Origin of the sequence: Ruminiclostridium josui JCM 17888, assembly GCF_000526495.1 — a bacterium.
In the GTDB taxonomy this organism is placed as follows: domain Bacteria; phylum Bacillota; class Clostridia; order Acetivibrionales; family DSM-1351; genus Ruminiclostridium; species Ruminiclostridium josui.
In genome coordinates this window covers 1,702,501-1,933,186 of sequence record NZ_JAGE01000001.1, presented here as the reverse complement: position 1 = coordinate 1,933,186, position 230,686 = coordinate 1,702,501, and the positions used below count along the sequence as shown (strand labels likewise).

The 230,686-nt window shown below is 35.9% G+C and carries 204 protein-coding genes, 4 tRNA genes, 3 rRNA genes, 1 pseudogene, 1 riboswitch and 1 other annotated feature (2 of these 214 running past the window's edge); of the genes and pseudogenes, 92 read left to right on the top strand and 120 right to left on the bottom strand.

Annotation, left to right across the window (positions count from 1 at the left end; all coding sequences use genetic code 11):
* Window positions 1–431: the start of an AraC family transcriptional regulator gene (locus tag K412_RS0109065; protein ID WP_024832809.1), read on the bottom strand. 457 nt of this gene lie to the left of the window's left edge; 431 of the gene's 888 nt are visible here — the first part of the coding sequence; the start codon lies at window positions 429–431; its stop codon lies beyond the left edge, outside the window.
* A 180-nt stretch (window positions 432–611) separates the two neighbouring features.
* Here K412_RS0109065 and K412_RS0109060 point away from each other — a divergent pair, with 180 nt between their 5' ends.
* Window positions 612–1,157, top strand: a complete 546-nt coding sequence (locus tag K412_RS0109060) for a cysteine hydrolase family protein (protein ID WP_024832808.1) — start codon at window positions 612–614, stop codon at window positions 1,155–1,157.
* Window positions 1,158–1,223: 66 nt separating this feature from the next.
* Here K412_RS0109060 and K412_RS0109055 read toward each other — a convergent pair whose 3' ends face one another.
* The 5 genes from K412_RS0109055 to gap all read right to left on the bottom strand — a co-directional run bounded on the left by K412_RS0109055 (window position 1,224) and on the right by gap (window position 7,835).
* Window positions 1,224–2,183, bottom strand: coding sequence for a DMT family transporter (locus K412_RS0109055; protein WP_024832807.1), 960 nt, complete (start codon window positions 2,181–2,183; stop codon window positions 1,224–1,226).
* 25 nt (window positions 2,184–2,208) lie between these two features.
* A complete protein-coding gene (locus K412_RS0109050; protein ID WP_479691913.1) occupies window positions 2,209–3,594 on the bottom strand; it encodes a 2-isopropylmalate synthase in 1,386 nt (461 codons plus the stop codon).
* A 212-nt stretch (window positions 3,595–3,806) separates the two neighbouring features.
* Window positions 3,807–5,270 (bottom strand): class I adenylate-forming enzyme family protein, encoded by a 1,464-nt coding sequence (locus K412_RS0109045; RefSeq protein ID WP_024832805.1) that lies wholly within the window; start codon window positions 5,268–5,270, stop codon window positions 3,807–3,809.
* A 20-nt stretch (window positions 5,271–5,290) separates the two neighbouring features.
* Complete coding sequence (locus tag K412_RS0109040) at window positions 5,291–6,760, bottom strand: aminotransferase class I/II-fold pyridoxal phosphate-dependent enzyme (protein ID WP_024832804.1); 1,470 nt, start codon at window positions 6,758–6,760, stop codon at window positions 5,291–5,293.
* Window positions 6,761–6,815: 55 nt separating this feature from the next.
* Entirely contained in the window at window positions 6,816–7,835 is a 1,020-nt protein-coding gene (gap, locus tag K412_RS0109035) for a type I glyceraldehyde-3-phosphate dehydrogenase (protein ID WP_024832803.1), read from the bottom strand.
* Window positions 7,836–8,050: 215 nt separating this feature from the next.
* On the opposite strand from gap, the gene K412_RS0109030 reads away from it, so the two are divergent.
* On the top strand, window positions 8,051–8,515 hold the full coding sequence (locus K412_RS0109030) for a GNAT family N-acetyltransferase (RefSeq protein ID WP_024832802.1): 465 nt from the start codon (window positions 8,051–8,053) through the stop codon (window positions 8,513–8,515).
* Between the two features lie 133 nt (window positions 8,516–8,648).
* On the opposite strand, the pseudogene leuB reads toward K412_RS0109030, so the two are convergent.
* The 6 genes and pseudogenes from leuB to K412_RS0109000 form a co-directional block, all read right to left on the bottom strand.
* Window positions 8,649–9,718, bottom strand: a pseudogene (leuB, locus tag K412_RS20620) (3-isopropylmalate dehydrogenase).
* A gap of 27 nt (window positions 9,719–9,745) precedes the next feature.
* Window positions 9,746–10,234, bottom strand: coding sequence for a 3-isopropylmalate dehydratase small subunit (leuD, locus tag K412_RS0109020; RefSeq protein ID WP_024832801.1), 489 nt, complete (start codon window positions 10,232–10,234; stop codon window positions 9,746–9,748).
* An 85-nt stretch (window positions 10,235–10,319) separates the two neighbouring features.
* Entirely contained in the window at window positions 10,320–11,579 is a 1,260-nt protein-coding gene (gene leuC / locus K412_RS0109015) for a 3-isopropylmalate dehydratase large subunit (RefSeq protein ID WP_024832800.1), read from the bottom strand.
* Between the two features lie 143 nt (window positions 11,580–11,722).
* The gene (locus K412_RS0109010) at window positions 11,723–12,625 is read right to left on the bottom strand and encodes an AraC family transcriptional regulator (protein ID WP_024832799.1); all 903 of its coding nucleotides are present in this window, start codon (window positions 12,623–12,625) and stop codon (window positions 11,723–11,725) included.
* A gap of 54 nt (window positions 12,626–12,679) precedes the next feature.
* Window positions 12,680–13,891, bottom strand: a complete 1,212-nt coding sequence (locus K412_RS0109005) for a DEAD/DEAH box helicase (protein WP_024832798.1) — start codon at window positions 13,889–13,891, stop codon at window positions 12,680–12,682.
* Window positions 13,892–13,916: 25 nt separating this feature from the next.
* A complete protein-coding gene (locus K412_RS0109000) occupies window positions 13,917–15,848 on the bottom strand; it encodes an ABC-F family ATP-binding cassette domain-containing protein (protein WP_024832797.1) in 1,932 nt (643 codons plus the stop codon).
* Between the two features lie 220 nt (window positions 15,849–16,068).
* On the opposite strand from K412_RS0109000, the gene K412_RS0108995 reads away from it, so the two are divergent.
* Window positions 16,069–16,608 (top strand): glutathione peroxidase, encoded by a 540-nt coding sequence (locus tag K412_RS0108995; protein WP_024832796.1) that lies wholly within the window; start codon window positions 16,069–16,071, stop codon window positions 16,606–16,608.
* Between the two features lie 109 nt (window positions 16,609–16,717).
* Window positions 16,718–17,146: a MarR family winged helix-turn-helix transcriptional regulator gene (locus K412_RS0108990; RefSeq protein ID WP_024832795.1), complete on the top strand. Its 429-nt coding sequence runs from the start codon at window positions 16,718–16,720 to the stop codon at window positions 17,144–17,146.
* Here the strand turns inward: K412_RS0108990 and K412_RS0108985 are convergent, their stop codons facing one another.
* From K412_RS0108985 to K412_RS0108930, 12 genes are all read right to left on the bottom strand, one after another.
* Entirely contained in the window at window positions 17,147–17,875 is a 729-nt protein-coding gene (locus K412_RS0108985) for a hypothetical protein (protein WP_242835587.1), read from the bottom strand. It lies immediately after the preceding gene.
* Window positions 17,805–18,251, bottom strand: coding sequence for a hypothetical protein (locus tag K412_RS0108980; RefSeq protein WP_024832793.1), 447 nt, complete (start codon window positions 18,249–18,251; stop codon window positions 17,805–17,807). Before K412_RS0108980 ends, K412_RS0108985 begins: the two co-directional genes overlap by 71 nt.
* A gap of 23 nt (window positions 18,252–18,274) precedes the next feature.
* Window positions 18,275–18,427: a hypothetical protein gene (locus K412_RS22505; RefSeq protein WP_173585581.1), complete on the bottom strand. Its 153-nt coding sequence runs from the start codon at window positions 18,425–18,427 to the stop codon at window positions 18,275–18,277.
* A gap of 12 nt (window positions 18,428–18,439) precedes the next feature.
* Complete coding sequence (locus K412_RS22500) at window positions 18,440–18,607, bottom strand: hypothetical protein (RefSeq protein ID WP_173585580.1); 168 nt, start codon at window positions 18,605–18,607, stop codon at window positions 18,440–18,442.
* Window positions 18,608–18,630: 23 nt separating this feature from the next.
* Window positions 18,631–18,789, bottom strand: a complete 159-nt coding sequence (locus tag K412_RS22495) for a hypothetical protein (RefSeq protein WP_173585579.1) — start codon at window positions 18,787–18,789, stop codon at window positions 18,631–18,633.
* 11 nt (window positions 18,790–18,800) lie between these two features.
* On the bottom strand, window positions 18,801–19,916 hold the full coding sequence (locus K412_RS0108960; protein WP_024832792.1) for a hypothetical protein: 1,116 nt from the start codon (window positions 19,914–19,916) through the stop codon (window positions 18,801–18,803).
* 25 nt (window positions 19,917–19,941) lie between these two features.
* Complete coding sequence (locus tag K412_RS0108955; protein ID WP_024832791.1) at window positions 19,942–20,901, bottom strand: type II secretion system F family protein; 960 nt, start codon at window positions 20,899–20,901, stop codon at window positions 19,942–19,944.
* A complete protein-coding gene (locus tag K412_RS0108950; RefSeq protein WP_024832790.1) occupies window positions 20,898–22,445 on the bottom strand; it encodes an ATPase, T2SS/T4P/T4SS family in 1,548 nt (515 codons plus the stop codon). Before K412_RS0108950 ends, K412_RS0108955 begins: the two co-directional genes overlap by 4 nt.
* 33 nt (window positions 22,446–22,478) lie before the next feature.
* Entirely contained in the window at window positions 22,479–23,288 is an 810-nt protein-coding gene (locus tag K412_RS0108945) for a P-loop NTPase family protein (RefSeq protein ID WP_024832789.1), read from the bottom strand.
* Window positions 23,288–23,944, bottom strand: coding sequence for an SAF domain-containing protein (locus K412_RS0108940; RefSeq protein ID WP_024832788.1), 657 nt, complete (start codon window positions 23,942–23,944; stop codon window positions 23,288–23,290). The genes K412_RS0108945 and K412_RS0108940 overlap by 1 nt, the downstream gene beginning before the upstream one ends.
* 5 nt (window positions 23,945–23,949) lie before the next feature.
* Window positions 23,950–25,527: a serine/threonine-protein kinase gene (locus tag K412_RS0108935; protein ID WP_024832787.1), complete on the bottom strand. Its 1,578-nt coding sequence runs from the start codon at window positions 25,525–25,527 to the stop codon at window positions 23,950–23,952.
* A gap of 127 nt (window positions 25,528–25,654) precedes the next feature.
* Complete coding sequence (locus K412_RS0108930; protein WP_024832786.1) at window positions 25,655–26,545, bottom strand: radical SAM protein; 891 nt, start codon at window positions 26,543–26,545, stop codon at window positions 25,655–25,657.
* A gap of 173 nt (window positions 26,546–26,718) precedes the next feature.
* Here K412_RS0108930 and K412_RS0108925 point away from each other — a divergent pair, with 173 nt between their 5' ends.
* A complete protein-coding gene (locus K412_RS0108925) occupies window positions 26,719–27,696 on the top strand; it encodes an alpha/beta hydrolase (RefSeq protein ID WP_024832785.1) in 978 nt (325 codons plus the stop codon).
* A gap of 89 nt (window positions 27,697–27,785) precedes the next feature.
* On the opposite strand, the gene K412_RS0108920 is transcribed toward K412_RS0108925, so the two are convergent.
* From K412_RS0108920 to K412_RS0108900, 5 genes are all read right to left on the bottom strand, one after another.
* Window positions 27,786–29,114 (bottom strand): Kelch repeat-containing protein, encoded by a 1,329-nt coding sequence (locus tag K412_RS0108920; protein ID WP_024832784.1) that lies wholly within the window; start codon window positions 29,112–29,114, stop codon window positions 27,786–27,788.
* Window positions 29,115–29,286: 172 nt separating this feature from the next.
* Window positions 29,287–29,769, bottom strand: coding sequence for a flagellar protein FlgN (locus K412_RS0108915; RefSeq protein WP_024832783.1), 483 nt, complete (start codon window positions 29,767–29,769; stop codon window positions 29,287–29,289).
* Between the two features lie 87 nt (window positions 29,770–29,856).
* Window positions 29,857–30,261 carry a flagellar export chaperone FliS gene (gene fliS, locus K412_RS0108910; protein ID WP_024832782.1) on the bottom strand — a complete coding sequence of 135 codons (405 nt, stop codon included), beginning with the start codon at window positions 30,259–30,261 and terminating at the stop codon, window positions 29,857–29,859.
* Window positions 30,262–30,298: 37 nt separating this feature from the next.
* A complete protein-coding gene (gene fliD, locus K412_RS20615; RefSeq protein WP_034847364.1) occupies window positions 30,299–32,635 on the bottom strand; it encodes a flagellar filament capping protein FliD in 2,337 nt (778 codons plus the stop codon).
* 4 nt (window positions 32,636–32,639) lie between these two features.
* The gene (locus tag K412_RS0108900) at window positions 32,640–33,020 is read right to left on the bottom strand and encodes a flagellar protein FlaG (protein WP_024832781.1); all 381 of its coding nucleotides are present in this window, start codon (window positions 33,018–33,020) and stop codon (window positions 32,640–32,642) included.
* 375 nt (window positions 33,021–33,395) lie between these two features.
* Here K412_RS0108900 and K412_RS23045 point away from each other — a divergent pair, with 375 nt between their 5' ends.
* Both K412_RS23045 and K412_RS20610 read left to right on the top strand, forming a co-directional pair.
* Window positions 33,396–33,743: a transposase family protein gene (locus K412_RS23045; RefSeq protein ID WP_081741802.1), complete on the top strand. Its 348-nt coding sequence runs from the start codon at window positions 33,396–33,398 to the stop codon at window positions 33,741–33,743.
* Window positions 33,700–33,978, top strand: a complete 279-nt coding sequence (locus tag K412_RS20610; protein ID WP_034847360.1) for a transposase — start codon at window positions 33,700–33,702, stop codon at window positions 33,976–33,978. Before K412_RS23045 ends, K412_RS20610 begins: the two co-directional genes overlap by 44 nt.
* Window positions 33,979–34,124: 146 nt before the next feature.
* Here the strand turns inward: K412_RS20610 and K412_RS0108885 are convergent, their stop codons facing one another.
* The 24 genes from K412_RS0108885 to K412_RS0108770 form a co-directional block, all read right to left on the bottom strand.
* The gene (locus tag K412_RS0108885) at window positions 34,125–34,946 is read right to left on the bottom strand and encodes a flagellin N-terminal helical domain-containing protein (RefSeq protein ID WP_024832779.1); all 822 of its coding nucleotides are present in this window, start codon (window positions 34,944–34,946) and stop codon (window positions 34,125–34,127) included.
* 186 nt (window positions 34,947–35,132) lie between these two features.
* Window positions 35,133–35,351, bottom strand: coding sequence for a carbon storage regulator CsrA (csrA, locus tag K412_RS0108880; protein ID WP_024832778.1), 219 nt, complete (start codon window positions 35,349–35,351; stop codon window positions 35,133–35,135).
* A gap of 1 nt (window position 35,352) precedes the next feature.
* Window positions 35,353–35,799, bottom strand: coding sequence for a flagellar assembly protein FliW (gene fliW, locus K412_RS0108875; RefSeq protein ID WP_024832777.1), 447 nt, complete (start codon window positions 35,797–35,799; stop codon window positions 35,353–35,355).
* 73 nt (window positions 35,800–35,872) lie between these two features.
* Entirely contained in the window at window positions 35,873–36,454 is a 582-nt protein-coding gene (locus tag K412_RS0108870; protein ID WP_024832776.1) for a DUF6470 family protein, read from the bottom strand.
* Between the two features lie 34 nt (window positions 36,455–36,488).
* A complete protein-coding gene (flgL, locus tag K412_RS0108865; protein WP_024832775.1) occupies window positions 36,489–37,418 on the bottom strand; it encodes a flagellar hook-associated protein FlgL in 930 nt (309 codons plus the stop codon).
* Window positions 37,419–37,420: 2 nt separating this feature from the next.
* Window positions 37,421–39,055 carry a flagellar hook-associated protein FlgK gene (gene flgK, locus K412_RS0108860; protein ID WP_024832774.1) on the bottom strand — a complete coding sequence of 545 codons (1,635 nt, stop codon included), beginning with the start codon at window positions 39,053–39,055 and terminating at the stop codon, window positions 37,421–37,423.
* Between the two features lie 31 nt (window positions 39,056–39,086).
* The gene (gene flgK / locus K412_RS0108855) at window positions 39,087–41,204 is read right to left on the bottom strand and encodes a flagellar hook-associated protein FlgK (RefSeq protein WP_024832773.1); all 2,118 of its coding nucleotides are present in this window, start codon (window positions 41,202–41,204) and stop codon (window positions 39,087–39,089) included.
* Window positions 41,205–41,237: 33 nt separating this feature from the next.
* Complete coding sequence (locus K412_RS0108850) at window positions 41,238–41,738, bottom strand: flagellar protein FlgN (protein ID WP_024832772.1); 501 nt, start codon at window positions 41,736–41,738, stop codon at window positions 41,238–41,240.
* A 45-nt stretch (window positions 41,739–41,783) separates the two neighbouring features.
* Window positions 41,784–42,071, bottom strand: a complete 288-nt coding sequence (locus tag K412_RS0108845) for a flagellar biosynthesis anti-sigma factor FlgM (RefSeq protein ID WP_024832771.1) — start codon at window positions 42,069–42,071, stop codon at window positions 41,784–41,786.
* 149 nt (window positions 42,072–42,220) lie between these two features.
* A complete protein-coding gene (locus K412_RS0108840) occupies window positions 42,221–42,634 on the bottom strand; it encodes a MerR family transcriptional regulator (RefSeq protein WP_024832770.1) in 414 nt (137 codons plus the stop codon).
* Window positions 42,635–42,684: 50 nt separating this feature from the next.
* A complete protein-coding gene (locus tag K412_RS0108835) occupies window positions 42,685–43,287 on the bottom strand; it encodes a ComF family protein (protein ID WP_242835586.1) in 603 nt (200 codons plus the stop codon).
* Window positions 43,288–43,458: 171 nt separating this feature from the next.
* Window positions 43,459–45,858, bottom strand: a complete 2,400-nt coding sequence (gene recD2, locus K412_RS0108830) for an SF1B family DNA helicase RecD2 (RefSeq protein WP_024832768.1) — start codon at window positions 45,856–45,858, stop codon at window positions 43,459–43,461.
* Window positions 45,859–45,973: 115 nt separating this feature from the next.
* Window positions 45,974–46,312, bottom strand: a complete 339-nt coding sequence (locus tag K412_RS0108825; RefSeq protein ID WP_024832767.1) for a hypothetical protein — start codon at window positions 46,310–46,312, stop codon at window positions 45,974–45,976.
* Window positions 46,313–46,464: 152 nt separating this feature from the next.
* Window positions 46,465–47,655 carry a methionine adenosyltransferase gene (gene metK / locus K412_RS0108820; RefSeq protein WP_024832766.1) on the bottom strand — a complete coding sequence of 397 codons (1,191 nt, stop codon included), beginning with the start codon at window positions 47,653–47,655 and terminating at the stop codon, window positions 46,465–46,467.
* A 103-nt stretch (window positions 47,656–47,758) separates the two neighbouring features.
* Window positions 47,759–47,860: riboswitch (SAM riboswitch) on the bottom strand.
* Between the two features lie 67 nt (window positions 47,861–47,927).
* Window positions 47,928–48,320: a thioesterase family protein gene (locus tag K412_RS0108815; protein WP_024832765.1), complete on the bottom strand. Its 393-nt coding sequence runs from the start codon at window positions 48,318–48,320 to the stop codon at window positions 47,928–47,930.
* Window positions 48,321–48,411: 91 nt separating this feature from the next.
* Window positions 48,412–50,271, bottom strand: coding sequence for an ATP-dependent zinc metalloprotease FtsH (ftsH, locus tag K412_RS0108810; protein WP_024832764.1), 1,860 nt, complete (start codon window positions 50,269–50,271; stop codon window positions 48,412–48,414).
* 244 nt (window positions 50,272–50,515) lie between these two features.
* The gene (gene hpt / locus K412_RS0108805) at window positions 50,516–51,055 is read right to left on the bottom strand and encodes a hypoxanthine phosphoribosyltransferase (protein ID WP_024832763.1); all 540 of its coding nucleotides are present in this window, start codon (window positions 51,053–51,055) and stop codon (window positions 50,516–50,518) included.
* Window positions 51,056–51,091: 36 nt separating this feature from the next.
* Entirely contained in the window at window positions 51,092–52,513 is a 1,422-nt protein-coding gene (gene tilS / locus K412_RS0108800) for a tRNA lysidine(34) synthetase TilS (protein WP_024832762.1), read from the bottom strand.
* Window positions 52,514–52,534: 21 nt separating this feature from the next.
* A complete protein-coding gene (dnaB, locus tag K412_RS0108795) occupies window positions 52,535–53,875 on the bottom strand; it encodes a replicative DNA helicase (RefSeq protein WP_024832761.1) in 1,341 nt (446 codons plus the stop codon).
* Window positions 53,876–53,917: 42 nt separating this feature from the next.
* On the bottom strand, window positions 53,918–54,364 hold the full coding sequence (rplI, locus tag K412_RS0108790; protein ID WP_024832760.1) for a 50S ribosomal protein L9: 447 nt from the start codon (window positions 54,362–54,364) through the stop codon (window positions 53,918–53,920).
* A gap of 30 nt (window positions 54,365–54,394) precedes the next feature.
* Window positions 54,395–56,398, bottom strand: a complete 2,004-nt coding sequence (locus K412_RS0108785) for a DHH family phosphoesterase (protein ID WP_024832759.1) — start codon at window positions 56,396–56,398, stop codon at window positions 54,395–54,397.
* Between the two features lie 15 nt (window positions 56,399–56,413).
* A complete protein-coding gene (locus tag K412_RS0108780; RefSeq protein ID WP_024832758.1) occupies window positions 56,414–56,758 on the bottom strand; it encodes a MazG-like family protein in 345 nt (114 codons plus the stop codon).
* Window positions 56,759–56,857: 99 nt separating this feature from the next.
* Window positions 56,858–57,694: a prephenate dehydratase gene (gene pheA, locus K412_RS0108775; RefSeq protein WP_024832757.1), complete on the bottom strand. Its 837-nt coding sequence runs from the start codon at window positions 57,692–57,694 to the stop codon at window positions 56,858–56,860.
* A gap of 112 nt (window positions 57,695–57,806) precedes the next feature.
* Entirely contained in the window at window positions 57,807–58,121 is a 315-nt protein-coding gene (locus K412_RS0108770) for a putative signal transducing protein (RefSeq protein ID WP_024832756.1), read from the bottom strand.
* Between the two features lie 207 nt (window positions 58,122–58,328).
* Between K412_RS0108770 and K412_RS0108765 the strand changes: the two genes are divergently transcribed.
* Window positions 58,329–59,006 (top strand): DUF2461 domain-containing protein, encoded by a 678-nt coding sequence (locus tag K412_RS0108765; protein WP_024832755.1) that lies wholly within the window; start codon window positions 58,329–58,331, stop codon window positions 59,004–59,006.
* Between the two features lie 102 nt (window positions 59,007–59,108).
* On the opposite strand, the gene K412_RS0108760 is transcribed toward K412_RS0108765, so the two are convergent.
* Complete coding sequence (locus K412_RS0108760; protein WP_024832754.1) at window positions 59,109–60,638, bottom strand: carbohydrate-binding domain-containing protein; 1,530 nt, start codon at window positions 60,636–60,638, stop codon at window positions 59,109–59,111.
* Between the two features lie 163 nt (window positions 60,639–60,801).
* On the opposite strand from K412_RS0108760, the gene K412_RS0108755 reads away from it, so the two are divergent.
* Window positions 60,802–61,482: a response regulator transcription factor gene (locus K412_RS0108755; RefSeq protein ID WP_024832753.1), complete on the top strand. Its 681-nt coding sequence runs from the start codon at window positions 60,802–60,804 to the stop codon at window positions 61,480–61,482.
* A 111-nt stretch (window positions 61,483–61,593) separates the two neighbouring features.
* On the opposite strand, the gene rpsR is transcribed toward K412_RS0108755, so the two are convergent.
* The 3 genes from rpsR to rpsF form a co-directional block, all read right to left on the bottom strand.
* On the bottom strand, window positions 61,594–61,887 hold the full coding sequence (gene rpsR, locus K412_RS0108750) for a 30S ribosomal protein S18 (protein ID WP_024832752.1): 294 nt from the start codon (window positions 61,885–61,887) through the stop codon (window positions 61,594–61,596).
* 85 nt (window positions 61,888–61,972) lie between these two features.
* Entirely contained in the window at window positions 61,973–62,401 is a 429-nt protein-coding gene (locus K412_RS0108745) for a single-stranded DNA-binding protein (protein ID WP_024832751.1), read from the bottom strand.
* Window positions 62,402–62,412: 11 nt separating this feature from the next.
* On the bottom strand, window positions 62,413–62,697 hold the full coding sequence (rpsF, locus tag K412_RS0108740; RefSeq protein WP_024832750.1) for a 30S ribosomal protein S6: 285 nt from the start codon (window positions 62,695–62,697) through the stop codon (window positions 62,413–62,415).
* A gap of 435 nt (window positions 62,698–63,132) precedes the next feature.
* Between rpsF and K412_RS0108735 the strand changes: the two genes are divergently transcribed.
* A complete protein-coding gene (locus K412_RS0108735; RefSeq protein WP_024832749.1) occupies window positions 63,133–64,191 on the top strand; it encodes a sugar ABC transporter substrate-binding protein in 1,059 nt (352 codons plus the stop codon).
* 111 nt (window positions 64,192–64,302) lie between these two features.
* Window positions 64,303–66,531: a 1,4-alpha-glucan branching protein GlgB gene (gene glgB, locus K412_RS0108730; protein ID WP_024832748.1), complete on the top strand. Its 2,229-nt coding sequence runs from the start codon at window positions 64,303–64,305 to the stop codon at window positions 66,529–66,531.
* Window positions 66,532–66,559: 28 nt separating this feature from the next.
* Here glgB and K412_RS0108725 read toward each other — a convergent pair whose 3' ends face one another.
* Genes K412_RS0108725 through K412_RS0108715 form a run of 3 tightly spaced genes read right to left on the bottom strand, consistent with a single transcriptional unit; the run spans window position 66,560 to window position 71,806 of the window.
* Window positions 66,560–69,709, bottom strand: a complete 3,150-nt coding sequence (locus K412_RS0108725) for an AAA family ATPase (protein ID WP_024832747.1) — start codon at window positions 69,707–69,709, stop codon at window positions 66,560–66,562.
* Complete coding sequence (locus K412_RS0108720; RefSeq protein ID WP_024832746.1) at window positions 69,706–70,872, bottom strand: exonuclease SbcCD subunit D; 1,167 nt, start codon at window positions 70,870–70,872, stop codon at window positions 69,706–69,708. The genes K412_RS0108725 and K412_RS0108720 overlap by 4 nt, the downstream gene beginning before the upstream one ends.
* Window positions 70,873–70,888: 16 nt before the next feature.
* Window positions 70,889–71,806, bottom strand: a complete 918-nt coding sequence (locus K412_RS0108715; RefSeq protein WP_024832745.1) for a diacylglycerol/lipid kinase family protein — start codon at window positions 71,804–71,806, stop codon at window positions 70,889–70,891.
* 216 nt (window positions 71,807–72,022) lie between these two features.
* Between K412_RS0108715 and K412_RS0108710 the strand changes: the two genes are divergently transcribed.
* The 8 genes from K412_RS0108710 (at window position 72,023) to K412_RS0108675 (ending at window position 81,603) form a co-directional block, all read left to right on the top strand.
* A tRNA-Arg gene (locus K412_RS0108710) sits at window positions 72,023–72,099 on the top strand.
* A gap of 339 nt (window positions 72,100–72,438) precedes the next feature.
* Window positions 72,439–73,002: an SH3 domain-containing protein gene (locus K412_RS0108705; protein WP_024832744.1), complete on the top strand. Its 564-nt coding sequence runs from the start codon at window positions 72,439–72,441 to the stop codon at window positions 73,000–73,002.
* A 463-nt stretch (window positions 73,003–73,465) separates the two neighbouring features.
* Window positions 73,466–75,193, top strand: a complete 1,728-nt coding sequence (locus K412_RS0108700) for a methyl-accepting chemotaxis protein (protein WP_024832743.1) — start codon at window positions 73,466–73,468, stop codon at window positions 75,191–75,193.
* A 544-nt stretch (window positions 75,194–75,737) separates the two neighbouring features.
* On the top strand, window positions 75,738–76,661 hold the full coding sequence (locus K412_RS0108695; protein ID WP_024832742.1) for an ABC transporter permease: 924 nt from the start codon (window positions 75,738–75,740) through the stop codon (window positions 76,659–76,661).
* A 16-nt stretch (window positions 76,662–76,677) separates the two neighbouring features.
* The gene (locus K412_RS0108690) at window positions 76,678–77,673 is read left to right on the top strand and encodes an ABC transporter permease (RefSeq protein WP_024832741.1); all 996 of its coding nucleotides are present in this window, start codon (window positions 76,678–76,680) and stop codon (window positions 77,671–77,673) included.
* Window positions 77,674–77,810: 137 nt separating this feature from the next.
* On the top strand, window positions 77,811–78,821 hold the full coding sequence (locus tag K412_RS0108685) for an ABC transporter ATP-binding protein (protein WP_024832740.1): 1,011 nt from the start codon (window positions 77,811–77,813) through the stop codon (window positions 78,819–78,821).
* Window positions 78,811–79,809 carry an ABC transporter ATP-binding protein gene (locus tag K412_RS0108680; RefSeq protein ID WP_024832739.1) on the top strand — a complete coding sequence of 333 codons (999 nt, stop codon included), beginning with the start codon at window positions 78,811–78,813 and terminating at the stop codon, window positions 79,807–79,809. The genes K412_RS0108685 and K412_RS0108680 overlap by 11 nt, the downstream gene beginning before the upstream one ends.
* Before the next feature lie 177 nt (window positions 79,810–79,986).
* The gene (locus K412_RS0108675) at window positions 79,987–81,603 is read left to right on the top strand and encodes a peptide ABC transporter substrate-binding protein (protein ID WP_024832738.1); all 1,617 of its coding nucleotides are present in this window, start codon (window positions 79,987–79,989) and stop codon (window positions 81,601–81,603) included.
* Window positions 81,604–81,675: 72 nt separating this feature from the next.
* Here the strand turns inward: K412_RS0108675 and K412_RS0108670 are convergent, their stop codons facing one another.
* Entirely contained in the window at window positions 81,676–82,191 is a 516-nt protein-coding gene (locus tag K412_RS0108670) for a ferritin (protein ID WP_024832737.1), read from the bottom strand.
* A 206-nt stretch (window positions 82,192–82,397) separates the two neighbouring features.
* Complete coding sequence (locus K412_RS0108665) at window positions 82,398–84,074, bottom strand: ammonium transporter (protein WP_024832736.1); 1,677 nt, start codon at window positions 84,072–84,074, stop codon at window positions 82,398–82,400.
* A 505-nt stretch (window positions 84,075–84,579) separates the two neighbouring features.
* Between K412_RS0108665 and K412_RS0108660 the strand changes: the two genes are divergently transcribed.
* On the top strand, window positions 84,580–85,569 hold the full coding sequence (locus tag K412_RS0108660; RefSeq protein ID WP_024832735.1) for a DnaD domain protein: 990 nt from the start codon (window positions 84,580–84,582) through the stop codon (window positions 85,567–85,569).
* A gap of 28 nt (window positions 85,570–85,597) precedes the next feature.
* Entirely contained in the window at window positions 85,598–86,611 is a 1,014-nt protein-coding gene (locus K412_RS0108655) for an ATP-binding protein (protein WP_024832734.1), read from the top strand.
* A gap of 29 nt (window positions 86,612–86,640) precedes the next feature.
* On the opposite strand, the gene K412_RS0108650 is transcribed toward K412_RS0108655, so the two are convergent.
* From K412_RS0108650 to sleB, 6 genes are all read right to left on the bottom strand, one after another.
* Window positions 86,641–87,657 carry a type II CAAX endopeptidase family protein gene (locus K412_RS0108650; RefSeq protein ID WP_024832733.1) on the bottom strand — a complete coding sequence of 339 codons (1,017 nt, stop codon included), beginning with the start codon at window positions 87,655–87,657 and terminating at the stop codon, window positions 86,641–86,643.
* Window positions 87,658–87,821: 164 nt separating this feature from the next.
* Window positions 87,822–88,835: an S-layer homology domain-containing protein gene (locus K412_RS0108645; RefSeq protein ID WP_024832732.1), complete on the bottom strand. Its 1,014-nt coding sequence runs from the start codon at window positions 88,833–88,835 to the stop codon at window positions 87,822–87,824.
* 88 nt (window positions 88,836–88,923) lie between these two features.
* Window positions 88,924–89,592, bottom strand: a complete 669-nt coding sequence (locus tag K412_RS0108640) for a class I SAM-dependent methyltransferase (RefSeq protein WP_024832731.1) — start codon at window positions 89,590–89,592, stop codon at window positions 88,924–88,926.
* An 8-nt stretch (window positions 89,593–89,600) separates the two neighbouring features.
* Window positions 89,601–90,056 (bottom strand): peptide deformylase, encoded by a 456-nt coding sequence (gene def / locus K412_RS0108635; protein ID WP_024832730.1) that lies wholly within the window; start codon window positions 90,054–90,056, stop codon window positions 89,601–89,603.
* Window positions 90,057–90,500: 444 nt separating this feature from the next.
* Entirely contained in the window at window positions 90,501–91,895 is a 1,395-nt protein-coding gene (gene ypeB, locus K412_RS0108630) for a germination protein YpeB (RefSeq protein ID WP_024832729.1), read from the bottom strand.
* A 15-nt stretch (window positions 91,896–91,910) separates the two neighbouring features.
* Entirely contained in the window at window positions 91,911–92,603 is a 693-nt protein-coding gene (sleB, locus tag K412_RS0108625; protein ID WP_024832728.1) for a spore cortex-lytic enzyme, read from the bottom strand.
* 188 nt (window positions 92,604–92,791) lie between these two features.
* Here sleB and K412_RS0108620 point away from each other — a divergent pair, with 188 nt between their 5' ends.
* Window positions 92,792–93,904 carry an MGDG synthase family glycosyltransferase gene (locus K412_RS0108620; RefSeq protein ID WP_024832727.1) on the top strand — a complete coding sequence of 371 codons (1,113 nt, stop codon included), beginning with the start codon at window positions 92,792–92,794 and terminating at the stop codon, window positions 93,902–93,904.
* A gap of 5 nt (window positions 93,905–93,909) precedes the next feature.
* Here the strand turns inward: K412_RS0108620 and K412_RS0108615 are convergent, their stop codons facing one another.
* The 14 genes from K412_RS0108615 to K412_RS0108550 form a co-directional block, all read right to left on the bottom strand.
* Window positions 93,910–94,836, bottom strand: a complete 927-nt coding sequence (locus tag K412_RS0108615; RefSeq protein ID WP_024832726.1) for a C40 family peptidase — start codon at window positions 94,834–94,836, stop codon at window positions 93,910–93,912.
* 50 nt (window positions 94,837–94,886) lie between these two features.
* Window positions 94,887–96,881 carry an ATP-binding protein gene (locus K412_RS0108610; protein WP_024832725.1) on the bottom strand — a complete coding sequence of 665 codons (1,995 nt, stop codon included), beginning with the start codon at window positions 96,879–96,881 and terminating at the stop codon, window positions 94,887–94,889.
* A 21-nt stretch (window positions 96,882–96,902) separates the two neighbouring features.
* Window positions 96,903–98,042: a metallophosphoesterase family protein gene (locus K412_RS0108605; RefSeq protein WP_024832724.1), complete on the bottom strand. Its 1,140-nt coding sequence runs from the start codon at window positions 98,040–98,042 to the stop codon at window positions 96,903–96,905.
* A gap of 104 nt (window positions 98,043–98,146) precedes the next feature.
* On the bottom strand, window positions 98,147–100,072 hold the full coding sequence (locus tag K412_RS0108600; RefSeq protein ID WP_024832723.1) for a GAF domain-containing protein: 1,926 nt from the start codon (window positions 100,070–100,072) through the stop codon (window positions 98,147–98,149).
* 46 nt (window positions 100,073–100,118) lie between these two features.
* Window positions 100,119–101,696, bottom strand: coding sequence for a DUF342 domain-containing protein (locus K412_RS0108595; RefSeq protein WP_024832722.1), 1,578 nt, complete (start codon window positions 101,694–101,696; stop codon window positions 100,119–100,121).
* 73 nt (window positions 101,697–101,769) lie between these two features.
* Window positions 101,770–102,597 carry a hypothetical protein gene (locus K412_RS0108590; RefSeq protein WP_024832721.1) on the bottom strand — a complete coding sequence of 276 codons (828 nt, stop codon included), beginning with the start codon at window positions 102,595–102,597 and terminating at the stop codon, window positions 101,770–101,772.
* Between the two features lie 31 nt (window positions 102,598–102,628).
* The gene (locus tag K412_RS0108585) at window positions 102,629–103,123 is read right to left on the bottom strand and encodes a GNAT family N-acetyltransferase (RefSeq protein WP_024832720.1); all 495 of its coding nucleotides are present in this window, start codon (window positions 103,121–103,123) and stop codon (window positions 102,629–102,631) included.
* Window positions 103,124–103,146: 23 nt separating this feature from the next.
* Window positions 103,147–103,878: a PspA/IM30 family protein gene (locus K412_RS0108580; RefSeq protein ID WP_024832719.1), complete on the bottom strand. Its 732-nt coding sequence runs from the start codon at window positions 103,876–103,878 to the stop codon at window positions 103,147–103,149.
* A gap of 137 nt (window positions 103,879–104,015) precedes the next feature.
* Window positions 104,016–105,626 carry an ATP-binding protein gene (locus K412_RS0108575; protein ID WP_024832718.1) on the bottom strand — a complete coding sequence of 537 codons (1,611 nt, stop codon included), beginning with the start codon at window positions 105,624–105,626 and terminating at the stop codon, window positions 104,016–104,018.
* An 89-nt stretch (window positions 105,627–105,715) separates the two neighbouring features.
* Entirely contained in the window at window positions 105,716–106,402 is a 687-nt protein-coding gene (locus tag K412_RS0108570) for a GntR family transcriptional regulator (RefSeq protein WP_024832717.1), read from the bottom strand.
* A 17-nt stretch (window positions 106,403–106,419) separates the two neighbouring features.
* The gene (gene ispE, locus K412_RS0108565) at window positions 106,420–107,271 is read right to left on the bottom strand and encodes a 4-(cytidine 5'-diphospho)-2-C-methyl-D-erythritol kinase (RefSeq protein ID WP_024832716.1); all 852 of its coding nucleotides are present in this window, start codon (window positions 107,269–107,271) and stop codon (window positions 106,420–106,422) included.
* A 191-nt stretch (window positions 107,272–107,462) separates the two neighbouring features.
* A complete protein-coding gene (locus K412_RS0108560; protein ID WP_024832715.1) occupies window positions 107,463–109,031 on the bottom strand; it encodes a DUF3794 and LysM peptidoglycan-binding domain-containing protein in 1,569 nt (522 codons plus the stop codon).
* A 287-nt stretch (window positions 109,032–109,318) separates the two neighbouring features.
* Complete coding sequence (locus tag K412_RS0108555; protein ID WP_014311724.1) at window positions 109,319–109,585, bottom strand: Veg family protein; 267 nt, start codon at window positions 109,583–109,585, stop codon at window positions 109,319–109,321.
* A gap of 118 nt (window positions 109,586–109,703) precedes the next feature.
* A complete protein-coding gene (locus tag K412_RS0108550) occupies window positions 109,704–109,949 on the bottom strand; it encodes a sporulation peptidase YabG (protein WP_024832714.1) in 246 nt (81 codons plus the stop codon).
* 245 nt (window positions 109,950–110,194) lie between these two features.
* Between K412_RS0108550 and K412_RS0108545 the strand changes: the two genes are divergently transcribed.
* Window positions 110,195–111,865, top strand: coding sequence for a formate--tetrahydrofolate ligase (locus K412_RS0108545; RefSeq protein WP_024832713.1), 1,671 nt, complete (start codon window positions 110,195–110,197; stop codon window positions 111,863–111,865).
* 161 nt (window positions 111,866–112,026) lie between these two features.
* Here the strand turns inward: K412_RS0108545 and K412_RS0108540 are convergent, their stop codons facing one another.
* From K412_RS0108540 to K412_RS0108505, 7 genes are all read right to left on the bottom strand, one after another.
* Window positions 112,027–113,010, bottom strand: coding sequence for a CotS family spore coat protein (locus K412_RS0108540; protein WP_024832712.1), 984 nt, complete (start codon window positions 113,008–113,010; stop codon window positions 112,027–112,029).
* Window positions 113,011–113,157: 147 nt separating this feature from the next.
* The gene (locus tag K412_RS0108530) at window positions 113,158–114,366 is read right to left on the bottom strand and encodes a glycosyltransferase family 39 protein (RefSeq protein ID WP_024832710.1); all 1,209 of its coding nucleotides are present in this window, start codon (window positions 114,364–114,366) and stop codon (window positions 113,158–113,160) included.
* A 121-nt stretch (window positions 114,367–114,487) separates the two neighbouring features.
* Window positions 114,488–118,039, bottom strand: coding sequence for a pyruvate:ferredoxin (flavodoxin) oxidoreductase (gene nifJ, locus K412_RS0108525; RefSeq protein WP_024832709.1), 3,552 nt, complete (start codon window positions 118,037–118,039; stop codon window positions 114,488–114,490).
* Window positions 118,040–118,307: 268 nt separating this feature from the next.
* The gene (locus tag K412_RS0108520; RefSeq protein ID WP_024832708.1) at window positions 118,308–118,499 is read right to left on the bottom strand and encodes a pro-sigmaK processing inhibitor BofA family protein; all 192 of its coding nucleotides are present in this window, start codon (window positions 118,497–118,499) and stop codon (window positions 118,308–118,310) included.
* A 127-nt stretch (window positions 118,500–118,626) separates the two neighbouring features.
* Window positions 118,627–118,881: a DUF2508 family protein gene (locus tag K412_RS0108515; protein WP_024832707.1), complete on the bottom strand. Its 255-nt coding sequence runs from the start codon at window positions 118,879–118,881 to the stop codon at window positions 118,627–118,629.
* A gap of 82 nt (window positions 118,882–118,963) precedes the next feature.
* Window positions 118,964–119,497, bottom strand: coding sequence for a hypothetical protein (locus tag K412_RS0108510; RefSeq protein WP_024832706.1), 534 nt, complete (start codon window positions 119,495–119,497; stop codon window positions 118,964–118,966).
* A gap of 63 nt (window positions 119,498–119,560) precedes the next feature.
* Entirely contained in the window at window positions 119,561–120,199 is a 639-nt protein-coding gene (locus K412_RS0108505) for an HAD-IA family hydrolase (protein WP_024832705.1), read from the bottom strand.
* A 228-nt stretch (window positions 120,200–120,427) separates the two neighbouring features.
* On the opposite strand from K412_RS0108505, the gene pssA reads away from it, so the two are divergent.
* Window positions 120,428–120,967: a CDP-diacylglycerol--serine O-phosphatidyltransferase gene (pssA, locus tag K412_RS0108500; protein ID WP_024832704.1), complete on the top strand. Its 540-nt coding sequence runs from the start codon at window positions 120,428–120,430 to the stop codon at window positions 120,965–120,967.
* 544 nt (window positions 120,968–121,511) lie between these two features.
* Here the strand turns inward: pssA and K412_RS0108495 are convergent.
* The 12 genes from K412_RS0108495 to dnaA form a co-directional block, all read right to left on the bottom strand.
* Window positions 121,512–121,603 (bottom strand) — tRNA-Ser (locus K412_RS0108495).
* A 39-nt stretch (window positions 121,604–121,642) separates the two neighbouring features.
* A tRNA-Ser gene (locus tag K412_RS0108490) sits at window positions 121,643–121,733 on the bottom strand.
* 112 nt (window positions 121,734–121,845) lie between these two features.
* A complete protein-coding gene (locus K412_RS0108485; protein ID WP_024832703.1) occupies window positions 121,846–122,607 on the bottom strand; it encodes a coiled-coil domain-containing protein in 762 nt (253 codons plus the stop codon).
* 46 nt (window positions 122,608–122,653) lie between these two features.
* Complete coding sequence (locus tag K412_RS0108480) at window positions 122,654–123,184, bottom strand: DUF4446 family protein (protein WP_024832702.1); 531 nt, start codon at window positions 123,182–123,184, stop codon at window positions 122,654–122,656.
* Between the two features lie 164 nt (window positions 123,185–123,348).
* Window positions 123,349–124,194 (bottom strand): ParB/RepB/Spo0J family partition protein, encoded by an 846-nt coding sequence (locus tag K412_RS20605; protein ID WP_034847341.1) that lies wholly within the window; start codon window positions 124,192–124,194, stop codon window positions 123,349–123,351.
* Between the two features lie 5 nt (window positions 124,195–124,199).
* Window positions 124,200–124,973 (bottom strand): ParA family protein, encoded by a 774-nt coding sequence (locus tag K412_RS0108470; RefSeq protein WP_024832701.1) that lies wholly within the window; start codon window positions 124,971–124,973, stop codon window positions 124,200–124,202.
* 324 nt (window positions 124,974–125,297) lie between these two features.
* The gene (gene gyrB / locus K412_RS0108465) at window positions 125,298–127,226 is read right to left on the bottom strand and encodes a DNA topoisomerase (ATP-hydrolyzing) subunit B (protein WP_024832700.1); all 1,929 of its coding nucleotides are present in this window, start codon (window positions 127,224–127,226) and stop codon (window positions 125,298–125,300) included.
* A 31-nt stretch (window positions 127,227–127,257) separates the two neighbouring features.
* Entirely contained in the window at window positions 127,258–127,527 is a 270-nt protein-coding gene (gene remB / locus K412_RS0108460; protein ID WP_024832699.1) for an extracellular matrix regulator RemB, read from the bottom strand.
* A 62-nt stretch (window positions 127,528–127,589) separates the two neighbouring features.
* Window positions 127,590–128,708: a DNA replication/repair protein RecF gene (gene recF, locus K412_RS0108455; protein WP_024832698.1), complete on the bottom strand. Its 1,119-nt coding sequence runs from the start codon at window positions 128,706–128,708 to the stop codon at window positions 127,590–127,592.
* Window positions 128,709–128,721: 13 nt separating this feature from the next.
* Window positions 128,722–128,937 (bottom strand): RNA-binding S4 domain-containing protein, encoded by a 216-nt coding sequence (locus K412_RS0108450; protein WP_024832697.1) that lies wholly within the window; start codon window positions 128,935–128,937, stop codon window positions 128,722–128,724.
* 25 nt (window positions 128,938–128,962) lie between these two features.
* On the bottom strand, window positions 128,963–130,063 hold the full coding sequence (gene dnaN, locus K412_RS0108445; RefSeq protein WP_024832696.1) for a DNA polymerase III subunit beta: 1,101 nt from the start codon (window positions 130,061–130,063) through the stop codon (window positions 128,963–128,965).
* A gap of 248 nt (window positions 130,064–130,311) precedes the next feature.
* On the bottom strand, window positions 130,312–131,634 hold the full coding sequence (gene dnaA, locus K412_RS0108440) for a chromosomal replication initiator protein DnaA (protein ID WP_024832695.1): 1,323 nt from the start codon (window positions 131,632–131,634) through the stop codon (window positions 130,312–130,314).
* 529 nt (window positions 131,635–132,163) lie between these two features.
* On the opposite strand from dnaA, the gene rpmH reads away from it, so the two are divergent.
* The 13 genes from rpmH (at window position 132,164) to rrf (ending at window position 148,447) form a co-directional block, all read left to right on the top strand.
* Window positions 132,164–132,298, top strand: coding sequence for a 50S ribosomal protein L34 (rpmH, locus tag K412_RS0108435; RefSeq protein ID WP_004619013.1), 135 nt, complete (start codon window positions 132,164–132,166; stop codon window positions 132,296–132,298).
* 76 nt (window positions 132,299–132,374) lie between these two features.
* A complete protein-coding gene (rnpA, locus tag K412_RS0108430) occupies window positions 132,375–132,740 on the top strand; it encodes a ribonuclease P protein component (protein ID WP_024832694.1) in 366 nt (121 codons plus the stop codon).
* A complete protein-coding gene (yidD, locus tag K412_RS0108425; protein WP_024832693.1) occupies window positions 132,722–132,937 on the top strand; it encodes a membrane protein insertion efficiency factor YidD in 216 nt (71 codons plus the stop codon). The genes rnpA and yidD overlap by 19 nt, the downstream gene beginning before the upstream one ends.
* 26 nt (window positions 132,938–132,963) lie before the next feature.
* Window positions 132,964–133,806, top strand: a complete 843-nt coding sequence (locus tag K412_RS0108420; RefSeq protein ID WP_024832692.1) for a YidC/Oxa1 family membrane protein insertase — start codon at window positions 132,964–132,966, stop codon at window positions 133,804–133,806.
* The gene (jag, locus tag K412_RS0108415; protein WP_024832691.1) at window positions 133,806–134,438 is read left to right on the top strand and encodes an RNA-binding cell elongation regulator Jag/EloR; all 633 of its coding nucleotides are present in this window, start codon (window positions 133,806–133,808) and stop codon (window positions 134,436–134,438) included. The genes K412_RS0108420 and jag overlap by 1 nt, the downstream gene beginning before the upstream one ends.
* A 131-nt stretch (window positions 134,439–134,569) precedes the next feature.
* Window positions 134,570–135,952 carry a tRNA uridine-5-carboxymethylaminomethyl(34) synthesis GTPase MnmE gene (gene mnmE / locus K412_RS0108410; RefSeq protein ID WP_024832690.1) on the top strand — a complete coding sequence of 461 codons (1,383 nt, stop codon included), beginning with the start codon at window positions 134,570–134,572 and terminating at the stop codon, window positions 135,950–135,952.
* 47 nt (window positions 135,953–135,999) lie between these two features.
* A complete protein-coding gene (gene mnmG, locus K412_RS0108405; RefSeq protein ID WP_024832689.1) occupies window positions 136,000–137,883 on the top strand; it encodes a tRNA uridine-5-carboxymethylaminomethyl(34) synthesis enzyme MnmG in 1,884 nt (627 codons plus the stop codon).
* 15 nt (window positions 137,884–137,898) lie between these two features.
* The gene (rsmG, locus tag K412_RS0108400) at window positions 137,899–138,624 is read left to right on the top strand and encodes a 16S rRNA (guanine(527)-N(7))-methyltransferase RsmG (RefSeq protein WP_024832688.1); all 726 of its coding nucleotides are present in this window, start codon (window positions 137,899–137,901) and stop codon (window positions 138,622–138,624) included.
* A 160-nt stretch (window positions 138,625–138,784) separates the two neighbouring features.
* Window positions 138,785–139,630, top strand: a complete 846-nt coding sequence (noc, locus tag K412_RS0108395) for a nucleoid occlusion protein (protein ID WP_024832687.1) — start codon at window positions 138,785–138,787, stop codon at window positions 139,628–139,630.
* Between the two features lie 254 nt (window positions 139,631–139,884).
* Window positions 139,885–142,380 carry a DNA gyrase subunit A gene (gyrA, locus tag K412_RS0108390; RefSeq protein WP_024832686.1) on the top strand — a complete coding sequence of 832 codons (2,496 nt, stop codon included), beginning with the start codon at window positions 139,885–139,887 and terminating at the stop codon, window positions 142,378–142,380.
* A 540-nt stretch (window positions 142,381–142,920) separates the two neighbouring features.
* Window positions 142,921–144,565, top strand: a 16S ribosomal RNA gene (locus tag K412_RS0108385).
* A 594-nt stretch (window positions 144,566–145,159) separates the two neighbouring features.
* A 23S ribosomal RNA gene (locus K412_RS0108380) occupies window positions 145,160–148,214 on the top strand.
* Between the two features lie 116 nt (window positions 148,215–148,330).
* Window positions 148,331–148,447: ribosomal RNA gene (gene rrf / locus K412_RS0108375) — 5S ribosomal RNA — on the top strand.
* Together the 16S, 23S and 5S rRNA genes form the textbook arrangement of a ribosomal RNA operon.
* Window positions 148,448–148,581: 134 nt before the next feature.
* Here rrf and K412_RS0108370 read toward each other — a convergent pair.
* On the bottom strand, window positions 148,582–148,950 hold the full coding sequence (locus K412_RS0108370; RefSeq protein ID WP_024832685.1) for a metal-dependent transcriptional regulator: 369 nt from the start codon (window positions 148,948–148,950) through the stop codon (window positions 148,582–148,584).
* 236 nt (window positions 148,951–149,186) lie between these two features.
* Between K412_RS0108370 and K412_RS0108365 the strand changes: the two genes are divergently transcribed.
* From K412_RS0108365 to K412_RS0108325, 9 genes are all read left to right on the top strand, one after another.
* Entirely contained in the window at window positions 149,187–149,396 is a 210-nt protein-coding gene (locus K412_RS0108365) for a FeoA family protein (RefSeq protein ID WP_020814171.1), read from the top strand.
* A gap of 25 nt (window positions 149,397–149,421) precedes the next feature.
* Window positions 149,422–149,643 (top strand): FeoA family protein, encoded by a 222-nt coding sequence (locus K412_RS0108360; protein ID WP_024832684.1) that lies wholly within the window; start codon window positions 149,422–149,424, stop codon window positions 149,641–149,643.
* A gap of 77 nt (window positions 149,644–149,720) precedes the next feature.
* Entirely contained in the window at window positions 149,721–151,856 is a 2,136-nt protein-coding gene (feoB, locus tag K412_RS0108355) for a ferrous iron transport protein B (protein WP_024832683.1), read from the top strand.
* A 23-nt stretch (window positions 151,857–151,879) separates the two neighbouring features.
* Window positions 151,880–152,047 carry a FeoB-associated Cys-rich membrane protein gene (locus K412_RS21780; RefSeq protein ID WP_081741748.1) on the top strand — a complete coding sequence of 56 codons (168 nt, stop codon included), beginning with the start codon at window positions 151,880–151,882 and terminating at the stop codon, window positions 152,045–152,047.
* Window positions 152,048–152,235: 188 nt separating this feature from the next.
* Window positions 152,236–153,159: a quinolinate synthase NadA gene (gene nadA / locus K412_RS0108345; protein ID WP_081741747.1), complete on the top strand. Its 924-nt coding sequence runs from the start codon at window positions 152,236–152,238 to the stop codon at window positions 153,157–153,159.
* A 107-nt stretch (window positions 153,160–153,266) separates the two neighbouring features.
* Window positions 153,267–154,871 carry an L-aspartate oxidase gene (gene nadB, locus K412_RS0108340; RefSeq protein ID WP_024832680.1) on the top strand — a complete coding sequence of 535 codons (1,605 nt, stop codon included), beginning with the start codon at window positions 153,267–153,269 and terminating at the stop codon, window positions 154,869–154,871.
* Window positions 154,872–154,882: 11 nt separating this feature from the next.
* Complete coding sequence (gene nadC, locus K412_RS0108335; RefSeq protein ID WP_024832679.1) at window positions 154,883–155,719, top strand: carboxylating nicotinate-nucleotide diphosphorylase; 837 nt, start codon at window positions 154,883–154,885, stop codon at window positions 155,717–155,719.
* A gap of 444 nt (window positions 155,720–156,163) precedes the next feature.
* Window positions 156,164–156,334, top strand: a complete 171-nt coding sequence (locus tag K412_RS0108330) for a small, acid-soluble spore protein, alpha/beta type (protein WP_024832678.1) — start codon at window positions 156,164–156,166, stop codon at window positions 156,332–156,334.
* 199 nt (window positions 156,335–156,533) lie between these two features.
* On the top strand, window positions 156,534–157,427 hold the full coding sequence (locus K412_RS0108325) for a YegS/Rv2252/BmrU family lipid kinase (RefSeq protein WP_024832677.1): 894 nt from the start codon (window positions 156,534–156,536) through the stop codon (window positions 157,425–157,427).
* A gap of 67 nt (window positions 157,428–157,494) precedes the next feature.
* Here the strand turns inward: K412_RS0108325 and K412_RS0108320 are convergent, their stop codons facing one another.
* Window positions 157,495–157,740, bottom strand: coding sequence for a hypothetical protein (locus K412_RS0108320; RefSeq protein ID WP_024832676.1), 246 nt, complete (start codon window positions 157,738–157,740; stop codon window positions 157,495–157,497).
* A 259-nt stretch (window positions 157,741–157,999) separates the two neighbouring features.
* Here K412_RS0108320 and deoC point away from each other — a divergent pair, with 259 nt between their 5' ends.
* The gene (gene deoC, locus K412_RS0108315) at window positions 158,000–158,656 is read left to right on the top strand and encodes a deoxyribose-phosphate aldolase (RefSeq protein ID WP_024832675.1); all 657 of its coding nucleotides are present in this window, start codon (window positions 158,000–158,002) and stop codon (window positions 158,654–158,656) included.
* A 62-nt stretch (window positions 158,657–158,718) separates the two neighbouring features.
* On the opposite strand, the gene K412_RS0108310 is transcribed toward deoC, so the two are convergent.
* Window positions 158,719–159,099 carry a desulfoferrodoxin gene (locus K412_RS0108310; RefSeq protein WP_024832674.1) on the bottom strand — a complete coding sequence of 127 codons (381 nt, stop codon included), beginning with the start codon at window positions 159,097–159,099 and terminating at the stop codon, window positions 158,719–158,721.
* A gap of 163 nt (window positions 159,100–159,262) precedes the next feature.
* On the opposite strand from K412_RS0108310, the gene sfsA reads away from it, so the two are divergent.
* The 7 genes from sfsA to araD all read left to right on the top strand — a co-directional run bounded on the left by sfsA (window position 159,263) and on the right by araD (window position 166,010).
* Window positions 159,263–159,943 (top strand): DNA/RNA nuclease SfsA, encoded by a 681-nt coding sequence (sfsA, locus tag K412_RS0108305; protein ID WP_024832673.1) that lies wholly within the window; start codon window positions 159,263–159,265, stop codon window positions 159,941–159,943.
* Window positions 159,943–160,344 carry a secondary thiamine-phosphate synthase enzyme YjbQ gene (locus K412_RS0108300; protein ID WP_024832672.1) on the top strand — a complete coding sequence of 134 codons (402 nt, stop codon included), beginning with the start codon at window positions 159,943–159,945 and terminating at the stop codon, window positions 160,342–160,344. Before sfsA ends, K412_RS0108300 begins: the two co-directional genes overlap by 1 nt.
* A 317-nt stretch (window positions 160,345–160,661) precedes the next feature.
* Complete coding sequence (locus K412_RS22490) at window positions 160,662–160,808, top strand: hypothetical protein (RefSeq protein ID WP_173585620.1); 147 nt, start codon at window positions 160,662–160,664, stop codon at window positions 160,806–160,808.
* A 122-nt stretch (window positions 160,809–160,930) separates the two neighbouring features.
* Window positions 160,931–162,025 (top strand): GntR family transcriptional regulator, encoded by a 1,095-nt coding sequence (locus K412_RS0108290; protein ID WP_024832671.1) that lies wholly within the window; start codon window positions 160,931–160,933, stop codon window positions 162,023–162,025.
* Window positions 162,026–162,116: 91 nt separating this feature from the next.
* Window positions 162,117–163,598: an L-fucose/L-arabinose isomerase family protein gene (locus tag K412_RS0108285; RefSeq protein ID WP_024832670.1), complete on the top strand. Its 1,482-nt coding sequence runs from the start codon at window positions 162,117–162,119 to the stop codon at window positions 163,596–163,598.
* A gap of 73 nt (window positions 163,599–163,671) precedes the next feature.
* Complete coding sequence (locus K412_RS0108280) at window positions 163,672–165,279, top strand: xylulokinase (protein ID WP_024832669.1); 1,608 nt, start codon at window positions 163,672–163,674, stop codon at window positions 165,277–165,279.
* A gap of 41 nt (window positions 165,280–165,320) precedes the next feature.
* Complete coding sequence (gene araD, locus K412_RS0108275) at window positions 165,321–166,010, top strand: L-ribulose-5-phosphate 4-epimerase (RefSeq protein WP_024832668.1); 690 nt, start codon at window positions 165,321–165,323, stop codon at window positions 166,008–166,010.
* A 191-nt stretch (window positions 166,011–166,201) separates the two neighbouring features.
* Here the strand turns inward: araD and K412_RS0108270 are convergent, their stop codons facing one another.
* The 3 genes from K412_RS0108270 to K412_RS0108260 form a co-directional block, all read right to left on the bottom strand.
* Window positions 166,202–167,251 carry a LacI family DNA-binding transcriptional regulator gene (locus tag K412_RS0108270; RefSeq protein ID WP_024832667.1) on the bottom strand — a complete coding sequence of 350 codons (1,050 nt, stop codon included), beginning with the start codon at window positions 167,249–167,251 and terminating at the stop codon, window positions 166,202–166,204.
* Window positions 167,252–167,429: 178 nt separating this feature from the next.
* The gene (locus tag K412_RS0108265; RefSeq protein ID WP_024832666.1) at window positions 167,430–169,490 is read right to left on the bottom strand and encodes a sugar-binding protein; all 2,061 of its coding nucleotides are present in this window, start codon (window positions 169,488–169,490) and stop codon (window positions 167,430–167,432) included.
* An 884-nt stretch (window positions 169,491–170,374) separates the two neighbouring features.
* Window positions 170,375–171,664, bottom strand: a complete 1,290-nt coding sequence (locus tag K412_RS0108260) for an IS110 family RNA-guided transposase (RefSeq protein WP_024832178.1) — start codon at window positions 171,662–171,664, stop codon at window positions 170,375–170,377.
* Window positions 171,665–172,135: 471 nt separating this feature from the next.
* On the opposite strand from K412_RS0108260, the gene K412_RS0108255 reads away from it, so the two are divergent.
* Window positions 172,136–173,368, top strand: a complete 1,233-nt coding sequence (locus K412_RS0108255; RefSeq protein ID WP_242835583.1) for an MFS transporter — start codon at window positions 172,136–172,138, stop codon at window positions 173,366–173,368.
* A 25-nt stretch (window positions 173,369–173,393) separates the two neighbouring features.
* Here K412_RS0108255 and K412_RS0108250 read toward each other — a convergent pair whose 3' ends face one another.
* A complete protein-coding gene (locus tag K412_RS0108250; RefSeq protein WP_024832664.1) occupies window positions 173,394–174,338 on the bottom strand; it encodes a DUF1848 domain-containing protein in 945 nt (314 codons plus the stop codon).
* Between the two features lie 73 nt (window positions 174,339–174,411).
* A tRNA-Arg gene (locus K412_RS0108245) sits at window positions 174,412–174,488 on the bottom strand.
* 227 nt (window positions 174,489–174,715) lie between these two features.
* Here K412_RS0108245 and pepF point away from each other — a divergent pair.
* The 3 genes from pepF to K412_RS0108230 all read left to right on the top strand — a co-directional run bounded on the left by pepF (window position 174,716) and on the right by K412_RS0108230 (window position 179,083).
* Window positions 174,716–176,521: an oligoendopeptidase F gene (pepF, locus tag K412_RS0108240; protein ID WP_024832663.1), complete on the top strand. Its 1,806-nt coding sequence runs from the start codon at window positions 174,716–174,718 to the stop codon at window positions 176,519–176,521.
* Between the two features lie 39 nt (window positions 176,522–176,560).
* Window positions 176,561–177,676 (top strand): aminopeptidase, encoded by a 1,116-nt coding sequence (locus tag K412_RS0108235; RefSeq protein ID WP_024832662.1) that lies wholly within the window; start codon window positions 176,561–176,563, stop codon window positions 177,674–177,676.
* 177 nt (window positions 177,677–177,853) lie between these two features.
* Window positions 177,854–179,083 (top strand): IS256 family transposase, encoded by a 1,230-nt coding sequence (locus tag K412_RS0108230; RefSeq protein WP_024832661.1) that lies wholly within the window; start codon window positions 177,854–177,856, stop codon window positions 179,081–179,083.
* Between the two features lie 166 nt (window positions 179,084–179,249).
* Here K412_RS0108230 and K412_RS0108225 read toward each other — a convergent pair whose 3' ends face one another.
* The 7 genes from K412_RS0108225 to K412_RS0108190 form a co-directional block, all read right to left on the bottom strand.
* The gene (locus K412_RS0108225; protein ID WP_024832660.1) at window positions 179,250–182,483 is read right to left on the bottom strand and encodes an SNF2 helicase associated domain-containing protein; all 3,234 of its coding nucleotides are present in this window, start codon (window positions 182,481–182,483) and stop codon (window positions 179,250–179,252) included.
* 86 nt (window positions 182,484–182,569) lie between these two features.
* Complete coding sequence (locus tag K412_RS0108220) at window positions 182,570–183,559, bottom strand: sensor histidine kinase (RefSeq protein ID WP_242835580.1); 990 nt, start codon at window positions 183,557–183,559, stop codon at window positions 182,570–182,572.
* 675 nt (window positions 183,560–184,234) lie between these two features.
* Window positions 184,235–184,801 carry an accessory gene regulator B family protein gene (locus K412_RS0108210; protein ID WP_024832658.1) on the bottom strand — a complete coding sequence of 189 codons (567 nt, stop codon included), beginning with the start codon at window positions 184,799–184,801 and terminating at the stop codon, window positions 184,235–184,237.
* A gap of 133 nt (window positions 184,802–184,934) precedes the next feature.
* Window positions 184,935–187,379, bottom strand: coding sequence for a leucine--tRNA ligase (gene leuS / locus K412_RS0108205; protein ID WP_024832657.1), 2,445 nt, complete (start codon window positions 187,377–187,379; stop codon window positions 184,935–184,937).
* 64 nt (window positions 187,380–187,443) lie between these two features.
* Window positions 187,444–187,648: a binding site (T-box leader), on the bottom strand.
* Window positions 187,649–187,711: 63 nt separating this feature from the next.
* Window positions 187,712–188,056, bottom strand: coding sequence for a DUF2304 domain-containing protein (locus K412_RS0108200; protein WP_024832656.1), 345 nt, complete (start codon window positions 188,054–188,056; stop codon window positions 187,712–187,714).
* Window positions 188,057–188,079: 23 nt separating this feature from the next.
* Window positions 188,080–188,790 (bottom strand): glycosyltransferase family 2 protein, encoded by a 711-nt coding sequence (locus tag K412_RS0108195; RefSeq protein ID WP_024832655.1) that lies wholly within the window; start codon window positions 188,788–188,790, stop codon window positions 188,080–188,082.
* A gap of 36 nt (window positions 188,791–188,826) precedes the next feature.
* The gene (locus K412_RS0108190) at window positions 188,827–189,168 is read right to left on the bottom strand and encodes an EamA family transporter (protein WP_024832654.1); all 342 of its coding nucleotides are present in this window, start codon (window positions 189,166–189,168) and stop codon (window positions 188,827–188,829) included.
* Window positions 189,169–189,295: 127 nt separating this feature from the next.
* Here K412_RS0108190 and K412_RS0108185 point away from each other — a divergent pair, with 127 nt between their 5' ends.
* The 11 genes from K412_RS0108185 (at window position 189,296) to K412_RS0108135 (ending at window position 200,471) form a co-directional block, all read left to right on the top strand.
* Window positions 189,296–190,369, top strand: coding sequence for a mannose-1-phosphate guanylyltransferase (locus K412_RS0108185; protein ID WP_024832653.1), 1,074 nt, complete (start codon window positions 189,296–189,298; stop codon window positions 190,367–190,369).
* Window positions 190,370–190,397: 28 nt separating this feature from the next.
* Window positions 190,398–191,222, top strand: a complete 825-nt coding sequence (locus K412_RS0108180; protein WP_024832652.1) for an O-fucosyltransferase family protein — start codon at window positions 190,398–190,400, stop codon at window positions 191,220–191,222.
* Between the two features lie 48 nt (window positions 191,223–191,270).
* Complete coding sequence (locus K412_RS0108175) at window positions 191,271–192,236, top strand: thiamine pyrophosphate-dependent dehydrogenase E1 component subunit alpha (protein ID WP_024832651.1); 966 nt, start codon at window positions 191,271–191,273, stop codon at window positions 192,234–192,236.
* 37 nt (window positions 192,237–192,273) lie between these two features.
* On the top strand, window positions 192,274–193,314 hold the full coding sequence (locus K412_RS0108170; protein ID WP_024832650.1) for an alpha-ketoacid dehydrogenase subunit beta: 1,041 nt from the start codon (window positions 192,274–192,276) through the stop codon (window positions 193,312–193,314).
* 17 nt (window positions 193,315–193,331) lie between these two features.
* On the top strand, window positions 193,332–194,384 hold the full coding sequence (locus K412_RS0108165; RefSeq protein ID WP_024832649.1) for an NAD-dependent epimerase/dehydratase family protein: 1,053 nt from the start codon (window positions 193,332–193,334) through the stop codon (window positions 194,382–194,384).
* An 81-nt stretch (window positions 194,385–194,465) separates the two neighbouring features.
* Complete coding sequence (locus tag K412_RS0108160) at window positions 194,466–195,647, top strand: S8 family peptidase (protein WP_024832648.1); 1,182 nt, start codon at window positions 194,466–194,468, stop codon at window positions 195,645–195,647.
* Between the two features lie 119 nt (window positions 195,648–195,766).
* Complete coding sequence (locus K412_RS0108155; RefSeq protein ID WP_024832647.1) at window positions 195,767–196,954, top strand: O-fucosyltransferase family protein; 1,188 nt, start codon at window positions 195,767–195,769, stop codon at window positions 196,952–196,954.
* Window positions 196,944–198,005 (top strand): O-fucosyltransferase family protein, encoded by a 1,062-nt coding sequence (locus tag K412_RS0108150; RefSeq protein ID WP_024832646.1) that lies wholly within the window; start codon window positions 196,944–196,946, stop codon window positions 198,003–198,005. Before K412_RS0108155 ends, K412_RS0108150 begins: the two co-directional genes overlap by 11 nt.
* On the top strand, window positions 197,995–198,954 hold the full coding sequence (locus tag K412_RS0108145; RefSeq protein WP_024832645.1) for an O-fucosyltransferase family protein: 960 nt from the start codon (window positions 197,995–197,997) through the stop codon (window positions 198,952–198,954). The genes K412_RS0108150 and K412_RS0108145 overlap by 11 nt, the downstream gene beginning before the upstream one ends.
* Window positions 198,955–198,992: 38 nt before the next feature.
* Window positions 198,993–199,895 carry an aminoglycoside phosphotransferase family protein gene (locus tag K412_RS0108140; protein ID WP_024832644.1) on the top strand — a complete coding sequence of 301 codons (903 nt, stop codon included), beginning with the start codon at window positions 198,993–198,995 and terminating at the stop codon, window positions 199,893–199,895.
* Between the two features lie 99 nt (window positions 199,896–199,994).
* Window positions 199,995–200,471, top strand: a complete 477-nt coding sequence (locus K412_RS0108135; protein ID WP_024832643.1) for a DivIVA domain-containing protein — start codon at window positions 199,995–199,997, stop codon at window positions 200,469–200,471.
* A 62-nt stretch (window positions 200,472–200,533) separates the two neighbouring features.
* On the opposite strand, the gene K412_RS0108125 is transcribed toward K412_RS0108135, so the two are convergent.
* Window positions 200,534–201,472, bottom strand: coding sequence for a GDP-L-fucose synthase family protein (locus K412_RS0108125; protein ID WP_024832642.1), 939 nt, complete (start codon window positions 201,470–201,472; stop codon window positions 200,534–200,536).
* Window positions 201,472–202,503, bottom strand: coding sequence for a GDP-mannose 4,6-dehydratase (gmd, locus tag K412_RS0108120; RefSeq protein WP_024832641.1), 1,032 nt, complete (start codon window positions 202,501–202,503; stop codon window positions 201,472–201,474). Before gmd ends, K412_RS0108125 begins: the two co-directional genes overlap by 1 nt.
* 162 nt (window positions 202,504–202,665) lie before the next feature.
* On the opposite strand from gmd, the gene tadA reads away from it, so the two are divergent.
* The 12 genes from tadA to xylA all read left to right on the top strand — a co-directional run bounded on the left by tadA (window position 202,666) and on the right by xylA (window position 217,020).
* Complete coding sequence (tadA, locus tag K412_RS0108115) at window positions 202,666–203,124, top strand: tRNA adenosine(34) deaminase TadA (RefSeq protein WP_024832640.1); 459 nt, start codon at window positions 202,666–202,668, stop codon at window positions 203,122–203,124.
* A gap of 32 nt (window positions 203,125–203,156) precedes the next feature.
* Window positions 203,157–203,516, top strand: coding sequence for a hypothetical protein (locus K412_RS0108110; protein ID WP_024832639.1), 360 nt, complete (start codon window positions 203,157–203,159; stop codon window positions 203,514–203,516).
* A gap of 124 nt (window positions 203,517–203,640) precedes the next feature.
* Entirely contained in the window at window positions 203,641–205,200 is a 1,560-nt protein-coding gene (locus K412_RS0108105; RefSeq protein ID WP_024832638.1) for a glycoside hydrolase family 43 protein, read from the top strand.
* Between the two features lie 481 nt (window positions 205,201–205,681).
* Window positions 205,682–207,304 (top strand): biosynthetic-type acetolactate synthase large subunit, encoded by a 1,623-nt coding sequence (gene ilvB / locus K412_RS0108100; RefSeq protein ID WP_024832637.1) that lies wholly within the window; start codon window positions 205,682–205,684, stop codon window positions 207,302–207,304.
* A gap of 16 nt (window positions 207,305–207,320) precedes the next feature.
* Complete coding sequence (gene ilvN, locus K412_RS0108095) at window positions 207,321–207,833, top strand: acetolactate synthase small subunit (RefSeq protein ID WP_024832636.1); 513 nt, start codon at window positions 207,321–207,323, stop codon at window positions 207,831–207,833.
* Window positions 207,834–207,894: 61 nt separating this feature from the next.
* The gene (ilvC, locus tag K412_RS0108090) at window positions 207,895–208,890 is read left to right on the top strand and encodes a ketol-acid reductoisomerase (protein WP_024832635.1); all 996 of its coding nucleotides are present in this window, start codon (window positions 207,895–207,897) and stop codon (window positions 208,888–208,890) included.
* A gap of 143 nt (window positions 208,891–209,033) precedes the next feature.
* Complete coding sequence (locus K412_RS0108085; protein ID WP_024832634.1) at window positions 209,034–210,560, top strand: 2-isopropylmalate synthase; 1,527 nt, start codon at window positions 209,034–209,036, stop codon at window positions 210,558–210,560.
* Between the two features lie 111 nt (window positions 210,561–210,671).
* Window positions 210,672–212,243, top strand: a complete 1,572-nt coding sequence (gene cimA / locus K412_RS0108080; protein ID WP_024832633.1) for a citramalate synthase — start codon at window positions 210,672–210,674, stop codon at window positions 212,241–212,243.
* Window positions 212,244–212,346: 103 nt separating this feature from the next.
* Window positions 212,347–212,604: a hypothetical protein gene (locus K412_RS0108075; protein ID WP_024832632.1), complete on the top strand. Its 258-nt coding sequence runs from the start codon at window positions 212,347–212,349 to the stop codon at window positions 212,602–212,604.
* 262 nt (window positions 212,605–212,866) lie between these two features.
* Window positions 212,867–214,396 (top strand): xylulokinase, encoded by a 1,530-nt coding sequence (gene xylB / locus K412_RS0108070; RefSeq protein WP_024832631.1) that lies wholly within the window; start codon window positions 212,867–212,869, stop codon window positions 214,394–214,396.
* 49 nt (window positions 214,397–214,445) lie between these two features.
* Window positions 214,446–215,645, top strand: coding sequence for an ROK family transcriptional regulator (locus K412_RS0108065; protein ID WP_024832630.1), 1,200 nt, complete (start codon window positions 214,446–214,448; stop codon window positions 215,643–215,645).
* 58 nt (window positions 215,646–215,703) lie between these two features.
* Window positions 215,704–217,020, top strand: coding sequence for a xylose isomerase (gene xylA, locus K412_RS0108060; RefSeq protein ID WP_024832629.1), 1,317 nt, complete (start codon window positions 215,704–215,706; stop codon window positions 217,018–217,020).
* Window positions 217,021–217,495: 475 nt separating this feature from the next.
* On the opposite strand, the gene K412_RS0108055 is transcribed toward xylA, so the two are convergent.
* Together K412_RS0108055 and K412_RS0108050 are read right to left on the bottom strand one after the other, a co-directional pair.
* Window positions 217,496–218,857 (bottom strand): MATE family efflux transporter, encoded by a 1,362-nt coding sequence (locus K412_RS0108055; RefSeq protein ID WP_024832628.1) that lies wholly within the window; start codon window positions 218,855–218,857, stop codon window positions 217,496–217,498.
* Between the two features lie 101 nt (window positions 218,858–218,958).
* Window positions 218,959–219,756 carry an AraC family transcriptional regulator gene (locus K412_RS0108050; protein WP_024832627.1) on the bottom strand — a complete coding sequence of 266 codons (798 nt, stop codon included), beginning with the start codon at window positions 219,754–219,756 and terminating at the stop codon, window positions 218,959–218,961.
* 168 nt (window positions 219,757–219,924) lie between these two features.
* Here K412_RS0108050 and melA point away from each other — a divergent pair, with 168 nt between their 5' ends.
* The 11 genes from melA to K412_RS0107995 form a co-directional block, all read left to right on the top strand.
* The gene (gene melA / locus K412_RS0108045; protein WP_024832626.1) at window positions 219,925–221,250 is read left to right on the top strand and encodes an alpha-glucosidase/alpha-galactosidase; all 1,326 of its coding nucleotides are present in this window, start codon (window positions 219,925–219,927) and stop codon (window positions 221,248–221,250) included.
* Between the two features lie 329 nt (window positions 221,251–221,579).
* The gene (locus K412_RS0108040) at window positions 221,580–222,896 is read left to right on the top strand and encodes a phenylacetate--CoA ligase family protein (RefSeq protein ID WP_024832625.1); all 1,317 of its coding nucleotides are present in this window, start codon (window positions 221,580–221,582) and stop codon (window positions 222,894–222,896) included.
* A 42-nt stretch (window positions 222,897–222,938) separates the two neighbouring features.
* Window positions 222,939–224,096, top strand: a complete 1,158-nt coding sequence (locus K412_RS0108035; RefSeq protein ID WP_024832624.1) for a pyridoxal phosphate-dependent aminotransferase — start codon at window positions 222,939–222,941, stop codon at window positions 224,094–224,096.
* A 32-nt stretch (window positions 224,097–224,128) separates the two neighbouring features.
* Window positions 224,129–224,659, top strand: coding sequence for a 2-oxoacid:acceptor oxidoreductase family protein (locus K412_RS0108030; protein ID WP_024832623.1), 531 nt, complete (start codon window positions 224,129–224,131; stop codon window positions 224,657–224,659).
* Window positions 224,656–224,952 carry a 4Fe-4S binding protein gene (locus K412_RS0108025; RefSeq protein WP_024832622.1) on the top strand — a complete coding sequence of 99 codons (297 nt, stop codon included), beginning with the start codon at window positions 224,656–224,658 and terminating at the stop codon, window positions 224,950–224,952. The genes K412_RS0108030 and K412_RS0108025 overlap by 4 nt, the downstream gene beginning before the upstream one ends.
* Entirely contained in the window at window positions 224,945–226,108 is a 1,164-nt protein-coding gene (locus tag K412_RS0108020) for a transketolase C-terminal domain-containing protein (protein ID WP_024832621.1), read from the top strand. The genes K412_RS0108025 and K412_RS0108020 overlap by 8 nt, the downstream gene beginning before the upstream one ends.
* A 2-nt stretch (window positions 226,109–226,110) precedes the next feature.
* Window positions 226,111–226,989, top strand: a complete 879-nt coding sequence (locus K412_RS0108015; protein WP_024832620.1) for a thiamine pyrophosphate-dependent enzyme — start codon at window positions 226,111–226,113, stop codon at window positions 226,987–226,989.
* Window positions 226,990–227,014: 25 nt separating this feature from the next.
* Window positions 227,015–227,896, top strand: coding sequence for a MetQ/NlpA family ABC transporter substrate-binding protein (locus tag K412_RS0108010; RefSeq protein WP_024832619.1), 882 nt, complete (start codon window positions 227,015–227,017; stop codon window positions 227,894–227,896).
* Between the two features lie 54 nt (window positions 227,897–227,950).
* Window positions 227,951–228,988, top strand: a complete 1,038-nt coding sequence (locus K412_RS0108005) for a methionine ABC transporter ATP-binding protein (protein WP_024832618.1) — start codon at window positions 227,951–227,953, stop codon at window positions 228,986–228,988.
* Window positions 228,973–229,632 (top strand): methionine ABC transporter permease, encoded by a 660-nt coding sequence (locus K412_RS0108000; protein ID WP_024832617.1) that lies wholly within the window; start codon window positions 228,973–228,975, stop codon window positions 229,630–229,632. The genes K412_RS0108005 and K412_RS0108000 overlap by 16 nt, the downstream gene beginning before the upstream one ends.
* 191 nt (window positions 229,633–229,823) lie before the next feature.
* Window positions 229,824–230,686: the 5' portion of a D-2-hydroxyacid dehydrogenase gene (locus K412_RS0107995; RefSeq protein WP_024832616.1), read on the top strand. The gene runs 100 nt beyond the window's last position; the window shows 863 of its 963 coding nt (coding positions 1–863); the start codon lies at window positions 229,824–229,826; the stop codon falls past the right edge of the window.

Sequence of the window (230,686 nt, the reverse complement as noted above, 5' to 3'; positions counted from 1 at the left end):
ATGTCCATAATTTTTTTCAACAGAAAATTAATTTTATCTACTTGCTTTAATCCAACCTCTATTTGCCCGATGTATTGTCCTGTACGATGTATAAATGGCTGAAGACAAAGGCAATCAAGCCTGTCTGTTTTTGAAAAGTTACTAGGAATATTATGTATATTTTCTACTGTAAATGAGCTGTTAATAACATTTGGAGAAAATGAAAGTATAGTTACTTCTACATTACATTTATTCTGTATTACAAAGTTTTCATGTCCATTGAAGCAGAAAATAGATACTGCCGTAAGGATAAGCTTCTTATCGTTTATATTTACATACAATACTCCTTTCTTGATAAACAGAAGATGAAGTTTATCTCTGGAAAATACCATATCAAATGTAGATATAGTATTATATATATCCAGATCAAACCAAACTGTACCATCTTGCATAAAGCAGCCCTCCTAGAGATTCAATACTTTAACAAAATATAAATGGTTCCCACCTTACAATTTTATCAACATAATATCAATAATTGTAAATAACGCCTTTGAAAAATATACCATTTATGTATATTTTCGTATATAATTATATTGTTTTAAAATAATAATAACGAAGGAGTGTATATATTTATGAAAAGAGCATTACTGGTAATTGATGTGCAGAACGAGTATATAACTGGAAAGTTACCTATTTCATATCCCCCAAACAGTTTCAGCAACATTCTTAAGGTAGTGGATGCTGCCAACGAAAAAAATATACCTGTTATTCTGATTCAGCATACCTCACTCGCCGAGAATGCAGTGACATTTAAAAAAGGGAGCAATGAATGGAATATTCATCCTGAGATTTTAAATAAAAAGCATACTCAAGTAGTTGAGAAAAATTTGCCCGGCGGATTCACAAATACTAATTTAGAAGCTGTATTGAAGGATTTGGGTATTGATACTGTTACCATAGCAGGGTTTATGACTCAGATGTGCTGTGATACAACTGCAAGGCAGGCTATGCATATGGGTTATTCAGTTGAATTTTTGTCAGATGCAACCGGAACCCTTCAATTATCAAACAGTGCAGGTAATATTTCTGCAGAAGATCTTCATAAGGCTATTTTGGTTACGCAAGCAGCAAGATTCAGCAAAGTGCTTTCTTCAGATGAATGGATTAGCAATCTGTGAGCCATGAGTTATATCTTTTAAAGCTCATGCTCACAGATTTTGATTTTTATATTTGAGAAGTATGTATCAGGCCTTTTGACTTAAGGCCTTTTCTTTTTCCGCAATATTTACACTGAACCTTGTATATATATTATTTGCTATAAGTGAGCATATTGTTAGTACTGCGCCGCATAACTCAATACCTTTGAAGCTCGTACCAAGGAAAAGGGAAATTATGAATGTTGTTACTGGAACCAGATTCATAAAAAGTATTCCATTAATAGGTGTAATTATTTTATTGCCGTAGTTCCAAAGGAATACTGCCATTACCCCTGCTATAAGAGCCATGTATCCCAACTGCCAGCCATTTGAAACTATATCATTTAATGAAGGCATAGCAATAAGATTCATTGCAGTTCCTGCGGCAGTTAGCAAGCATACTGTTATAACTCCCAACGAGCAGCTTAAGGATGTGTATCTTATAGGTGACCATGAACTGAAGCTTGTCCCACCAATTGTGTAAATAACCCAACAGATTGTTCCTAAGAATATCAAGATATCTCCAAGCAAATTGTTTTTCACTGCTAAAAGGTTATTTATGTTACCCTTTGTTATAACCATCATAACTCCTGCCAGTGCGAAAATAATTGTCACCATAGTAAAGGGTTTTGGCTTTGCTTTTCCCAAAATAGTATTTACGATAACTGTATTTATGGGCATTAAGGCCATCAATATAGATGCTACAACTGCCCCGGAAGTCCCAAGTAATTTTTGCCCTCCGAATGTTAAAAAGCTATATCCCGCAAACCCCATAGTTCCAAAAAAGAATAGTTTCCAGAAGCTTCCATCAAAGCTAAAAGATTTTTTCCCTTCCAAAACAAATAGCAAAATCAGAAATATTATCCCTGCCACAAAATATCTTATTGCAGTAAAATGAAACGGATTTATAGATTTCATAATTACACCTGCAATAGGAAACATTCCTCCCCATGCAACAACTGCAAGAAAACAAAATATCATTCCTTTTATTAAGCTGTCTTTTTTCATATAAAACTTTCTCCTTATTTTCTTTCTACATTGTTAATATAAATATGTCAGGTGCTATTGCCCTTATAGTTTCAATCATTTCTCCGTCACTTATAGGTGTAACTCTGCCTGATTGATACTGAGCATCAACCCAATCTTTAATTTTTTTAACCCTGGGATCTTTTTTGTCAATCTTTAAATTTTCATCAAGCATTAGATTGTTATTAATCCATAATGCTATTCCTGCAAGGCCTGATGTCTGTGTTACTGCAACACCAACAGGTCTCTTCAAAAGCTTGCCTGTATTAAATATGTTATATATCTCCTCATTCTTTAATAGTCCGTCAGCATGAATTCCCGCCTGTGTCACATTAAAGTTCCTACCCACAAAAGGTGTCATCCCAGGTATCACATAGTTAAGTTCCTTCTCAAAATAGTTTGCTATATCTGTTATTACAGACAGATTCATTCCATCCAGAGTACCTCGTAGCTGTGCGTATTCGATAACCATAGCCTCAAGTGGTGTATTTCCTGTCCTTTCCCCTACACCTAAAAGAGAGCAGTTCACGCTGGAGCATCCGTAAAGCCATGCTGCAGTAGCATTACTTACACTTCTATAAAAATCATTATGACCGTGCCATTCAAGTAATTCGCTGTCAAACCCTATAAGGGTTCTCAAACTATATATAATTTCAGGTACACTTCTAGGTAATGCGGCCCCAGGGTAACAAACACCATATCCTAAGGTATCGCATAACCTTATTTTTACGGGTGTTCCACTCTCCTCCATAAGCTTTTGAAGTTCACTGGCAAAAGGCAGTACAAATCCTTCGAAGTCAGAACGTGTTATATCCTCAAAGTGGCATCTTGGTTTTATTCCCAATTCAACAGCTTTTCTGATGATGGACATATAATCATCCAATGCTTGTCGTCTTGTCTTGTTGAGCTTCTTAAATATATGGTAATCGGAACTACTCACAAGGAAGCCTACCTCTTTGAGTCCAAATTCTTTAACAAGTTCCAAATCCTTACTTATGGGGCGTATCCATCCTGTAACTTCCGGAAACTTGTAACCCCTCTCCATACATCTAAGTGCAGCCTCTTTATCCTTGTCACTATAAAGGAAAAATTCAGTCTGCCGTATTATCCCATTCTCACCCCCAAGTTGGTGAAGAAAGTCATATAGTTTTAATATCTGATCAACTGTGTATGGTGCTCTTGATTGCTGTCCGTCCCTGAACGTTGTATCGGTTATCCAAAAATTTTTTGCAGGTGATAAGGGTATGTTTTTGTAGTCGAATACACATTTAGGTATCTCGTCATAATTGAATATATCTTTATAAAGATTTGGTTCTTCAATGTCTTGAAGAGAATACGACTGACACCTTTTTTCAAGAATGCCTGTTTTTTCATTTAAAACAATCAATGTCATTCCTCCTTACATAATACATATCCGCCAACTTTCTTGTTTCTCCTTACAATAACAACGTTACCTGCTTTTTGTAACATCGTTAGCTGGAATAAAGTATTCAAGTACAGCTCATGTTCAAAATTTAAAAGGAAAAATTTATTTAAAACATAAGAGGTAAGCATAGATGAACATGAGCTGTACTTTGAAATACTTTAATCAGAGGGATAGTTACATTATCTATTTGAAACCCTAATAATCATGCCCCTAAGTTTTTCTAAATTTACTTTTCCAGACATGCTATAGGGTATAACTGTATTTATTATTTTAAAGTCCTTAATACCATTGGATTCAAGGATATTCTTGACTTCAGTTAACTTACTATTTAGCTCATGATTGATTGTAACAGCGCAATACAATATACCATCGTCATCTATAAATATGTACGAATCCTCTATTCCCTTAACCCCAACTATTTCATTTTCAAGTTTATAGATATTGAAATCAGGAGTTGAACGGCTTGTCAGGAATAAATATCCGTTGTCATCCATCCAACCGTAATCAGGAGTAATAATATATTCCGTACCTCCAATTTCTGCTTTATTTGTTTTGGCATTCAGATACCCAACCATATTCTGATAGCTGGAAATGGCTACGTGTCCCCTAATCCCCCTGGGAAGAGGAACGTTATTGTCATCAAGGATTATTACCTTGCTTCCGTCCATTTCTTTTCCCGAACTGCCCGCAACAGCTATCAAATCATGTGGATCAGCAATAACATTTACTCCTGTTTCCGTTGAACCATAGTATTCATGTACAATTGGCCCAAATACATTAATTGAACGTCCTTTTAGCTCGGCTGGGAAGTGTTTTCCCCCTACAATAGCAAATTTCAGGTTTGGGGTTCCCTCTACCGCCTTTTCTTCAAATGCTCTTGTAATCTTTTCTAGAATATTAGGTACAATCAGTGACGTAGTAATCTTATATTTGACCATGTCCAATGCCATGCAGACCGGATTATTTATATCTCCCAATACAATGGTAGCTCCAATGTTCAAAAACAGTCTGCTCCATCCCATTGCTGAGACATGGTAAAACGGCACTGTCACAAGAAATATGTCTTCACTTGTAAATCCGAATCTGTCTATTAAGTATGGAAAACGCCTTCCATCAAAAGATTTGTCCCTATAAACAACTTTGGGTGCACCGCTGGTACCTGAGGTGAAGGATATTGACTCAAAGGGTCGGCTGATTTTACTTGTATCGAACTCCTGCTGTTCCTTCTCCGGTTTTTTCACTAGCTCAATAAACTCTTTATCCACGCAAATTGTCAGCAGATTAAGTCCTTTATTTATCAGCCTTATTTCATCTGCATACTTCTTTGTATATACAATACCTTCAGCATTTATACTTTTTATGCAGTCTATCTTTTTTTGGATACTTCCCGTAAAGTCCAATCCAAGGAATGTCACCTTCAATGTTGAGAATATTGACATAAACACCAGCATCTCATATCTGTTTTCAGATATAAATACTACTCGTTTAAGCTTGTGAATATTATATTTACTGACAATGTTTCTTACACCATTGTCGCTCAGCGTATATAAATCCTTATAGGTGAAAACTTTATTACCTTCAACTATCGCTGCCTTTTCCGGGTATTTATCTGATATTTCCTTTAGCTTTGATAATGGAATCATTTTTTAACCTCCTTTATAAATTATTTAACTACAATTAAATCCACACCGTTTTCCTTAAGAATCTTTATTTTTTCTGCTTCTTTACGGTTTATTATGTCTCCCTTAAAGAGTAAAGGTACTCCCGGAGGATAAGGGATAACAAAACATTCACTTATTGCGCCTACCTCGGCCATATAGTCAATCTCTTTCCCATCCATCATATTAGCCTTATGGGAATTTGAGCTTTTATCCTGGGTCTCCTGCTGAAATTCTGCCATTGCGTTCAGTAGTGTTATAATATCCTGTTTTTTGATTCCAATATGAATGTTTATAAGGATGGATTTATTGCAGTATCTGTTAATATAAATACCAAATTTATCGAAAGCATACTTTATAAATTCTTTCGGCCTTATCTTTAGTTTTGACAGGTTTACAGAGATTTTCAAGGGATCCACAAATACCATTCCTTCGTCACCCTTGCCAATAAAATCTTTATTATTTATTGAATATAAGGATAATCTTTTATTCTCTTTGATCTGTTCACAAAAAAACTTCGAAATCAATAGAGAATCCTCTATCATACGGTGACCTTCCTTTACAGCCTGAACTCTTGCCAGCTCCAGTGAAGCAATAATGGGGTAGCTTGGGGAAGTGGTATGTACAGCGAACTTGCTCTCCAATATTTTTCTGCTAAATTCCTTATTTCCGAAAACATGTATATATGATCCCTGACGAAGGGCACTTAACGATTTATGAGCTGATTGGGTGGAGACAATACATACTTTTCTATCCGGCATTTCTGCCTGTAAGTCTGCCGCTATCTGCATTGCCGTATATTTTCTATACCGTTCATGAAAATATCCGTATGCAAACCATGCCTCATCTATTAAAAAACTAACATCATCGTTGGCTTTTAAACACTCTCTGATTATCGGTTTCAAGTCATAGAAAACACCTTCATAGGAATATCCATTTAAAATTACAAGTTTGTATGGGTTGCCATCTTTAATCGCCTGCTTGTATTGAGAAACCACCTTCCGAAAATTAAAATAGGATCGCCCTGATGCCTTGCAAAAATGCTTATATTCAATATATGTGAGATCACACTTTCTATCTCTGACTCCAAAATGGATCGAGATATGACAGGATCTGTCAACTAAAGCCCGTGCCCCGTAATCAGCCATAGTATTTATCACAATCCTGTTAGCAGTTGTTGTTCCCATTGTTATATAAAAGCTCTTTTTTGCGCCAAAAGCCTTTGCGGTCAAATTCTCCGACTGCTTTATACATCTGGACGGGATTATCGGTGTATCAAAACTATCTCCTGATATGGTCATTTCAGACTTATAGTAATCGTCACCAAACAAATCTTTATATTTATCATATACTGTGGAGGAGGATATGGACTTCTTCCCCGATATAGGAAGTGCGTGGAAAGATGTTATATCTCTATTAATAAGCTGTTTTAATTTGTCTGCAACAGGTGTCAAGAGCAAATCACAGTTTTCCATTACAATCGGCCTCCTTAATAGCCAACATAGCAGTCACGCAGCGAATACAGACTATTTAATTCAAACCCTTTTTCGCTACAAAAGCTGCTAAATCAGCATACCTGTTTGAATAACCCCACTCATTGTCATACCATGAAACAACCTTAATCATATTATCATTAATAACCATTGTGGACAGAGCATCTACAATGGATGATTCAGACTGACCCTTGAAATCTATAGATACCAGAGGTTCCTCCGTGTACCCTAGAATACCTTTCATACTTCCTTCGGAAGCTTCACGTAGTGCAGCATTTACATCATCCTTTACTACAAGCATCTCTGTTTCAATAACAAAGTCAACAACTGAGACCGCAAATGTAGGTACTCTCAAAGCGAACCCGCTCATCTTTCCCGCAAGTTCAGGCAGCACCTTTTCAACTGCATTTGTAGCCCCTGTTTTGGTAGGAATTATTGATACATTTGCCGCCCTCGCTCTTCTTAAATCCTTATGAGGTAAGTCAAGAATCCTCTGGTCATTAGTGTATGCATGAACCGTTGTCATCAATCCTCTAACTATTCCAAAGTTATCATTCAATACCTTGGCCAGAGGTGATAAGCAGTTAGTAGTACAAGAGGCATTTGAAATTATGTTATGCTTTGACGCATCATACTTATCATGGTTAACTCCCATTACTACGGTTATATCATCATCAGGTACAGGTGCGGATATTATTACTTTTTTTGCATTACCATTTGTTATATGTACCTGGGCTTTTTCTCTCTTGCTAAATAAACCAGTGGATTCCAGGACAATATCAACTCCCATATCTCCCCAATTGATATTCCCCGGCTCCTTTTCCGATAGAACCTTGACAGTTTTTCCGTTCACTGTTATGCTATTTTCATTAACTTCGACCGTTCCATCATATCTTCCAAATACAGAATCATACTTTAACAAATGTGCCAATGTTTCAGTATCTGTCAAATCATTAATTGCAACAACCTCCAGATCTTTGGAATACTTTTCCAATAGAACTTTAAACGAATTTCTTCCTATCCTTCCAAATCCGTTTATGCCAACTCTTACAGCCATCATAAAACCTCCTAACAAATTTATTTCTGTGTGTGAAATACTCTTCAACTGTACTTCATGATTAATAATAGACTAAATATTGACAAAAAATAATTAACAGGAATAAACATTTTAGTAACTATTATCAATTTATGTATTATAATGCGCCGTTTGTGTGTTGTATCCATATGTGATATAATAAATTCTATATTGCAAGGATTTAGGGGGCTATATTCTTGAATTTAGAATTTTATAAGATCAAATTGAACGATATCGGAATTGTTAAACCTTTATGGGAAAAATTAAACCTGCTTCACCAGTCCAAATCGGACAAGTTTGCGAAATGGTTTTCAGAACACACCTTCGAGGAAAGGCTGGAGCAGCTGTATGAAAAGGAGCATCGTGGCCAGTTAAGAATAGAGGTAGTTAAGGATTCTGCCTTGGATGTTAATGTTGGTTTTTGTATCTCTTCAATTTTTGACGGTAATAGAGGTGAGATTGACTCTTTATTTGTTGAATCGGTCTATAGAGGACACCGAATTGGTGACAGGCTAATAACAAGTGCGTTGAATTGGTTAGAAAGTAATAATATTAGTGATATAGAAATAATGGCGTATTACGGAAATGAAGTAGTATTGCCATTCTACGCAAGGTATGGCTTTGAACCTAAAAAATACATATTATATAGAAAAACAGATTGACTACCACTGTAAATACGTTTAGAATTACCATTCAATAAAAAAGCTGTTGTAAAACTATATACACATAGTAGTTTTACAACAGCATAAGGATTATATATAATACCGAAGTAACTTAAATCAATCATTTAATAATTTATATTTGCTCTCTTATAATCCTTCCCATCTCCTTAGTACCAACAACCTTAGTGCCGGGAGATGCTATATCAGCAGTTCTATAGTCCTTGTTTAAGACTTCCTCAACCGCTTTTTCAATGGCATCTGCCTCACTAGACAGATTAAGTGAATATCTTAGCATCATAGCCACTGAGAGTATTGTTGCAATAGGATTTGCTTTGTCCTGCCCTGCAATATCCGGAGCAGAGCCATGTATGGGCTCATAAAGCCCTACTTTCGTAGCACCAAGACTGGCAGATGGCAACATTCCGATTGAACCTGTTATCATAGAGGCTTCGTCCGACAAGATATCTCCAAATATATTACTTGTAAGTATAACATCAAACTGAGCAGGATTTCTTACCAATTGCATTGCTGCATTATCAACATACATATGGCTTAAGACAACCTCAGGATATTCCTTTGCCACCTCTTCAACTACCTGTCTCCATAGCCTCGAACTTTCCAGTACATTGGCTTTATCTACCGACATAAGCTTTTTGCCTCTCTTCATCGCTGTTTCAAAGCCAACTTTTGCGATTCTCTTTATTTCGGATACATTATACATTTCGGTATCAAATGCAGCCTCTCCCCCGTCGCTTTCAAGTCTGCCTCTCTTACCAAAATATATTCCTCCAGTTAATTCACGGATAACCATTATGTCAATACCATTGCTTATTATTTCTGATTTCAGAGGTGATGCATCCTTTAAAGCTCCGTATATAACAGCGGGCCTCAAATTTGCGTACAATCCAAGAGCAGCCCTTATACCAAGAAACCTGCTTCAGGTCTCTTGTTTCCGGGCAGAGTATCCCATTTAGGGCCTCCTACTGCTCCCAGTAAAACTGCATCGCTAGCTTTGCATGTGTCTATGGTAGCTTGAGGTAGAGGCTCACCATGCCTTTCTATAGCTATGCCTCCTAAATCAGCTTCTGTAAATAAAAAGCTGTGACCGTATTTTTCACCTATTAATTCTAAAACTTTAAGGGCTTCCGCTACTATATCCGGGCCTATTCCGTCGCCCGGAAGCACTGTAATTTTATAATTCATATATTCATCTCCATTTCAGCAGTAGTATTAAAGCGAATTTTTAATATACTGTATTAGCCCGTCGGAAGAAATAATCTTCTGCATAAATTCAGGAAATGGTTGACTCTGATATGTCTTGCCTGTTGTAAGATTTTTAATCAACCCTTTGTCAAAGTCAACTTCCACCTCATCGCCATCCTTGATATCTTTTGCGGCTTCCGGACACTCTAAAATCGGAAGGCCTATATTGATAGAGTTTCTATAGAATATTCTTGCAAAAGTTTCTGCTATAACGCAGGATATCCCTGACGCCTTTATAGAAATTGGTGCATGTTCTCTTGATGAACCACAGCCAAAATTCTTTCCTGCAACCATTACATCTCCCTTTTGAACTCTCTGCGTAAATTTATCATCAAGATCCTCCATACAATGGCTGGCAAGTTCAGCAGGATCTGATGTATTCAAATACCGTGCAGGTATTATCACGTCTGTATCAACGTTGTGTCCGTACTTTATAACTTTACCCTTAACATTCATATCTATCTCCTTTTCCGACAGCGGACAATTAATCGTCTGTATATATAAGTCCGTGTCTGTTTTTGTAATATCAATTTGTTAAATTTTAAATATCATCAGGGCCGGCTATCCTTCCTGCTACTGCAGAAGCCGCAGCTACTGCCGGACTTGCAAGATAAACCTCACTTTCCGGATGACCCATACGACCTACAAAGTTTCTGTTTGTAGTTGCAACGGCTCTTTCTCCCTTTGCTAGTATTCCCATATGTCCTCCAAGGCATGGGCCGCATGTAGGTGTACTTACAGCAGCTCCTGCATCGATAAATATGTCAAACAAACCTTCGTTCATAGCCTGCTTCCATATCTTTTGAGTAGCGGGAATGATAATACATCTTACATTGTCGCTGACTTTTTTTCCTTTTAAAACTTCAGCGGCTATTCTCATGTCTTCTATACGTCCGTTTGTACATGAGCCGATTACAACCTGGTCGATTTTAATATCTCCTACATTGTCAATGGTACGTGCATTTTCAGGTAGATGAGGAAATGCAACTGTTGGCTTTATTTCAGCAAGGTCTATTTCATATACTTCTGAATATTCAGCATCCTCGTCAGCCTTGTACACTGTATACGTTCTTGTGGAATGCTCCTTTACGTATTCAATGGTTTTTTCGTCTACCTCAAATATACCGTTTTTGGCACCAGCCTCTATAGCCATATTTGCCATTGCGAATCTGTCGTCCATTGAAAGAGCGCTTACTCCGTCACCTGTAAACTCCATTGATTTATAAAGTGCACCGTCAACACCTATCATTCCTATGATATGAAGGATAACATCCTTCCCTCCAACCCACTTTTGGGGCTTACCTTTAAGGACGAACTTAATTGCTTCGGGAACTTTGAACCATGCTTCTCCTGTTGCCATTCCCGCTGCCATGTCAGTACTGCCTATTCCTGTTGAAAATGCTCCAAGTGCACCGTAAGTACATGTGTGTGAATCAGCTCCTATAACCACATCTCCCGGTACTACAAGGCCTTTTTCAGGCAATAGCGCATGTTCAACCCCCATTTGTCCTACTTCAAAAAAATTTACTATTTCCATTCTTTTTGAAAACTCCCTGCAAACCTTTACCTGTTCTGCAGACTTAATGTCCTTATTGGGAGTAAAATGATCAGGTACTATGGCTATCTTATTCTTATCGAATACTTTATCCAGACCAATTTTATCAAACTCCTTTATAGCTACGGGAGATGTTATGTCATTTCCCAGTACCATATCGAGTTTAGCCTTGATTAACTGCCCGGATACTACTTTATCCACTCCCGCATGGTTTGCAAGAATCTTCTGTGTCATTGTCATTCCCATTTTTAAGTCCCCCTTTTGTCCCTTAAATATATAAACTTAAATGTTTTTTTCGAAAATAAAAGAACTCTTTTCAAGCTTTTAATATTAAAGCAATTATATAATAAGCTTAAAAAGTGTTCTTCCTGTTATTTACCGTTATTTTTTCAATTATGAATGTTTTTTGACGAATTGCGATACTGCATAGGCGTCATATTGGTTTGCTTTTTAAACATATCATTAAATCTCTGCTGGTTGGAAAAGCCTACACTAAGTGCTATTTCGCCCACCTTCTGGTCTGTCTCTCGAAGCAGTTCACATGCCCTTTTAATTCTTATGTTCAGCAGATACTGCATGGGACTTAATCCTGTATTCTCTTTAAAAGCCCTTGTAAAATAACTCGGACTTAGAAAAACATATTTTGCAATATCCGTAATTGATATCTCACGTTCAAAATTGTTGTGTACAAACTGTATCGCTGATTGCATCAGTTCTTTTATTTTTGGGCTTTTGTTCTTTATGCTGTTTTCCCATTCAGCCTTTAGGGCACGTGATATAAGTACAAACAGCTCCATCAGCATTAGATAGTTAAGCAAATCGCTGCCCAGCTGGTCATTTGTCTGTTCCTTGAGAATCCTGTTTAAAAGAACGATTATATCATTCTTCTGGCTAACTTTAAGCTTTATAAAGGAACCTGATTCCCTTCCGCTTACAAAGTTTATAAAATCCCCTAATGATACCTCTGAAAGAGTATGCTCCGTCTGATCCATAAATTTAAAATACAGAACAATAAAGTCGCACCCGCCCTGAGAATCAACACTGAGCTTATGACTCTGGTTTGGCTTAATTATTACAATGTCATTTGAGCCAACAGAGACATTCTGTTCTCCAATCTCAAAAACGCCGCTTCCTGATTTTATATAAACCATCTCAAAGGTTTCATGTATACTTAATCCCTTTGACCACTCAGCATCGTGGTATCTTTCAATTGCTTTTACACTGGTAACCGGAATAAAACTAGCCGACCCCAGTACACCTTCCCACGCTTTGGGAAGCGTTGTAGTTTCCATATTACCCAACTCCCTTCAACCCTAGATAGTCCGCACCATTTAGGATAAGGCTTTCTACTTTTTTGGTTTACGAAATACTTTAGCTCCGGATTTTGACCCGTCCGCAGTCCTTTTGCTTCTTTGCTTTTTATATTCAACTATATTTCCATTATACATGGATTTTGGAGTTATTTTAATTTTAAGCTCCTTTTCAAATTTCTTTATTAATTCAATTTCTTTTTCGGTTACAATGGATATTGCCACTCCAGATTTACCATTTCTACCAGTCCGACCTACTCGGTGAAGGTAGTCCATTGATCTCTCAGGTATGTTAACATTGAAAATATGGGTTACATCTTCTATATCAAGACCTCTTGCAGCAATGTCAGAGGCTATGAGAAGCTGCAATCTTCCATTTTTAAAATCATCCATAGTTTTCTTTCTATCAGATTTTATATGTGAGCCATGAATACCCCCAGCTTTCAACTTATGATATCTAAGCTTCTCCTCCGAAATAAAGACATCTTGGCTGTTAGCAAAAAATGCAATGGCCTTTTTAGGATTTAACATTCGGACAAGCTTTCTTAAAACATCTATTTTATCTCTTTGTTCCGAAACAAAGTACAAATGCTGTATAGCTTCAGGAACACCCGCATCCGATTTACTCTCTATAACAACAGGCTCTTTCATTAATGGCATGGCTCTTTCGATTGTCTTTTTAGAAATGGTGGCAGAACACAGTATTATCTGCCTTTCCTTGAGAGTTGTCTTAATAATAGCCTTTATTGTATCCAAATTATAGTCATCAAGAAGGCGGTCAGCCTCGTCTATAATAATTGTTTTAATGGTATGTGCTGATATCTTCTTTTTCTGAATCAATTCCAGTATTCTTCCGGCTGTTCCGACTATTATATGGGGTTTAAGCTTTAGTTTATCTATCTGCCTCATAATATTAACGTCACCAATAATCGGAGTAGATGTGGCCTTGATTTCAGAATTTTGTGAAAGCAGTTCGATTTGTCTTTCTACTTGTATTGCCAGTTCATGGGTAGGCACCAGTATAAGTGCCTGCATTTCCTTTTTATCAACAGAGAGTTTCATGAAAAGAGGCAGTAAATATGCTAGTGTTTTCCCTGTTCCTGTAGAAGAATGAAGAATTACATCTCTGTTTTCCAATTCCTCAGGTATCGCTTTTTTCTGTATATCGGTAGGTGTTGTTATGCTTTCCTTTTTTAATGCCTCCACAAGGGACTTGTCCAGTTCCATGCCCTCAAATAACTGCTCCATGCCATTCTCCTTTACATACCGTATTTTATTTTTTCTTGCTGTTTTCTATCTTTTCAGCCAGTTCATACAGATAAGTCCACCGCTCCATTTTCAAGTCCAACTCCTTTTCAAGTTCCTGCTGTTTCTCAAGGAGTTCCTGAAGCTTTGTAAAATCTGTTGCAGATTTATCAATATCCTTTTTTACCTTTTCTAGGTCAGACTCAAGAGCCGCTATAACATCATCTATTTCCTCAAATTCCTTCTGTTCCTTGAAAGTGAATTTAAGTGGTTTTTCCTTGTTCTTTTGCCACTCTGTTTTATTTTGTGAACTGTTGTTCCTTTTATCTGGGCTAGCAGCCTTATCTGTATTATCCGATTTTCCCCGCAAATTCATGTACTCTCTGTAATCCGAGTAGTTTCCCGCATACTTGATAATCTCTCCATTACCTTCAAAGGAAAATATCCTGTTTGCCGTTCTATCCAGAAAGTACCTGTCATGGGACACAGTTATGACCGCCCCCGGGAATTCGTCCAAATATGCTTCCAAAATGGTAAGAGTCTGTATATCCAAATCATTTGTTGGCTCATCTAGTAGTAATATATTGGGAGCACTCATAAGTATGCTAAGAAGATAAAGCCTTCTTTTTTCTCCACCTGAAAGCTTTGAGATAGGCGTCCACTGAACACTGGGTGGAAATAGAAACCTCTCCAGCATCTGCGAGGCACTAAGGCTCCCGTTTGCAGTCTCTATATGCTCTGCCACTGTTCTGATATATTCAATAACCCTAAGGTTTTGATCCATATCTGTATTTTCTTGAGTAAAAAATCCAGTTTTTACTGTCTCCCCGATTTCAACTTTTCCAGAATCAGGTTCAAGCTGTCCTGAAAGTATTTTCAAAAGTGTTGATTTTCCTGCACCATTAGGCCCTATAATTCCTATTCTGTCATCTCTTAAAAGTACATAACTGAAACCATCAATTACGGTCTTATCGCCATAGGATTTCTTTATATCCTCCACTTCAATTATCTTTCTTCCAAGTCTTGCTGCTCCCACCTGAATTTCAATGTTTTCATCCTGTTTGGGTACATCTGCCTCTTTTAGCTTTTCAAATCTTTCTATTCTGGCCTTTTGCTTGGTAGAACGTGCCTGTGCACCTCTTCTAATCCATTCCAATTCATTTCTAAAAAGGTTCTGCCGCTTTCTTTCAGATGCTTGTTCCAACTCTTCACGCTGAGCTTTCATTTCTAAAAATTTGCTGTAATTGGCCTGATAACTATAAAGTCTACCGTTGTCCAGTTCTATTATCCTGTTTGCAACCCTGTCCAGAAAGTACCTGTCATGTGTAACCATTAAAAGAGCGCCTTTTCTGACATTCAGATACTTTTCAAGCCAGTCCACAGTTTCATTGTCAATATGGTTAGTAGGCTCGTCCAGTATAAGCAGTTCAGTGGGATTAATCAATGCTCCTGCCATTGCAATTCTCTTCCTCTGTCCTCCTGACAGAGCTGCCACATCTGCTTCAAAACTATCAATTCCCAGTTTTGTAAGTATGGTTTTCGCTTCGCTTTCCAAAGTCCAAGCATTCATTGTGTCCATCTTATGCATTAATTCAACAAGCCTTTTTTCAAGGGCTTTGTCTCCCGGATTCTGACTGCTCTTCGCCAATATCTCTTCGTACTCTCTCAGTAATACCATAACCGGGGAATGTCCGTTAAATACCTGTTGAAGCACTGTTGTTCCCGGTTCAAAGGAAGGACTTTGTTCAAGATAACCTACACGTACTTTGTTTGCCCTTATTATATTTCCTTTATCAGCAGTCTCAATACCTGCAATTACCTTTAAAAGAGTGCTTTTACCTGTTCCGTTGATGCCTATAAGCCCAATTTTATCTCCCTCACCTATGCCCAACGATATATCATTAAATAGTATTTTTTCACTATAACTTTTTGAAATACCTTCAGCGGATAAAATATTCAACTGCCTGATTCTCCTTCGCTACTTGTTCTTTCTTATGTGTTATTATACCATTTAGGCAGTATAATTGCTGTAATTTATTTGTACCCCTTTATTAATTATTTATAACGCTCTTTGCATATCCGTATTTTTTCAGTAAACAATATAATTATTGACATTAGAAATTCAGCCTAATATAATTTAATTGTAAACAATTTAATTTTGTTCAATAGGAGGTATGTATATGACAATATATGATTTTAAGGTAAAAGATGCCCAAAAAAATGAAGTTTCACTGGGTTCCTATAGAGGTAAGGTTCTTCTTATTGTTAATACAGCAACAGGATGCGGATTTACACCACAATATGAAGCTTTGGAAAACCTGTATAAAAAATATAAGGACAAAGGATTGGAAATTCTTGATTTTCCTTGCAACCAGTTTTTGAATCAGGCTCCCGGGACTGATGAAGAAATAGTGGAGTTCTGTAAACTAAATTATGATGTTTCTTTTAAAACCTTTTCTAAAATTGAAGTTAATGGAAGTAATGAAGCCCCCTTATACACATTTTTGAAAAAAGCGTTTCCTTCAGATACAGAGAACGAGGAGACTTCTTCCTTTTTAAAATTGCTTAATGATTTAGGCCAGAGCAGCGTAGGTTCAGATATTAAGTGGAACTTCACAAAATTCTTGGTTGACCGTAACGGCAATGTAGTTGGCAGATATTCTCCAACTTACAAACCCGAGGATTTAGAAGCAAAAATAAAGGAATTGCTGGGGGAATAGTTCTCCTTAGGTTAATTACTGATTTTTCAATACTGTTGATTCAATATGGTTTTATATAATTAAATTGTATGATATTCTAATTTAAAGATGATTTTTAAGGAGAATTTATATGCCATATGATAAACTAAAACTGGAAAATCAGCTATGCTTTCCTCTATATGCATGTTCAAAGGAGATTATAAAGAAATATAAACCTTATCTTGACCCATTAGGGATTACGTATACTCAATATATAGCTCTTATGGCCCTTTGGGAAGAAGATAATATAACTTTAAAGAATCTTGGTAAAAAGTTGTTTCTTGATTCCGGTACTCTAACTCCATTATTGAAAAAAATGGAGTCACAGAAGCTGGTTCTCAGGCAAAGAAGCTCTGATGATGAAAGGAATGTTTATATAAGGTTAACCGAAAAGGGAAAAAATCTTCGTGAAAAGGCACTGAGTATCCCTGACAAAATTGGCAGTTGTATTGACTTACCTGTGGAAGAGATTGTTCAACTGCAAAAATCTCTTCATAAACTGTTACAGCAATTTGATTAATTAGTTTTGTACATTGGCCCTTTCAAGCTTTGCCCCCCCAAAGCATGATAGAGCCAATTTTCTTTCCGTAAATATCCCATTAATTTTTATACCCTTTATATAGGCAAATAAATATGTACCCCTCTCAACCATATTTGTCTTAGGATTTCCATTTATTGATATTCTGCTAATGTCTTCATGAGAGTCCGGCCAGCGGTTCACTGCTGCCTGATTAATTTTGTCCTCTATTAAATACGGTTCATCAACCATTCCATCTAGCACTTCTCCTGTCGGTGTTTTAATTTTGTAGTTTACCTTTTCTCCACCGACTGATGTAGCACAGATAAGTAAATTTTCTCTTATATCTGTTAGTTCTAAACTGCAGTTTGAGTCAAACACCGAAAGAAAGGTTATTTCAGCCTTGTCAACATCTATTTCAATACCGTCTGTAAACCTTGTCCCGGTATTTTCATCGAATCCCTCTGCCAGACCTTCAAGACTTTTATCTTTATTAATCTCCTGAACTGCCGCAGTTACGGCATAATCCATTGCCTTGGAAATATTATTCCTTTTATATGTATAAACAGCATAGTCCGCTATGCATACAAATACCATCAATACAAGTAAAGTCACAGCCAAACCTATAAAAAGCACCCCCAAGCCTCCACCCCTATTGCTTTTAATCTTCCCAATTGTTTTTTTCAACCCTGCATATAGCTTTTGCCCTGTAGTGCAACCCATTACCTTCATTGTGAGAATTAACCTCCATTTCGGAAAAAATGCTCTCATTCTCTGATTCTACATATATACTAAATATCTCTCCTCTGTTGAGAAGGCTTCCCAATACATATTCCCTAAGTCTGCCAACTGTTCCGTCTGGCTGTAGATTTCCGCATTTGATACTGATATTACTGGCACGAAAGTTCCCTAGCTTACTAAGCTTTCCAAGAAGCTCTTCTCTGTCCATTATGGTCATAACTCCTGTTATCATAACTTTGTGTGCAGCACTGTCTACCTCATTTTTTACATACCTTTGTTTTGTGTCATATTCATAAAATGTTAGTGTTTTGTAAAAGAGAACTGCAATTAAAGGAATTATAATAAGAAATGCATATATTTTGTTCATCTATCCTCCCAAGTTACGCGTAATCAATCATCTTTAATGTTATCGTTTAGTTTTTTTACAGACTGATAAACCTTTTCCCCTGTATCCGATATAAGCTTTGATGTGGGAACTACAGTTCCAATCACTAAAGCTACACATAACGCAAACATAATTATTGCAATTAGTATATTTTTCATATATGCCCCCAATTAACGTATAGTACCGCTTAGGGTGTTTATCTGGGAGTCTACTGTGTCCAACTGGCCTTCAACCTTAATGCCGTTCTCCCTGCCATGATTGGCAAGGGGTACAATTACTGCAACAAGAAGCGCCATTGCTATTGCAAACATTGCTATAGAGATAATTATTTTTTTCATAATACTTTTCTACCCTTTCTATGCTAATTTAATATACTTTCAATATGCGGAAGTGCACTGTATCCCTTGTTTACTGTATGGCTTCCCATTTCTGCCCCATGACTTATTAATGGAACTATCACGCCTATCACAAGTGCCAGTGCTATAGCCAGCATTATTATAGTTATGATTACCTGTTTCATACCTCTCCCCTTTATATAAATTCAAAGGCTTTATAAACGATATCCAGCAATGGGTTAAGCATAAGTCTTGCCAGCTCATATACTAAAGGTACAATACTAATAAATGCTATTAAATCCATAAAGTCCAATGTTTCATCTGCTGACATTATTATTGACTCATCCCTCTCCATAGCCTCTCTGTCCAGTATTTGTAATGCAATCTCCTTATCATGTAGACTATATATTTCCATAATGTCAGTGAATTTAGAAAGGCTTTTTACATTTTTGCTTTTCAGGTATTCAAAACCTTTCTTTTTATCATACCTGAATATAGCCCCAAATTGCCCAAACCAACATTGATATGTTTTTGAAGCTTTTTCAAGTTCGTATATTATGTCAAGTGTTTTTATTCCATCTATTCTAGCAAGGAGTTCAAATATATATTCAAGCTTGATTATTTCTTTTTTATATAAAGCACCTTTTACAAGCCATCGTATAACAAGAAAAATATCCGGAAGAAATAATGAAATCAATATAAGCCATAGATATCCAGGTTTAAAGAATCCTATTTTATTAACATTTTCCCATTTATTTATAAACCACTCTGTTTTTTCATCAATCTCCTGTTTATCTGATGAAGTCAAAGTCTCAGCCACTTTTTCTTGAACTAGATGGTATAACTCTGTATCTTCTGAGTTTTCAAGCACATCCTTTCCTGCTTTTGATAAAACAGTCCTATAGAAGTGGTATTGCTGATTATCCTGTGACTGTGGACTGTAAAAAAGTGAATCCTCTTTCTCAGTATTTTCAATAACAAATCTTTGCTCATAAACCATATTTGTATATCTTACAGCGGATAAAGCAATGATACATAATAAAAAACATAATATCTTAACTAAATACAGCCTTTTTAAACTAATTCCAATCTCGCTAAGTTCAAGCACACGTACTTCAAACCTGTTTAACCATAGGTCTCTGTTCTTTGTAAGAATATTAAGAAACTTTTTTATAAAAATATTTTCTTCCACACTTTCAATAACCTTTGTGATATTTTTTCTTTTAGTATCTTTAGGTATCTTAATAACCTTAAAACTTAATCCACAAAAAACAGCTAAAACACCAATAATAATCAACAGAATAAATAACATATCCTCATTTTCTCCCCCTTCCCTTTTATAGTCTTCTAAGTACACGCACTATAATTAAAGCTGAAAGAGAAAAAACTGCTATCTTTCCTGCTGCTTGTGCTGTATTGTAATATAGCCTCATATTTGCTCCAAGAATCATTCTGTTTATGAGCATAATTACAGGCAGACTGAATATACTTGCACCTAGTGTAAAAAATTCATACCAGATAAGCCTCCTGTTTTTCTTTTTCTCAATATTGTTATAGCGGGTTATTGTCTTATTCAGCTTGTAAAGCTGGTTTATAAGTTCCCCACCATTCTCTCTGTAATTTATAAGAAGTGTCACAAAAATATTGAACCAGGTATCATTTATCTTATCCCTTACAGCCCGAAGACTGTCATTGATATCTGAACTGTCCGATACCCTTAGCATTATCCTAGACAAACTTTTATTGGCATTTGAACAGCATTCCTGCAATGCGGGTTTTATTCTGTTGTGCGTAACAAAGGCGCTTCTGAAGGAATCAATAAAGGAGGGTATTCTTTGCTTTATACTGTATTTTATGTAATCAAGAGCTAGTGTAAAGGTATAGTACGGTACCATAAAACATAAGACAAGTGCAATCAGCTTTGTATACCAAAGCTTCATAATTGCTTCAATTATGAGATAGAGCAAAAGACCAAATATGGGTATAAAAACAGAAGATATTGCCACAAGCTTTCTCTGTGTAGTTTTCTCCAGAATCAGGTATTCCAATACCTTATCCAGTCTTTTGGAAATATATTTTAGTGGAAATTTTTTTGTAAATATTTCTAAATACTCAACCAATCTTCCCGGCTTAGTTTTTTTAATTTTATATTTATTTTCTTTTAAAACTCCCTTATATACAGAAGTTCCTATACCCGCCAAAAGAAGCAGCAGTCCCAATAGAATCATAATAATATAAGGTTGATAGTCATTTATTACGTCTAAAATTATACCCAAAAATATCTCTATGTCCTTCATAGGGTATCACCCTCCGGCACAGCGACACCAGATTCACTGTCGAAATTACTCCCGCAAAACAACCTGCTCAATTCTTCTGCATCGGATTTTGTAAATTCATACTCCATGCAGGATAATAACTGCTGCTTTGAAAGACCATTCTTAGTTGTTATGTACTTTCCCCTTTCCATGTCAAAAACAAAAAGGTCGTTTATTTCAAAGGTCATGTTTTCTTCACAAGCCAAAACCTCTGAAACCTTGTATACATAACGTTGTCCCGTCTCTCTGTCCAGTTTTATGTGTATTATAAGGTCTACCGCATCTGCTACATCAAACTGAGCCTCCCTAAAATCGGTATAATAACCTGTCTGCATTAACAACTGTCTTATGTCATGGATCATGCGTCTAGGACTTGATGAATGAAAAGTAAAAAGACTTCCTCTGGCTTGTCTAAGCATAGCCTTTATCATTTCAAAAGCCTCATATGAGTTTCTGACTTCACCATATATCACGATATCCCTGTTTAGCCTGAAAAAAACCTCTGTTATATCCGATGGCTTAAATTCCTTTGTATATTGCAATTCCACTATATTTTTTCCCGGGTAGTTCGATGAGATATTCAGTTCATGTATATTTTCTGCCAAACCTATACTTATATCCGCATCAAGCTGCTTTATTATTAGCTCGTCAGCCGCTGTAGTCTTTCCTGAACCCTGTTCACCTATGATAGCTACATTTCTTCTTCCCTTTCCCGCAAGAAGTTCAATAATTCGGGCAATTCTGTTTTCAACAAAACTATTTCTGTAATTTATCAACTGGGTTTTGGGTGCAAATAACCTTACATTTACAACATAGTATTTTGATAATGGAGGTCTCAGGGCAGTTACTCTCGCCCCGTTTTTTAAAACCGCATATACAAGGGGTGCTCCTGCATTCATTTCTTCTCTTGCAGTTGATGTCAATCTATTCTCTATTAATTTTCTATAGCTCTCCTCACTGCCGAAGCAAAAAGCCTTATTAGGAATATGTCTTTTGATACCCTTGTATTGGAGCCATATATAGTCTCTCCTTGTACATGCTACTTCATTAAGTACCGGGTCGAAAATCAGTTCATCAAGTATGCCATATCCATATAACTCCTGATAAATAATTTGAGTAAGCTTCTGCAGCTTTATATCAAAATCATCGTCTATATTTATGGAATACCGACTTAGGTACTCTGCAAGCTCTGTGTCAATTGGCTTTGATATTAATTTTTCATCTCCTCCCGTATATATGTTTTCATAATAATTTATATGATACTCTTCCAATAGCCCATCAATATTTTCCTGAGTAATGATTTCACCCCTTTCTATAAGTAAGAAATATATGCTGTTTTGCATAAATTCCCTAGCCCTAGGGCTTCCGTCCATAGCCAGAAGTTTCTGAGTCTGTTTTGCATTTTCAAAAATGATACCTGCGGTTTCTTGCCGAGATTCTTTTATTCCATTAAGTCCGTTTAGTCTTAATTCTTCTTCCACATAGTCCATTAACTCCTTTAAACATAACTTTTGTAAGATTCTCATCCGTTTAACCTCCTTTAAATTTGTAAAATATGTTTACGTAATTGTGCCAAATATACTTTTTAAATAATTAACCTTTTTACTCCCCTGCTCTTTACCAATTAATTTAAGATTAAACACTTGAGTAATATATTTGGAAACCTGCTTTACAGAATCATTGCATTCCGTATCTCTTTGTAAATAGAGATGAAGGCTATCTCTGTTTTTCATCTCCTGCAAAGTTGTGCAATAGTCCATCTTATATATCTTATTTAGAGAAAACCTTCGCTTAATGTCACTTACTCTGGGGTAAATATTTCTATACTTGGACATAAGATATACTTCTTTCTGCTTGTGTTCTGATTTGTATTCCATAGTGGATTTAAGCATATTCACACTTTCTGCATCCTGAACGAAAAGATTTATGAGCATTAAGGATTTTTGAAAAACTATATTTGTCATAATATTTTCTTTACTTGAAACAGTATCAAATATGATTAAATCAAAAGTTTTTTCAAGATTGTCAATAAGTGCTGAAAAGCTGTCTGTATAACGCCTAACATAGGAATTTGTAGTATTATAGCTTCCCAGAAAGTATATTCCATTTGATTTTGGAATAATATCTGTCAGCTCCCCGGGGTTATATCCACATTCCGATTCTTGAATATTAATTAATTCCTCAATTCCTGGAGAAGACTCATTTATACCCAGCAGCTTATAAAGAAGGCTGAATTTGGAATTGAGACAGCAAACCAGTATTTTTGTATCCTGTGATACCATTCTCCTGATTTGGTTTGCCATAATATACGTAAAAACCGACTTACCAGAGTTCTTGACCTCTGATAAGACTGCTGCCGTTTTACCCATCAATTAACCTCCCCACCTGATTTTTGTGTACTATCACAGTACAGTTCATAGATAAGTTTTCCGTTTCTTGACGCAGCATATATCTTTTCCCTGTCCTCTTTGCCTAAAACCAATTTTAAGTAAGCAATTTTGGAGTTGACTGCGGATTTTGAATCTAAGGCTATACCTGCATCGTCTAATACATCCTTTACTTGGATTTTATATAAAATATCCTCTGTTGTATCACCAGTTTCTTTTTGTAGTCTTACGTCAACATATGAACCCTTTTTAATCAAATTAGCCAATCTATCCTCCATACTAACAGGCAGAACAATGATTCTCTCATCATCCTTATACCATTCCTTTTTATCAAGAAGCTCATATGTCCTTATAAAATCGTTCTTATGTATATCATTAATTGCCCTTTTCCCTGCAACATTGCTAATTTCCGTTTCTACATTAGCACTTACTCCTGACGCATAAACTTCTTTTTTCCTCAGAAAATGTTCTTCTATTACTACTCCTTCTTTTATATCTGTCGTTGCCACTACAACAGATATTTTCTTTTCGGTATTAATAGGATATTTTGTAAATATATATGCAAATAATGCAGAATCCGTAATTAGAAACAAACCGATACAGATAAGTACGGTCTTTATAATAAGCCTTTTACTCATAGCCTTTACTCCTTTTTAATTAAACTTTTCTTTCTGTGTGGAATGATTTTATGTAAAATGATATTTGATATAGATTTTTTAAAATTATCAGATAGCAAACCGTTAAACCCTGCTAATTTTTCAAAATAACCGTACATCCATTTCAAGTATACCCTTTCACTGTAGGGAACCTCAAAAATCTCCGGCTTTGCAAACAGTTCTCTTAGTTCTGCAAATTCAGAGCTATTAAAAACACTGTGTACAAGTATATCTGAACTTAATTCTCCTTTATAAAATTTATTGATTATAAAAGAAGTTCTGGATACTATTTTCTCTGCAAAACCTATCCTTTCAAGAATTTGAAATATTTTAGAAATGTTAATAGGATTCATGTCTGAGACAATAAAAATGTTATCAAGATATGTATCTATAGCCTTTAAAATCTCCGGATGCCCGTCAATAAATATGTATCTGTATTTCTCCTGCAGCTGTCCCAATAGCTTGTATATAGTGACACTTTCCGGCGAATCGGCAAACGATTCTATATATATTCTAAAATAATACATATTAGATTTAATTTTTTGGGGAATGGGTATTTGAGAATTTTCATCAGAATCAAAAAAGATTTTATCCAAATCGCCAGTACTGCTCAAATCAACTATACACACCGAATTTCCGGACTTGGCCGTATGTTCTGCCATTGCCACTGTAAGTGTAGAAACACCTGTCCCGGCTACTCCGGTTATTGCAATTACTTTAGAAAATATGTGTGGCAGTTGTACATAATCAGTTTTTTGAGCTAAAGTGTCGGAACTCATCAGTAGATAATGTCTCAAGGCCTTCATAAGTTCTTCTGCAGTTCTGTATCTTAAATCAGACCTTGGGTTTACACATTTTTTTAGTATTTGGCTCATTTCAGGTGAAAGGTGCTTTAAGAAATTATTATCCTGATAGAAAGAATAATTCTTTACTGGGTCAATCCCTGTGATAAGATGAATTAATGTAATTCCCAGGGAATAAATGTCTGTTGCCGGACATAAGGAGCCTCCCATATACTGTTCAGGAGCCGCATAACCTTTTGTTCCTATAAAAGCGGTTTCTGCTAAACCCGGAGGTTTATTCTGGGATACGGTTACCATAGAAGATATGCCAAAATCGACGAGTTTAATAGTCTCTCCCTTTGTCAAAATAATATTTTGAGGTTTCATATCACCATATATAATAGGCTCAGGCTTCTGACCGTGGAGATAATCCAATACACTGCACAATTGTATCCCCCATTCTGCTGCCTCTTTCTCATGGACATTGCCTTTTTCATCAATAAACTGTTTGAGACCAATTCCTTCTATATAGTCCTCAACAATATATATGCACCCTTCATCCTCATATACATCACATATTCTAGGTAGTGCAGGGTGATTTAATCTCTTCAATATCTCAGGCTCTAAATAACCGCTGATGGTGAAATCTCTGCCCTTTGGAATTTCCTTTACAGCCCAGAAATTGCCTAGCTTTGTGTTTTCAGCTAGATACACATTTCCGCAACCCCCATGTCCTAACTGCCTTATATACTTATATTTAGATTGAAAATAATTGTCCTGCATTGAATACACCCATATAAATAATTTTTATAAAGATTGAAATATTTTTAGATAAAATAGAAAAATATAGAAATGACAAATAAAATTATAAAACATATTTTTCTTAATTGCAATCTTTTTTTACTAATTTTCATACACCTTCCAGATTGAAATCCGGAATATACTGTGTGTCTGAGGATTCACGTTCTTGCACATACCCCTCTTCTAGTCCAAGCTTGTAAAGGTGTTCAACTGCCCTATTATATTCATTTCTTGTAATAGGTCTGTTTATTTCAGGGAAATTTCCAGCATTATAATAAGGAGTATACTGGCTCATAAGGGATACATAAACATCTCGAGGAAGATTTTCAGATATCCAATCCAGAATACTTATACTCTCTTTAACATGTCCAGGCAAAATAAGATGTCTGATAATAAGTCCTTTTTTAATAATACCATAGGAGTCTAATACCGGCGAACCTACCTGTTTATGCATTTGGATAATTGCGTTTTTGCAAACTTCAGGATAATCCGATGCTGCCGCATATTTTATAGCCGTTTTCTCTGAAAAATACTTAAAATCTGGAAGATACACATCCACTATACCCTTCATATCCAGTAGGTTTTCAAGGGAATCATATCCATTTGTATTGTAAATTATGGGAATGTTAATCCTGCCCTGCTGTTTCAATGGCAGAATTGCTTCTTTAATTGTCTTTGTATAGTGTGAAGGGTTTACAAGATTGATATTATGTGCACCTTTTTCGATTAAATTCATGAAGATTTCCTGTAGTCTGCTTATGGTAACTGACTTTCCATAACCCTCCTGACTAACTTCATAGTTCTGACAAAATACACACTTTAAATTACAGCCGCTGAAAAACACTGTTCCCGACCCTTTTGTACCGCTGATACAAGGTTCCTCCCACATATGCAAAAAGGCCTTGGCAACCTTTGGCTGTTCAGGTACACCGCAAAAGCCCGTTACATTATTTCTGTCAACACCGCAATGTCTCGGACAGCAGCTGCAAATCTGGCTCATAACACAAATTCCTTTCTTTAGACATGTTTTAACAATTACTGATATTGTATTTACATTCCTTATAATTAAAAATATAATAAAGCTTGGGAATTCATAAGTCAATATGGTTTTTCTGTAAGTCTACAAGTATCCCTTTGGGTTTGATTATTATATAAAAATGGAGGATAGTTCATATGCAGCTTTTTCCTGTTGCCTATGCGGAACGCAAAAGTGTTTTACCAAAGAATATTTTTTTGTCAGTGATTTATATATTAGTATTATTATTAGTCGCTGTAGCCGCGATTTCATTTTTTTCTGCATGGAAAATTACCCATCCAAATAAGGTTACTACGCCTCAAATATCTTCCAATATTGCACCTGACTATAATAATATCAGCTTTACGGTAGGTGAATCCAAAGAAAAAATAAACGGCTGGTTTTTTCCATACAGTGGTTCCAAAAAAACTGTGCTTATGGTTCATGGCTATGGAAAAAACAGGCTTCAATTCGAGGAACAAACCTTCCCGCTTATTGCAAGTCTTAATAAAGAAGGATTTAATGTAATGACATTTGACCTGAGAGGGTCTGGAAACTCATCCGGTTCAATGTCAACCTTCGGTAGAAACGAGACTTCTGATGTTTTAAGCGGTATAAAGTACCTTAATCAAAAGTCTACTGAACAGATTATTTTAATGGGATTCTCTACTGGAGCGTCTTCGTGCCTGTCTGCACTAACACAGACTCCATATAGAGACAGTATTATTGGCGTAATTGCAGACAGTCCTTACTCAAATATTGATGATTATATTGATTATATAGTAGAATCGTCCACACTGCTGCCAGCCATCCCCTTTAAACCGGCTGTGAAATTTGCTGTAAAAAAGATTTCAAAGATTGACAATTCACTGGATATAATATCAAAAGTACCTTTTATTATTCCAACTCCCATACTTTTAATTGATGGGGCTCAGGATATTCCCGGTACCTCTGATAATACAAAGCTGATTTATGAAGTGTATAAAAGGAAAAGTCCTGTACAGGCACACTATTGGAATTCTGGCGCCGCCGAATATGGTGAAAGCTATTTGTCTGCACAGGATAAATATATAGACCAAGTAATTGATTTTTCCAATGAATGTGTCGAAGAAGCTAAAAAATCAGCACAAAAATAATATAAAAAGTGCAATTGTTAAACCATTTTAACGGTGATTTAACAACTGCACTTTTTGTTTAAGGTCTGGTAGCTTAACTGGAATATGAATTATTCTGCATATTCCTTTACTTCGAAGCTTGCTATCTTGCTATATGCGATATATTCCTTTCTACTTAGGAAAGGTTTGATATTGTTCTTTTTATTAAATATGTAATATGCTGGTGCGACACCGGTTGAGCTGTTATCATACCAAGTTAAGAAGCTGTCTAGCTCTGCGGCATTTAAATCGTATTCCTTTATTACTCCGTTAACCATTGTCAATTCAAGTATTGCACTGTTTCCTGTAATAACCGGTGGATTTTCACTGCCTCCATCTCCGGGGTCGCCTGTGTTAGTAGGGGTGTATTCTTCGACGGATTTTAAAGTAGCACCTCCGTACCTTCCGCCTATAGCATAAATTTTACCATTTACTACCGCTACACCGGAGTCAGTTCTACCAGCCAGCACAGGTGCAAGGTAAGTCCATTTATCTGTAGCAGGGTCATATTCTAGCGTTTTGGAGCCACTAGCCCCGACCATGTATATTTTATTATTCAATACAACTGCTTTTCCTCCACCTGTAGGCATTGATGTCTTCAATGTCCAAATGTTATTAGCAGGGTCATATTCCTCTATTGAGGCTGAAACATTATTAGTTCCAGAATTAACCCCCCCAATTACATAGATTTTGTCATTTATTACAGCTATGTTAAAGCTAGATCTACTATTGTACATTGGAGCCTTTGTTGTCCAGGTATCAGTTACAGGGTCATACTCTTCTACAGAATTGAGATATTTGCCCGTACTGTTGTAACCACCTATAGCATATATTTTCCCGTTTACCACAGCTGCTTTAAACTGTTGTCTGCCAACAGACATTGGAGCCTTTGTTACCCATATGTTATTTGCAGGGTCATATTCCTCCACCGAGGTAAGTTGACTTCCTCCTATTGCATATATTTTACCATTTAAAACGACTGTTGCAAGGTCATCCCTTCCATATGCCATAGAGGCCTTCGTTGTCCATGTATTGGTTTCAGGATTATATTCTTCAACTGATTTTAAATCGGTAGCCCCGCCTCCTACTGCATATATTTTACCGCCTATTACTGCTAATTGATGACCTTCTCTTGCCACTGACATGGGTGCTTTTGTGGTCCAGGTATCAGTAGCAGGATCATACTGTTCTACTGAGCTTAGCGTAGAATATGCAGTTCCTCCAATAACGTATATCTGTCCGTTTAGAACTACTGCTTCATGATTATATCTTACAGTATTGAGGGGTGCCTTTGTGGTCCAGGTATTTGGGTCTGCTGCAAATACCATGCTACTTGAAACTACAATGACTAACATAAAAACCATTGCACTTAAAAGTTTTAACTTGTTTATTAATCTCATTTGTACTAACATCCTTTCAGTATTTTGTATATTTTTGTATCATTATATACTAATACCCAAACAAAGTGCAGTCTTGTAATTTATGTTAACCAGAGGTATAATAAGGAATTTAACCCTATATATGTAAAAAGTACACCTTGTAAAATTGGGTGCACTTTATTTTAAGTATTATTTATTTTTTTGTGTCAAAATAATATGACTGCTGAGGTATTTTACCTCCAATATTATAACCACTGTTTGCTATTTTACCTTGCTTTATTTGCCTTATTTGTCCTCCCAGACTGTCCAGAACACCTCGAGCCTTCAAGTTATTTTCATTTTCAGTCGTTTGTATTTTTTTTGCTGTATCAAATATTTCTCTAATAGTCTGTTGCAGTTTTACAGCTTCATTATACTTAGATATGCTTACTTCTTCCATACTCTCTATTCCAAGGATGGATTTCAGCCTTGAATAATATACTTCAAATGCATCATCCAACTCGTTAATTTCATCTATTAATTTCTGCTTCAAATCAATTAGCGATTGCAGCTCATTTATGCTATCTTCAGTAATTACTTCAAACTGTTTTTTGGTAAGGTTTAAAATTTTTTTCATATTGTCTAACTTTTTCAAAGACAAATCAGTAAGTTTTTGAATATATTGTTCAGGTGTCATTATTCTCCTCCAAAGCTTTGTAATTAATATAAATACACCCCGCACTAAATATATAATTGTGTGCGAGGTGCTTAAACTATTCAATATTTACCTTGCAATTTGCTCCGTAGATGAAATTTGCCTTCTAGCAAGCTTCATAGCCTTAGTCCATGTATCTCTGAGATCCTTTGCCATTCCCAGAACTTCTTCCAGAATTTCTTTATCTTTTTTCATGTTTGCCTCAATCAATCTTCTGTACATGTAATCATATACACTACCTAGCTGTTTGGACACTTCGTATTTCATATCCAAAGTCACCTGGAATTCCCTAACTATATCCTGGGCACGAATAATTGAGTTATTGGCTCTTTCAATGTTCTTTTCGTCAATAGCACCCTGTGCCTGCATTATGAATTTAACTAAACCATTGTACAGCATCAGAGTCAACTCCTCTGGAGTGGCTGTATATACCGAATTTTCCTTATACTGGTTATAACCATTGTTTACCATTATTAGCAACCTCCTGCTGTTCACTAGTCTCTATTTATTGTCAGGAACTAAATTGGGATGCAAGCCAGTTCGATTGAGCACTCATTTGACTTAGCATTTTTTCCATATTTGCATACTTTGCATATAGCATATTTTCCTTAGAAGTGAGCTTTTGATTTAATTCAGCTATAGTTTTATCAAAGCCCGTAATCTCCTTTATTAATGAATTAGTATACTCTGATGCATCACCCACTTGGCCGGCTTTCATTATTAATGAACCAAGATTGCCCTTTGCATCAGGTGTAGTTCTGATTGCATCCTGTATAATATCAGAGAACCTGTCTGCAAGTCCGGATTCTTTATACCTTTCGCTTTTTAGTGCATAATCACCGGAAGCCTTATAATAAGATTTATCAGAAGTGGCCGTAAAAAGATTTGCAACCTCTTCTGGATTATTAGCCAGCGCTTCCTTCAACTTTGATTCATCTATTACGAGTTTACCTTTTTGACGATAATCGTTGGATGTAGTTATACCTATAGAATATAAACTTAAACCCACACCCTCTACCGAGTCATATAAAGCAGCTCTTAATCTGTCCAAGGTGTTCTGTATATCAGAATTTCCGCTTAGCAAACCTGTTTTAGCTTTAGCTTCCCACTTTTCTATCTGATCAGTTGTCATGGACGCCTTTTGAGTCTCAGTTAAAGGTGTATAACTACGGTCTTTTTTCTCACTTATTTTTGTATTCAACTTATCAATTAAGGCATTATATTGTTCCACAAAACTTTTAATAGTATTAAAGGTTTTACTTGTATCACTTGCAACGGTTACTTTTATAGGGTCTGCACCTGCGGGTAAGTCTTTAGAAATATTAAAGGTAAGCCCGTCATAAGTAAATGAATTATTAGGCCTTACTATAGTCATGGAGGTTCCGTCCTCACCTGTAACAGTTACACTTGCATCAGTTCCGACAGCGCCTGTACCGGCAAGTCCCAATGATGACATAAATCCTCCAGCAGTATCAACTATATCAAGCTTAGATGTAGCACCTGTATCCTTAGCCTGTATTTTAAAGCTATTTGTAGTAACATCATAGCTCATAGTTGCATTGGCAGTAGTATCCATATTTACTTTTTTAATTATATCATTTATTGATGTAGTTGTCGGGTCAAAGGAAAAGGTAGCCGTTCCCTTAGAGCTTGTTATTGTAAATTCTATATTATTTGAAAAAGTCCCATCTGTATTTTTAATTGATGTACCGTCAGAGTTTTCAAAAGGATCAACTGCAAAACCTGCACCTATACTTGATAACTTCGCATTTAAATCAACCTTATTGGAAGTATTAGAACTATCAATCTGAAGTATTGCATTAGTTGCTCCATTAACTGTATATCCAGTGGAAAAAGTCACACCGACATCAGACTTAAGTAAAACTTTTCCATTCTTAATGTCGGCAGTTACACCTGCTCCGGCTCCAAACGCAGCATCAATACCGTTTTGAATTGCAGCTTTCAAATCATCTGCACTTGTAAAAGTTGAGTTTCCGTTAAGTGGCTGTACAGTCACAGTTTTTGTAGTGTTTCCAATAGTTAACTCAAATTGATTATTTGTCCCATTTAATTCAAAAGGAGTAGTATCGGATGGTACTGTGCTGAACAATTTTCCTGCTCCTTCATTATTGACAGTTCCTATTGAAAAAGTATCCGTGTTCCTAAGAGTAGTAAATCTAAGCCTACCACCGTTATTTTCAATTTTTATTTTACCATTGCCTGAAGAATCCGTTCCAAAGGCATTGTTTAATTTACTTTGAAGTTGTGAAACCAAATTATCTACACTAGATATTTCACCCGAATCATTATCCAATTTTATATCTACGGTTTTACCATTTAAGGTTATTCTAAAAATGTTATTATAGCTGGAACTTTTTATTGTATCTAAATCTGTCTGAGAAATTACCCCTGTTTCAACAGTCTTAGTTACATTTGCTCCCGTAGATATACGTGCACATGTGGCTGCAACAATATCTGATAATGAATATACCCCTGCTTTAGCACCACTTCCTGCAGTTACACTAATAACATCAGAGGAACTGCCTGCTGCCATTGTAGCGGTATAACTGGAGAATGTAGATGCCAATTTTAAATTAGTGGTTGAAGTAAGACTATCGAAAAATTGATTATAAAAGCTCTGAAGGGATGATGTAACGTCTCTATATGCATCAATCATCCACAAATTTAATTCTCTGCTTTGCTTTATCTTATCTATCTTAGCCTGTTCCCCTGAAAGGGCTGCCCTTACCAAAGCATCAGTATCAAAACCTGATATCAGTCCGGTCAGTCTTGAGTAATTTGTAGCACCCGCAACTCCATTTGTGTTTGAGGAACTGTTAATATTCATATCTCTACCTTCTTTCGTCAACTAATATGCCGGCCATCTCACACATCTTCGCTACCATATCCAAAACCTTTTCATTAGGAATCTCACGAATCAGTTCGTTTGTATCTGAGTCAAATACCTTAACAACTATTTCATTTGTCTTTTCATGAATAGAAAATTCAAACCTTCTGTTGCCACCGGAAATTGCCTTATTTGCTTTTTGTATCGCTTCTATAACCACTCTCTCAGAGACAGGCATGTAGTCTTTATCATAATCTGTTATTTGGGAAATTGACTTTGTAGCTGTCAACGTCCTATCTGATTTGCCTACTGTACTTATTATTTTTTGAATCTCTGTATTACTGCTTTGACTATTAGTCATTAATTCACTGCCATCTATTTTCATACCTGCACCCCCAAAAACTCTTCTGTTATTTTTATCGGAAAAAATCCTATATGTATTTAGCAGTTTTTGGGGTCAGCTATATTTTTCTATATAATTAATTTTTTATCAAAATAGTCATATACGCCAGAGTATTGCAGTTCTTTTCATTTAATTGCTTTGCAATATCGTTAAGAAAAATTGTATTATGATCGGTTCTATACTAAACATTGGGGTAAAAAATAAAAAAAGTGAGGCATAATGCTTCAAATTCTTGTAAACTGAAGTTACCACACAACATTTTTCAAGAAGGAGAAAGTTTATGCCTCAAAATGATTATATCTCAAAACTACTAGACATAGGAAGTATTAACATTTTAAATTACAACGTCGGCCTCATATTTGTCCTGACTGTGGAAGAATTACTGATAAAGTACACGACTATAGAACTCAAAAAGTAAAAGACGTTCCTGCCTTTGGAAAAAAACTTTTATGGCTTTATTCTAAACGCCGTTATTGTTGTCCTTACTGCAATAAGCGTTTTTATGAAACTAACGGATTATTACCTAAGTTTCATAGGCTTAGTAGCCGTTTAACTGCTTATTCTATTAATGAACTGGAAAGTAAACGCTCTCAAAAGGATATTGCTTCATCTCTTGGGATTTCACCTTCCACTGTTAATAGGTGGCTCCAGTTAATCGGATATTCAAAACCTTCTAAACTCCCGAAAGTACTTTCAGGCAACTAAAATTTTAAGAGAATTTCGTATGCACGCATATGTTGCTGATATACCCGAATTTAAAGCTTGTTTGACAATGTTAAAAAACTGGGAACCTTATATTTTAAACGCTTTCATCTGCCCTTATTCTAATGGTTTTACCGAAGGTATTAACAATACAATAAAGGTTATTAAGCGTATTGCATATGGGTATAGGAACTTCGATAATTTCAGACGTAGAATCCTACATACCTTACAAACATAAAAGAACCAATCACCTGTTAAGCAATTGGCTCTTTAAATAAAAATTTCAGTTTACTGTTCTACCCCAACTATTGACATAGAACCGAATATAAAATAAAGAGCCAGAGGCATATTTCCCCCGGCTCTTCGTCAGTTGCAGAAAACTAATTACCTGAGTAATTGAAGAACACCCTGTGGCTGTTGATTTGCTTGTGCAAGCATTGATTGAGCTGCTTGTGACAGAATATTCTGTTTTGTGAATTCCATCATTTCCTTAGCCATATCAACGTCACGGATACGTGATTCAGAAGCAGACAGATTTTCACTATAAGTATCCAAATTGTTTATATTGTATTCCAATCTGTTCTGGTTTGCTCCAAAGTAAGAACGAATTTTACTTACTGCATTGATCTGATCTTCGATAGTACCTAATGCAGCAGTTGCACCCGCTTGAGTTTTCAAGTCATAACCTTTTACAGCAGTTTCAACAGCAGTAAGATCAGTACTTGTCTTAGCAAGTGTCAGAGTTTGTGAATCTTCCTGTCCTACCTGAAGAATAATGTCATCACCAGCACCATCAAGTAAAGCGATACCATTAAACTTTGTATTAGTCTTAATGTCAGTAACCTGATTTGCAAGTTCTGTTACTTCTTCTTGGATTCTTTCCAAGTCATTTGTTGCATCATAAGTTCCGTTTGCAGCCTGAACAGCAAGCTCCTTAATACGAACAAGTATGTTACTAACTGTAGCCAAAGCACCTTCACCTGTCTGTATCATTGAGATACCATCCTGTGAGTTTCTTGATGCTTGATCCAAACCTCTGATCTGACCTCTCATCTTTTCACTGATTGCCAAACCAGCAGCATCATCACCTGCACGGTTGATACGAAGACCTGATGACAATTTTTCCAAAGCTTTGCTAGTTGCGCCTGTGTTGTTTGTCAACTGACGGTAAGTGTTCATTGCAGCAATATTGTGATTAATTCTCATAATATAAATCCTCCATGATTATAATTTATTTCCGGGAGTCCTTTCCCGAATGGTATGCAGGCCTGCCCTCCGCCTATCCGGCCGGTTTATAGCGTATGACCTTCCTGCTTAATTAATATATCGTACTTTTTTAAAAATACTTTATAGTTAAAATCAAAAAACTTTAAACTTTTTTAGTGTTGAGTACTATTTTTTGAATATGGAATCAAATTCCACAACATCTGCGGCAGCGGCCTTTTTGTTTTCTTCCTGTATTTCAAGGTACAGCTCCTTACGGTATATGGATATGTTCTTAGGAGCCTTTAGGCCTAATTTAACCTGATCACCTTGTATCTCTATGATTGTAAGCTCAATATCATTGCCTATCATTAGTGACTGGTCTTTTTTTCTTGATAATACCAGCATGCTACACCTCCTGTTTCTGGAGCTCATCCATTATATAATGTCTAACGGTATACTCATCTGTATCCAATATGACCTGTGCAGCTTTTCTGTTTTCTTTGTTCACAATCACAGGAGCTTTGAGGTTCATACTCATTTTTTTCAAATCCTCCGGAACTACTACAATTGCAAACACATTAACCTGTGAAGGATTTTCTATTTCCAAAGCCTTAACATATTCGTCATTCAATACAAAATCATAGTCTTTCTTTATGGCAAAGGGATCAACTATAGCAAATGCAAGCTCTGGCTTTTCTATAGCCTGAATCCAACTAAATGGCGAGTCAGAATCCTGATTTTTAATAATCCCATATCTGTGTATATCCTCAAATCCAACAATACCTTCATCAAATTCAATTATATCCTCATCTTTTATATCAATTTCACCAAAGTGCGTTGTTTTCACCAGCATATTTACTCCTCCAAAATATTTTCTATTTAGCTTATTATACCGCTTTTGTGGATAAGTAAAAAGGCAATAATGCCTAAATATAATTATCTACATTATTGCCTGTATATTTAATTTCTATGGAGCCGTATGATTCCATTTTTGTATAAACTTTTCCAGGAGTGTAATTAAATTCTGTATGGGGCGGAATATATGTTCCTATTACCCCATTTCTCATCCCAATATCATTTATTGGTTCCGGGTCAAATTCAACAGTACCACCAACGTAGTCAATTTTGGGTCTTGCCATAGGCATTGTAACCATACCAAATTCATGGGTTGTAACGGAATTTCTTTGGGCAATATCAATCATTATGTTTGCCTTTCTTCCGATTTTAGCCATAGCATCTCCATCCTGTGCCACTCTGGCAATATACTCCATAACATGTCGATATGCATAACCTGACTGCTCTTTTAGCAAATCGTAATTGTTTTTCAATCCTTCTTCTGCAAAACATTCATATTGGTCAATCAAAACTCTGGGTAGTTCAGTTTTAATATTAACTACCGGCGGCTTTTGCTTTAGCTCTAGCCTTGCCATCTCACTTTTACGTTCTATTTTGCAATTAACTGTCTCAATAGAGATTTTTGCGGGTGTCGTTTGAATAGAAAGCCCCATACATCTCACATCCTTGTATCCACACTGATTTTAATTATCTTAGGAAATCCACCAGTGTCTGTTGTATAATTCTTGCTCCTCCAGCCAATGAGGACTGATACACATTTTCCTCCATTTTTAGATTCATAATCGTCTCTGCAGGGTCTGCATCCTCATTCTTGCTCATCAAATCTGTCATATTAACTAAATCATTACTCATTCTATCTTCTGATAAATCAATTCTATTCTGTCTTGCACCAACATCTGCCCTGACTCTTAACAGGTTATCAATCTGTACGTCAAACTGGTTAAGTAGGCTTCTTACTCCATCATTATCTCCTGCTTCCATTTCGGTAATAATATTGGTGAAAAGTGCCATCATTGCAGGTTCAACCCCATCAGCTGCATTACCACCAAGATTAAAAATATCTCCTCCGCAAACATTTATATTTATATTATCACCTTCACCAATTTCAAACTGAATTTTTTCTGTTATGGTATTAACATCAATTTCAAATTTCCCGAAATCAGGACTACTTTCATCATCATTTATTAATTTTTGATCTGTTTTAAATCCGGAAAACATATATCTTCCGCTGTAAGTTGTATTAGCAATATGCACAAGCTGAATTTTTAACTGCTTCATTTCTTCGCCTATATTCCCGGTTTCTGTTGGGGAATTAGTACCATTTGCTGCTTGAGTAGCAAGTTCCTTAGCTCGTTTTAGTATATCTCCGATTTGTGCCAAAGCAGTATCCGTAGCATCAACCCATGATTTAGCATCCCCCAGATTTTTCTGATATTGCTCTATCTTCGAAACATCTGTTCTCAATTTTAACGCTCTGGCAGCAACAATAGGATCATCTGAAGGGAGCTGAATCTTCTTTCCGGTATTTAATTGATTTTGATACTTCATCATACGGCTTTCGTTATTTCCCAAGGCCGTTAACATATTTGAAACCAGCATATTATTTGTTATTCTCATTTTTAGCCCACTCCTAACTTATTAATAAGTGTATCGTAAATTTCACCCATAGTTACAATCATTCTAGCTGCTGCATTATATGATTGCTGAAATCTAACCATATTTGTCATTTCTTCATTTAAATTAACACCGGATACTGACATTCTTCTGTTGTCAACCTGCTTTACTAATGCTTCCTGTGTTTTGGCAAAGGTCTCAGCTTGTTGTGCATCTATTCCCATGCCAGCTACCAAGGACTTCATAAAATCTTCCGGAGCACCTTCCTTGAAAAGACTCTGGTTTGATCTGATACCCATTAATTTTTTAAGTATATTGGTATTCCCATTTTGTCCGTCTGCATCAGATGTGGCAATATTATTTGCATCGTTTATTATGTCACTGCTGACACTAAAGTTTTTTGCAGTTATCTTATTATACTGTTCAGCAACTTGATCTATATAATCAGGATCTGTTATATTTGCAGTAACACCCGCTATTAAGTCCGCACTGCTTATAGGTGTATCCCCCACTCCTAACATTGTGAAAAATCTTATACCTGTAGGTGCAGAATTAGCATCTGTTAAATCCCCATCGTACCCATACCCGTCTACATGTCCTGCCACAGTATGGGCATAGCCAGAATCTATTTTTGTATACCCTTCATTAAATGCTATAGCAAATGTACGTACAAATTCATTTAACTTTCTTTGATAGTAAGGAACTCCTTTGTATATAGGCGTTCCATCTATTCCATCCTTACCGTCTCTTACATCCAACAACCCACGAAGTTCGCCCCCCGTAATGTTTACACTGTTACCGTCTTCCCATTTTATATCATATAGGTTCTCTATATCTTCCTCATTAAGTTTTGTACTTCTCTGAACTACAGTAAGTTTAGTTACACTGAAATGATCTACCAGTGTTTTACCCCCTAATGTAATCTGGAAATGTATATCGTCATCTCCATTGGGAAGTTTGCCGTAAGTAACTTCTTTAGCCTGTATATTTGCAAGCTTTGAAAGCTGGTCAACCAACAGGGTTCTTGAATCCCTTAAGTCATTAGCAGTATCCCCTGTCAGCTCATAGTTATAAATCTGTTTGTTTAGAAGCTGAATTTGGGAAGCAATAATATTAATCTGATCAACATCAATCTTAACCTGGTCATTTATATCATTTTGGAACTGTTCAAAATGAGTAGCTGTACTGTTGAAGTATTTTGCCAATGTGGTAGCTTTTTGAACAACCAACGCACGTGCAGCTCCACTTGAAGGATCCTTTGAAAGTTCCTGCAATGAATCAAAAAATCCATCCATTATCTTAACAAACCCACTCTGAGATGGTTCATTAAAGGTAATTTGAATTTCATTCATGAGCTCGGCCTTCTTGCTCCACTCCCCGTTAGCTACATTCTCACTCCAATACTTGAAATCCAGATAAGTATCACGGATTCTCTGTACACCGGTTGCCTGTGAGCCCGTACCCACCATACCTGTTCCATCCATAACCGCCAAAGGGTTGGATGCACTTTGTATAGACTGCTGTCTGGAGTACCCGGGTGTCGTTGCATTTGAAAGATTATGACCTACAACATCCAGATTTCGTTGTGCGGTATAAAGCCCGCTTAATGCAATATTTAAACCAAAAAAGCTTTGCTGCATTCCATTTCACCCATTTCTTCGTATAATATACTTATCTTCCTACCCTACCCATTGATGTAATAATGGTTTCCATCATTGAGTCAATTATATTAAGCACTCTAGAAGAAGCATCATATGCAAACTTAAACTTCATCATATTTGACATTTCTTCATCCATTGATACTTGCGAAATTGCATTTCGCTGAGCATCAACGGCCTTTACCACGGTTGCCTGATTGGCGGCAATTCTGTCAGCCTCCATGCCACCATTTCCAATTTCAAGAATAAGGTTTCTATAATATTCATCAATACTAACTCTTCCCGTACTATTAACCAGTATGTCTACATCTCTTAGATTAGCAATCTGTCTGGCTACTGTATTATCACCTTTTGCAGTTGTCTTTGCCGCCGTTATATTATTTAGTCCGTTATCACTCAGCAAGGCATCACTTAACTTAAGATTCCCCATCTCCATTGGATAGTTACTGTCTATAACGTCAAAGAATGCTACCCCTGGTTTGCCATCCAAAGTCATACCCGACATCTGAAGAGCATTTATTTCATTAACCATTCTATTTAACATCGCATTCAACTTAATTTTTACATCAGATACTATATTTAATGATGGAGGTATATTTCCGAGTGCATCTTTTACTGTCTGAACTAAATTATCACTCCAGTCTTTTAGCATACTCTCATAGCCTGCCAAATCATTATTTATGTCCATCAGATTTCCGCCAGTTCCTGCTGTAATAACTGACCATCCGGCTTCCGGGTTACCTAACCCATCAGGCAAACCATTATCTGCATAAGCAGTATCTGTTACTACACTTACTTTCATTCCCATGCTTTTTAAACTATTTATATAGGCTGTAGCATCACCTAGTGCGGTCCCAGAATCGCCATCAATACTTTTATTTGTAAATACATAAGTATACTTCTTTGCATCTTCTCTGAATCCCGTCGGCGCATTATTTAAGGCAGTCAGTTCATCTATTAGCCCTTTAAAGCTACCGTCACTTATTGTTGTATCCGCCTCTAATAAATTGCTTGCCGTCAAATCAGCTAACATATCATCGATATTGTTCTTATCATAAATCTTTCCATAAACATCGGATGTAGCTCCCATGGTTATAAATCTTATATTATAGTCCAAACCGGACTTTTTTAGCTCATTTATATATGTTGATAATGAATCTCTTAAATTATCAAAATCGTTTCCATCAGAAATATCTATTGCAAAAGTCAAATCTACTTTATAATTGGGAGTTCCATTTTCTGTGCTTCCCTTAATTCCAGGAACCTCTCCCCTGGCTTCCAGTAACCCCTTTAAAATCCCGCTCTTTACATTTACTTTAATATTAGTCCCTTCAAGCTTTGGATAAAAAAACTCGCCATCTTCTGCATTTGCCTGAACATAAAGATTCCTTGATTGTCCATCGTTAACTAGATAGTAACCTCCTAGAGTTACATCCACCTGACCATCCTGCATCTCATTTACTTCTGCATCACACAGGATTGAGAGACGATCCAATAAAAGATTCCTTTGATCTCTATAGTCGTTGGCCTTGTCTCCGTTTATTTCCTGTGCAGATATTTGCGTGTTAAGCATTGCTATCTGACTTGTTATACTATTAATCTCATTAACACGAACCTGAATTTCCATATTTAGGTCGTTTTGCAGTTTGTCCAACTGACTTCCTATGTGATTGTAATAATATACTAGTTCCTGCCCTCTCTGTCTTACCATTGCCCTTGCAGTGAGGCTCTCAGGCTCTTTGCTCAGTTCCTGCCAAGAGTCCCAGAATTTATTCATTACCCCCTGAAGGCCATCCCCCATAGGGTCATTCAGAATGGCTTCTACGTCCTGAAACGCCTTACTTCTGGTATCCCAGTAACCCTGAATAGTATTTTCCTGTCTGTATACTATATCCAGAAAGGTATGCCTAATCTGCCTTGTTTCCTGGATATCGGCACCCAACCCATATTGAAGTAATCTGCCGTTATTGCCATATTCAGTAATATATGGATTTGTCTCAATAATTGCTTGTTGCCTGGTAAACCCTAATGTGTTAACATTTGAAAGGTTATGTCCTGTAACAAACAATCCTCTCTCACTAACCCTTAAGCCGGATCGTGCTATTTCATAACTGGAAAATCCTACAGCCATTTTGCTGTCCCCCTAAAACATTGTTCTGTCTGATTAAAGTTTCACGTCAAACAAATTTCTCTTTTTTACCTCGTCTGCGTTTCCTGAACTACCATAACTATTGGTAACAGTACCCACACTTGTCATCATATTTATGGAAAAATCAATATACTCCAAAGAATTCTTTATCAGTTTTGAATTAAGCTCATTTTTAGCTTTCAAACTGTTTATACTATTCAGTAATTTTTCCTGACATTCTTTAAGCTCCGCAGCTTCCTCCTGTCCTATACACAAAGTTAGCTCCGATATTGTTATTTCCTTCGGGTTTTTACCAAGGACTGTGGACAAGGATTCAACAATCTTTTCTCTTTTGTCTTCTAACTTTGCTATCTTAATTATCAGCGATTGCTCAATTTTAACGATATTTTCAAGTTCACTAACATTGCCGCTCACAATTAAATCTGTCTTGTTGTTTGATAGTTTTAAGAATGTTTCGTAGATATCGCTTTCCTTATTAAGAATATCCGTTAACTCTTTTAATAATCCTGTATCCATATTCAGTACCTCCGAACTTTAGCATTCCCTTTAGATAGACTTTCTTTATGCTTTTTCATCTATCATCGCTTTTCCAAGCTTCTCTACAATTTCCTGTCCGCTCACATTGTATGTTCCGGAATGGTACACTTCTTTAAACTCATCTATTTTGTTCTGCCTAACGTCAGGAACATCCTTGAGTGCCTTAAATACAACCTGATGATCCTTTGCGTTATTTGAAATAGATATAACATCCTTTTTAGGTTTAACAGAGTTCACCTGATTAACCGCTCCTACATGGTTCTGAGTGTTGTATACCTTTGAAACATTGTAAACGTCACCTGAAATCTTCATCTAAAACACCTACTTTCTAAAGTGCACAATAAAATACAACCTATATAGTTATTATCGACAGAATAGCAAATTTATTTAGTATTGTTTAAAATAATTCAGCGCATTAAAAAAGCGAGAGTATTATTATACCCTCGCAGCGAGTTCATTTTTTATATCTTTTTGTTTAAGTATCTCATTCCAATGCCATTTGCCCTTAATTGCTCTGATGTATCTGGCTGAGTCTTTTTGGTTGTTTTCGCCAAATCAATACTGACTTCGTTTTGACATTCTCTGCAAAATCTCCCTGTCTTAATGGATTTACCGCATCTTTCGCACTCAAGAATTATGTTTGAATCATCAGTAATTTCCAGACGTCCCTCTTTCAAAAACAACTTTATCTTTTCCACGCTCACGTCAACTTCTAAAGCTACCTGCGACAGCGTAGCACCAGGATTATCATACAAATAATCCTTTACCTTTTTAAAAATTTCTTCATCGGCATTCTTACAGTCCTGACAAATAGGAGCACCGCCAATATAATTATACATCCTGCCACATCTTCTGCAGTTTCTCAAATCTGGCATGTCTATCCCTCCCCAAACAATTATACTCAAATTGAAGTTAAAAAACAGTATCAATAATTTCTTGTAGTTGCAATAACCCCCGCTATAATCCTTTTGGCACCAGCCTGCTTTAATGCCTTACAACATTGATTAAGCGTACTTCCTGTTGTCACGATATCATCAATTAATAATATGTTTTTGTTAGCTGCTACTCCATCACTAACAACCATAAATGCATCTTCGAGATTTAATAAACGGTCGGTCCTTTTTAGAGCACTTTGGCTCTTTGTAGGAGAAGTCTTGATTAAAAGATTTTTCTCACAAGGCACCTTTAATGTTTTTGAAATCTGCTCTGCCATTAGTTCTGCCTGATTGTAGCCTCTCTGCTTGTGTCTGCTCTTATATAATGGAACGGGAACAATCATGTCAAAATTGGCCTTTTGACCTGTACTTTCTATCTTTAAAGCCAATAGTTTTCCAAACGCTCTATAATATGACGGCTTATTGCTGAACTTGAACCTTCTCAAAGCCTCTTTCAAGGAATCTGAATATCTTCCCACACAGAGTATGCCATCACAATAGTTTTGTATTTCAACGGGAAGATTTAATGATAGGATTGAATTTTTATAATAATCTATCTCCCCGACACATTTCTCACAAATATATATTGGCACTCCTGCCTTCAAAACGCTGTTGCAAAGTACACACCTAGGAGGAAAAATGTATTCAATAAATGCTATATTACTTTCCTCCCCTTATCGTTAATTGAGAATTACAGTATATTTTAATATTACATCATTTTTCATTTTTGTGCAACAAACCAGTTCATTATACACTACAAACCATCATAACTTTAAAAGGTCGCAAAGCATTGAATTTCTTTCATTTATTTTAACATTTGAAACCATTAATTTTATTGCCTTTTTTTGGCCTATAATACATGCCATCTTTTTAGCTCTCGTAACAGCTGTATATCCAAGATTTCTGTTCAACATAACATAGTTTCTCATATGACAGAGTATAATTGCTGCTTCACACTGGGAACCCTGCATTTTATGAACTGTCAGGCAATATGCAAGATCTATCTCCTCAAGGTCACTAATATGATATATTATTATAAAGTCATCATACTGAACTGCAACTTTCTTTTCGGATGTCTCTGAGTCCTCATTTTCAGATTCAAATTCCTTAATATTTGATATTTCAATAATTCTTCCAATATCACCGTTAAAAATTCCACAATTTTCTTCAGCAAAATATCTTCCCGTTTCAGGGTCTCTCTGATAATGAGGGGTCTCGTAATTATTGCTTAAATGAATAACCTTGTCTCCTTCTCTGAAAACACTATTTCCCCTTTTAATTTCCTGTTTGTTTGCTGCCGGAGGATTAACCATCTCCTGTATAGCTTTATTTAATTCATAAGTACCGATTTCAGAAGATTTTTGGGGGCAAATAATTTGAATATCATCTATTGAATAATTATAGGCTGTCATAAGCCTATTTAATGCTTCCTGAGTTTTCTTTATAACTCTGTATTTGTCATCTTCTTCAATTACAAAGAAGTCCTTGTTTTGATTGATTATTTCAGGCATTTCGCCATTTATAATCCTGTTGGCATTTGAAATAATACCGGAGCCGTCTGCCTGACGCTTTATGACATTCAACTTTACTGTAGGTATAACTCCACTTTTTATCATATCATCAAGAACGTTTCCCGCACCTACAGAAGGAAGCTGTTGAGTATCACCAATCATGACTACGGTTGTCCCAGGTGAAATTGCAGTAAACAATGCATGAGCCAAATCTATGCTAAGCATGCTGCTTTCGTCAATTACTATTAAATCATAAGGAAGTTCATTGCCCTGTCTATAAAAAAAGCCTTTATTCTCATATGAAAATTGAAGAAGTCGGTGTATGGTCATTGCTTCAAAACCTGTTATTTCTGTAAGCCTTTTAGCTGCCTTTCCCGTAGGCGCCGCCAACATAAAACTCATTTCCTCACGGTTTTCAAAAACTCTTTGCAGCACATATATCATACATTCTACAGTAGTAGTTTTTCCGCTTCCGGCAGAACCGGTGAGTATTAGCATATTGGTTTCAAAAACAGCTCTGACAGACTCCTTTTGCATTTCTTCCAGTTCAAAACCTTTAAGTTCTTCAAACTCTTCTATCAGCCTGTCCACATTTGCAACACTAATGTCCGGCTGACACCTGACTATATTTTTAATAGCAAGTGCAGTCTCATATTCCATCTTGTGCATTTCCCTGGTATAAACCGCTTCATACCTGGCATCCTCTTCTGTATATGTTACATTCACAAGGAGTCCTGATTTTATCATTCTCTTATATGCTTCATCCAGTTCATCCTCACTGATTTTATCAACATTATCGCTTAAAGCTTTTGAAGTTGCCTGTAAAAGCTGTTGTCTGTACAAGTAACAGTGTCCTTCGGTTTCAGCTGTTTCCAACACGCTCTTTAGGGCGGCTTCCATTCTGAATATGGAATGAGAATCTATTCCAAGTTTTTTTGCTATCTCATCACAGGTTTTAAAACCAAATCCTTTTATATTTGTAAACATGTATGGGTTCTGCTCGGCAATAGCTATGGATGTTCCTTTAAAAGTATTGTAAATCTTCATTGCCTTGGCTGACGACACTCCGAATTTTTGAAAGAAAATCATTACATTCTGATATTCCATATTTTCCATATATGAATCGTGGATAAGCCTCGCTTTATCAGCAGAAATGCCTTTGATTTTCACCAGAGACAGCGGTTCATTCTTTATAACCTCCAATGTGTTGCTACCAAAACCTTCTACAAAACCTGAGGAAGTTTTATAACCAATTACTATATTTCGTGCTGTTTTTTCTCCCACACCTTTAATAATTCCACATGATAGAAAGGTTATTATTCCTTCATTTGTAGCAGGTTCAATAAATTCTACAGTATCAGCTTTAAGCTGTTTTTCACCTTTGTAAACTCCTACAGTACCAACAATTTTACAGGGCAGAACTGCACAATGGTCATTCACCTCATAATATCCTGTTACACTTATAAGATCTTGGGTTTCATGCTCAAACCCATCCTCATCAACAATTCTTTCTATATCAAAAGTATAAATTTTGTATCCATTATCCGCATTTTCATATATTTTATAGTCAAAGCGGCCAATAATACTTAACTTTGTCCCCACAGGGTAACTGTCAAACGACCATCTTTGCTGTTGAAATTGTCCTGTTGCCACGGTAACCTCCAAACTGTAAAATAAGTGCTTGTCCATATTAATTTCATTTGTAATATATATCTTATCTTATTTTATATACTGCTACAAGAAGGATACTTTGAGTGGGTGTATGTATTTATTTATAGAAAATGCTTTCTCTCTCATCAAAACTGCATACCTCAATCAATGGATACTGTTTTTCAAGTCTTTTTAGAATTTTATATGTTTGGTCTTTTGATTTCATATCTATAACAATGAAACTTCCGTTTATGGCTATATTTCTTACAAATCTGCTCATCATAGCTTCACGGATTATTCTTTCGATATTTTCTTCCTGATCATTGACCAAGAGAACAAGGTTTGCTTTTTCAACATAATACTTTTTGTTTTCCAATAATCTAAATAGACTATTAAACAGGCTGAAAATACCATAAATAGAAAATAGTATTAAAATTATGTAGCCGATATCCGTCATAAACTTCTCCTGTAATATTCCTCGTACCTTATTTTATGAATTACAGGTATGTTTTGTTACAATAAGGCAATTTAAAAAGAGGTATAATTCAAAGCTGCTTGCATTACAGCAGTAAAATTGTACCCCTTCTTATGTTATTTAAAATATAAATCTTATAATCCTGCTTCTTTTCTTAATATATCAGCTACATCCGTCTTCTCCCAAGAAAAATCTGCATCTTCTCGTCCAAAATGACCGTATGCTGCTGTTTTTCTGTAAATCGGCCTTCTTAAATCCAGTTTGCTTATGATAGCAGCCGGTCTTAAATCAAAGTGCTTATTTACTAACTCTGAAATCTTCTCCTCAGGAATAACAGCTGTTCCAAATGTATCTACAAGTATTGATACAGGCTTTGCAACACCAATTGCATATGCCAGTTGAACCTCACATTTGCGAGCAATTCCAGCTGCTACGATGTTTTTAGCAACATATCTTGCAGCATAAGCAGCAGAACGGTCAACCTTTGTAGGGTCTTTCCCTGAGAAAGCACCGCCTCCGTGTCTAGCGTATCCACCATAAGTATCAACTATGATTTTTCTTCCTGTAAGTCCGGAATCTCCTTGAGGTCCTCCTACTACAAATCTTCCTGTAGGATTAATGAAGTACTTTGTTTTCTCATCCAGCAACTCTTTAGGAATTACAGGAATGATTACATGCTCCATTATATCCTTTTCTATAGTATCATGGTCTACGTCTGCTCCATGCTGAGTGGATATAACTACAGTATCAACTCTAACAGGCTTGTCCCCATCATACTCAATAGTAACCTGTGATTTACCATCAGGTCTTAAATATTTTACTAATCCGTTCTTTCTTACTTCACTTAACTTTAAAGTAAGCTTATGAGCCAACATTATAGGCATAGGCATCAACTCAGGTGTTTCATCACATGCAAAGCCAAACATCATTCCCTGGTCTCCTGCTCCTATGGCCTGAATCTGTTCTTCACTCATTTCACCTACTTTTGCTTCAAGTGCCTTATCAACACCCATAGCAATGTCTGATGATTGTTCATCTATAGAAGTTATCACCGCACATGTATCACAATCAAAACCATACTTTGCCCTATCATAACCTATTTCTCTTATAGTATTTCTTACTACTTTAGGAATATCAACATAACAGTTAGTTGTTATTTCTCCCATTACCATTACCATACCAGTTGTAACTGTTGTTTCACATGCAACTCTCGCTTGAGGATCCTTTTCATAAATTGCATCCAATACTGCATCAGATATCTGATCACAGATTTTGTCAGGATGTCCTTCTGTTACTGATTCAGAAGTAAAAAGCCTTTTTGTCATACAAAACTACCTCCCCTATTTAAATAAAAATTATTAGTTAGAGATTTTTTTATAAAATAAAAAAACCTCTTCCGAGGTTTGTCATGTTTTATATCAATAACACCCCTCATCTTCCAGGTAAAACCTGAAGGAATTGGCACCATGCAAAATTATGCTGGTTGCCGGGTTTCATCGGGCCCATTCCCTCCACCTCTCTTGATAAGGATTAAATATTTACTTTTAAATTCATTTAACCATAAATTGGTCTGCTAGTCAATAGAAGTTAATGACTATTATTCATTTAATTTACTTTTTGCTTTTGATATAAATCTTTGAGCATTTATAATAAATCTCTCATGCTGTCCCTCTCCTATTTTACCCTTTTCATCAAAAGCCTCAACATTAAATACCAGTCTTTTCCCGTCTACTTCAACAAGCTCTGCCCGAGCAGTTACGTTTAATCCAATAGGTGTCGCTGCCATGTGCTTCACATTTATCATGGTTCCCACTGTTGAGCTGTCTTCATCAATATAATTCTGTACTGCTATGGAAGCGGCCTTTTCCATCAATGCAATCATGGCTGGTGTTGCAAAGACATCAAGACTTCCACTGCCCATAGTTTTTGCAGTATTTTCCTCTGAAACAAGTATATCTGCACTTCCTATTATTCCAACTTTTAAATCCATGTAAATTATATCCTCCATTTAAAGATATGTATAATTAAGGGGCTTGCCCATTGTAAAAGCAAACCCCTAAAAATTTAAAATCTATTAAAGTTTAACCTTCCAACTGAGGTGTTTCTGAAGAACTTTCCAATGCTGCACTTTCAAAAATTTCTTCAAACTCTGCACCTTCTACTTTTTCCTTTTCAAGAAGTACTTCTGCAAGCTTATTAAGTCTTCCGATATTTTCTTTTAACAAGGACACAGTTTTTTCATAGGCGCTGTCAATAATACTTTTTACTTCATTATCAATTATTGCTGCAACCTCATCACTGTAGTTTCTGGCCTGAGCAAGATCTCTTCCTATGAAGACTTCATCATTCTCATTTCCGAAAATCATATTGCCAAGTTTTTCACTCATACCATACTTTGTAACCATGTTTCTTGCAATCTGATTAACCTTTTTAAGGTCACTTGATGCTCCGGTGCTGACTTCATCCATTATGATGTCCTCAGCCGCTCTTCCGCCAAGCGCAATAATTATTTCTTCCATCAGCTGGGACTTAGTATGATAGCTCTTGTCCTCCTGAGGTCTGCTTGCAGTATATCCCCCTGCCATTCCTGCAGGTATAATTGATACTCTGTCTACCTTCTGGCTTGAGGATACAAGTCTTATTGCTATTGCGTGACCTGCTTCGTGGTATGCTGTAACCTTCTTATCATGTTCACTCATAACACGGCTCTTCTTTTCAGGTCCCATCATTACTTTAAATGCAGCTTCTTTTATCTCTTCATTTCCTATTTTTTTCTTATTGGCTCTGGCAGTAAGCAGAGCAGCTTCGTTCAAAAGGTTTTCAATGTCTGCTCCAGTAAATCCTGGAGTTATTCTCGCAAGATCATCCAGTTTTACATCATCTGCCAACGGCTTTCCTCTTGAATGAACTTTTAATATCTGCTCTCTACCCTTTATATCTGGCAAACCAACAACAACACGTCTGTCAAAACGACCTGGTCTTAGCAGAGCAGGGTCTAATATATCAGGCCTGTTTGTTGCAGCCAGTATAATAACTCCCTCATTTATACCAAAGCCATCCATTTCAACCATCAACTGGTTAAGAGTCTGTTCTCTTTCATCATGGCCACCGCCTAATCCGGCACCTCTGTGACGTCCTACGGCGTCTATTTCATCTATGAATACAATACATGGTGAATTCTTTTTTGCCTGTTCAAATAGATCACGAACACGGGACGCACCGACACCCACAAACATTTCAACAAAGTCAGAACCACTGATACTGAAGAACGGTACTCCAGCTTCACCTGATACCGCTTTTGCCAAGAGTGTTTTACCAGTTCCGGGAGGTCCTACAAGGAGTACACCCTTTGGTATTCTGGCGCCCAACTCAACAAACTTCTTTGGTGCTTTCAAAAACTCAACAATTTCTGCTAGTTCTTCTTTTTCTTCATCTGCACCTGCTACATTCTCAAATGTGACCTTCTTTTTATCGTCCACAGTCATTTTTGCACGGCTTTTCCCAAAGGACATAACCCTGTTGCCCCCGCCTCCGCCTTGAGACTGCTGGATAAAAAAGAACCATATAAGAATTAATATTATTACAAGACCAACAGTAGGAAGCATTGAAACCCACCATGGTGGTTGAGGCGGCTGTGTTACATGAAAATCTTCAATAAGGTTACTATCCAAAGCAGCTGTAAACCTATCAGATGCAGATGTTACATCCGGAGGGACAATAACTACAAATTTGGTCCTGTTATTTTCCTTTGGCTTTTTCAATTCAATTGTAGCTGTATCTGTTTGTAAACCTATACTCTTTACATTTCCGGCCTTTATTTCCGTTAATAATTGAGAATAACTCATTTTAGGCGGATTATCACCTTGTGTAAAGAATGTTATTACAACCAAAATAAGTATAAAAATAATTATATAAAAACTGATACCCTTAAAATATTTCAAATATCTCCCTCCTTAATTAGACCCAGGTATCAAATATAACTCAAAGGCCTTTTACTCCATTTTGCACACTGAGTTATTATTTAAATTTTTACCCAAACACCCGAAAAATGCGGCTGTCATTCCTGGATATATTGCAGAAACAACTCTATTACTTTATTAGCTGATTATTCCAATTTGTACAGTATATATTATATTAGCATATACACATATAAAACACAATAAACACCATAATCAGTAATAAATTTTATTCTTTTGTGTACACTTCTCTTTTTAGCACGCACACTTCAGGTATATTTCTGTATTTGCCCGCATAGTCAAGTCCGTAACCGATTACAAACTCATCAGGTATCTCAATTCCTTTATAGTCAACTTTGAGGTCAACCTTTCTTCTTGATGGTTTATCAAGTGCCGCACATATCTTAACACTGAGCGGTCCCCTTGTTTTGAGGAGTTCTACCAAATGGTTGAGGGTTAGACCTGTGTCTATAATATCCTCAACTATCAATACATGTTTTCCGGTAATATTAGCATCAACGTCCTTTATTATTTTAACAACTCCTGATGATTTTGATGAGTTACCATAACTTGATACAGACATAAAGTCCAAGTCAACAGGAATGGTTATCTTTCTGGCTAAGTCTGCAAGAAAAATAAATCCTCCTTTCAGAACACCAATAATAACTAACTCCTGTCCCGCATAGTCTTTTGAAATTCTAGCCCCAAGTTCTTCAACCTGTTTCTCCAACTGTTCCTTTGAAACCAATACTCTCTCTACTACATCCATTTAACGCTAATCCCCCTTAATATAAGCAAATCTTTTTTATTTTTTCTCTAAAATACAAGAAATCTTCAATACGTTTTTAGTATTGTCAGTTACTTTATAATTATCACTTATTTTGTTTCCTACTATCCAAACTATTTCTTTTCCCAATGCTATAAGCGGAATAATATCTCTAATCTCTCTGGGAACCTTATTATCTATAAAGTACTCCTTTAACTTCTTAGTACCATTTGACTTTAATGGCTTAAAAATATCTCCGTCTCTTCTGTTTCTAAGAAGAATACTTTTCCCAGATGAAATCAATTTATCCAAATCAATAAATTTAGTATGAACTTTTTCATTACAATTTATAAATTCCCCAAAGTTTTTAATTGATTCTATTTTTATAATTTCAGTTTTAACAACTATACCTTCATTTTGTATTTCAGTTTCTCCCGGAATTTGAAGAATTTCTTCAAACTGCTTTCGGATTACTTTCCCCTGTTCTTTTAAAATCAAAGAGTTATAAGTCCTAACCGCTGTCATCGAATGAGGTAAATCAATCTGAGCACCTGTTCTTCCGTTTTCAATAAGGTTGTTGAGCTTATCCATATGAATGTATTCAAACCCGTTAAGGGTTCCACAGGTTTTCCCTACTGCTATCCTTAACATGCGTAATCTGACAGCTTGATGAACTTCCATTAATATCTTCAAATCAAGTTCTGTATACATTCTCTTTTCCGAAAGAACTGATTTTTGATAGTATAATTCAGAATTATATCTTAAATAATCATCCTCTGCTACAACTATTTTAGATAATCTTAGTAAATTTTCTGTAACATCCGCCCCAGATGCCTCATTAATTGCCGGAATTACATTAAGCCTTATTCTGTTTCTGAAATAATCCGTATGAAGATTTGAGCTGTCTGTAACCGCTTCTATCCCCATTCCCTTTACATACTCTTCTATCTGATACCTGTCCACATCCAACAGAGGGCGTATTATGTTATCTCTTTTATACTCCATTCCTCTAAGCCCTTCCAAACCTGTACCTCTGCAAATTCTCATTAAAATGGTTTCAGCCTGATCATTTCTGGAATGGGCAACAGCAATTTTTGAGGCACCTTGTTCTTCCGCAACAATGCTAAATGTTTCGTATCTGGCATTTCTGCCGGCTTCCTCCAGAGACGTTTTTTCACTCTTGGCTTTTTTGGCAACATCTATATGTTTTACGTAAACTTCAAGGCCTAAAGAGGAGCAAAAGCTTCTTACAAAATTCTCATCCCTGAGAGCTTCTTCCCCCCTTAACATATGGTTTATGTGTACAGGATATATTTTTATTCCCAATTCCTTGGAGATAGAATACAAGACATGGAGCAGGCATACTGAGTCATATCCTCCGGATATGCCCACAATTACGCCTTCTCCATAATTAATGAGCCCCTTATTTTTAATGGTTTCTAAAACCAATTGTTTGAGCATGACAATTTCCTTTACTTGTTTTTATTGCCTGAACTTTTCCAGATTGGCAAATTTCGTGTACTGTCCTAGCCACACAAGCTCTACTATTCCCGTAGATCCATTTCTGTGTTTTGCAAGTATTACCTCTGCTATGTTCTTCTTCTCTGTTTCAGGATTATAATAATCATCTCTGTAAAGAAACATTACAATGTCAGCATCCTGCTCTATTGCTCCCGATTCTCTCAAGTCGCTGAGTATAGGTCTGTGATCAGTTCTTGTTTCCGGGGCACGGCTAAGCTGTGACAATGTAATTACCGGTACATTTATTTCCTTTGCAAGAATCTTTAGAGAACGGGATATTTCCGAGATTTCCTGCTGTCTGTTTTCACTTTTCGACCTACTTCCCTGCATTAACTGCAGGTAATCTATTATTACAAGTCCAAGATTATGTTCAAGCTTCAGCCTTCTGCATTTCGCCCTTATTTCGGTAATAGATACACCAGGTGTATCATCTATAAATATAGGTGCCTCAGACAGCGGTCCTAATGCCTTGGCAACCTTTTGCCAGTCGTTGTCCTCAAGTTTTCCCGTTTTCATTCTATTACTGTCAACCATAGCTTCACTGCAAAGCATTCTGTTTACAAGCTGCTCTCTGGACATTTCCAGACTAAAGATTGCAACAGGTACATTACTGTGTACAGCTGCATTTTGTGCAAGATTTAACGCGAAAGCAGTTTTACCCATTGCAGGACGAGCAGCTATTAAAATAAGGTCCGAATTATGCAACCCCGATGTTTTAAAATCCAAATCAATAAATCCTGTAGGTATTCCGGTTACATTTCCACTATTATTATATAATTCCTCTAATTTATTGAATGTATCTACCAGAACATCCTTTATGGGCACAAACCCTTGTGAACTCCGCTTCTGGAGTATATCAAATATATTCTGCTCTGCCTTGTCCAGTATAAATGATACTTCTTCCGAAGCATTATATCCTAAATCAACTATATCTGAAGAAGCCTTTATTAACTTCCTCAAAAGCGCCTTCTCTTCAACTATTTTTGCATAATGTTTTACATTTGCCGTTGTAGGCACTTCAGTTGCAATATTAGTCAAATATTCAAGTCCGCCCACAAGGTCAAGCTTTCCGTGAAGTTTCAGTCGTTCGGATACAGTAATCAAGTCGATGGGCTGGGCTCTGTCAAATAGTTCAATGATTACGTCATATATTTCTTTATGATCCGGCCTGTAGAAATCCTCCGATTTCAATATCTCCATAACAACAGGAACAACTTCCTTGTCTATGAGCATAGAGCCAAGTACCGATTGTTCCGCTTCCAGGCTTTGAGGAGGAATTCGTCCAAGAGTTCCTATATCCATTATATATTCCACCTTGTTTTTAGTTGTTATTCCATATAAATCTTATAAACTTTCTATCTTTACTGTAAACTTTGAGTTGATTTCCGGGTACAGCTTAACTTCAACTTCAAAAGTTCCTACAGATTTAAGTGAATCTGGCATAACCAGTTTCTTTTTGTCTATATCAATCTTTTGCTGAGATTTTAATGCTTCCGCAACATCCTTACTTGTTATAGAGCCAAAAAGCTTTCCGTTCTCTCCTGCTTTTACTTTTAATGTAACTGTTATATCCTTTATCTTCTTTGCAAGTTCCTTGGCCTGTGCAATCTCACGCTCTTTCTTCTGAGCTTCTGCCTCTTTTTTTGTTTTCATTATGTTTATATTCGATGAAGTAGCCTCAACTGCAAGTCCTCTTGGAAGAAGAAAATTTCTTGCGTATCCGTCACTGGCCTCAACCATCTGTTCCTTTTTCCCCAAACCTTTAACGTCCTGTTTTAATATAACCTTCATAAATTAACCCTCCTGTTTGCGGTTTTTAATTTATTCCTTTGCAAGGCTGTCGATATATTCGTAAATAGCATCTTTAAGCATTTTCTTTGCATCCTGTATGGATACGTCTTCAATCTGGGCACCTGCTACTGTCAGATGTCCGCCTCCACCAAGCTTCTCCAAAATCATCTGCACATTTATATCCCCAAGGGACCTTCCGCTGATTACAACCTCTCCATTATGGTAACTCAAAACAAATGCCGCTACAAGTCCCGAAAGACTCAACAGTTGATCCGCAGCCTGCGCTGCTATAAGTTGTGCACCTTTGATATTATTTGGACAAATGGATATTGCAATATTATCATACACTACTTCTGCATCTTTTACTATATTTGAAATAGCAATGTAAGTTTTCAAGTCATTCTGGAATAACTGCTTAACTGACACAGTATCAGCACCCTGTCTTCTCAGGTACGATGCCGCCTCAAAGGTTCTTACCCCTGTTTTAAATATAAAGTTCTTTGTATCCACAACTATTCCTGCATATAAAGCTTCAGTTTCGATATTTGTAAGCCTTATCCTATCTTCTACGTATTGCAGAAGCTCTGTTACCAACTCACAAGTTGAAGATGCGTAGGTCTCCTGATAGGAGAGTACTGCATCCTGAATAAAGTCGGCCCCTCTCCTGTGATGGTCTATAATTACTACCTGTTCTGTCATTTTCAACAGTTCCGGAGCTTCAGTAAATCCCGGTTTATGTGTATCAACTACTATAAGCAGTGTTTTCTTAGTTATAAGGTCCAATGCCTCATTTGTACCCACGAAAACATTGGTATACTCGGGTTCCTTTGCCATCTTGTTTAGTATTGCATCTATATTAGCATTAGAATGATTAAGTACAATATTCACTCTTTTATCCCTGTTTTTTACAATACGATAAATGCCAAGTGCTGCACCAAGACAGTCTATGTCTGCATTCTCATGGCCCATAATAAGTACAGAGGGTGCCTGATCTATCAAACCTCTCAGAGCATATGCAATAACCCTGGCTTTAACCCTTGTCCTCTTCTCAAGCTCTCTTGTACGACCACCAAAGAAACGGAAATTGTCGCCATCTTTTATTACAACATGGTCTCCGCCTCTGCCTAGAGCTATATCAATACACGCATATGCATTTTGCAGATTTTCCACAATTGTGGGCGCATTTATACCCAAGCCTATACTGAGTGTAACAGGAATCTTGTTTCCGAGATTTATTTCCTTAACTGTTTCCAGTATTTCAAATCGTTTTTCTTCCAGTTCATACAGATACTTGAATGCAAATATGCACAGATATTTGTCCCTTTCAAATTTCTTTAGAACTCCTCCAGTATGACTTATCCAACCAGTAACCTTTTTATCTATTTCCGCCAGTAATTGCTGTCTTACTGCATCTTCCATACCTTGCATCAGGTCATCATAATTATCAATTACGATAAGTCCTACAGTATTTTTATTGTCCTCAAACTTCTTTTTTTCCTCTATTAATTCAGTATTATCAACCAGATAAAGCATAACAATAACGCTTTCCTCGCTATTACTGTCGTCAAGCTTTACCAAATTGCCCAGAACTGAATAATGTCTATTATTTATAGTTATTTCAGAAGAAATGTTTATGCTGTCCCCTTCCAGCATTTGAGGTTTCAAATCAGAAACAAGTTTCTCTACTGTTTCATCCTGTAAAGTATCATTTTGGAATATTCCTTTAAAAGAGGAATTATACCATACGGTTGTTCCATCTAATTCTGCAAGTACCAAAGGCATAGGAAAGTTTAACAAGGTATCCTTTGTAGCACAATCTATATTAAAGGTGAGTGTCTCTATGTACTTGGTTATTTCCCGGTTTCTGATATGGGTAGACTTATAGTTATAAATCACCAGAAACACAAACAAAACATACCCCGGTATGGAAACCAAAGGGTTTATAATCGTTATTACAATTATGAGAAAGAAAATTACCCAAAGGTAAAAACCTGCCTTTGGAATAAATATCCGTGATAGTTTTCTGCTATCCATCTGAATTCTCCTGAATTAAGTCCCATGCCTTCCGGTTCTTGATACATTAAGGTGTTTTGACAAATCTGACAAATCCCCATAATACTTCTCAACATCATGATTTTCCACAAGGCCGAGCCTAATCTTACTATCTATTTTCATTTCTATTGTTTTATAATTAATGCCAAACCGCTTTCCAAGAAGATAACAAATTAAAATAATATTTGCAAGCGTGTCTGCAAGTGTTTCCGAAACCTCGTCCCTAAAACCGTTTACCAGCGCTTTAAACAAATTTGCTACATCAGTAAGCAGTTCGCTTTTTAGCCATTCAATAATCTTAACATTTCTTGTTATATCAATTTGATTGTCAAAGTGAGCCATAGCTTCCCCCCACATATAGTCTACCATTTTTTGTAATGTAAATTATACCACTATTATGGGGTTATGGCCTTTCATTTCCCGTTATTTTCGGTGTATATTCTATATTTTTCCCTTAATCATGGGATAAGAACCAATAAACTTGTAAAAAGAAGTTTTTCTTTTTATCATTGTCAAAGCGTCGTAAACATCTTGGTTCTCTATATGTCCGTCAATATCTACGAAAAAAATATATTGTCCAAGTGCATTTTTAGATGGCCTCGACTCAATTCTTGTCATATTGATATCCCACAGGCTGAATATATCCAATACTCTGTACAAACTTCCGGGTTTGTTATCCGTTGAAAATACAATGGAAGTCTTATCACAACCCGTCATTTTGGAGTATTCCTTTGATACTATTACAAACCTAGTATGGTTATTTGCAACATCCTGTATATTTGCTGCCAATACTTCAAGGCCATTTATTTTAGCAGCTGTACGACTTGTAATTGCCGCATAGGTACCGTCACCTTCAGAAACTCTTTTAGCTGCTTGGGCAGTACTATTTTCTTCAACCTGAAGAACCTTAGGATAAAATTTGTTCAAAAATTCTCTTGCCTGTCCCAATGGCTGAGGATGTGACATTATTGTGGTAATATCATTAGGTGAAGTCCCCTTCTTTACTACCAGGTTTAAGCTAACGGGAAGTACAAGTTCTCCTTTAATATACAAACCTTCTTCTTTGGCCAACACATCAAGGGTAACGTTAACAGCACCTTCAAGGGAGTTCTCAATAGGAACTATTGCTTCACTTATAACATTGTCTTTAACTGCATAAAGAACATCCTGAATAGACACAAACTCCTTTAGCGTGCATGACTGTCCTTCTGCATATATTCCGGCCGCTTCATGTGAAAATGTTCCGCATGGCCCAAGATAACCAATACTCTTAACCATTAATATTACCTACCCGTTTTATATATAAATTCTTTTTCTGACAATAATATATAATAACATTTATTACCCATATTTCCAACCGAATAATAAAAAAAGGGTAGAACCTTGGCTATTAGTCATTTTCGTTTTCACTATTATCAGTTTCCCCTAAATCCAGTGCCTGCTTTTCCAATTCCTCATCACTGACTTGGGTATTAATTATATCAAGTGCCTCTTGGTATCTATCCTCTGGTACTTTTATATCTATTGGATTGCAAGGCCCTAGTATAACATTTAGCAAAGTACTGTCAATGAGGCCCAAATCCTTACCTTTCCCAACACATACTATTCCACTTTCCTTAAGCTTTCCTTTAATTATATTAAACTCAAACTCATTATCTGCAGTTTTAAGGTACCTCCAATTATTCTGATCTCGTTGGTTATCCATATATACCCTCCAATCAACCTGCCATAATATTACCATATATGTTTTCTGATTCCACCTTTTTTATATATTATACTATTAAGTAAGATAATTTTGTTAGCAAATTTACAACCATATTGATAATAAATTTTTCTATAAGCTTCCGTTGATTTTACTCCTACTATCTGTCAGAATAAAAAAAGATAATATTTAACAGGAGTTGACATTATAATGAGTTTTAGTGGATTTACCGGTGAAGCCCTCAGGTTTTTATTTGAGAATAGAATGAACAACAGTAAGGAATGGTACGATAGTCATAAGCCCGACTATAAAAAATATGTGTATAATCCGTTTATGGAATTAATTAAAGAGTTAATCCCTGCTATAATAGAAATAGATAACCAAATTATAACTATACCCTATAAATTGATTTCCAGAATCCGCAGAGACACACGATTTACCAAAGATAAAACACTTTATAGAGATAATGTTTGGATTGTTTTTCTCAGGGATAAGAGCGCCATGTCAACCTCACCTTGTTTTTGGTTTGAGTTAAACCAAAAGGGCTCAAGCTATGGAGTGGGATTCTACGGTGCCGAAACTAAGTCAATGGCTAACATGCGAGAAATGATAATTAACAGACATCCTCTGTTTCTGAATGCACTTGCTTGCTATGAGTCCCAAAATCAGTTTGTTATCGGTGGCGATATGTATAAAAGAAGCAAATTCCAAGATCAACCTGAAAATCTAAAACTATGGCTGGACAGAAAAAATATTTACTTTGAAAGTGTGCAGAATAACTTTCAACTTGCATTTTCAAAAGAATTACCAGAAGTATTAAAGCAGGGTTTTCTGCAGCTAAAGCCAATATATGATTTCTTATGTATGGTTGAAGCTTACGGAGGATAGGCCTTATAAGTTAAATAGCGAACTATCCGGATATTTACATACCCGGATGGTTCGCTTAACTTTATAACCTTGCCGCCTTTTCCAAGTAATTATGTTGTGTAATTACCAAGGGAACCAGCCTCCGCCAAAGATTGAGCCGCCAGCAACTGTTACCATACTATTGGTTGTAAATGTTCTCGTGGAATTTCCATTTATGTACATTGTGTAAGTTTGTCCTTTTAACAAAGCCGGAGAAGTAAACAGTAATGTTGAACCTGTTTTCTTAGCTGTAAAGTTGAATATTTCTGTTCCGGATGAATTCTTTATACTTACTACCGCATTAACAGATGTTGGACCGGATAGTACAGCTGAACACTGTGTAGAAGTGTTGGCTGTAGGAGAAGAAGTACATCCTCCCACTGCTGCAAGAGTGCCTCCAGTGATAGTAAAATTGTTAGTATCACAATCGGCACAGCCATCAGGATTTCTACCGCCATAAATAATAGCATTACCGCCAGTCATAGTTATAGTTCCATTTGAGTCATACGCGTCTGTTCCTGCCAATATACCAATGTCTCCTCCATTAATAATTAGCTTTTTCCCTGCACATAAACCATCTTCATTTGCTGTAATATTAATAGTACCATTATTAACAGTAACAACATCCTTACCTTCAATACCTTCATATGATTTAGTTACTGTAATTGTGCCACCGTTCAGTGTCATTGCTAATTCAGAATGTATTCCATCGTCACCTGCACTTAGCGTAAGGGTACCATCCTCAATAATTATATCACCATCGGTATCAATACAATCTGAAGCAGCAGTGATATTCAGCGTTCCTCCGGTAATTTTTATTGTATCGTTGCAATGTATTCCATCCTTAGGAGCAGATTTAATAATAATATTTCCATTTTCTATTTTAATATCGTCATCTCCAGCAATACCGTGCTTGTAATTACCAGTAATATATAAAGTTCCGGCACCCTTTATTTCCAAATCATCGTTGCTGGATATAACTGCTTTAGCTTCGGAGTTAGCCGCAGAGTAACTTTTTGCATCAGTTAAGTAGTTAGTGGTGCCTTTTTCAATAGTAATAAATCCCTTGTCAACGTTTTGAAAAAATATGGCAGGTCCGCTTGAATTGGTTATACTACATCCATTAAGTCGCAATTTAACCCTTTCCGTAGTACTAACATAAATCATACCATTTGCTAAAGTACCTACTACCTCAAAGTCACCTCCGGCAGTAATATTAACAGTTGTACCATTTACAGATACACCCTTTCCTGTGCAGGTTATTGTATTACCTAAGCTGATTTTCCCAACGTTCTGTTTCCATGCATCTTCAGGATCAACTGGTTCTTCTGGAGTAACATTATCAACGGGAAATTTAGTTATGTTTCCCAACAGATAACTTTTTAGTAATGCAAAATCAATAGCATCCACTGCGCCGTCGCCATTTAAATCAGCAACTTTAGTATCGCCAATCGTAGAAATACCTAAAAGACTGCTCTTCATTGCAACAATATCTAACGCATCTATCCCTCCATCAGAATTTATATCTCCGGTTACAACAGCTGCATTTGCTAGACTACTACTTAAAGCAACAGTACTTGCCATAAGCAATCCCAAAAACCACTTATTTTTCATAAAACCCTCCCTTTCTGTACTTTTTGTATACCATATATAGGTTTATTCTACAATTTTAAACTTAAATCAACCTTAAAAACTCCATTACTTTTGAGTATTTATTGACATTTTTATCAATTTATAACATTATATATATTAAATCATTAGAAATGAGGATTTTGTTATGAATATTCTTCTTATTGAAGACAGAATTCCTTCCGATGATTCTCTGCTACACATATTTAAGGATAACAAATACACAGTCGACCTTGCCGCCAGCACCGGAGTTGCTTTTCATCTTGCTCTGACAGGTGCATACGATATTATCGTATTAGATACTTTGACTCATATATCAGACGGAATTGCTCTGCTAAAGGATATAAGGAAAAGCGGCCTAACATTACCTATTCTTTTTCTTTCTGCTCTAGGTGACATACCATATAAAGTAACTGGACTTGACAGCGGTGCAGATGATTACCTAGTCAAGCCATTTTCTACGGAAGAATTATTAGCGAGAATCAGAGCTTTAGGCAGGCGTAAAAACTCAATACTTTTAAGCAGCAATTTATGCTATGGTGACATCACCCTTGATACCAACAGCTTAACAGTATCAACAGAAAAATCAAAAATCAAATTAACCTGTCAGGAGTGTAAAATATTAGAATTTTTAATTATTAGAAAATATATGATTACTTCAAAAGACCAAATAATAGAAAAAATATGGGGGTTCGACTCTGATGCACATGAAAACAACGTAGAAGTTTACATATCTTTTATAAGAAAAAAATTGAAATCTTTAAATTCCAAAGTACTTATAAGTACTTTTCGTAGATTAGGTTACCGACTAGATATAAAATCAAAGTAATAATAAGCTTATTTAAATTTTCCTTATTAGGTTAAAAGCACTGCAGGCAAATGTCCACAGTGCTTTTTGGGATTAAATTATATTTTTCTCTCTTTTATTATCTATTTATCTTTATTCAGCAGTATATGGAAGTAAAGCAATATGTCTTGCTCTCTTAACCGCAACTGTTAACTGACGTTGGTGCTTAGCACAGTTTCCTGATATTCTTCTAGGAAGAATCTTACCTCTTTCAGAAACATACTTTCTGATTTTAGCAACATCCTTGTAATCTATTTCTGTAGCTTTATCAACACAGAATGAGCAAACTTTTTTCTTTACTCTTCTCATTCTCATGCCGCCTTTACCTTCACCCTTGTCATAAGAATCTCTATCGTTTCTTTTATTATCTTTCTTTGCTCCTGACATGTCTAACTCCTCCTTTCAAGTACCCTTAGTGGTACTTATTTTGATTTATAAAAATCCCGTTAAATTTCTGTATTAAAATTCCATACTAAAAAGGTAGTTCGTCATCCTCATCCATAGGATAGAATCCATCACCGGATGCGGCAGGTGTTTCAGAATAAGTTTTCTGTGTGGAACCACCGTTACCAGTCTCACCGCTACGTTTGCTGTCAGCAAAGTAAGTTTCCTCAGCGACAACTTCTGTAACGTAATGTCGTTTTCCCTCATTATCGTCCCATGTTCTGGTCTGAATCCTACCAACAACAACAACCTGCATTCCTTTTGTGAAATACTTTCCACAAAACTCTGCACTCTTGTCCCATGCAACAATATTAATGAAATCAGCCTGTTGCTGTCCTTCTCTGGCAAAACGTCTGTTTACTGCAAGTGTGAAACTCGCAACTGCCGTATTGTTTCCACTGGTGTATCTTAGGTCTGGATCTTTTGTAAGTCTACCCATTAATACAACTTTGTTCATATTCCCACCTACTAATCCTTCTTTATTATGATATACTTGAGAATTCCTTCAGTGATTTTGTAGATTCTTTCTAATTCAGCAGGAAATTCTGGGCTTGATGAAAAGTTTGCAAGTACATAATAACCTTCAGTCTTGTCATCGATTTCGTACGCCAACTTTCTCTTTCCCCATTCGTCGATGCTTTCTAGCTGAGCTGAAGTTTCGAGTAAAGTTTTGAACTTTTCTACGAGAGCCTTTGTAGCTTCCTCGCCAACTTCTGAATTGATAATAAAGATAGTTTCATACTTCTTCAACATTATTGGTCACCTCCCCTCGGACTTTAGCGGCCCTGTTTCATGAGTACAGAGCAAGGATGTTATCTTAATTTATTTGTAACATACAATTTTGTATTTTATCACAGTTTGTAGGAATAGGCAAGTCTTATTTTTTCTTCTCTTTTAATTTAATAATTGCTAACTTTGTTATTGACTGAATTATGGAAATTTATATCTCTAGTGCTATGATAACAATTATCATTCTCATAAAATAATTGGGATAAGGAAATTTTTAGTTAATTTTCACAAATAAATATTGTCTTTTTTGGTTTTTTTTGATAGTCTTAAATAGTATTTATAATCTAGACCAATAATTAACGCTTTTTAATCGGAAAAAAATATAGATAAATACTTTGACGGCTTCCTACTTAATATAGAGTAACTTTCATACTTTAACAAAGGCGGTGTTTAGTTTAGATGAGGATTAAGCAACTAATAATACTCCTTTCACTTACAAGTCTGATTATTATAGTTTTTTCATCCGGTTGTTCTTACAAAAACCAAGCGAAAAACTCTGACAAATTAATCATTGGACTTTCTATGGCTACTCTCCACGAAGAGCGTTGGCAAAGAGATGTGGATGCCCTAAAGGCAAAAGCTAAAGCTGAAGGAGCTGAAATTCTTTTTCGTAGTGCAAACAACAACATAGATACTCAGATTTCCCAGGTTGAAAATTTACTGTCAAAAGGTATAGACATTCTTATAATTGTCGCCCAAGACTACGAAAGATCTCAACAAGCTGTCCAATTAGCCAGAAATAAAGGAATAAGGGTAATTTGTTATGACAGACTCATTAGAAATGCAAATACTGATTTTTATGTCTCTTTTGATAATATAAAAGTTGGAGAATATATGGCATCACTGATGGTATCAAAAGTTCCCAAAGGAAATTACATAATAATAAATGGAGCTAGAACCGATAATAATAGCTTTATGTATAACAAAGGCTATAAAAATATATTGGGTAAATATATTTATGAAGGCTCTATAAAAATAGTTGATGAAGTCTGGGCAAATGACTGGAATCCAGAAGATGCCTATAGGTGTGTGGACAAGGCTCTTCGCGCAGGTAAAAAGATTGATGCAGTTATTGCGGCTAATGACGGCCTTGCCGGCTCAGCAATAGAAGCCCTTTCCAAAAAGCACTTGGAAGGGAAGGTTCCTGTTGCCGGGCATGATGCAGATATATCCGGCTGTCAAAGAGTAGCCGAAGGAACTCAGCTATTGACTGTTTACAAGCCTATAGACCAATTAGCAGCAAAGGCTATTGACGTTGCTATGGGCCTTTTAAAAAATGACTATTACGCCTGTAATAAAGTTATTAATGACGGTGAATATGATATCCCTTATGAGGTAGTAGAACCTGTGGCAGTCACAAAGGATTCACTTATTGATACTGTTATAAATTCAGGATTTCATAAGCTGGAAGATGTATACAAGCATGTTCCGCGAGATAAATGGCCAATTAAAGGTTAGTACTTATGTAAGTGACACTTATCATAAACTTACCGGCATTATTGATTTCCTTATTATGTTATAATATTGGTAGTATGAATTTGCCCCAACGTTTTAATTCAGAGGTGTTACATGAGAAAAAATTTGGTTGAAGCAGCTACAAGTATTATAAATGGTGAATGTAAAGATCCTCATTCTTACCTGGGAATGCACCTGGTGGGTGCGGAAGGTAAGAATCTTCAAACCGTTGTCAGAGTATATCAACCTACTGCTAAAATGGTTGAGCTTCTGGATATTTCCGCGGGCAACTCATTTCCAATGAAAAAACTTTGTAATGAGGGAATTTATGAAATAATATTTCCAGACAGAAGTGATATTTTTGAATATAAGCTCAAAATAACAGACAGCACAGGAAACAGTTTCTCAACACATGACCCTTACAGTTTCTGGCCTGTTATATCAGAATATGACACACATCTTTTTAATCAAGGCAATCACCACAGGATTTACGAAAAGCTGGGTGCACATGTCATGACCCATAATAATGTAAAAGGAACCCTTTTTGCAGTTTGGGCCCCTTGTGCTAAGCGTGTAAGTGTGGTGGGAGATTTCAACCAATGGGATGGGCGCAGACACCAAATGCGTGAACTGGGTTCGTCAGGCGTTTGGGAATTATTTATACCTCTTGTATCAAGCGGAGATTTATATAAATTTGAGATTAAGACCATTGATAATAATCTGATTTTAAAAGCCGATCCTTACGCTTTTTACGCTGAAAAGAGGCCTAACACAGCCTCAATTGTCATGGACATAGATAATTACACTTGGTGTGATGACCAATGGATAAGCTCAAGGGAAGAAAAAGATGTATTCAATAACCCTCTGTCAATATATGAACTTCATCTGGGAACTTGGTCAACTGCCGCAGAACCTGATGAAAATGGAGACATATATATAAATTACAGAATTATTGCTGATAGACTAATTCCGTATATAAAATATATGGGATATACTCACATTGAATTATTACCTGTTGCCGAGCATCCCTATGATGGTTCCTGGGGATATCAGGTCACTGGCTATTATGCTGTCACAAGCCGGTATGGAAAACCTGAAGATTTTATGTATTTTGTTGACATGTGCCATCAGAATGATATCGGTGTCTTGTTAGACTGGGTTCCTGCTCATTTTCCTAAAGATGCACATGGATTGGCACGATTTGATGGATCAGCCTTATACGAACATTCAGACCCACGTCAGGGTGAACATCCTGAATGGGGTACTCTTGTTTTTAATCATGGACGCAATGAGGTGCGGAATTTTCTTATATCAAACGCTGTATTCTGGTTTGAAAAGTATCATATAGATGGTTTGAGGGTAGATGCTGTTGCATCTATGATTTATCTGGACTATGCGAAAAAGCCAGGTCAGTGGATTCCAAACAAATACGGTGGAAACTTAAACCTTGAGGCTGCTGATTTTTTAAAGCAGCTTAATACAACGGTCTTCAATTATTTTAAAGGTGTAATCATGGTGGCTGAGGAGTCCTCTTCATGGCCTATGATTACAAAACCACCTTATATGGGCGGTCTTGGGTTTACCTTCAAATGGAATATGGGCTGGATGAACGATTTTCTGAAATATATAAAAATGGACCCTATTTACAGAAAATACCATCACAATCTTATTACATTTTCTCTTATGTACGCTTTTAGTGAAAACTATATTCTCGTTCTTTCTCACGACGAAGTTGTACATGGCAAATGCTCAATGTTAAGCAAACAGCCGGGAGATTACTGGCAGAAGTTTGCAGGGCTTCGAGCCACTTATGGTTACACCTATGGGCATCCGGGTAAAAAGCTTCTGTTTATGGGAGGCGAGTACGGACAATTCATTGAGTGGAACGACAAAAAAGGCTTGGATTGGCATCTTCTGGACTATGAAATGCATAAAAAGATGCAAACCTATGTTAGGGATTTAAATACTTTGTACAGGGAAAGCAAAGCTTTATATGAAGTGGATTTAAGCTATGACGGCTTTGAATGGATAGACTGCAATGATAATGACCATAGTGTGGTTTCCTTTATAAGAAAGGGCAAGGATTACCACGACATGCTGATTTTTGTTTGCAATTTTACACCTGCGGTCAATTATAATTATTGCATTGGCGTACCTTTTGACTTGGAGTATGAGCTTGTTATGAACAGTAACTATGAAAAATATGGCGGGTATGACTCGGATGATTCAAATAAAATATATTCGGTGATTAAGGAACCTCTCCATGGAAGACCATTTAAACTTTGTCTTACAATACCATCCTTTGGTGTACTTGTTTTTAGACCAATATTCAAAGACTCCTGAGTACTTTCTCAGGAGCCTTTGAATATTGTTATATATTGAAATTTATAAAGCTTCCTTCTTTGTTTGAAATTACTTCAAGCACTGATTGTATTCTCTCTTTTATTTCAGTTACATGTGAAATTACCCCTACTAATCGTCCTGTTTTTTGAATTTCAGTGAGACATTCTATAGCACTATCCAGAGATTCAGGGTCAAGGGAGCCAAAGCCCTCATCAACAAACAGGGTATCAAGGCTAATCCCTCCGGAATAGGACTGTACAATATCAGCTAAACCCAAAGCGAGAGCAAGGGAAGCTTTAAAACCCTCTCCTCCCGAAAGAGTCTTAACATGACGAGCCTTTCCTGTATAATTGTCGAAAACCTCCAGCTCCAAACCCTGTTGAGCCCGACCCTTTCCTTTTTCCTCTTTTCTCTTTAAATAGTATCTTGAACCTGTCATTCTAGTTAGTCTATGATTTGCCGCAATAATTATTTCGTCAAAGTAAGCTGCCAATACATATCTCTCAAATGTTATCCTTTGAGGATTATCCCCTTTAGCAACTCTGGCAAGTTTTCCGATTATTTTGTATTTTTCCTCAAGCTGATTCAATTTTTCAATGCTTCCAGTAAGCTGTTTTATTGTTTTCGAATTATTGTTGAATCTGGAAAACACTATGTTATGTCGCTCCTGAAGCAACTGCTGTTTTTTCTCTAACTCCCCAAGGCGTTCATTTAGCAGTGCAATATCTTGTATTTCCAGTCCTTTTGTTTCCTCCTCAAGACGCCTATACAAATCATAAATTGATTTCAAGTTTTGATAGTAGTCGTTTATTTCCTGCTGGAGTATGTCAATTTCCTCCTGAGTTTTTTTCATACTCAAAAATTGCTGGTAATCTGCAAAATTAGAAGACTCAAGTTTTTCCTTTAAAAGTTTTTGCAGCCTAGCAATTTCTTTTGTGCCTTCCTCTATGGAGGAAACTCTTATAGCAACTTCCCTTTCTGCATTGCTTACAGCCTCTCTAGAGGATTCATGAAGCTTTTTAAGCTCTTCATACTGTTCACAAAATTTATTAATTTTAGACCTTTGTTCTTCAATTTTTGCTTTTAGTTTCGATGTGGAACGTATATCTTCTGAAATCTCATTCTCAATAGTTTGCACTTCGGTTTGCAGTCTTGTAATATTCTCAAGTATACCGGTTTTTCGTGTAGTCAGGCTCTGAACAGACCTTTCCAGTGCTTTCAATCTTTGGCGATTTTCAGTATGCTTCTTTTCTAATATGCTTTTTTTGTCTGCAAAGTCTTTTTTTGATTTATACTGAGCTTTTAATTCAATAGTTTTTTCTTTAAGTTGAACCCCTGTTGTATTTATATGTCCAAGAACTATTTCAAATTGACCTCTTTCCACTAATGCCATATTGTCATAAATCAATACATTATCATCCAGAGCATTAAGTCTGCTGAGTATCTCTTGACGTTTGCTTTCTACACTTCCGCTTAATTCTGAAATTTCCTTGGATTTTTCTGTCCTTTGCTCAGTTAACTTGGAAAATTCCGATTTTTTATTCCTAATCTGTTCTTCCGTTGGAATAGAAGATGGCATTTCAGCAGGCTTTGGATGGTCAAGAGCTCCGCACACAGGGCAAGGAGAATTATCACTCAGGGTTTTAGCAAGTATTCCTGCTTGACCTTGTATGTAAGTATCTTCCATTAACTCCAACCTGCTTCTGAATTCATAAAAATCCTTTTCAAAGATAGCAAACTCAGCCCTCTTCTTTTGGAGACTGCCTATCTCTTCCTGACATACACCTATAAGCTTCCTAATTCCATCGAGTTCCTTCAGCAGCTTTGTGTTTTCTGATATTTGTTTTTCAAGATTTATACATTCAGCCTCGGTTGTATAAAGCAGTTTCAGATTTTCTGCCTGCCGGCTTTCCAGTTCTTTGCTTGTTTCAATATCCTTCTGAGCCTTTTCAAGTTCTCCTGTTGCTTTGGTATACTCTTCTCTGACATTCTCTAACTGTTTTAATCCCTTATCATATTGGATGACCTTTGGAAGCATCTTTTCCAATAATGCAAGTTCAGTCTCATGTTTTTTTATTTCAGGTTCCAATCCTATATGAGTATTTAAGCTCTCCTCTGTATTTCTGAACTCCAACTTCCGTTTCTCAAGTTCCTGCTTTGCCAGCTCCAATTCTTCGGTCTTTACTTCCAGTGCTTTCTCTACTTTCCTGCACTGCTCATCTACTTCACTTATAGGCAAAGTTTTTCTTGCATATTCAAGAATTTTCTCCTTTTCACGGAACTCATTCTCTCTGGCTTTAAGACCTTCGTACTGTTGTTTTGATTGCGCTGTGTCTGAAAGCTTTTTGTTTACTTCTGTACATTTTGTAATCTCTTTCTGAAGCAAGGCCTGTTCTTTTGCCGTAGTATTTAATTCAGCCTTGATTTCATCTATTATAGACTTGTCCTGTTGCATCAGCAGTTGGACTCTATCAATAAACTGCGTAAAATTAACATTTTGAGCAGTCCTGATTTCATCCAGTGCTAGGTCCTCCCCTACATCAAAATGATTTATATGGGTAGCTATCTCCGTTTTAAGGTCATGAACGGATTTTTCCAGACAGGCTCTATCTTCATCAAGTCTTTTTTGTATTTCTGCAAAATCCTCAGTTCCAAATATCTTTCTGAAAATAATTTCCCTATCGCTACTGTCAGATTCCAGAAGTTTTCTGAATTCTCCCTGAGGAAGCATTACAATTTGCTTAAATTGTGATTTATTAATACCAAGAAGCTGATTTATACGCTCATCTACATTTATTATTTTTGTAATCAAAGTTCCGTCCGGCATCAGAAGCTCTGCATCGGCATTCCTTATGGTGTACCCTTCTCCCCTTAGCTTCTTTTGCTCCTGCTGAGGGGATCTTCTTATTCTGTATATTTTACCTTTGAGCTCAAACTCCATTTCAACAAATGTCTCTATCCCCGGTTCTGCAAAATCGCTTCGCAGACTATCCCTGTCCCTGCTGCTTCCTGAAGCTTCACCGAAAAGTGCAAAGCTAATAGCGTCAAAAATTGTAGTCTTTCCTGCCCCTGTTGGCCCCGATATTACGAATATCTGTTCGGTAAGGGTAGTAAAATCAATAACCTGTTTTTGTGCATACGGCCCGAAGGCACTAATTGTAAGTTTTAACGGTTTCATTTACTCCCTCCTGTTTCTACCTCACCTATTACCCTCTCCACAATTTTTAGTTCTTCCTGTGTCAAAGGTTCCCCCTGTATTGAGCTATAGAATTCCTGAAACAGCTCTATTTTTGCCTTGGATTTATAGCCCTCGGAGGCGGAAGTTTTATTATCATCCCGAATCATTACACTTTCCTTTGTAAGTCCCATTACATTAGGATAAACGCTTCTTAGCTTTGATATAGGGTCAATAAGCTCGCCTTTGTCTGTTAATATTGCATATATATAATCATCAGTATTTGAAGCTGCGTACACTTCAGGCTTTAAAAGCTCCCCTATAGGGCCTTTTATAATTCGCATATCCCTCTTAGGTTTAAGTTCTATCAAATTTACATGTGAATTACCATTACCGTCAATTTCAACTACATTTATCCCCTTCTTCTGGTTAACCTCCGAAAAGGAGTATTTCAGCAAAGAGCCAGAATACCTTATATTATCTGCACCTGCCCGTTGAGGCGCATGTAGATGTCCAAGGGCAGTATAGGTAAAGGAGTTAAAATAACATGAATTAACCATATCCGTACCTCCGATACTAAGGGGTCTCTCTGATTCACTGGTAATTTCCGCATGTCCTCCAAGATATGTTATGTACCCATGGGTAATCATTACATTTCTTTCATTTTCATGCATTTCTTGCCCCACTTTTTCAATAAGCTTTTTCATGGCATCGTCATGGGTAGATATTTCGTTATCCTGCAATATATGCCTTATATTACGTGGGTCTGAGTAGGGCAAAAGATAGAAGTTAACCGAACCAAAATTATCTTGTAATACCACTTTTCGAACATTACCGTCAAAGCGCCCCACGATATGCAGCCCGTTATTTGTTAATATTTTACTGGCAAATGATAAACGCTCAGCACTGTCATGGTTTCCTGCAATAGCAAGAATAGGAACTTTGAGTTCAAGAAGGACAGTATTGAAAACTCTGTCCACCAGTTCAATGGCATCTACAGGGGGTATGCTCCTGTCAAATATATCTCCTGCGATTACTAAAGCATCAGGTTTTTCATCTGATATCACGGATATAAGTTGATTAAGTATATATTCCTGATCCTCCAGCATACTGAACTCATTTACCATTTTTCCAATATGCCAGTCTCCTGTGTGAATTATTTTCATTTTGTCCCTCCCTCGATTAAATATTAACTACACTTTCGTTAGTTGTCATACCTACAGGATAAATTACATTAATAGCCCCTTTTAGTATTTCAAACTCAATTTCCTTTCCTGTAAGAATTTCTCCGTCTATATTAAGTGCGATTGTGTCTTTACTTTCAATTTTTATTTTCTTTGCTCTTTTAAAGCTAACATATTCTAATTGTCCGTGTTCACCTTTTATATACTTTGGAAATAATGTTAAAATCTTGAACCTACTAACTTCTCTAACTAGACATACATCAAGGAATCCGTCATCCAGAACTGCATCTGGGACAGGCAGCATTCCCCCGCCATAAAACCTTCCGTTGGCAACTGCGGCAAGAAGTATTTTTAAATCAAACTCCTCATTATCGTCTATAGTGACTTTTACCTCATTTATTTTATTTTTGAAAGTTGTATATATTAATGAAAACAGGTATGCCATTCTTCCTGGTATATACGGCAGTCTTTTAAATTTCCGGGCATTATAAACAATATCGGCATCAAACCCTATGGAAGAAATATTTATAAAGTATTTCCCGTTTGCCCTTGCCAAATCTAAACTTCTTTCCTCTCCGCTTATGGTTTCAGATACTATTTCCTTAGCCTTATATTCTCCATGTATGCTTCTTATAAAATCATTTCCAGAGCCTGCTGGTATAACCCCCAAGGAAGCTCTTGTTCCTGCTATCCCGTTTACTATTTCATTTACAGTCCCATCCCCACCAATGGAGTATATCCTGCATATTTCACTCTCTGCGTATTCACGGGCAATTTTTGTTGCATGTCCCGGATACTCAGTTATTTTTAATACATACTTATGGTGTGTCCCCTTGAAATAGTTCTCAATTACCGGTATAAGCTCCAAAGCCCTTCCCTTCCCGGCAGCGGGATTTATTATAAAGACGTGTCTCAAATTTCTACCTCCCATATGGGGTTTATTCTGAATAAAAGTTCTCAATTTCTTTATAGTAATTCTATTTTAACATAATATAAGAAGCTTATTAAAATATAGAAGTTTCCAATTATGAGCTTTCACTAATTGGAAAAAATTATTTTTAGTAAATGGTTGCTTTTTGCATTAATATGTATTATCATATTATGTGCGTCATGATTTATACGCAAAATAAATGCGCCCGTAGCTCAACTGGATAGAGCGTCTGGCTACGGACCAGAAGGTTGTGGATTCGATCTCTGCCGGGCGCGCCAAATTGAAACCCTCTAAGTAATTAGCTTAGAGGGTTTTGTTATTTTATTTTCCATTTACATTTTAGAATATTTGACACCGTTTTGACTTCATCTTGTTTAAATAGTCTATTGTAGTATTTTTATTTACTGATACTAATTTCAGTTTCTCTACCATTCTTTCACCCTTATTAAGGATTTTTATTCACTATTTATATAATAAAATATCCTTATAAATACTTTATTTGCTCACATTTATAACTTATTCAGCATTATTATTTTACAGCTCAAATCAAAACGTACTTTACATTTATGTATAATTAAGGTATAATTTGTTGCAAATTGTAGATTTAGGAGGATTTTATGAAAAATATTGAGAATTTCATTAAAAAAACATTTTTTATGATTCTAGCGGTTGTTATTACAGGAGTTAATGTATTACAACCCACCACTGTTAATGCATATACAACCGGAGCAACATTTTCTACATATTATACAACTGATAATGTTAATGTACGAAAAGGTCCTGGTACATCCTATGCTTCATATGGGATAATCCCTGCAAATACTGTACTTTGGACTGGTCAATATCAAGGAACATCTGGATCCTGGATTAAAATAAGAATTTTTAATAGTAAAACAGAAACAACAGGATATATTAATAGTTCATATCTAAAGACAACTACTACTAATAGGTTTTATACAGCAACTGATAATGTAAATATACGAAAAGGTCCTGGTACATCTTATGGTATAATAACAACTATTCCTAAAGGTGCAGACCAACGGTTATGGTATGCTCATAAAGTGCATGCGAATGGTTATACTTGGGTTGCAACAGACGGTGCTAATAGTAATATAAGCCTAGGTTCAAGTGGATATTATATAGGTGCATATGCATGGGTTGCTTTAGATTATTTTAAATAGTTCGCTAGAGCATAGATAATTAATTTGCTTAACACGTAAAAATTTCTTGATGTTATATAACACAATAACGTAGGCTCAAATAAACTATATAAAAAACCGCAACTTTTCAAAACAAAAGTTGCGGTTTTTATTCATATGAATAAATGATATAAATAGTTTTTTGCACATCCACCAAAACCCTCCCAAAACTACACAATTTGTAATTTCTTGACACATAATTAGAAAAAAATAAGTATTATGTCAAATATTTGACATTATTCCATATTTAATAGTATACTAATAATATATTAATGATAAAATTAATATCTATTTTTATTTGTAATTTAAGTTTTAATGGCCATTGAGTAAACTAATGGTTCGGGCAACTTAAGTTATTCTAAAGTTTTACTTTTGGCATTTTAGTTTTCTTATAATGTACTTTCCTAATGGTTAATTTCATAAAATTATAAGGGGGATATGTACCATGTTTAAACTAATGGATAATGCTAAGATAAGAGTAAAGCTTGTGTTATTAATATTTGCAATGATTATTGGAATGGTTCTTGTTGGGAGTATGGGCTGGCTTCAGACTAGGAAGGCCCAGGAAGCTCTTAACACCATGTATAATAATAATCTTAATCAAGTTGCAAATCTAAGTAACGCCGGAACTGATTTAATGACCGATTTTACAAATATCTTAAGGCTTATTGCGTCTGATGACACAAGTTATCAAATGGCTGTTCTAAGCGATATTATAGGAAAAGAAAAAAATCTCGACGATGGCATTAAAAAAATTTCTACTTCAAATTTAGGTTCTGAAGGAGCAATGATATATGCATCAATAAAAGAGAACCTAACAGCATGGAAAGAAATCAAGAATAAGATTATTGAATTATCCACATCGGGCAACACCCCAGAAGCCTCCACCCTATACAGTGATAAAGGTGATACTGTATTTCGCAAACTTGAATCAAGTGTAACTAGTCTTATAAACGCCAACATAAAAGAAGCTTCGGATGTGTATAAGAAAAGTCTGGAATCTGCAAGACAAGCATCCCTTTTTCTGATTATTTTGATAATAGCCGTTTCTCTAATCTGTATATTGATAGGAGCTATAATTGTCAGATCAATAACATGTCCCATTTCAACTATTGTTTCCATTATAAGAAAAACAGCGGGTTTTGATTTAGTTTTTGATGAATCATACAATTCAATGATTAAGCGCAGGGATGAAATTGGCATAATAATTAATTCCATATCAGATATGAGACACTCCTTACATAATACTATTACCAAGCTACACAATATATCAGGTACCATGGCTGCTAATTCTGAAGAGCTGACAGCTTCTACTGCCGAGAGTACAAAGAGTATTACCCGTGTAACCCAATCACTTGACGAAATTGCAAAGGGAAATGCCAACCAGGCAGAAGTTGTAAGCAAAACCAGTGGGCATATTACAGAAATTGCAGAACACATATCCCAAGCCAATGACGCTACCATCGAAAATGAGAAAGCGGTAATACTGTCACTAGAAGCTGTTTCAGAAGGCTATGAGGCCGTAATATTAGCATCCCAAAAGGTACAGGAAAATATTTCTGTTTCTGAAGATGTAAACAAGTCATTGGAAGACTTAAGCAAGTCTATTATTAAGGTAGGAAGTATATCAGATGTAATAAATTCTTTAGCATCTCAGACAAATTTATTGTCATTAAATGCCGCTATAGAGGCTGCCAGAGCCGGAGCAGCCGGTAAAGGCTTTGCGGTGGTTGCAGATGAAATACGCAAGCTAGCTGAAGAATCATCCTCTGCTGCTAAAGAAATTACTGCCATAATTCAAGCAATAATAGCAAAGAACACTATAACAGCCAATAAAATAGAAAGAGCAAAAGAAATAGAGGCTGAACAGTCTTCTGCTGTTAATATTACAAAACATGCTTTTGATAAAATAAAAACATCTGTAGAAGCTATCGCAGATAAAACTAAGAAAGTATCTGAAATGCTAGCCACAATTGACAAAGCCTCCAAAGAAATTTCAAGCCATACACATGATCTGACAACTTTAGCGGAAGAATCCGCAGCCAGTTCCGAAGAAATTTCAGCTTCAAGTCAGCAGCAACTTTCTGCAATGGAGATAATAGCAAAGGCTTCAAGTGACTTGGCTATTATGGCTCAACAATTGGATAGTGAAATCAATAAATTCAGACTGTAAATTTATATCAAAAAAGTGGTCGCTAAATCAGCCGACCACTTTTTATTTTTCATTAATTCATGTATATCTTTATACTATTTTGCTTTATTATGTTAACGTATTATAACTTTACATTAATAATATAATTTAAAACTCTAACCATTCACCGCTTTATTATGTTAACATATTATTAGATTAATGAATTAATGGGTATTTTTACCAAACTTTTATCATTTGGATTAGTTAGAATGACCAAAACCTTGAAACCCGCTTAAATACAATATTTTACAAGAGTCAATAAGTGAATAAATTATTGAACTTTCCTTCATTTTGGTGTATAATTCGACAATACGAAGACATTTTTTGATACCTTTTGCAAGTTACACATCAATTTGTTTCCCAAAATGACAATGTTGTCATAAACAAATATTCAGATTGATTGTTTTTTTTGTGTCCAAATGGGTCTGTAATTATGTCCAGTAACGATTATTTTTGTTATTGGTATTTACTTTAATAATTATTCTTAATATGCCGCATTATATAAATGCGGTTAGGAGGTCTTTAAATGGCAAAATATATAATCAAAAGGTTATTGGTCTCACTTTTGACTTTATGGATTATGTTTACACTTACATTCTTTTTGATGCATTTTGTACCAGGTAATCCTTTTATAGGTGAAAAGAAGATGACTGCTGAAATGTTAGCCAATCTAAATGCAAAATATGGTCTGGACAAACCTTTAGGGGTTCAGTATCTCAATTATGCAAAGAATGTGCTTCATGGTGATTTTGGGCAGTCAATACAACTGATTGGTCAGGATGTAAAAGACATAATAGCTCAAAAGTTCCCTTATTCACTTAGGCTTGGTATTTTCGCCAGCGCATTGGCAATGATAATTGGAACTATTCTTGGGGTATTGAGCGCACTTAAAAAAAATACTGTTGTAGACAGGCTCATTATGTTGATTGTGACCTTTGGAATTGCAGTTCCAAGCTTTGTAGTTGCCACAATTAGTATGATTATTTTTGGCGTACAACTAAAAATATTACCTACAATTAGCGATTTAAGCACTGTTTCCAGCTACATTTTACCAGGCTTTGCACTATCGTTCTTCCCTTTGAGTTTTATAACGAGGCTCATGCGTTCATCCATGCTTGATGTTATAAATCAAGATTATATCAGAACAGCTCGGGCAAAAGGTCTTTCAGACAAGACTGTTATATTTAAACACGCTTTAAGAAACGGAATTCTTCCTGTAGTAACTTATGCCGGACCAATGGTTGCGTCTGTTCTTACAGGTTCATTCGTAATTGAATCAATATTTTCCATTCCGGGTTTGGGAAGCACTTTTGTTACCAGTATAACTGGAAGAGATTACACTACTGTAATGGGAGTAACGATTTTCTTCGGAGCAATCCTAATTTTAATGAATTTCATTGTTGATGTAGTATACAGATTCGTTGATCCTAGAATCAACATTATCAATTAAGGGGCGGGTGACATTAATGAATACTATGAATAATTCAAAAGTTTTGGAAAAAAATTTATTTTTGCCTGCCACAGACGAGGAAAAGGCAACAGCTGAGGTTATGCGTCCATCTGTTAGTTATTGGAGGGATGCATGGAACAGATTAAGAGCTAATAAAGTGGCTACTGGAGCTCTAGTCGTTATTATTTTGATTATACTGGCTGCTATCATAGGACCAATAGTTTCTCCATACTCATATGAGCAGATACTAAAAGGCCAAGAAAACTTAAAGCCAAGCATGCAGCATATATTCGGTACTGATAGTCTAGGTAGAGACCTGTTCACAAGAACAATGATAGGTGCAAGAATTTCTCTTGCAGTTGGTGTAGTAGCAGCAATAATGATATCAATTATCGGTATTATCTACGGTGCAATTTCTGGATTTTTTGGAGGTTGGGTTGATAATATCATGATGAGAATTGTTGACATAGTATACTCGGTTCCCACAATTCTTATAGTAATTCTATTGCAGGTTGTATTGAAGAAACCTATTGATATTTATATTCAGTCAGGCCACGCACCTGCTTTTCTCAATAGCATGGGTGTTGGTCTTATAAGTATATTTCTGGTTATGGCTCTTTTATACTGGGTAGATATGGCTAGAATAGTTCGTGGCCAGATTTTGGCTCTTAAAGAGCAGGAATTTGTTCTGGCTGCTAAAGTACTTGGTGCAAGCAACAGATCTATTATATTTAAACATCTGATTCCAAACTGTATAGGACAGATAATAGTTGTAACTACTCTTAAAATACCTGAAGCAATATTTACAGAATCATTTTTAAGCTTCATAGGTCTTGGTGTATCATCACCTATGGCTTCTCTGGGCTCTCTTTCTCAAATAGCTTTAAAGGGAATATATTCATATCCTTATATGCTTATATTTCCAGCATCAGCTATAAGTATTATTATTCTGTCCTTCAACCTTTTTGGAGATGGACTGAGAGATGCTTTAGACCCAAGAATGAAAAAGTAGCATTTGTAATTTTATGTTGTATTTTGTAATAATTAGAAGGTTAATTTTGAAAGATACGGGTATACCTTAAATAATACAGGATATACACTTTTAGATAATTATTAAATGCCTCTTAAGGGGCAGGTGAGGTAATTGCTATGAATAAAAAACTACTTGAAATAAAAGATTTAGAAGTTTCATTTTTTACTCCGGCAGGTGAAGTTAAAGCCGTCAACGGAATAAGCTATTCACTTGAACCCGGTAAAGTTCTTGGTATTGTAGGAGAGTCAGGTTCAGGAAAAAGTGTTTCATCTTATTCTGTTATCGGACTTATTGATAAACCAGGAAAAATTGTAGGCGGAAGCATTATATTTGACGGTAAAGATGTTTCCAAAATGACTAAACAGGAAAGACTTCAGATTGCGGGAAATGAAGTAGCAATGATATTTCAAGACCCTATGACTTGTCTTAATCCTGTTTTTACTATAGGGAATCAGATAGCAGAGTCCCTATATCACAAGTATGGAAAAATCTCTAAGGAAGAAGTTAAGAAAAGGTCTATAGAACTACTGTCACTTGTAGGTATAAATGAGCCTGAAAAAAGACTTTCTCAATACCCCCATGAATTCTCAGGTGGTATGAGACAAAGGGCTATGATAGCTATGTCACTTGCAGGCGAGCCAAAACTGCTGATTGCTGATGAACCCACAACAGCACTTGACGTTACCATACAGGCACAGATTCTTGAGCTCTTAAAAGATATACAGAAAAAGACCGGCATGGCCATTGTTCTTATTACTCATGATTTAGGAATAGTAGCAGATATGGCTGACGATATTATTGTTATGTACGGCGGGAAAATAGTTGAACAGGGATCAGTTTACAGCATATTTAAAAACCCACGTCATCCTTATACCAAGGGGCTTTTACGTTCATTACCCGACTTGAACACTAAGGGTTCGAAGCTTATTCCTATTAAGGGAAACCCCATTGATTTGCTTCATCTCCCCTCCGGATGTGCCTTTGCCCCAAGATGCGAGGAATGTCTTAAAGTCTGTATTAACAACATGCCGGAAGCTTATGTAGAAGCTGATGGTCATACTACTTCTTGCTGGTTAATGGATGAGCGGGCAAAAGAAAGCATGGAGGAGCAGAAAAATGGAAAATAACTCAAATAAAAATAAATCACCTTTAGTTGAAGTAAAAAATCTGAAGCAATATTTCACAATTAAAAACAGTGCCGGAAAGAAGGCATATGTTAAAGCAGTAGATGATGTAACTTTTGACATATATAAAGGTGAAACGCTAGGCTTAGTGGGAGAATCAGGTTCAGGAAAAACTACCTTAGGACGTTCTATTCTGCGAATCTATAATCCTACCAGCGGAACTGTAAAAATTGACGGAGTAGATATTACTAAATTCCAAGGGAAGAAATTACTTCCATATAGAAAAAAAATGCAGTATATCTTTCAGGATCCGTATGCATCACTGGATCCACGTATGACTGTATCCGATATTGTGGGAGAAGCTTTGGATATACATGGTTTGGCAAGCTCTAAAAGTGACAGAGCAGATAAGATAAGGGAGCTTTTAACACTTGTAGGTCTTAATACAGAACATTCATCCCGTTATCCTCATGAATTTTCAGGAGGACAACGTCAAAGAATAGGAATTGCCAGAGCAATCGCAGTACAACCGGACTTTATAGTTTGTGATGAACCTGTTTCAGCATTGGACGTTTCTATAAGAGCACAGATAATCAATACACTTGAGGAAATGCAGGACAGGCTAAATCTCACATACCTGTTTATATCCCATGATTTGGGAGTAGTTAGGCATACATGTGACAGGGTTGGTGTTATGTATCTTGGTCATATAGTTGAATTGGTTGAGTCAGAGGAATTGTATAAAAATCCAATGCATCCTTATACCAGAGCGCTACTGACGGCTATTCCTGAGCCTAATCCTGATACTGCAAAGAAGCGTAATCGTATAATTCTTAAAGGGGAAATACCTTCTCCTGTTAATCCGCCGTCAGGCTGCAAATTCAGGACAAGATGTCCATATGCAAAAGATATTTGCTCTCAAAAAACACCAGAATTAGTAGACCGTGGTAACGGACATTATGTATCATGCCATTTTGCAGGAGAAATATAATTGATTAAATTTTTCCATATTGCAAGAAAGTAATATATAAAAACTCGTATGCTTCGGTGAGGTCGACATTTGGAGCAAAAGAAAAAGTTCTGTATAAAATCTTTTTATTTACGAGAAAATATACATGTTGCAAAAATGGATTTTTAACTAAATAAAATAATAGGGGGTATGACAAAAATGAAAAGAATATTAGCTATTGTACTTTCACTGGCGGCTATACTAACTGTATTTGCCGGTTGTGGAAGCTCTACTTCTAGCGGTACTAAAGGCATTAGTGCAAGTATTGCATCAGAGCCAGCATCTATAGATCCTTCTCTTAATAAGTCTCTAGATGGTGGTACTTATATTAACTGTGCTTTTGAAGGTTTAACTACTTATGACAAAGAGGGTAAAATTGTTCCCGGAACTGCTGAAAAATGGGATATAAGTGCAGATAACAAAGTTTATACATTCCATATCCGTAAGGATGCAAAATGGTCTGACGGTAAAGCTGTAACTGCAAATGATTTTGTTTATTCATGGAAGAGAGCAGTTGACCCAAAAACAGCTTCTGACTATGCTTATTATCTGTATTTTGTTAAGAATGGCGAAGCTATTAATACTAATGGTGCTGACATAAATACATTAGGAGTTAAAGCTATTGATGATACTACACTTGAAGTAACTCTGGAAAATGTTTGCCCATTCTTTACTGAAATCGTAGCTTTCCCAACTCTTGTTCCATTAAGAGAAGATATTGTATCAAAAAATCCTGACAAATGGACTCTTGATCCAAAAACTTACATTGGAAACGGTCCATATGTTTTGAAAGAGTGGAAACACTCATCAAAGTTGGTATTTGAAAAGAATGACAACTACTGGGATAAAAACAATATCGTTGCACCAAAGATTGAATGGTTGTTGATGAATGATCCAAATGCTATTCTTGGTGCTTTCAAAAACAAACAATTATCTTTTGCAAGAAATATACCACACGATGAAATTCCTGCGGAGAAAGAAGCCGGAAATCTTCATCTTTTCCCACAGCTTGGAACTTACTACTTGGATTTGCTTAATACCAAAGCACCATTTGATAACCCAAAGGTAAGAAAAGCAGTATCTCTTGCAATTGACCGTAACTATATTACTGAGAAGGTTAGAAAAGCAGGTGAAACTCCTGCATCAGGCTTTATACCTTACGGTATAGCTGATGTAAGCCAAGACCCTGATTTCCGTACAAAAGGCGGAGATTTCTACTCAGTTAAACCTGAAGATTATGAGAAGAATGTTGCTGAAGCAAAGAAACTTTTAGCTGAAGCAGGATATCCTGATGGCAAAGGTTTCCCTAAAGTAACCTTTGGTTTAAATACAGGTTCCGGACATGAAGCAGTTGCTGAAGCAATTCAACAGCAGTTGAAGACAAATCTGGGAATCGAAGTTGAAATTCAGGCTCAGGAATGGAATGTATTCCAAGAGTCCAGAAAGAATGGTTTATTTGATATCGCTCGTGACGGTTGGGTTGGAGACTACATGGATCCTTCAACATTCATGGATTTGCTAACTTCAAATAACCCTCAGAATAACTCAAAATATAAGAATGCTGCATACGATAAAGCAATCGCTGATGCAAAAAAAGAAACTGACTCTGCAAAACGTGTACAATTGTACCATGACGCAGAAAAGTTCCTCATGGATGAGACAGGCGTTGTACCACTATTCTTCTATACTGATCCAATCATTGTAGATAAGAACTTGCAAGGTTATGTAGTAACAAAGCTCGGATTTGTATATTTAAACTGGGCATCATTCAAATAAGAAACTTAGGTAGTGAAAAACCCGCAAGGTTCACAATGAACCGGCGGGTTTTTTATTATATAAAAAAAATTATCAAACTGTTTCTGCTGCAGGAGCTGTGTATACTCTAGTAGCAAGTTCCGCATCCAGCATAAGCAAAGCATGAGGGTCATTTTTTATTAACTGAAGTTTTTTCAGCACCTTGTCAACCGTTGCTTCCTCTTCAACCTGCTCAGTTACAAACCATTGGAGAAAAGAGTTGGTTCCGTGATCCTTTTCTGCAAGTGCGTTATCCACCAAATTATATATGGATTTTGTGACCTCTTGTTCATGTTTCAATGTATAAGCAAATATCTCCTCGGGAGTATTGAATTTATCTTCTGGCTCATCAACCTGATATAGTTTTACCTTTCCACCAGCTTGAGTAATGTAATTGAAAAACTTCATTGCATGATCTCGTTCTTCCTGAACCTGTACATGAAAGAAATTTGCAAATCCGTCAAGATTCTGGTGTTGAAAATATGCTTCAAACCCAAGATATAAGTAAGCAGAGTAAAATTCCTTCTGAACCTGTCTGTTTAATAAATCATTCATTTTTTCACTAATCATAGTAATCCTCCTATTAATACCATAATGCAATCATATTATTTCGTACATTTAGTCTAATTACGATACTTTTATTATACCCATAGTGTGTACTGTTAAACATTAACATTTTATAAAAAATCATCAAAAAACAAGCCAAACCCATTAAAAAACTAAATCTTAAAAGGTTTGGCTTGAAAATATGGGGAAACTACACTTATCTAAAATAATTAATCATCTTGTAATGCATCATATCCTTCTTCACCCGTACGTACTTTTAACACATTCTCCACATCGTAAACAAATATTTTTCCATCACCTATATTACCTGTATAAAGTACTTTTTTTGCTGTATTTATTACAGTTAAAACAGGAATTTTGCATACAACAATTTCTACTCTTATTTTTGGCAGAAGTTTTATTTCCATTTCGACTCCACGGTAGTATTCGGTACCTCCCTTTTGCATACCGCATCCTAAAACATTTGATACTGTCATTCCTGTTACTCCAATACTATTCATAGCTTCTTTTAAAGCTTCAAACTTAGTTTGCTTAGTCACAATTTCTATTTTAGTGATTTTTACATCAGAGCCTACTGGTGAATCTGATTTCTTATGAATAACCGGTACTGCTTTATCAATGGTTACTGCTGCTTCATCGGTATTTTCTGAAATACTTAGTATTGGCATAAAATCTGCATATGAACTAACAAGTCCATGTTCTTCAATATCAAGACCTGCGATTTCCTCTTCACGGGATACCCTAAGCCCTACAGTCTTATTGATTATTGTAAAGAATATAACCATAGTTACAGTAACCCATGCTGCAACTGATACTACCCCAAGTAACTGTATTCCTAAATAATTAAATCCGCCTCCATACAAAAGTCCTCCATCTGTAGCAAATATACCAACCAAAAGAGTTCCTGTTGCACCGCATAACCCGTGTACACCTATTGCTCCAACTGGGTCATCAATTTTAGCTACTTTGTCAATAAACTCTATTCCAAATACAAGTACAAATGCTGCTATAATACCAATTACAACAGCTCCCTTGGCACTTACTGCATCACAGCCTGCAGTTATTGCTACAAGACCACCTAATGCAGCATTCAAAGTCATGGACACATCAGGTTTTTTATATCTGAGCCATGTAATTATCATTGCAACTGTTGCAGCTGAAGCCGCTGCCAAGTTTGTAGTAATAAATATATTTCCCATAGATGTTAGAGTACCATCCCCAGTAGCTGAAACTGTTGAACCTGGGTTGAATCCAAACCATCCAAACCATAGTATAAATACACCAAGAGCACCCAATGTAAGGCTATGTCCCGGTATAGCCTTTGGTTTTCCGTTTTTGTCATACTTTCCTATACGAGGTCCAAGAATTTTAGCACCAATCAAAGCGGCAAGTCCACCTACCATGTGAACTGCTGTAGACCCTGCAAAATCATGGAAACCCAATTCTGACAACCAACCGCCGCCCCATATCCAATGACCTGATACAGGATAAACAAACACACTTATTATTACACTGTAGATACAGTATGATATAAACTTTGTTCGTTCAGCCATAGCACCTGAAACAATTGTTGCCGCGGTTGCGCAAAACACAGTCTGAAATATAAGAAAGACTGAACCCGGTAATGCTTCATTAACTCCATCCCCAGTGGCAAAAAAACTTGGTAATCCAATAATTCCAAACTTACTAGTTCCAAACATAATACCAAAACCTATAAACCAAAAAACTAATGAACCCAATGCAAAATCCATAAGATTTTTCATAATTATATTTCCTGCATTTTTTGCTCGTGTAAACCCTGTTTCTACCATTGCAAATCCCGCCTGCATAAAAAACACAAGGGCTGCTGCTATCAAAGTCCAAATTACATCAACTGAATTAAACATTAAATCAACTCCTTATCTTAATTTGAAAATAAAAAAACGCATTATTACAAATTAAATTTGCAAAAACACGTCATCGTGGATAGCACACCTATATGTACAAAATAAATATAAATTTATCAGTCCATACAATGGCTACTATTCATTTTTAAAATTTGAAAATAAAATAAAGGCACTACAGAAACATATCTGCAGCGCCTTTGCTTTTATTAATTAGTATGTTACCACTAAAACAACCTGTAAGTCAATACTTTTTGAAATTTATTTTTGTATTAATTTCAAATTTTGTGAATTTTTAATGAAATTCAATAAGGATTTATACTAAAAGTGAAATTTTAATATAAGCATCTGTCACTTTTAAGCGTTTAACCAATAGTAATAAATTTTATTTCCCAATTGTTTTATATTATATAATTATTACTAATAAATTATTAGTCTTTTATATGCTATAATTATATTAATATTATTAGTATAAAATTATAATATAATAAAGTTTACGGGAGTCAAAATGTATTTTGAGGATTTCAAGTCATTACTTTACTCTGACACACTGGTGTCAGATATTTTTATCAGCCAGTATGTGCCTTCTATGGACAGCACATGTGTAAAGGTATATATATATATGCTGTTCCTTTGCAAACATAATAAGAAGGTAACCACAGACGAACTTGCAAAGACTCTTAATCTGTCTCTGGATGAGGTTAAGTCTGCCCTGACCAGCCTTGATAATCTGGAAGTTATCAACTGGGTAGAAGACAAAATACAGCTAAATGACTTAAAAGAAGCTGAAATAAAGAGAATGTATCGGTTAAAGTCCATATCATCTCCTGAGCAGGCAAATGAGAACTTTGAGAAGAACAAAAGCAGAAACAATACACTTGCTGCAATTAATTCAAAGTTCTTTCAGGGTCTTATGGCCCCAAGCTGGTATCTGACTATAGATAACTGGTTTACTATATACAAGTTTGATGAGGATGTCATGTACACCCTTTTTAAGTACTGTCATGACAATAACACTTTCCACAAAAGTTATATAGAGGCAGTTGCAACAAACTGGCACAGAAGGGGTATTCAAAACTTTTTTGACCTTGAAAAGTACTTCGAGGACATGGCACAAGTTCGTGGCATAAAAGGTACCATTATCAAGAAGCTTCGTCTTAGAAGGGCCCTGACAGAATACGAAAGTGAGTATGTAGAAAAATGGGTTATTGATTACAAGTACGGGTTTGATGTTATTGAACTTGCCTTGAAAAAAACTGTAGGAAAGACAAATCCTGACTTTAAGTTTCTTAACAATGTATTAACCCGCTGGCATGATCTAGGACTGGTAACTGCTGAAGAAATACTTGGATATGAAAACAGTATCAAGTCCCAGCCACAAGCCAGCCATGGTACACAAAAGGCTAAGCCTAAACAGTCTCAAAGAGATAACTTTGAGCAAAGAGAGTATGACGATGAATATTTTGAAAACTTTTTTACAAACACCTCAAATAGGTAACCATATAAAAGGATGAAAGAGGTAGTTTATGAATAGGGATATACATAATATTATTGCGAGAGAGTACGAAAGACGACAAAAACTTGCCGCAGATATTGTGGAACAAAGAAAACAACAGCTATATGAAAAAATCCCCCAGCTTCGTGAAATTGAAAGCATGATTAATAGTCTGGGAATTAAATACAATAGGCTTATATTATCATCAATCGGGGACAAGTCAGCTATTTTAAATGAACTTACTGAGAAAATAGAGGAGCTTACGTCATCAAAAAATAAATTGCTGGCTGAACACAATATAAGCTCTAACTACCTTTTCACACCATACCAGTGTGAAAAGTGCAAGGATACGGGATATATAACTGATACTACAGGTTCACAGCGGTGTTCCTGTTACAAACAGCAAATTATAACCCATTTATTTGCCCAGTCAAATATAAATGTTAATGGCAATGAATGTTTTGATAACTTTAATGAAATGCTTTACCCTGACGAAATAAATGAAGCTAAGTATGGTATCGGGATATCTCCAAGGGAAAATATAATCAATATAAAGAAAAGTTGTATTGAGTTCATTAAAAATATAGATGATCCAAACCAAAAAAACATTTTTTTCAACGGGAGAACCGGAGTGGGAAAAACATTTTTATCATTCTGTATTGCAAGAGAACTCATAAATCAGGGTAGAACTGTGCTGTACCTCACAGCTCCTGCTCTGTTTGATATTATCACAGAACATAAAATGAGAAACTACAAAGAAGACGAATACGCCGATGATAAATATCAGAGTATTTTTTCGGTAGAACTGCTGATAATAGATGATCTTGGTACTGAACCATTAAGTGATGCGAGATATGCAGAGTTATTAAATATACTTAACAGCAGACAATCTCAAAACACAAGTCGTACATGTAAAACTATTATTTCTACGAATATAGGTCCTAAAAAACTCTTTGAGTTATATACAGAACGTATTACATCAAGGATTGTAGGCTATTTTGACAGGTTGGTTCTAGCAGGTAATGATATAAGACTTCTTAAATAAAAAAATGGGCTAAAGCCCATTTTTTTGATTTAGCCCCATTTTAATTTCATTATCTGATACAAGAATGTAAATAAAATAATTACAAGTCCCGGCAGCATACTTAAAACCGCTGATAAACCGATTTTTTCATGTTTAAATTCGCGTCTACCTGCTTCCTCCTCCATTGCTTTTACATCCTTCTTTGTACTTCTATAAAATGCGTACAGCAAAGCTACAAAACCTGAAACTAAGCCCATATAAATTATGGCATAGAACAATAAGGCGATTATAATGGAAGCCGTAGGCAAATTCGAAAAATCAAAATTTTGTGATTGCTGTATACCTTCTTCATTCAAGTACCACGACATTTTGGATGCCATAAAAGATAATAGTACCGCCGAAGCATTATTTGTAAAATGGGCAATCATTCCTGTAAATATACTTCCTGTTCTATATACAATAAAACCTATTAATGCACCAAGTAGGATAGTACTTACAGTCTTTTGAATATCACGGTGCAGAAGACCAAATAATACAGATGTTACTCCAATAGAAACGGCCACTCCATATTTACGGTAACCATTCTGTATAAGTCCACGAAACATAACCTCTTCGCAAACTGCAGCGGAAACCCCTATAACCAGTAAAGCTATAAAAAGAGTAGGTACATCATTGACAATTACCTTTGGTATAGGCAAATTTTTCCCAAACATTTCTCTTATTAATGCAAAGGTTATTGCATTGAGAGCTCCTACTACAGGCATTCCAAACAATGTTAAGAAAACCACAAGCAAATAATTTATGGGTCTGGTCCCTCTTAAATTTAACGTACTTTTTATATCATATCTTCCTATGGCAAAAAAGATTATTACCGGCAGTAGAATAAAAATTAGTTCCCCTAATCCACTATTTAGAAAACCATTTTTAAAAGTCAGGATAGACCCTCCAAAAGTGAGTAAAATGGTTACTATAGAAAAAAGGATTCCAGAAGCTACAGGCCCCGGCAGTCTTTTTTTGCTTTCGTCAGCTGTAATTGAAGAAAACTGTTCATCAATGTTATTTTCCACTTGGTTCCTCCTATTGATTCATATATGTAATATTATAGATTCACTATAATATTACTATTATCTTATTTGCTTTTCAATTTTTTTCTTATATGTTTAATTTAGTATATGAAAAAGGGAGACATTTTACGTCCCCCTTAATAATTTACCAATTAAATTTTCATGTATTATTTAAGTACAACCTCGTATCCCTGAGTATCTAAAGTAAATTCATCTGAAGTGCCAATGACATAGGCTTTCATATATGCTATTTTATCTTTTATTGCCTTATATTGATCGCCACTCAGAGTTTCAGTATAAACAACTGATTCACCTGCTTCTATCTTTGAATATGTTAAAGCCATTGTAAACATTTTATCGGCAGACCATGTGTAAAGTATGTTTTTGTCTGAATCCAAGAGTTTAAAATCATATTTTTGTCCGGATGAATGATTAAAGTTGACTGTCTTCTTTGAGTTATTTGTAAGAGTTACTTTCATAATTATAGAATCATCTTTAATTTCAGCCTCAGGTGTAACTGTCACAACAGGGTTCTGTTTTTCAAGGAGGCTAACCAGCTTGCTTACCACTGAAGCAGCCTCTCCCCTTGTTGTATTGTCTTTTGGGCGGAACATTCCCTTTGAGCCTGAAATGAGTTTATAATATGCTGCCCTACCTACATCTCCCCCGAACTCCGGTGCTACTTCGCTGTCATCACTAAAGAAAGGAGGCTTAATATTTATAAGAGCGTATTTGTCACCCATATGATACTTGTATGCATTCATTATATAATGCACCATTTCCTCTCTTGAAATGAAAGAATCGGGATTGAATTTCCCTCCCTTTTCTATAATATTAGCTGTTACAAGATCAATCAAATCAGAAGTGTAAGAAGCATTTTGCTCTACATCTTCAAAATAATCCTTTATCTGAGGTGCTGCAAAGTATTCTATCTGTATTCCTAAAGCATCATGCAGCAGGGATACGAATTCACCTCTGGTTATTGCTTTTGCTGGACTAAACTTCTCACCTGTAAATGGCATAACATTTTTCTCCATAAGCATTTGAACCGCTGAATTGCACCAGTGTCCTGATATATCATTGAATTTATTATCTTTATTATCGGCTGACTGGGCAAAAGTAAATGTACTTGATAAAGCAATAGCGCCCGTAAGTATTAATGCAGAAACATTTCTCTTCATATTAATCATCTCCTATACGTAATTTATAGTATTTATTTGCCGGCTATATAGTATTAGACTAGACTATATGAAAAATGTTCCACAAAAATTATTTTTCCCAAATCATAAGATATCTCCAAAATAATTTTCTTCTTATCACTGCTCCGGGCAGATACTTTTGGACAAGCATATGCATCTCTTCTAATGTCATATATGTATCATGTTCACCATGTCTTTTCCATACCTCTCTGCTATGCTCATCACCTGATTTAATTTTTTTATTATGCACTATGTTCATAAACATATTCGGTATAACTGCCAGTAAATTTAAAAGCATATCCGTAAAGGTATTTACTTTGTAAAGGTCAAGTATTATAAGCTTACCTCTCGGTTTCAAGGTTCTGAGCGCAAACAAAAGTAACCACTCATAGGGTAAATGATGTGCGGTAGCAGTAGTAACTATAGCATCCAGACTATTTTCCTCAAATTCCATATCAAGTATGTTTTTACTAACAAAATCTATATTTTTGTACCCATATTGAGAAATAGCCTTCTCTATCATCCTGTCTGCCAAGTCAACTGCAATAACATGGTCGCTTTTTTTAGCCAACAGATTTGAGAGTTCACCTTTTCCACAACCTATTTCAAGTATAACTTCATTATCCTCACTTAGATATTTCACAATATTTTTGAAATAGCAGTTATTATGATTCCATCTATCTTCAACTATGTCTGATATTTCATTAAAATCCTTTTTTACTACATCATAGTTTTCCATATAAATTCCTATTCCTCAATGTATTCTACTACTTTGTCCGTAAAAAGAATACCGTCAAGATGGTCTATCTCATGACATAAGCATTTTGCCATTTCTTTTTTACCAGTTATTATAACCTCTTCACCTTTTTCATTTAATGCTTTAACTTTGACTTCGGCAGGTCTTATGACCTTTCCCCATTTACCGGGGATACTCAGACATCCCTCAATTACCTTTTGTGAACCTTTTTGCTCAATAATTTCAGGATTCACAAGATTTATCAGACCGTCACCCATATCTATTACAATAGCCCTTTTTAAAATACCTACCTGAGGTGCTGCTAGACCTGCTCCATACCCTGTATTGTACATAGTATCCGCCATATCTTTAAGCAACTCTCGTATCTTATCATTAACTTCTTCAACTGGTCTGCATTTTTTACGTAAAACCTCATCCTCAACTGTACGAATATTTCTTAATGCCATAAAAATATATCCTCCATAATACAACGTTTGCTTCTGCATTGAGTATGCCATAAATAATATTATATATCAAATGTTATCATTGTGACTCTTATCTGTGGTAACAAGTATCAACTATTCCCACTGCAAGTATGAAAAAACCTATTATGTTAAAGATGCACTGTTTCACTATTCTATTCATTTTTATCTCCTTAAAAAATGTATTCTTTAACATAAATTATATATTTTACCATATGTATTAGCAATGAATTTGATATTTATTTAGTCCTCTCAGAGTCTAACATATTATTAATCCTTGTCATATAGTCTTTTACCTCAAGTTTTTCACTCTCAGTAAATCCTTAAAAATATATATTTTCCATCTATAAACTACTGTACGCAAAAAAGACTTGAATAGGCCCATTTGCACCTATCAAATCTTTTTTATAAAAAATATATTTATCCTATTTACATAGTAAGAGTACCTTCAGGAGTTGATACAAGCATTAATACATCCTCTTCTGCTCCTGTCAAAGCATTGATGTATATAATAAAAGTACGCCCATCCACCTTGCCCATAAACTCATAACAATATTTTTCAGTTTTAAAATTAGTCGGTATGACTGCTTCTCCCTGTCTGTCAATTTTAATCCTGCTATTAACCTTTGCACGGGCTTGTTCCAATGTAAGAGTTGTTTTAGGAATATTTCTTGTTCTATGGTTGTATAAATAACCCTTTGCCTCAATACCTATTATTTCTCCATTATCCAGTGCAATTTTTACCTTGATAAGATCAGGGTAAACAATTACTCCTCCCTGCTTGTACGCATAACTAATAACAGCAGTACCATCAACCTTCTGATAGTAGGTATCAACCATATTCTTATATCCCTTTGAGGACAAGAAATCTTTAGCTAACTTTTTTGCTTTTTCCATATTTATAGTATCTTTACCGATATCTCTATTCCTCAACATGAGGTAAACTTGTCCGCCTTGCTGGGTAACTTCAATTTCTGCTGACTCGTTTTCCTTTTGATTCTTGTACAAAACTTTAAACCTATATGTTTTGATATTACCAAGTTCATTACTATCAAGCTGTTTTACATCACTAACCTTGTCTTTGCCTATAAAGTTTATAGCAATATTTTTAGCTTCTGATACCGTAACTTTTTTATTACCTAATCCCTGAGGCTTTGATTTAAGCATATGGTCTGAGTAGGGACCATCATATATCAGGGTTGGATATTCCTGAAATGTTTTGTCAATATTCTCAAACTGACTTGTCTGAGGATCTTTTGACTTAGAAGTCTTCATGAAGTTACCTTTACTTGCGTAATTTCCCCATGCCATTTTTCCCTGAATAACCTGATTCTCTATTCCCTGCAAGTTTTTTTGTAGTGAAACAGCATATCCGTGAAGTTTTTTCAGAGCATCGTACTCTTTGTCATTCAGTGGAATCCCATTCATTGTTTTGGTATTAAGAGAATAGGCCATATCCCCTGCTTGCGTTAAAAAGTTGGATGCCTTTTCAAGAATTGGCGGTGCCACAGGAAGTTGCCCCATATTCGTCTGTGCAAGATTTGCCTGTCTCCATACTTCCTCCAGCATTTTTGATGTACTTACAGGTGTTGAAGTAACCAGGGATTTTGCCATAAGAGCCTCAACATTATCGACATAATCGGATAAATCAACAAAAGCCCTGTTATACTGATTTGTCATTAAAACCTGTAATTTTTTTAACTCTTTGTTCTGATAGTATCCCCATACAGATACACCAACTAAAGCCAGTATTGCAATAACTGCTATGGGTACTGCCCATGATGATCTTCTTTTATCATTTAAGTAAAAGCCATTATCAGCCATATTATCACCTCCGTATTATATACCAAACCAATGCCTACCGACCTTGTACTTTACTTTTCTAGACCAAATCCATTTACTGGTTGCTGTAGCCGGATTCCAATAATATAAACACCCATCAGTAGGATCCCAACCGGCTAAAGCGTCCCTTGCAGCTTTCACGACCGTTGATTTTGGGTCAATGGGAACATTAATTTGCCCGTCTGAAACTGCTGTAAATGCACCGGGTTGGTATATTACACCTGCTATTGTTTTTGGAAATTTTGAGTTGTTGACCCTATTTAAAATTACAGCTCCCACTGCTACCTGCCCTTCAAAAGGCTCACCTCTTGCTTCACCGTTTATTGCTCTAGCAAGGAGCTGTTCGTTTGATATATTGGATGTTGCAGCATTTGCTACACCTGACTCAATAAGCTCTGCTAGACCCATTGTTAGGAGAGTAGTTCTGTCTGCTATTCCTGTAGCTTTAAGACCATACTCCTTTTGGTAGTTAAGAACTGATCTAAATGTGTCATACCCGAATCTTCCGTCAACTTTTCCATCAAAGTAACCCCAGTTCTTTAACTCCTGTTGCATATCCTTAACCTTTTCACCGTTGTCCCCTATTTTCAGGGAAGGTGCAGAGCTTGTCAAATACATCTTACCTTCATCAGCAATTGTAAGACTCAATACTATTAGCAAAAATAAAGCAATTATTTTATATTTTCTCAAACTTGTACCTCCTTCCGATTATCTCGCAAATTTCATGCAAAGTTATTTTTGGTTAATTTCTCAAAAATATTCGTTATCTGCTTAAATATGTTATTTCTTTGTAAAAAAACATGTATTAATAACATGCAACATGTCAAAAATGTAATTGATACTGATAAATGAAACAGATAAATGAACTGGAGTGTTTTATGAGGGTATTGATACTGTACGTCTCCGTGGGAACTGGTCATATGAAGGCAGCTGAGGCACTGAAGGAATCAATTGAGAGGCAGTCTCCTGATTGGAAAGTTGATGTTCTTGATGCTTTAAAATATATAAACCCGGTAGTAGATAAAATCGTTGTAAGCAGTTACTTAGGAGCTCTTAAAAGAAGCCCCAAGCTATATAGCATGATTTATACAGCCTCTGGGACAGGAACAGGCATATATGATATGAGTAAAGCTGTAAACAAGCTTCTGTCATATAAGCTAAACTCCCTTATAAATGAGTACAAACCATCAGCAATAGTATGTACACATCCTTTTCCCATGCAAATGTTGTCATCTTTAAAAAGAAAGAATAAACTGAATATACCTACTATGGCGATACTCACAGACTATGTGGTTCATTCATTATGGCTGGATAGCGGCATGGATGCATTTATTGTGGCTAATGATAATATGAAATCTGAGATGATAAGCCGAGGAATACCGGATAATATCATTTTTCCTTATGGCATTCCCGTTTCTCCTAAATTTTTGACACCTACGGACAAAAAGGGTCTGCTTAAAAAATACGGCTTAGAAAATAAATTCACCGTTCTGGTTATGGGCGGCGGAATGGGCTTTGGAAATATTGAAAAAACAATGGAATCATTGTTAAACTGCAATGTTGATATTCAAATAATAGCAGTTACAGGTACTAATCAGAAGCTTAAATTCCAGCTTGAAGAATACGCTTCACAAAGCAGTAAAAAGGTACTGATTTTAAGCTATACAGACAGGGTGAATGAGCTTATGGATATTTCTGACCTTTTAATAACAAAGCCAGGTGGAATGACTGTATCAGAGGCTTTGGTTAAAGGCTTGCCCATTTTTATAATATCACCTATACCAGGACAGGAAGAAGGTAATGCAAGCTTTTTAATCAGAAGCGGAGTTGCCAATAAAATTGATAGTTTTAATAACCTTGTAAATATTTTATCTCAGGTAACTAATGATCCTTCTGCACTTAAAATAATGAGGGAAAACTCAAAAGAATTGGGAAAACCACATTCAGCCCATGACATAGCTGCTTTACTAGGCAAACTTGTAACGGGCTGAAACTTTTAAAAAATTCTTCTAATGCTAACTATTCGATTTTTGTAGTAACTGTCCTCCAAGGACTCGGTTACTACACCCCTGGAAGGGCTTGAATGAATAAATTCGTTATTTCCTGTATAAATACCTACATCAGAGACGTCCTTTTTAACATTATCAGTACTGAACATGAGAAGGTCTCCAGGTTTCATTTCCTCTAATGCAACACTTATACCAGTCTTTGCTATCTCTTTAACATCACGGGGTATATCTACTCCGTTAATTCTACTACTTACATAACAGAGTCCAGGGGAATCAATTCCCCATCTGCTGACACCACCAATAATATATATGGTCCCTTCAAATTTTTTGACAGTTTGAATAAACCCTTCTGCAGAAGTTTTAGGTATACTATTCTGTGTTGAAGGTACTGCTATTACTCCACCATCCTCAACCCAACCTTTTTTATTTTCTGGCAAGAGAACATCATATCCCGTTTTTGTTTTACCAATAGAATAAAGTTCCGTTCCAAGAACTACCTGCTTATATTTTATGTCATTTCCTGTCCCTGTATAAACATAGACAGTTTTTGCTGTTACTACTATTTTGTTATTAATTCTCCCGTCTGTAACACAACTGGTATCCCTGCTGATGTACTTACTCTTGACCCACCCTGTCGTTCCATCCAACATCATAATTTTAGTCCATGAACCTTCCTGAGATACAACCTTTACTATTTGATTAAAAAGGGCTTGGGTAAGCCTTTTACTCAAAATGTCATTATGGGTGAATACATCAACGACGGCATCATTAATAACAGCAGCATTATCTTCAGTTATACCGCTTAAATACTGTTCATTTTTTGTAACAGGGATTTCCCTACTTCCACATCCGGATAATATTAATATAAGCGTTGTTGTAATAGCAAATATATAAATAAGTAAATTTTTTCTCATACTTACCTCTTAATCAATTCTTATAAAAATACTATATTTTTTTATTGGCTCTATGTCAATGAGCAGATTTTACAAGGGAATTCACTGCTAATAAGTTCTACTTCCCTCTTTTTACAGGTAAATATGATTACCTGCTGCTTTTTGCTTATATTCACAATATATTTTAGAGCATTAAATGTCCTTTCATCATCATACTGTGCAAAGGGTTCATCCATTATAAATGGCATGCACTCGTGATTTTTAAGTACTGTCTCTGAAATAGCAACCCTTAGTGCCAGATATATCTGATCAATAGTCCCATCACTTAACATTGAAACAGGAACCAATGTCTTTGTCTCTGGGTTATCAAGCATAATTTTAAGATTGTCTCCTGTTCTTACATCGTTATATTTTTGAGATGTAAGACCGGAAAAAGTATTATTTAATACTTTATTCATTACAGGTACATATTTTTTTCTAACCTGCACAGCTGCGGCCTCTAATGTATTTATAGCAATATTCAGAGCCTCTCTTTTACAGTCCAGACTTTTCTTTTGGTGACTCAACCGGTTGATTTCGTTTTCAATGTCAAAAATGCTGTCTGTACCGGTATTTTTAATAGTTTGAGCAACTGTATTATATTCAGTCTCCAACCTTTGAATATCCAGCAAAACATTTTTATTAAAATCAACAGCCATTGCCAGCAAACCGTTATAATAACCCCTTGCAATAAGCTCCATAAATTCTTTTTCATAGGGAGAGAGATTATCTTCCATCTCTTGCTTATTCTTCATAATCTCAATATATATACTTGATATCTCTCTTTCAAGAAGTTCAGAGGATTCCCCTCCATTATTAGCTTTTAGAGCTTCGATTCTATTTAAAAGTTTATGATATTGGCTCTTATTTTGAGCTATTCTTTCGTCAAATTGTGCTATCTGACCATTTAATTCATCTTCTCTGCTCTTTTGCAGCATTTTCCCTTTCCTTTTTATATTCCTCATTCTTAAAGCAAAAAGAATAAGAGCTGATAAAAAAGGTATCAAAGTAAATAAAGGGCTGAATATGTTAAAAATAAATGATGCTATTCCTACTGCCAGCACAGCAGTGGCACATATCATCAAAGCTATATCTATCCCTGTTAACTTTTTGTCTTCGTTTGAATGATTATTATTTAGATGAAATATTGCCGCTTTTTTGTCCTCTTCAAGCTTAGTTATGTTTTCATGGGCTTGACGGATGGATTCCTCAAGAAAGAGTAATTCTTCCTTTTTTTCATTTAATAAATTTAATTTCTCCTTAAGTTTACAATAATCTATTATCCTGTTTAGCAGTCTGCTCTTTAACTTTAATTTGTCTATTTTAAAAGATATATCCTTCTGTTTTTCTTTTAAATCCTCAAGTCTCTTTTTATCATTTAGCAGGTTAACCTTTTTCTCCTGTAATTCAGTTAAACGTTGGTTTATAATATCCAGAGGCCTTGTATAACTTCTATCTGTTCCAACCTGACGCTTTAATGCCTCCTTAAGAGCATTTTGCGCTTTTACGTACGATATGTCCTCAAATCCACTCTGCTGTATATTTGAGATTCTGTCTACAAGGTCTTTTGACGTTGCAGTATCAATTCTGGTCCCCATTTGCTTAATAAACACAGTTCTTTCAAAAAGATTCTCATTAAGTCCTACCAGTTTCTCGCCAATACTATTTATATCTCTTATATCAATAAAATTATCTGAAATATCATTAAAAGAAGAATCATATAAATTTACTTTATTAGCAAGAAAGTCTCTATCGATGCGATATAATTCACCATTATCCAGCTTAATATTCATATACCCACCGTACTGGTTACTGCTCCATGGCTTATATCTCTTGCTTTCAGGCAACATACCATTTTTTCCAGCTCTTCCACCCTTTACTCCATACAGCATAGCTTTTATATACGCCATAAGAGTGGATTTACCGCTCTCATTATGCCCATAAATAACATTTAAAGCATCCGAAAAGTCACAACTAAAATTATGAAGTTTACCAAATCCCCTTACATGGAGTCTATCAATTTTCATATCCTAATAAATATCCCCCTGTTAGTCTACCCTGTTGTTTTCCATAGCCTGCAACCCCAACTGTATAGCCATGTACAAAATCTCTTTTCTCTCTGGTGAGTCTTCATTCTCCTGCATATCCATAAGCATCCTGACAAACTCACCTTTTATGCCAGGGTCCTCAAGATACTCTTCATAGTCGAACTGAATAGAAGTTTCAATCTTTATCCTTATATAAAAACATTTATTTTTTATAAACTCCATCAGACATTTTATATCAGGTGTGAAATTCTTAGGAATAAATCCCTTTAGTGTAAGGCTATATAAATCCTTATTAAAAAAATCTATATTATCGTCTATAGATAATTTTTGAATAATCTCCTCATTACTTTTACATCCAGTAACATCTAGTTCTATATTGTGGTACTTTCTGCCGTTAAGCGGCACAAAATTTGCCTCAACAAATTTTGTGTTTTTATCTGTAACCACAATATTCCCTTGAACAAAACCATGTACTCCTTCTTCGTCAAAGCCCATTGGCTCCGGACTTCCGGGATTTATAACCGTACATTTTTCGTTCTGATACCTTATATAATTGTGCATATGTCCAAGGGCAACATAATCCATACCCAAATCGAAAATTTCTTTAGAACCTATGGCATTATAGTTGCTCTCTTCAAAAGGCATATTAACGGTACCATGAAAAACTAGTATGTTAAATGTATTTTCTGAAACACTTTTTTCCTTAAGACTTGAATAATCGTCTACTACTCTGCCAACTGCTCCCATATTAAAAATACAGGTATTGAACTTTTCCAAGAACAATACCCGATTTGAATCCGTAAGAATATGTACATTATCACTCCAACTTAGTGTATTGTAATAGGAGTTTTCTTTCAACGGGTCATGATTACCGGGGATAATTACAACCTCTGTTTCATAAAGCTCTGAAAAAAGATTTCTTGCCCCTATTAGAGTAGAACCGCGTACACAACTTTCCTCAAAAAAATCACCACTAATTATTAGCAAATTTATATTTTGAATTCTAGCCCTATCAATTATGTTTTTAAGACAGTTTTCCAATTCCTGTCTCCTGATATCCGCTTTTTCCTTATCTCCAAGTGATGAAAAAGGCGCATCAAGATGTATATCCGCAGTATGTATAAATGACACCTGTTTCACACAAAACCTCCAAATATCATTAGCATTATATTTTTTGCTTTCTCCTCAGCTTGTTTTGCTGCAAATCTGAAAACGTGGTTCTGAAATTTTAAGTAATTCTTACCTTATCTGAAAAGGTCAAAAAAGTTTGCAAAATTCTTAAAATCTTTACCCAGAACCATTTTTCTTATCTTTAAATCAGTAACTCCTGTACATTTTATTATTCTGTCTTCAATATTTTCATCGTCATTCTCTATAATAAACACATTATTATATGAAAAAGGATATACTTTTTTGAAATTATCCTTTATGCTATCAATAATACTAGTACCCTTAAAAATAAAATCTCTTTTATCCTCAACCTGAATAACAGATAAGTTGATATTGTAATCCATGGCAGCTTTTACTTCATGTTTTAATTCATTCTTAAAAAGCTCAACATAATTTGGAAGCATAAACCTTTGCTGCATCTGAATAACCAATAGATTCTTTAACACCGGAGCTATATGCCCCGCTATTGTTTCCAAAGTTATAAGATTTTCTTCATTATCAAGTTGCAAACCGTCATATTTAAATATTACAATAGCTCCTAGCAGCTCAACTTCTAGAGTATCAACATATATAGGTACAATAAGTATTCCCTGAGACTCTCCTACCTTCTCAGCTGCTTCATATCCCATATATTCGGTTACTTTATCCTGACCGATTTCATAAATGTAATCACCCTCAAAAACACGTCTCCACTTGTCGTTTGGAATTATGCATTTGTCCAAGTTACCGTCTAAACCAATTGATTCAGATACACTAAACTCATTTGATTCCTTATCATACAGACAAAGCAGTCCCTTTTGCATATTAAAAGAAATTTCAAGTGTCTTAGCTGTAACCTCCATAAGGGTTTCTATTCGTAAAGAACTGCTAATGTTCTTTGTTAATTTATTCAAAGAAACTAGCTTATCCAGCTTTCTTTGGATAATTTGTTTCTGCTCGTTTACCTGTTTAAACAAATCAGCATTGCTTAATGCAATATACATAGATGATGCAAGACTTTCTATGAGTTCAAATATACCACTGCTGTATTTGTCCCCTGTTACAGTATCACTTAATGTTACAAAACCTAAAATTTGACTTTCTTTTATAATTATAACAATATACTTAGCATTAAATGCTTTTACCTGCTCTTCTGAATCTTCAAACAGATTGAAGAAATAATCTCTATCTTTGGGGTTTTCCAAATCTATAATAACTTTGTTGGAGTCAATTTTATAATTTTTATTTAGTTCAATACTTACAAAAATATCTTTGATTTTGTAAAATACATCCTTAAATCCCTTTAAAATATATCTGTGGCTTCTTTCATCAAATAAAATAAAGCCTGTAACTGTACTCCTTGTTAATTCCGAGAATAATTCAACAGCTAAGTCATACAATGCATCGATTCTTAATTCGCTTAGGAGCACTTTGGATGATTGATTTATTGCAAAAAGGTTGAATATCTTTTCGTCAAGTACTTTATTTACTTTAGCCAGACTCTCATACCTGCTATAATTTTCAAGAGCATTATTTATAAGACGCATCAGAGATTCTAATATTATATAGTCATCATCTGAAAAATCTTTGCCGTTAATCATTATAAAACCATAAAGCTTTCCTTCTATAATTAATGGAACTACGGCATTTATATCCATGTTAGTAATCATTTCTGAGTCAAAAAACCTGACTATTTTCTCTTTTTCATAAAGGATATTTCCATAAAAAGTGGCGAGGTTCTCAAAATTACTTGTGTTTTCTATTTCTTTTACATAATCCTTAAATCCCTTAACCCTCTTTGCAGTATATATGCTTTCTTCAAGAACATATACTATAGCATTGTTTATAAGTAATAGTTCATTTATAAAATCGAAAGCTGCGTCTATTATCTGTTCAAACACAAGTTTTTGTGAAAAGTACTCTATTGCTTGCATTAGTCCGTTATATCTATATAGTTTTGCTGATAATATTTCATCTTTTTTCTCATCTTCAAGCCTTTGTAGTATTGACTGGTATTTCATATAACTTTCCCTCCCCAACAATTAACTTTGCTGCATTGATTACTATTTATAGTTCTTTTATTGTTCCTTCACTATAGAAAAAGCTTGTTCTAAGTACAGGTTTTTGAATTTCCTTTTGGATTCCTTTAATTTCAAAAAAGGTGTTTGGAAATGCCTTCTTAAGAATTGTAATTTCTCCTTCTCCTTTGGCTTTCAGATACCCTACAATATTCTTTTTAGCTTCCTCCTTTACCTGTAGTTCCATTCTTATATTATTGTAAATCTCATTAAGCTTCTCAAACTCATTTTTTCTTGACTTTCCTGCATCAGATAAGTTAAAAATAGATATTTGCTGCTTATACTGGTTCATTTTGGCTCTAAGCTGTTCTATTTCCTGCATGAGATTATCAAGTGAATCTTTAAGTGCAATCCTATCAAATCCTTTTACACATATGTTGGTTCTTTTCTCACTTGGAGTACCGTATGTAGATGCCAACACCTTTATATTCGCAGTTATATTTCCTCCGATAATCTGGCCTTTTAATGATTCCAATATTACCTCCTTAGCAATAATATTGCTATTCAAACAGTAAAAGCCTACGTGTACACTTCCATCGCAAATTATGTCTGCATCAGCAACAAACTTAATATACAGATTTTTTTTGCATTTTATAACAGTCTTACCCTTACCTGCTATACCTCCTCTTATATAAATACTTCCTTCACTGCTGTTTATTTCTTTACAACTACCAACACCATATTCACCAAGTATTTCTATATCCTTTGTGGTAGTAACTGTATAGTTATCTTCAATAGTCCCCTTAACGGTTAAATAACCATCAAAATCTACATTCCCAGTTTTAACTCCTACATTTTCACCTATTTCTAAGTGATTAGATACACCTATACTGTCTCCTGCGAAATAAACAGCCCCCTTCCTCATAGCATACAGAGTTGTTTTACCATTTTCTTCTACAGCTCTTACTGTTTTGCGGTCAAAAAAAATCGGATAATCTTTTCCGGGCATAGGTTTTATAGGACTGCCAAATACTGTTTTTCCTTCTTTTCCGGGAGTTGCATGAATTTTTTCACCCAGCCACTCCCCTTCTGCTACCATATTTATTAGGTTTAAGTCATAGTGATCTGCAGTACCGTCTTCTTTAATTTCGGGTTTAGCTTCTTTTATCTGGTATAACTTATTTTGAGAATCAGTTCCATTTTGTGGAAGTTCTCCTTCAGCTATAAGTACCGTTTTACCGGCAGTCAAATTTAAGAGCACGTCCTTTTTTATCCCATAGACAACTCCTCTACGGTTTAATGCAAGAACTACCTCTTTGATTATTTCAGTCCCTAAAACTTCTTGTTGTCCCACATTAACGGTTACATAAGCCCTCAATTCGTCTCCAGATACTTCTACACTTATTCTCTCTTTTGCAATGGCAAATTTTTTGGGGTCTTGCGGTGCCAATACAAGTGCATTTTTAATTACTGCAAAGTCTGTTACTTTGATTTCAGGATGCGAATTTAGAATTTTTTGAAATTCGTCAATACTTAATCCTTTTTTTAAAGATTCTATGTAATATCCATCATCCCGTTGCGTTATAATAATGTACGGAGAAGAAAAGATAGTGATATTTGCTGACATTTGAAATCCCCCTTGGTTTCATATAAAACGCTACAAATGCCGGTTGTCCAAATTATCCCACTTCCAGTCTGTATTACAATCTTATCTGATTTCTTCTTCTTTCTTGTAACACGCTGTCCAGCGCAGTTGCTTCGTTCACAGCTGTCTCTAATTTTTCAACCATTTCTTCAGATTCTATACTTGATATTATCTGATGTTTGAACATATTCAACATGCTCTCTATATAATCAAGTCTTGCATGTATCCTTTCTAATTCGTTCCTCTCCTCCTTGACTCTTTCAATGGCCTTTTCATCCATTTCAATGATGTTCTTAATATCGTCAAGCATTCTGTCATCTTTCATAAAACTTATTTTTCTTCTGTTAGCGTTTATTTTATTCATTAAATCACTAATATTAATCTCAGATATTTCCTTACTTCTAATTGAATAGTTTGTCATAAGCTTTATATAAGAAATAACAAGCTTTAAACTCTGTTCTACAATCTTTTCCTTAAGATAACTATATTCTTCTCCGCGTTTTTGCGAATTATAAATATCGTTCTTGTCTTGCATTATCTTTCTTAATTTTTGTTTTTGAATCGGGTTACATAAGTTTCTTGCCTGTACGGAAAGCCTATTGCACTGCCGATTCAGATCATTGATTTCCTTTTTCTTTTCCTTCCTTTTAACTTCTTCCCTATAATTGTTGCTGAACATGCTTTGTATAACCATAGCAAGGTATACTACAACACCCGCTCCGTAAGCCCCTGTTAAAACTAAAGAGTTACTTACTGACTTCAATGTAATCATATCTTGAACCTGGCTACTATTACTTAATAAATTGACTAAAGCCGTCCATATAATCAAAGTTGAAAAATTTCTGAATCTTAAAAGTGCACTTACAAATAAATTAGAATTCATAATTCCCTCTTCTTACATACAAAATTCAATCCTATAGAAAAAGCTGATAAAAAAGACAATCCAGGTATCTTCCAAATTTGTACCCGACCTCTTTCATTTCACCACAAAGTTTAAACCCTTTTTTCTCATGCATTTGAATACTTATCTTATTATCTGTGGTAATACATGAAATAATAACATGGTATCCCGCTTCTCTCCCAAGTTCTATTACGTTATCCATAAGCTTTTTGCCTATACCCATTTTTTGATAATCAGGATGAACATACACAGATAGCTCGCAAGTATTTTTATAACCTTCTTTTGCCCTGAATGTAGATAGACATGCATAACCTGCAATCTTATCATCTTTTACATAGACAATTAAAGGAAAACGACTACCCTTATAATGGGAAAACCATACAGCTCTTTGCTCTATGGTTTGCGGGTTTATATCAAATGAGGCAGTTGTATTTATAACCGCCCAATTGTAAATATCCGTTATTTGGGGTAAATCTGTTTCCATTGCTTCTCTAATATGTGTATCCATTTTGTAATATCCTTATTCATCAATTAATTAGATATCTTATTATCTGTTTTCTCTTTTACTTCAAATCCACCGTTATCTCCTCCAAGAAGTGCCTCTGCTCTCGCTCTCGCCCTGTCTCTTGCGGAATTCATATCCAATTTCTTAAGTTTCATTTCAATATTATCCTGGTTAAGTGATTCCACAGCATTAGCTCTCGCAGTCTTTTTATTAACTATTTCACGTGCTCTGTCTAAGCTGTCATTAACACTTCCAACCCTGCTATTCTTTGAAGTATACTGTGCATTAACAGAGTTAATATTTTCGCGCAAATTAGCCATTTTTGCCTGTGATTTAAGAGTTTTCAGCTCATTAAGTTTTGCATTCATCTCAGACTCAAAAATCTTGTAGTCCTCGCGTATCTTTTGAACCTGCTCCATGGCATTATCATAAGTTGCTTTATGAGTCTCATATACAGTCTGATATTCTTCTTCCTGAACCAGAAGCTCAACTAGAAGCTCCTTGTCTCCAATTCTCTGTGCAGACTCAACTCTTGCTTTTATGGCGTTAAGGTTTTTTTCGGCTGTTTTCATCTCTATTTTAATCATTTCAGCACTTGTTTGAATTTCAATAATTTGCTGTTCAGCCTCGCGCCTTGCCTTATCTATCTGATTCTTTATATCTTCGAACAATGCTTCAGGGTTTCTTTCTTCAAGATTTCCAACAAATAAGCCGAAAAATCCTCTAAACATTTGTCCCAGTCTACTAAATAAACCCATTATTCTATTCCTCCTTAAAAGTATATAAACACTATTTTTTACAATGTTATTAATAAAATTTACGAACTATAATAAGATACTTTAAATTTATAATAAAAATACAGTAATGTAAATAATTATTTCTAAAATATCATATATTAATCATCCAATGATTTATCAAATCTAGACCAATATTTTTCCGGCAGTAAATCAATATCATCACACTCATCAATAGCAAGCTCAGTCATAAATTCAATCTCCTGAGTACTTGGTCTGCACTTTTTGAGAGCCTCTCTCAAAATCTCATCTGTTATTACAGGATGCTCCTCTGTCTTGTTGCAAGCTAGCTCATATGCTTTCCTAACGACTGTATCTATTTCGGCTCCAGTATAGCTTTCAGATAGCTCAGAATATGGATTAAAGTTCTGAATATCGGTACTAAACCCGTATTTCTTAATTATTATCCTGAAAATCTCAGCACGTTCCTCTTTTTCCGGAAGCAATACAGGTATCTTTTTATCAAACCTTCCAGCTCTTTTTAAAGCAGCATCAAGAAGGTCCGGCCTGTTGGTTGCAGCGATAAAAATAATTCTACCCCTATTATTTGTATTACTAGTGAATTGTAAAAATTCGCTAAAAATATTTCTACTTACTCCGCTATCACCAGACTCCCCTCTTCTAAAAGCAGTATCGATTTCATCTACAAATACTATAACAGGCTCCTGGGATTTAGCCCCTAGCAGACACTTTTTAAAATTCTTTTCACTCTCTCCAACATATTGTCCCAAAATCCTTGACATATCAATTTTCACACAATTAAACCCACTTGATTTTGCCAATGCTTCCACCAATAATGTTTTTCCGGTTCCAGACGGTCCGCATAGTAGAATTCCCATTGGGACTCTTCTGGTGTCACCTCTCCTAATTGGCTCTATAATGTTTTTTGTAAGATAGCTTTTAGCAGCTTCCATTCCTCCGATGTCCTCAAAAGATATCTCTGGGTATATAAAGTCAAGAACATCTCCGTATTCTTTTTTTAAAACCTCATGTTTTTTTTCTTTTATAAAATCAAAACTGATAGGTACGCCTTCTGCCTCAGCCTTTAGTTTTATATCTTTTATGCTTTTCCTGTTTAGACCTGATGAAAGTTTTGCAAATTCGTCAATAGATATTTCAGATGTAGTAGATTTGTCATTAAGTAAGTATTCAATATAGCTTTTTCTTTCCTCTTCTCCGGGAAGTTCTACTAGAATTGGTTCTATCCTGTATGAAGATTTTAAAAATTCACGACTTATATCAGCAAGGTTGTCCGCTAGCATAAATATAGTGCTTCCAACTGATGAAATTTTGGAATTTACTGACCATTCCGACATCCATATAAGAGCCATTCTTTCTTCTAAAGTCATACTTCCAATATCACCAGAAGGAACTATTTTCTCGGCATGGTCTATAAACAGAGCCATCTTTGTACTCTTTAGTGCAATATCTATAAATGGAAAAATTTTAGATGGCAATGAAAAAAATAATTTTGTTGCCTCATTGTTGGTTATTTTGTTAAATTCTCTTTCCATTTCAGGGGTCAAAAAAGTAAGACCCCTGGATATATCATAAAAAGCAACAATTCCAAAATTCCTCTGCTTAATAAACTCATCATCTATATATCTGAAAAAATTTCTCGTATTGTCCATGGTATCCTTTACATTAAAGTAAAACAGAAACTCATGGGATATGCCTGATTTGTATTTTGATAAAAATTCATTAAACCACATGTTTTTTTCCTCTTTGTAAATTAATCAACCCTACTCTTTATTATATTCAAAAAATACTAAAATGTCTGGTAACCTCATTAACTAATAATTTAACTATTACCTTTTGTCATTTTTAAAGAAGAAAGAATTGTGGACTCCTGATTTATTATGTGAGTTTTTGCAATGTTTCTGGCATTTTCCACCGACCTGGAACTCACAGCCTCATATATGTCATTATGTTCTTTTATAAGGTTTTTAGAATTATTATACTCTTTAAGGTATATGACCCTGAACCTTTGAACCTGCTCTCTCAAATTGTTTATTATTGAAATTAGCTTATCGTTTCGTGATGCTTTGTAAATAATGTCATGAAACTCCACATCTTTTTTAATGGAACCGTTAAGGTTTTCTTTTTCAATGTAAGAAGCAAATTGTCCGTTTATATGCTTTAATTCCCTTAATTCATCATCGGTAATTCTCTCTGCAGCTAACGAAGTAGCCAAACCATCTAGTGAGGCTCTTACCTCAAGAACATCCATTATATCCTTTATAGAAAGCTCTGCAACATGTGCACCCTTTCTTGGAATCATATCCACTAGCCCTTCAAGTTCAAGCTTTCTTATGGCTTCTCTAACAGGTGTTCTACTGACACCCATTTTTTCTGCCAGTTGCACCTCCATAAGTCTCTCTCCTGGGCGCAATTCACCTATTATAATAGCCTCTCTCAATGAATTAAAAATAACTTCTCTTAATGGTTTATAATCATTCAAATTAATTTTTGATAATTTGCCTGCCATTATTTATGATCCTCCCACTAATCATTCGTAATATATGTCAAAATACAGTCATTTCTATTTTTGTTTATTTTACTGTAAGCCTTTTTGGCTATAGTATCATTTTTAAACAATCCAAAAACAGTAGGACCGCTTCCGCTCATAATACTGCCTATTGCCCCCTTGGACATCAAATCCTTCTTTATTCTGTCTATCAAAGGATATCTCTCCACAGTAACACTCTCAAGAACGTTACACAAGTTTTTGCCTATAAAATTGATATCTTTATTCTTAAGAGCTTCTATAAGCAATTCCGTTTTAGGCCTTTCGGTAATTTTATCTATTTGAAGACTTTTGAATACAGATGCCGTGGAAACTCCAAACCTCGGTTTTATAAGGATAACAGGTATAGCTGCCATTTTCGGCAAAGGTGTGATTATCTCTCCTATTCCTTCAGCCAGAGCAGTTCCTCCAACTATACAATACGGAACATCTGCACCTATTGTCTTTCCTATATCCATAAGTCCTTGTTTATCCAATCCTAGTCCAAACAGCTCATTCATTCCCTTTAAAACTGCTGCGGCATTTGCACTTCCTCCTGCAAGCCCGGCAGCCACTGGAATCTTTTTATCTATTTTTATTCGGACCCCTGCAGTTAGTCCAAATTTTTCAATCACCTTTTCGGCGGCTTTATAGGCAATATTTGAATTGTTATTCGGTACATACGGTGCTTCACATTCTATCTCAATACCCGATTTTATTTCCTGAATAGTTATGGTATCATGCAATTGTAGGTTCTGCATAATCATTTTAAGGTTATGATAACCGTCATCCCTTTTATCAAGTACATCCAGAGATAAATTTATCTTTGCATGTGCATTTAATGTAATCATTATACATATCCTTTGCTTTTTATTTAAGTACATTATATACAAAATACATCTTTATATCAATAAATTCAATCACAACAAGCCTTCGGGAAATTTTGTGTGTAAAATTATTAAAAATAAATACATTTTTAAGACATTAAAAAGGTTCTTGAGAAAATCTCAAAAACCTTTTTTTATATCTATGTTTATATTATTTATATTGCTCTTTTTAAAATAAGCAGTTGCTGTCCCGGCATTAAATTATCTTTTTCATTTAAGTTATTAACCTTTAAAAGATTATCCACAGTGGTAGAATATTTCTTTGCAATTTTCCACAAACTATCACCGGGTTGCACAATATATATTATTACACTGGGCATAGAAAGAATTTTTTTCTCATCAATAACTCCTTCTGTTGCCTTGTTTATAACAGGGATAAACTTAGTTGTTTCAACTCTAGCATTAACACCTATTGCACAGCGAACTTCTATTTGGTCTGTTGAAAGCATACTATAATTACAATGCTCCAGCTCAATACTCGTATCTACCTTCATATCACTTCTTAACCCCTTAATCTCAACAACGTGTTTAAAAGGAATTTCCTTACTGTGGCAGAATACAGGCTGTTCCTCATCATTAGAAAGGTAAATCACATTGTTTAACACCGAGCCCTCTAAAGTTAATTTTCCATCCTCTATTTGTGTATCAGATACATTACATCTGCTTAGTACATTAAATATTTCACGAACTTCCGGATTAAAATCCTCAAAATTTAATGTGTCCTTGACTATAAGCTGACTTCTGTTATCTGAAACAGTTTCATCTATAGAAAACTGTTGCTTTTCTAAAATAATTCTTGTTTTGGGACTGTAAGCATCTGTAAGTACCTCAAATGAATTTTTGCACAGGCCAGTTACATATATATTTATTGTCGCTTCAGCCTTAAGATTTCTATTTTCTCCGTCGCTATCCTCAGAGGGTTCAACTTTGTAATCAATCAAATCGAAATCTACATTTACGTCAGTATCCTCGCTGACACCTTCCAGCTCAATAAACTGCGTAAATGACAGCTGATTCTCCATATACTGCATACTTCTGGTTTCGTCATCTGCTATATACAAGGTAGAAATATTAATGTCTCCTTTTACTACTACATTGCCGTCTGATATTTTAAAATCTTTGCCTGATATATTTAAATCATTTCTAAGAATTTCAGCTATAGTAGGCTTTGTAGAAGGAAGTTCCAAATCCTCCTTTATGATAAAGTTTACTTTATTACTGCCCAGATATGTATTTATATCTATATCATCTTTCAATACCTGAACATCATCTATACCTGTTATTCCTGAAGCTATCTCCCTTTCGGTTTCATCAAATACTTTACAATTTACTGATATAATAGCTTTTATATTTACTTTTCTTTCATTAAGGAGGGTGTAATCAATATGCTCAATTCTACCCTTTGCTCTGCTTTTAACACCGCTTCTTGCTCCAGGTATATCTGTCGTATAGGAAAATGGAATATTTGTTGTAATACTTTTTACACTTCTCTTTTCATCTGCTGAAATATACAGAATTTTAACGAGCAGGCAGCCTGAAACCACAGCTCTGTCAGTACCTGTATCACACCCTGTTATGAAGATATCCCCATCCAAAAGAAGTATTTTGGCAATATCTGGTTTAACATCAGGAACAATTATATCATTTTCAATAACATTATCTATTGTATCCTCGCCTAATAAATTATTTACTTTAAATGCCTTTTTTATCAACTCCAGAGACATTTTTTCAACCTCCCCTTATCCTTAAATATTGCATATCACACTCTAAAATATGAAAAGAATCAACTATGTACTATGTAATATATATTTTCCATGTAATGGTATTATTCCTCAAAAATACTTTTTATTGTATCTTATTCGTCTACATTAACCTACAAAACAAAAGGGAACTGCTGCCCAGTGAATAATTTTATTCATTGCGCAGCAGTTCCCTTTTGTTTTTATATTATTAAGTTTCTCAGAAAGCTTATAACATAAATCCTAAAGATTAATAGGAATCTTAAACAAGATTAACATACCTGAATTTTTTTATTGTCTTTACATACAACTAATTCAACAGCTTTTGTCAATATATCTGTATAGCTATATGAAACTCTTCTGGTATTATCATACTCGTTTTCAAACTTAACTACAAAAATACTTGGATAAGTATTTTCCAAAACGCCTTCACGTATGAAAGATTTTTTACGTCCCTTATTCGCCCTGAGCTGTACCTTTTCACCAATACAGCCTTCGATATCTCTTTTTATCTGAAAAAGCTCTCCTTTGTCTATCATGGTATCACCTCATCATCAGTTTAATTTATTATAGCATAAATCCGTACGCTTGTCAAAAATAATATATTATACAAGCGTATTGCCCTTATGTCAAGCATTTTTTGTGTATGAGCCTGCTCTACGGGGTGCTTTGAAAATCATTATCAGTTTCTTTCTCCTCAAGTTCTTCATTTTTTTGTTCATCATTGTTATCTTCTAAAATATCAAGATCATCCTCTTGTGCATCAGCAATTAACCGAACATCTACACCTTTAAGAATAATTATTTTTTTACCCTCACAATCTTTTATGTCGTCTACCCTGAAAAGAACATCTTTCTCATAAGATTTTCTGTAAACCAAACTTCCTATTTCAATCTCCTTCATAATTATTCTTTCCCTTCAAGTTATAGTATGCCAAATATATAAATAATTATTAAATCCATAATAAATTTAGTAATTCGGCCAATATACTTTAAATAGTCCTCATATTCTATATTATGATTTTTGAGTCTCGATTTGTGAACTATTGTATCAAGTCTATTTAAGTTATATAATATTTTCGTATTTAAGTTATTTGTTCTAATCCTGTTATATATATGGGAATAATGTATTTGGAAGGGGAAATTATATTGCAAACGGATATACAAATTGCTCAGGGATGTAAAATGCAGCATATTGCAGATATAGCAAAAAGCCTTGGTATTGATACCGAAGATCTTGAGTTCTATGGTAAATATAAAGCCAAGTTATCAGATAAGCTGTGGGATAAGGTAAAAGATAAAAAAGACGGTAAACTTGTCCTTGTTACTGCTATAAACCCAACTCCTGCAGGTGAAGGAAAGACTACTACTACAGTAGGCCTTGGGCAGGCTATGGCGAAGATAGGTAAAAATGCGGTTATAGCTTTAAGAGAACCTTCTTTAGGCCCTGTAATGGGTATTAAGGGAGGTGCTGCCGGAGGAGGCTATGCACAGGTTGTCCCTATGGAAGACATTAATCTTCACTTTACTGGGGATATGCATGCAATTACTGCTGCAAATAATCTTCTTTCCGCCGCAATAGACAACCACCTTCAGCAGGGAAATACTCTTGGTATAGATCCCCGACAAATTGTCTGGAAACGCTGTATGGATATGAATGATAGAGCACTTAGAAATGTAATTGTGGGACTTGGCGGAAGGATTAACGGAGTTCCCAGAGAAGATGGATTTAACATCACTGTTGCTTCGGAAATAATGGCAATACTCTGTCTTGCTCTTGATATTACAGACTTAAAAAACAGACTGGGACGTATTATCATTGGCTACACATACGAAGGAAAGCCAGTTACGGCTCATGACCTGAAGGTTGACGGTGCAATGACCCTTTTATTAAAAGATGCTATAAAACCTAATCTGGTTCAGACCCTTGAAGGAACTCCTGCATTAATGCATGGTGGCCCTTTTGCAAATATTGCTCATGGTTGTAATAGTATTTCAGCTACAAAACTTGCACTGAAATTGGCTGACTATGTTATTACCGAGGCCGGCTTTGGCGCAGACCTTGGTGCAGAAAAATTCTTTGATATTAAGTGCAGATTTGCAGGCTTTAAACCTGACGCGGTAGTTCTTGTTGCCACAATAAGAGCACTTAAATATAACGGTGGTATAAAAAAAGAAGATCTTAAAGAAGAAAATGTGGAAGCATTGTCTAAAGGCTTTGTAAATGCAGAAAAGCATATCGAAAATCTGAAACAGTTTGGTGTACCCGTTATGGTTGCTATTAATCATTTTGATACAGATACCGAGGCTGAAATCAAGCTGGTTCAAGAAAGATGCAGTTCTCTGGGTGTTGAGGTTGCATTTTCTGATGTATTTTTAAAAGGTGGAGAAGGCGGAATAGAGTTGGCAGAAAAGCTTGTTGCTCTCACTGATTCTACGGTTTCAAATTTTGCACCTATTTATGATGAAAAACTCCCAATAAAAGAAAAGGTACAGCAGATAGTCTCAAAGATTTACGGTGGCAGAAACGTTATTTATAATGCTGCTGCAGAAAAATCCATCGCTAAGATAGAAGAAATGGGTCTGGACAAACTTCCAATCTGTATGGCAAAAACTCAATATTCATTATCTGATAATCCTCAACTTCTTGGTAGGCCTAAGGACTTCGATGTTACAGTAAAAGAAGTTCGAATTTCCGCAGGAGCAGGATTTATAGTGGTACTTACCGGAGATATAATGACTATGCCGGGTTTACCAAAAGTACCTGCAGCGGAGAGAATTGATATTGATGAAAAAGGTGTTATCACAGGACTATTCTAAGCAAATATTAATATAAACATTCTAGACCGGCCCTTAAGTGAGCCGGTCTAATTTTTTCAATTTTTTATTCAAAAATATGAACTTATTCTATATATCTAATCTCTTGTATTATGTGTTAACACAAAACTCAAAATGAAAGGAGATGCGAACCAGTGAATTTTTTACAGTGTACTAAATTTTTCTAAAAATATTTTGTGGCACTGTGTTTCATCAATAACCTCCTGTATTCTAAGCAAATAACTTTGCTCTGACCAGCTTTTCCTGCTGTTATAATACTTATTAATTACTCTCCAGAATTTTTGTGGGAACATAAGCATGATTTTCATGAGATTCATGTCACTATCACTTAATGTTTCATAACGGCTGTATTCATTTAGTATAATGGCTGCCTCTCTTATATCCCAGTTACACTTTCGCATTTTTCTTCTTAAAAGATTAACCAAGTCATAAACCTTTAAATCATAACAGCAGTATTCAAAATTAATTAAAAACATTTCGTCATCTTGTATGTATATATTATGATGATTAAAATCATGATGAGAAATTGTTTTATTTTTCTCTGTTTCTTCCACAAGTTCATAATAATCAGACGCAAGAAGCATATCCAACGCTTTTTCACCAATCTCATAAAAATAGTCAATATGCTTAACAACCAAGTTATCAAATTTCATTCTGCCCTTTTGTGCATTCTTTTTAAGCTTCTTAATCTCATCCAAACGTTTTCTATAGCTTCCTGGCATTCTACCCAGCTCACTTCTTCCATTGCTGTTTTCAGAGCACACAAACCCATAAGAAGCCTTGTGCATTTTAGCAAGCAATCCTGCACAGCCTGTTGTTTCCTCTCTGCTGTCAAGATTACATTCCCTTCCTTCTATATACTCGGTCATATAAACGGTCTGGTCGTTAAACTGGATACTATAGCTACCTTTAACAGTAGGAATACTTCTGTCAATATGTATAAAACCGTTATTAAACAAATGTTCTTTTACTTCTCCTATGAAATTAATTCTTTCTGGTCTAACTGATGATATTTTTACGAGTTTCCTACCGTTATCCGTATCAGCCAGAAACATATCTCTGAAGTTATTAATATTTTTAATTTTTAGGTTGTAATTTAATTGCAGTTCCTTCTCAAATTCATTCATAATGCCCTCCAAGAGCTGTTTTTTGCCTTTAGTGCAAACTTTAACAGCGTGTACACTTTTAATTTAATAACACTATCTTTACAGCATAAGATGACTATTAATCAAAATGTGATACTAAATTATATGAAAAATGAGGGACTTGTAGAATTAAAACTTACTTTTTAACTTTTTACCGCTTACAAATGCTTTTCCACAATAAATACAAATAATTCCCATAATTGGGTATGCGTATCGGTCAAAGGACATGTATATACAGTGTAAAAAATTAAAATATAATGCAATAAATATAATGAGACTACTTTTCATAAAAATACTGTCTTTAATCCCTTTAACAACTCCATAAATAGCAGTAATAACGATAAATATGTGGTAAATTACCGCCAGCCAATAACTGATACCAAGTACATCATTCCAATAAAAAGGAAATGCCCAAAAATAAAATGTCTTTCCTAGTGTATACCAGTATAAGTACTTAAAAAAATAATTTTTAAAGCCCTCCCGAATTCTTTTAAATGCTACTTTCCTTTCTATACTATCTGTCTCCAGAGCTGTTTTTCCAATCTCATAATTTGTTGTATTTTCAGGAGTTTGAATGTAGTTAACATATGTGCCCTGCAGAAGTGGATTACCGCTTGACGCCGTTAAAGGAATAAACATATTATATTCATTATAGTTTCTTGCCCACCAGGGAAGAGCAAACACTATAAATATTAGTGCCATTGTAATACCAAACTTAATACATTGAGAAAGTTTATAATATTTATTAATAAAAATATAAAACAGGTAGAAACACAAATAAAACAATAAAGTTGGTCTGCAAAAAACTCCAATTATCCAGAGTAAACTTATAATTACAGCCTTTGAATTGCTAAGATTATCAGCATATTTAAAAGAAAAATATATTAAAGCCAATAGAATAAAAGTAAACAGACACTCTGTAAGAATATATCCTGGTGTTACCAGATTAGGAGGATAAAAAGAAAATATTACTGCTGATATCAATCCTGCCTTTTTATTAAATAAATTTTTAGCTGTTAAGTACACAAAAAGAATACTGAGGGCAGAAAGCCCTATTTGAATTATTCTGACAGCCTGGAGTCCCCAAAAACCTATTCCTAATATCTTTAGTACCCCACTAAGAAAAATCGGGTATAAAGGCATTATAAAAACCGTAGGCTCATTAAAAGTTCTGTATGTAAGAACTCCTGTCTTTAAAAAGTAAACAGCGCTCATATAATAATTTATATCATCACTGTGAACTGACATTTTTTCCGGATATATAAAAATAAGTATAAGTTTAATTATTGTAGTTATCACAATCAAGGTTGTAACAGCTATTGCATATTTTCTTTTCATATAACTCTTTCACCCCATTGTAAAAGTGTTATCTTATTACACAATATTCATACAACCAAATATAAAAAGTAAAAACCCCACAGGACTTAAAATCCTGCAGGGTTTTAATTATTATAATATATTATTTATAAAGTTCTACCAACTTTAATAAATGTTCATAACGTTCCTTAGCAGCTTTCTCTGATTCTTGGAAGAGTTTTTCCGCACGTTCAGGGAATGCACGCTGTAAACGAGTATAACGTGTTTCGTTATTGAGGAACTCTTGATATGTTCCGTCACCTGGCTTAGATGTCAAAGTAAATGGATTCTTTCCTTCTGCTTTTAAAGCAGGGTTGAAGGAGAAGAGATTCCAGTAACCAGAAGCAACAGCCTTCTTCATTTCATCCTGACAATGGTTCATACCACCCTTAACTCCGTGGAGTTCACAAGGAGCATAGCAGATAATCAATGATGGTCCGTTATATGCTTCTGCTTCATTAATTACTTTAATTGTCTGATTTGGATTAGCACCAAGAGCAATCTGTGCTACATATACGTAACCATAGCTCATAGCTATTTCAGCAAGACTCTTCTTACCGATATCCTTACCAGCTGCAGCAAACTGACAAACTTCACCGATGTTTGATGCTTTTGACAACTGTCCGCCTGTATTTGAGTACATTTCAGTATCAAATACCATAATGTTTACATTTTCTCCAGATGCAATTACATGGTCAAGACCACCAAATCCGATGTCATATGCCCATCCGTCTCCACCAAAAATCCATATGGATTTCTTAGAGAGGTATTGTTTCTTTTCAAGTATTTCCTTGGAAAGTTCACATCCTGCAGCAGCAGCTTTTTCGAGTTCTGCTACCAATGCTTTAGTTGCAGGTGTGTTTTCTCTTGTCATATCCTTTGTCTCAATGAATTTAGCAATTGCAGCCTTCAATTCATCAGAAGCTTTATCTGATGCAGCAAGCTGTTCAACCATAGCTATTGCCTGATCACGAAGAACCTTTTGTCCAAGGTGCATACCGTAACCATGCTCAGCATTATCTTCAAACAATGAGTTTGCCCAAGCCGGACCCATTTTTGAATCCTTGTTTACTGTATATGGGCTAGTAGCAGCAGGACCTCCCCATATTGAAGAACATCCTGTAGCATTTGAAATATACATTTGCTCACCAAACAATTGAGTTACCAAACGAGCATATGATGTTTCAGCACATCCTGCACAACTTCCTGAGAATTCAAGAAGTGGCTGATTGAACTGTGAACCCTTAACAGTAGTATCAGCAGGCATTCCTGGTTTCTTTCCAACGTTTGCAACCAGATAATCGAATACTGGCTGTTCTGCAGCCTGTGATTCCTGAGGTACCATCTTGATAGCCTTTTCCTTAACAGGACATACAGTGATACATTCACCACAACCCATACAATCCAAAGGAGATACGCTCATAGTAAACTTATATTCACTTGCTTTTGGCTTAGTATCAGCTAATTTAATATTAGCAGGAGCTGCCTTTATTTCATCTTCACTTAGCATAAATGGACGAATAGTTGCATGTGAACATACAAATGCACAGCTGTTACACTGTAAGCATAAGCTTGCATCCCATTCAGGAACTAATACAGCAGTACCACGCTTTTCATATGCAGAGGCACCCTGTTCAAATTGTCCGTCAGCAATATCAGCAAATGCAGATACTGGAAGACTGTCACCATCCATTAATGCAATTGGGTTAAGCAGATTCTTAACCATACTTACTACTTCAGGACGACCTGTGAGTTCAGGCTCTGCAGGATCAGCTTCAGGATTTGACCATGAAGCAGGAACTTCAACTTTATGAAGTGCACTTACACCTGCATCAATAGCTTTGTAGTTCATTTCTACAATAGCGTCACCCTTCTTGCCGTAAGATTTCTTAGCAGCTTCTTTCATTAATTTAATAGCTTCATCAATTGGCATTACATTTGCCAACTTAAAGAATGCTGCTTGAAGGATAGTATTGGTACGTTTACCCATACCAATTTCCATTGCCTTATCTATAGCATTAATTGTATATAACTGAATATTGTTATCTGCAATATATTTCTTTGCAGCAGCGTTCAATTTAGTAGCTAATTCTTCATCAGACCACTGACAGTTAATCATAAAGATTCCGCCTGGCTTAACATCTTGAACCATCTTGAATCCCTTAACAACATATGATGGATTATGACATGCAACAAAGTCAGCCTGATTTATGTAATATGAACTCTTGATTGGTTTGTCACCAAATCTAAGGTGAGAAATAGTTACACCACCTGTTTTCTTTGAGTCATATTGGAAATATGCCTGAATATATTTATCAGTGTGGTCACCGATAATTTTAGTTGAATTCTTGTTAGCACCAACAGTTCCGTCTCCGCCGAGACCCCAGAACTTACATTCAACAGTACCTGCTGCTGCAGTTATAGGAGCTGGTTTGATTTCAGGTAAGCTTAAATGTGTAACATCATCCACAATACCTAATGTAAAGCGCGCCTTAGGAGAATCCTTTTTCAATTCAGTAAATACTGCAAATACTGAAGATGGAGGAGTATCCTTTGAACCTAAACCATAACGGCCATTGGTTACGATTATATCATTAAGTCCTGCTTCACGAAGAGTTGAGGCAACATCAAGATACAATGGTTCACCAAGTGCTCCAGGTTCTTTTGTACGGTCAAGAACAGCTATTTTCTTAACTGTCTTTGGAAGAACCTTTAGCAAGCTGCTGGACACCCAAGGACGATACAAACGAACCTTGATAAGACCAACTTTTTCGCCTGCAGCAGTTAAGTAATCTATAACTTCTTCAGCTACATCGCAGAATGAACCCATAGCCACTATAACACGATCAGCATCTGGTGCTCCGTAGTAGTTAAATAAATCATAGTTTGTACCGAGTTTAGCGTTTACCTTAGCCATGTATTTTTCAACAATAGCAGGTAATTTATCATATGTAGTGTTACATGCTTCACGATGCTGGAAGAATATATCTCCATTTTCATGTGAACCACGCATTGCTGGCTTTTCAGGATTCAATGCATGCTCACGGAAAGCTTTTATAGCATCCATGTTGCACATTTCTTTTAAGTCTTCATAATCCCATGTCTCAATTTTTTGAACTTCGTGAGATGTACGGAAACCATCAAAGAAGTTTATAAAAGGAACTCTACCCTCAATTGTTGCAAGATGTGCAACTGCACTTAAATCCATTACTTCCTGTGGATTTGATTCAGCTAACATTGCAAAACCTGTTTGACGACAAGCATATACGTCACTATGATCGCCAAAGATATTTAATGCATGTGTAGAAACTGTACGTGCAGAAACGTGGAATACACTAGGAAGTAATTCACCTGCGATTTTGTACATGTTAGGAATCATCAAAAGAAGACCTTGTGAAGCTGTGAATGTTGTTGTAAGAGCACCTGCAGCCAAAGAACCATGAACAGTTCCCGCAGCTCCTGCTTCAGACTGAAGTTCAACAACTTTAACCTGACTACCAAAAATATTTTTTCTACCAGCAGCAGACCATTGGTCAACAGAATCAGCCATTGGACTTGAAGGTGTGATTGGGTAAATAGCAGCAACATCAGTAAACGCATATGATACGTGTGCGGCAGCTGTATTGCCATCCATCGATTGTTTATGTCTTGACATTTTAACTTACCTCCTTAATAACTAAAACACTATTCAACGACATATTCTATCATTTTTTTGCCCATTTGTAAAGGTTGTACAGCCTTTGTTTTGTTCTTTGTATACAACATTTTTTATAAAAACCCTTGAAAATACACATAAAAAACATAAACTTTTTAGTTATGTTTTTTAACTATGGTTAAACATCTAACTTTACATAATGTACAAAATACAGCATAATGTGTTGTTAAAAATTGTTTATTATAGGAATATATTGTACTTTAGCGTTCTATACCATAAACTTTAAAAAAACAAGAAGTATTAAACCGGGAACTCCCAAAACTCCAACTATTAAAGCAGAGTATACATTTAATGCTATTCTAAAATTAAAATATGAACCAATAAAATTAATAATTATTAATAAAACAACAGCAAGAATTATATTTATCAAAAGTTTTTTAACAATTTTTCTTACATTCATAGTACGGCCCCTTTCTACAAAAGGTTTGTCCCTGCTATAAGAAATATATTAACTATAACATTTAAATATTCTTCAAAAATAAAAAAGGACTTTATTCACTATGGAATAAAATCCTTATCATGTATCTTTACAATTCATTAATTCCCATGGCTTTTGCCTTCTTTATGAGAAATTCAAACATTGTTTCATAGGCCTTTATCTGGTATGTATAGTAGTCAACCATTAATGAATCATTTACATAATCAAAATTCTTGTAGGCTTTTTGTAATTCACATTTTACCTTTTCTATTTCTTTTAGGAGAATAACCTTCTCTTTGGCCAATGCCTTCGCTTCTGATGTTTTTACAACATTGTTTAATGATTTATTAAGCGATATTTCCATAATTAAACTCCTTAAAACATTATAGTATTATAATGATTGACACATTATAATACTATTTATGCAAATTGGGAAATATTCGCTACTAGTATTTTTCAACCATTAGTGCACCATTATTTCTTAATATTTCTAAAATATCTTCAGAACGCTCTTCATCTGTCATCATACTAAGGAGAGTATTTCCATTTGAAATAAATTTCTCAAACTCCTTCTTTTTATTTCTAGGAATTTCAAAATCTATGAATCCGCCTATTACTCCTCCTGCAACTAAACCTATAAATAGACCACCTATTGGCCCCATAGCTGCAACAAATTCCAAGTTTTGAATAAACATACTTACCCCGCCAATAAGTATGCCTAACATGCCTCCAATAATGCCTCCAGTCACTATACCATCAGAAATTCTTACACTCAAACTACCAGGCCTTATAAAAGGATTACTATCTTTTTCGCTTATTTTGATACTTCCATCATATATGGGCTTATAACTGTTTATATTACTTCCTGTTTTAGTTATTATAGATATATTATCAGTCCTAAGTCCCTTTTCACGGATTTCATACGCAGCTTTTTCAGCGTTTCCATAATCCTCAAATATAGCTACCACTGTTTTAGCCATAAAACCACTCCTGTATAATCAAGTAGTTTTATATTTACTCAAACTACCTTCGATTATACAGATTTATACATATTTTAATAAATCAGCTGGACACTCAATAAATAAATCCGGCTGAACCTTTTCAAGATCCTGCCTTGGACTATAGGTCCATGCCACAGCAGCACTTCTGACTCCTGCATTTTTTGCACATAATATATCCAACGGACTGTCTCCTACATATAAAACTTCATCTTTGTTTGTAACACCGATTTTATTCATAGCAACAATTAAAGGATCACCATCTGGTTTATGTTTTTTAGAATCCTCCGAGCCATTAACAAATTCAAAAAATTTATCAAGATTAAATAGTTTTAATCCTCTAAGTGCCAATTCACGCCTTTTTGAAGTTACAACTCCCATAATAATTCCTTTTTCATAAAGGATTTTTATTGTCTCAAAAATCCCAATAAAAATTCCAATACATCTGTCATGTCTTTTCTCATTATATTCCCTATATGTCTTTGCAAGCTCTTCCTCATGTCCAGGATACAAATCTTTCAAATGATTGATTAATGGCATACCAATATAGCTAATTGTCTCTTCTTCCGGACGTGTTTCACCAAAATGATGAATAAATGTGTAGTTAAAGGAATCAAGAATCAAAGGGACAGTATCAATAAGTGTTCCATCAAGATCAAAAAAAATATACTTAAAATTGTTCATTATAATATATCATCCATCCTCTTTTAATATTAATAGACTAATGTTAATCATACTTATCCAACTTTAATTCGTATAATAGATTATGCATAATTAATTAGCTTGTTAATTTTTATAATATTAATTATAATCTATAATATATGTAAATCATATATATTTTACGTTTATGTAATTATAAAATAGGAATTAACCGGTTTGGCATAATAATTATTAAAGTAGAGGGTGGATCATTTGAAAAATACAATAAAGCATTCTTTGCCTAACCTCCTGACATTTATTAATCTCTCGCTTGGAATTATTGCATTGCTATTTGCAATAAAAAATGACTTAATACAAGCATCACTGTTAGTTATGGTTGCTGCATTAACAGACAGATTTGACGGTAAGGTGGCAAGAATGTTGGATAGTACAAGTGAACTTGGTAAAGAATTAGATTCGCTTTCAGACTTAATTTCTTTTGGTGTAGCACCAATAATAATTGCCTGGAAGATAAGTTTCTTTGATTTAGCAGTACTTGGATATTTACTTGCAGTGTTATTTCCTATTGCAGGTGCATACAGATTGGCACGTTACAATGTAACTACATTCAACAATGTATTTTCAGGGGTTCCAATAACTATTGCAGGTGCATTTTTATCTATAGTTAATTTATATAACAGTTACTCAATAGAACACCATAACTATAGTAATATTAACACTGTAATAACTGCAATAATAATTGTTTTACTTTCTTATCTAATGATTAGTAAAATCCAGATTAAAAAAAGGTAATTTACTTTTAAATAGCCATGATTTTTGAGACGGTTTACGCAAAAAAATCATGGCTATTTTTTATTCACATATAATATGAAAATTACAATGTTTTATTCACAAATTGCTATATAAATGTTAATAAATTGACTAATATATTATCTTGTCTGTGGATTATTTAAACCAAAAAAGCAACGAATTTAAAATTTTGTCCTCAAAATCTATACTTTTTATTTCTTTATATATCAACGAAGCGAATGTGCCTTTCAGAACATCCTTTTGGAACTGTTAAATGTTATCACGGAGCACACTATCTGTTATGTAAAGGTAAAGAGAAAGCATCAGCAGAGCTGGGGCTTAGTTTCCTTGCCTATAACATAAGGAGAGCGATAAATATAGTAGGAGTTAAGAAGTTAATCGCAGCAATATAGTAAGGTATTTAGTACCTTTTCTCTTTATAATACTAAAAGGACATTAATTTTGAATTTTCACTTCAAAATAGTGTCCTTTTTTTGTTTATAAAACGCTGAAAAGCCTGATAAAATCAGGCTTTTCACACAAATTTTGGCGGAGAAGAAGGGATTCGAACCCTTGCTCCAGTTGCCCAGACTAACGGTTTAGCAAACCGTCCCCTTCGACCTACTTGGGTACTTCTCCATTAAACTTGAGCTGGCTTTAGGCCAGCTCATATTTATTTGGCGGAGAGAGTGAGATTCGAACTCACGGTAGGCTCACACCTACGCCGGTTTTCAAGACCGGTGCCTTAAACCAACTCGACCATCTCTCCATGTTGGTTTTGTCAAGCGACGTGTTTTATTTTACAATGATTTTTTACTTTTGTCAACACCTTACTTTATAATAAAACAAACTTTTATAAAGTAATTTATTCCACCGCTGTTTTACCCCATCTTTTCCAATAGATTTCTCATATTTTTAGTAAATTCACTTTTAGGACAATCAGTCTGGAATGCACTTATTATTCTTTTAGCATCATTATAATTTGAACTCTTATAATATGATGCAGCTAAATAATAGTATGCGTCATCAATGTAATATTCATTCTTTTTTGAGAAATCAATTGCACGGTTCAAATTAATTATAGCTCCTGCATAGTTTTTATTTTTATAATTCTTGTATCCATCTCTATAAAACTGTAATGACGCTTTACCATAACACTTTTCAATTAAATCATTATAGGTATTTAATCCCTGTGTACTTAAATATTCAAGCTTAACATCATATTTAAGAATAACAGCTGAATTTACATAATCTTTCTGGTTATAGTAATCCATAGCCCTAACAAGTGCATCTGTTGCACTTACCATACTATTAAATTTTGACTCCATATCAGTTGTTTTTGCATTCTGTGTAGCAATTTCCTGCTCTGATTCTACTAATTTATTCCTTAATGATTCTAATTCCTTATTAAGTCTTTCATTTTCCTTTAAAGCAGATTTTAAGTCTGTTACTGCAGTAAGTTTTGCTTTTTCCTGTGAAGATAATTTATTCTGGTATTCACTGATATTATTCTGAAACTTTACCTGACTGTATGCTGTTAATAAAAGTATAATAAATGCACCTGTAAATAAAATTACAGCATACATCCATATCTGTTTTTTTTCACTTTTGATTTCTTTATTGCTATGAAAATGAATATTCATGTTAAAGGGCCTCCATTTTATTACCAGAAACATTAATTAAAATTGGTTAATCCACATAACTTCTTTCAATACTTGTTTTCTTTGCTATATCAATGGCTTGTATCTCTTCTGCTGATAAAGTATATTTTGATTTTCCGGACACAACGGGTTTTGAATAAGTTGAAGAACTTTCTCTGGCGTATATTCCACTTATAACTACACCTGAATCATTATTATCTAAAAGTGCAACAGCAAAACTTAAATCACTGCCAACATTATCAAAAGCATTAAATCTCACTATTCCCACCTTTTGTATACATTGAAGCAATCTTCTTTCTATGTTATTAATCTTGAGTTCAATTTCTTTATTTTTGCTACTTACAGAATTTGTAGTATTTAAACATGTTTCCAAAAGTTCTTCAATATTTCTATCGCTTAACCCATTCATAAACTTTTTATATTTAATTTTAAGATTATTTGTCTTCTTTATATTCGCTATGAGCATAAAACAATTAATTATTATAAAAATAAAACAAATTCCAAAAAGCACTAATATCTCAAATTGCATATTTAATATATTTGTCAAAAAATCACTCATCTTAACATGCTCCCTCGTAAATTCCCACTCCATGTAATCAATTATCATTAAAATTTATGATTTACAGCTTTATTTTTTGTTTAAAGCATTTTTCTGTTTAAGGAATATAATATCCTTCCTTACCTTTAAAAAACGCCTTAAAATCGATTTTAAAAGCTCACTTTTTAAGCCTTGTAAAAAAAATCTAACAGTCTTTCTAATTCATCATTAGAATAGTATTCTATTGTAATTTTACCTTTATTATTTTTTGATTGTAGTTTTACTTTTGTACCCAGTATATTTTTTAGTCTATTTTCTACTTCAATCAATTCAGGGCTGCTTACTTCTGTTTTTTTTCTACCTTTATTATCTCCTTTACAGAGTTTCTTTACGTAATTTTCTGTTTCTCTCACGCTTAATTTATTTTCAATTATAAATTCGGCAGCTTTCTTCTGCAATTCTTTATCTTGAAGAATTACTAATGTTCTTGCATGGCCACTGGTTAGCTCACCGCTAATAATATATTTTCTTACTTCATTTGATAATCCAAGCAACCTCAAAGAATTTGCTATAGCCGGCCTGCTCTTTCCAATAGTCGCAGCAATTTGCTCTTGAGTCAAATTATACTCATCCATTAAATGAAGAAAAGCTTCTGCTTCTTCAATTGGATTTAAATCTTCCCTTTGAAGATTTTCAATAAGTGCAACTTCCATAGTCTGTTTATTGGAAAAATTCTTAACAATTACCGGTACCTCAGACAAACCTGCTAATTTGGCAGCTCTCCACCTTCTTTCACCTGCAATAATTGTATATGTACTATCTTCTTTTTTTACAATTATCGGTTGAATTATTCCATGTTGTTTAATAGATTCAGCAAGTTGTATTAACTTTTCATCATCAAAATTTTTACGTGGCTGTCCAATATTAGGCTCCAATTCATTTATTCGTACTTGTAATATGCCCGAATCTTCTTCTAAAGCCTCATTGGAGATTAATGCCCCAAGTCCCTTACCCAGACCTTTTTTTATCATAAGTTTTATACCACCTCTTCAGCATACTCAATAACTTCTTCCGCCAAATCTATGTAACACTCGGCACCCTTTGATTTTGCATCATACAAAATTATTGGAAGACCATAACTTGGTGCTTCACTTAGTCTAACGTTTCTTGGAATTATAGTTCTGTACACCTTGTTGCTAAAATATTTTTTGACTTCTTCTACAACTTGTATTGACAAATTAGTACGTGCGTCAAACATTGTCAGAACAACACCCTCAACTTCAAGCTGGGGATTCAAATGTTTCTGTACAAGTTTTACAGTATTCATTAGTTGACTTAAGCCTTCCAATGCATAATATTCACATTGTATTGGAACAAGAATTGTATCGGAAGCAGTGAGGGAATTTAAAGTAAGCAGTCCCAGGGAAGGAGGACAATCAATTATTATAAAATCAAATTCTTTTCGTATGTAATACAATGCTGATTTTAGCCTGTTTTCTCTTGAAATCATTGATACTAATTCAACTTCTGCTCCTGCAAGTTGTATATTTGAAGGACATATTATTAGATTATCAACGCATGTCTGCAATAGCGTGTTTTCAATTGGTTCATCATTAATAATAACATCATAAACCGAATTTTTTATATTTTTTTTATCCACTCCAAGTCCACTAGTTGTATTTCCTTGAGGGTCTATATCAATAACTAAAACTTTTTTGCCTTTGTATGCCAGGCATGAACTTAAATTTACAGCAGTTGTCGTTTTCCCTACTCCACCCTTTTGGTTAGCAATGGCTATTATTTTTGCCAAAAATACCTCACTCCTTATTGAGCCTTATTTACCATATAATTAACAAAACACCTTAATAGGTGTCCTTTTACTCTCTAATTGAAAATTATATCACATGGCATATGATATTACAAAGAATATAATTAAAATGTAAAATGTTTCACGTGAAACATTTTACATTTTTTATGGATATAATATTTTTTTGTTTCACGTGAAACATTTAGTCAATATATAATAAGCTATAATTTATTATAAAATCATGCAAATTACATTATAAAAAAAGAACCGTTGCCACTGAATAAATTTATTCAATAAACAACAGCTCTTCTTATAGTAAAACTTTTATTATATATCCAAATTAGTTACATCCTTTGCATGCATATGAATATATTCTTTTCTTGGTTCAACCTTTTCTCCCATGAACATACTGAATACTTCATCCGCTGATATAGCATCTTGTACATCAACCTTTATAATTGTACGTGTTTCTGGGTTCATAGTAGTTTCCCATAATTGCTCAGGATTCATTTCTCCAAGACCTTTGAATCTCTGTATATTAACGTTTGGATCCTCTTTTCTCCATCCGCGTTCCTCAAAAATCTTATTTACCTGTCTTTCATCATATGCGTAATATTCTTCTTTTCCCTTATAAACTTTAAACAAAGGAGGCATGGCAATATATACATGTCCTTGTTCAACTAATGGTCTCATATATCTAAAGAAAAATGTAAGTAATAACATTCTTATATGAGAACCATCAACATCTGCATCAGCCATAATTATTATTTTATCATATCTCAATTTGGATGTATCAAAGTCATCTCCTATACCAGCACCAAGAGCAATAATTACAGGTGATAATTTTTCATTATCAAAAACCTTGTCCAATCTTGACTTTTCAACATTAAGCATTTTGCCCCACAAAGGAAGTATTGCCTGTATTCTTCTATCTCTTCCCTGTTTTGCAGATCCACCGGCAGAATCACCCTCAACAATAAATATTTCAGTTTTTGTAGGATCCTTTTCAGAACAATCCGCCAGTTTTCCCGGCAATGTACTTGAATCCATTGCACTTTTTCTTCTGGTTAATTCTCTTGCTTTTCTTGCGGCTTCTCTTGCTCTAGCTGCTGTCAATGACTTATCCAAAATTGTCTTTGCAACAGAAGGATTTTCTTCTAGGAATATCATTAATTTATCACTGACTACATTTTCTACTAGAGTCCTAATTTCACTATTTCCTAGTTTTGTTTTTGTTTGTCCTTCAAACTGAGGTTCAGGAAGTTTAACACTAATTACAGCTGTTAATCCTTCTCTTACATCTTCACCAGATAGATTTTTATCATTTTCTTTTAAAATATTAAACTTTCTTGCATAATCATTCAATACTTTTGTAATAGCGGTCCTAAATCCAGTTAAATGGGTTCCACCCTCAGTTGTTGCAATATTATTTGCATAACTAAAAACGGTTTCATTATAATTATCATTATACTGCATTGCTACTTCAACTATATTTGCATCTCTGAATCCTTCAAAATAAATAACTTCATTATGCAAAGGTTCTTTTGATTTATTCAGATACTCAACAAAAGAAATAATTCCACCTTCATAATGCAGATTCTTTTCAATTTTTTCTTCAGGACGTTCGTCAATAAGTTTAATCTTGATACCCTTATTTAAAAATGCCATTTCTCTATATCTAGTTATCATAACATCAAAATCAAAAACAACATCTTCAAATATTTCAGGATCAGGCTTAAAGGTAGATATAGTTCCGCTTTCTTCTGTTTCTCCCACAATTTCAACAGATGTAATAGGTTTTCCACGGGTATATTTCTGTCTATAAATATGCCCTTCTCTTTTTACTTCGACCTCCATCCACTCAGATAACGCATTAACAACAGAGGCTCCAACTCCATGAAGTCCTCCTGAAACACTATATGCCCCACTTCCAAATTTCCCACCAGCATGAAGTATTGTATGTACTACTTCAAGGGTTGGAATACCCATTTTAGGGTGAATTCCAACAGGAATACCACTTCCGTTATCAGTTACAGTAATAGAATTATCTTTGTGAACAATTACTTCAATTGTATCACACCTTCCGGCAAGTGCTTCATCAACACTATTCGCAACTATTTCATAAACTAAATGATGTAATCCTCTACTTGAGGTACTTCCTATATACATTCCAGGTCTCTTACGTACAGCTTCCAACCCTTCCAGTACCTGAATCTGACTCTCATCATAAGATGAAGCATTGTTAAAATCATTCATAGTATCTTGTATACTTCCTTTCAACATTCAATTAAATATTTGAAATTTCAGTTATATATTTTGATCTTTTCTGCAATGTAACTGATGATATTGGAGATAAATAAATCTTACTTTTTTTATCAGTTTCAGTAATAATAAATGATTTTGGTAAATCCTCAGATATACTCATTACAAAACCTTCTTCTTCAGCTACTTTAAGAAATTCTCTTGTATCTTTAGAAATAGTAGTCGTATCTATATCCATAATAGCTATTACATTTTTTATAGGAATAACAACATCTCCGCCTATATGCAAAAACATACTTTAAATCCTCCATAAATCTCTAAACCCAATTTTACATTATTAACTTATTTATTGCAAATTTATAAACTATTCTGAATATTTCCTCCGACAACTTTATAAAAATTACTTTTGCCGGATAATAAATTATCAAAATGTTCTATACTTGTACATGTAATAAAAGTCTGTACTTCTTTTATGCTTTCCATAAGATATTTTTGCCTATTGTTATCTAATTCAGACATTACATCATCTAAAAGCAAAACTGGATACTGATTTGTCTCTTTTTTTACTAATTCAATCTCAGCAATTTTTAACGATAAAACTGCTGACCTTTGCTGACCTTGTGAGCCATATAACTTAAGACTTTTACCATTCACTAGAATATCATAATCGTCTCTATGTGGACCTATTGTAGTATAACCAAGAATTATATCCCGTGAAAGACTTTTTTCAAGATTTTTTATGTATTGATTCTGAATCTGTTCTTTTTCATTATTTTCAGTAATTTGAAAGCTGCACTTATAGTCAAATGAAATTTTTTCACTTTTATCAGTAAGATAATTATGTTGACTTTCAGCCAAACTAGAAAGCATTTTTGAAAAAGTCCTTCTTGCAATAATAATTGACGATGCAACCTCGGCAAGTCTAATATTCCAGATATCAATAGTATCCATTAATTTTGGGTTTGCATTGATATTTTTAAGAAGTGTATTTCGTTGTTTTAGAATCTTAGTTAGTTGTTGCAAATTATAAAAATAGGAAGGCTTGATTTGACTAAGGGTTATATCAACAAACCTTCTTCTTTCAGTAGGTCCTTGTTTCACTATAAATAAATCTTCAGGGGAAAACAATACCGCATAGAGATTCCCCATAAGTGCACCGATTTTTTTTATAGGAATTTCGTTTATTTTTATTTGCTTTTTTTGGTTATCATAATATTCAATTTCAATATCTTTATCTAAGCTGCTAGAATTTAAAATATGAGCAGTAATACTGAATTTATTACAACCGAATTTTATTAATTCAGAATCCTTAGATGTTCTGTGTGAACGCCCGGAAGCACATAAATAAATGGCTTCAAGGATATTTGTTTTACCTTGGCCATTATCACCATAAATAATATTAAAACGATCAGAAAATACAATTCTTGTATTTGTATGGTTTCTATAATTCTCTAAAACCAAGCTTTTGACAATCAATGCATTACCTCATTTAACTATTTTGAATTATTTTGTATTGTTTTTGATCGAATTCTACAATATCACCGTTTCTGAGCTTTTTTCCACGTTGATATTCAACGTTACCATTAACCTTGACAAAACCGTCGATTATAAAGCCCTTAGCCATGGCACCATTATCACATGCACCAACCCATTTTAAAAATTGATCAAGCTTAATAAACTCAGTATTAATTCCTACGTCTTCCATAAAGCCTCCAAAATTCTTTGTATATTTATATTCTTACAGCTTGTATCAAATATGCAAAATCGTTATTGCTTTCTATAAGTGGCCTTAAAGTACAAGGTGCATTTGTAGTAATAAAATATACAGACGCTCTCTCTTCATCAATTGCCTTTAACGCATCAATTAAAAAAGCAGGATTATATCCTATTTCCAGATTATTACCTTCTATTTCTGCTTTAACTTCTTCACGGACATTTCCAAGATCCGCATTTGAAGTAATTACAATTTTATCATTGCCTATAAAGAGCTTTACAGGACTATTTTTATCGTTCATAGAAATAAGTGAAGCTCTTTCCAAACTTGACTGAAATTCTTTTATATTAATAATTACTTTTGTTTCAAAATCTTTGTTGAGCAAGCTATTATAATTTAAAAATTTACCTTCAATAAGGCGAGAAACTATTCTCCATGACTTAGCATCGAATACAACCTGATTATTAGAGCTGTAAACAGAAACTTCATCATCAGTAGGCTGAAGAATTTTAGAAATTTCATTTAAGGTTTTTCCAGGTACAATAACACTAAAATCATTAATATCACTTTCTAAAATCTTTCTTCTCAAAGCTAGCCTAAATCCATCTATTGAAACAATAACCAATTCTTTATCTTTTACTTCAATCAGAGATCCTGTCAACACAGGTCTATTTTCGTCAGAACCCACCGCAAACACAGTTTGTCTGATCATATCTTTTAAATCACCTTGTGTCAATGATAGAATATTTTCTTTTTCCACAACAGGCAATGAAGGATATCCTGATGGATTTATTCCTTTTATCTCAAAATGTGAATTTTCACATTCGACAACTACCAGATTATTTGATGTAACTTCAATAAGTACTTCTGAATCAGGTAATCTCCTTACAATATCTCCAAATATTTTAGAATTTATAACAATTGAACCCGTACTTCTTATATCTGCTTCAACGTAACACTCTATACCTATTTCTAGGTCATTTCCGGTTAACTTAAATTTATCCTCAGCATTAAGTAATATTCCTTCAAGTATTGGTAAAGTTGTTTTTGTTGAAACTGCTTTTTGAACTATATTAATTCCGTTTAGTAAATTTTCTTTAGAGCATATAACTTTCATCTAGGTGCCTCCGTTTTTTTAAATATAATAAAAATATAAAAACAGTAATAATAGTAGTAGGGGATGTTAAATCTGTGTATAACTTTTGTAATTTAGTTATACCAACAGCTTGTTGCTGTTAATAAAATGTTGACCAATTGATACTTTTTTTCAACAAAACTTTAAGTTTATCCAAAACTCTAAGTTATACACAGATTTTGATCACCAAATCAACATAAACTGTGTATAACTTTTATAAAAATTGAGAATTAACCCCCAGTTATATTTTTCTTTATATCTTCTACTGTTCTTCTTAATTCCGCACTATGTTCAAGATCGTGACTGATCTTTTCGCATGCGTGTATAACAGTCGTATGATCACGGCCACCGAATTCATCTCCAATTTTAGGGAGAGACATATCTGTCATCTCACGACAGAGATGCATCGCTATTTGACGTGGAAAAGAAACGTCTCTTGATCTCTTTTTTGATTTAAGCTCATCAGTTTTAAGATGAAAGTATCTGGAGACCGCTTCTTGTATTGTTTTAGAATTTATAATTACTGCCTTACTGTTATTAAGCATATCTTTAAGAGCTTCTACCGCCATATCAACATTTATTACATTTTCAGTTAGAGTTGAATATGCAATAACTCGATTTAAAGCACCTTCAAGTTCACGTATATTTGAACCAACCTTATCTGCAATGAAAACCATAACGTCATCAGGCACATCCAAATTTTCCAGTTGAGCCTTTTTCCTTAGTATGGCGATTCTAGTTTCGAGATCAGGTGGAGCTATATCAGCTATCAATCCCCACTCGAATCTGGATCTAAGCCTATCTTCAAGTGTAGGAATTTCCTTTGGAGGTTTATCACTGGATATAATTATTTGTTTATTAGCCTCATATAATGCATTAAAAGTATGGAAAAATTCTTCTTCTGTTCTTTCTTTTCCGCCTATAAACTGAATATCATCAATAAGCAAAACATCAATATTTCTATACTTATATCTGAATTCTTCATTTTTATCATCTCTTATTGCATTTATAAGTTCATTTGTAAATTTTTCAGAAGAAACATATAAAACTTTTAATGCAGGATTCTGACTTAAAACAAAATGTCCGATGGCATGCATTAAATGTGTTTTTCCAAGACCAACTCCTCCATAAAGAAAAAGAGGATTATATGCCTTAGCAGGTGCTTCTGCAACGGCTAAGGAAGCAGCATGAGCAAATCTATTTCCATTTCCGATTACAAATGTATCAAATGTATATTTAGGATTTAAGAAAGACATATTAGAGTCTTCAGTATATTCCTGAACAGCGGGCTTTACAGGTGCCTGTGAAGGTATAGCAAAATGAATATTATATTCTCTATGACTTATTTGCCTCAGTGCATTTTTTATTAGATATGAGTATCTTGATTCAAGAATACCCTTATTAAAATCAGCAGGTACTCCTAAAGTAATTGTATTAGAATCAATGGATATAGGTTCTATTGTTAAAATCCATGTATTAAAACTGATTTCAGTCATTTCACCTTTTAATAATTCCAAAGTACGGTTCCATATTTCATTAAGTTGCACGTTCATGTCCCTTCGCCCACCTTAGTTATACATATTAATAATAAAAAATGTGCATGATATTAATTAATAAATAAGCACGTTATTTGTTAAATAAGCTACGAGTAAAAAGCTTGTACAATTTTTATCATGAGTGAGAAATGCAAAATATATATTGCTACATTAAAAGTTATTAACAACTGTGCATATTAAAAACGCACAAGTTATCAACAAGCATTAATAAATATATCAGAGTTTTGTGGAAAATTCAATAAGAAAAACGAGAGATATCCACAAAAACATACCAAATAAATATACATATCCACAGGGTGATGTGTAAATATTTTATAATAAGTAACAACATGTTGAAAAAATATATTTTGGCAGTACCATATATAGTTCTTTAAAATTAATAAAAAATAATTGAAAAATTATTATAAAAATAAGGCTTTGAATAAGCCTTGACAGTTTGAAATATCATAATATATAATAGGTCTGGTGTCTTTAAAAGAAAACACTCAACTGTTTATATAAACAAAAATGGATCGGGGGTGTACCAATGTTAAGAACATATCAACCTAAAAAAAGACATGCAAAGAAGGAACATGGATTCAGAAAAAGAATGAGTACTTCTAACGGCAGAAAAGTATTAAGAAGACGCAGATTAAAAGGAAGAAAGGTTCTTTCAGCGTAAGACCGCATATTTGTGGTCTTTTTCTTTAAAACTTGCTATTCTTCGAACGAACTAATATTTGTAAAGGCAGTATCTTATGAAAAAGGCTGTAACACTAAAAAAGAATTACGAGTTTGCAAGAGTTTTTAATAAAGGATCGTTTTATGTTGGAAGGTATATAACAGTTTATATCCTTCCAAATAAACAGTCCACTAATAGGATTGGAATATCAGTATCCAAAAAAGCAGGTAAAGCAGTTGTCAGAAATAGGAAGAAAAGATTAATCAGAGAGAGTTACCGGTATTTTGAAGACTATATTTCCAATGGTTATGACATTATAATCGCTGCAAGGTCCGGAGAAAGTGTTCCTACGTTTAGGGCTGTATTAAAGGAATTCAAATACCTGCTAAAAAAGTTGCAGATATTTGATCAGGAGAAATACAATTGTTTAAAAGAATATTGATAATATTAATCAGATTCTATCAGAAATTTATATCACCGCTTAAAATGAGGCCTACATGCAGATTTTATCCGACATGTTCACAGTATGCGATTGAGGCCATAACTAAATATGGTTGTATTAAAGGATCATATTTGGCAATAAAACGAATATTAAAGTGTCATCCCTTTCATCCTGGAGGGTTTGACCCTGTTAAATAGATACTAATGTAATATAGGAGATAAACATGTTTGATGTAATAATTAGACCACTTGGTCAATTCCTTTATTGGATTTATAGAACTATTGCTTTTGAAAATTATGGTCTTGCACTTATAATTTTTACAATAATAGTTAGATCTGCAATGATACCATTAACTTTAAAGCAATACAAGTCATCTGCTGAAATGCAAAAGGTTCAGCCTTTACTTCAGGAAATTCAAAGAAAATATGCAAATGATAAAGCAAAGTTAAACGAGGAAATGATGAAGCTTTATCAGGAACATAAAATAAATCCCGCAGGTGGTTGTCTGCCTCTGCTTATTCAAATGCCTATATTGTTGTCATTGTGGCAGGCCATTACAAAACCACTTAAGTATATGTTAGGTTTTACTGCAGAGCAGTTAAATAGTCTTGCAGAAGCATCAAAGATATCTGTGAATAGTGCGTACTCCGAAATTAATACAATAACACACTTTATGAGTATCGGTGAAGGTGAAAAGGTTGGAAACTTAAATATGTTTTTCCCAAGCCATGGGTTTGGGATTAATTTAGGTGACGTTCCTACATGGCATTTTGACAAGATTATAAGTGAGCCCAAATATGCAGTTCTTTTGCTATTACCTATAATAGCAACTCTTACAACATATCTGTCAGTGCGTTTATCAATGCCTAAGGCGACTTCAGATAAAGCTGCAAACCCAATGGGAAATAGCATGATGTATGTATCTCCTATAATCACCTTATTATTTTCTTTCCAATTCCCCGCAGGTCTTGCTCTATATTGGATTACAGGTAACGTGTTTGCTATTGTTCAGCAATACTATGTAAATAAGTATGTCCTTAAAAAAAAGGAGGAAGTGAGTAAATAATGGCTTACAGTATTGAGAAAAAAGGTAAAACAGTCCAGGAGGCTATATCTGCTGCACTCGAAGAATTACAATTAACACAGGATGACGTCGATATTGAAGTTATAGAAGAAGGCAACAAAGGTATTTTTGGTATTATAGGCTCTAAAGTTGCCAAAATACGAGTGACAGTTAAAGAAAAAGAAGAGAAAAACAGGTGTGACATAGCATCAGATTTTTTGTATACAATACTTAATAATATGGGTGTTGAGGCTGATATTAATGTTACAGAAGATGAGGAAAGTATAGTTGTAGATATAAATGGGGATAATATTGGAATAATTATTGGCCGTAGAGGGGAAACAATGGATTCCTTGCAATATCTTACAAGTCTGGTTGTTAATAAAGAGTATGAAGATTATAAACGAGTAATACTAAACGTTGAAAATTACAGACAAAAAAGAGAAGAAACCCTTATTAAGCTAGCCAATAGACTGGCTGATAAAGTAGTTAAATACAAAAAACCTATTACTCTGGAGCCAATGAATCCATATGAGAGAAGAATAATACATTCATCTCTTCAAGGACACAAATATGTTGAAACATACAGCACAGGTGAGGAACCAAAGAGAAAAGTAGTTATTACTCTGAAATAATTAATTCTAGCTACATTAAAAACAAATACAAAGATTTAAATCTGCATATTAGATGGTTCAGGGTCGCGCCTTGAACCATTTTGTACGTTGGTAAGACATTAAAACAGGCATATTGCGAAGAGGTAATATTTATGTACAATGAAGATACAATAGCAGCACTGTCTACTCCATACGGAACAGGTGGAATCGGTGTTATTAGAATAAGCGGAAAAAATGCATTTGATGCAGCAAGTAAGATATTCCAAAGTTCAAAAACAATAGAGAAAATTAAGTCACATACAGTAACATATGGCAAGATAGTAAATCCTGAGTTAAATGAGATTGTTGATGAAGTATTATTACTAAAAATGTGTAAGCCAAATACATTTACAAGGGAAGATGTTATAGAAATACATTGCCATGGTGGAATAGTTGTAATAAACCGTGTTCTGGATTTGATTTTTAAAAATGGAGTCAGACCTGCTGAACCCGGAGAATTTACTAAACGCGCTTTTTTGAATGGCAGAATAGATTTATCCCAGGCAGAAGCTATAATAGATTTAATCAACTCTAAGACTGTTGAAAGTTCAAAAGCTGCTGTAAATCATCTCGAGGGAAGGTTGTCATCAAGGTTAAAATCAATCAGAGAAACTTTAGTGGGATTGCTGGCTCATATTGAGGTAACTGTAGATTACCCTGAGCATGATATAGAAGAAATAACAGGAGAAAAGGTATTAGAAAATCTTATAAATATAAAAGATGAGCTTTATACCTTGGCAGAAACTTTTCATAGAGGAAAGATATTAAGAGAAGGAATAAATATAGTAATTGCAGGTAAACCCAATGTAGGTAAATCCTCTTTATTGAATCAACTAGCAGGGAGCACAAAAGCAATTGTAACTGATATTCCAGGAACAACAAGAGACATTGTAGAGGAGTATATAAATATAAATGGAATTCCGGCTAAAATTACAGATACCGCCGGTATAAGAAACACACAGGACGTAGTTGAAAAAATAGGTGTAAATAAAGCTTATGAGGCTGTAGAAAATGCTGATTTAATAATTGTAGTACTTTCTGCAGAAACAGGAATACAAGAAGAAGATACAGAGATTTTAAAAATAATAATGAATAAAAAAGCTCTTGTATTAATTAACAAGACAGACATGGTTGATACCACTAGATTAAATGAAATACACCAGAAGTTGAAGGAATATAATATAGTTTTAGAAGCCTCTGTAATAAATGGTCGTGGAATAGAAGAATTAGAATCAACAATATCTGAATTGTTTTTAAAAGGTAGAATATCTGGTAACGATGAAGTCTTATTAACAAATTCCAGACACAAATACCTTGTGGACAGAGCCATTGAGGATGTAGAACAGGCATTGAATTCATTTAATACGGGAATGCCTCTGGATTTAGTAACCATTGACATAAAAAATTGTGCCGACAACATAGGACAGATTACAGGGGAATCAATTGATGAAGCTATAATGCATGATATATTCAGTCGTTTTTGTATTGGGAAATAAGATTACGCAAGAAAATTACAGATTATATATAGAAAGGAAGAATCCTTATGGATTATTTCGCCGGAAGTTATGATATAGCCGTTATTGGTGCAGGACACGCCGGATGTGAGGCAGCACTAGCGGCGGCAAGACTTGGTTGTAGCACTATTGTATTTTCAATTAACCTTGACAGTATAGCAAATATGCCTTGCAATCCAAGTATAGGGGGAACAGCAAAGGGCCATCTGGTAAGAGAAATAGATGCTTTAGGTGGACAGATGGGAAAAACAACAGATAAGACATTTATTCAGTCAAAAATCCTTAATTCATCAAAAGGTCCTGCAGTATATTCCTTGAGGGCCCAAGTTGATAGAAGACATTATCAAATGGAAATGAAGCATATTCTTGAAACTCAAGAAAACCTCGATATAAGGCAGGCAGAAGTTATAGAGATAATAACTGATGAAACAGGCACCTGCGTTACAGGAGTAAAAACTCATACAGGAGCAATATTTCACTGTAAGGCAATAGTTCTTACAACAGGAACATATCTTAAAGGAAAAATATTTATAGGTGATGTAAGTTATAGTGGAGGACCAGATGGTTTGTTCCCTGCAAATAAATTATCAGAAAGCTTGCAGAACCTTGGTATAGAGCTTTTAAGATTTAAGACGGGTACTCCTGCAAGATTAAACAAGAGAAGTCTAGATTTTTCAAAAATGTCTGAACAACCTGGGGATGATGTAATTGTTCCTTTTTCATTTGAAACAGAAGAAATTGAAAAGGATCAGGTTCCATGTTGGCTCACATATACAAATAATGAAACCCATGAAGTAATTAAAAAGAACATTCATAGGTCACCTTTATATAGTGGAAATATTACCGGAATTGGTCCAAGATATTGCCCGTCAATAGAAGACAAGGTAGTAAGATTCTCAGATAAAGAACATCATCAGGTTTTTGTTGAACCAATGGGTTTAGATACAGAAGAAATGTATCTTCAGGGAATGTCCAGCAGTCTTCCTGAGGATGTCCAGATAGAATTTATGAGAACTATTCCTGGTCTTGAAAATGTTAAGGTTATGAGAAGTGCATATGCAATAGAATACGATGGAATAGATGCTACACAGTTGAAACTATCACTAGAGTTTAAAAATATTTCCGGTTTATTTTCAGCCGGACAAATAAACGGAAGTTCAGGATATGAAGAAGCCGCTGCCCAGGGAATTGTTGCAGGAATAAATGCAGCAATGAAGGTACAAAACAGAGAACCTTTAATATTGGACAGATCTCAGGCATATATAGGTGTACTTATTGATGATCTTGTTACAAAGGGTACAAAGGAACCATATAGAATGATGACATCCAGAGCAGAGTACAGACTTCTGCTTAGACAGGACAATGCTGATATAAGATTGACACCTATAGGCAGAGAAATTGGATTGATTAGTGAAGAACGCTATAAAAAATTTCTAGAGAAAAAGAAAATGATAGATAAAGAGATAGAAAGACTCAAAAACACATATTTACCACCAAGTGAAGCTGTACTTAAATATCTTGAGAGCAGGAGCAGCACTGCAATAAAAAGTGGAATTCAGGTAACAGAATTACTTAGGAGGCCTGAAATAAGTTACAAAAGTCTTTCTGAGGTTTGTGAACTTCCTGATCTTCCTAGGGCTGTACGTGAACAGGTTGAAGTTGCCGTAAAATATGAAGGTTATATTAAAAGGCAGATGCAACAGGTAGAACAGTATAAAAAGCTTGAAGGCAGAAAAATACCACAGGATATTGATTATAATGAGATACAGGGGTTAAGACTTGAGGCAAGGCAGAAGCTTTCGCAAATAAGACCCGACTCCATAGGGCAAGCATCCCGAATAACAGGAGTATCTCCAGCTGATATTTCAGTATTACTCATATATCTTGAACAGATTAACCGAAAGAAAAACTAGTAACCGGAGGAATCCATGGCACTTGATAATGAATTAAAGCAATTGCTTATAAATGGTTTAGCACACTATAAAATAGAAGTATCTGATACTCAAGTAGAGCAATTTGAAAAGTATATGAAACTTCTAAAAGAATGGAATAAAAAAATAAATCTGACAGCAATAGAAGATGATAAGGAAATAATAATAAAACATTTTATTGATTCAATAAGTATAGTTCCTTATGTGAAAGATGAAGAAATAAAAATAATAGATGTTGGTACCGGAGCTGGTTTCCCCGGAATTCCAATTAAAATTGTGAATCCTAAAAACAATATTACATTGCTTGATTCTTTGGATAAGAGAATCAAATTTCTTAACGAGGTAATAAACACAGTAAATATTACCCAAATATCAGCAATTCATGGAAGAGCAGAAGACTTTGGAGTTAATCATGAATATAGAGAAAAGTATGATATTGCTGTTGCAAGAGCAGTATCTAATCTTCCAGTTTTACTCGAATATTGTCTACCATTTATAAAAATAAACGGGATATTTATCGCAATGAAGGGAAGTAACACTGAAGAATTTGATAATTGCAATAAAGCTCTCGACATTTTAGGTGGTAAAATTGAGAAAATACAAAAAATGGAGTTACCCTTTACAAATATAGAAAGAAATGTCGTGGTGATAAGAAAGTTTAGACAGACCCCGACAAAATATCCAAGGAAAGCAGGGAAACCTTCGAAAGAACCGTTGATATAAGAAATATTATCCGTTATTAATTGCTTTTTTATCGAACGATTTTTTATTGGTAATAAAGGAAAAGAAGGTTTGTAATAGAAATATCCTTTGTAAGTAATTTACAATATATAGTAGGTTACTAATTTAAATTAACAAATAATATACAAAGGATGGTGCCGTTATGTTGGAAAGTAAAATTCAGTTTACAAAGCATGAAAAGAAAGAAGACCAGAAAAATATTACTTATGTTGGTATAGACCACATTAGACCAAATCCATACCAACCAAGAAAACAATTTAATAAAATGGCTCTTGAAGAACTGTGTGACTCAATTAAACAATATGGTGTATTGCAACCAATAAACGTGAGAAGACTTTCCCATGGCACATATGAGCTCGTAGCAGGTGAAAGGCGACTTCGGGCTGCTACTATGGCGGGATTAAAGGAGATTCCAGCAATAATTATAAATGTTGATGATAATGATTCTGCTGTAATGGCTCTTATAGAAAATCTGCAAAGGGAAGATCTTAGCTACATGGAAGAGGCTGAGGGCTATAGTAATCTTATTAATGAACATGGTTTTACACAAGAAGAACTTGCCCAGAAGATTGGAAAAAGTCAATCAACAATAGCAAATAAAATAAGATTATTAAAACTATCTCCATTGATAAAAAAAATACTTTCTGATAATAATCTGACTGAAAGACATGCAAGGGCGTTGCTGAAGCTTCACGATGAACAACTGCAATTAAAAGTTTTGAAACTTGTATGTGAAAGAGGCCTTAATGTAAAGAAAACCGAAGAGCTTGTAGAGAGGGCTATAGACAAATATTCTAAAAATCTAAAACAAAGAACGATGGAGAAGAAAACTACAAAAGCAATAAAGGATGTAAGAATATTTGTCAATACTATAAAACAGGCAATAGATATAATGAGACAATCGGGTGTAAAAGCAAAGGCGGCTCAGATTGACAGAGGGGAATACATAGAATTTGTGGTTCGAGTTCCTAAGAACAATATGGCTTGATATACATAAAAAAAGAGTTATATAAATTATAATTTAGGAAACTGGACTGGGGTGTCCAGTTTTTTATGTATAAAAACAAGCTTTCCATAAGTTTTCTTTGAATTAAACAGATTCTATATGTAATAAAATGGCAATACTAAATATAGTATTTGAAAATGACAGGTATACAAAAAAGTGGACAGTAAGTTAAAAGTTTATTACAATATATAATGGATAAGATTGTTTTTATAAAAGGAAAAGAGGTTAAAAGTTAGATGGCAGATGAAATAAGGGAGCAAAAAATTATTCCCATAGACATTGAATCTGAAATGAAAAAATCGTTTATAGATTATGCTATGAGTGTAATAATAGACAGAGCACTGCCTGATGTTCGAGATGGATTGAAACCGGTACACAGGCGTATACTTTACACCATGTTTACTTCAGGTTTTACTCCGGACAAGCCATACAGAAAATCTGTTGCAACCGTAGGTGAAGCCTTAAAGAGTTTTCATCCTCATGGTGATGCCGCTGTTTACGATAGTCTTGTACGTATGGCACAGGATTTTTCATTGAGACATCCATTAGTGGATGGACATGGAAACTTTGGTTCCAGAGATGGTGACGCAGCAGCTGCAATGAGGTACACGGAGGCAAAGCTGGCCAAGATATCAATGGAAATGCTTGCTGATATTAACAAAGATACAGTTGATTTTAAGCCAAACTTCGATGAACATGAAGTTGAACCGGTTGTTTTACCGGCTAGGTTTCCAAATCTATTGGTTAATGGTTCATCAGGTATTGCTGTTGGTATGGCTACCAATATACCACCACACAATTTGGGTGAGACAATAGATGGTATATGTGCAGTTATAGATAATCCAGAGATAACTATTGATGAATTAATGAAATATATCAAAGGACCGGATTTTCCAACTGCCGCTAAGATAATAGGTAAAAAAGGAATAAGAGATGCATACAAAACCGGTAGAGGAAAGCTTATTGTAAGATCTGAAGCTACCATAGAGGAAATTCACGGAAACAGGCATAGGATTGTTGTTACCGAAATTCCGTATATGGTAAACAAGGCAAGGCTTGTAGAAAAGATTGCGGATCTTGTTAAGGATAAGAAAATAGATGGAATTTCATTTATTCAAGATGAATCTGGCAGAGAAGAGCCTGTAAGAATAGTTATTGATTTAAAACGTGATGCTAATCCAAATGTAGTACTAAATCAACTATATAAAAATACACAGCTTCAAGAAAGCTTCAGTGTAAATATGGTTGCAATAGTACCAACAGAAGACAAATTGTATGAGCCCAGGACTTTGAATTTAAGACAGGTAATTGATTATTACATAGCTCATCAGGAGGATGTAATCAGGAGAAGAACAAAGTTCGAGCTGGATAAAGCTGAAGCTAGGGCACACATATTAGAAGGCTTAAAAATAGCATTGGATAATCTGGATGAAGTTATAAAAATTATACGTAACTCAAAAACAGAATCCCTTGCAAAAGAAAAACTGTCAGAGAGATTTGGTTTTAGCGACAAACAATCCCAAGCAATTGTAGATATGAGATTGGGACGTTTGACTGGTTTGGAAAGAGAGAAGTTGGAAAATGAATATAACGAACTTCTTGAAAAGATAAAATATTATAAGGATGTACTTGCAAATGAAAGCCTTGTTCATCAAATAATAAAGGATGAACTTTCAGTTATAAAAAACAAATATGCTGATGAGAGAAGAACAAAGATTGAGATAGACGAAGATGAGATAGACATTGAAGACCTTATCCAAGAGCAGGAAAGTGTTATTACAATGACTCATTTTGGGTATATAAAGAGATTGCCTGCCGACACATATAAAAGCCAAAGACGCGGCGGTAAGGGAATAATAGGTCTAAGTACAAGAGAAGAAGATTTTGTCAAAAATCTATTTGTAACTTCTACACATCATTTTATTATGTTCTTTACTAATAAGGGAAGAGTGTATAGGTTAAAGGCATACGAAATACCTGAGTCTGGGCGACAAGCAAAGGGGACTGCAATAGTAAACCTGCTGCAGCTAGATGGAGATGAAAAGGTTACCACTGTAATTCCTATACAGGAATACAAGGAAGGATTATACCTTGTAATGGCAACCAAAAACGGCTTAGTAAAGAAAACAGATCTGATGGAATATGATAATATCAGAAAAGGCGGGCTTGCAGCTGTTAGTTTAAGGGAAAATGATGAACTTATAGATGTTAAACTTACAGATGGTAATCAGGATATAATACTTTCAACAGTGAATGGAATGGCAATTAGGTTTAAAGAAACCGATGCAAGACCTATAGGCAGAGTTTCGCAAGGTGCTAAAGGTATAGAACTTGATAAAGGAGACTTTGTAATTGGTATGGAAGTTTGCACTGATAACACAACGTTATTGGTTGTAACTGAAAACGGCTTTGGTAAGAGAACTGAACTTGATGAATACAAAGTCCAAACAAGAGGTGGAAAAGGAGTTCTAACTTACAGAATAACTGAAAAAACCGGTAAATCAGTAGGTATGTTATTAGTATCCGAAGAAGATGACATAATGTTAATAAGTTCAGACGGAAGTATAATTAGAATGAAGGTTAGTGAGATAAGTATTCTGGGTAGGGCAACACAAGGTGTTACACTTATGAGAACAAGCGAAGGAAATAATGTAGTAAGTGTAGCAAGAATGGTTAATGAGGATAGTGAAGAGAGCGAATCCTCAGAAGATGCTGAACTTACCGAAGAATAAAATTAATTAATGCATATAAAAAGGCTTGCTAAAGTATTTTAAAATACTGAGTAAGCCTTTTTAATATTTTATACAAGGAGGAATTCGGACTAATTAGCAAGATAAACTTAGTATGGGGAAGTATTATAAATTTAAATTAAAGTAATACTTGAATACTGGTTCAAAATGCTTTGTAAAAATAATGTACAGGTGTTACAATAAACAAGCTGTTTGAGCAGTCACACTGATTTTAGTAGCAATTAAAAAAATATTAAAAAAGTGTTGACAAATATATTTTATCTGTGATATTATATATAAGCTGTCTCGTGAGACGGCAACAGCAACTATATGGACTTTGAAAAGTAAACAGTGATGAACATGTAAAGGAACTCGAATAATTCCGAAATCGTTTTTATGATTTCAAAATTGAGTAACTTGCGAACTTTACAACCTGGTTTTTGGAAACAAAAACTAGAAAAAAGTCAGCAATTTTAAATGAGCTAACAAGCTTATCAAATGAGTTAATTGCGTAGCAGATTTATCTGCGAAACATATAAATTTTAATTTGAGAGTTTGATCCTGGCTCAGGACGAACGCTGGCGGCGTGCCTAACACATGCAAGTCGAGCGGAGTTACCTTTAGCACTGAGCACTCTTAATATATGATGCTGGCCGACAGCGTCATGCAAAAACAACCTTAATTATTAATTTAAGTTTTTGCATCACGCGTTTTATCAAAGTGTCAACACATGAAGAGCAGAATGTTCAGTGCTGAAGGTAACTTAGCGGCGGACGGGTGAGTAACGCGTGGGCAACCTGCCTGTTACAGGGGGATAACACAGGGAAACTTGTGCTAATACCGCATAATACAGCGAAGAAGCATTTCTTTGTTGTCAAAGGAGCAATCCGGTGACAGATGGGCCCGCGTCCAATTAGCTAGTTGGTGATGTAACGGACCACCAAGGCGACGATTGGTAGCCGAACTGAGAGGTTGATCGGCCACATTGGGACTGAGACACGGCCCAGACTCCTACGGGAGGCAGCAGTGGGGAATATTGCACAATGGGGGAAACCCTGATGCAGCAACGCCGCGTGAAGGATGAAGGTTTTCGGATTGTAAACTTCTTTAGTCAGGGACGAAAAAAATGACGGTACCTGAAGAATAAGCCACGGCTAACTACGTGCCAGCAGCCGCGGTAATACGTAGGTGGCAAGCGTTGTCCGGAATTACTGGGTGTAAAGGGCGTGTAGGCGGGAATGTAAGTCAGATGTGAAATCCCAGGGCTTAACCCTGGAGCTGCATCTGAAACTATGTTTCTTGAGTGCCGGAGAGGAAAGCGGAATTCCTAGTGTAGCGGTGAAATGCGTAGATATTAGGAGGAACACCAGTGGCGAAGGCGGCTTTCTGGACGGTAACTGACGCTGAGGCGCGAAAGCGTGGGGAGCAAACAGGATTAGATACCCTGGTAGTCCACGCTGTAAACGATGGATACTAGGTGTAGGAGGTATCGACCCCTTCTGTGCCGGAGTTAACACAATAAGTATCCCACCTGGGGAGTACGGCCGCAAGGTTGAAACTCAAAGGAATTGACGGGGGCCCGCACAAGCAGTGGAGTATGTGGTTTAATTCGAAGCAACGCGAAGAACCTTACCAAGGCTTGACATATAGCGGAATATGGCAGAGATGTCGTAGTCCTTCGGGACTGCTATACAGGTGGTGCATGGTTGTCGTCAGCTCGTGTCGTGAGATGTTGGGTTAAGTCCCGCAACGAGCGCAACCCCTGTTGTTAGTTGATAACATTAAGATGATCACTCTAGCGAGACTGCTGGTGATAAATCGGAGGAAGGTGGGGACGACGTCAAATCATCATGCCCCTTATGTCTTGGGCTACACACGTACTACAATGGCTATTACAGAGGGAAGCTAAGCTGTAAAGTGGAGCAAATCCCCAAAAATAGTCCCAGTTCAGATTGTGGGCTGCAACCCGCCCACATGAAGTCGGAATTGCTAGTAATGGCAGGTCAGCATACTGCCGTGAATACGTTCCCGGGCCTTGTACACACCGCCCGTCACACCATGAGAGTCTGCAACACCCGAAGTCGATAGTCTAACCGCAAGGAGGACGTCGCCGAAGGTGGGGCCGATGATTGGGGTGAAGTCGTAACAAGGTAGCCGTATCGGAAGGTGCGGCTGGATCACCTCCTTTCTAAGGAGACAAGGTTCATGCAACGGATGTTGAGATGAATCAAAATCTTTAGGTCGAAGATGATGGCAGGAAGGCTTGAGCAAAGCTCGCCTGAATGGTAAACATTATCTTAGAGTTTCTTTACAATCACTGTTTAGTTTTCAAAGCCCATGAAAATGGACTTGAAGAAGTTGTACCTTGAGAACTGAATAATGTTATTCAAAGAATGCGTTTCAAACGAAAGTTTGAAATACGTTTTAAGAAGATGAGAAGACATAGAAATATATATGAAAGTATGTATTTCCGTAAAAGTAATAAGGGTAACATGTGAGAAGGAGAAATCCTTTGAAACACGTAAAGCAGTTTACGTTGGAAACATGCAACTCTTAGGAAACTAACTCATTGATAGGTTAAGACAATCACTTTAAGAGAATCTGATGAAATCGAAGAAATTCGATAGAAACGGTAAATGCGTATAGTATCTAGCAAAATAAAAACGCTAGATGCGAGTAATACAAGGAAGATGAGTGCCGAGGAACAGAGCATACATAGGTATGTGAGTACCGCAGGACGCGAAATCTGACGAAGTAGGACGACGTATATAGCGTTTTTAGAGGTCAAGCTACTAAGAGCATAGGGTGAATGCCTTGGCACCAGAAGGCGAAGAAGGACGTGACAAGCTGCGAAAAGCTACGGAGAGGCGCAAATAGCCATTGACCCGTAGATATCCGAATGGGGAAACCCGGCCGAGTTAAGCACTCGGTCATCGTAACATGAATCCATAGTGTTACGAGGGCAGACGTTGGGAACTGAAACATCTAAGTACCAACAGGAAAAGAAATCAAAAGAGATTCCGTAAGTAGTGGCGAGCGAAAGCGGAAGAGCCCAAACCAAAAGATAGCAATATCTTTTGGGGTTGAGGACTAGCATAATGATCCTTGAGACATAGCAGAATGAGCAGCTGGAAAGCTGAGACCATAGAGGGTAAAAGTCCCGTAAGCGAAATGTTGAGAGGCAGGCTAGAATCCAGAGTACCACGAGGCACGTGAAACCTCGTGGGAAGCAGGGTGGACCACCATCCAAGGCTAAATACTAACTGGTGACCGATAGTGAAGCAGTACCGTGAGGGAAAGGTGAAAAGAACCCCGGGAGGGGAGTGAAAGAGAACCTGAAACCCTATGTTTACAAGCAGTTGAAGAGCGTTAAAGCTCGACAGCGTACTTTTTGTAGAACGGTCCGGCGAGTTATTGTATGCAGCAAGGTTAAGTACTAGAAGGTACGGAGCCGAAGGGAAACCGAGTGTTAAAAGCGCGAGAAGTTGCATGCTATAGACCCGAAACCGGGTGACCTACCCATGGACAGGTTGAAGCGGGAGTAAAATCTCGTGGAGGACCGAACCACATGACCGTTGAAAAGGTCTGGGATGAGCTGTGGGTGGCGGAGAAATTCCAATCGAACTCGGAGATAGCTGGTTCTCCCCGAAATAGCTTTAGGGCTAGCCTCAAGGGAAAATCAAACGGAGGTAGAGCACTGAATGGGCTAGGGGCCTTACCGGGTTACCGAACCCTATCAAACTCCGAATGCCGTAATGATGTTACTTGGGAGTCAGACTATGAGAGATAAGTCCCATGGTCAAAAGGGAAACAGCCCAGACCATCAGCTAAGGTCCCAAAATCACAGTTAAGTGGAAAAGGATGTGGGTTTGCTAAGACAACTAGGATGTTGGCTTAGAAGCAGCCACTCATTCAAAGAGTGCGTAATAGCTCACTAGTCGAGTGAGCCTGCGCCGAAAATTACCGGGGCTAAACTGTGTACCGAAGCTATGGATCAGCGTACATCCAATAGTATTGCTAAATGAAATAAGAAGCGAAGAGGTAATTTCACGAAATGTAACAAATGAAAAATAAATCAAAACATTTCGTCAAATTACATACAGCTAAACTTGTACCGTTAGCAGTAGTATTGGATGTACGAGGGTGGTAGGGGAGCTTACTGTAGTAGGTTGAAGCAAGATCGAAAGGACTTGTGGACGAGACAGTAGTGAGAATGCCGGAATAAGTAGCGAGAGTAAAGTGAGAATCTTTACCGTCGAAAGCCTAAGGTTTCCTGGGGAAGGTTCGTCCGCCCAGGGTAAGTCTGGACCTAAGCTGAGGCCGAAAGGCGTAGGTGATGGACAACAGGTTGAAATTCCTGTACTACCGTTAATCGTTATGAGAGAGGTGGTGACGCAGGAGGATAAGTCAAGCGATCAGCTGGAAAAGATCGTGCAAGCGGGGTAGATAGTCCGGTAGGCAAATCCGCCGGATGTTTCGAAGACGTGATGCGGAGGGAAAACAAGTACCGAAGTGACAGATTCCACACTGACGAGAAAAACCACTATCCAGATTAAAGGTACCAGTACCGCAAACCGACACAGGTAGGTGAGGAGAGAATCCTAAGACGAGCGGGAGAAGCGTTGTTAAGGAACTCGGCAAATTGACCCCGTAAGTTAGCGAAAAGGGGTGCCTCAAGAGATTGAGGCCGCAGAGAATAGGCCCAAGCAACTGTTTATCAAAAACACAGGTCTCTGCTAAATCGAAAGATGAAGTATAGGGGCTGACGCCTGCCCGGTGCTGGAAGGTTACGGGAATTGCTTAGGGGAAACCCGAAGGCATGAACTTAAGCCCCAGTAAACGGCGGCCGTAACTATAACGGTCCTAAGGTAGCGAAATTCCTTGTCAGGTAAGTTCTGACCCGCACGAATGGCGTAATGACTTGGGCACTGTCTCAACAACGTACCCGGCGAAATTGTAGTACTTGTGAAGATGCAAGTTACCCGCGACTAGACGGAAAGACCCCATGGAGCTTCACTGTAGCTTGATATTGGGTTTCGGTATTTTTTGTACAGGATAGGTGGGAGACTGAGAAGTGGTGGCGCCAGCCATCATGGAGTCGACGTTGGGATACCACTCTAAAAGTACTGGAACTCTAACCTGAGACCATAAGCTGGTCTAGGGACACTGTCAGGTGGGCAGTTTGACTGGGGCGGTCGCCTCCCAAAGAGTAACGGAGGCGTCCAAAGGTTACCTCAGTGCGGTTGGAAATCGCACAGCGAGTGCAAAGGCATAAGGTAGCCTGACTGCGAGAGAGACACCTCGAGCAGGTACGAAAGTAGGGCTTAGTGATCCGGTGGTATGAAAGTGGAATTGCCATCGCTCAACGGATAAAAGCTACCCTGGGGATAACAGGCTTATCTCCCCCAAGAGTCCACATCGACGGGGAGGTTTGGCACCTCGATGTCGGCTCATCGCATCCTGGAGCTGTAGCAGGTTCCAAGGGTTTGGCTGTTCGCCAATTAAAGCGGTACGCGAGCTGGGTTCAGAACGTCGTGAGACAGTTCGGTCCCTATCTGTCGCGGGCGCAGGATATTTGAGAGGATCTGTCCTTAGTACGAGAGGACCGGGATGGACGAACCTCTAGTGCACCAGTTGTCATACCAATGGCACAGCTGGGTAGCCAAGTTCGGCAGGGATAAACGCTGAAGGCATCTAAGCGTGAAACCCACCTCAAGATGAGATATCCCACTAGCAATAGGTAAGACCCCATGTAGACTACATGGTTGATAGGTCAGGAGTGTAAGCATAGTAATGTGTTAAGCTGACTGATACTAATAGGTCGAGGGTTTGACCCAAAAGAAACAGGTATCAAAAAAGTAGAAGGTCTTAAAACTAGAAATGAGAGAGCTTCACATCTTCTTAGAAGAATAACATTAGTCAGTTCTGAAGGTACAAAGTACCTAATAAATCTTCTGGTGGAAATGACGAGATGGTCACACCCGTTCCCATACCGAACACGGCAGTTAAGCATCTCAGTGCCGATAATACTTGGCTGGAGACGGCCCGGGAAAGTAGGTCTCTGCCAGATTTATATGAAAGCCTCAAGTTCATTGCTTGAGGCTTTGTTATATATATTAAAAAGTATATAAATTACTAAGTTTGGATTTAATAGCGGATATAGTAGATAAGAAAATTCTTTATTCAATTCAATTCAGATAAGGTTTACTTATTAGCATTTTCTTTTATTTTTTCAAAAGTTTCCTGACTTATTACGTGCTCTATCCTACAAGCATCTTGTGCTGCTGTTTCAGGGGAGACACCAAGAGAAATTAAATATCGTGACAATATCTCATGTCGTTCATACATTGCTTTAGCAATATTATAACCGCTATCCGTAAGAGATATATATCCGGAGTTTTCATCTATTGTAATGTATTTTGCATTCTTTAGAATAGCCATTGCTCTGCTTATACTGGGTTTTGTATACCCCAGTTCATTAGCAATATCAATTGAACGGACATTTCCATTTTTATTTTTAAGAATTAATATGGTTTCCAGATAGTTTTCACCTGATTCCTGTAACTTTACCATTTAGCAGCCTCCATATTCTTCGTATAAAATCTACTTATTCCTAATTCTATAATTATAGCATATGAATAACCTTTATCAAGGTAAGAGTAATGGCTGGATTTAGAAATTAAAGAATTTATAGTATAAATGTGTTGACAAATATAGTTAGCGGTGGTAAACTCAAATTGAAAGTTAGCGTCCGCTAACTATTTTATAAATTATAAGTTAGCTGAGGCTAACTATGGGGAGTGATTCATATGCCATTAACTATGGTTTCTTTAGGTGAAATGAATTCAATAAAAGCAATACGAGGAAAAGATGAAACAAAAAAATTTTTAGAAAGCTTAGGTTTTGTTGTAGGAGGGAATGTTACTGTTATTTCTGAAATCGGTGGCAATATGATAGTGAATGTAAAGGAAGCTCGGGTTGCAATTGATAAAGCAATGGCTAACAGAATTATTGTATAAATGTATAAAGAAATGAGGAAATTACATGAAAACGCTCAGAGAAGTGAAATGTGGCGACACCGTTACAGTTGTGAAGTTAAGCGGTGAAGGTGCAGTGAAAAGAAGAATAATGGATATGGGTATTACCAAGGGTACACTTGTATTTGTAAGAAAAGTTGCCCCACTGGGAGATCCAATTGAAGTAACTGTCAGAGGATACGAGTTATCACTAAGAAAAGCAGATGCTGAAATGGTTATAGTAGATTAATAGGGCAGGGGAAGAGCCCTGTATTTTTTAAACAACACAGTTAGCTTAGACTAACTAAAGTTTAGGGGGAAGAAAGAATGGCAATCAAAATAGCACTAGCAGGAAATCCAAACTGTGGGAAAACTACTATGTTTAATGAATTGACAGGTAGCTCACAGTATGTTGGAAACTGGCCAGGAGTTACAGTTGAAAAAAAAGAGGGAAAGCTTAAGGGTTACAAGGATATAACGATAATGGACTTACCCGGTATTTACTCTTTATCTCCTTATACTCTTGAGGAAGTTGTTACACGTAATTATCTGTTAAATGACAGACCTGACGTTATTATTAATCTTGTTGATGCATCGAATATTGAACGTAATCTTTATCTTACTACACAGTTGGTTGAATTGGGAATTCCAGTTGTTATTGCATTAAACATGATTGATATAGTCCGTAAAAACGGGGATAAAATTGATATTCAAAAGCTTAGTAGTGAATTGGGATGTGCTGTTATTGAAACATCTGCAGTTAAGGGTATTGGTTTAAAGGATGTTATTGAAAAAGCTGTTGATATTGCTAAACACAATAAAATAGCAATTCCTCAACATTCTTTTTCAAGTGACGTAGAGACAACTCTTAATAACATTGAAGAATTTGTGGCTGAGGTGGTAAGTGAACAGCATTCCAGATGGTACTCAATTAAGTTATTTGAACGTGATGAAAAGGTTTTAGAGCAGCTTTCACTTGAGGTACATACTTTATCAAAGATTGATGAATTAACTACAGCCTGTGAAAAAGTATTGGATGATGACAGTGAAAGTATTATTACTAATGAACGTTATTTTTATATAAGTAAAATAATTAATAAATGCTTACATAAAAAAAGAGTAGGTATGACCCCTTCGGATAAAATTGACCGTATAGTTACCAACAGATGGCTTGCTCTTCCTATTTTTGCAGTTATTATGTTTGTTGTATATTTTGTTTCTGTTTCATGGCTGGGTACAATTGTAACGGATTGGACAAATGACATATTTTTTGGAAGTTGGATACAGCCTGCTGTAGGTACCTTCCTTGCTAATATAGGCACAGCAGAGTGGCTTCAGGGATTGGTAGTTGACGGTATAATAGGAGGAGTTGGGGCAGTTCTTGGTTTTGTTCCACAGATGATGATTTTGTTTTTTTTCTTATCAATTCTAGAGGACTGCGGTTATATGGCCAGAGTAGCTTTTATAATGGACAGAATTTTCCGCAAATTTGGTCTTTCTGGAAAGTCATTTATTCCAATGCTTATTTCATCAGGGTGTGGTGTTCCGGGTATAATGGCGTCAAGAACTATTGAGCAGGACAAAGACCGGAAAATGACAATAATGACTACTACGTTTATACCTTGTAGCGCAAAGCTACCTATTATTGCTTTAATCGCAGGGGCAATGTTTTCTGATAAATCATGGTGGGTTGCTCCATCAACATATTTCTTAGGTATTTTGATGGTTATAGTATCAGGCGTTATTCTTAAGAAAACGAAGTTATTTTCAGGTGATCCTGCTCCATTTGTAATGGAACTTCCACAATATCATGTTCCCGGTGGTAAGGGTGTTCTAATTCACATGTGGGAACGCGGAAAAGCATTTATTGTTAAGGCTGGAACAGTTATATTTGTAGCATGCGGACTTATATGGTTTCTTTCTAACTTTAACTGGAGCTTAAAAATGGTTGAAGAGGGAAACAGTATTCTGGCATCCATAGGTAATGTTATTGCACCGATATTTAAGCCCTTAGGCTTTGGAACATGGCAGGCTTCGGTTGCTGCAGTAACCGGTCTTGCTGCAAAGGAAAACGTGGTAGGAACCTTTGGTGTTCTTTTTGGACTAGGTGAGGTTAGTGAGAATGATCCTGCATTGATTGCAAGCCTTTCAGGTATGTTTACTGCTGTTAGTGCATATGCTTTCATGGCTTTTAATCTCCTTTGTGCGCCGTGTTTTGCGGCTATAGGAGCTATTAAACGGGAAATGGGTGGTTGGAAGTGGACACTAATTGCCGTTGGCTATCAGACTATTTTAGCATATGCTGTCTCATTAATAATTTATCAAATAGGTAGTTTAATTACAGGGGCAGTTTCTTTCGGAATTGGTACCATAGCCGCTTTAATTGTTATTGCAGTCGGTTTGTGGCTTTTGTTTTCACCAAATAAAAAGGCTGTAATGAAAATTAATAGTGTAAACGCCTGATTAGAGATTGGAGAGGGTTTTATATGATTCAATATTTAAAAGATAATATTGCAACTATTTTAATATCTGTACTAATTTTCGGATTAATGGCCTGGGTTATAATTTATAAAATCCGACAGAGAAAAAATGGTGAATCAAGCTGTGGTTGTGGGTGTTCAGGCTGTCCTGAAACTAGCAGATGCCACAAGTAGTTTTACTTATTTCATGAATCATAAGTATTATTTGAAAAAAATCTTTTCATTATTATATGAAGGGATTTTTTCTTTTAGTATAAAAGCATTTACAAAGCAAATTATAAGTATTAAAATAAATGCAGTATTTTAAACTTTAGAGTATTCTAGTAAATTGCGGATTGTGTAATTTTAAACAGATAATGAGGATGAAAATAATGGATAAAAATTTGTTGATTAGTAATATTAACAAAATGAAGAAAGAGCAAAATGCAGTTATTGTTGCTCATAGTTATCAGGTTGATGAGGTACAGGAAATAGCTGATGTTACGGGTGATTCTTTTGCTCTAAGTCAGTATTGTGCCTCAAGTCAGGCGGATACTATAGTTTTCTGCGGAGTACATTTTATGGCGGAAAGTGCTAAAATCCTATCGCCTGAAAAAACGGTTCTATTGCCTGAAATAAATGCAGGCTGTCCAATGGCTGATATGGTTACGGCGGATGCTTTAAAAGAGGCGAAGAAAAAGCATCCTAATGCGGCCGTTGTATGTTATATAAATTCAAGTGCAGAGGTTAAGGCAGAATGTGATATTTGTTGTACTTCCTCTAATGCAGTGGATGTAATCAGGTCAATTGATAAAAAGGATATTATTTTTGCTCCTGACAAAAATCTTGGCAGTTATGTTGCTAAAAAGGTGCCTGAAAAGAATATTATTTTTTGGGAAGGCTACTGCATTACACACCATAAAATTAAGGCAGATGCAGTTATTGAGTCAAAGAAACTACATCCTGATGCTATTTTGCTGGTGCATCCTGAGTGTCAACCTGAGATACAAGAGCTTGCAGATTTTGTAGGAAGCACTAAGCAGATTATTGATTATGCAAGAAATTCTCAACATGATAAATTCATTATAGGTACAGAGATGGGTGTTCTTTATCAGTTAAAGAAGGAGAATCCTAATAAAACTTTCTATATGATGTCAACGGGGCTTATTTGTCCGAATATGAAAAAGACATCATTACAAAGTGTTCATGATGCTTTGGCAAAAAGGCAGTATGAGATAACACTTGATAAAGATATTATTGAGCGTGCATCCGGTAGTCTGAATAGAATGCTGGCTGTAGGGAAATAGATATTTGTAACAATTAAGTACTTTACCCCATAGCATGAAACAGAACTGATTTAAGCAGTGCTTATCAGCAGTTTTTTAACATAAGTGGGGATACGGAGGGTAAAAAAATGGAAGAGGATAGTAATAAAGTTGACATAGAGGTTATACACAAGGATGTCTTAATTATTGGCAGCGGAATAGCCGGAGTGTATACTGCATTGGAGATACCCGACAGTTATCAGATTGGGATAATTACAAAGGAGACATTGGATATAAGTAATTCGGTTCTTGCACAGGGAGGAATAGCAGTATCTCTCGATGAGAAGAACGATTCACCTCAGTTGCATTTCAAAGATACTCTTTTTGCCGGTGCAGGATTAAATGATGAAAAAAGCGTATGGGTTCTGGTTGAAGAGGCTGCTGAAAATATTAGAACTCTGTGCAGTCTGGGAGTGAACTTTGATAAAAGCGGTCAACAACTATCCCTTACAAGAGAAGGAGCCCATAGTGTAAACAGAATTATCCACTCAGGTGATACAACCGGTAAAGAGGTTTGTGACAAGCTTATTGAGGTTGCAAGAAAGAAGAAGAATATATCTATTTTCGAAAGCCATTTTGCTGTTGACCTTGTTATTAAAGAAGGAAAATGCAGAGGGGCTATTGTTTACGATGAAATTTCAAATAAAATTAAGATTTTTCAGTCAAGTTCTGTTGTAGTTGCAACAGGGGGCTTCGGACAAATTTATTCACATACTACAAACCCTGAAGTTGCAACGGGAGACGGAATAGGAATGTGCCTTAGAGCAGGTGCTCAGGCTATGGATATGGAGTTTGTACAATTCCATCCCACAGTACTGTACCACCCAAAGGACAAAAGCTTTTTAATATCTGAGGCGGTCAGAGGAGAGGGTGCTCGTCTTAAAAATTGCAAGGGTGAGGCTTTCATGAAGAAATATCATGAGTTAGGGGAGCTTGCACCTAGAGATGTTGTTTCAAGAGCTATTTTTAAAGAAATGTCCCTAACCGATTCTAAAAATGTTTTTCTTGATATCACTTTTAAAAGTAGAGAATATCTCGAAAATAGATTTCCAAATATTTTTAAGACATGCCTTGATTACGGAATTGATATATCCAAGGATTATATCCCGGTTGCTCCAGCAGAGCACTATTGTATGGGGGGTATAAGGACCGATGTTGATGGTCAAACCAATATTCCCGGGTTATATGCATGCGGAGAGGTAGCTTGTACAGGGATTCATGGAGCAAACAGGTTAGCGAGCAACTCCTTGCTAGAAGGATTGGTTTTTGGAAGAAAAATCGCCAGGAAAATCGGTGCAGAAGGTAATCATTGTGATAATTCAGATGTAAATTCAAATATAAGTTATACATTAAATAAAAATAATGATGCAGCGCTCAAAGCTATGAAAGAAGAAATACAAGCTGCAATGACAAAGTATGTTGGTATTATTAGAAATCATGAAAGCCTTGAAAAAGCCGCTGCAATTATTAATGATATTTACAAGAAATACACAGATTTTTCAGGATTTAGTCTTGTGAAACTGGAAGTACTGAATATGTTAACAGTAGCAAGCCTCGTTATAGAATCTGCTCTTGAAAGAAAAGAGAGCAGAGGTGCACATTATAGAACTGATTTTGACAAGACAGATGATGTGAATTGGAGAAAGAACATAGTAAAAAAACTGGAGAAGGGCAAAATGGCTTCACCATTTTAAAAGGAGGAAAAATGAAACTCAGTAAACTTTATATCCATGAAATAGTTATGAATGCACTAAAGGAGGATATGCCTCTAGGAGATATTACTACAGATAATATCATTCCAGAAGACGATTCATCCAAGGCAGAATTTCTGGCTAAGCAAGACGCAGTTATAGCTGGGCTTGATGTAGCAAAATACGTTTTTGAAGTACTGGATAGCAGTGTGCGTTTCAAGGCCTTTGTAAAGGATGGAGATAAGGTATCAAAAGGGGATATTATTGCAGAAGTAAGTGGTTCTACAAGAGCTTTGCTGAAAGGTGAAAGGACTGCATTAAACTTTATGCAAAGGCTATCTGCAATTGCTACAATGACTAATAGATATGTTAATAAAGTGCAGGGATTATCTGTAAAGGTAACTGATACAAGAAAGACTACTCCTGGGCTGAGACTTTTGGAAAAGTATGCAGTTAGCGCAGGAGGAGGAGCCAACCATAGATTTTCACTTTCTGACGGTGTTTTAATAAAGGACAACCATATTGCTGCTGCCGGAGGAATAAAAAATGCCGTGGAACGAGTAAGAAAAAGTATACCTCATACTGTAAAGATTGAGGTAGAGGTAGAATCCATGGAAGAGGTTCGTGAGGCTTTGGAGTGCAAAGCTGATATAATTATGCTTGATAATATGTCAAATGAACAGATGACTGAGGCAGTCAAATTTATTGATAAAAGAGCTCTTGTAGAAGCTTCGGGAAATATAAGTGAAGAAACAATATACAATGTTGCATTAACCGGAGTTGATATTATATCCATCGGCAAACTAACTCACTCTGCAAATTCTATTGATATTAGCATGAATATTGAATAGTTAAATATTAATAAGTATAAATGTGGATAAAACTTTATTTATCCACATTTATTTTGAGTTATTCACATGTTATTTTTATATAAAGGTTAAACACCTAGAAAGAGTAAGGTTTGACAGATTGTTAGTTTCTACAAGTAATCCACAATTTCATTTTAAAATGTGGATTATAGACAGGTAATTGTAGATTGTATACACGATTGCATTTATCCATACAAAATATTGGTGTAATATTTGAAGGATAAGTGTATATATTGTGGTAATAGGAATTTATGATTAATTTTTGGCTGTGAAAAATGTGGATTACATTTCCTTAATATTTTTCTCTAAAATTCACACAATATATGTGTACGCTAAAAAATCTATTTCAGGCAGTGAACAGCGTAATTGCTTTCACCTGAAATGCTATTACGCAGTGGAGACTGCCTGCTTAAGGAGGCACTATCCATGAGTAGACGTAAGAGTGTGATGTCAGAAACCCTTAAAGAGGAAATTGCCAGAGAACTTGGAGTCTACAATACAGTTGCTAACGAAGGATGGGGAGCAGTAACTTCAAGAGATTGCGGAAACATTGTTAAGAAGGCAATTGAGATGGCTGAAAGAAGTGTCAACCATTAGGATGGATTAGCGTAGTTTGGGGGCCAGCAGCGAGACGAAAGTCTTGCTGACGCCCCATTTAATATCTAAATATCCTCATATGTAATAAATTTTTATAATATCATGTCTATTAAGATTGCTTTTGTATTAAATTTCATTTATTATAAGTTAATAGAGGATTTTTTAACCATACTCTGCATAAATGGGAGGTTATAGACCTGTGAGAAAGGCATTATTTGTATATAACCCTGTTTCCGGGGGACATAAGATTCCCAGCGAACTGGACTTTATTTTGTCCTCTTTTCAGGACAAAGGTATTCTTGCTCAACCCTATAGGTTGACGGATACTAACAGCGATTATCTCATTAATGCATTGCAGTCAGGGACATATGACTTTGTTGCTGCGTCTGGCGGTGATGGGACAATTAACTTTGTAGCTAACCTGTTGTTAAACAACGATATTAAAATGCCGTTAGGAGTAGTACCTTCAGGAACATGTAACGATTTCGCAAAATGCCTGGGAATAAACTCTTTTAAAGAAAGTATAGATATAATTCTTCAGGGCAATACAATTATGTGCGATGTGGGCTACATAAACAATTCACAGTATTTTCTGAGTACATTTGCAGGTGGAAATTTTGTAGATGTTTCTTTTAATACAAACAGTGAGCTTAAAAAGAATTTTGGGCCATTTGCATATTATTTAAAAGGTATTTCCGAATTGACTAATATTAAAAGCTTTGATCTTAAGATTACTGCTGATGATCATATTATTGAGGGTAAGTTTCTTTTATTCCTGATTGTTAATGGAAAACAGGCAGCCGGTTTTCCTAATTTATTGAATCAAGCGGATTATACTGATGGTTATATGGATATCATACTTGTCAAGAAATGTTCAAATATAAACCTCGCAAGTATATTTTTTAAGGTACTAAGTAAGGAATCTGTCAATGATAAGAACGTAATCATATTAAAGGCCAGAAAATGCGAACTAACCAGTAAAATGCCGCTGGCATTGACAATGGACGGTGAAAGGTCAGAGCTGTTCCCGGCCAGTATAGAATTTAAGCAAATGTTTCTTGAGGTTTTTGTACCTATAGGAGAAAATAAATAAACATATTAAAAGACCTGCCGAGTTAACAGTACAAAGTTAATCAGCAGGTCTTTTTGTAGTTTTACTGTTAATACATTTGATGCTTTTCATCCTTTTGAGCGACCAGTAATTGGTTTCGTCCATTTACAAAGGTTTTTCTAACGTAATAGCCTTCATTTACTAGCGTTTCATAAAGTTTGTCCACCTGATGGAAATAATTATAGCCTACGTCAAGAATTATTGTTTCCCCAGGTTTTAGTTTATTCTGAACAACGGACAAAGTATTGTCTTCATTTAGATTCTCGGCATTTATAACATTATTTTGCAACTCCATAGATGCAGCTCCTTCTTTTAAGTATTTATTTTATTGAATTTATTATTTACATGGAAATTAATAAATATAATAATCAGATTTTTCAAATTAATTGTATAAATTTTATAAATTTTGGCCATTATAATATTGACCTCACAAAATACATTTTGACCCCCTTTACATGGTTAGTCAATGGAGACTAACCTATTTTTTTTCTTGATAAATCCGAAATATTGGTAAATAATATTTATGTACTAATTTTTATATTCGGAGGTATTTTATGACTAAACTGGCAGGTTTAATTGATCACACAGCATTAAAACCCGAGACTTGTAAGGAACAGATAAAAAAGCTATGCAAAGAGGCTATAGAGTATAAATTTGCTTCTGTTTGCGTCAATCCTTGTTATGTGACACTCTGCAGTGAGATTTTGAAGGAGACCGATATAAAGGTTTGTACGGTAGTGGGGTTTCCACTAGGGGCCACTTCAACTGCGTCCAAAGTTGCAGAAACTGTTGAAGCAGTGGAAAACGGTGCTAGAGAAATAGATATGGTAATAAATGTTGGAGCTGTTAAGTCAGGGGATTTTCATTATGTAGAAAAAGATATTAAATCAGTAGTAGAGGCAGCAGCGGGAAAGGCAATTGTTAAGGTAATACTTGAAACATGCCTTCTTACTGATGAAGAAAAAGTTATTTGTTGTAATCTGTGTAAGACAGCCGGAGCCGATTTTGTTAAAACCTCCACTGGATTTAGTACAGGAGGGGCTACAATCCACGATGTAAGACTTATGAGAGAAACTGTGGGCCCTGATATGGGAGTAAAAGCAGCCGGGGGTATACGGGATTATAAGACAGCAAAAGCAATGGTAGAAGCAGGTGCAAATAGAATAGGAGCGAGTGCATCTATAGCAATTGTCATTGAGGAACAAGAGTAAATATATTTTTAGAGTAATAATAGGCCCTGAAAAGTAAAGTCACTTTACAGGGCCGTTGATTATTATTTTACATGGGACATCCACAATCCATGAAGATTACAGTATGCATAAACTTCTGCATTACTCTTGTCAGCAAAAACTGCTTTTGGTTCATCACCAGGTGAAAGAGGAATTCTTTCAGTGCCTTCATCGCCAGCAACTTCAATCCACTCAATATAATGGGCATCAATCATTGGGTGGGCTACGGAACCAATTTGTACTATAATCTTACCGTCTTTTCTTTCTGCTACGGGAACATGTTTTTCAAGAGCGGCATCTGTAGTATTGGGTTCAAGCCTTTCCATTTGTTCACCGCAACAGACTAGTTTTCCTCCACCATTTTTTATAACGCTTACAATATTACCACATTGCTTGCAACGATAATAAACAACTTCTGTCTTCATAAAAAACCTCCTTAAATATATTGTTGTTAATATAATAACCAATTTAAAGTTAATGTATTAATACCCATAATAATACTTAAATAACAAAATATCTATGCTTTTTTTGTAATTGTATGATATTCTTTTGGTGTAATTTACACAGAGACAGACGTGGGAGGATACTTTGAAATATAAAAATATTAAAGAAGGAATATTCATTAAAAGACCAAATAGATTTATTGCTTATGTGGAAATAGACGGTGTTATGGAAGTCTGCCATGTTAAGAATACTGGAAGATGTAAAGAGCTTTTATTACCGGGTGCGGTTGTGTATGTTCAGAAATCTGATAATCCCAAACGTAAAACAAAATTTGACCTTATAAGTGTTATAAAAGGAAACAGACATATTAATATGGATAGTCAGGTTCCAAATAAAGTGGTCCAGGAGTGGCTGGAAAAAGGGAACTTATTTAAGGATGTTACTCTTATAAAACCTGAGGCAAAATACAAAAATTCAAGATTTGATTTTTATGTTGAAACCAAAAAGGATAAAATTTTTATTGAGGTAAAAGGAGTAACCCTGGAGAAAAATAATATAGTACTTTTTCCTGATGCACCTACCGAAAGGGGTGTAAGGCATATAAATGAGCTTATTGAGAGCTTACATGACGGGTATAAAGCTTATGTAATTTTTATAATACAGATGAAAGATGTGGATTATTTTACGCCCAACAGCGTAACACATAAAGAGTTTGCAGATGCTTTGAAATCTGCTCATGATAAAGGTGTGGATATATTGGCCCTTGATTGCATAGTGGGAGAGGGCTTTATAGAAATTGATAAACAAGTGGAGGTAAGATTGTAATGGTACGTGAGTTTAGTTTAAAAACAGAAAGACAGAATTTTTATAATATTACCGGGAGGGTAGCAGAGGCTGTGGCTGAAAGCGGGATAAGCGACGGGGCGGTTATGGTATATTGTCCCCACACAACCGCAGGGATTACTATTAATGAAAATGCCGACCCTGATGTAGTTAGAGATATTCTATATGGATTGGATAAGGCTTATCCTGACAGAGCAGAATTTATGCACTATGAGGGAAATAGTTCTGCACATTTAAAAGCCAGCGCCATGGGCAGCAGCCAGTATGTTATTGTGGAAGGTGGAAAACTGCTGCTTGGCACATGGCAGGGAATTTATTTCTGCGAGTTTGACGGACCAAGAAATAGAAAGTTTTATGTAAAGATTATAAAGTCAGGTTTATAATTTTTGCACTTTTATTAGGTTTTGTTAACAGTATGTTGAAAACTTTGTGGATTATTTAAGGGGATAGCGAGATTTTATCCACAGAAACACAACATTTTGTGAATTAAACTGTGGATATTACTATATATATGTGTATATATTGTAGATAATGAGATAACCTAATCCACAATATAGTAGGTTAGTAATATACAATTCTTTCTATTAGAGTAATATCTTTGTGCAGCTAGGCACTAGTTGCCATTAAGATTTTAGCCATGACTATATTTGTAACAACTCCTGTAATATTTACATAAAATAGAAGCAGGGGGTGATTTAAAATGAAATTACATGAATTTTTAGATTATCAAAGAAAGTTGTGGGAAATGGACAAAAAGAAATACCAAACTCGCGAAGTAAATGAAAATAATTATAATAATAATTATAATAAGAAAGCAAATAATAATACAAAGCCTTCTAAATACTAAGCTTTTTACTATAACTGCCTGATATAAATCAAGGCAGTTTTTTATTGATAAACAGTATTGTATATTTGAAATTATTATGTATAATTAAGATGTACGTACAAGTTGCTTGTGAGGAGATAATAATGCAAAAAAAAGACAATCAGGTAAAATATCTCAAGCTTATGGAGCATCTGAAACAAGAAATACTTATGGGAAAAATAAAGCCGGGAGAACAAATCCCTTCGGAAAATGTTCTTGCGGAAACCATGTCCCTGAGTAGACATACCGTAAGAAAAGCAATTTCAATGCTTGTGAATGAAGGATATCTTTACACTGAACATGGACGTGGAACCTTTTGCCTGGATAGGAGCAGAAAAAGAAGTGACTCCAGAAATGTTGCTGTAATTACAACCTATATTTCTGAATACATTTTTCCAAAGGTTATTCAAGGCATTGATAGTGTACTTTCGTCCAAGGGCTATAGCATTATGCTCAAGAATACCAACAACAATACCAAAAATGAGGCTGTTTGTCTGGAAGATGTACTCCAGAAAAATGTTGAAGGTCTTATAATTGAGCCTACAAAAAGTGCTTTATACTCAGAAAATTTGAAGTTTTATGAAGCATTGGACAACCACCGTATACCATACATATTTATTCATGGTTTTTATCAGCAGCTTGATGGTAAATCACATGTTATACTGGATGATGCCAAAGGCATGTATTCTGCTGTGGAATATCTGGTAAAGTTGGGGCATAAAAAAATAGCAGGTATTTTTAAGGCGGATGATGTTCAAGGGGTTGAAAGACATAATGGATATGCAAAAGCTATTGCAGATGCGGGTATGTCCTATAATCCTGATGATGTAGTTTGGTTTCACACTGAGGATAGGGATATAAAACCTTATAATATGGTTAGACGGTTGCTGGAAGGTAATCGCGGGATTGATGCAATAGCCTGCTATAATGATGAAATTGCATTCAGAGTATATGAGCTGCTTAATAGCTTAGGAGTAAAAGTACCTGATGATATATCCATAACAGGGTTTGACGATTCCTACTATTCTGCCAATTGCCCAGTGAAAATTACCACAGTTCGTCACCCAAAGGAGAAGCTGGGGGAAGAAGCCGCTGAAATTTTACTGCAAATGATAAAGAAAAACGATTATCTGACAAATCCTGTTCAGAAAACTATTACACCGGAGCTTGTTATAAAGGAATCATGTATAAAAAGGTAAATATTAATTTACTTGTACGTAACAGTGTACGACATTAAACATTAATTTATTTAATGCATAAATGCAAAAAATTATTAAGGAGGATCTTAAAATGTATAACGTACCAAAGGTTAAACTCGGCATTGTAGCAGTTAGCAGGGATTGTTTTCCTGCAGAATTGAGTGTAGAAAGACGTAAAGCAGTTGTTAAAGCTTGCTCAGAAAAGAAGTTGGATTTATTTCAGGCAAATACAGTAGTGGAAAATGAAACAGATGTACCAAAGGCTCTAAAAGAATTGCAAGATGCAAATGTAAATGCTCTTGTAGTATACCTTGGAAACTTCGGACCTGAAGGACCTGAAACCATGCTTGCTCAGAAATTTGACGGACCAGTTATGTTCGTAGCTGCTGCTGAAGAATCTGAAGGAAACCTTATAGGCGGACGTGGAGATGCATATTGCGGTATGTTAAATGCATCCTATAACTTAGCATTGAGAAAACTGAATCCATATATTCCTGAATATCCAGTTGGAGATCCACAGGATGTATCAGAAATGGTTGGAGATTTTGAAAATATTGCAAGAATTCTTCTTGGACTCTCAAAACTAAAAATATTCAGCTTCGGACCAAGACCGTTTAATTTTGTTGCATGTAATGCGCCAATTAAGCCTTTGTATGACTTGGGCGTTGAAATAATGGAAAATTCAGAGCTTGATCTTTTCGAGGCATTTAACAATCACAAAGATGATCCTAGAATACCTGCAGTTGTTAAAGAGATGGAAGAAGAACTCAAGGGTGGAAACGGTTATCCAGGAATTCTTCCTAAACTGGCACAATATGAGATTACTCTGTTAGATTGGGCTGAACAGAATAAAGGTACTTCTGAATATTTTGTATTCGCAAACAAGTGCTGGCCTGCATTCCAGACACAGTTTGGATTCGTTCCATGTTACGTTAATTCAAGACTTGCTGCAAAAGGAATTCCAGTAGCATGTGAAACAGACATTTACGGTGCATTAAGCGAATATATAATTACTTGTGCTACCCAATTGCCAGCAACTCTTCTTGATATTAACAACTCTGTTCCTAAGGATATGTTTGAAAACAATAAGGATTTATTTAACGGATATACTCTTAAAGACTTGTTTATGGGTTTCCACTGTGGAAATACTCCTTCATGTATGATGAAAAACCACTCTATGAAGTATCAGCTTATCATGCACAGATTGCTAGAACCAGATAAGGAGCCTGATATCTCAAGAGGAACTTTGGAAGGAACTATAAGACCAGGAGAAATTACTTTCTTCAGACTCCAGGGAACAGCAGACTGCCAGCTGAGAAGTTATGTTGCTGAGGGAGAAATCATTGATGTTGATCCTAAATCATTTGGTGGTATAGGTGTATTTGCAATCAAAGAAATGGGAAGATTCTACAGACATGTATTGATTGCTAAGAGATACCCACACCATGGCGGCGTAGCCTTCAAGCACATGGGTAAAGTTCTGTTTGCAACAATGAAACTTCTTGGTGTTGAGGACGTTGCTTTCAATCAGCCAGCATCTATGCTTTATAAGGACGAGAATCCGTTTAAATAAAATCTATGTTAATCTGAATGACATCTTATTTATTCACTGAATAAGTATAGATGGCTACATGAGGGGGAAAACAATGACGCATGAACTAAATGAAAGCCGAAATGCGATTATTAACGGACAGACTACAATTGGGATTGAACTTGGCTCAACAAGAATAAAAACGGTATTGATAGGTGCAAATAATGCACCTATCGCATCCGGCAGTCATGACTGGGAAAACAGTTATATCAATAACATTTGGACTTACAGCTTAGAGGATATCTGGAAGGGTGTTCAGAACAGCTATCAGGAAATGATTATAGAGGTAAAGGAGAAGTTCGGTATAGGGTTAAAAACCACCGGTGCTATCGGATTTAGCGGAATGATGCATGGGTATATGGTTTTTGACAAGGAGGGAAGCCTTCTGACTCCTTTCAGAACATGGCGTAACACCATAACTGCACAGGCATCTGAAGAACTTACAAAGCTGTTTAGTTATCCAATTCCTCAGAGATGGAGTATTGCTCATCTTTACCAAGCAATACTGAATAATGAAGAGCATGTATCGGATATTGATTTTATGACTACTTTGGCCGGATATATACACTGGAAGTTAACAGGCAATAAGGTTCTTGGTGTCGGAGAGGCATCAGGTGTTTTCCCAATTGATTTAAATACAAAAGACTTTAATTCAAGTATGATTAAGCAGTTTAATGAAGTTAACCAAAGCCGTAATTTTTCATGGAAGCTTGAAAATATCCTTCCAAAGGTTTTGGTTGCGGGTACAGAAGCAGGTAAATTGACAGAAGAAGGGGCAAAGCTCCTTGATATAACCGGTGAACTTCAAGCAGGAATACCTCTTTGTCCTCCAGAGGGTGATGCAGGTACAGGAATGGTTGCAACCAACAGTGTAGCAGTTCGCACAGGAAATGTATCCGCTGGGACTTCAGTTTTTGCAATGGTTGTACTGGAAAAGGAATTATCTAAAGTGTATCCGGAAATTGATTTGGTGACTACACCTGACGGAAGTCTTGTGGGAATGGTTCATTCAAATAACTGTACATCGGATTATGATGCATGGATGGGTATATTTGCTGAGGCAGTTAAGGCTCTGGGCTTTGACGTGAAAAAACCACAGCTATATGATACTCTGCTGGGATTGGCACTTCAAGGTGATCCCGATTGCGGAGGGCTACTTGCCTACGGTTATATTTCAGGTGAACATATTACTCATTTTGAAGAAGGACGTCCGATGGTTGTTCGTTCATCCAATAGTAATTTTAATCTGGCTAACTTTATCAGGGTTAACCTGTTTACATCTCTCGGAGCATTGAAAACCGGTTTGGATATTCTTTTCCAAAAAGAAGCTGTTAAAGTTGATAGTATTACAGGACACGGCGGTTTCTTTAAAACAAAGGAAGTAGGACAGAAGATTATGGCAGCTGCCTTTAATGTTACCGTTTCAGTTATGCAAACTGCGGGTGAAGGCGGTGCATGGGGAATTGCTCTGCTTGCTTCGTATATGATTAATAAAAAAGACTCACAGTCTTTGGAAGATTTTCTTAAACAATATGTGTTTGGGGAAAGTCAAGGTGAGACTGTACAGCCTGATCCAAAAGATGTTAACGGTTTCAACGAGTTTATGAAACGATATACAAAGGGCTTGGACATTGAAAGAGCCGCAGTAAACTCCTTGAACTGATACATTTGACTGGAATAATTGATTTTATGAGGTAGAAAAATATGTTGGAACAACTCAAACAGGAAGTGCTGGAAGCAAACTTGGAATTGCCTAAAAAAGGACTCGTAACATATACATGGGGAAATGTAAGCGGTATTGATAGAGAATGCGGACTTATAGCAATAAAACCAAGCGGTGTTGAATATGACGTTATGACCGCTGAAGATATTGTATTAATCGACCTTACAGGTAAAGTGGTGGAAGGTAAATTGAAGCCTTCTTCTGATGCACCCACACATGTTGCTTTGTATAATGCTTTTCCCGAAATAGGAGGTGTAACTCACACTCACTCCAGATGGGCAACTGCTTTTGCACAGGCTGGTATGGGAATTCCTCCTTACGGAACTACTCATGCGGATTACTTTTATGGTGAAATACCATGTACACGAGAAATGACTAAGGATGAGATTGAGAAGGATTATGAAGCAAATACCGGAGCAGTAATTATAGAGGCTTTTAAAGATTTAAATCCTAATTATATTCCTGCTGTACTTGTAAAAAATCATGCACCCTTTACATGGGGGAAAAGTGCAGCTGATGCGGTTCATAATTCTGTTGTCTTAGAAGAAGTAGCTATGATGGCTATTCAGTGCAGACAATTGAATTCTAATGTAACTCCTATGCCGCAAGTGCTGCTAGACAAGCACTTTATGAGAAAGCACGGCCCTAAAGCTTACTACGGGCAAAAATAATATATAATTGTCAGCAAGTGGAAAGGCCCCCAATACGTAAAAAGTATTGGGGTTTTTCTTTAGTAAGTAAACTAAAAGCGAACAAGAATACTACATATACATCTAATGTTACAGTTGTTGAAAACAGAGGAAGGTACTCGGGTAACTCCGCAATGTGGAAATTTACTTATGTTATAAAAAAGAAGTAGGATTTATTTTTGAATAACTGAGTCGGAGTCAGGAAATCCTCCGCAGCTTTCACGAAATATGAAATACGCTTCCTCAAAAATATTATGTGGTTCTTGTATATACCCATTTATCATATCTAGGATAAGCTGCAAGCTCTTTTTTACCATTTTTTGTATTGGTAAATCAATGACAGTCATACTTGGTTTTAAAATTCGGCTGGATACGATATCTGAGCAGCCTATTATTTCTATATCTTCAGGAATACGAACACCATTTTTTTGCAAAACCGAATATACTTCGTGACTATATCCGGAGACAAGTAAAAAAAGTGCGGAGGGAAGAGGCTGAGACCTCAAAAGAGTTTCTGCACTTCTGTATCCGCCTTGGGAGTCATAAGTTTCATGGATAATGTGCTCAGGTAGTACAGTAATTCCGTATTTTTGACATCCATCCAAAAACCCTGTTCTTCTCATACTAAAATTTCTTGATAAAAGATTGGGACATATTAAAGCTGCATTTTTATGACCTCTAGCAGCAAGTAATCGGGATACTTTTTCACCTGTAGCATAATTATCAACACACACGGTGGCATATTTATCATTTTGCCTGTTAAATAGTATTATAGGCATTGTAGAATTTATATTATATAGATAATCAACATCGCGGTCAGAGGCTCCAACAACTATTACCCCGTTAAATAACTGATTTTTAAATATATCTTCCATTTTGCAGATTTCCGAATATTGATAAGGCTTATAAACAACCTCTACATTCAATTTGTCATTTAAAATGCTATTTTGTATTCCATCAAAGAAATTTACTATTAATTCTGATGAATATACAGAAGGCCACAGAATACCAATAATTGCAGCTGAATTCCCTGCAGATTGATTTCTTAAGCGGCGAGCATATATATTTGGCTTATAGCCTAATAATTTTGCTTCTTCCCATACCCGGTTTTGAGTCTTTTCGGAAATGCGCATTTTATCACCACGTCCATTTAGAACAATGGATACAGTACCCGGTGAAAGATTTGTTTTTTCAGCAATTAACTTAATATTTGCATTAGCCATGTTACACTCCTAAGAGATATATATTAACATATTATCATAATGTGTAAGTTAAAGTAAATTAAAAGGATATTTAAGATTAAAGATTGTATTTAAGAAAAAGCACCCTTATTATGGGTGCTTTTTCTTATTTCTTTTTACAACTTATGAATTACATATTAATGAGGAGATATGTAATTTTCTATTTAAATAAATCAGGTAATATATCATAAATATACTGATTTACCCAATTCCAAGCATGTGTGCCGCCATCGCTTACTATGAAATAGAAGTTTCCTTTCTTTGTATCAGAAGAATAAATAAAGGTATCTTTTAATTCCTTCATAGCATCTATCTGCGGCTTCAAGTTAGGATATGCAATGTCCAGGCTGCCTGTTGCACAGAACAAGTAATAATCTTGGGGTGTATAACCGGAATCTTTTGCAACCTTTGCAAGATATTCAGCTGTTAGAGTTGCTTTTTCGCTTCCTGCTTTTTCACCTAATATCCAACAGTCTCCGCTTAATGGCATATAGTATTTGAAATAGTCAAGACAGTGAATGAATGTATACCAGGTTGTTACTGAACCCATAGAGAATCCGCCGAAGGCTCTATGCTCTCTGGAAGCTTTTAAATCTTCTAAAGATGCTGATTTTGCGTATGTATTATACGTAGTTTCTACCAAAGGAACAACATTTTTTATTAATTCTTCATGGAAGAGTGCAGTATCATCTTTTCCACCGTAAAATGTAGGTGTTACAACAATAAGGGGTTCAATATCACCATTTGCAATCATATTGTCTATGATTTTCTTCATTTCTTTATTTTGACCAGGTCCTCCAAAAATAAGGTTCTCATTCTCACCACCGCCGTGCATCAAATATAAAACATTATACTTTTTGCTTTTATCGGAAGCATCATAACCGTAAGGAAGATATACATTCATTTTCTTAAGATCTTTTCCATTTTTTAAATTGTCTGCGTAGTATTCCAAGCTAACAATAGTTCCCTGTTTATCAGCCTCTATTCTATACTTGTCGGGAACTGCTTTAAAGTACTTTTCATTTGCAGCTTCATCTGTGAGAACCAATTTTTCGATTGCTGCTTTTATTGCAGAATATTGAGCATCAATTTGTTTCTGAGTTGCTTTTTTGTCAGCAAGTACTGCTTGAGCGGTTTTAATAGCATCTTTCACTATATTAGGATTTTTGTAAAGTGTGAAATCCATTTTTTGAGTGCTTTCTATTAACTTTATAAGATCATAAGGATTTAATCCGCTAACTGCTCCATTTGCCTTACCTGTAAGCAATATTTCACCAAATTTGGCAGTGTCATTCCATGCGCTTCCTGTAGAATCAAAAACGTTAATAGTACCCAATCTCTCCGTATCTTTTGCTTCGTTAATCTGTAATTCTATTCCCATTACCTTGTTGTTTGCCGGTTTTGTTTTAAATGCAACTCTTGCTTCTACTATATATCCGTCCTTTACTTTAGTTGTAGCCGTGTAGAATCTAGCAATATCTCCGGTATCCACAGATTGTGAATTTTCACAATTAACTCTAAAGTGTAAATCATCAAGACCATATTCTTGAGTCTTATCGTTATTTTCATCCAAGAAGATTTCCATAGAATCTTGCATATATGGTGTATCAGATTTTACGCTTAAGGATTTATCTTTTACTTCTGCAAGTATATATAAAGCATTATCATCCCATAAGGCTTTAAAGGTAGCTTTTGTAGTTATATTAGGTGTTACAAATTTCGGTGTAACTACTTGTGCTTTGCTCCAAGCGCCATCCACTTTACCGTCAATAACGGGTGAGCCAAAATAAGCAACCATTCTTCCTTTTGAATCAAATCCATTTTTATCAACCGGTACTTTTGCTGGTTGTGGGGCAGGTTTAGGAGCTGCCTTTTTAACAACAATTTTTGCCTTTATAGTAGTAGACTTTTTATTTTTTGTTATTTTGCAGGAAATTGTTGCAGTACCAGCTGAGACTGCCTTAACAACCCCTTTCTGAGTTACTGTAGCTATTTTTTTATTACTGCTGCTCCATTGGTAAGTTGCACCTGACTGCTTATTGATAATATCCAAAGTAAAGGTTTGCCCAACTGTCAGTTCCTTAGTTGTTTGCTTAAACGCAGGATTACCTTTTGCGGCAGCTGCAGAGACCCCGGACCAAGAACCGATAAAGTTCGTAAATACCATAGAGAAAACAGCTAGCGCAGTAATAAAGCGCTTTAGTGATTTTTTCTTGCCCATAAAATACTTCCTCCTTTTAAAATGTTTCCATTTCAGCTTTTTGGCTGGGAAAGCGGTAAGTTATAAATTATTGTAAAAATGTTTTTACATTATTACCTTTATTGTGACTGTTGCTTAGTGAACCGTCCGGTTTCTGCGGAATCCGGAAATAAATTTCCAGCAAGTTCAGCGTCAACTATATGGACATCCTGGGCTTTACCATGAGCTGATGCAAAGTTGTAGTAATTTTCATGAGTGTCACTGCTATAAAATTTATGTTGTTTGCATCTCTTTTTTTACTTTGTACTTCAAATTGTTTTAAGACTAAACTCAATTTTATCACTCATCCTAAATTAGATTAGACTCCTGTCGTTCTAAACTGAAAATAGAGTTGGAAGCATTTAGTTAAGAAATTTGCAATATCGTTTTAGCAACCTTATTGCAATTGTATATCATTCCTTTGCAAATGTCAATATATAGAAATAAGTACAATGTTTTAAGGCCAGGTAAGATACATTCAGCTCTTGTGATTGACAGGATATAGAAGTATAACTATAATAATTTTATTGGTAAAACGAAATAGCAAACCTATTATTATTAGAATGTTTTATGAAATAGATTTATTATTTTAATAAATATTAGGGGATTCTTTATCCCGGAATCTTGTATTCATACCCACATTAACATAATACATCCGACAGATAGTTTTCTTAGATGCCGACATTAAATATAAGACCAGCTAATTAAAGTCAAGAGTTTTTAAGAAAAAGCTTTATGAATTTTTGAAAACTCCTGACATAGAAAAAATGCATAACAACAAGACCACCTTTGCGAAGTAGACATAAAATAGCTGGTCTAAAATGAAATACTGATCCTTGAAAACTAAACATCAAGTGCAGGTACTGCTAAGCTGCTATATGCTTTGCTGCTAATATCTGAGCATGTTCCTGAGGACTGCGTAACTGGTACGGTTTTCTGTCCCTTAGAACAGCAAAGATGTAAATGATGATCTTACGCATAACTGCTCCCAAAGCTACCTTCTTAGGTTTACTCTGGCATTTTTGCTTGTAGAATTCAAGTAATACAGGGTTGCAAGCCTCTTTATTCCGCTTAGTTCGGATATTGGCAAGAGCAGTTGTAAAAAGAACCCTGCGAAGTAGCCTGGAACCTCTCTTGGACATTTTATTCCGTGTGCCGGTAAATTCTCCGGATTGCATCACAGAGGGGTCAATGCCAAAGTAAGCAACCAGTTTTCCCGGCTTAGAGAAAGCGGAAAAATCGCCGATTTCTGCTAGAATGGTGGCAGCAGTAAGAAGGCCAATACCTGGCAGGCTCTGAAAAAGTTCAAGAGTTAATGCTAGCATGGGCATATCCTTTGCCATATCTTCAGCGATCAATAGATGAATGGTTTTTAGGACCTTCGCCAAGTTATCTTCCAGAGTTCTGATCATGGATATGTAGACACCCAGCATAGCAATGTTCGAGGAATTATGAACAGTCAAAGGCGCAAACTCTCTGGCTTTGGAGACCAAAAGATTATACTTTGCAGTTGACCACTTAAGGCTTCTGCGAGAATTCTTCTGGATCAGTGCAATCAACTTGTTCCTGTTCGCTTTAAGAATATGCGCAGGCGTAGGATATTTCTCCAATACTGCAAGAGCAGCCTTTGAAAAGATGTTGGGGAATACATCCTTGAAGTTTAACATGAGTTGGTCAACAATACCCGTAAGCCTGTTTTTGTAGGCAGTAAGTTCGTCAGAGAGCTTGTAGTACTGTCGGCAAAGACTTCGCAGGCATTCAATATCCTCATCGGGGATATTAGTAGTTTTAAGCTCCTGAAATCTGTATAGCAGGGCAATTTTCCGGGCATCAGCTTTATCATTTTTCACTTTTCTGATTCCAATATTTTTGATAGAATCAGTCTGGATGGGGTTTATGATGGAGACCTCCAATCCAGCTTTACAAAGTGAATGGAAAAGGATTTTGTGATAGTGCCCGGTGGATTCCATGACGACGAAAGGCCTAGAATCAAAGTCCTTTTCCGTTTTTTTCAGTAATTCAACGACTCTTTCAACGTCAGAACTGGAATCATGGTGGATCTTCATGCGGGCAATCACTTCATTGGATGGAGAAAGAATTGCCATCTCACTGAAGAATTTACCTACATCGATTCCTGCAATAGGTCTGAAATTCATCAAAATGCCTCCTTAAAAAATTAATGGACTTAAAAGCCTCCATTCCTTCTCATGTAAGCAAACAACCTTGCATGTGACACGAGGAACCAGCTAAAAAGCTGGCCTCAACCAGCCAAATCATGTAGACTTACCGGAATGGAAAAATACTCTTTCATACGGGTAATCGGCCCGCCAAGGTCCGTCCCAGGAGGTGAAACACACACCTTCCAAGTCCGGAAGATATTATACATGATTGTCAAAGTTCAGGCCAACAAACGCTGGCATAATGGCTAAGATGTGAAGCCGGATGATGTGCTTGATGTTTGGAAAAGAATAAAATTTGAAGTGTTATGTTAACTATGACTTTTAATGGGTCGAACAGTGGCTTTGGTCACTGATTTAATACAAAATAATTGTACAAGGAGGTATATTCTAATTTTAAAGCATTTAAAAAATGATATATCCTGCACTGAGGAGGTAGTTCCGGTACGAATGTCTTCTTCTGACAATATAAATAATAAGAGTGAAAAAAATATAAGCGTATTGTGGAGCAGAGCTTTTATTTTTTTGATTGCTGTAAGCCTTATAACTGCTACTGGTTTTAATATGGTTTATACCGTCATTTCTAAATATTCAATGGATATTCAGAACTCATTAGCTATGGCAGGTGTGATATCTGGAATTTTTTCTGTTGCGGCACTAGTTATGCGTCCATTTGCGGGAATGATGGCAGATTTTTTTAATAAAAAGTACCTGTGCATTGGGGCAAACGTAGTTATTGGATTATCAGTTATAGGATACTTTTTTTCTTCAAGTATTCCGGTGCTTTTTTTCTTTAGGGTGCTTCATGGAGTTGCCTTTGGTGTCAGTAGTACAGTAAATATTGCTCTTGCTACCAGGTTTATTCCCAAGGAGCGTTTGGGGGAAGGGATAGGCTACTATGGAATTGGGCAGGTAGTGGCATCTATTATTGGGCCCAATTTAGGGATATACGTGGTTGACAAGTACGGGTTCCAGACGTTGTTTATTGTTATTACTTTGTTGTCATTTTTAGGAGCTGCATTGCTGCTGTGTTTAAAGTATCCAGCTGAGGAAAACAAGATGGAAAATGTAAGGGCAAGAAGTAAGCTGACTATTGATGCATTAATTGCTAAAGAGGGTATTATTTATGCCATAATTGGTGGTATGTTTTCTTTTGGAAACGGGGTGGTAAGTTCCTTCTTAATTCTTTTAGGAAAAGAAAGAAACATTGCAAATGTTGGGATATTCTTTTCGGTAGGGGCAGTTGTAGTTTTTCTTTTACGGTTGTTTGTAGGGAGGATAGTTGATAAAACAGGCTTGGCTATAATAGTTAATATTTCACTTATAGTTTCAGCGATTTCCATGGTATTGATAGGAGTTGCACCCACTCTCGGACTGCTGATAGTCGCATCCGTATTAAAATCTATCGGGCAAGGCGGCGGTCAGGTATCACTTCAGTCGGAGAGTATCAAGAGAGTAAGTCCAAGCAGGGTAGGTGTTGCAACCAGTACGTATTATATTGGGGCTGATATAGGGCAGGGATTGGGGCCTATTATTGGGGGAGGAATTTCTCAATATTTTAATTACACTGTAATGTTTATGGTGTGTTCTGTGCTTTTGCTGGTTTCAATGGTAGTTTTCAATGTTTATCAGAGAAAAATAAGATATAGTGTAGATGGCGAAGTTCAACAAACTGCAGAATAAACAGGCTGGGATTAAAATAGCCTTCTTAAGTTTCCCCAATTAGGTTTAATTGAGAATTTATAAAAGATTTTACTTCTCTAATACTTATAATATCATTGGCACTGAGTTTACTACACAACAGTGGTGATTTTGAATCATAGTTATCATAATTCTTTTTGACAGTATTTAAGCTATGATTTGCATAGCAATATTTACAACCATTAAGGCAAGTATTATATAATCCAATATCAATGCTTGCTACACAGCCACATTCTAGCCTTTGATTTTTGTCCTTACCAACTTCTATAGGGCACCCAACAATTTTTGAAATTAGCTTATCATCAATACATTTCGCATGTGTTATACCTAAGTCATTAAGGTTAATATCTTCGGCACATGTATTTATTGATATATTATGATTTTTAGCTATTTTTGAAAAGCTTTCTGCAATAAGTCTTTTTTCAGACAATTGAGCAGGTTGAACTTGAAGGGTTTTAATATTGCTTTTTATTTTACTATAGAAATCTAAAAAGCTGATTGTACACGTTCTTGTATAATTATCTAAATGTTTTGCCAATTTTTCAAAATAATTAATATGGTAATCTAATGTATATTTGTTATTAATAAAAATCGGATCATATCTCCATATAACTTTTTCAGGACCTACTATATCGGATAAAGTTTTAAAAGTTTTAATTATCTCATTATTTTTAGATGGTAAATTTTCTTCAACATCATTACTGTATGAAGTAATAGTAAACTGAAAATAGTAATTATAAGTTTCCAGTTCATTAAGTCTGTTTATAATTGGTTTAGGATTTTTAGTCCAAAAAACAATACAATCTACAACATCTGGTGATAAATTTATTTTGCTGACCTGATGTATATTCATTGGATTTCTGACTAGAACGTATTTTTCTTTTATTCTATTAAAGAACCAATCTGAATAATACGCTGGTATGTCAGTCCTTCTACTTGCACTTACAATCATAATTTCACTTTCTTTCAAAAGGATAATAAAAAACCGCTTATCTGTATTTCTAAAGTTAAGCGGTTTTTTAACTTGGTACGCCCGACACGATTCGAACGTGCGACCTGCGGTTTAGGAAACCGACGCTCTATCCTGCTGAGCTACGGGCGCGTAAACAAATAATTCCTTTTAATAACTATCATAGTATACTAAAAAATTTTCAACATTTCAAGGCTATTTTTATTTAAAATCAGACTGTAAATAAACTTTATATAGGAAATGCATGGAAAAAGATAATAGGTTGTTTTATAATTATTAAATATAGTGAGATATTAAATAATAGAGCTAATATAATAACCAGTAATTCAAACTATATTAGGAAAAACGGAGGTAAAAAAATGGCTTCAGGAAAGACACTTCCAAAGAGAAAAGATATTGAGGATAGGTTTAAATGGAAACTTGAGGATATATACAAGGACACGGATTCGTGGGAAAAGGACTTCAAGACAGTTAAAGAATTAGCAGTACAGATGGGAGACTTCAAGGGCAAGCTTGGGAATAGTGCTGATACACTTCTTGACTGCTTTAAGAAAAGTGATGAATTATTATCCCTTAATGACAAAGTTTTTGTATATGCAAGAATGAAAAGGGATGAGGATAACGGAAATTCAACCTATCAGGCATTGACAGAAAGAGCATCTACACTTGCTACAGAGGTTTATACCGCAATTTCATTTATTATTCCTGAAATGTTGGCAATACCAGAAGAGAAGCTGATGTCCTTTATGAATTCAAATAAAGAGCTTTCTGTGTACATGTTTATGGTACAGGAAAACTTGAGACAAAAAGAGCACATTTTATCTGAGAAGGAAGAACAGATACTTGCACTTTCCACAGAAATATCTGGAACAGCAGGTGATATATTCACCATGTACAATAACGCAGATATAAAATTCCCATATATTCGGGATGAAAAAGGAGAGGAAGTAGAAGTTACAAAGGGCAGATATACTACATTTCTGGAAAGCAGGGACAGAAGAGTTCGCAAAGATGCTTTTGAGGCTGTGTACAGTACTTATACCAAAATGAAAAATACACTGGGTGCGTCACTAACAGGTAATGTAAAGAAAAACAGGTTTTACTCCATTGTGAGAAAATATCCTTCGTCCTTAGAGGCATCATTGGATAACGACAATGTACCCGTAAAAGTATATGATAACCTTATAGAAACAGTAAATAAAAATCTTCATTTGCTGGACAGGTATTTGAAGCTTAGAAAAAAAGTATTAAAGCTGGATGAACTCCATATGTATGATTTATATGTTCCCATGGTTGAAGAATTTGACAAGAAAGTTACCTATGAGGAGGCCAAGAAGCTTGTAGAAGAAGGATTAAAACCACTTGGCCAGGAGTACATCGGATATCTTAAAAAGGGCTTTGATTCAGGCTGGATTGATATTTATGAAAATGATGGTAAAACCAGTGGAGCATATGCATGGGGAGCTTATAAAACGCACCCTTATGTATTGCTTAATTATCAAGACAATATAAATGATGTATATACTCTGGCTCATGAAATGGGACATGCACTCCATTCATATTATACAAACATGACTCAGCCTTATGTATACTCCGAATACAAGATATTTGTAGCAGAGGTTGCATCTACAGTAAATGAGTCTTTGCTTATGAGGTATATGTTATCAAAATCTGAAAGCAAGCAAGAGAAGGCATATTTGCTGAATCACTATCTTGAGGAGTTTAGGGGAACAGTATTCAGACAAACAATGTTCGCAGAATTTGAAAAGATTATACACCAAAAGACAGAACAGGGAGAGGCACTGAATGCACAGGAGCTCTGCGATATTTATTATGACCTGAATAAGAAATACTTCGGAGAATCCGTTAACGTTGACAAGGAAATTGCAATGGAATGGTCAAGAATTCCGCACTTCTACAGCAGTTTCTATGTGTACAAGTATGCTACAGGATTCTCAGCTGCAACTGCAATTGCAGAAAAAATATATAAAGAAGGCAAACCGGCAGTTGATAAATATATAGAGTTCCTTAAAAGCGGAGGTTCCAATTATCCAATAGAACTTTTGAAAATAGCAGGTGTAGACCTTTCATCACCACAACCTATCCAGGATGCATTAAACGTATTTGAAAAAACTCTGGAAGAACTGGAGCAGCTTTTAGTATAATATACACTAATTAACATAAAACAAACGGAGGCTATAGTAATGAACGATCCACGTATAGAAAAACTGGCATATAATTTGATTAACTACTCATGTGAGCTAAAAAAAGGTGAGAAAATTCTTATTGAGAATATCGGTAACGAAGTTCCACTGTCAAGAGCATTAATCCGTGAAGTATATAAGGTGGGAGCAATTCCATACCTTACAATAAAGAATCCCGAACTGGAAAGAGTACTCCTTGAACAGTGTACAGAGGAGCAAGTGAAAGATATGGCTCGGTATGAATTAGCAAGAATGAAAGACATGGATGCGTATATTGGTATCAGGTCAGGGGATAATGTAAGCGAAAAGGCTTCGGTTCCCTCTGACAAAATGAAAATATACATGTCACTGTTTTCAAAGCCTGTACACTCTGAACAGCGTGTTGAACACACAAAATGGTGTGTAATGAGATATCCAACTCATTCAATGGCACAGCTTGCAAATACTCCAACAGAATATTTTGAAGATTTTTACTTTAATGTATGCAATTTGGATTATGCAAAAATGTCAAAAGCAATGGATCCACTTGTAAAACTTATGGAAGCTACTGACAAAGTAAGAATTACAGGTAAAGGGACAGACTTGACGTTCTCAATAAAAGGACTGCCTGCAATAAAGTGTGATGGTAAGATGAATATACCAGACGGAGAGGTATTTACAGCACCAGTTAAAGACTCAGTAAATGGCGTAATATCCTACAACTGTCCTGCAGTATATCAGGGTGTTACTTTTGAGAACATCCGCCTTGAATTTAAGGATGGAAAGATTATTAAAGCTACCGCAAATGACACTGAGCGAATAAATGAAATTTTTGATACTGATGAAGCAGCAAGATACGTTGGAGAGTTTGCAATAGGAGTTAATCCTTATATTGAAACTCCAATGAAGGATACCCTCTTTGACGAAAAGATAAGAGGAAGTATACACTTTACACCTGGAAGCTGTTATGATGAGTGTCCAAATGGAAATAAGTCTTCAATTCACTGGGATCTTGTATTTATTCAGAGGCCTGAATATGGCGGAGGAGAAATATGGTTTGATGATAAGCTTATAAGAAAAGATGGGCTTTTTGTACCAGAAGAACTACAGGGACTAAATCCTGACAATTTGAAATAAAAACTGTATTTATATAGACAAAGGGCTGTTGCAAGACGGAAAGCTTCTTTTTAATATCTGTATTTTCGTATAAATTGTATAAAAATAAGTAATCGCTGATACAATGAGCTTGTGAAATAAAGTCTGTAAATTAGAAAATTATGACCAGCTTTCTATGATCATAGGAGGCTGTTTTTTATGGCAAGAAGAAAAAGAGAACAAATGAGTGAAGGCAAAAGGAACATTATCGCAGGATTACTTCAGGAGTATGATATTAAGTCAGCCGAGGATATTCAAGATGCATTGAAAGATCTACTCGGAGACACTATTCAGCAAATGCTTGAGGCTGAAATGGATAATCACTTGGGATATGAGCTTTATGAACGTAGTGATAGCCCCAACTCCCGCAACGGTAAAAAAAGTAAAACTATCCGTAGCAAATATGGAGAAATGGACATTGATGTTCCTCAGGATCGTGAAAGTTCATTTGAGCCGAAAATCGTTAAGAAGCGTCAGAAAGATATTTCTGGAATTGACGATAAAATCATATCAATGTATGCCAAGGGCATGACTACACGGCAGATATCTGAGCAGATAGAAGATATTTATGGTTTTGAAATTAGTGAAGGAATGGTCTCTGATATTACTGATCGTTTGTTACCGGAGATTGAGCAATGGCAACAACGTCCACTAGAAACTATTTATCCCATCATATACATAGATGCCGTACATTTCTCTGTCAGGGACAATAACGTTATTAAGAAGCTCGCAGCCTATATTATTCTCGGCATAAGCGAAAATGGTAAAAAAGAGGTATTATCGATTCAAGTTGGTGAAAACGAAAGCAGCAAGTATTGGCTTAGTGTATTAAATGAACTTAAGAATCGTGGAGTTAAGGATATTCTAATCATCTGTGCTGACGGCCTTACGGGAATTAAGGAATCAATAGGAGTAGCCTTTCCAAATACGGAATATCAGCGCTGTATTGTACATCAAGTACGAAATACCCTAAAGTATGTAGCGGACAAAGACAAGAAAGAATTTGCTGAAGATCTGAAGAAGATATATCATGCCCCTTCAGAAGAAACCGGCTTAAATCGCCTGGAGGAAGTTTCTGAGAAATGGGGCGAAAAATATCCTAACGCAATGAGAAGCTGGCAGAAAAACTGGGATGCCATCAGCCCTATATTCAAATTTTCTGCAGATGTCCGTAAGGTCATATACACTACAAATGCTATAGAAAGCCTAAATAGTACATATCGTCGTTTGAACAGCCAACGGAGTGTTTTCCCGAGCGGAACAGCCCTGCTGAAATCCCTGTATCTGGCAACCTTTGAGGCCACGAAAAAGTGGACAAATCAGCTCAGAAACTGGGGTAAGGTATATGGAGAACTGTCGATCATGTACGAAGGCAGATTACCAGAATAAACGATAAATGGCATATCAACAACCCAACAGAGGGTGTACTTGACATGCCATTCTTTAATTATTATATTTATTAATAAAGAGAACTCCATTTATATTATGGGTGACTCATCAAAAATTATCATAGAAAGCTGTATTTACAGAAAAACCTTCACACACTCCTATATTTTTACATCTCGAAAAGCTCTTCTAATTCTTCTTTAGTCATTTTAGTAATAAGTGTTTCCCCGGATTGGATAACTGCATCAACCAACTGTTTTTTCTTATCCTTAAGTCGTAATATTTTTTCTTCTATTGTACCGTGTGTAACCAATTTCATTACATGGACGGTCTTTAGTTGACCTATGCGGTAAGCACGGTCAGTTGCCTGGTCTTCTACAGCTGGATTCCACCACGGGTCATAGTGAATAACTGTATCTGCACCTGTGAGATTAAGACCAGTTCCTCCCGACTTTAAGGACAGAAGGAAAATTTGGCCTTGCCCGTTATTAAAGTTTTTAACCATTTTTAATCTTTCTTCAGCAGGAGTTGACCCATCAAGGTACAAATAGTCTATTCCATCTTCTTGCAGCCATTGCTTTATAATTGCCAACATTGATGTAAACTGCGAGAATAGAAGTATCCTGTGTCCAGAGGTAAGTGAGTCTACTACTATTTCTTTAAGCAACAGCAGCTTACCGCTATCACCATCATAGTTGTCTACAAATAGAGAGGGGTGGCAGCATAGCTGTCTTAATCGGGTAAGTACGGATAAAATCTTTATTTGACTCCGTTCATAGCCATTTTCGTTTATTTCTTTAAAAATATCTCCTTTGGCTTGTTCAAGGTAAGCAACATAAAGCTTTTTCTGTTCCTCAGTAAGGTCTGCCTTAATGATATGCTCAATTTTTTCGGGTAATTCCTTAAGAACATCCTGTTTAAGCCTTCTGAGAATAAAAGGTTTTAATTGCTTGCTCAGAGAAGTTAATGCTGTACGGTCTCCCTTTGAAATAGGTGATTCGAACTTTTCAACAAATTTCCCATGTGATCTTAGATATCCTGGTAAAATAAAATCAAAAACTGACCACAATTCCGTAAGATTATTTTCCATAGGGGTTCCTGTAAGTGCGAACCTGTGTTGAGATACAAGCTGTTTTACGGCTTTAGCTGCCTGAGAGCTCGGATTTTTAATGTGCTGAGCTTCGTCCAGTATACAATATCTGAACAAATAATCTTTGTAGTTGTCAATATCACGTCTGATAAGAGCATAAGATGTGACTATTACATCGGAGTTGGCGCCTTCTTTTATTAGTTCCTCACGTTCTGTTTTGTTTCCAACAACAGCAGTTATTTTCAAATCCGGTGCAAATTTTTCAACTTCCGAGCACCAGTTGTAAATAAGGGATGTAGGAACAATAACAATAGATGTCCCATGTCCTGAAACATTTTTATCATACTGGAGTAAAGTAATAATCTGTAAGGTTTTTCCTAAACCCATATCGTCAGCAAGGATTCCTCCAAGACCGTATGTGGACAGAGTTTTGAGCCATTTGAATCCAAGCTTTTGATAATTCCTTAGAGTTCCTTTAAGGGTTTCGGGAATTTGAAATTCAGTCTCGGAGGGTTCGTGAATGTCATGAACTAAATCTTTAAAGGCCTTATTGCGTTCAAAGAACTTCATTCCATTTTCTTTAAGCATACCGTCTATAAAAAACGCTCTGTACATTGGTAGTTGAACAAGCTCATTATCTAAGTCTTCCCAAGTCAGATCAAGTTGATCTATTATTTCAGACATAGTTATAAGGCCCTCTGAATCGAGAGGAAGAAACGCTCCATTTTTTAAACGGAAATACTTCTTCTTTTCTCTTACATTTTGGAATATGGACGATAGCTCAGCACGGTCTATACCTTCCATATCAAAACTGAACTCGAGAAAATTATTCAGTGTATTTAGTCTTAAAAATCCAGAAAATGAAGGAAGCCTTCTTATGGTCATTGCTTTAAAGCTATCGGAATAAAATATTTGTGCATACTCCTGTAGTTTAGGAATAATTGTATTTACAAAATCAAATATCTTTTCTTCCTCATCCAAATATATTCTGTTACCGTTAACTTTAAAATCACTTTCCCCAAGTATGTCAATAATAATTCTCTCTTTTTCCATGTTCCGTACAAGAATTTTGCCGGTAGGGACCTGATTTTCAAAGGCAGAGAATGGATTTATTATACGATCTCCATATTTAAATTTAACATCAGCAGTTATAATATCTTCAAACTTGTCCAGATATATTTCAGGCTCTAAGTCCACTCGCAGAACCATTTCCTGAACATTTTCATCTATGTATATCTGTCCAGTTTTTTCAACATAAGGAAGTACCTCTGAAAAGAAACGTTCCTTATCTTTTTCTATAAAGGTTATTCTATTAGTATTTTCCTGCTGCATATAGTTAAAAAAGGGTTTAAAGTATTCTCTTTGGGCTTCTGACACCCTATAAACAGTTTCACCGTGTAAAAAATATTCAAAGTCAGAGGTTATCTGGTAAAGAGGCAGTTTTGTATTTATATTTAAATCGATAGATGAAGCATTTCCGGTCAATGAGAACTCCAAAGGGATATTCTCATTTTGTATTAAAACGTTTTTAATTTTTATATTATTATTTATTATATTAAAAGGGATATCTTGTAAAAGCTGAAGAAGCCTTTTAAGAGCTGCTTCGGATAGAAAAATATCTTTATCTATAAATGTACTATTCTTACTTGAATCACCTATAAAATAGTATAATAGATTCTCGTTCTGCAATAATTCCTGAAGATATGAAATAACAGGCTTATCGCTCTCTTTAAAGTCGTGTATCACAGGGTCAAAGGTAAAACCTTTCCCAAATACAATTTCATTACCGGTTTTAAGACTTTCCAACAGCTGACGTATATTTCTCACCACGTAAAGTCTGTCAGTGCCTATACGAAGAGATAGGGAGGCAAGGGGTCCCTTTTTGGTAATAGAAAACCGTCTACCAATAAATTCAAGATTAAATTCAACATTAACTGGAATCTTTACACTTGAGCTTTTATCTGAAAAAAATTGAAAAATATCTTTTGCTGCTTTCTTGTGGACAATAGAATTAAAAAAACCCTGCTCATCCTTTTCCTTAACTAAGAAAAGAACTGCGGCAATGTGCTTACATCCTTTTCCTGTCTTTTCATAATCCGAGCAAGTACATAAAAAATCGGTAAGACCACCGGACTTGGTAAACCGTACTTGTACATTATACGGGCGAGTCCCTAAAACTGTTGCGTCAAACAACAGCATTTCCTGATTAAAGGACAAGGATTTGATACGTTTATCTCTGAAATAGTCCATGCCCTTCTTATATCTCATAGGTGTAGACAAGTAATATATAGTGTCTTTAGAAATTTTAAACATCATTTTCTCCAAAGTATAATAAAATAAGCTATCATATTATTATAACCAATTTGAAGAAGAATGTGTAGTTTTTACATAAATAACGGTCAACTTACCTGATTATTTACTTTTAGAGATATAAGGAATTCTGTGAGTTCTTCGTTACTGTTAATATGGATACTGCCTCCACATTTATCTATCTGTGATCGTACTATACTAAGTCCGAATCCGCGTTTTTTGGACGTATTCTCTTTAGTTGAATACCCTGCACTAAAAATTTTCTTAATAATTGCTTCGGGAATCATTGGACCGTTGTTGGAAATAGACATATAGTAAGTATCATTTTCAATATATGTTTCAAGTCGTATAAACTTTTTTTCTTTATCTATTTCTACTATAGATTCATAAGCATTATCAATAATGTTAGAGATAACAGTTACAGCAGTATCCTCATCTATTACTGCACTTGATAAGGGTTCTTCAAAGTCAATAAAAATTTCTATATCTTTTTTTATGGCGTTATTATATTTTACACTTATAATGGCGTCAACAAAGTCGTTACCTGAACATACATTTATATTCATGGCTTCACTGTTATTGGCATAATTGTTTATATATTGCTTGACTTTATCGCTTAAATCAGGCCTGTTTAAGGTACAAAGGCCATAAATAGTATTTAAATGGTTTTTATACTCGTGTCTTTCTTTAGCCACCATTTCGTTAAATGCTATTAACTGATAAACATTTTCTTTTTTCAGTTCATTCGCATATTGAAGAATTTCAAGCTTTGAACCTTCTCGAAAGGCAGAGATCATTGAAATAATCAAAACTATGTATATAACAAAGGTAAAAATATTATATAGAAGTAGATTTTGAGGGTCTCTGGAAATATAAATATTTGTTCCTATCATAAAGAATAGTACTGCAAAAATCATTATAAGAGTCTGCTTGTATCTGGACTGATAGGGATTTCCGTCCTTCAACCAGGAAAATCCTTCGTGGGACTTGTATAATATTAATACAATAGTACTTTGAATCAGCTTTGCAATAGTACCTAATATTAGCAGTATTTCTTTATTTTGAATCAATTCTGACATTGGCTTGCCTAAGATGGTCGTACATGCCAGACCAATGAGACTTTCTATAATAGCTATTCCCAAAAAAATAATTAGAACTTTGACAAAACTTTTTAAGAGAGTTCCGTTAAGTATATAATTTAGAATAAAACATGTAAGGGATGCAATTAAAATTGAATGCAGCCCTGACGGCAAAAACTTGGTAATCCAGTACGTATATATTGTATAAATACATACAAAGCAGGCAATCCGTATATAATTATTTTTTATGAATTTACGCTGGCCTGACAGAAGATAAAAAGCTAATATAAAAATAAATCCTTCAACAACAGTCAATAACAGTAAAAAAGACCTTATATGCAACATACACACCAATTTACACATCCTTCCAGAGGACGATTATCCCATCTTTAACTTAAAATGTAAAAACAAAGAAACACTCTAATAATTTGAGGAAAACTCTAATTATTAGAGCAAAATTCCAAAGAAATCAATTCATCAAATTACTTTTCGGGTTGATATAACCATAGTATTTTAGAAGCTGCCCCGGTAATCAAACCTGTAACTATTAATGATACTTTCCCAACTGTTTTTAGTAAATTTTTTTTCATCAAAGTCACTCCTTAAAAAAATTATAATTATCAACTTAATATTCTAACATTCTACAGGAAAAGTCAATATATTTTACAAAATATATTACATTTTATGCAAATATTTGATAATTAGTAGTTGATATATAGATAGTACATAAACTTCTATAACAGACCAGGTAATTATGTTACCGGGCAAATAGAAACAGTCTAACAGTAGAAGTAAAACTGTAATTGCTCCTGTTAAAATCCCTGTTCTTTTCCGGTCTTCTTTTTTTTGATTGTCTTTGACAGGTGTAATTAAAAACCCCAGAATCGGAAGTAATACAATAAGCACCAACTGTATGTAGAAGGGGATTATAATTATTTTACCTGCGAATATAGCTATTACCATGGTCAGAAATGACATTATAATGCATACAAACTCACTTTTAAAATGATAACCTCCAAGAAAGGGCCGAATCAGAAGAAAAGCAATAAACGCTAATACAAATTCCTTTGTCAGAGAGAAAACAGTAAATATTAATAAGTATAGAAGGGTTTTATACAAATCTGAAAAGATACATACCAGTCCGTAACGAATATTGCTAATCTCCGTCTCTGTGTACTGCCCATTCCTTGTGACTGAATCAGCTACTTTGTATGCTAGCTTTCTATAAAAAGTAATATTCATAATTATGCTCTCCGTCCATGAAATTATCAGTTAATATTATCATATTATGAGAGCATTTTACAGTAAATATCAAAAAAATACAATAAGAGACAATCTGGTAGGGGAATATCTCTTATTGCATTTTAAATTATTATTATTTAGCAACAATATTAACAAGTCTTCCTTTTACTACTATAACTTTCTTAATTTCTTTTTCATCAAGGAAAGGTTTTATTTTTTCATCAGCTAAAGCAGCGGCCTCTGCTTCACTATTGTCAGCATCAGCGGAAATTACTATTTTACCCCTGACTGTACCATTAACCTGCACGGCCAATTCTATAGTGTCTTTAACTAATGCATTTTCATCAAATTCAGGCCATTTCTGATTGAATATGGAATATTCATAGCCCAACTGTTCCCACATTTCCTCAGCAAAATGAGGTGCAAAAGGAGAAACAAGCTTTACTAAGTCTTTAATGGTATCCTCAAAAAGATTTATATTCTTAACTTTGACTTCTGCATCATACTTGTAAAGTGCATTTACCAGTTCCATACAACGTGATATTGCAGTGTTGAACTGGAATCTATCGGTGTCCTGAGTGGCTCCTTTTATAGCCGTATGACGTACGAAGTTAAGTTCTTTGTCATCTTTATCAACATCAGTTCTTGATGGATTTGACTTTTGCTCTGCAAGACTTTCAACAAGCCGTTCTATTCTGCTTGCAAATCTTGAAATAGCTTTTATTCCATCGTCGCTCCATGGGCCACCGTCAACGTAATTAAAACCAAAGCCAAGATACATTCTGAATATATCTGAACCGTACTTTCTTACATAATCATCAGGAGAAATGGTATTTCCTCTGGATTTACTCATTCTGTTTCCATCCGGACCAAGTATTGTACCCTGATGTACAAGTGATAGGAATGGTTCGTCAAAGTTCAGGAAGCCCAGGTCCCTCAATGCCTTGGTTATAAATCGTGCATATAGCAAATGCATTGCGGCATGTTCAGCACCGCCTACATACTTGTCAACGGGAAGCATCTTGTTTATCCATTCAGTGTCAAATGGCTTATCAGTGTTCTGGCTGTCAGGATATCTGAGATAGTACCATGACGAGCAAACAAATGTATCCAGTGTATCTGGATCTCTCTTAGCCGGAGCACCGCATTTCGGACAAACGGTATTCATAAACTCCTGACTCTTTTTAAGAGGGGATTCTCCGTCAGGTTTAAACTCAACGTTGTAAGGAAGAGCAACAGGCAGTTGTTCTTCCGGAACTGGAACTTCACCACAGTGTTCACAGTAAACTATTGGAATAGGAGCACCCCAGTACCTTTGTCTTGAAACAAGCCAGTCTCTCAATCTGTAGTTTATTTTTAAACTTCCTTTGCCGTCTGCTTCCAGCTTCTTTATTATAGCAGTTCTTGCCTCTGCTGAGGATACACCGTCAAATTCTGCACTATTAACCAGAACGCCATATTCGCAGAATGGAAGCTCGTCATTTGAACCGTCAGCACTTTTTATAACCCTCTTAATAGGCAGGTTATATTTCTTTGCAAATTCAAAGTCACGTTCATCATGGGACGGAACAGCCATTACACATCCAGTACCATAGCTTGCAAGAACATAATCTGCAATCCACACAGGCACTTTTTCTCCTGTGATAGGGTGAATTGCATAACTGCCGGTAAATACACCGGTTTTTTCTTTGGTTGTTGAAAGTCTTTCTATTTCAGTCTGCTTCTTTGTATCGTTTTTATACTTTTCAACTGCTTCAGAATATTCTGGTTTTGTTATTTTTTCAACTATAGGATTTTCAGGCGCCAAAACAACATATGTTACGCCATAAAGAGTATCGGCTCTGGTGGTAAACACTTGGAACTCAATGTCTGTGTCGGCGATTTTAAAAGATATCTCAGCACCTTCTGAACGTCCTATCCAGTTTGTCTGAATCTTTTTTGTTTTTTCAGGCCAGTCAATGGTATCCAGCTTGTCCAGAAGTTCCTGTGCGTAAGCGGTAATTTTAAAGAACCATTGAGTAAGGTCACGCTTTGTTACTTCTGTATCACATCTTTCACAGCATCCGTCAACGACCTGTTCATTTGCGAGAACTGTGTTACACTTGGGGCACCAGTTAACAGGTGCATTTTTTCTATATGCAAGGCCTGACTTATACAATTGAAGGAACAACCACTGTGTCCATTTATAATAGTCGGGCATACAGGTTTTTATTTCATAATTCCAATCAAAGGTAGCACCCATTTCCTTGAGCTGACCTTCCATAGTCTCTATATTTTTAAGAGTAGAGTCTTGTGGATGAATACCTGTTTTAATTGCGTAATTTTCCGCAGGAAGTCCGAAAGCATCAAATCCCATTGGGTGGAACACATTGTAACCCTGCATTCTTTTCATTCTGGCCCAGGAATCAGTCAAACCGTAATTGTACCAATGTCCTACATGAAGGTTGGCGCCTGATGGGTATGAAAACATTTCCAGACAGTATAGTTTTTTGTCGGTGTTTTCGGGATTGAACTTGTAGATATCTGTCTCTGCCCATTTACTTTGCCACTTCCTATCTATATCTGCTGAGTATGGCATTTTATCAACTCCTTTATATTATTTAATATCGATATCAATAACTTATAAAAACCCGTCTCTTAGTAAAAGAGACGGGTTAATCCGCGGTACCACTCTTGTTAGCCTTGGAGGCTCACTCAAAAGTCCTGTAACGAAAGACCTACGGCTGAATTTTTATATCAGCAGCTCCACGGCGAGTTCAAAGAACGTAATCAGCTACAATTTCACCCAATATGCAGCTCTCTTTAGTGACTAAATTTTCCTTTACTACTCCGCTTCATAACTTTAATAAGTAATTAAATAAATAATTTACAGTACAATCTATATTAGCTTATCATAATAGTTCGATTATTTCAACTTTTTTCACGGTTTTGGTTCTCCATCAAGGCAATGTACTGTGCCATATTTTTAACCTTGTTGGTTTGTTTGGAGATAGTTATGGTAAGGTTAAGGTTTATACCTAGCTCAAATAAAATAAGTACAAGAAATACTGCATTTGCAGGTTCGATTATTCCTATAAGGCTTGCAAACCAATCAGTGATAGCAGGGAAAGCAGCAATTATTATAAACATTACAGAAGATACAATCCAAAGAATACTGTACTTGAGTTCCAATTTGGTTTTCTGAACCATTTTAAGAATTGTTGTAAGCAAAATAAATCCTATAAGAAGAATACTTATCTGTAATCGTACGTTCATATTTTTACCTTCCGTAAAAAAATTTAATTGGAAAACCGTCTTATACGCGGTCTCATGCGACTTAAAATTATAGCCAATGTAACTTTGACCATATAGTAAACGGATAGAGACCTGTTTATTGAAGAATTCCCTCGGGTCCTTTTCCTCATTTCTACAGGCACTTCCACTATTTTTAGTTTATTCTGTTTTAAAATCATTATGGATTCAGGCTCAGGATAGTCCTGTGGGTAGCGTTTTGAAAACAAATCAATAATTTTTCTGTTGCAGGCTCTGAAACCAGAAGTTGAGTCCGTCACTCTTGACCCTGATAATAGCCATATTAAAAAACGAAAGTACTTTATTCCCAATCTTCTTATAAAAGTAGACTGGTACCCCCTTTTGTCCAAAAATCTAGAGCCAATAACCATGTCTGCGGTACCTTTTTCTAGAATATTTATCATTTCAGGGATGTAAGATGCTTTGTGCTGACCGTCACCGTCAAACTGTACAACAATGTCGTAGCCTTTTTCATATGCATATTTGTAGCCAGTTTGTACGGCTCCACCTATACCTATGTTAAATGGAAGATTTATATGGGGAATGTGATTTTCCTGCAACATTAAATCTGTTTTGTCTGATGAACCGTCATTTATAACCACGTAATGGTATCCTGCAGCGTTTTGCTCTATATCATTTATGACATCAAGAATATTATCCTGTTCATTGTAAGCAGGTATTATTATTATGCTTTTCATTTATTCCTCCGAAGCCTGTATTCATCCTAATCTATTTTACCCTCTAGCTATATAAAATACTCCTGCCAGAATGAGTATAGTACCAAATATTTTTTGCATATCAATATATTCCTTAAATATGAAAAAGCCCACAAATAGGCTAAGGGCATAGGCAATGCTATTTAAAGGATATGCGGTGGAAAACGGAAGTTTTGAAAGTATATATAGCCATAAAATCGTAGATATGCCATAAGTAAGGACTCCGGCAATGATTAGAGGACTTAGCAGCAGTTTTAAACTATACTCCTGAGATTTAATAAGTCCCAATTTCCACAGTGTTTGTCCAAAGACAATAAGTACTGAATTTAAAATTGTTAGCAATATATATTTACCCTGCATTTATGCCGCTCCATATTATAGATTTAGTAAATTGTATTATTTCCCTAAAATTCAGTATAAATACGTATGAACATATTCAAGTAATTTACATAAAATAGATTATAATAATATTTTTGGAGTTTTGGAGATGGAGAAATTTGTCGTTATTATGGCAGGTGGCTCAGGAACAAGATTATGGCCTCTGTCAAAAGAAAAGAAGCCTAAACAGTTTATATCTGTTGATGACGGCGAATGTATGCTGGTTCAGACAATTAACCGCGTATGCCAGAGCGTTGCCCCATCCAATTGCTTTATTGTAACTAATCAAAGTCTTGTAGAAATGACCAAAGAAGTTGTGAAGGATATAATTCCGCCTACAAATATAATTTCGGAGCCCGTGAAGAAGAATACTGCTGCATGTATTGCATATACTACAATGCTTCTTGATAAAAAATTGGGAGAATCAATACTATGTTTTGTACCGGCTGACGGTTATGTCAAAGACCGGCAGGGTTATGCTGATACAATAAATCTTGCCTTTAATGCAGTGGAAGAAAAGGATAGCCTTGTTGTAATAGGAATTAACCCTTCGTATCCCTCTACCGCTTACGGCTATATAAAAATAGATAAGGAGAAAGACTTAGAAGGACAAATTTTTAAAGTTAATAAGTTTACTGAAAAACCAAAAGAAGATACAGCACGCTCAATGTTTGAATCAGGTGAATACTTGTGGAACGGAGGTATTCTGGCCGGAACATCAAAGACAATAATTAATCAAATCAGACAACATATACCTAAACATTATACATCCATCGCAGATGCACTTATGCATGAGGGAAGTGAAAATTTTAACACATATATAACGACTGCATATAATGAAATACAGGATATTTCATTTGACAATGCTGTACTGGAAAAAAGTAAAGACATTTATGTGATAAAGGCTTCCTTTGACTGGGATGATATAGGAAGCATTGATACATTGTCGGGAACTCTACAAAAAGATAAGGACAATAACTATTGGAAGGGCAACTATGTAACTCTGGGAACTACTAATTCTGTAATTTATGCTGATGGAATACTTATTGCAGCAATAGGGTTAGACAATATGATAGTTGCAGGTACAAATGAGGCTGTTATTGTTTGTCCTAGAGGAAGAGCACAGGAAGTTAAAGATCTGGTTGAAATAATTAAAAAGAGTGAATTCAAAAGTTTCCTGTAACAGCCTGGTATGTGAGGGGAGGGATAATTTGAAGAAGGATAAATTCTTACTTATTAATACAACGGGGGATGGGTTTTGGTATGATATGCACCACACGCTTTCAAATATATTGCATGCCGAAATAACGCAAAGGATTCCTGTTGTTTATTGGGGTAGCAAGAGTATGTACAGCACAGATGAAGCCTCAAACGCGTTTGAACAGTACTTTTTCCCTGTATCCAAATACGGCATGGATAAATTAATGGATAATATAGGTATTAATGAGGACGTAGAGGTAGCAAATAAATATATGGATATTGATGGTACTATATGCCGCATGGATGATACATGTCCGTATTTCGGATTGAATTCCACAGAGATTTACAGGATTATGCTTAAAAAGTATATACGGCTGCGACCGGAAATTGAAAAGGAGATAAATGATTTCTATGACATAAATATGACCGGCAAAGAAATTATTGCAGTACATTTAAGAGGAAGTGACAAGATATTGGAAGTTAGTCATCTACATGAACTGAACAAGCTTTACCCGGCGAAAATAGAAAATTATTTGAAAGAAAGACCTAATGCACATATTTTTCTTATGACTGATTGCAGAGACATATTGGAGGAGTATAAAAACATATATGGTGACAGGTTAATTAATACTGACTGTAAGAGGGTTTTGAAAAACCAAGGGGGAGTTCACTTTCAGAAATATGATGACAACAGGCTGAAAGGAGTTGAAATTATAAAAGACACATGGCTTGCAGCAAAATGTGACTATTTTATAGGAAATGGATTCTCAAACGTATCCAGAGCAGTATACGAACTAAAAGACTGGCAAGACCAGAATGTAACACTGCTTTATTGATATTGCTCATAAAAAGTATATTATTGAGAATTTCGGAGGCTGGTATATATGGAAAATGAGAAACTTATTGAGTTGTATAGAGTAATGCAGACCATACGCAGTGTGGAACGCAAAATCGAGGAAGAATATAAAAATGACGAAATGAAAACCCCTATTCATCTTTCCATAGGGCAGGAGGCAATTGCGGCAGGGGTTTGTATACACCTTCGTAAGGAGGATTATCTTTTTGGAACTCATAGGAGTCATGCCCACTATATAGCAAAAGGTGGAGATATCAATAAAATGATAGCAGAATTGTATCTTCGTAAGACAGGGTGTACTTCCGGCAGAGGAGGCTCCATGCACTTGATGGCTCCGGAAATAGGGATTTTTGGCTCCACTGCCATAGTCGGAGGTAGCCTGCCTCTTGGAACGGGAGCCGCTCTGGCATCCAAAATTCAAAAAAATGATAGGGTTACTGCTGTTTTTTTCGGAGATGGAGCGGCAGACGAAGGAACTTTTCATGAAAGCCTGAATTTCGCATCCCTTAAAAAGCTTCCGGTTATATATGTATGTGAAAATAATTTCTATGCTATAAACTCCCATCAAAATGCTAGACAGCCAGGAGACAATATATGTAAAATTGCTCAGGGATATGGAATTCCCTCATATCAGATAGACGGGAATGATGTGCTTAAAGTTTCCGAGTATGCAGAAAAGGCTATTGAAAAGTGCAGAAATGGTGAGGGACCTGTTTTGCTGGAGTGTATAAGCTACAGATGGAAGGGGCATATTGGCACCGTTGATGACCTGGGTGTAGGATACAGACCCCAGGAGGAATATGACTATTGGGTTTCAAAGTGTCCAATCAAATGGTATAAAAGCTATCTTGAAAGTAGAAATATTCTTAATGAGCAGTTAGAAAAATCCATACATGAGGAAATAGACAAAGTGATAAAGGATGCTTTTGAATTTGCAGTTAATTCTCCTAAACCACAGCCAGAAGAATTACTTGATTTTGTTTATGCGGATTAATACAGTTCATTATGTACACTGATAGGAGGTATATTACATGCCCTGGACTACAATTGAAGTTGAGAAACAGGATAAATTTATAATAACTGATGATTCCCAAAATGGCAGAATGATTTCATATAAAGATGCTTTATATGAAGCAATGGACCAATCCCTTGCAAGGGATTCAAGGGTTTTTATTATGGGAGAGGGCGTAGACGACCCCGGCGGAGTTTTTGGAACTACAAAGGGATTGCATGAAAAGTATGGCCGTGACAGGGTTTTTGACACGCCTATTGCAGAAAATTCCCTGACGGGGATAGCCACAGGAGCTGCAATGGCAGGATTAAGACCTGTTTTTGTTCACAGCAGAATGGATTTTTTACTACTCTCTTTGGATCAACTGGTAAACCACGCTGCGAAATGGAGCTATATGACCGGAGGAAAGGTAAGTGTTCCTTTGGTGGTAAGGACAGTTAGTGCCCGAGGATGGGGATCAGGAGCCCAGCATTCACAATGTTTGCAAGGAATGCTTATGAATGCTCCGGGACTGAAAATCGCAGCTCCAGCTACACCTTATGATGCCAAGGGATTACTCATCTCAAGCATAATTGACAATAATCCTGTGCTATTTGTTGAACATAGATGGCTTTACAAAACAATGGGAAATGTCCCAGACACATTATACTCTATACCATTTGGAAAGGGCGTTGTAAGAAGACCGGGGAAGGACGTTACTATTGTTGCAGTGTCCTATATGCTGATTGAAGCCTTAAAGGCAGCAGAGAAGCTTCAAGCTCAAAACATATCAGCTGAGGTTATAGATTTAAGGACAATAAAACCAATAGACGAAGACATTATATTTGAATCCCTTGCAAAGACAGGCAAACTTATAATAACTGATACCGGATGGAAGACAGGCGGCGTTGCTGCGGAAATTGCAGCTCTTGTTGCTGAGAAAGCTTTTCATTTACTGAAAAAGCCTGTTGTAAGAGTTTGTTGCCCGGATATACCGACTCCAGCCGGAGATTTACAGGAAAAAGCCTTTTATCCTGACTCTGAAACTATATGTGAAAAGGCTGTTGAATTAATGAAATAATGAAAGGGGGCTTCCTTTTGGATAAATATATTAAAGAAGACTGCATGGAATATTTAAAAAAGATAGATTTATCACCTCTTTATAACAAAACAGTACTAATTACAGGAGCAAATGGATTAATAGGAACTTATATCATATATATGCTTCATCTTGCCAACATTTTAAAGGGCGGTGAAATTAAAATTTATGCTGTAAGCAGAAGTAAGCCTTGCGAGGCCCTGACTGATATATTTGAGCAAAATTACAGTTTCTATTCTGAAGACCTAAACAGTATGGATATTGATAAGTTAAAAGTAAAGATTGATTATATCATACATGGCGCAACATACGCACAGCCCGGCAAATTCCTTAGAAACTATCTGGATACTATTCATTTAAATACTATTGTTACTGAAAAGCTTCTGCAAAGGGCAAAGAAAGATAATTCAGTCATACTATTCCTTAGCTCCTCAGAAATTTACGGTGAACCGGATATTGACAACATACCTACACCCGAGAGTTACCCAGGCTTTTGCTCTCCGATAAATGTAAGGGCCGTATATTCAGAGTCAAAAAGGATGGGGGAAACTTTGTGCTTTGCTTACAGGCACTATGAAGGGGTAGACGCGAAAGTCGCTAGAATATCCATGACTTACGGCCCGGGAGTAAAAGGAGACGATGAACGTGTTCTTGGACAGTTTATAAGACGAGGGTTAGAGCAAAAAAATATTACCATGCTGGATGACGGAAGTAAAGTAAGAACTTTCTGCTATATAGCAGACTGTGCCCTGATGCTCATGCACATTATTGCATATGGAAAGGACTTTGTGTATAACGTGGGGGGCCAGGACAGTATCAGTATAAAGACACTTGCCCAAGAAGTTTGCTCTATTACCGGAAGCACTCTTACCATTGACAATCAGCAGAAAAAACAGACTATTGAAGAAATAAAGGTATCTCCTGATAAAGTACAGCTTGATATAAGTAAGATTTTATCCGAATTTGGGATTATATCTTTTAAGCCATTCAGAGAAGGGCTTGAAAGAACTGTTGAATGGAATAAAGATAAGTGGAATTTGCAAATGAAATAAATGAATGATATATTATATGTAATTTAATTGAACAAATGGAAAAGTATACAAAGGATATGAGGCAGGAGGGCAGTGCCAAAGATGAATACAGTACCTATTAATATTGCAATCATAGATGACGGAGTTAACGAGAAGTACTATCAAATGGGAAGACTTTCGTACAATCTGGAAATAACTCGTGATTTAGCTGTTTGTGACAGGTTGGATTATGACCCTCATTCTCCGTCTCATGGTACAACTTGTGCTGCAATAATAAAAAAGTACTCTCCGGAAGCTGATATAGGCAGTGTAAAAATATTGGATTCTAATTCAAGAACAGGAGTGAAAACACAGCTAATTCACGGATTGAAATGGTGTGCAGATAATAACATACGTATTGTAAATTTGAGTCTTGGGACTATAGATTACAGAGATTTTAGTGAAGTAAAGGAAGCATTAGATTATGCATTAGAGAAAAATGTAATAGTGGTTGCCGCATGCAATAACCGCAATATTTTTACGTGTCCTGCATCATTTGAAAAGGTTATTGGGGTAAAGTGTGATTTGGATGGATTATTAGAAGAAGGACAATACATATTTAATAAAGACCCAATGGACGGTATAGATATATGTGCATGCGCGAAACATAGCCTCAAGAAGTATGACGGAACGGGTAAAGTAACAAACGAATGTAACAGCTATGCGGCACCAATGATTACAGCCCATGTGCACAATCTTTTAAGGAATAGTCCCAATATGGGAGTCGATGAAATAAAAGCTGTGTTAAGACAAGAAGCATACAAAGAGAATGCAGAGTACTCACATTCATGGGAAAAACGTAAAGATATAGATATACCCATCATTTTATTTAACAATAATAGCCTCCATGATTTTGAAAAAGGGCTGACACAAAAATTCAGGAGAGATGGGTATAATGCGTTATGCGTTTTTGTAAACAAAATAGAGCCTGATATCAGTAACGGTTACATATATGCGGGAGATTTTTTAAAGGAAAAATACACCTTGAATAATTGCTTCTATAACATAAGTGATATATTTGATCCTGACATATTACTTCTTTCATATGACAATCAGAAAAGTGACAATATACCAATGTCGGATATAACGGCGGTGGATTACGACATTGAAATATGTGCAAAAAGTACTTATGAGTTAGAAGTAAAGAGCTCATACGGAATTCGGTTTTTTAGAGACTTCAATTATAATCAATTAGAAAAATTATATTCTTACATACTGGAGCTATTCGAAAAAGAAGAGAACTAATTGCTCTAAATAAGAACCCACAGGGATTTCCCGTGGGTTTTTTATTTTTTATTATCACATATCAGCATAGGCTTACATAAAATAACATGAAATGCATTTATATTGAGGTGATAATAATAATGTCTAATGACAGATTCCTGCTTATAAAGAGCTGGAGCTATATCCTTTGGGGGGATGTAGATCATGTGCTTGGTCAACTTCTTGTAGCTGAACTCACCAACAGGATACCGGTTGTATATTGGCCTACACATTGTCTACACAATGGATATATCTTGACTAACGGCTTTGAATTGTACTTTGAACCTGTTTCCAACTACACTATCTTTGACGTAGCAAAGCCTGAGTACACATATTATCCGCCAATATGGAATTATGAAAACCTATTTATTGAGGATCAGAATAAAGATACTTGGATTTACCGAAATATAGGGGACTTACTTAGCAGCCAAGAAAATGTTGTAGTAGCAGATGTATATTATAACATACATGAATTAATTCCGTTTATAAAAAAGAATCACCCAGCATACGGAATGAGTTCTCATCAAATATACAGATACTTATTCAATAAATATATAAAGCTGAGGTCAGATATAAACATGGAAGTCCAGGGTTTTTATAATTCGTGGCTTAAAGGTAACCATCCTGTACTTGCAGTTCACGTCAGGAGAGCTGAAAAAGATATGGTGTTTGATACCAGAGATTCTAAGAAAAACGGAAACCAGTATTGGAATAAAATTTATAAAAAATATAAACAGAAACCTCAAAAAAAGGGGAAAAAGTTATATAGGCTATTTGCAAAGGGAAAGTTTAAGGAGCCTAACAGAGGCTACCATAAGGAAATAAAGAAATATATAAATAAATATAATATAAAGAAGATATTTTTACTTACCGACTGCGAGGATACATTGAATGAGTATAAGAACATATACGGCTCCATGCTTGTATATACAAATTGTAAAAGAATCAAAAACGACGAGCCCGTATATCATATTGAAAATCCGATGGTGGTAAGGCGCAGAGGAATTGAAATTGTTAAAGATGCATATATTGCTGCAAAATGTGACTTTTTCATAGGGAATGACTTTTCAAATGTATCTCATGGAATTACACGTATAAAGGATTGGGCAGATAAAAATGTAAAAATGATGTACTGGACATTTAAAAGGAGAAAGTACCCTATAAATGCAATGGTTGTGGTAAAAAGTGATAAACCCAGTATTTTTACCCGTACAGCACAAAGGGTTAAAAAGCTTTTTAATAGGTTCAAAAAGAATAAGGAGAGCAGAGGTGAGTTAAATGCCAAATGACAGGTTTTTGCTAATAAAGTCATGGGGATGCGGCTTTTGGTCAGACGTGGATCACGTAATGGGTCAGTTGCTAGCTGCTGAACTTACCAACAGAATTCCTGTTATATATTGGGGGCCGAATAGTCTGTATGCAGAATCATTCAAGACAAATGCCTTTGATCTATACTTTGAACCGGTCTCTGACTATAGTATAAAAGACGTAATAAAATACAATTATACTTATTTTCCTCCTGTATGGAATTATGACAATGTAATGATTGAGGATTTAGATAAGGTAACATGGACATACCGAAATCTTGGTGAGATGATGAATAGTGATGCAAATGTGCTGGTAAGCGATGTTCACTATTTTATAAGGCCTTTGATTAATTATATAACAAGGAGCCATTGGGCTTACGGTATGACTGCACATGAGATTTACCGGACCTTATTTGATAAATATCTTAAGCTTAAACCTGATATTGAACAGGAGATTCAGGAATTTTATGATGAAAAGCTAAAGGATAAAGGACTAACCCTAGCTGTTCACATTAGAGGCGGGGATAAAGTAAGAGAAGTTGAGAATCTTGGCCGCTTGAACAAACGATACTATAAGGAAATAGAAAACTTCAGTGCCAGATATGATATAGGAAAAATACTACTACTTACGGATTGTGAAGACATTTTGAAAGAATTTTTAAAACTGTATGGAGACAAAGTGGTTTATACAGACTGCAGAAGAGGAGCGTTAAGTGCAACAGAGGATGCACCTCATCTGCAGGATTATTCAGCAAAAAGACGTAAGGGAATAGAGATTATCAAAGATACCTATCTTGGAGCAAAATGTAATTTCTTTATTGGAAACGGATATTCCAATGTTTCATATACAATAAAAAGGCTGAAAGACTGGCCGGAGCAAAACATTATTCTTTTTTACAGAGATTTAAAAAATGAAGTAAAACTTGCTAAAAGAAGAGTAAAGGAAGAGGGGAAAAGAAGGCTGCTGGAAAGCAAAAATCACAGGTTGGAGTACCCGGAATTTTATGGAGGTGTTAACACATATGTCGAATAGTAGATTTCTTCTGATAAAGTCACTGGGAGGCAGCATATGGAAAGATGTGGACCATGTGATATGTCAGATATTTGCCGCTGAACTGACAAACCGGATTCCGGTAGTATATTGGGGAATGGAAAGCCTCTACAGTGAATCCGTTGATACAAACTCATTTGAATCATTTTTTGAACCTGTATCCCCATATACTTTCCACGATGTAGTGCGTCCGGAGTATTCCTACTATCCCAAGGTATGGAGATTTGAAAACGTCCTGGCGGAAGATACAGACAGATTTAAAATGGAAAATAGAGAGCTAAGTGGTATGATGAGAAGTGATGCTAATGTTGTTGTAAGTGATACTTATTACCCATTGAGAGCACTTTTACCATATGTAAGAAGCAACCATTGGTCATACGGAAAAACTCCGTATCAAATATATAGGTACATGTTTGACAATTATATAAAGCTACAGCCTCCAATACAAAGAGAGATTAAAAAATTTATAAATACAAATCCAGATTTTAGGGATGAGAGACCTATTTTGGGAGTACATGTAAGAGAGAAGGCAATAGTGAACGAGGTAGCTCAATTATATGACTTGAATGAGTTTTACAAGCCGAATATATGGCAATTTATTGTAAAGTACAACACAAGGCACTTGTTTTTAATAACTGATTCTAACACTATATTTAAGCAATACAAGAAGTTATATAGCAAAAATGATATGCTGATATATACCGACAGTAAAAAGGTACCTCTCAAAGAGCGTATTCCCACTGCTTTACTTAGTTATCCTAACAAAAGACACAAAGGTGTTGAACTTGTAAAGGATACAATAGAGATAATAAAGGATACGTATATAGCTTCAAAATGTGATTTCTTTATTGGAAATGGATATTCAAGTCTTTCAAATACTGTATTAAGACTGAGGGACTGGCCTGAATCAAATATAAAGCTTTTATATTGATAAAAGGGTTTAAAGCTTATGGGTGGTGAAAAATCTGTATGGACGAAAAGAAGAATATGTATATGGGGCTTATAAGAAGCAGATGCCCTCAGATTAATATAACAAAAGTGGAATACCTGATAAATGAGGGTAGATATAATGATGTAATTATTATAAATGACACTTACATTTTCAAATTTGCCAGATACGACTGGAGTGTTGCTTATTTAGATAACGAGGCAAAGGTTACTAATTTCATTCGTAACCGTATAGAACCCCTTGTTCCTGCTCATGAACCCCTTGGGAGAGAAATGGTAAAATATAACATAATAAAGGGAAAACCTATATTAAGGAACCTGCTGCTGCAATTAAATGGCAAACACCAGGAAACTTTAGCACAGCAGATAGGAACTTTCCTTAAATCACTTCACACAATACCAGTCGAAGAGGCTGAAAATATGGGAATCGGCGAATTTCAAAATCCTATAGACCAAAATGGATGGGAGCAATTTGTTGATGAAATATATAGAAAGGTATTCCCATATTGTTCCGACTATACAAAGGAATATATAAAACAGGTATTTAAACCTGTTGAAAATGATGATGATTTTTTGTCCTACGAACCTTCTCTTATTCACGGAGATCTTTCTGCTTATCACTTGCTTATAGACAGCAGACTAAAGAAATTAACGGGTGTAATAGGTTTTGCCCTTTCGGGATTAGGTGACCCTGCCTATGATGTAGGGATACTTCTTGATAATCTGGGAGAAGCTTTTTTAAAACGTGTGGCGAGGTATTATCCTAGTCTGGAAAGTCTACTTGACAGGGCAAGGTTTTATGCAACTTTGAATGATATACTGTGGGTTAGAGACATTGCAGATATGATTACAACCAGAGATTTTACCAACTTTAGGTTTAATATCAGGGAAAGGGATATAATGCCTATTGGTTTTAGGTGGTAAAAATATACATTATTCATTCATATGGTTACTCAAATAGAGAATATATTGCCATAACGGGAATATATTATGATGAGAGAGTAATTTTAGGAGATGAGCGATATGTATTATACTCCCGAAGATTTTAAATGTCTTTGCATAAAAAAGTCCCTGATTAACGGATATTGCAGAAAACAGGTTGATGCGATCCTTGCCCAAGTGGGTGAGGACTACATAAGTATGGCTAAAGAAAACGAGGAAATGAAAAGCAAAATAAATTTACTTAATGAAACCGTTCAACACTATAAAGTACTTGAGGAATCATTACAGCATTCTATAATAGTTGCACAGCATACAAGTGAACAAATAAAAACAAATGCATGTGAGAAAGCAAAAAATATAACTGATGAGGCAGAGCTAAGTGCACAAAGGATTATTGAAACTGCAAACCTTGAGGTAATTAAGGCAAAAGGGAAGCTGGATGAAATAAAGGGGCAGTTATATTCATTTAAAACAAAGTCCGAGGCATTGATAAATGCTCAACTGGATGTATTAAAGCAATTATTCAGTGAGGAAAATAGTGAAGAAAATAAAGGGTAGAATAAAAGAGAGGCAGTTCAAAGTTGATACTGCCTCATTTTTTATAGAGAATGCAAAAAGAGTTATTTTTTTGATAAAACATTATTAAGATAGTATTCATACTCCCTGCGAAGACCTTCTTCAATTTCAACTTGAGGTACCCACCCTGTCTTATGTATCTTACTGTTGTCCAATACACGTCTGGGTGTGCCATCAGGTTTGGTTGTATCAAAAACAAGTTCTCCGGTGTATTCCGTTACTCGCTTAATTGTTTCGGCAAGCTCACGTATACTGATTTCCTTGCCTGAACCGATATTGACAAATTCGTTTCCTTCATAATTCTGCATAAGATACAAGCATGCATCTGCCATGTCATCAACGTAAAGAAATTCCCTTAGAGGATTTCCTGTACCCCACAATTCAACATAAGGCTTATTTTTCACTTTTGCTTCGTGAAATTTAATAATCATTGCAGGAATAACATGGGAATTATTAATATCAAATCTGTCATTAACACCATAAAGACTTGCAGGCATGGCGGAAATGAACCGTGTTCCATATTGCTTATTATAGGACTGGCACATTTTTATTCCAGATATTTTTGCCAAAGCGTATGCTTCATTAGTAGGCTCAAGTTCACCAGTCAGCAAATATTCCTCCTTTATGGGTTGGGGACATAATTTAGGGTATATACACGAACTGCCTAAGAACAGAAGCTTTTTGACTCCGCTTTTAAAAGCACTTTTTATTACATTGCACTCAATAAGCATATTTTCCATTATAAAATCAGCAGGAAAGGAGTTGTTGGCATGTATTCCGCCAACTTTTGCGGCTGCAATAAAAACATATTCCGGTTTTTCATCCATAAAGAACTGTTCTGTTAAGGCTTGGTTTGTAAGGTCAAGTTCTTTATGACTTTTACATAAAATATTTTCATATCCGTTCTTTTGAAGTCTCCTTACGATTGCAGAGCCAACCATTCCGCTGTGTCCGGCTACATAAATTTTACTATCCTTATTCATTATTTCATCTCCTCATTTAAATCACTTTCAACCATCATTTTTACAAGCTCTTCAAAAGAAACTCTTTGTTTCCAATTGAGTTTACTTTTGGCTTTAGATGGATTCCCCAAAAGCAAATCTACTTCCGTAGGCCGGAAGAATTTACTGCTGATATTAATAAGTTCTTTCCCCGTAACCCTGTCTACAGCCTTTTCTTGTTCTCCGGAGCCTTGCCACTCCAATGTTATTCCTACATGCTTAAATGCAAGATTACAGAATTCTCTTACAGTATGAGTTTCCCCTGTTGCTATAACGTAATCGTCGGGTTCATCCTGCTGAAGCATGAGCCACATTGCTTCTACATAATCCCCTGCAAAACCCCAATCTCTTTTTGCATCAATGTTACCAAGGTACAGTTTGTCCGTTTTCCCATGTACTATGTCAGCTATACCTTTGGTTATCTTACGGGTTACAAAAGTTTCTCCGCGTCTGGGAGACTCATGGTTAAAAAGGATTCCGTTACAGGCAAAAAGATTATATGCATCACGGTAGTTTACTGTAATCCAGTATGCATACATTTTAGACACACCATACGGACTTCTCGGATAGAAGGGAGTGGTCTCACTTTGAGGAGTTTCTCTTACCTTACCGAATAATTCACTTGAGGAGGCCTGGTAGAACTTAATACTCGGATTAATTTCCCTGATGCTTTCTAAAAGTCGTACAGTTCCCAATGCATCCACATCTCCGGTATATTCGGGAACATCAAAGGATACTTTGACATGACTTTGAGCACCCAGATTGTAAACTTCATCGGGTTCTATCTTATAAAGAAGTTTACTCAGACTGCCGGAGTCGGATAAATCCCCGAAGTGAAGAGAAATCTGTGAATTTTCCCCAGTTTCATCACCGAGAAGATGGGATATCCTCTGAGTATTTAGGCTGCTGCTTCTTCTGACAATACCATGAACCTCGTAACCTTTATTTAATAAAAACTCAGACAGATATGAGCCATCTTGCCCTGTTATTCCTGTAATTAAAGCTTTTTTCATGTATACATCTCCTTTTTGTACAAATACTAACGCAGCTAAAAAAGCTGACATTCTGATAACATAATATGTTTGAAAGTTCATTATGGTACTGACTTATAAAAATATTTAATTTTTTACTCTCGAAGTTATAATATAATTAATAAAAATAATGGAGGTACCCTAATGTACACCAGAAACGAGCAGTTTATGCTTGAGGCAATCAATCAGGCAAAAAAGGCATACGAAAATGGCGAATCACCGGTAGGAGCAATTATAGTAAAGGATGGAAAGATAATTGCTAGGGGCCGAAATCAAAAGGAAGAAAAGCTGGATGTTACATCTCATGCTGAAATAGAAGCTATAAAAAAAGCGGCAAAGGCGCTTGGAACCTGGAAACTGGAAGGATGTGACATGTACGTTACTCTGGAGCCGTGTCCAATGTGTGCAGGAGCTATTATTCAATCAAGAATAAAAACACTTTATATAGGAGCAATGGACAAAAAAGCAGGTGCAGCAGGGTCAGTGGTAGATTTATTTAGAGTTCCACAATTTAATCACAAAGTTGACGTAGTATATGGATTAATGTTTGAGGAATGTGGAAATATATTAACGGAATTCTTTAAGCAGTTAAGAAAAACTTAAATAACAACTTAAATTAAAGGACGGGAACTCATATGGTAAATAGAATAGAGATGCAAAAGGAACAGGCTTTAAATGCTATACAGAAGGGTGATTTCGACAAGAGTATAACAGCTTCAAAGGAAATAGTACTTATAATATTAACACAGGACTGGTGTCCCCAGTGGCAGGCCCTGAGAACTTGGTTATATGATAGCACTGATGTGAAAATAGATATTGATGTATATGAGTTAGTGTATAATACCACCGACTATTTTGAAGAATTCAGAAAATTCAAGGAAGAGCAGCTGGGAAATTCAGAGATACCTTACTTAAGGTTCTATAGGAACGGAGCCTTGATAGAAGAGACAAATTATATATCCAAGGATAGGTTTATGGAAATTATAGGACAATAAATGAAAAATACTTATAAAACTATGTTAAACTATCTTTATTAATATGTATCATCCTTGTTTTGAGGATGATACATTCCCGGATTTTATATGCTTCAAATTAAATATTTTTTAGGAGGCGTTATATTTGACAAAAAAAGACTGTAATTATTTCAGTAATCCAATATTGCCGGGGTTTTATCCCGATCCTTCAATATGCCGTGTGAACGATGACTATTATCTTGTTACATCAAGCTTTACATATTTTCCGGGACTACCGGTTTTCCACAGTAAAGATTTAGTTAATTGGAAACAAATAGGTCATGCTCTGGACAGAACCACTCAGCTCGATTTAGATGAACTTGAACAGTCACAGGGAATATATGCTCCAACTATCAGATACAATAAAGGACTGTTTTATATTGCATGTACCAATGTAGGAAAAAAGGGCAATTTCATAATTACGGCTGAAAAACCAGAGGGCCCGTGGTCAGAGCCATACTGGCTGGAAGATGCGCCAGGTATTGACCCGTCACTTTTCTTTGATGATGACGGAAAAGTATATTTTATGGGCACATATGATGCACCGGACGGAACATATTACGGAGATAATGAAATCTGGATGAGAGAACTTGACACTGCGAAAATGCAGCTTACAGGGCCAAGATATGGTTTGTGGAGAGGTGCAATGAAAAATGCTGTGTGGCCTGAAGGCCCTCATCTCTATAAAATTAACGGATATTATTATTTGATGATTGCTGAGGGCGGAACGGATTATCATCATTCAGTTACAATTGCCAGAAGCAAAAATATAACAGGACCTTATGAGGGCTGCAGAGGAAATCCTATTCTTACCCATAGACACTTAGGAAGAAAATACCCTATTGCAAACGTAGGCCATGCCGACCTTGTTGAAACCCAAAACGGAGAGTGGTGGATGGTTGCACTTGCATCAAGACCGTATGGAGGTTACTATAGAAACCTAGGCCGTGAAACATTTCTTATTCCAGTAATATGGGAAGATGGCTGGCCGGTAGTAAGTCCTTTAAGTGGAAAAGTTGAGTTTACCTATGAAAGACCTAAACTTCCTCCGGACAACCCGGTTGAAGCAACAGTTTGTGACCACTTTGACAGCCAAAAGCTTGACTTTATATGGAATTTCGTGCGTACTCCAAGAGAAAATTTCTACAGTCTCACTGAAAGACCAGGATATTTACGTTTAAAGCTGAGACCTGTAAAAATTACTGAGGAGAAGAACCCAAGCTTTGTTGGCAGACGCCAGCAGCATATTAATTTTATGGCAAAAGCAATAATGGAGTTTTCTCCTGAGAATGAAAATGAGGCAGCAGGCATATTACTAATACAAAATAACAATTATCACATGAGATTTGAGTGTACCTGCTTTGGAGAAAAGAATGTAATAAGGTTGGTTGTATGTAACGACGGAAAGGAAAACGTCATAGGGCAAAAGGAAATTACCAAAAAACGCATTCATATGGTTGTAAAGGCATGTGGTCAGGATTACAGTTTTTACTTCGGTGATGATAACCAACTGTGGGAGTTGGCTGTAAATGTAGATGGAAGAATACTGAGTACTGATGTAGCGGGAGGATTTATCGGGACATATGTAGGGATGTTTGCCAGCAGTAATGGGCATGACAGCAAAAATACGGCTGATTTTGATTTATTTGAATATTCAGGATTATAAGCCAAGAAGTTATCCAACAACATAAAACATTAAAAACTCAAGCTAAACTGGTCAGAAAACGTTAAATGCCTTTTATTGACGCTCTATGAATATGATGCTATAATTATTTCTAAACTAAGGCTTACAACTTTTGTAAGGGATTAATATCTAAATATATAGCTTATGATGGAAAACAAGATGTATTGATTTGTTAAAGAGAGCCGGCGGTTGGTGGAAGACGGTACAATAAATACATGTATAACTCATTCCGGAGGCCCGATACCCAAAGAGTCAGATTGATTAAGTGTCGGCGTTGGCAACGATATAGCTATGGAGCACGGACATTTGTCCGGTTGCTCACTGAGGATGCAGTTGATTAACTGTATTAAATCAGGGTGGTACCACGGCGGAGTTATCCCCTCGTCCCTGCGTAATGGCAGAGATGGGGGGGTTTTTTATAACTAATCTGAGTATAGAATTATAGTGAAAAGGAGGATTGCCATTGAAAATAACAGGAGCTCAAGGGTTGGTAAAGGCACTTGAGTTAGAAAATGTAACTACGATTTTCGGATATCCCGGTGCGGCAATCTGTCCATTTTATGATGCACTGCTGGATTCAGATATCAAGCATATACTTACGAGAAACGAGCAAGGAGCAGCACATGCTGCCAGCGGATATTCGAGAGTTACCGGGAAAACGGGCGTTTGTGTGGCTACCTCGGGGCCTGGTGCAACAAACCTTATAACGGGGATTGCAACCGCATATTCGGATTCAATTCCGATGGTAGCTATTACAGGGCAGGTATCCCTTGATTTGATAGGAAGAGATGTCTTTCAAGAGGTGGATATTACAGGAGCTACAGAACCCTTCTGCAAGCATAACTACCTGGTGAAGAATGTTAAAGATTTACCTAGGATAGTAAAAGAAGCTTTTCACATTGCTTCTACCGGAAGACCTGGACCGGTGCTGATAGATGTACCTGTGGATATACAGACAGATACACTTGATTTCATATATCCAGATGAGGTAGATATCAAAGGATATAAGCCAAATTACAAAGGCCATCCACAGCAGATAAAAAAGATTGCTGAGGCAGTTGCTAGCTCACAAAGACCCGTTATATGTGCAGGAGGAGGAGTTATTTCTGCAAAAGCTTCAGAAATAATGACAAGGCTTGCAGAGAAATATCAAATACCTGTAGTAACTACTTTAATGGGAATTGGAGCAATACCCGCTGACCATCCTTTGAACATGGGAATGTTAGGCTCTCACGGAGTATATGCCGCCAATTATGCGGTACACAACACAGATCTCCTTATAATAGTTGGGGCTAGAGTGGGAGATCGTGCGTTAGGAACTGCTGGCAAGATAGCAGAAAAGGCAGGAATAATTCATATTGATATTGATCCTGCTGAGATAGGGAAAAACGTAAGTACTACGATACCTGTAGTAGGAGATGCGGGGTTGATTCTTGAGGACTTGTATAAGTCTATTCAAAACTGCAATACTTCACAATGGCTGGAGAGCTTGCAGCAGGCTGTTAAAAAGAACAAAGTTAAATTAAAAGAGCAAAGTAGTTATGTAAACCCTAAGAAACTACTAGCAGAACTTTCAAAAAGACTTTATGATAATGCAATAGTAGTTACGGAAGTCGGACAGAATCAAATATGGGCCGCAAACAACTTTATTGCAAGAAAACCAGGATCTTTTATTACCTCGGGTGGACTGGGAACTATGGGCTATGGCCTTCCAGCAGGTATTGGAGCCAAGATAGGCAGACCTGAAAGTACTGTAGTTGTTATAGGCGGTGACGGAAGTTTTCAAATGTCAATGCCGGAAATGGGTACCATAAAGCAAAACAGGCTTGGAGTAAAAATCCTAATACTCAATAACAACAGACTTGGTATGGTTCGTGAAATACAGAAGAACAAATATAAGAAGAGATATTCACAGGTATTTCTTGATGATAATCCTGACTTTGTTAAAATAGCGGAAGCTTATGGATTCAAATCTGAAAAGATATCCTGTAATTCGCAGATAGACAGTGCATTGGAAAGATTCTTAGCTGATGATAACGCATATCTGCTGGAATGTAGTATTGATCCTGAAGAAGAAACGGTTTAGGCGGGGGGGATAAGAAATGGCAAAGCATATACTTTCTGTACTGGTTGAAAACCGCTCTGGAGTATTGTCCAGAGTAGCAGGTTTATTCAGCAGAAGAGGGTTTAATATTGATAGCCTTGCAGTAGGGGTAACAGAGAATCCTGAAGTATCACGAATGACTATTGTAGTGGACGGAGATGAATACACCGTTGAGCAGGTAAGCAAACAGCTTAACAAGTTAATTGACATAATCAAAATAAGGGCTTTGGAAGATTCTGATTCCGTCAGTCGGGAACTTGCTTTGATAAAGGTTAATGCAACATCCTCTACAAGGTCAGAAATAGTCCAGATAGTAGAGATATTTAGAGCAAAAATTGTAGATGTATCAAAGAACACACTAACAGTTGAAATATCAGGCTCCGGAGATAAAGTAAGGGCTCTTGAGGATATGCTAAGGCAGTTTGGTATAAAAGAAATTGTAAGAACAGGTACAATTGCTATTGAAAGAGGCAATAAATATATTAAAGCAGGAAGTACGGAAGAAATGTAATTAACAAAAACAATGCAATTATATAGAATTGCACTGATTAAAATATGGGAGGCTAAAAAATATGGCAAAGATGTATTATGACAGTGACTGCAATTTGAAACTACTGGAGGGAAAAACAGTAGCGGTTATAGGATACGGAAGCCAGGGACATGCGCATGCACAGAACCTAAAGGACAGCGGAGTTAATGTAATAGTAGGACTTACTCCGACATCTGCAAGAAGAAAACAGGTTGAGGCTGATGGCTTGAAGGTATTTGATACTGCGGAGGCAGCGAAAAAAGCTGATATCATAATGATCCTCATTCCTGATGAAAAACAGGCGGCAATGTATGAGGAATGTATAGCACCTAACCTTGAAGCAGGAAACATACTTATGTTTGCACATGGCTTCAATATAAACTTTAAGCAGATAGTTGCTCCGGCTGATGTTGATGTAATAATGGTTGCACCAAAGGGCCCTGGACACACTGTAAGAAGTCAGTATAAGGAAGGAAGAGGTGTTCCTGCACTTATAGCTGTTGAAAAGGATGCTTCCGGAAAAGCAAAGGAATATGCTTTGGCATATGCTTCAGGAATTGGAGCAGGCAGAGCCGGGATACTTGAAACAACCTTCAGAGAAGAGACAGAAACTGACTTGTTCGGTGAACAGGCTGTACTTTGCGGCGGTGTAACAGAATTAATGAAGGCTGGTTTTGAAACATTGGTTGAAGCAGGTTATCAACCTGAAATAGCTTATTTTGAGTGTATACATGAAATGAAGCTGATTGTAGACCTTATCAATCAGGGTGGTTTCGGGGAAATGAGATATTCTATTAGCGACACTGCAGAATATGGTGACTATGTAACAGGAAAGAGAATAATCACAGACGAAACCAGAAAAGAAATGAAAAAGGTACTTAAAGAGATTCAAGACGGTAAATTTGCTGCTAACTGGATAATGGAAAACAAGGCAGCTGGAAGAGCAAACTTTATATCAATGAGAAGAAATGAATCTGAACACCAGTTGGAGACAGTAGGAGCAGAACTTAGAAAAATGATGAGCTGGTTAAAGAAATAAAACAATATATAAAAATATATAAAGAATATGTTTGGTGGGTTAGTTAATATAAACCATTACTAATCCACCAAAAGAATATTCTTAAAGTAAGTAATTTTTTATTTTAGACGTTTATGAATATGAGAATGTAAGGGGGAATTACTATGGCCAGAACCATTAAGATATTTGATACTACATTAAGGGATGGAGAGCAAACACCCGGAGTTAACCTTAATCTCCAGGAGAAGATGGAAATAGCAAAACAACTGGTAAGGCTGGGTGTAGACATTATTGAGGGCGGATTTGCCATTGCCTCCCCCGGTGACTTTGAATCAATAATGACGCTTTCCAAGAATCTTAAAGGGGTTACAATAGCAAGTTTGTGCCGTGCCGTAGAAAAAGATATAGACAGAGCTTGGGAGGCGGTTCAATATGCAGAAAGCCCAAGAATACACACATTTATTGCTACTTCGGATATCCATATGAAATACAAGCTGAAAATGACAGAGGAAGAGGTTCTTGAAAGGGCTATAGCCATGGTCAAACATGCAAAAGGCTATTGTTCCAATGTTGAATTTTCAGCAGAAGATGCCAGCAGAACCCGAGAGGAATTTTTGTACCGTATAGTAGAAGCTGTTATCAATGCTGGAGCCACAACAGTAAACATTCCCGATACGGTAGGATATTCAACTCCTCAGGAATTTGGAAGACTTATAAGAAATATAAGAAACAATGTACCCAATATTGACAAGGCAGACATAAGCGTTCACTGTCATAATGATTTAGGCCTTGCTGTAGCTAATTCACTTGCGGCAGTTGAAAACGGGGCTGTACAGGTAGAGTGTACAATTAATGGTCTCGGTGAAAGGGCTGGAAATGCAGCAATAGAAGAAATAATTATGGGTATAAATACAAGAAAAGACTATTATGGCATAACACACAATATTGACACAACCCAAATATACAGGGCAAGCAGACTTGTTTCAAGTCTTACCGGTGTGAATGTACAGCCAAATAAGGCAATCGTGGGAGCAAACGCTTTTGCACATGAATCAGGAATTCATCAGCATGGTGTTCTTTCTGAAAAGACCACTTACGAGATTATGACTCCAGAATCAGTAGGAATGGGTAAGAACAGAATGGTTCTGGGTAAACTTTCAGGGCATCACGCTTTTGAAGAAAGATTGAAAGAGATGGGTTATTCACTGTCTGATGAGGAAGTAAAAGCTGCTTTTACAAAATTCAAAGACTTGGCTGACAAGAAAAAGGTAGTTACTGACAGGGATATTGAAGCGCTGGTAGATGAAAACATTGCGGTTCCAGAAATCTATGTAATAGACAGTTTCCAGATAAACAGCGGAAATAAAATGATATCAACTTCAACAGTCAGCATTAGAAAAGACGAAGAAATCATAACTGAAGCTGCAACGGGAGATGGCCCTGTAGATGCCGCATTCAATGCAATTGAGCGTGCCACTGGGGTTAATGCAGAGTTGGTTCATTATAGCATAAAGGCGGTAACGGAAGGAAAGGATGCTCTTGGCGAAGTTACTGTAAAAATATCCCATAATGGCAGCGTATTTATGGGCAAGGGTGTTAGCACCGACATCATTGAAGCCAGTGTTAAGGCGTACCTGAATGCAATAAATAGATCAATAAGCGAAATTGGAGAAAGCATAATTAGCCAGTAAGGGGAGCTTTTATAAAAAAGCAGCCCCTTTAAGGGCTGCTTTTTTATCTTTGAATACCTGATATTCCCGAGAAAGACGGGTTAAATTATTTTAAAAGAAAGGAGAAATTATATGGAAAGCAACAAAATAATCATGTACGATTCAACTTTGAGAGATGGGGCTCAGGCGCTGGGAATATCGTTTACAGTTGAGGATAAACTGAAGATAGTAAGAAAACTTGATGAACTTGGTATTGACTATATCGAAGCCGGCAACCCTGGTTCAAATCCCAAAGATCTTGAGTTTTTTGAAAGAGTTTTAAAATTGAAATTGAGGACTTCTAAAATAATTGCTTTTGGCTCAACCAGAAGAGCAAATATAAAGGTTGAAGATGATGGTAATATACAGTCCCTTCTATGTGCAGGTACCGAGGCAATAGCTGTATTTGGAAAATCATGGGACTTTCAGGTTACTGATATTTTAAAAACTACTCTAGACGAAAATCTTAATATGATATATGACACAATTAAATATCTAAAAGAAAAAGGCAAAACTGTTGTTTATGATGCAGAACATTTCTTTGACGGCTATGACGCAAATCCAGAATATGCTATTGAAACCCTAAAAAGCGCATGTAAAGCAGGGGCCGATACAATATGTCTCTGCGATACAAAAGGGGGAAGCCTACCTTCCCATATAGCTAGAATCACAAAAATAGTTAGGGAAGCAGTTGATTGTGCAATAGGAATTCACTGTCATAATGATAACGGAATGGCCGTAGCAGGCTCCATTTCTGCAGTTGAAGCAGGAGCTGTACAAATACAGGGAACAATTAACGGGTTTGGTGAAAGATGCGGGAATGCAAATCTTTGTACAATTATCCCAAACCTTCAGCTTAGAATGGGATATCAGTGTATACCCAGTGATAATATGTCATATCTTACGTCTACAGCAAGGTTTGTAAGTGAGGTTGCAAATATAATACATGACGAAAGGGCACCTTTCGTTGGAAACTGTGCCTTTGCGCACAAAGCCGGAATGCATGCGGATGCAGTAAATAAGAACACTTCTGCATATGAAATGATAAATCCGGAGGCTGTAGGAAATCAGCGTGTAATTCTTATGTCTGAAGTAGCAGGCAGAAGTGCGATTATGAGCATCATAAACAAGATAGACAGCACTATAACAAAGGATTCCCCTGAAACCAAAAAGATAATTGAAAGATTGAAAGAACTTGAATATGAGGGTTACCAGTATGAAGGTGCGGAAAGTTCATTTGAACTTGTTATAAGGAAAATGCTTGGTAAGTACAAATCTTTCTTTGAATTGAAAGAATTTAAAGTTATAGTAAATGAGCCAACCATAAATAGTGTAAATTCATCTGCCATGATAAAAATAGTTGTAGGCGAGCAGACAGAGATAACGGCAGCAGAAGGAGACGGACCTGTAAATGCACTTGATAAAGCTTTGAGAAAAGCTCTGGAGAGGTTTTATCCTCAAATAGCGGAGATGAAGCTTACTGACTACAAGGTTAGAGTGTTGGATTCTAATTTTGCCACTGCATCAAAAGTTAGGGTTTTGATAGAAAGTACTGACGGACAGGAAGTATGGACCACTGTCGGAGTATCTTCTGACATAATTGAAGCCAGTTGGCTAGCGTTGGTTGATTCGGTAGAGCACAAACTGATGAAGTCGGATATTTAGAATAACAATTTTTACAAATATATATAAATGTGGGCTGAATTTTTTTTGATTTACTGTATAATAGTATTAAAAGTAAAACTAATATATAAGGGGATCAAATCAATTGAAGCTCTATGGCAGAATAATTAAGCAAGGAAAACTTATAAATGAAGCGTGGGCTGAACCACAGGGAACATCCGAGGATTTCAGGGACCAACTGGAGGAATGCCTTATTCAGGTTTGCAAAAAACTTGATATAGAAGTTCCCATTTGGCTTAAAAAGAATACCACGGATTTTGGATTATATAGAAAAACCAGTTTTAATGGAGATCACTTCGGTGAGGAAATTAAATTTGACAAGTTCGAAATAACATTATTTTAAAACAAAAATACATTTTATTATTACTATGGGGTGGAACTAATGGTTCTGCTCTTTTTTATTTTTATCACAAAAAAAGTTATGATTTATGTATTTAAATAAAAAATTTGCAAACCATAAACATGAATATCTGATTAGGATTCTTTGTAAAGTTTGTACAAAAACTAAGCTGTAAAACCGAAATATATTTTGACAAATCTATCATAGCTTGGTATACTTTATAATATAATATTATAAAGTATACTTTGGAGAGGGGGACTAAACATTGTCTTTTCTTATTGGTATTGATCTAGGAACATCGGGTGTAAAAACAGTATTATTTGATGAGGCAGGAAAGCCTGTTGCAAGCTCTACAGTTGAATATCCTCTTTATCAGCCTGACCTTGGCTGGGCTGAACAGGATCCTGAAGAATGGTGGAAAGGCACATGCGAAAGTATAAATAATGTCATGTTAAAAAGTGGCGTTGATAAAAGAGAGGTTAAGGGCGTTGGATTGTCCGGACAGATGCATGGAGCCGTTTTACTGGATAAGGATGACAAAGTATTAAGAAATGCAATAATTTGGTGCGATCAGAGAAGTGCTGCTGAATGTGATCAGATTACTGACCTCATCGGTAAAGAAAGATTGATAGAAATTACTGCAAACCCAGCACTTACAGGTTTTACTGCTTCAAAAATCATGTGGGTTAAGAATAACGAACCCCAGATATTCGAAAAGGTTGCAAAGATATTGTTACCAAAAGACTATATCAGATTCAGATTAACAGGAGAATACGCTACTGAGGTTTCTGATGCCAGTGGTATGCAGTTGATGAATATCGCAAAGAGAGAATGGAGTACAGAAGTTCTCGATAAATTGGGATTATCAACTTCAATGCTTGGTAAAATGTACGAATCTCAGGAAGTTACCGGAAAGGTTACTTCATCAGCAGCAGAACAGACAGGACTTAATGCTGGAACAATTGTAGTAGGCGGTGCTGGCGACCAGGCTGCAGGTGCAGTTGGAAACGGTATTGTTAAATCAGGTATAGTATCATCGACAATCGGAACATCAGGTGTTGTTTTTGCTTATACAGACAAGCTTACAATAGACCCTCTTGGAAGAGTGCATACATTCTGCCATGCTGTACCTAATACCTACCATGTAATGGGTGTTACACAAGGTGCGGGACTTTCACTGAAATGGTTCAGGGATACCTTCTGCATGGAAGAAATGATGACTTCTGAACTATCAGACATTGATGTATATAAGCTCCTTGATGCGGAAGCTGAAACTATAAAACCTTGCAGTGAAGGACTTATTTATCTTCCATATTTGATGGGAGAAAGAACTCCTCACCTTGATCCAAACGCAAAAGGTGTATTCTTCGGTCTTACTGCAAAGCACACAAAACCTCACTTTATCCGTTCAATAATGGAAGGAGTAACCTTCAGCTTGAGGGATTGTCTTGAAATCATTAAAGGAATGGGAGTAGATGTATCAGAGGTAAGAGCTTCAGGTGGAGGCGTAAAAAGCGGAATCTGGAGACAAATGCAGGCTGATGTATTCGGAACAAATATAAATCGTATTCGTTCTGATGAAGGACCAGCTTTAGGTGTAGCAATTCTTGCAGGAGTTGGTGCAGGTATATATGACAGTGTTCCTCAAGCCTGTGAAGATGTAATAAAGGTAAAGGATACACTTGCTCCAATACAAGAAAGAATAAGCCAATATGATGATTTCTATAAACTATACACTAAACTTTACAAATCATTAAAAGATGATTTTACCCAGCTAAGCACAATATTGAAATAAGATTTATACAGTTAGTTCTGTATAAGTTACAGTATATGGGGGTTGATTTATGAGGTTGGGTAAAGCCGGAAATAATAAGCTATTAAAAGAGATTAATGAGACATCATTACTTGAATTGATAAGAAAAAACAAGCAGGTGTCAAAAGCTGAGCTTGCACAAATAACCGGACTTTCACCTACTGCATGTGGGACAATAGTTACAAATCTGCTTGACAAAGGGTACATTCGTGAAGCAGGAATAGGAACATCCAAGGGCGGCAGGAGGCCAATACTGTATGAATTAACCCCGGGAAGCTATTTTTCCATAGGTGTGGACATTGACATTGATTATATTCGTTTTATTTTAATGGATATCACCGGGCAGGTTGAATTCAGAGATAAGATCTCTTGTGATTTTGCCCATGCTCCCTCAGAGTCAATACAGCTTATAGATGAAAAGATATCTGAAATTATTAATAACCACAACATTGAACATGAAAGATTACTGGGAGTGGGAGTATCCGTTCCGGGTATGGTTGACAATTTTACACATGAGATAATATTTGCCCCAAATCTTGGTTGGGAGCGGGTAGATTTGGAACACATGATGGATAGAATAGGTGACTTTCCTATATATGTTGACAATGAAGCAATGTGTTCTGCAATATGTGAAAATTGGATAGGATGCTGTATAGATGAAGGCGATTTTGTATGCATAAATATGAAGTCAGGAATTGGCTCCAGTATATTTGCAGCCGGAAATCTGTATAGGGGATGTTGTGGAAGTGCAGGTGAAATAGGTCATATAACAGTTGACCAGAACGGGCCAAGATGTGCCTGCGGAAACTATGGTTGCCTTGAAGCATTAGTTTCGGCAAGAACTATGGTAGAAAAGGCACAAAAATTGGTAAGGCAAGGTTTGATAACAGATTTTGATAACATTGAAGCAATAACTGTGGATGATATTTTTAGACTGGCAGGTGAAGGAAACGAGTCAGCCAGAATAATTCTGGTAGAGTCAGCGGGATATTTGGGACTTGCAATAGCAAACCTTATAAATACTGTAAATCCTTCTAAAATAGTTCTTGGAAAAGAATTGGCCAAATTTTCAGAAGATATCATGGAGCATATAAAAAGTATTGCATCAGCTAAGGCACTCAAGTATCCGGCCTCCAGAGTAGAAATAGTAGCATCAAAAATCGGAGAGGATTCATCGGCTTTGGGTGCAGCTATAATTCCATTAAAAAAGCTCTTTGGCTACAGGCTATAGGTTTAATATATTTGAAAGTGTTAGGAAACAAAAAAATAATCAAACGGAGGGATTTAATATGTCAGAAGTATTTAGCGGTATTTCAAAAATCAAGTTTGAAGGAAGCGGATCGGATAATCCATTAGCATTTAAGTATTACGATCCTAAAGCAGTTATTGGCGGAAAGACAATGGAAGAACATCTGAGATTTGCAGTAGCGTATTGGCACACTTTTGCAGCACCGGGTGCGGACATGTTCGGTGCAGGATCATATGTAAGACCTTGGAACACAATGTCTGATCCACTGGAAATTGCAAAATACAAAGTTGAAGCAAACTTTGAATTCATTGAAAAGCTTGGAGCTCCTTTCTTCGCTTTCCATGACAGAGATATCGCTCCAGAAGGTGACACACTCGCTGAAACTAACAAAAATCTTGATGTAATAGTTTCAGTAATAAAAGATAGAATGAAATCAAGCCCAGTAAAATTATTATGGGGAACTACAAATGCTTTCGGAAATCCTAGATTTATGCATGGTGCTTCAACTTCACCAAATGCTGACATATTTGCATATGCAGCAGCTCAGGTAAAGAAGGCAATGGAAATTACAAAAGAATTAGGCGGAGAAAACTACGTATTCTGGGGTGGTAGAGAAGGTTACGAAACTCTATTGAATACAGATATGAAGTTGGAACTTGACAATTTGGCAAGATTCTTAAAAATGGCTGTTGACTATGCTAAGGAAATTGGTTTTGATGGACAGTTCTTAATCGAGCCAAAGCCAAAGGAACCAACTAAGCATCAATATGACTTTGATACAGCTACAGTTATCGGTTTCTTGAAGACATACGGATTAGACCCATACTTCAAGATGAACATTGAAGCTAACCATGCTACTTTAGCAGGACATACATTCCAGCATGAGCTTGCTATGTGTAGAATCAACAATATGCTTGGAAGTATCGATGCTAACCAAGGTGACGTAATGCTCGGATGGGATACAGACCAATTCCCAACAAACCTGTATGATGCAACTCTTGCAATGGTGGAAGTATTAAAAGCCGGCGGATTGAAAAAGGGTGGTCTGAACTTTGACTCAAAAGTTAGAAGAGGATCGTTTGAACCCGTTGACTTGTTCTACGGACATATTGCAGGTATGGATACTTTTGCAAAAGGTCTGATCATAGCTAACAAGATCATAGAAGACGGTAAGTTTGATGCATTTGTTGCAGACAGATATTCAAGCTACACAACAGGTATCGGAAAAGATATCGTTGAAGGAAAAGTTGGCTTTAAAGAATTAGAGCAACACGCACTCAACGTAAAGATTCAGAACAAGTCCGGACGTCAGGAAATGTTGGAAGCTTTATTAAATCAATATATTCTCGAAGCATAAGCTTTAAACTTATAAGAAAGAACCTCTTGAACGCTATTGTTCAAGAGGTTCTTTAACTCACAGAGTAACAATTTTAAGCTGAAATGGTAATTAATTACAATTACTAAAAGTGTATTATAAAAGACAGAGAAAAAGTCTTGCACAATTACATTAAATGGTATAAAATATATATTGTTACATAGATTACTAATTTTCTATATTATTTATTGAAATTTTTCGTAACACTTATCAGTAAGTTTTGAAATTACCTTTCGTATTATATATTCCTCACATTCAATATGGTTATAAAAATATAATAATTCCTAATTGCTTATAAAGAACCAAATAGAAAGCAGTAGGTCTATTTTAGACAGGTTAAATATTTTTGGATTAGAACCTGTAAAAACCATATCTGAAAACCAACTAAAAATAGATATATTTCCTTCTAAAATCCCTACGCATGAAGAAATCCATACGTAGGGGGTTTTTTTATGAGTTATACTTTTAAATATTTCCAATCGCCTTTATTCATTCGCAAAAGGTACATAACAGAACGTGTACAGAAATCCAAAAAGATACCAATCATAACAGCGATAAGCCCTAAACCAAGAACCCTGTCCAGGGTGTATGAAGGCAATACTCTTAGAACCCATAAACCTACAAAAGATGTAATCATAACATAATTAATATCACCGGCAGCTTTCAGCGTTGCCGAACAAATATTGAGAACGGCAAGGAGAGGTTCCAGAACACCAAAAGTCCTTACAATCATAACAGATTCCTTTATTACTTCTGGCTCATCGGAATATATTCGGGCCAATAGAGGAGCAAATACAAACATAAGAATACCAAGAACAAAGCCAAAGAGAATGGTGATTTTTAAGCTCTCATAGGAATAATTATTTGCTTTGTCATAGTTCTTTTCACCAAGGCTCTGCCCAACAAGGGTTGTATTTGCTATGGCAAACCCGAATATGGGGAAAAATGCAATGGCATTGATGTTGATTCCGATTTGGTAGGCCGCCATGGCAACTGTACCCATGGTTACAATAATAAGCTGAAGAACTAGGAAACCGCCTTGCATTACTGCCTGCTCAATAAATCCCGGGACACCAATATTTACAATTCTTTTCATTAACTGCGGTTTTATGCTGTAGTCATCTTTTAGACTTAGATTAAGTTTGAGTCCCTTTCGATTGTAAAGGACGAGGACCCTTGCAGTTACACCGATGATTCTGGAAGCAGTTACGGCAATGGCAGACCCAGCCACACCCATACCTGGTATATTAAGAAACGGTACACCAAAAATCAAAATAGTATTAAGTATTATATTTATTATGTTTACTCCTCCTGTAATATACATAGGAGTCTTTGTATCCCCGGCACCTCTCATTGCTCCTGATACAATAATGTCAAGAACAAAAAATGGAAGACTAAATAAAATAATATTAAAATAAGTTAGTCCATGGTTAAAAACCTGTATCTCTGCTTTACCTAGAAATAAATTGAGAATAGGATTAGAAAAGATTTTTCCTGTTACCATTAGAAATATTCCTACAACGAGAGCCATGTATCCGGACTGAACCAAAGTCCTTTTGGCCTCTGCGTGATTTCCTTCCCCGGTTACCCTTGCTATAACGACTGTGGTACCTATTGATAAGCCTGAAAAGACAGTCTGCAGGAAGTTGATGAGCATGTTGACCATACCGACCCCTGCCAGGGCTTGAGTACCAATCCAGCTCATGAATACAGTAGAAATAATACCTACTAGCATTTCCAGAATTTGCTCAGTTATAGAAGGCCAGGCAAGACCGATAATTTCTTTGTCAATTTCTTTATTTAGCCTAAACTTTTTCATGAATATGACCTCGTATAAAAAGTATTTAAACTATTATTATAGACCTATAATTTTGTCATGTCACCAACAAAATCAAATTAAAAAAAAGCCAGCAAAATTGCTTACAAGTTACTTCTGTAAAGTGACGGGGGGATTCCATATTTTTTCTTGAACATTTTAGAGAAATTGTAAATATCGTCATAACCGGCACTTCTTCCTGCCTCTGCTACTGAATACCCATGTTTGGATAGAAGAAGTGCCGCTTTCTCAAGCCTGTAATTGACAATAAAGTCCTGTGGCGTATTCCTGGTGTGTTTACGAAAAATCCTACAAAGATATCTTCTATCAATACCAAGCATATTTGCTATACTTTCTACAGATATATGGCTTGCGTAATTGGCCATAATATAATCCTTTGCACGTTTACAGTAAACATTTGGTGCAGATCCTCTGGGGGTGGGACTGAATTCTTCCGTTAAATATGAAAACATCTCAAAGATTTTACCGCACAAATATAATTCTGAAGAGTGCTGCATGTTCTCAGCATCCTTCATGCTTAAAAATGTGTTTCTGAGAGAAGGTATATACATTGTGCAAATATCATCAGAAAACCCACTGTTTTTCAGTAAATCAGGAGCTAAACTTCCGTTAAACCCAATCCATATATATTCCCACGGATTTTCATTATCGGCCTTATAAAAAGTCAATTCGTAGGGCCGTATCAAAAACAGACAATCCTTGGATAAATAGTAATGTTTCCCGGCTCTCTCAAAAATACCACTTCCTGAAACGATATAGTGAATTAGATAATATTCACGCGAAGCAGGGCCGAAAAAATGTCCCTTATTACATGATTCCCACCCACATATCAAAGGATTGATATCATTGAAACCTTTATTCAGTAGAGGAATATTGTGCATTTAAAACGCTCCCTTAGTGTATTAAATAACTTTCAAATACTGAAATTTTTATATATTCAGTAGTGCAATGGTTACATTATAACAAATATAAGTTACATTATTCAATTTTCGGATTATGTATTTCTGGTATGCTATAGATAGAGTTAAAAAGCATGGAGGGATTCAATAATGGTCAAAATAACATTTATGGGAGCAGGAAGTACTGTATTTGCAAAAAATGTACTGGGTGACAGTATGTGTACGGAGGCTCTGGCAGATGGTGAAATACGACTGTATGACATTGCAGGTGATAGACTCAAAGAGTCTCAAATTATGCTGGAGGCGATAAATAGGAATGTAAACAAAGGAAGGGCCAAAATAAAAACCTATTTAGGAGTGGAAAACAGAAAGGAGGCCCTTCGGGATGCAGACTTCGTTATAAATGCAATACAAGTTGGGGGATATGATCCATGTACAATCATTGATTTTGAAATTCCCAAAAAGTATGGATTAAGGCAAACAATTGCGGATACACTGGGAATCGGCGGAATAATGCGTACACTTAGGACAATACCGGTTATGGAAGACTTTGCAAGGGATATGGAAGAAGTTTGTCCCAACGCGTGGTTTCTGAATTATACAAATCCAATGGCTATGTTGTCTGGATATATGCAAAGATACACCGGAGTAAAAACGGTAGGATTATGCCACAGTGTTCAAATTTGTTCTGAGGATTTGCTAAAATCCTTGGGCATGGAAGACCGATTGGAAGGAAGAAAGGAACTGATAGCGGGTATAAATCACATGGGATGGTTGCTGGAAATATATGACAAAAACGGAAACGACCTTTACCCTGAGATTAGAAGACGTGCAAAAGAGAAAAATCAAAACCAGAAGCATCATGACATGGTAAGATATGAGTATATAGACAAGTTAGGATATTATTGCACTGAGTCAAGTGAACACAATGCGGAGTACAATCCCTACTTTATTAAATCTTCATATCCTGAACTTATAGATAAATATAATATACCTCTCGATGAATACCCCAGAAGATGTGTCTATCAGATAGAAGAGTGGAATAAACGCAGGGATGAGTTAATGAGTAATCAGGCTCTAAACCATATTAGATCAAGGGAATATGCATCCTACATTATGGAGGCAATAGTCACAAATAAACCTTTTAAAATCGGTGGAAATGTTATTAATAAAGGAGGGCTGATTGAAAACCTTCCCTACGAAGCATGTGTTGAAGTGCCTTGTATGGTTGATGGCATGGGTGTTAATCCGTGCCGGGTAGGACGGCTGCCGGTACAATTGGCTGCCATGAATATGACCAATATTAATGTCCAGCTTATAACTATTGAAGCCGCAGTTACAAGAAAGAAAGAGCATATCTATCATGCAGCTATGTTGGATCCACACACGGGAGCTGAAATGACTCTTGATAATATAGTTAAAATGGTTGATGAGCTAATAGAGGCACATGGAAGTTGGTTTCCCAAATTTAAATAATAACAGTTGAATAGCAATCAAAAAAATAACTTTAAACTTTGTTTAAAGTTATTTTTTTGTCAATTACTTCAATTCAATAATGATTCGAGCTTAAAATATAATTTCCATATAGCATAACTATACAGAATTATATTTAAAATAACTATTAATATAAAAATATTAATTTTGAAATATTCTATTGACACAAAATAATTCAGATTATATAATAGCAAACATATAATATTACTATGAATTAGACAACAGAGTGATAAATTAATGAAATTATTGTAAATAGAGGCGTGTAGTTTTTAAGGTACCGAGAACTGTTGCCAAAATCGGAGGTTTAAAAAATGGAAAAAAAATATTGGTCAGAAGAAATTGAAACTATAGACAGAGAAAAGCTGGAGGATTACCAGTTGGAGCGTGTAAAGTCTCAGATAAAGCTGGCATATGAAAAATCACCATATTATAGAGAAAGTTTTGAAAAAGCAGGAGTTACACCGGATAGTATAAAAACTCTAGACGATATACGAAAGTTCCCCATATTGACAAAGTATACAATTAGAGAGAGACAGAATGAGAAGCCAATATTAGGTGACTTGATAACGGTGGATGAAGAAAAAGTGGTATTTATATCGTCTTCCAGCGGCTCTACAGGAAAGCCCACTGCCAGCCCTTTTAGCAAAGTAGATTTTGATGAATTTCAAGATGTTGAGAGCAGATTGTTTTGGCAAGCAGGAATGAGACCAAAAGACAGATACATACATGCACTTAATTTTTCACTTTTTGTGGGAGGGCCCGATGTAATAGGGGCACAAAACCTTGGAGCACTGTGTATATGGGCAGGGACTATTCCTACTGACAGGCTACTGTTCATATTGCAGGAATACCAACCAAACATAATCTGGACAACACCGTCTTATGCATGGTATCTGGGGGAAACTGCAAGAGAAAAGGGCATAGACATAAAAAAAGACTTATCCATCAGAACAATAATAGTTGCAGGAGAACCGGGTGGTTCAATCCCGACAACCAGAAAAGCAATTGAGGACTTATGGGGAGCAGATGTATATGATTTTTATGGAATCTCGGATATATTCGGGGCATGTGCTGCTGCATGTGAGTATCATGAAGGACTTCATATTGCAGAAGACCATCTGCTGGTGGAGGTAGTTGATGAGCACACGGGGGAACCTGTAGCAGAAGGTGAAAGAGGAGAAATGCTTCTTACAACACTAAGAAAAGAAGCTAGGCCTATGATTCGTTTTAGAACGGGAGACATTGTTACATATACCAATAAGAAATGCAAATGCGGACGTACCCATAAGAGAATAAATGTAGTTGGTAGGGTTGATGATATGTTTATTTGCGGCGGTGTGAATGTATTCCCAAGCGATATAGAATACACCGTAAGAAATATTAAGGATCTAACAGGGGAGTACAGGGTTACAGTACTCACAGACAATCACATTACAAAATTTAGTGTAGAGGTTGAAAAAAGATTAGGCTCAAACATCGCGGACGATGAGCTTAAAGAAATAATCACCCATGAGCTTAAAACCCATCTGGGAGTAAAGCCGAAGGATGTTATTTTACATCCGGAAGGAGCACTTCCAAGAGCAACTCATAAGGCAAAAAGACTTATAGACATAAGAACAGAAAAATAAATCAGAAAGCAAATCCTAGAATAGTGTATTGTGGAGGGAATAATGCCAAAACTAAGTACAAGATTGGACTGGTTTTCAGAGTCAATCATTAGGAAAATGACAAGAATAGCTAACCAATATGGTGCAATAAATCTTTCACAGGGCTTCCCGGATTTTGACCCTCCGGAGCAATTAATTGAAGCCCTAAAAAAAGCAGCAGAAGAAGGCCCTCATCAGTATGAAATAACATGGGGCTCACCTCTTTTTAGAGAAGCGGTTGCAAAAAAACAGGAACATTTTATGGGTATAAAACTCAACCCTGACGAGAACATAGTGGTAACATGCGGAAGCACAGAAGCCATGATGACTGCAATGATGTCAGTTTGTGAGTCAGGTGAAAAAGTAGCTATATTTTCACCATTTTATGAAAACTACGCAGCAGATACGATTCTTTGCGGCGCCAAACCTATATATGTTCCACTGAATCCACCGGAATTTACATTTAATAAGGAAGAGCTGGAAAATGCATTCAAGGAGGGGGCAAAAGCTTTAATACTGTGTAACCCTTCAAATCCTATTGGAAAAGTATTTACAAAGGAAGAACTAATATTTATTTCAGAATTGGTTACAAAATATGATGCTTTTGTAATAACTGATGAAGTTTACGAGCATATAGTATATGAACCAAGCAAACATATATATTTTGCGTCATTGCCTGGTATGTTCGAAAGAACCATCTCCTGCAGTTCTTTGTCAAAAACATATTCAATAACCGGATGGAGACTGGGGTATGTAATAGGACCGAAAAATGTAATAGACAATTGCAAGAAGGTTCACGATTTTCTGACAGTTGGTGCTGCAGCTCCCTTGCAGAAGGCGGCACTGGCAGGATTGGCTTTTGGCGATGACTATTACAGGGAACTTGCAGGACTGTATGCAGAAAAAAGAGAGCTTTTTCTTAAGGGACTGGACTCAATAGGCCTTAAATACCATAAGCCAGATGGGGCTTATTATGTAATGGTAGACATAAGTGAGTTCGGCATAAAAACTGACGGGGAGTTTGCAGAAAGACTTGCAAAAAACGTAGGTGTTGCGGCCGTTCCGGGATCAAGTTTTTTTAAAGAGGATGTAAACAACTATGTAAGATTCCACTTTGCAAAGAAAAAGGAAACTCTGGAAAAGGCTCTGGAACGTCTGCAAACCATCCGCAAATTCTTTTAACCTTGGTTGGCAAACCAAAAGGAGATGTATTTATGATAGAAATAACATTTTTAGGTAGGGGCGGACAGGGTGCATTTACTACATCTAGAATACTTGGAGCAGCAGCAAGTCTATATGAAAATAAGTATGCACTGAGTTTTCCTAGTTTCGGGCCCGAAAGGCGTGGTGCGCCGGTATTTGCATATACCAAAATAGATAAAGTACCTATTAGAAACAGAAGCCAATGTGAGTTCAGCGATTACATCGTTATATTGGATGAAAGTCTTTATCATGAAAGTTTACATAATAAATTAAAACCCGGTGGAAAATTAATTCTCAATACCTCCAAAGAAAAGAGCAACTCTGAAATTATAAGTTTTGATGCTACTAAAGTTGCACAGGAATATCTCGGTGTACCAATAACTAATACTGCTATGCTTACAGTACTTGTAGCGAATACTCAGCTAGTGTCAAAAGACAGCCTATTAGCGGCAATCCAATATGATATGCCGGAGAGGATAGCATCAAAGAATCAAAAACTTGTAGAATATATATTCACATATACAAAGGGAGTGAGATTATGAGCAGACCAACTGTGAAAACAGACTTTTCCGGTGAAATAACCGAGGGTACCTACGGGCCTGCAATGCATCTCACAGAAACCCTGGAAGGCTGGAGAAACGCAAGACCTGTTATAAACAATACTATTTGCAATAATTGCGGGTTATGTTACCTTGTATGTCCCGAGGGAGTAATTTTCAGTGAAGAAAACAAAATGGACATAGACTATAGCTTTTGCAAGGGATGCGGTATTTGTGCCAAAGAATGTAGAAGGAATGCAATAACAATGCAAAAGGAGGATGCGGCAAATGAGTAACAAGGTATTTGTATCAGGAAATGAAGCAGTAGCCATCGGTGTAAAACTTGCAAAGCCAAATGTAATTGCCGCATATCCAATCACACCACAAACCATAGTAGTGGAAAGGTTGGCTGAAATGGTTGAAAGGCAGGAATTAAATGCGGAATACATGTACGTTGAGTCGGAGCACTCGGCATTATCAGCAGTAATGGGCGCAAGTGTACTTGGAGCCAGAACTTTTACAGCCACATCCTCCCAGGGACTTTTATACATGGCAGAAGTAATGCATTACGCCAGCGGGGGGAGAGTACCCTTGGTAATGATGAATGCCAATAGATCCCTGGCCCTTCCCTGGAGCATATTCGGAGACCAGAGAGATTCTTTGGCAATGCTGGACAGCGGGTGGATACAAGTTTATGTGGAAGATGCACAGGAAAGTCTTGACATGATAATACAGTCATACGCTTTGGCTGAACACAAAGAGGTATTGACTCCTGTTATGGTAAACTTGGACGGTTTTGTGTTGACTCATACATATGAAGCAATAGAGGTACCCGAGGAAGAGCAGGTAGACAAATTTCTTCCGAGCTTTGAACTTAAGGGAAAAATGGATTTAGAAAATCCCAAAAATTTATTTTTCTCATCAAGTCCGGCGGATAATATACGATTTAAAGTTCAACAACACCAAGCAATAGAAAACTCACGTAAAATAATTGAAAAATTAGACAAGCAATATGGAGAAATAACAGGCAGAAGTTACGGGGGTTTGGCCATAGGCTATAGAACAGAGGACGCGGATACCTTACTTGTAACGCTGGGAAGCATTACAGGGCAGGTGAAAGACGTAGTAGATGTCCTGAGATTGCAAGGTGAAAAGGTAGGGGTTGTTAAAATTAGATTTATGAGACCCTTCCCTGAAAAAGAAATACTTGAGCTTTGCAGTAATGCAGCTGTCATAGGTGTTCTGGAAAAAGACATATCCTTCGGATATCACGGAACAGTCTATACAAATGTCGCTGATGCCCTCAAGAATACAAATAAAAAAATATTTAACTTTATAGGCGGTCTGGGTGGGAAGAATATAAGCCAGCAAGATATTAAAAAAATATTCAGGCGACTAAAAAATATTGACAAAGACACAAGTACAGTCAATTTTATTGGACTGGAGGTGTAGAGGTGCTAAATAAATTGGATAAAAAAGAATACTTTTATGGGCATAAAGGCTGTGGCGGCTGTGGTGGAAGCCTTGCAGTAAGGCTAGCGCTGAAGGTGCTTGGCAAGAATACTTTCGTAGTTCTCCCCGCCGGTTGTATGTCTGCAGTTGGATTTGTATACCCACAGCTTTGTTTTGGAGTAAATGCATTGATATCACCTTTTGCCAGTACAGCAGCCATGCTGTCAGGAATCAGGGCGGCGGCTAACTCACTAAATATTGAGAATTGTAACGTTGTAGGCTTTGCAGGGGATGGAGGTACTGCAGATATCGGGCTTCAGGCATTATCAGGAGCAATAGACCGAGGCGATAAAATTATCTATATTTGCTATGATAATGAAGCCTATATGAACACGGGAGTTCAGCAAAGCAGCCTGACACCATATGGTGCAAGAACAACAACAACTCCTCCCGGTGAACACATACATGGAAGTAGAAACAACAAGAAAGATATGTTTGAAATAGTTGCGGCACACCACATAAAATATGCTGCAACAGCAAGTATAGGTAATATCCCAGATTATATCCGAAAGGTGGAGAAAGCAAAAAACACCAATGGCACATCATATATACACATTGCAGCACCATGTCCTACAGGATGGGGGATAGACAGCAGTGAAACCATAGACATTGCAAGAGAAGCAATAGAATGCGGACTTTGGTATCTGGCAGAATATGAGGACGGAAAGTACAAACTTAACAAAGATGTGAAGGAGTTCACAAGCGTTAGAGCACATCTTAAAAGGCAAGGACGTTTCAAACATTTGACAGATAAAGATATTGAAAAAATTGAAAGGCAAAGAGATAAGCATATTAAATTTATAAAGGAACGATACATATAACTTTTTAGAAAAAAGGGGTGTTAAAATGAGAAAGATAATAAAAGCAAGTATTGCAGGTATTTTAACTTTAGCATTGGGATTGGGTGTAGCAGCGTGCGGCAGTACAAATTCTTCTCAAAATTCAAACGTATCATCATCGCAGCAGTCGACAGCAGGTAAAGACGGTGAAAAGAAAATAGTGTTCGGGGTAGCACCGGGACCATATGGAGATATGGTTAAATTGGCTATACAACCTGAACTTGAAAAAAAGGGCTATGATGTTGAACTTATGGAATTCAGTGATTATGTTCAACCAAACATTGCCCTTGGAAATGGAGAAGTAAACGTTAATCTGTTTCAGCATACAGTATATTTGGAGAACTTTGCAAAAGAACACAAACTTGAACTTAGCCCAGTAATCAGTATACCAACTGCTAGCATGGGGATATTTTCTAAAAAAATTAAAAAACTTGAAGAATTACCTGATGGAGCAACAGTTACATTGCCAAATGATGTTCCCAATCTGGCAAGAGCCCTAAGATTTCTTGTACAGGTAAATCTTATAACCTTAAAGCCTGACATAGATTTAACAAAGGCATCTGAAAATGACATAGCCGAAAATCCTAAAAAACTTGTTTTTACACCGGCAGAAGCTGCACAGCTTCCAAGAACTCTGGACAGTGCAGACATAGCAATAGTAAACGGTAATTTTGCTATATCAGCCGGATTGAAACTTTCAGAAGCTGTTGCCAAGGAAAAGTTAGATGAACCTTATAAAAATGTTATAGCTGTAAGGACACAAGATAAAGAAACCAAGTTTGTAAAGGACATAGAAGAAATAGTTAAATCACAGGCATTTAGAAACGTAATAGAAGACGATAAAAATATATTCAAGGATTTTGATTTCCCCGAATGGTTCAGCAAATAGGAACTTACCGTTTCATCAGTAAAAGCTATCGTGGTTAAAGAGGGGAGAGGTCATATGATAAGACTTGAAAACGTAAGTGTAGAATTCAAACAGAAAAAAGAAAAAGATGTTGTAGCAGTAAAAGACGTTTCACTGCATATCCGTAAAGGGGAGATATTCGGAATAGTAGGCACCAGCGGGGCGGGCAAAAGCAGTCTTATAAGAACTCTCAACGGTTTGCAAAAGCCCACCCAAGGCAGGGTATTTGTGGATGGAGAAGATATAACAAATGCAAAAGGCAAAAACCTGCGAAATATTAGAAGAAAAATAGGAATGATTTTTCAACACTTTAACCTTATCTCAAGAAAAACAGTAGGTCAGAATATTGAATTTGCATTAAAAATTCAGAATTACCCCAAACAGGATAGAAGTAAAAGAGTAAAGGAACTCCTTGAAATAGTTGGGCTATCTGATAAGGAAAAGGTATATCCGGCCAACCTGAGCGGAGGACAAAAGCAAAGAGTTGCAATAGCAAGAGCATTAGCAGCAAATCCAAAGGTATTGCTGTGCGATGAGGCTACTTCGGCTTTGGATGTTCAAACAACAGAGGAAATTTTACAACTTCTCAGGAAAATCAACAGAGAACTTGAAATAACCATAGTATTTATAACACATCAGTTAGAGATAGCTAAAACACTATTTGACAGAATAGCTGTTATGAGTCAGGGGGTCATTATAGAAGAAAACGATACATATCAGATATTTGCTTCACCATCAAATGAGATAACACAAAGTCTTATAAAGGATAATATAAAGCTGCCTTTAGAAATTGTTGAATCTCTTGAGAGTGAAATACTAAAGCTTGTATACAAGGGAGATAAGAGCGTAGAACCCATTATATCTTTAGCAAACAAAAAGTTTGATATTATACTCAATATACTTCACGGAAAAATAGAATATATTAAGGGGAAGCCAATAGGTATACTTTTCGTGACACTTGAAGGGCCTCAGGAGGAATGTGAGAGAGCAAAGCAGTTTATTTCTGACAACGTGGAAGAAATAACTACATACTACAATGGGAAGAAAGGAGAATCTGCATGGAATATAGCTTAGAGTTTTTATCCCAACTGGGAAAAGCGGCAAAAGAAACCTTATTGATGGTGTCTATTGCAACAGTTATTGGCTGTGTGGCAGGGCTACTATTAGGACTTATTCTTTACATAACCTCCAACAGCTTGCTTTATAAAAACAGGACAATTAATATTATTGCAGGTTTTATCATAAACATCATAAGATCCATACCGTTTGTTATTCTTCTGGTACTTTTAGTTCCCGTAACACTGAAGCTAGTAGGCTCTACTATAGGGCCAAAAGCGGCATCGGTACCATTGACAGCTGCATCAATAGCATTTTTTGCAAGGCTTGCAGAAGTTTCCTTTGAAGAGGTTGATAAAGGTTTGATAGAGGCAGCTTTAGCTATGGGAGGCGGAATAAAGCATATCGTATCGGGTGTATTGCTGGTGGAGGCTTTGCCTTCCTTAATAAGGGCTTTAACAGTAACTATAATAAGTATTATAGGATATTCGGCAATGGCAGGGACTGTCGGCGGAGGCGGTATTGGCGATTTGGCAGTCAGATTCGGTTACTATAGATACCAGATGGATGTAATGTTTATAACAGTTATTTTATTAATAATTGTTGTCCAGATAATCCAAGTATCAGGTGAAAAAATTGCGAAACGGTTAACCAAAAATTAAATACGTACCTATACAATAACAATAGAGGAGTTGCCCATCAATAGATAGGCAGCTTCTTTATTTTTATTTGAGAAATGCTCTGGAACAGGGAATTTATATGAATTATAATTGTATAATAAATTATGATAGCTAGAATAAATTCCCTTTGAACAGGGGTTAATACTAAATAAGCTCATTAACTGGAGGTAATCATGAAAATAGTTGTATTAGACGGATATACACTGAATCCAGGAGATATGTCCTGGGATGCAATGGGACAACTCGGCGAATTGATAGTATACGACAGAACTCCGGCTGACAAGATAATTGAAAGAATTGATAATGCAGAAATAGTTCTTACAAACAAAGTAATTCTTACAAAAGAAATATTAGAAAAAACCCCATCAGTTAAATATATTGGCGTAATGGCGACAGGATATAACGTAGTTGATATTCAATGTGCAAAGGAACTCGGAATAATTGTGACAAATGTACCTGCATACAGTACGGATTCAGTAGCTCAAATGGTATTTGCGTTTATACTAGAGTTCTGTCACCACGTTGGTGAACATAATAGAGCTGTCCATGCAGGAAAGTGGACAAAGAACATTGATTTTTCATTTTGGGACTATCCTCTTATTGAAATAAAAAATAAAACTTTAGGTATAATCGGGTTTGGCGCCATAGGACAAAGAGTAGCCAAAATAGCAGAGATATTCGGTATGAAAGTATTGTTTTACAGCAGAACATCAAAACCTAACCTTGAAACGGATAATATAAAATATGCTAAATTGGAGAAGGTACTTGCCGAGTCAGATTTTATAACAGTACACTGTCCTCTGACAGAGCATACAAAAGGACTAATAAACAAGGTTACAATATCTAAAATGAAGAATGGGGCTTTTCTTATAAATACATCAAGAGGACCAGTTATTGACGAAAACGATGTGGCAGACGCTCTTAAAACAGGAAAACTCGCGGGCTTAGGAACAGATGTGGTGTCTGTTGAGCCAATAACAGGAGATAACCCTTTGCTTGGTGCAAAAAACTGCATAATAACACCGCATTTTGCATG

What these genes read in the sequence shown, in the direction of transcription:
- K412_RS0109060 (WP_024832808.1), top strand. Translation starts at nt 612, where the DNA reads ATGAAAAGAGCATTACTGGTAATTGATGTGCAGAACGAGTATATAACT.
- K412_RS0109055 (WP_024832807.1), bottom strand. Translation starts at nt 2,183, where the DNA reads ATGAAAAAAGACAGCTTAATAAAAGGAATGATATTTTGTTTTCTTGCA.
- K412_RS0109050 (WP_479691913.1), bottom strand. Translation starts at nt 3,594, where the DNA reads ATGACATTGATTGTTTTAAATGAAAAAACAGGCATTCTTGAAAAAAGG.
- K412_RS0109045 (WP_024832805.1), bottom strand. Translation starts at nt 5,270, where the DNA reads ATGATTCCATTATCAAAGCTAAAGGAAATATCAGATAAATACCCGGAA.
- K412_RS0109040 (WP_024832804.1), bottom strand. Translation starts at nt 6,760, where the DNA reads ATGGAAAACTGTGATTTGCTCTTGACACCTGTTGCAGACAAATTAAAA.
- gap (WP_024832803.1), bottom strand. Translation starts at nt 7,835, where the DNA reads ATGGCTGTAAGAGTTGGCATAAACGGATTTGGAAGGATAGGAAGAAAT.
- leuD (WP_024832801.1), bottom strand. Translation starts at nt 10,234, where the DNA reads ATGAATGTTAAGGGTAAAGTTATAAAGTACGGACACAACGTTGATACA.
- leuC (WP_024832800.1), bottom strand. Translation starts at nt 11,579, where the DNA reads ATGGGAATGACAATGACACAGAAGATTCTTGCAAACCATGCGGGAGTG.
- K412_RS0109010 (WP_024832799.1), bottom strand. Translation starts at nt 12,625, where the DNA reads ATGGAAACTACAACGCTTCCCAAAGCGTGGGAAGGTGTACTGGGGTCG.
- K412_RS0109005 (WP_024832798.1), bottom strand. Translation starts at nt 13,891, where the DNA reads ATGGAGCAGTTATTTGAGGGCATGGAACTGGACAAGTCCCTTGTGGAG.
- K412_RS0108995 (WP_024832796.1), top strand. Translation starts at nt 16,069, where the DNA reads ATGACAATATATGATTTTAAGGTAAAAGATGCCCAAAAAAATGAAGTT.
- K412_RS0108990 (WP_024832795.1), top strand. Translation starts at nt 16,718, where the DNA reads ATGCCATATGATAAACTAAAACTGGAAAATCAGCTATGCTTTCCTCTA.
- K412_RS0108985 (WP_242835587.1), bottom strand. Translation starts at nt 17,875, where the DNA reads ATGAAGGTAATGGGTTGCACTACAGGGCAAAAGCTATATGCAGGGTTG.
- K412_RS0108980 (WP_024832793.1), bottom strand. Translation starts at nt 18,251, where the DNA reads ATGAACAAAATATATGCATTTCTTATTATAATTCCTTTAATTGCAGTT.
- K412_RS22505 (WP_173585581.1), bottom strand. Translation starts at nt 18,427, where the DNA reads ATGAAAAATATACTAATTGCAATAATTATGTTTGCGTTATGTGTAGCT.
- K412_RS22500 (WP_173585580.1), bottom strand. Translation starts at nt 18,607, where the DNA reads ATGAAAAAAATAATTATCTCTATAGCAATGTTTGCAATAGCAATGGCG.
- K412_RS22495 (WP_173585579.1), bottom strand. Translation starts at nt 18,789, where the DNA reads ATGAAACAGGTAATCATAACTATAATAATGCTGGCTATAGCACTGGCA.
- K412_RS0108960 (WP_024832792.1), bottom strand. Translation starts at nt 19,916, where the DNA reads ATGTTATTTATTCTGTTGATTATTATTGGTGTTTTAGCTGTTTTTTGT.
- K412_RS0108955 (WP_024832791.1), bottom strand. Translation starts at nt 20,901, where the DNA reads ATGAAGGACATAGAGATATTTTTGGGTATAATTTTAGACGTAATAAAT.
- K412_RS0108950 (WP_024832790.1), bottom strand. Translation starts at nt 22,445, where the DNA reads ATGAGAATCTTACAAAAGTTATGTTTAAAGGAGTTAATGGACTATGTG.
- K412_RS0108945 (WP_024832789.1), bottom strand. Translation starts at nt 23,288, where the DNA reads ATGGGTAAAACGGCAGCAGTCTTATCAGAGGTCAAGAACTCTGGTAAG.
- K412_RS0108940 (WP_024832788.1), bottom strand. Translation starts at nt 23,944, where the DNA reads ATGAGTAAAAGGCTTATTATAAAGACCGTACTTATCTGTATCGGTTTG.
- K412_RS0108935 (WP_024832787.1), bottom strand. Translation starts at nt 25,527, where the DNA reads ATGCAGGACAATTATTTTCAATCTAAATATAAGTATATAAGGCAGTTA.
- K412_RS0108930 (WP_024832786.1), bottom strand. Translation starts at nt 26,545, where the DNA reads ATGAGCCAGATTTGCAGCTGCTGTCCGAGACATTGCGGTGTTGACAGA.
- K412_RS0108925 (WP_024832785.1), top strand. Translation starts at nt 26,719, where the DNA reads ATGCAGCTTTTTCCTGTTGCCTATGCGGAACGCAAAAGTGTTTTACCA.
- K412_RS0108920 (WP_024832784.1), bottom strand. Translation starts at nt 29,114, where the DNA reads ATGAGATTAATAAACAAGTTAAAACTTTTAAGTGCAATGGTTTTTATG.
- K412_RS0108915 (WP_024832783.1), bottom strand. Translation starts at nt 29,769, where the DNA reads ATGACACCTGAACAATATATTCAAAAACTTACTGATTTGTCTTTGAAA.
- fliD (WP_034847364.1), bottom strand. Translation starts at nt 32,635, where the DNA reads ATGAATATTAACAGTTCCTCAAACACAAATGGAGTTGCGGGTGCTACA.
- K412_RS0108900 (WP_024832781.1), bottom strand. Translation starts at nt 33,020, where the DNA reads ATGAAAATAGATGGCAGTGAATTAATGACTAATAGTCAAAGCAGTAAT.
- K412_RS0108885 (WP_024832779.1), bottom strand. Translation starts at nt 34,946, where the DNA reads ATGAGAATTAATCACAATATTGCTGCAATGAACACTTACCGTCAGTTG.
- csrA (WP_024832778.1), bottom strand. Translation starts at nt 35,351, where the DNA reads ATGCTGGTATTATCAAGAAAAAAAGACCAGTCACTAATGATAGGCAAT.
- fliW (WP_024832777.1), bottom strand. Translation starts at nt 35,799, where the DNA reads ATGCTGGTGAAAACAACGCACTTTGGTGAAATTGATATAAAAGATGAG.
- K412_RS0108870 (WP_024832776.1), bottom strand. Translation starts at nt 36,454, where the DNA reads ATGGGGCTTTCTATTCAAACGACACCCGCAAAAATCTCTATTGAGACA.
- flgL (WP_024832775.1), bottom strand. Translation starts at nt 37,418, where the DNA reads ATGAGAATAACAAATAATATGCTGGTTTCAAATATGTTAACGGCCTTG.
- flgK (WP_024832774.1), bottom strand. Translation starts at nt 39,055, where the DNA reads ATGCAGCAAAGCTTTTTTGGTTTAAATATTGCATTAAGCGGGCTTTAT.
- flgK (WP_024832773.1), bottom strand. Translation starts at nt 41,204, where the DNA reads ATGGCTGTAGGATTTTCCAGTTATGAAATAGCACGATCCGGCTTAAGG.
- K412_RS0108850 (WP_024832772.1), bottom strand. Translation starts at nt 41,738, where the DNA reads ATGGATACAGGATTATTAAAAGAGTTAACGGATATTCTTAATAAGGAA.
- K412_RS0108845 (WP_024832771.1), bottom strand. Translation starts at nt 42,071, where the DNA reads ATGAAGATTTCAGGTGACGTTTACAATGTTTCAAAGGTATACAACACT.
- K412_RS0108840 (WP_024832770.1), bottom strand. Translation starts at nt 42,634, where the DNA reads ATGCCAGATTTGAGAAACTGCAGAAGATGTGGCAGGATGTATAATTAT.
- K412_RS0108825 (WP_024832767.1), bottom strand. Translation starts at nt 46,312, where the DNA reads ATGACGGATATCGGCTACATAATTTTAATACTATTTTCTATTTATGGT.
- metK (WP_024832766.1), bottom strand. Translation starts at nt 47,655, where the DNA reads ATGACAAAAAGGCTTTTTACTTCTGAATCAGTAACAGAAGGACATCCT.
- K412_RS0108815 (WP_024832765.1), bottom strand. Translation starts at nt 48,320, where the DNA reads ATGGATTTAAAAGTTGGAATAATAGGAAGTGCAGATATACTTGTTTCA.
- hpt (WP_024832763.1), bottom strand. Translation starts at nt 51,055, where the DNA reads ATGGATGTAGTAGAGAGAGTATTGGTTTCAAAGGAACAGTTGGAGAAA.
- tilS (WP_024832762.1), bottom strand. Translation starts at nt 52,513, where the DNA reads ATGCTCAAACAATTGGTTTTAGAAACCATTAAAAATAAGGGGCTCATT.
- dnaB (WP_024832761.1), bottom strand. Translation starts at nt 53,875, where the DNA reads ATGGATATAGGAACTCTTGGACGAATTCCTCCTCAAAGCCTGGAAGCG.
- rplI (WP_024832760.1), bottom strand. Translation starts at nt 54,364, where the DNA reads ATGAAGGTTATATTAAAACAGGACGTTAAAGGTTTGGGGAAAAAGGAA.
- K412_RS0108785 (WP_024832759.1), bottom strand. Translation starts at nt 56,398, where the DNA reads ATGGATAGCAGAAAACTATCACGGATATTTATTCCAAAGGCAGGTTTT.
- K412_RS0108780 (WP_024832758.1), bottom strand. Translation starts at nt 56,758, where the DNA reads ATGGCTCACTTTGACAATCAAATTGATATAACAAGAAATGTTAAGATT.
- pheA (WP_024832757.1), bottom strand. Translation starts at nt 57,694, where the DNA reads ATGGTTAAGAGTATTGGTTATCTTGGGCCATGCGGAACATTTTCACAT.
- K412_RS0108770 (WP_024832756.1), bottom strand. Translation starts at nt 58,121, where the DNA reads ATGGATAACCAACGAGATCAGAATAATTGGAGGTACCTTAAAACTGCA.
- K412_RS0108765 (WP_024832755.1), top strand. Translation starts at nt 58,329, where the DNA reads ATGAGTTTTAGTGGATTTACCGGTGAAGCCCTCAGGTTTTTATTTGAG.
- K412_RS0108760 (WP_024832754.1), bottom strand. Translation starts at nt 60,638, where the DNA reads ATGAAAAATAAGTGGTTTTTGGGATTGCTTATGGCAAGTACTGTTGCT.
- K412_RS0108755 (WP_024832753.1), top strand. Translation starts at nt 60,802, where the DNA reads ATGAATATTCTTCTTATTGAAGACAGAATTCCTTCCGATGATTCTCTG.
- rpsR (WP_024832752.1), bottom strand. Translation starts at nt 61,887, where the DNA reads ATGTCAGGAGCAAAGAAAGATAATAAAAGAAACGATAGAGATTCTTAT.
- K412_RS0108745 (WP_024832751.1), bottom strand. Translation starts at nt 62,401, where the DNA reads ATGAACAAAGTTGTATTAATGGGTAGACTTACAAAAGATCCAGACCTA.
- rpsF (WP_024832750.1), bottom strand. Translation starts at nt 62,697, where the DNA reads ATGTTGAAGAAGTATGAAACTATCTTTATTATCAATTCAGAAGTTGGC.
- K412_RS0108735 (WP_024832749.1), top strand. Translation starts at nt 63,133, where the DNA reads ATGAGGATTAAGCAACTAATAATACTCCTTTCACTTACAAGTCTGATT.
- glgB (WP_024832748.1), top strand. Translation starts at nt 64,303, where the DNA reads ATGAGAAAAAATTTGGTTGAAGCAGCTACAAGTATTATAAATGGTGAA.
- K412_RS0108725 (WP_024832747.1), bottom strand. Translation starts at nt 69,709, where the DNA reads ATGAAACCGTTAAAACTTACAATTAGTGCCTTCGGGCCGTATGCACAA.
- K412_RS0108720 (WP_024832746.1), bottom strand. Translation starts at nt 70,872, where the DNA reads ATGAAAATAATTCACACAGGAGACTGGCATATTGGAAAAATGGTAAAT.
- K412_RS0108705 (WP_024832744.1), top strand. Translation starts at nt 72,439, where the DNA reads ATGAAAAATATTGAGAATTTCATTAAAAAAACATTTTTTATGATTCTA.
- K412_RS0108700 (WP_024832743.1), top strand. Translation starts at nt 73,466, where the DNA reads ATGTTTAAACTAATGGATAATGCTAAGATAAGAGTAAAGCTTGTGTTA.
- K412_RS0108695 (WP_024832742.1), top strand. Translation starts at nt 75,738, where the DNA reads ATGGCAAAATATATAATCAAAAGGTTATTGGTCTCACTTTTGACTTTA.
- K412_RS0108690 (WP_024832741.1), top strand. Translation starts at nt 76,678, where the DNA reads ATGAATACTATGAATAATTCAAAAGTTTTGGAAAAAAATTTATTTTTG.
- K412_RS0108685 (WP_024832740.1), top strand. Translation starts at nt 77,811, where the DNA reads ATGAATAAAAAACTACTTGAAATAAAAGATTTAGAAGTTTCATTTTTT.
- K412_RS0108680 (WP_024832739.1), top strand. Translation starts at nt 78,811, where the DNA reads ATGGAAAATAACTCAAATAAAAATAAATCACCTTTAGTTGAAGTAAAA.
- K412_RS0108675 (WP_024832738.1), top strand. Translation starts at nt 79,987, where the DNA reads ATGAAAAGAATATTAGCTATTGTACTTTCACTGGCGGCTATACTAACT.
- K412_RS0108670 (WP_024832737.1), bottom strand. Translation starts at nt 82,191, where the DNA reads ATGATTAGTGAAAAAATGAATGATTTATTAAACAGACAGGTTCAGAAG.
- K412_RS0108665 (WP_024832736.1), bottom strand. Translation starts at nt 84,074, where the DNA reads ATGTTTAATTCAGTTGATGTAATTTGGACTTTGATAGCAGCAGCCCTT.
- K412_RS0108660 (WP_024832735.1), top strand. Translation starts at nt 84,580, where the DNA reads ATGTATTTTGAGGATTTCAAGTCATTACTTTACTCTGACACACTGGTG.
- K412_RS0108655 (WP_024832734.1), top strand. Translation starts at nt 85,598, where the DNA reads ATGAATAGGGATATACATAATATTATTGCGAGAGAGTACGAAAGACGA.
- K412_RS0108645 (WP_024832732.1), bottom strand. Translation starts at nt 88,835, where the DNA reads ATGAAGAGAAATGTTTCTGCATTAATACTTACGGGCGCTATTGCTTTA.
- K412_RS0108640 (WP_024832731.1), bottom strand. Translation starts at nt 89,592, where the DNA reads ATGGAAAACTATGATGTAGTAAAAAAGGATTTTAATGAAATATCAGAC.
- def (WP_024832730.1), bottom strand. Translation starts at nt 90,056, where the DNA reads ATGGCATTAAGAAATATTCGTACAGTTGAGGATGAGGTTTTACGTAAA.
- ypeB (WP_024832729.1), bottom strand. Translation starts at nt 91,895, where the DNA reads ATGGCTGATAATGGCTTTTACTTAAATGATAAAAGAAGATCATCATGG.
- K412_RS0108620 (WP_024832727.1), top strand. Translation starts at nt 92,792, where the DNA reads ATGAGGGTATTGATACTGTACGTCTCCGTGGGAACTGGTCATATGAAG.
- K412_RS0108615 (WP_024832726.1), bottom strand. Translation starts at nt 94,836, where the DNA reads ATGAGAAAAAATTTACTTATTTATATATTTGCTATTACAACAACGCTT.
- K412_RS0108610 (WP_024832725.1), bottom strand. Translation starts at nt 96,881, where the DNA reads ATGAAAATTGATAGACTCCATGTAAGGGGATTTGGTAAACTTCATAAT.
- K412_RS0108600 (WP_024832723.1), bottom strand. Translation starts at nt 100,072, where the DNA reads ATGAAATACCAGTCAATACTACAAAGGCTTGAAGATGAGAAAAAAGAT.
- K412_RS0108595 (WP_024832722.1), bottom strand. Translation starts at nt 101,696, where the DNA reads ATGTCAGCAAATATCACTATCTTTTCTTCTCCGTACATTATTATAACG.
- K412_RS0108590 (WP_024832721.1), bottom strand. Translation starts at nt 102,597, where the DNA reads ATGAATTCTAATTTATTTGTAAGTGCACTTTTAAGATTCAGAAATTTT.
- K412_RS0108585 (WP_024832720.1), bottom strand. Translation starts at nt 103,123, where the DNA reads ATGGATACACATATTAGAGAAGCAATGGAAACAGATTTACCCCAAATA.
- K412_RS0108580 (WP_024832719.1), bottom strand. Translation starts at nt 103,878, where the DNA reads ATGGGTTTATTTAGTAGACTGGGACAAATGTTTAGAGGATTTTTCGGC.
- K412_RS0108575 (WP_024832718.1), bottom strand. Translation starts at nt 105,626, where the DNA reads ATGTGGTTTAATGAATTTTTATCAAAATACAAATCAGGCATATCCCAT.
- K412_RS0108570 (WP_024832717.1), bottom strand. Translation starts at nt 106,402, where the DNA reads ATGGCAGGCAAATTATCAAAAATTAATTTGAATGATTATAAACCATTA.
- ispE (WP_024832716.1), bottom strand. Translation starts at nt 107,271, where the DNA reads ATGATTACATTAAATGCACATGCAAAGATAAATTTATCTCTGGATGTA.
- K412_RS0108560 (WP_024832715.1), bottom strand. Translation starts at nt 109,031, where the DNA reads ATGTCTCTGGAGTTGATAAAAAAGGCATTTAAAGTAAATAATTTATTA.
- K412_RS0108555 (WP_014311724.1), bottom strand. Translation starts at nt 109,585, where the DNA reads ATGATAGACAAAGGAGAGCTTTTTCAGATAAAAAGAGATATCGAAGGC.
- K412_RS0108550 (WP_024832714.1), bottom strand. Translation starts at nt 109,949, where the DNA reads ATGAAGGAGATTGAAATAGGAAGTTTGGTTTACAGAAAATCTTATGAG.
- K412_RS0108540 (WP_024832712.1), bottom strand. Translation starts at nt 113,010, where the DNA reads ATGAATGAATTTGAGAAGGAACTGCAATTAAATTACAACCTAAAAATT.
- K412_RS0108530 (WP_024832710.1), bottom strand. Translation starts at nt 114,366, where the DNA reads ATGAAAAGAAAATATGCAATAGCTGTTACAACCTTGATTGTGATAACT.
- nifJ (WP_024832709.1), bottom strand. Translation starts at nt 118,039, where the DNA reads ATGTCAAGACATAAACAATCGATGGATGGCAATACAGCTGCCGCACAC.
- K412_RS0108520 (WP_024832708.1), bottom strand. Translation starts at nt 118,499, where the DNA reads ATGAATGTAAGAAAAATTGTTAAAAAACTTTTGATAAATATAATTCTT.
- K412_RS0108515 (WP_024832707.1), bottom strand. Translation starts at nt 118,881, where the DNA reads ATGGAAATATCGCTTAATAAATCATTAAACAATGTTGTAAAAACATCA.
- K412_RS0108510 (WP_024832706.1), bottom strand. Translation starts at nt 119,497, where the DNA reads ATGGCTAAAACAGTGGTAGCTATATTTGAGGATTATGGAAACGCTGAA.
- K412_RS0108505 (WP_024832705.1), bottom strand. Translation starts at nt 120,199, where the DNA reads ATGAACAATTTTAAGTATATTTTTTTTGATCTTGATGGAACACTTATT.
- K412_RS0108485 (WP_024832703.1), bottom strand. Translation starts at nt 122,607, where the DNA reads ATGAATATTCATTTTCATAGCAATAAAGAAATCAAAAGTGAAAAAAAA.
- K412_RS0108480 (WP_024832702.1), bottom strand. Translation starts at nt 123,184, where the DNA reads ATGAGTGATTTTTTGACAAATATATTAAATATGCAATTTGAGATATTA.
- K412_RS20605 (WP_034847341.1), bottom strand. Translation starts at nt 124,194, where the DNA reads ATGATAAAAAAAGGTCTGGGTAAGGGACTTGGGGCATTAATCTCCAAT.
- gyrB (WP_024832700.1), bottom strand. Translation starts at nt 127,226, where the DNA reads ATGAATGATTTTAACAATGCTTCATCTTATGATGAGAGTCAGATTCAG.
- remB (WP_024832699.1), bottom strand. Translation starts at nt 127,527, where the DNA reads ATGTTTTTGCATATAGGCGGAGATGTTGTTATTCCTATAAAAAATGTA.
- K412_RS0108450 (WP_024832697.1), bottom strand. Translation starts at nt 128,937, where the DNA reads ATGGAAGACGTAGGAATTAATACTGAGTTTATTAAGCTTGATCAATTT.
- dnaN (WP_024832696.1), bottom strand. Translation starts at nt 130,063, where the DNA reads ATGAAAGTTATATGCTCTAAAGAAAATTTACTAAACGGAATTAATATA.
- dnaA (WP_024832695.1), bottom strand. Translation starts at nt 131,634, where the DNA reads ATGAACGTGCAACTTAATGAAATATGGAACCGTACTTTGGAATTATTA.
- rpmH (WP_004619013.1), top strand. Translation starts at nt 132,164, where the DNA reads ATGTTAAGAACATATCAACCTAAAAAAAGACATGCAAAGAAGGAACAT.
- rnpA (WP_024832694.1), top strand. Translation starts at nt 132,375, where the DNA reads ATGAAAAAGGCTGTAACACTAAAAAAGAATTACGAGTTTGCAAGAGTT.
- K412_RS0108420 (WP_024832692.1), top strand. Translation starts at nt 132,964, where the DNA reads ATGTTTGATGTAATAATTAGACCACTTGGTCAATTCCTTTATTGGATT.
- jag (WP_024832691.1), top strand. Translation starts at nt 133,806, where the DNA reads ATGGCTTACAGTATTGAGAAAAAAGGTAAAACAGTCCAGGAGGCTATA.
- mnmE (WP_024832690.1), top strand. Translation starts at nt 134,570, where the DNA reads ATGTACAATGAAGATACAATAGCAGCACTGTCTACTCCATACGGAACA.
- mnmG (WP_024832689.1), top strand. Translation starts at nt 136,000, where the DNA reads ATGGATTATTTCGCCGGAAGTTATGATATAGCCGTTATTGGTGCAGGA.
- rsmG (WP_024832688.1), top strand. Translation starts at nt 137,899, where the DNA reads ATGGCACTTGATAATGAATTAAAGCAATTGCTTATAAATGGTTTAGCA.
- noc (WP_024832687.1), top strand. Translation starts at nt 138,785, where the DNA reads ATGTTGGAAAGTAAAATTCAGTTTACAAAGCATGAAAAGAAAGAAGAC.
- gyrA (WP_024832686.1), top strand. Translation starts at nt 139,885, where the DNA reads ATGGCAGATGAAATAAGGGAGCAAAAAATTATTCCCATAGACATTGAA.
- K412_RS0108370 (WP_024832685.1), bottom strand. Translation starts at nt 148,950, where the DNA reads ATGGTAAAGTTACAGGAATCAGGTGAAAACTATCTGGAAACCATATTA.
- K412_RS0108365 (WP_020814171.1), top strand. Translation starts at nt 149,187, where the DNA reads ATGCCATTAACTATGGTTTCTTTAGGTGAAATGAATTCAATAAAAGCA.
- K412_RS0108360 (WP_024832684.1), top strand. Translation starts at nt 149,422, where the DNA reads ATGAAAACGCTCAGAGAAGTGAAATGTGGCGACACCGTTACAGTTGTG.
- feoB (WP_024832683.1), top strand. Translation starts at nt 149,721, where the DNA reads ATGGCAATCAAAATAGCACTAGCAGGAAATCCAAACTGTGGGAAAACT.
- K412_RS21780 (WP_081741748.1), top strand. Translation starts at nt 151,880, where the DNA reads ATGATTCAATATTTAAAAGATAATATTGCAACTATTTTAATATCTGTA.
- nadA (WP_081741747.1), top strand. Translation starts at nt 152,236, where the DNA reads ATGAAAATAATGGATAAAAATTTGTTGATTAGTAATATTAACAAAATG.
- nadB (WP_024832680.1), top strand. Translation starts at nt 153,267, where the DNA reads ATGGAAGAGGATAGTAATAAAGTTGACATAGAGGTTATACACAAGGAT.
- nadC (WP_024832679.1), top strand. Translation starts at nt 154,883, where the DNA reads ATGAAACTCAGTAAACTTTATATCCATGAAATAGTTATGAATGCACTA.
- K412_RS0108330 (WP_024832678.1), top strand. Translation starts at nt 156,164, where the DNA reads ATGAGTAGACGTAAGAGTGTGATGTCAGAAACCCTTAAAGAGGAAATT.
- K412_RS0108320 (WP_024832676.1), bottom strand. Translation starts at nt 157,740, where the DNA reads ATGGAGTTGCAAAATAATGTTATAAATGCCGAGAATCTAAATGAAGAC.
- deoC (WP_024832675.1), top strand. Translation starts at nt 158,000, where the DNA reads ATGACTAAACTGGCAGGTTTAATTGATCACACAGCATTAAAACCCGAG.
- K412_RS0108310 (WP_024832674.1), bottom strand. Translation starts at nt 159,099, where the DNA reads ATGAAGACAGAAGTTGTTTATTATCGTTGCAAGCAATGTGGTAATATT.
- K412_RS0108300 (WP_024832672.1), top strand. Translation starts at nt 159,943, where the DNA reads ATGGTACGTGAGTTTAGTTTAAAAACAGAAAGACAGAATTTTTATAAT.
- K412_RS22490 (WP_173585620.1), top strand. Translation starts at nt 160,662, where the DNA reads ATGAAATTACATGAATTTTTAGATTATCAAAGAAAGTTGTGGGAAATG.
- K412_RS0108290 (WP_024832671.1), top strand. Translation starts at nt 160,931, where the DNA reads ATGCAAAAAAAAGACAATCAGGTAAAATATCTCAAGCTTATGGAGCAT.
- K412_RS0108285 (WP_024832670.1), top strand. Translation starts at nt 162,117, where the DNA reads ATGTATAACGTACCAAAGGTTAAACTCGGCATTGTAGCAGTTAGCAGG.
- K412_RS0108280 (WP_024832669.1), top strand. Translation starts at nt 163,672, where the DNA reads ATGACGCATGAACTAAATGAAAGCCGAAATGCGATTATTAACGGACAG.
- araD (WP_024832668.1), top strand. Translation starts at nt 165,321, where the DNA reads ATGTTGGAACAACTCAAACAGGAAGTGCTGGAAGCAAACTTGGAATTG.
- K412_RS0108270 (WP_024832667.1), bottom strand. Translation starts at nt 167,251, where the DNA reads ATGGCTAATGCAAATATTAAGTTAATTGCTGAAAAAACAAATCTTTCA.
- K412_RS0108265 (WP_024832666.1), bottom strand. Translation starts at nt 169,490, where the DNA reads ATGGGCAAGAAAAAATCACTAAAGCGCTTTATTACTGCGCTAGCTGTT.
- K412_RS0108260 (WP_024832178.1), bottom strand. Translation starts at nt 171,664, where the DNA reads ATGAATTTCAGACCTATTGCAGGAATCGATGTAGGTAAATTCTTCAGT.
- K412_RS0108255 (WP_242835583.1), top strand. Translation starts at nt 172,136, where the DNA reads ATGTCTTCTTCTGACAATATAAATAATAAGAGTGAAAAAAATATAAGC.
- K412_RS0108250 (WP_024832664.1), bottom strand. Translation starts at nt 174,338, where the DNA reads ATGATTGTAAGTGCAAGTAGAAGGACTGACATACCAGCGTATTATTCA.
- pepF (WP_024832663.1), top strand. Translation starts at nt 174,716, where the DNA reads ATGGCTTCAGGAAAGACACTTCCAAAGAGAAAAGATATTGAGGATAGG.
- K412_RS0108235 (WP_024832662.1), top strand. Translation starts at nt 176,561, where the DNA reads ATGAACGATCCACGTATAGAAAAACTGGCATATAATTTGATTAACTAC.
- K412_RS0108230 (WP_024832661.1), top strand. Translation starts at nt 177,854, where the DNA reads ATGGCAAGAAGAAAAAGAGAACAAATGAGTGAAGGCAAAAGGAACATT.
- K412_RS0108225 (WP_024832660.1), bottom strand. Translation starts at nt 182,483, where the DNA reads ATGTTTAAAATTTCTAAAGACACTATATATTACTTGTCTACACCTATG.
- K412_RS0108220 (WP_242835580.1), bottom strand. Translation starts at nt 183,559, where the DNA reads ATGTCAGAATTGATTCAAAATAAAGAAATACTGCTAATATTAGGTACT.
- K412_RS0108210 (WP_024832658.1), bottom strand. Translation starts at nt 184,801, where the DNA reads ATGAATATTACTTTTTATAGAAAGCTAGCATACAAAGTAGCTGATTCA.
- leuS (WP_024832657.1), bottom strand. Translation starts at nt 187,379, where the DNA reads ATGCCATACTCAGCAGATATAGATAGGAAGTGGCAAAGTAAATGGGCA.
- K412_RS0108200 (WP_024832656.1), bottom strand. Translation starts at nt 188,056, where the DNA reads ATGAACGTACGATTACAGATAAGTATTCTTCTTATAGGATTTATTTTG.
- K412_RS0108195 (WP_024832655.1), bottom strand. Translation starts at nt 188,790, where the DNA reads ATGAAAAGCATAATAATAATACCTGCTTACAATGAACAGGATAATATT.
- K412_RS0108190 (WP_024832654.1), bottom strand. Translation starts at nt 189,168, where the DNA reads ATGCAGGGTAAATATATATTGCTAACAATTTTAAATTCAGTACTTATT.
- K412_RS0108185 (WP_024832653.1), top strand. Translation starts at nt 189,296, where the DNA reads ATGGAGAAATTTGTCGTTATTATGGCAGGTGGCTCAGGAACAAGATTA.
- K412_RS0108175 (WP_024832651.1), top strand. Translation starts at nt 191,271, where the DNA reads ATGGAAAATGAGAAACTTATTGAGTTGTATAGAGTAATGCAGACCATA.
- K412_RS0108170 (WP_024832650.1), top strand. Translation starts at nt 192,274, where the DNA reads ATGCCCTGGACTACAATTGAAGTTGAGAAACAGGATAAATTTATAATA.
- K412_RS0108160 (WP_024832648.1), top strand. Translation starts at nt 194,466, where the DNA reads ATGAATACAGTACCTATTAATATTGCAATCATAGATGACGGAGTTAAC.
- K412_RS0108155 (WP_024832647.1), top strand. Translation starts at nt 195,767, where the DNA reads ATGTCTAATGACAGATTCCTGCTTATAAAGAGCTGGAGCTATATCCTT.
- K412_RS0108150 (WP_024832646.1), top strand. Translation starts at nt 196,944, where the DNA reads ATGCCAAATGACAGGTTTTTGCTAATAAAGTCATGGGGATGCGGCTTT.
- K412_RS0108145 (WP_024832645.1), top strand. Translation starts at nt 197,995, where the DNA reads ATGTCGAATAGTAGATTTCTTCTGATAAAGTCACTGGGAGGCAGCATA.
- K412_RS0108140 (WP_024832644.1), top strand. Translation starts at nt 198,993, where the DNA reads ATGGACGAAAAGAAGAATATGTATATGGGGCTTATAAGAAGCAGATGC.
- K412_RS0108135 (WP_024832643.1), top strand. Translation starts at nt 199,995, where the DNA reads ATGTATTATACTCCCGAAGATTTTAAATGTCTTTGCATAAAAAAGTCC.
- K412_RS0108125 (WP_024832642.1), bottom strand. Translation starts at nt 201,472, where the DNA reads ATGAATAAGGATAGTAAAATTTATGTAGCCGGACACAGCGGAATGGTT.
- gmd (WP_024832641.1), bottom strand. Translation starts at nt 202,503, where the DNA reads ATGAAAAAAGCTTTAATTACAGGAATAACAGGGCAAGATGGCTCATAT.
- tadA (WP_024832640.1), top strand. Translation starts at nt 202,666, where the DNA reads ATGTACACCAGAAACGAGCAGTTTATGCTTGAGGCAATCAATCAGGCA.
- K412_RS0108110 (WP_024832639.1), top strand. Translation starts at nt 203,157, where the DNA reads ATGGTAAATAGAATAGAGATGCAAAAGGAACAGGCTTTAAATGCTATA.
- ilvN (WP_024832636.1), top strand. Translation starts at nt 207,321, where the DNA reads ATGGCAAAGCATATACTTTCTGTACTGGTTGAAAACCGCTCTGGAGTA.
- ilvC (WP_024832635.1), top strand. Translation starts at nt 207,895, where the DNA reads ATGGCAAAGATGTATTATGACAGTGACTGCAATTTGAAACTACTGGAG.
- K412_RS0108085 (WP_024832634.1), top strand. Translation starts at nt 209,034, where the DNA reads ATGGCCAGAACCATTAAGATATTTGATACTACATTAAGGGATGGAGAG.
- cimA (WP_024832633.1), top strand. Translation starts at nt 210,672, where the DNA reads ATGGAAAGCAACAAAATAATCATGTACGATTCAACTTTGAGAGATGGG.
- K412_RS0108065 (WP_024832630.1), top strand. Translation starts at nt 214,446, where the DNA reads ATGAGGTTGGGTAAAGCCGGAAATAATAAGCTATTAAAAGAGATTAAT.
- xylA (WP_024832629.1), top strand. Translation starts at nt 215,704, where the DNA reads ATGTCAGAAGTATTTAGCGGTATTTCAAAAATCAAGTTTGAAGGAAGC.
- K412_RS0108055 (WP_024832628.1), bottom strand. Translation starts at nt 218,857, where the DNA reads ATGAAAAAGTTTAGGCTAAATAAAGAAATTGACAAAGAAATTATCGGT.
- K412_RS0108050 (WP_024832627.1), bottom strand. Translation starts at nt 219,756, where the DNA reads ATGCACAATATTCCTCTACTGAATAAAGGTTTCAATGATATCAATCCT.
- melA (WP_024832626.1), top strand. Translation starts at nt 219,925, where the DNA reads ATGGTCAAAATAACATTTATGGGAGCAGGAAGTACTGTATTTGCAAAA.
- K412_RS0108040 (WP_024832625.1), top strand. Translation starts at nt 221,580, where the DNA reads ATGGAAAAAAAATATTGGTCAGAAGAAATTGAAACTATAGACAGAGAA.
- K412_RS0108035 (WP_024832624.1), top strand. Translation starts at nt 222,939, where the DNA reads ATGCCAAAACTAAGTACAAGATTGGACTGGTTTTCAGAGTCAATCATT.
- K412_RS0108030 (WP_024832623.1), top strand. Translation starts at nt 224,129, where the DNA reads ATGATAGAAATAACATTTTTAGGTAGGGGCGGACAGGGTGCATTTACT.
- K412_RS0108025 (WP_024832622.1), top strand. Translation starts at nt 224,656, where the DNA reads ATGAGCAGACCAACTGTGAAAACAGACTTTTCCGGTGAAATAACCGAG.
- K412_RS0108020 (WP_024832621.1), top strand. Translation starts at nt 224,945, where the DNA reads ATGAGTAACAAGGTATTTGTATCAGGAAATGAAGCAGTAGCCATCGGT.
- K412_RS0108010 (WP_024832619.1), top strand. Translation starts at nt 227,015, where the DNA reads ATGAGAAAGATAATAAAAGCAAGTATTGCAGGTATTTTAACTTTAGCA.
- K412_RS0108005 (WP_024832618.1), top strand. Translation starts at nt 227,951, where the DNA reads ATGATAAGACTTGAAAACGTAAGTGTAGAATTCAAACAGAAAAAAGAA.
- K412_RS0108000 (WP_024832617.1), top strand. Translation starts at nt 228,973, where the DNA reads ATGGAATATAGCTTAGAGTTTTTATCCCAACTGGGAAAAGCGGCAAAA.